General features: G+C 48.7%; 189 protein-coding genes, 1 tRNA gene, 3 pseudogenes and 1 riboswitch (2 of these 194 cut by a window edge). Of the genes and pseudogenes, 96 read left to right on the plus strand and 97 right to left on the minus strand.

All coding sequences use genetic code 11. The annotated features are described in order from the left end of the window. From JUB14_RS08170 to JUB14_RS08190, 5 genes are all read left to right on the plus strand, one after another. A protein-coding gene (locus tag JUB14_RS08170) for an alpha-1,4-glucan--maltose-1-phosphate maltosyltransferase (protein WP_207505371.1) crosses the window boundary here: on the plus strand, positions 1–1,960 show its 3' portion. 14 nt of this gene lie to the left of the window's left edge; 1,960 of the gene's 1,974 nt are visible here — the last part of the coding sequence; its start codon lies off the left edge, out of view; its stop codon occupies positions 1,958–1,960. A 207-nt stretch (positions 1,961–2,167) separates the two neighbouring features. Further along, complete coding sequence (locus JUB14_RS08175; RefSeq protein WP_207505372.1) at positions 2,168–3,376, plus strand: dipeptidase; 1,209 nt, start codon at positions 2,168–2,170, stop codon at positions 3,374–3,376. A 145-nt stretch (positions 3,377–3,521) separates the two neighbouring features. Next, the gene (locus JUB14_RS08180; protein WP_229367584.1) at positions 3,522–4,970 is read left to right on the plus strand and encodes a maltokinase N-terminal cap-like domain-containing protein; all 1,449 of its coding nucleotides are present in this window, start codon (positions 3,522–3,524) and stop codon (positions 4,968–4,970) included. Between the two features lie 130 nt (positions 4,971–5,100). Next, positions 5,101–7,101 carry a 1,4-alpha-glucan branching protein GlgB gene (gene glgB / locus JUB14_RS08185; RefSeq protein ID WP_207505374.1) on the plus strand — a complete coding sequence of 667 codons (2,001 nt, stop codon included), beginning with the start codon at positions 5,101–5,103 and terminating at the stop codon, positions 7,099–7,101. A gap of 97 nt (positions 7,102–7,198) precedes the next feature. Continuing rightward, positions 7,199–7,900, plus strand: coding sequence for a hypothetical protein (locus JUB14_RS08190; protein ID WP_207505375.1), 702 nt, complete (start codon positions 7,199–7,201; stop codon positions 7,898–7,900). Here the strand turns inward: JUB14_RS08190 and JUB14_RS08195 are convergent. Then, complete coding sequence (locus tag JUB14_RS08195) at positions 7,897–8,376, minus strand: DUF2721 domain-containing protein (protein ID WP_207505376.1); 480 nt, start codon at positions 8,374–8,376, stop codon at positions 7,897–7,899. The two genes, JUB14_RS08190 and JUB14_RS08195, sit on opposite strands and share 4 nt — an antisense overlap. Before the next feature lie 38 nt (positions 8,377–8,414). Between JUB14_RS08195 and JUB14_RS08200 the strand changes: the two genes are divergently transcribed. The 5 genes from JUB14_RS08200 (at position 8,415) to JUB14_RS08220 (ending at position 11,688) form a co-directional block, all read left to right on the plus strand. After that, entirely contained in the window at positions 8,415–9,086 is a 672-nt protein-coding gene (locus JUB14_RS08200; protein WP_207505377.1) for an NUDIX hydrolase, read from the plus strand. Between the two features lie 95 nt (positions 9,087–9,181). Next, a tRNA-Arg gene (locus tag JUB14_RS08205) sits at positions 9,182–9,253 on the plus strand. Positions 9,254–9,567: 314 nt separating this feature from the next. After that, positions 9,568–10,419, plus strand: coding sequence for a DNA/RNA non-specific endonuclease (locus JUB14_RS08210; RefSeq protein ID WP_207505378.1), 852 nt, complete (start codon positions 9,568–9,570; stop codon positions 10,417–10,419). A gap of 569 nt (positions 10,420–10,988) precedes the next feature. Beyond that, positions 10,989–11,219: a hypothetical protein gene (locus JUB14_RS08215; protein WP_207505379.1), complete on the plus strand. Its 231-nt coding sequence runs from the start codon at positions 10,989–10,991 to the stop codon at positions 11,217–11,219. A 151-nt stretch (positions 11,220–11,370) separates the two neighbouring features. Then, positions 11,371–11,688 (plus strand): hypothetical protein, encoded by a 318-nt coding sequence (locus JUB14_RS08220; RefSeq protein WP_207505380.1) that lies wholly within the window; start codon positions 11,371–11,373, stop codon positions 11,686–11,688. 66 nt (positions 11,689–11,754) lie between these two features. On the opposite strand, the gene JUB14_RS08225 is transcribed toward JUB14_RS08220, so the two are convergent. From JUB14_RS08225 to ade, 4 genes are all read right to left on the minus strand, one after another. Then, entirely contained in the window at positions 11,755–13,026 is a 1,272-nt protein-coding gene (locus JUB14_RS08225; protein WP_207505381.1) for a replication-associated recombination protein A, read from the minus strand. 65 nt (positions 13,027–13,091) lie between these two features. Further along, the gene (locus JUB14_RS08230; protein ID WP_207505382.1) at positions 13,092–13,901 is read right to left on the minus strand and encodes an SDR family NAD(P)-dependent oxidoreductase; all 810 of its coding nucleotides are present in this window, start codon (positions 13,899–13,901) and stop codon (positions 13,092–13,094) included. A gap of 21 nt (positions 13,902–13,922) precedes the next feature. Beyond that, positions 13,923–14,504, minus strand: a complete 582-nt coding sequence (locus tag JUB14_RS08235; RefSeq protein WP_207505383.1) for an RNA polymerase sigma factor — start codon at positions 14,502–14,504, stop codon at positions 13,923–13,925. Between the two features lie 140 nt (positions 14,505–14,644). Beyond that, positions 14,645–16,285 (minus strand): adenine deaminase, encoded by a 1,641-nt coding sequence (gene ade, locus JUB14_RS08240; protein ID WP_207505384.1) that lies wholly within the window; start codon positions 16,283–16,285, stop codon positions 14,645–14,647. Positions 16,286–16,453: 168 nt separating this feature from the next. Here ade and JUB14_RS08245 point away from each other — a divergent pair, with 168 nt between their 5' ends. After that, complete coding sequence (locus JUB14_RS08245) at positions 16,454–18,115, plus strand: UxaA family hydrolase (protein WP_207505385.1); 1,662 nt, start codon at positions 16,454–16,456, stop codon at positions 18,113–18,115. 104 nt (positions 18,116–18,219) lie between these two features. Here the strand turns inward: JUB14_RS08245 and JUB14_RS08250 are convergent, their stop codons facing one another. Beyond that, positions 18,220–19,425: a PQQ-dependent sugar dehydrogenase gene (locus JUB14_RS08250; protein WP_207505386.1), complete on the minus strand. Its 1,206-nt coding sequence runs from the start codon at positions 19,423–19,425 to the stop codon at positions 18,220–18,222. A gap of 217 nt (positions 19,426–19,642) precedes the next feature. Between JUB14_RS08250 and JUB14_RS08255 the strand changes: the two genes are divergently transcribed. From JUB14_RS08255 to JUB14_RS08290, 8 genes are all read left to right on the plus strand, one after another. Beyond that, the gene (locus tag JUB14_RS08255; protein ID WP_207505387.1) at positions 19,643–20,416 is read left to right on the plus strand and encodes an SDR family NAD(P)-dependent oxidoreductase; all 774 of its coding nucleotides are present in this window, start codon (positions 19,643–19,645) and stop codon (positions 20,414–20,416) included. A gap of 113 nt (positions 20,417–20,529) precedes the next feature. Then, positions 20,530–21,402 (plus strand): fumarylacetoacetate hydrolase family protein, encoded by an 873-nt coding sequence (locus JUB14_RS08260; RefSeq protein ID WP_207505388.1) that lies wholly within the window; start codon positions 20,530–20,532, stop codon positions 21,400–21,402. Positions 21,403–21,423: 21 nt separating this feature from the next. Beyond that, complete coding sequence (locus tag JUB14_RS08265) at positions 21,424–22,254, plus strand: amidohydrolase family protein (RefSeq protein ID WP_207505389.1); 831 nt, start codon at positions 21,424–21,426, stop codon at positions 22,252–22,254. Between the two features lie 40 nt (positions 22,255–22,294). Continuing rightward, positions 22,295–23,065 (plus strand): L-fucose dehydrogenase, encoded by a 771-nt coding sequence (locus tag JUB14_RS08270; RefSeq protein ID WP_207505390.1) that lies wholly within the window; start codon positions 22,295–22,297, stop codon positions 23,063–23,065. A gap of 79 nt (positions 23,066–23,144) precedes the next feature. Beyond that, positions 23,145–24,506 carry an L-fucose:H+ symporter permease gene (gene fucP, locus JUB14_RS08275; RefSeq protein WP_207505391.1) on the plus strand — a complete coding sequence of 454 codons (1,362 nt, stop codon included), beginning with the start codon at positions 23,145–23,147 and terminating at the stop codon, positions 24,504–24,506. A 12-nt stretch (positions 24,507–24,518) separates the two neighbouring features. Then, positions 24,519–24,860, plus strand: a complete 342-nt coding sequence (locus JUB14_RS08280; protein ID WP_207505392.1) for an L-rhamnose mutarotase — start codon at positions 24,519–24,521, stop codon at positions 24,858–24,860. 26 nt (positions 24,861–24,886) lie between these two features. Then, entirely contained in the window at positions 24,887–25,669 is a 783-nt protein-coding gene (locus JUB14_RS08285) for an endonuclease/exonuclease/phosphatase family protein (RefSeq protein WP_229367585.1), read from the plus strand. Between the two features lie 28 nt (positions 25,670–25,697). After that, positions 25,698–26,432, plus strand: a complete 735-nt coding sequence (locus tag JUB14_RS08290) for a (Fe-S)-binding protein (RefSeq protein ID WP_207505393.1) — start codon at positions 25,698–25,700, stop codon at positions 26,430–26,432. Between the two features lie 86 nt (positions 26,433–26,518). Here the strand turns inward: JUB14_RS08290 and JUB14_RS08295 are convergent, their stop codons facing one another. Next, positions 26,519–26,914 (minus strand): DUF3244 domain-containing protein, encoded by a 396-nt coding sequence (locus JUB14_RS08295; protein ID WP_207505394.1) that lies wholly within the window; start codon positions 26,912–26,914, stop codon positions 26,519–26,521. Between the two features lie 256 nt (positions 26,915–27,170). Here JUB14_RS08295 and JUB14_RS08300 point away from each other — a divergent pair, with 256 nt between their 5' ends. From JUB14_RS08300 to JUB14_RS08370, 15 genes are all read left to right on the plus strand, one after another. Next, positions 27,171–28,550, plus strand: a complete 1,380-nt coding sequence (locus tag JUB14_RS08300) for a lactate utilization protein B (protein WP_207505395.1) — start codon at positions 27,171–27,173, stop codon at positions 28,548–28,550. 81 nt (positions 28,551–28,631) lie between these two features. After that, positions 28,632–28,964 (plus strand): DUF4377 domain-containing protein, encoded by a 333-nt coding sequence (locus JUB14_RS08305; protein ID WP_207505396.1) that lies wholly within the window; start codon positions 28,632–28,634, stop codon positions 28,962–28,964. 91 nt (positions 28,965–29,055) lie between these two features. Further along, a complete protein-coding gene (locus JUB14_RS08310) occupies positions 29,056–29,484 on the plus strand; it encodes a nuclear transport factor 2 family protein (RefSeq protein WP_207505397.1) in 429 nt (142 codons plus the stop codon). A 26-nt stretch (positions 29,485–29,510) separates the two neighbouring features. Then, positions 29,511–30,101: a LutC/YkgG family protein gene (locus tag JUB14_RS08315; RefSeq protein WP_207505398.1), complete on the plus strand. Its 591-nt coding sequence runs from the start codon at positions 29,511–29,513 to the stop codon at positions 30,099–30,101. A 68-nt stretch (positions 30,102–30,169) separates the two neighbouring features. Beyond that, complete coding sequence (locus JUB14_RS08320) at positions 30,170–30,679, plus strand: GNAT family N-acetyltransferase (protein WP_207505399.1); 510 nt, start codon at positions 30,170–30,172, stop codon at positions 30,677–30,679. 59 nt (positions 30,680–30,738) lie between these two features. Continuing rightward, positions 30,739–31,443 (plus strand): (d)CMP kinase, encoded by a 705-nt coding sequence (cmk, locus tag JUB14_RS08325; protein WP_207505400.1) that lies wholly within the window; start codon positions 30,739–30,741, stop codon positions 31,441–31,443. 26 nt (positions 31,444–31,469) lie between these two features. Further along, the gene (locus JUB14_RS08330) at positions 31,470–32,531 is read left to right on the plus strand and encodes an NAD(P)/FAD-dependent oxidoreductase (protein ID WP_207505401.1); all 1,062 of its coding nucleotides are present in this window, start codon (positions 31,470–31,472) and stop codon (positions 32,529–32,531) included. Further along, complete coding sequence (locus tag JUB14_RS08335; RefSeq protein ID WP_229367586.1) at positions 32,531–35,770, plus strand: hypothetical protein; 3,240 nt, start codon at positions 32,531–32,533, stop codon at positions 35,768–35,770. Before JUB14_RS08330 ends, JUB14_RS08335 begins: the two co-directional genes overlap by 1 nt. A 753-nt stretch (positions 35,771–36,523) precedes the next feature. After that, the gene (locus JUB14_RS08340; RefSeq protein WP_207505402.1) at positions 36,524–45,352 is read left to right on the plus strand and encodes an Ig-like domain-containing protein; all 8,829 of its coding nucleotides are present in this window, start codon (positions 36,524–36,526) and stop codon (positions 45,350–45,352) included. A 4-nt stretch (positions 45,353–45,356) separates the two neighbouring features. After that, positions 45,357–46,355, plus strand: a complete 999-nt coding sequence (locus tag JUB14_RS08345) for a PorP/SprF family type IX secretion system membrane protein (RefSeq protein WP_207505403.1) — start codon at positions 45,357–45,359, stop codon at positions 46,353–46,355. 110 nt (positions 46,356–46,465) lie between these two features. Next, entirely contained in the window at positions 46,466–48,856 is a 2,391-nt protein-coding gene (locus JUB14_RS08350; protein ID WP_207505404.1) for a carboxypeptidase regulatory-like domain-containing protein, read from the plus strand. 96 nt (positions 48,857–48,952) lie between these two features. After that, positions 48,953–49,861: a PorP/SprF family type IX secretion system membrane protein gene (locus JUB14_RS08355; RefSeq protein ID WP_207505405.1), complete on the plus strand. Its 909-nt coding sequence runs from the start codon at positions 48,953–48,955 to the stop codon at positions 49,859–49,861. A 117-nt stretch (positions 49,862–49,978) separates the two neighbouring features. Next, the gene (locus JUB14_RS08360) at positions 49,979–52,729 is read left to right on the plus strand and encodes a 2-oxoglutarate dehydrogenase E1 component (RefSeq protein ID WP_207505406.1); all 2,751 of its coding nucleotides are present in this window, start codon (positions 49,979–49,981) and stop codon (positions 52,727–52,729) included. 52 nt (positions 52,730–52,781) lie between these two features. Beyond that, positions 52,782–54,371, plus strand: a complete 1,590-nt coding sequence (gene odhB, locus JUB14_RS08365; protein ID WP_207505407.1) for a 2-oxoglutarate dehydrogenase complex dihydrolipoyllysine-residue succinyltransferase — start codon at positions 52,782–52,784, stop codon at positions 54,369–54,371. Between the two features lie 191 nt (positions 54,372–54,562). Next, positions 54,563–55,945 (plus strand): M20/M25/M40 family metallo-hydrolase, encoded by a 1,383-nt coding sequence (locus JUB14_RS08370; protein ID WP_207505408.1) that lies wholly within the window; start codon positions 54,563–54,565, stop codon positions 55,943–55,945. 69 nt (positions 55,946–56,014) lie between these two features. On the opposite strand, the gene JUB14_RS08375 is transcribed toward JUB14_RS08370, so the two are convergent. The 6 genes from JUB14_RS08375 to rsmA all read right to left on the minus strand — a co-directional run bounded on the left by JUB14_RS08375 (position 56,015) and on the right by rsmA (position 60,561). Then, positions 56,015–56,338: a nucleotide pyrophosphohydrolase gene (locus JUB14_RS08375; RefSeq protein WP_207505409.1), complete on the minus strand. Its 324-nt coding sequence runs from the start codon at positions 56,336–56,338 to the stop codon at positions 56,015–56,017. 269 nt (positions 56,339–56,607) lie between these two features. After that, complete coding sequence (locus JUB14_RS28085; RefSeq protein WP_207505410.1) at positions 56,608–56,862, minus strand: transposase; 255 nt, start codon at positions 56,860–56,862, stop codon at positions 56,608–56,610. Positions 56,863–56,873: 11 nt separating this feature from the next. Next, a complete protein-coding gene (locus JUB14_RS08385; RefSeq protein WP_207505411.1) occupies positions 56,874–57,536 on the minus strand; it encodes an IS110 family transposase in 663 nt (220 codons plus the stop codon). Between the two features lie 244 nt (positions 57,537–57,780). Then, positions 57,781–58,233, minus strand: a complete 453-nt coding sequence (dtd, locus tag JUB14_RS08390) for a D-aminoacyl-tRNA deacylase (protein WP_207505412.1) — start codon at positions 58,231–58,233, stop codon at positions 57,781–57,783. Positions 58,234–58,382: 149 nt separating this feature from the next. After that, entirely contained in the window at positions 58,383–59,735 is a 1,353-nt protein-coding gene (gene mgtE, locus JUB14_RS08395; RefSeq protein ID WP_207505413.1) for a magnesium transporter, read from the minus strand. Between the two features lie 22 nt (positions 59,736–59,757). After that, positions 59,758–60,561 (minus strand): 16S rRNA (adenine(1518)-N(6)/adenine(1519)-N(6))-dimethyltransferase RsmA, encoded by an 804-nt coding sequence (rsmA, locus tag JUB14_RS08400; protein ID WP_229367588.1) that lies wholly within the window; start codon positions 60,559–60,561, stop codon positions 59,758–59,760. A 111-nt stretch (positions 60,562–60,672) separates the two neighbouring features. Here rsmA and JUB14_RS08405 point away from each other — a divergent pair, with 111 nt between their 5' ends. Then, positions 60,673–64,287, plus strand: coding sequence for a PAS domain S-box protein (locus JUB14_RS08405; protein ID WP_207505414.1), 3,615 nt, complete (start codon positions 60,673–60,675; stop codon positions 64,285–64,287). A 6-nt stretch (positions 64,288–64,293) separates the two neighbouring features. Here the strand turns inward: JUB14_RS08405 and JUB14_RS08410 are convergent, their stop codons facing one another. Then, positions 64,294–64,890, minus strand: coding sequence for a DUF1684 domain-containing protein (locus tag JUB14_RS08410; RefSeq protein ID WP_207505415.1), 597 nt, complete (start codon positions 64,888–64,890; stop codon positions 64,294–64,296). A 293-nt stretch (positions 64,891–65,183) separates the two neighbouring features. Here JUB14_RS08410 and JUB14_RS08415 point away from each other — a divergent pair, with 293 nt between their 5' ends. The 4 genes from JUB14_RS08415 (at position 65,184) to JUB14_RS08430 (ending at position 68,791) form a co-directional block, all read left to right on the plus strand. Beyond that, positions 65,184–65,564 (plus strand): response regulator, encoded by a 381-nt coding sequence (locus JUB14_RS08415; protein ID WP_207505416.1) that lies wholly within the window; start codon positions 65,184–65,186, stop codon positions 65,562–65,564. A gap of 9 nt (positions 65,565–65,573) precedes the next feature. Next, entirely contained in the window at positions 65,574–66,335 is a 762-nt protein-coding gene (locus JUB14_RS08420; RefSeq protein ID WP_207505417.1) for an MBL fold metallo-hydrolase, read from the plus strand. 123 nt (positions 66,336–66,458) lie between these two features. Then, positions 66,459–67,022 carry a DUF4136 domain-containing protein gene (locus JUB14_RS08425; protein WP_207505418.1) on the plus strand — a complete coding sequence of 188 codons (564 nt, stop codon included), beginning with the start codon at positions 66,459–66,461 and terminating at the stop codon, positions 67,020–67,022. Positions 67,023–67,219: 197 nt separating this feature from the next. Beyond that, positions 67,220–68,791, plus strand: a complete 1,572-nt coding sequence (locus tag JUB14_RS08430; protein WP_207505419.1) for an NFACT RNA binding domain-containing protein — start codon at positions 67,220–67,222, stop codon at positions 68,789–68,791. A 199-nt stretch (positions 68,792–68,990) separates the two neighbouring features. Here JUB14_RS08430 and JUB14_RS08435 read toward each other — a convergent pair whose 3' ends face one another. The 5 genes from JUB14_RS08435 to JUB14_RS08455 all read right to left on the minus strand — a co-directional run bounded on the left by JUB14_RS08435 (position 68,991) and on the right by JUB14_RS08455 (position 77,239). Then, positions 68,991–70,964 carry an ATP-dependent nuclease gene (locus JUB14_RS08435; RefSeq protein ID WP_207505420.1) on the minus strand — a complete coding sequence of 658 codons (1,974 nt, stop codon included), beginning with the start codon at positions 70,962–70,964 and terminating at the stop codon, positions 68,991–68,993. A gap of 204 nt (positions 70,965–71,168) precedes the next feature. Next, positions 71,169–73,955 (minus strand): CHAT domain-containing protein, encoded by a 2,787-nt coding sequence (locus tag JUB14_RS08440; RefSeq protein ID WP_207505421.1) that lies wholly within the window; start codon positions 73,953–73,955, stop codon positions 71,169–71,171. Positions 73,956–73,966: 11 nt separating this feature from the next. Further along, complete coding sequence (locus JUB14_RS08445) at positions 73,967–75,772, minus strand: S8/S53 family peptidase (RefSeq protein ID WP_207505422.1); 1,806 nt, start codon at positions 75,770–75,772, stop codon at positions 73,967–73,969. 111 nt (positions 75,773–75,883) lie between these two features. Beyond that, positions 75,884–76,624, minus strand: coding sequence for a tetratricopeptide repeat protein (locus JUB14_RS08450; RefSeq protein ID WP_207505423.1), 741 nt, complete (start codon positions 76,622–76,624; stop codon positions 75,884–75,886). A gap of 12 nt (positions 76,625–76,636) precedes the next feature. Continuing rightward, entirely contained in the window at positions 76,637–77,239 is a 603-nt protein-coding gene (locus JUB14_RS08455; protein WP_207505424.1) for an RNA polymerase sigma factor, read from the minus strand. Positions 77,240–77,390: 151 nt separating this feature from the next. Here JUB14_RS08455 and JUB14_RS08460 point away from each other — a divergent pair, with 151 nt between their 5' ends. From JUB14_RS08460 to JUB14_RS08475, 4 genes are all read left to right on the plus strand, one after another. Then, positions 77,391–77,954, plus strand: coding sequence for a hypothetical protein (locus tag JUB14_RS08460; RefSeq protein WP_207505425.1), 564 nt, complete (start codon positions 77,391–77,393; stop codon positions 77,952–77,954). A 63-nt stretch (positions 77,955–78,017) separates the two neighbouring features. Beyond that, a complete protein-coding gene (locus JUB14_RS08465; RefSeq protein WP_229367590.1) occupies positions 78,018–78,326 on the plus strand; it encodes a hypothetical protein in 309 nt (102 codons plus the stop codon). A gap of 55 nt (positions 78,327–78,381) precedes the next feature. Then, a complete protein-coding gene (locus tag JUB14_RS08470; protein WP_207505426.1) occupies positions 78,382–78,753 on the plus strand; it encodes a LytR/AlgR family response regulator transcription factor in 372 nt (123 codons plus the stop codon). A gap of 315 nt (positions 78,754–79,068) precedes the next feature. Continuing rightward, entirely contained in the window at positions 79,069–79,809 is a 741-nt protein-coding gene (locus JUB14_RS08475; protein WP_207505427.1) for an IPT/TIG domain-containing protein, read from the plus strand. 115 nt (positions 79,810–79,924) lie between these two features. On the opposite strand, the gene JUB14_RS08480 is transcribed toward JUB14_RS08475, so the two are convergent. Beyond that, entirely contained in the window at positions 79,925–81,583 is a 1,659-nt protein-coding gene (locus tag JUB14_RS08480) for a M28 family metallopeptidase (RefSeq protein ID WP_207505428.1), read from the minus strand. A 431-nt stretch (positions 81,584–82,014) separates the two neighbouring features. On the opposite strand from JUB14_RS08480, the gene JUB14_RS08485 reads away from it, so the two are divergent. Further along, a complete protein-coding gene (locus JUB14_RS08485; protein ID WP_207505429.1) occupies positions 82,015–86,433 on the plus strand; it encodes a lamin tail domain-containing protein in 4,419 nt (1,472 codons plus the stop codon). Positions 86,434–86,498: 65 nt separating this feature from the next. Here JUB14_RS08485 and JUB14_RS08490 read toward each other — a convergent pair whose 3' ends face one another. Together JUB14_RS08490 and JUB14_RS08495 are read right to left on the minus strand one after the other, a co-directional pair. Next, positions 86,499–87,233: a hypothetical protein gene (locus JUB14_RS08490; protein ID WP_207505430.1), complete on the minus strand. Its 735-nt coding sequence runs from the start codon at positions 87,231–87,233 to the stop codon at positions 86,499–86,501. Between the two features lie 47 nt (positions 87,234–87,280). Then, positions 87,281–87,964 carry a DUF4230 domain-containing protein gene (locus JUB14_RS08495; RefSeq protein ID WP_207505431.1) on the minus strand — a complete coding sequence of 228 codons (684 nt, stop codon included), beginning with the start codon at positions 87,962–87,964 and terminating at the stop codon, positions 87,281–87,283. A gap of 44 nt (positions 87,965–88,008) precedes the next feature. Here JUB14_RS08495 and miaA point away from each other — a divergent pair, with 44 nt between their 5' ends. Beyond that, the gene (miaA, locus tag JUB14_RS08500; RefSeq protein WP_207505980.1) at positions 88,009–88,932 is read left to right on the plus strand and encodes a tRNA (adenosine(37)-N6)-dimethylallyltransferase MiaA; all 924 of its coding nucleotides are present in this window, start codon (positions 88,009–88,011) and stop codon (positions 88,930–88,932) included. Between the two features lie 69 nt (positions 88,933–89,001). Here miaA and JUB14_RS08505 read toward each other — a convergent pair whose 3' ends face one another. The 4 genes from JUB14_RS08505 to JUB14_RS08520 form a co-directional block, all read right to left on the minus strand. After that, positions 89,002–89,313: a rhodanese-like domain-containing protein gene (locus JUB14_RS08505; RefSeq protein WP_207505432.1), complete on the minus strand. Its 312-nt coding sequence runs from the start codon at positions 89,311–89,313 to the stop codon at positions 89,002–89,004. Between the two features lie 113 nt (positions 89,314–89,426). Further along, entirely contained in the window at positions 89,427–91,304 is a 1,878-nt protein-coding gene (locus JUB14_RS08510; RefSeq protein ID WP_207505433.1) for a T9SS type A sorting domain-containing protein, read from the minus strand. Next, positions 91,282–92,082, minus strand: coding sequence for a PASTA domain-containing protein (locus JUB14_RS08515; RefSeq protein ID WP_207505434.1), 801 nt, complete (start codon positions 92,080–92,082; stop codon positions 91,282–91,284). Before JUB14_RS08515 ends, JUB14_RS08510 begins: the two co-directional genes overlap by 23 nt. Before the next feature lie 75 nt (positions 92,083–92,157). Beyond that, entirely contained in the window at positions 92,158–92,748 is a 591-nt protein-coding gene (locus tag JUB14_RS08520; protein WP_207505435.1) for a riboflavin synthase, read from the minus strand. A gap of 124 nt (positions 92,749–92,872) precedes the next feature. On the opposite strand from JUB14_RS08520, the gene JUB14_RS08525 reads away from it, so the two are divergent. The 7 genes from JUB14_RS08525 (at position 92,873) to JUB14_RS08555 (ending at position 100,914) form a co-directional block, all read left to right on the plus strand. Continuing rightward, complete coding sequence (locus JUB14_RS08525) at positions 92,873–93,529, plus strand: DUF1684 domain-containing protein (protein ID WP_207505436.1); 657 nt, start codon at positions 92,873–92,875, stop codon at positions 93,527–93,529. Between the two features lie 67 nt (positions 93,530–93,596). Beyond that, complete coding sequence (pheT, locus tag JUB14_RS08530) at positions 93,597–96,011, plus strand: phenylalanine--tRNA ligase subunit beta (protein WP_207505437.1); 2,415 nt, start codon at positions 93,597–93,599, stop codon at positions 96,009–96,011. Between the two features lie 15 nt (positions 96,012–96,026). After that, on the plus strand, positions 96,027–96,371 hold the full coding sequence (locus JUB14_RS08535; protein ID WP_207505438.1) for a hypothetical protein: 345 nt from the start codon (positions 96,027–96,029) through the stop codon (positions 96,369–96,371). After that, the gene (locus JUB14_RS08540) at positions 96,368–96,679 is read left to right on the plus strand and encodes a cell division protein ZapA (RefSeq protein ID WP_207505439.1); all 312 of its coding nucleotides are present in this window, start codon (positions 96,368–96,370) and stop codon (positions 96,677–96,679) included. Before JUB14_RS08535 ends, JUB14_RS08540 begins: the two co-directional genes overlap by 4 nt. 98 nt (positions 96,680–96,777) lie before the next feature. After that, positions 96,778–98,343: a ribonuclease Y gene (gene rny, locus JUB14_RS08545; RefSeq protein WP_207505440.1), complete on the plus strand. Its 1,566-nt coding sequence runs from the start codon at positions 96,778–96,780 to the stop codon at positions 98,341–98,343. 151 nt (positions 98,344–98,494) lie between these two features. Then, positions 98,495–99,301 (plus strand): SDR family oxidoreductase, encoded by an 807-nt coding sequence (locus JUB14_RS08550; protein ID WP_207505441.1) that lies wholly within the window; start codon positions 98,495–98,497, stop codon positions 99,299–99,301. Between the two features lie 68 nt (positions 99,302–99,369). Then, complete coding sequence (locus JUB14_RS08555) at positions 99,370–100,914, plus strand: magnesium chelatase ATPase subunit I (protein WP_207505442.1); 1,545 nt, start codon at positions 99,370–99,372, stop codon at positions 100,912–100,914. Positions 100,915–100,987: 73 nt separating this feature from the next. On the opposite strand, the gene JUB14_RS08560 is transcribed toward JUB14_RS08555, so the two are convergent. Then, entirely contained in the window at positions 100,988–102,103 is a 1,116-nt protein-coding gene (locus JUB14_RS08560; protein ID WP_207505443.1) for a DUF3667 domain-containing protein, read from the minus strand. 99 nt (positions 102,104–102,202) lie between these two features. Continuing rightward, positions 102,203–103,267, minus strand: a complete 1,065-nt coding sequence (gene recA / locus JUB14_RS08565; protein WP_207505444.1) for a recombinase RecA — start codon at positions 103,265–103,267, stop codon at positions 102,203–102,205. Positions 103,268–103,787: 520 nt separating this feature from the next. Between recA and JUB14_RS08570 the strand changes: the two genes are divergently transcribed. The 3 genes from JUB14_RS08570 (at position 103,788) to JUB14_RS08580 (ending at position 106,520) form a co-directional block, all read left to right on the plus strand. After that, the gene (locus JUB14_RS08570; protein WP_207505445.1) at positions 103,788–104,534 is read left to right on the plus strand and encodes an acyl-CoA desaturase; all 747 of its coding nucleotides are present in this window, start codon (positions 103,788–103,790) and stop codon (positions 104,532–104,534) included. A gap of 145 nt (positions 104,535–104,679) precedes the next feature. After that, a complete protein-coding gene (locus JUB14_RS08575) occupies positions 104,680–105,714 on the plus strand; it encodes an aminopeptidase (RefSeq protein ID WP_207505446.1) in 1,035 nt (344 codons plus the stop codon). 17 nt (positions 105,715–105,731) lie between these two features. Continuing rightward, positions 105,732–106,520, plus strand: a complete 789-nt coding sequence (locus JUB14_RS08580) for a DUF3108 domain-containing protein (RefSeq protein WP_207505447.1) — start codon at positions 105,732–105,734, stop codon at positions 106,518–106,520. Here the strand turns inward: JUB14_RS08580 and JUB14_RS08585 are convergent. Both JUB14_RS08585 and dnaA read right to left on the minus strand, forming a co-directional pair. Beyond that, positions 106,507–107,490: a GNAT family N-acetyltransferase gene (locus JUB14_RS08585; protein ID WP_207505448.1), complete on the minus strand. Its 984-nt coding sequence runs from the start codon at positions 107,488–107,490 to the stop codon at positions 106,507–106,509. The genes JUB14_RS08580 and JUB14_RS08585 overlap by 14 nt on opposite strands. Positions 107,491–107,502: 12 nt before the next feature. Next, on the minus strand, positions 107,503–108,894 hold the full coding sequence (gene dnaA / locus JUB14_RS08590) for a chromosomal replication initiator protein DnaA (protein WP_229367711.1): 1,392 nt from the start codon (positions 108,892–108,894) through the stop codon (positions 107,503–107,505). Positions 108,895–109,191: 297 nt separating this feature from the next. Here dnaA and JUB14_RS08595 point away from each other — a divergent pair, with 297 nt between their 5' ends. Both JUB14_RS08595 and scpA read left to right on the plus strand, forming a co-directional pair. Beyond that, positions 109,192–110,571 (plus strand): methylmalonyl-CoA mutase family protein, encoded by a 1,380-nt coding sequence (locus JUB14_RS08595; RefSeq protein WP_207505450.1) that lies wholly within the window; start codon positions 109,192–109,194, stop codon positions 110,569–110,571. A 27-nt stretch (positions 110,572–110,598) separates the two neighbouring features. Continuing rightward, complete coding sequence (scpA, locus tag JUB14_RS08600) at positions 110,599–112,746, plus strand: methylmalonyl-CoA mutase (RefSeq protein ID WP_207505451.1); 2,148 nt, start codon at positions 110,599–110,601, stop codon at positions 112,744–112,746. A gap of 7 nt (positions 112,747–112,753) precedes the next feature. On the opposite strand, the gene JUB14_RS08605 is transcribed toward scpA, so the two are convergent. The 3 genes from JUB14_RS08605 to JUB14_RS08615 form a co-directional block, all read right to left on the minus strand. After that, positions 112,754–114,388, minus strand: a complete 1,635-nt coding sequence (locus JUB14_RS08605) for a glycerol-3-phosphate dehydrogenase/oxidase (protein WP_207505452.1) — start codon at positions 114,386–114,388, stop codon at positions 112,754–112,756. A 124-nt stretch (positions 114,389–114,512) separates the two neighbouring features. Next, positions 114,513–115,076: an RNA polymerase sigma factor gene (locus tag JUB14_RS08610; protein WP_207505453.1), complete on the minus strand. Its 564-nt coding sequence runs from the start codon at positions 115,074–115,076 to the stop codon at positions 114,513–114,515. Positions 115,077–115,386: 310 nt separating this feature from the next. Further along, positions 115,387–116,109, minus strand: a complete 723-nt coding sequence (locus JUB14_RS08615) for an NUDIX hydrolase (protein ID WP_207505454.1) — start codon at positions 116,107–116,109, stop codon at positions 115,387–115,389. 244 nt (positions 116,110–116,353) lie between these two features. On the opposite strand from JUB14_RS08615, the gene JUB14_RS08620 reads away from it, so the two are divergent. Further along, positions 116,354–116,803 carry a hypothetical protein gene (locus tag JUB14_RS08620; RefSeq protein WP_207505455.1) on the plus strand — a complete coding sequence of 150 codons (450 nt, stop codon included), beginning with the start codon at positions 116,354–116,356 and terminating at the stop codon, positions 116,801–116,803. Here JUB14_RS08620 and JUB14_RS08625 read toward each other — a convergent pair. Continuing rightward, positions 116,793–117,785 (minus strand): 2-hydroxyacid dehydrogenase, encoded by a 993-nt coding sequence (locus JUB14_RS08625; protein ID WP_207505456.1) that lies wholly within the window; start codon positions 117,783–117,785, stop codon positions 116,793–116,795. The genes JUB14_RS08620 and JUB14_RS08625 overlap by 11 nt on opposite strands. Before the next feature lie 100 nt (positions 117,786–117,885). Here JUB14_RS08625 and JUB14_RS08630 point away from each other — a divergent pair, with 100 nt between their 5' ends. From JUB14_RS08630 to JUB14_RS08640, 4 genes are all read left to right on the plus strand, one after another. Next, positions 117,886–118,749, plus strand: coding sequence for a universal stress protein (locus JUB14_RS08630; protein ID WP_207505457.1), 864 nt, complete (start codon positions 117,886–117,888; stop codon positions 118,747–118,749). A gap of 76 nt (positions 118,750–118,825) precedes the next feature. Next, positions 118,826–119,296: a peptidoglycan-binding protein LysM gene (gene lysM, locus JUB14_RS08635; RefSeq protein ID WP_207505458.1), complete on the plus strand. Its 471-nt coding sequence runs from the start codon at positions 118,826–118,828 to the stop codon at positions 119,294–119,296. 125 nt (positions 119,297–119,421) lie between these two features. Beyond that, positions 119,422–120,102 carry a DUF2254 family protein gene (locus tag JUB14_RS27865; RefSeq protein WP_310586121.1) on the plus strand — a complete coding sequence of 227 codons (681 nt, stop codon included), beginning with the start codon at positions 119,422–119,424 and terminating at the stop codon, positions 120,100–120,102. After that, positions 119,985–120,743, plus strand: coding sequence for a DUF2254 family protein (locus tag JUB14_RS08640; protein WP_310586129.1), 759 nt, complete (start codon positions 119,985–119,987; stop codon positions 120,741–120,743). The genes JUB14_RS27865 and JUB14_RS08640 overlap by 118 nt, the downstream gene beginning before the upstream one ends. A gap of 2 nt (positions 120,744–120,745) precedes the next feature. Here the strand turns inward: JUB14_RS08640 and JUB14_RS08645 are convergent, their stop codons facing one another. The 7 genes from JUB14_RS08645 to sufC all read right to left on the minus strand — a co-directional run bounded on the left by JUB14_RS08645 (position 120,746) and on the right by sufC (position 126,714). Continuing rightward, positions 120,746–121,849 carry a vWA domain-containing protein gene (locus JUB14_RS08645; protein ID WP_207505460.1) on the minus strand — a complete coding sequence of 368 codons (1,104 nt, stop codon included), beginning with the start codon at positions 121,847–121,849 and terminating at the stop codon, positions 120,746–120,748. A 113-nt stretch (positions 121,850–121,962) separates the two neighbouring features. Next, positions 121,963–122,391, minus strand: a complete 429-nt coding sequence (locus tag JUB14_RS08650; protein ID WP_207505461.1) for a BrxA/BrxB family bacilliredoxin — start codon at positions 122,389–122,391, stop codon at positions 121,963–121,965. An 84-nt stretch (positions 122,392–122,475) separates the two neighbouring features. Further along, on the minus strand, positions 122,476–122,787 hold the full coding sequence (locus tag JUB14_RS08655) for an SUF system Fe-S cluster assembly protein (protein WP_207505462.1): 312 nt from the start codon (positions 122,785–122,787) through the stop codon (positions 122,476–122,478). Between the two features lie 42 nt (positions 122,788–122,829). Continuing rightward, complete coding sequence (locus tag JUB14_RS08660; protein WP_207505463.1) at positions 122,830–123,258, minus strand: SufE family protein; 429 nt, start codon at positions 123,256–123,258, stop codon at positions 122,830–122,832. After that, positions 123,258–124,493 carry a cysteine desulfurase gene (locus JUB14_RS08665; RefSeq protein ID WP_207505464.1) on the minus strand — a complete coding sequence of 412 codons (1,236 nt, stop codon included), beginning with the start codon at positions 124,491–124,493 and terminating at the stop codon, positions 123,258–123,260. The genes JUB14_RS08660 and JUB14_RS08665 overlap by 1 nt, the downstream gene beginning before the upstream one ends. 95 nt (positions 124,494–124,588) lie before the next feature. After that, positions 124,589–125,908 (minus strand): Fe-S cluster assembly protein SufD, encoded by a 1,320-nt coding sequence (gene sufD / locus JUB14_RS08670; RefSeq protein ID WP_207505465.1) that lies wholly within the window; start codon positions 125,906–125,908, stop codon positions 124,589–124,591. Positions 125,909–125,949: 41 nt separating this feature from the next. Further along, a complete protein-coding gene (gene sufC, locus JUB14_RS08675; RefSeq protein ID WP_207505466.1) occupies positions 125,950–126,714 on the minus strand; it encodes a Fe-S cluster assembly ATPase SufC in 765 nt (254 codons plus the stop codon). Between the two features lie 419 nt (positions 126,715–127,133). On the opposite strand from sufC, the gene JUB14_RS08680 reads away from it, so the two are divergent. The 4 genes from JUB14_RS08680 to JUB14_RS08695 all read left to right on the plus strand — a co-directional run bounded on the left by JUB14_RS08680 (position 127,134) and on the right by JUB14_RS08695 (position 130,936). Then, on the plus strand, positions 127,134–128,600 hold the full coding sequence (locus JUB14_RS08680; RefSeq protein WP_207505467.1) for an arginine deiminase family protein: 1,467 nt from the start codon (positions 127,134–127,136) through the stop codon (positions 128,598–128,600). A 101-nt stretch (positions 128,601–128,701) separates the two neighbouring features. After that, entirely contained in the window at positions 128,702–129,658 is a 957-nt protein-coding gene (gene ctlX, locus JUB14_RS08685; RefSeq protein ID WP_207505981.1) for a citrulline utilization hydrolase CtlX, read from the plus strand. Positions 129,659–129,868: 210 nt separating this feature from the next. Further along, positions 129,869–130,333 carry a ferritin-like domain-containing protein gene (locus JUB14_RS08690; RefSeq protein WP_207505468.1) on the plus strand — a complete coding sequence of 155 codons (465 nt, stop codon included), beginning with the start codon at positions 129,869–129,871 and terminating at the stop codon, positions 130,331–130,333. Positions 130,334–130,465: 132 nt separating this feature from the next. Beyond that, positions 130,466–130,936: a ferritin-like domain-containing protein gene (locus JUB14_RS08695; protein WP_207505469.1), complete on the plus strand. Its 471-nt coding sequence runs from the start codon at positions 130,466–130,468 to the stop codon at positions 130,934–130,936. Positions 130,937–131,083: 147 nt separating this feature from the next. Here the strand turns inward: JUB14_RS08695 and JUB14_RS08700 are convergent, their stop codons facing one another. Continuing rightward, positions 131,084–131,521: a hypothetical protein gene (locus tag JUB14_RS08700; RefSeq protein WP_207505470.1), complete on the minus strand. Its 438-nt coding sequence runs from the start codon at positions 131,519–131,521 to the stop codon at positions 131,084–131,086. Positions 131,522–132,113: 592 nt separating this feature from the next. On the opposite strand from JUB14_RS08700, the gene JUB14_RS08705 reads away from it, so the two are divergent. After that, positions 132,114–133,211 (plus strand): AI-2E family transporter, encoded by a 1,098-nt coding sequence (locus JUB14_RS08705; protein ID WP_262897598.1) that lies wholly within the window; start codon positions 132,114–132,116, stop codon positions 133,209–133,211. 117 nt (positions 133,212–133,328) lie between these two features. Here the strand turns inward: JUB14_RS08705 and JUB14_RS08710 are convergent, their stop codons facing one another. After that, positions 133,329–133,697, minus strand: a complete 369-nt coding sequence (locus JUB14_RS08710; RefSeq protein WP_207505472.1) for a response regulator — start codon at positions 133,695–133,697, stop codon at positions 133,329–133,331. A gap of 328 nt (positions 133,698–134,025) precedes the next feature. Here JUB14_RS08710 and JUB14_RS08715 point away from each other — a divergent pair, with 328 nt between their 5' ends. The 3 genes from JUB14_RS08715 (at position 134,026) to JUB14_RS08725 (ending at position 135,388) form a co-directional block, all read left to right on the plus strand. Then, entirely contained in the window at positions 134,026–134,406 is a 381-nt protein-coding gene (locus tag JUB14_RS08715; protein ID WP_207505473.1) for a YtxH domain-containing protein, read from the plus strand. A gap of 132 nt (positions 134,407–134,538) precedes the next feature. After that, positions 134,539–134,916, plus strand: coding sequence for a phage holin family protein (locus JUB14_RS08720; protein ID WP_207505474.1), 378 nt, complete (start codon positions 134,539–134,541; stop codon positions 134,914–134,916). Further along, positions 134,891–135,388, plus strand: a complete 498-nt coding sequence (locus JUB14_RS08725) for a hypothetical protein (RefSeq protein ID WP_207505475.1) — start codon at positions 134,891–134,893, stop codon at positions 135,386–135,388. The genes JUB14_RS08720 and JUB14_RS08725 overlap by 26 nt, the downstream gene beginning before the upstream one ends. Position 135,389: 1 nt before the next feature. Here JUB14_RS08725 and JUB14_RS08730 read toward each other — a convergent pair whose 3' ends face one another. Next, positions 135,390–135,806 (minus strand): response regulator, encoded by a 417-nt coding sequence (locus JUB14_RS08730; RefSeq protein WP_207505476.1) that lies wholly within the window; start codon positions 135,804–135,806, stop codon positions 135,390–135,392. A gap of 13 nt (positions 135,807–135,819) precedes the next feature. Then, positions 135,820–137,262, minus strand: coding sequence for a sensor histidine kinase (locus tag JUB14_RS08735; protein WP_207505477.1), 1,443 nt, complete (start codon positions 137,260–137,262; stop codon positions 135,820–135,822). Between the two features lie 265 nt (positions 137,263–137,527). Here JUB14_RS08735 and rpoN point away from each other — a divergent pair, with 265 nt between their 5' ends. From rpoN to JUB14_RS08770, 7 genes are all read left to right on the plus strand, one after another. Next, positions 137,528–138,982: an RNA polymerase factor sigma-54 gene (rpoN, locus tag JUB14_RS08740; RefSeq protein ID WP_207505478.1), complete on the plus strand. Its 1,455-nt coding sequence runs from the start codon at positions 137,528–137,530 to the stop codon at positions 138,980–138,982. Positions 138,983–139,006: 24 nt separating this feature from the next. Beyond that, on the plus strand, positions 139,007–140,449 hold the full coding sequence (locus tag JUB14_RS08745; protein WP_207505479.1) for a sigma-54-dependent transcriptional regulator: 1,443 nt from the start codon (positions 139,007–139,009) through the stop codon (positions 140,447–140,449). 20 nt (positions 140,450–140,469) lie between these two features. Further along, the gene (locus JUB14_RS08750; RefSeq protein WP_207505480.1) at positions 140,470–141,987 is read left to right on the plus strand and encodes a sensor histidine kinase; all 1,518 of its coding nucleotides are present in this window, start codon (positions 140,470–140,472) and stop codon (positions 141,985–141,987) included. Between the two features lie 19 nt (positions 141,988–142,006). Then, positions 142,007–143,434, plus strand: a complete 1,428-nt coding sequence (locus JUB14_RS08755; RefSeq protein ID WP_207505481.1) for a hybrid sensor histidine kinase/response regulator — start codon at positions 142,007–142,009, stop codon at positions 143,432–143,434. Positions 143,435–143,604: 170 nt separating this feature from the next. Beyond that, complete coding sequence (locus JUB14_RS08760) at positions 143,605–143,775, plus strand: hypothetical protein (protein ID WP_207505482.1); 171 nt, start codon at positions 143,605–143,607, stop codon at positions 143,773–143,775. Between the two features lie 295 nt (positions 143,776–144,070). Beyond that, entirely contained in the window at positions 144,071–144,985 is a 915-nt protein-coding gene (locus tag JUB14_RS08765) for a dihydrodipicolinate synthase family protein (protein WP_207505483.1), read from the plus strand. Positions 144,986–144,989: 4 nt separating this feature from the next. After that, entirely contained in the window at positions 144,990–145,994 is a 1,005-nt protein-coding gene (locus tag JUB14_RS08770) for a 4-hydroxyproline epimerase (protein WP_207505484.1), read from the plus strand. 187 nt (positions 145,995–146,181) lie between these two features. On the opposite strand, the pseudogene JUB14_RS08775 reads toward JUB14_RS08770, so the two are convergent. The 5 genes and pseudogenes from JUB14_RS08775 to JUB14_RS08795 all read right to left on the minus strand — a co-directional run bounded on the left by JUB14_RS08775 (position 146,182) and on the right by JUB14_RS08795 (position 153,884). Then, positions 146,182–149,315: pseudogene (locus tag JUB14_RS08775) on the minus strand (efflux RND transporter permease subunit). Between the two features lie 65 nt (positions 149,316–149,380). Next, positions 149,381–150,472 (minus strand): efflux RND transporter periplasmic adaptor subunit, encoded by a 1,092-nt coding sequence (locus JUB14_RS08780; protein ID WP_207505485.1) that lies wholly within the window; start codon positions 150,470–150,472, stop codon positions 149,381–149,383. Between the two features lie 7 nt (positions 150,473–150,479). Beyond that, the gene (locus tag JUB14_RS08785) at positions 150,480–151,730 is read right to left on the minus strand and encodes a TolC family protein (protein WP_207505486.1); all 1,251 of its coding nucleotides are present in this window, start codon (positions 151,728–151,730) and stop codon (positions 150,480–150,482) included. 79 nt (positions 151,731–151,809) lie between these two features. Further along, positions 151,810–153,177: a sensor histidine kinase gene (locus JUB14_RS08790; protein WP_207505487.1), complete on the minus strand. Its 1,368-nt coding sequence runs from the start codon at positions 153,175–153,177 to the stop codon at positions 151,810–151,812. A gap of 20 nt (positions 153,178–153,197) precedes the next feature. Continuing rightward, positions 153,198–153,884, minus strand: a complete 687-nt coding sequence (locus JUB14_RS08795; protein ID WP_207505488.1) for a response regulator transcription factor — start codon at positions 153,882–153,884, stop codon at positions 153,198–153,200. A 70-nt stretch (positions 153,885–153,954) separates the two neighbouring features. Between JUB14_RS08795 and JUB14_RS08800 the strand changes: the two genes are divergently transcribed. Next, entirely contained in the window at positions 153,955–155,202 is a 1,248-nt protein-coding gene (locus tag JUB14_RS08800; RefSeq protein ID WP_207505489.1) for an NAD(P)/FAD-dependent oxidoreductase, read from the plus strand. A 21-nt stretch (positions 155,203–155,223) separates the two neighbouring features. On the opposite strand, the gene JUB14_RS08805 is transcribed toward JUB14_RS08800, so the two are convergent. The 8 genes from JUB14_RS08805 to JUB14_RS08840 form a co-directional block, all read right to left on the minus strand. After that, the gene (locus tag JUB14_RS08805) at positions 155,224–155,976 is read right to left on the minus strand and encodes a methyltransferase family protein (protein ID WP_207505490.1); all 753 of its coding nucleotides are present in this window, start codon (positions 155,974–155,976) and stop codon (positions 155,224–155,226) included. Positions 155,977–156,101: 125 nt separating this feature from the next. Continuing rightward, positions 156,102–159,206 (minus strand): efflux RND transporter permease subunit, encoded by a 3,105-nt coding sequence (locus JUB14_RS08810; protein ID WP_207505491.1) that lies wholly within the window; start codon positions 159,204–159,206, stop codon positions 156,102–156,104. 37 nt (positions 159,207–159,243) lie between these two features. Next, entirely contained in the window at positions 159,244–160,371 is a 1,128-nt protein-coding gene (locus JUB14_RS08815; RefSeq protein ID WP_207505492.1) for an efflux RND transporter periplasmic adaptor subunit, read from the minus strand. Positions 160,372–160,553: 182 nt separating this feature from the next. Next, positions 160,554–161,993: a SusD/RagB family nutrient-binding outer membrane lipoprotein gene (locus JUB14_RS08820; RefSeq protein WP_207505493.1), complete on the minus strand. Its 1,440-nt coding sequence runs from the start codon at positions 161,991–161,993 to the stop codon at positions 160,554–160,556. Between the two features lie 29 nt (positions 161,994–162,022). Beyond that, positions 162,023–165,265 (minus strand): SusC/RagA family TonB-linked outer membrane protein, encoded by a 3,243-nt coding sequence (locus JUB14_RS08825; RefSeq protein ID WP_207505494.1) that lies wholly within the window; start codon positions 165,263–165,265, stop codon positions 162,023–162,025. A gap of 421 nt (positions 165,266–165,686) precedes the next feature. Next, positions 165,687–166,175 (minus strand): hypothetical protein, encoded by a 489-nt coding sequence (locus JUB14_RS08830; protein WP_207505495.1) that lies wholly within the window; start codon positions 166,173–166,175, stop codon positions 165,687–165,689. Positions 166,176–166,200: 25 nt separating this feature from the next. Next, on the minus strand, positions 166,201–167,655 hold the full coding sequence (locus tag JUB14_RS08835) for a SusD/RagB family nutrient-binding outer membrane lipoprotein (RefSeq protein ID WP_207505496.1): 1,455 nt from the start codon (positions 167,653–167,655) through the stop codon (positions 166,201–166,203). Positions 167,656–167,674: 19 nt separating this feature from the next. Further along, positions 167,675–170,776, minus strand: a complete 3,102-nt coding sequence (locus JUB14_RS08840) for a SusC/RagA family TonB-linked outer membrane protein (protein ID WP_207505497.1) — start codon at positions 170,774–170,776, stop codon at positions 167,675–167,677. A 666-nt stretch (positions 170,777–171,442) separates the two neighbouring features. On the opposite strand from JUB14_RS08840, the gene JUB14_RS08845 reads away from it, so the two are divergent. Continuing rightward, on the plus strand, positions 171,443–172,711 hold the full coding sequence (locus JUB14_RS08845; RefSeq protein WP_229367715.1) for an amidohydrolase: 1,269 nt from the start codon (positions 171,443–171,445) through the stop codon (positions 172,709–172,711). Positions 172,712–172,787: 76 nt separating this feature from the next. On the opposite strand, the gene JUB14_RS08850 is transcribed toward JUB14_RS08845, so the two are convergent. From JUB14_RS08850 to JUB14_RS08865, 4 genes are all read right to left on the minus strand, one after another. Further along, positions 172,788–173,588 (minus strand): SDR family oxidoreductase, encoded by an 801-nt coding sequence (locus JUB14_RS08850; RefSeq protein ID WP_207505499.1) that lies wholly within the window; start codon positions 173,586–173,588, stop codon positions 172,788–172,790. Between the two features lie 15 nt (positions 173,589–173,603). Continuing rightward, complete coding sequence (locus tag JUB14_RS08855) at positions 173,604–174,563, minus strand: S66 peptidase family protein (RefSeq protein WP_207505500.1); 960 nt, start codon at positions 174,561–174,563, stop codon at positions 173,604–173,606. Between the two features lie 7 nt (positions 174,564–174,570). Beyond that, positions 174,571–175,557 carry an ion channel gene (locus JUB14_RS08860; RefSeq protein ID WP_207505501.1) on the minus strand — a complete coding sequence of 329 codons (987 nt, stop codon included), beginning with the start codon at positions 175,555–175,557 and terminating at the stop codon, positions 174,571–174,573. Positions 175,558–175,680: 123 nt separating this feature from the next. Continuing rightward, positions 175,681–176,007 (minus strand): DciA family protein, encoded by a 327-nt coding sequence (locus tag JUB14_RS08865; protein ID WP_207505502.1) that lies wholly within the window; start codon positions 176,005–176,007, stop codon positions 175,681–175,683. Positions 176,008–176,345: 338 nt separating this feature from the next. Further along, positions 176,346–176,457, plus strand: a riboswitch (SAM riboswitch). 213 nt (positions 176,458–176,670) lie between these two features. Between JUB14_RS08865 and JUB14_RS08870 the strand changes: the two genes are divergently transcribed. The 3 genes from JUB14_RS08870 (at position 176,671) to JUB14_RS08880 (ending at position 180,091) form a co-directional block, all read left to right on the plus strand. Then, complete coding sequence (locus tag JUB14_RS08870) at positions 176,671–177,990, plus strand: O-acetylhomoserine aminocarboxypropyltransferase/cysteine synthase family protein (RefSeq protein WP_207505503.1); 1,320 nt, start codon at positions 176,671–176,673, stop codon at positions 177,988–177,990. A 91-nt stretch (positions 177,991–178,081) separates the two neighbouring features. Then, on the plus strand, positions 178,082–179,134 hold the full coding sequence (locus tag JUB14_RS08875; protein WP_207505982.1) for a homoserine O-acetyltransferase family protein: 1,053 nt from the start codon (positions 178,082–178,084) through the stop codon (positions 179,132–179,134). Between the two features lie 150 nt (positions 179,135–179,284). Beyond that, on the plus strand, positions 179,285–180,091 hold the full coding sequence (locus JUB14_RS08880) for a M48 family metallopeptidase (RefSeq protein ID WP_207505504.1): 807 nt from the start codon (positions 179,285–179,287) through the stop codon (positions 180,089–180,091). A 56-nt stretch (positions 180,092–180,147) separates the two neighbouring features. Here the strand turns inward: JUB14_RS08880 and JUB14_RS08885 are convergent, their stop codons facing one another. Then, a complete protein-coding gene (locus tag JUB14_RS08885; protein WP_207505505.1) occupies positions 180,148–181,791 on the minus strand; it encodes an amidohydrolase in 1,644 nt (547 codons plus the stop codon). A gap of 163 nt (positions 181,792–181,954) precedes the next feature. Between JUB14_RS08885 and JUB14_RS08890 the strand changes: the two genes are divergently transcribed. Then, positions 181,955–183,253 carry a TolC family protein gene (locus JUB14_RS08890; RefSeq protein ID WP_207505506.1) on the plus strand — a complete coding sequence of 433 codons (1,299 nt, stop codon included), beginning with the start codon at positions 181,955–181,957 and terminating at the stop codon, positions 183,251–183,253. A gap of 77 nt (positions 183,254–183,330) precedes the next feature. Here the strand turns inward: JUB14_RS08890 and JUB14_RS08895 are convergent, their stop codons facing one another. Both JUB14_RS08895 and JUB14_RS08900 read right to left on the minus strand, forming a co-directional pair. Then, positions 183,331–183,717 (minus strand): hypothetical protein, encoded by a 387-nt coding sequence (locus JUB14_RS08895; protein ID WP_207505507.1) that lies wholly within the window; start codon positions 183,715–183,717, stop codon positions 183,331–183,333. 185 nt (positions 183,718–183,902) lie between these two features. After that, positions 183,903–186,401: a zinc-dependent metalloprotease gene (locus JUB14_RS08900; protein ID WP_207505508.1), complete on the minus strand. Its 2,499-nt coding sequence runs from the start codon at positions 186,399–186,401 to the stop codon at positions 183,903–183,905. A 157-nt stretch (positions 186,402–186,558) separates the two neighbouring features. Between JUB14_RS08900 and JUB14_RS08905 the strand changes: the two genes are divergently transcribed. Continuing rightward, positions 186,559–187,218 carry an oxidoreductase gene (locus JUB14_RS08905; protein WP_207505509.1) on the plus strand — a complete coding sequence of 220 codons (660 nt, stop codon included), beginning with the start codon at positions 186,559–186,561 and terminating at the stop codon, positions 187,216–187,218. Positions 187,219–187,231: 13 nt separating this feature from the next. After that, positions 187,232–187,660: a GNAT family N-acetyltransferase gene (locus JUB14_RS08910; protein ID WP_207505510.1), complete on the plus strand. Its 429-nt coding sequence runs from the start codon at positions 187,232–187,234 to the stop codon at positions 187,658–187,660. A 79-nt stretch (positions 187,661–187,739) separates the two neighbouring features. Here the strand turns inward: JUB14_RS08910 and JUB14_RS08915 are convergent, their stop codons facing one another. Then, positions 187,740–188,153, minus strand: a complete 414-nt coding sequence (locus JUB14_RS08915; RefSeq protein WP_207505511.1) for a hypothetical protein — start codon at positions 188,151–188,153, stop codon at positions 187,740–187,742. Positions 188,154–188,330: 177 nt separating this feature from the next. Next, positions 188,331–189,077: a lysophospholipid acyltransferase family protein gene (locus JUB14_RS08920; RefSeq protein WP_207505512.1), complete on the minus strand. Its 747-nt coding sequence runs from the start codon at positions 189,075–189,077 to the stop codon at positions 188,331–188,333. A 130-nt stretch (positions 189,078–189,207) separates the two neighbouring features. Here JUB14_RS08920 and JUB14_RS08925 point away from each other — a divergent pair, with 130 nt between their 5' ends. Beyond that, positions 189,208–190,197, plus strand: coding sequence for an acyl-ACP desaturase (locus JUB14_RS08925; RefSeq protein ID WP_207505513.1), 990 nt, complete (start codon positions 189,208–189,210; stop codon positions 190,195–190,197). Positions 190,198–190,272: 75 nt separating this feature from the next. Here JUB14_RS08925 and JUB14_RS08930 read toward each other — a convergent pair whose 3' ends face one another. Continuing rightward, a complete protein-coding gene (locus JUB14_RS08930; protein ID WP_207505514.1) occupies positions 190,273–191,436 on the minus strand; it encodes a cellulase family glycosylhydrolase in 1,164 nt (387 codons plus the stop codon). An 81-nt stretch (positions 191,437–191,517) separates the two neighbouring features. Here JUB14_RS08930 and JUB14_RS08935 point away from each other — a divergent pair, with 81 nt between their 5' ends. From JUB14_RS08935 to JUB14_RS08950, 4 genes are all read left to right on the plus strand, one after another. Beyond that, entirely contained in the window at positions 191,518–191,994 is a 477-nt protein-coding gene (locus tag JUB14_RS08935) for a GNAT family N-acetyltransferase (protein WP_229367596.1), read from the plus strand. Between the two features lie 8 nt (positions 191,995–192,002). Next, on the plus strand, positions 192,003–192,926 hold the full coding sequence (locus tag JUB14_RS08940; protein WP_207505515.1) for a serine hydrolase: 924 nt from the start codon (positions 192,003–192,005) through the stop codon (positions 192,924–192,926). 253 nt (positions 192,927–193,179) lie between these two features. Then, complete coding sequence (locus JUB14_RS08945) at positions 193,180–194,799, plus strand: TrkH family potassium uptake protein (protein WP_207505516.1); 1,620 nt, start codon at positions 193,180–193,182, stop codon at positions 194,797–194,799. 84 nt (positions 194,800–194,883) lie between these two features. Next, positions 194,884–195,567, plus strand: a complete 684-nt coding sequence (locus tag JUB14_RS08950) for a potassium channel family protein (RefSeq protein ID WP_207505517.1) — start codon at positions 194,884–194,886, stop codon at positions 195,565–195,567. Here the strand turns inward: JUB14_RS08950 and JUB14_RS08955 are convergent, their stop codons facing one another. From JUB14_RS08955 to JUB14_RS08970, 4 genes are all read right to left on the minus strand, one after another. Further along, positions 195,568–196,617 carry a CHC2 zinc finger domain-containing protein gene (locus JUB14_RS08955; RefSeq protein ID WP_207505518.1) on the minus strand — a complete coding sequence of 350 codons (1,050 nt, stop codon included), beginning with the start codon at positions 196,615–196,617 and terminating at the stop codon, positions 195,568–195,570. A gap of 124 nt (positions 196,618–196,741) precedes the next feature. Then, entirely contained in the window at positions 196,742–197,221 is a 480-nt protein-coding gene (locus JUB14_RS08960) for a BON domain-containing protein (RefSeq protein WP_207505519.1), read from the minus strand. 54 nt (positions 197,222–197,275) lie between these two features. Next, positions 197,276–197,968, minus strand: coding sequence for a DUF421 domain-containing protein (locus JUB14_RS08965; protein ID WP_207505520.1), 693 nt, complete (start codon positions 197,966–197,968; stop codon positions 197,276–197,278). Between the two features lie 5 nt (positions 197,969–197,973). Next, positions 197,974–198,693, minus strand: coding sequence for a DUF421 domain-containing protein (locus JUB14_RS08970; RefSeq protein WP_207505521.1), 720 nt, complete (start codon positions 198,691–198,693; stop codon positions 197,974–197,976). Between the two features lie 312 nt (positions 198,694–199,005). On the opposite strand from JUB14_RS08970, the gene JUB14_RS08975 reads away from it, so the two are divergent. Next, positions 199,006–199,662, plus strand: a complete 657-nt coding sequence (locus tag JUB14_RS08975; RefSeq protein ID WP_207505522.1) for a hypothetical protein — start codon at positions 199,006–199,008, stop codon at positions 199,660–199,662. 79 nt (positions 199,663–199,741) lie between these two features. Here JUB14_RS08975 and atpH read toward each other — a convergent pair whose 3' ends face one another. The 5 genes from atpH to JUB14_RS09000 form a co-directional block, all read right to left on the minus strand. After that, a complete protein-coding gene (atpH, locus tag JUB14_RS08980) occupies positions 199,742–200,278 on the minus strand; it encodes an ATP synthase F1 subunit delta (RefSeq protein WP_207505523.1) in 537 nt (178 codons plus the stop codon). An 84-nt stretch (positions 200,279–200,362) separates the two neighbouring features. Further along, positions 200,363–200,857 carry a F0F1 ATP synthase subunit B gene (gene atpF / locus JUB14_RS08985; RefSeq protein WP_207505524.1) on the minus strand — a complete coding sequence of 165 codons (495 nt, stop codon included), beginning with the start codon at positions 200,855–200,857 and terminating at the stop codon, positions 200,363–200,365. A gap of 220 nt (positions 200,858–201,077) precedes the next feature. Continuing rightward, the gene (gene atpE / locus JUB14_RS08990) at positions 201,078–201,341 is read right to left on the minus strand and encodes an ATP synthase F0 subunit C (RefSeq protein WP_207505525.1); all 264 of its coding nucleotides are present in this window, start codon (positions 201,339–201,341) and stop codon (positions 201,078–201,080) included. Positions 201,342–201,392: 51 nt separating this feature from the next. Continuing rightward, on the minus strand, positions 201,393–202,496 hold the full coding sequence (atpB, locus tag JUB14_RS08995; RefSeq protein ID WP_207505526.1) for a F0F1 ATP synthase subunit A: 1,104 nt from the start codon (positions 202,494–202,496) through the stop codon (positions 201,393–201,395). A gap of 398 nt (positions 202,497–202,894) precedes the next feature. Continuing rightward, on the minus strand, positions 202,895–203,128 hold the full coding sequence (locus JUB14_RS09000; protein ID WP_207505527.1) for an AtpZ/AtpI family protein: 234 nt from the start codon (positions 203,126–203,128) through the stop codon (positions 202,895–202,897). 187 nt (positions 203,129–203,315) lie between these two features. Between JUB14_RS09000 and porW the strand changes: the two genes are divergently transcribed. The 4 genes from porW (at position 203,316) to uvrC (ending at position 211,112) form a co-directional block, all read left to right on the plus strand. Next, on the plus strand, positions 203,316–205,496 hold the full coding sequence (porW, locus tag JUB14_RS09005; RefSeq protein ID WP_207505528.1) for a type IX secretion system periplasmic lipoprotein PorW/SprE: 2,181 nt from the start codon (positions 203,316–203,318) through the stop codon (positions 205,494–205,496). A 120-nt stretch (positions 205,497–205,616) separates the two neighbouring features. Next, complete coding sequence (locus JUB14_RS09010) at positions 205,617–207,917, plus strand: penicillin-binding protein 1A (RefSeq protein ID WP_207505529.1); 2,301 nt, start codon at positions 205,617–205,619, stop codon at positions 207,915–207,917. A gap of 93 nt (positions 207,918–208,010) precedes the next feature. Then, positions 208,011–209,153 carry a glycerate kinase gene (locus JUB14_RS09015; RefSeq protein ID WP_207505530.1) on the plus strand — a complete coding sequence of 381 codons (1,143 nt, stop codon included), beginning with the start codon at positions 208,011–208,013 and terminating at the stop codon, positions 209,151–209,153. 147 nt (positions 209,154–209,300) lie between these two features. Beyond that, the gene (gene uvrC / locus JUB14_RS09020) at positions 209,301–211,112 is read left to right on the plus strand and encodes an excinuclease ABC subunit UvrC (RefSeq protein WP_207505531.1); all 1,812 of its coding nucleotides are present in this window, start codon (positions 209,301–209,303) and stop codon (positions 211,110–211,112) included. Positions 211,113–211,197: 85 nt separating this feature from the next. On the opposite strand, the gene porN is transcribed toward uvrC, so the two are convergent. The 8 genes from porN to sucD form a co-directional block, all read right to left on the minus strand. After that, the gene (porN, locus tag JUB14_RS09025; RefSeq protein ID WP_207505532.1) at positions 211,198–212,262 is read right to left on the minus strand and encodes a type IX secretion system ring subunit PorN/GldN; all 1,065 of its coding nucleotides are present in this window, start codon (positions 212,260–212,262) and stop codon (positions 211,198–211,200) included. 56 nt (positions 212,263–212,318) lie between these two features. Beyond that, positions 212,319–213,911 carry a type IX secretion system motor protein PorM/GldM gene (gene porM / locus JUB14_RS09030; protein WP_207505533.1) on the minus strand — a complete coding sequence of 531 codons (1,593 nt, stop codon included), beginning with the start codon at positions 213,909–213,911 and terminating at the stop codon, positions 212,319–212,321. Positions 213,912–213,969: 58 nt separating this feature from the next. Continuing rightward, the gene (gene porL / locus JUB14_RS09035) at positions 213,970–214,794 is read right to left on the minus strand and encodes a type IX secretion system motor protein PorL/GldL (protein ID WP_207505534.1); all 825 of its coding nucleotides are present in this window, start codon (positions 214,792–214,794) and stop codon (positions 213,970–213,972) included. A 106-nt stretch (positions 214,795–214,900) separates the two neighbouring features. Beyond that, a complete protein-coding gene (gene porK, locus JUB14_RS09040) occupies positions 214,901–215,986 on the minus strand; it encodes a T9SS ring complex lipoprotein PorK/GldK (protein ID WP_207505535.1) in 1,086 nt (361 codons plus the stop codon). Positions 215,987–216,243: 257 nt separating this feature from the next. Further along, on the minus strand, positions 216,244–217,212 hold the full coding sequence (locus JUB14_RS09045; RefSeq protein WP_229367597.1) for a PorP/SprF family type IX secretion system membrane protein: 969 nt from the start codon (positions 217,210–217,212) through the stop codon (positions 216,244–216,246). Positions 217,213–217,343: 131 nt separating this feature from the next. After that, on the minus strand, positions 217,344–218,129 hold the full coding sequence (locus JUB14_RS09050) for a uroporphyrinogen-III synthase (RefSeq protein WP_207505536.1): 786 nt from the start codon (positions 218,127–218,129) through the stop codon (positions 217,344–217,346). A 44-nt stretch (positions 218,130–218,173) separates the two neighbouring features. Further along, entirely contained in the window at positions 218,174–219,358 is a 1,185-nt protein-coding gene (locus JUB14_RS09055; RefSeq protein ID WP_207505537.1) for a DUF4271 domain-containing protein, read from the minus strand. A gap of 59 nt (positions 219,359–219,417) precedes the next feature. Continuing rightward, on the minus strand, positions 219,418–220,296 hold the full coding sequence (sucD, locus tag JUB14_RS09060) for a succinate--CoA ligase subunit alpha (protein WP_207505538.1): 879 nt from the start codon (positions 220,294–220,296) through the stop codon (positions 219,418–219,420). Positions 220,297–220,422: 126 nt separating this feature from the next. On the opposite strand from sucD, the gene JUB14_RS09065 reads away from it, so the two are divergent. Further along, positions 220,423–221,016, plus strand: a complete 594-nt coding sequence (locus tag JUB14_RS09065) for a DUF6962 family protein (protein WP_207505539.1) — start codon at positions 220,423–220,425, stop codon at positions 221,014–221,016. On the opposite strand, the gene JUB14_RS09070 is transcribed toward JUB14_RS09065, so the two are convergent. From JUB14_RS09070 to JUB14_RS09110, 12 genes and pseudogenes are all read right to left on the minus strand, one after another. Next, a complete protein-coding gene (locus tag JUB14_RS09070) occupies positions 221,005–221,841 on the minus strand; it encodes a 5'-methylthioadenosine/adenosylhomocysteine nucleosidase (RefSeq protein WP_207505540.1) in 837 nt (278 codons plus the stop codon). The two genes, JUB14_RS09065 and JUB14_RS09070, sit on opposite strands and share 12 nt — an antisense overlap. 10 nt (positions 221,842–221,851) lie before the next feature. Beyond that, on the minus strand, positions 221,852–223,165 hold the full coding sequence (locus tag JUB14_RS09075) for an NCS2 family permease (RefSeq protein ID WP_207505541.1): 1,314 nt from the start codon (positions 223,163–223,165) through the stop codon (positions 221,852–221,854). Positions 223,166–223,176: 11 nt separating this feature from the next. Next, complete coding sequence (locus JUB14_RS09080) at positions 223,177–224,421, minus strand: hypothetical protein (RefSeq protein ID WP_207505542.1); 1,245 nt, start codon at positions 224,419–224,421, stop codon at positions 223,177–223,179. A 68-nt stretch (positions 224,422–224,489) separates the two neighbouring features. Next, a complete protein-coding gene (locus JUB14_RS09085) occupies positions 224,490–226,163 on the minus strand; it encodes an amidase (RefSeq protein WP_207505543.1) in 1,674 nt (557 codons plus the stop codon). A 162-nt stretch (positions 226,164–226,325) separates the two neighbouring features. Then, positions 226,326–227,048 (minus strand): DUF3784 domain-containing protein, encoded by a 723-nt coding sequence (locus tag JUB14_RS09090; RefSeq protein WP_207505544.1) that lies wholly within the window; start codon positions 227,046–227,048, stop codon positions 226,326–226,328. A gap of 104 nt (positions 227,049–227,152) precedes the next feature. Then, complete coding sequence (locus tag JUB14_RS27675; RefSeq protein ID WP_229367598.1) at positions 227,153–227,503, minus strand: hypothetical protein; 351 nt, start codon at positions 227,501–227,503, stop codon at positions 227,153–227,155. A gap of 105 nt (positions 227,504–227,608) precedes the next feature. After that, positions 227,609–227,665, minus strand: a pseudogene (locus JUB14_RS28090) (hypothetical protein); the annotation flags it as partial. Between the two features lie 80 nt (positions 227,666–227,745). Continuing rightward, positions 227,746–227,814, minus strand: a pseudogene (locus tag JUB14_RS28095) (hypothetical protein); the annotation flags it as partial. Further along, positions 227,810–228,322, minus strand: coding sequence for a transposase (locus tag JUB14_RS28100; protein ID WP_374757797.1), 513 nt, complete (start codon positions 228,320–228,322; stop codon positions 227,810–227,812). The gene JUB14_RS28100 and the pseudogene JUB14_RS28095, both read right to left, overlap by 5 nt. 132 nt (positions 228,323–228,454) lie before the next feature. After that, positions 228,455–228,592 (minus strand): transposase, encoded by a 138-nt coding sequence (locus JUB14_RS27685; protein ID WP_229367600.1) that lies wholly within the window; start codon positions 228,590–228,592, stop codon positions 228,455–228,457. Between the two features lie 97 nt (positions 228,593–228,689). Then, positions 228,690–229,340, minus strand: a complete 651-nt coding sequence (locus tag JUB14_RS09105; RefSeq protein WP_207505545.1) for a hypothetical protein — start codon at positions 229,338–229,340, stop codon at positions 228,690–228,692. Between the two features lie 139 nt (positions 229,341–229,479). Further along, a protein-coding gene (locus tag JUB14_RS09110) for a TlpA family protein disulfide reductase (protein ID WP_207505546.1) crosses the window boundary here: on the minus strand, positions 229,480–230,686 show its 3' portion. Its footprint extends 395 nt past the window's final position; 1,207 of the gene's 1,602 nt are visible here — the last part of the coding sequence; its start codon lies beyond the right edge, outside the window; it ends in the stop codon at positions 229,480–229,482.

Below are 230,686 nucleotides of genomic sequence, written 5' to 3' on the forward strand. Positions count from 1 at the left end.
AACTTCACTCATACCCGATAACATTGAAGGTCGCAGAAGGGTAGTAATAGAGCACGTAGTCCCCGAAATAGACGGCGGCATGTACGCTATAAAGGCTATTCCCGGCGAAACCATCACCGTCGAAGCGGACGTATTTGCCGATGGGCACGACAAGGTATCAGCTCGTCTGTTTTACAAGCATGTGGATGATCCGGAGTGGACGGAGGTATTTATGACTTTTCTGGTCAACGACCGCTGGCAGGGTAGTTTTTTAGTGGAGAGACAGGGACATTATATCTATACCATCGAAGGGTGGGTAGATCACCTGACGTCCTGGTGGCACGAAACCGAACTCAAGATAAATGATAAGCAGCACGTACGGATGGAGCTGCTCATGGGAGCCCAGTTCCTGGAAGGCATGATTAGCAGAGCCTTCGGCGATGACCAGGAGGCTCTCCGGAATGCGGCGGATCTGTTCAGGGATGAAAACCGCTACGACGACTCCATGCAGCTCTTTCATAGTTTCCGCATGCAGGAGTGGATCAACCGCTATCCCGAGAAACAGTACTTAACCCGTTACCGCGAGCTACCTGTGTGGGTGGATCGCCCCAAGGCGCAGTTCAGTGCGTGGTACTCCATGTTTGTTCGCTCGTCATCCAAAGATCCGAGCCGGGCAGGTACCTTCCGGGATCAGATCGAGCTACTACCCCGGCTGGCCGACTTAGGTTTTGATGTACTGTATATTCCCCCCATACACCCCATCGGGCACCAGTTCCGGAAAGGCAAGAATAATTCTGTAAATAGTCAGCCGGATGATCCGGGAGTACCCTATGCTATTGGTAGCGAGTTGGGGGGGCACGACGCCATCAATCCTGATCTGGGTACACTGGATGATTTTAAGGCCCTGGTAGCTGCTGCCAAAGAGTATGATATGGAGGTGGCTATGGACCTGGCTATTCAGTGTTCACCCGATCATCCGTGGGTGAGAGAGCATCCGGAGTGGTTTAAGATACGCCCCGATGGTACTATCCAATACGCCGAGAATCCGCCCAAAAAGTACCAGGATATTTACCCCATCAACTTTGAGAGTGAAGACTGGCGGGGGCTATGGATGGAGCTGCGCCGGATTATATTCCTGTGGGCCGAGTGGGGCGTACGCCTGATCCGGGTGGATAATCCGCATACCAAGGCGTTCAAGTTCTGGGAATGGGTTATCGCCGAAACCCGCAGAGAGTACCCTGATATGATATTCCTGTCGGAGGCATTTACCCGTCCTAAGGTAATGCAGCAACTGGCCAAAGTCGGCTTCTCACAGTCGTATACTTACTACACTTGGCGTACCCATAAGCAGGAACTGGAAGAGTACATGACCGAACTGACGCAGAGTGAGATGAAGTACTACTTTCGTCCCAACTTCTGGCCTAATACTCACGATATTAACCCGTACATGCTGCAGTCAGGGCATGAGCCACTGTTCCTGATCCGATACTTCATGGCGGCTACGCTGACTTCCAACTACGGTATATTCGGGCCTACTTACGAAATGATGGTACACGAAGCTTTCCCCGGAAAGGAAGAGTACCTCAACTCGGAAAAATACGAGGTCAAGCATTGGGACTGGAACAAGGAAAACAAGCTTACGTACCTGATCAGGATGGTTAACCGTATCCGGCAGGAAAACAGTGCGATGCAGTTTACCAATAACCTGCACCTGTGTACGATCCAGAACGACCAGATCATGGCCTACCTTAAGACGCACCCCAACGGAAACCGTATCCTGTGTGTGGTGAATCTGGATGGACAGAACAAGCAGGCCGGAATGGTACATGTACCTGCCAACCTGATCGGCAGACAGGACTGGCAGTCGTATACGGCTCATGATCTGCTTACCGGCCGGAAGTACACCTGGTCGGGTGAGTGGAATTTTGTTGAGCTGGATCCGTACGTGATGCCGTTCCACCTGTTCCGCATCGAAGATTAATACATAGCTCTGAGCGGTTCGCCGTAGTGATGCTGAATTAGGAATCCTGAAAGGAGTAAGGCTGCTGGTTTAGATGGGGAGAATAGAAGTACTTAGTTGCTCAATACTCTATATAAGCTCTTGTAGCCATACGTTCAGTTCCTGATTCAGCATCATTTATAATCAAGAATTAAAATCTCCCTCCTGCTCTCTGACCTAAACTGATACATGAAAAAAACAACACTACTACTGCTGTTGCTACCCGCGCTAGCCCTGGCTCAGAAGGACAATGAGCTGGCTCGTAAAGCTGCTCGTATCCATGCAAAGGCACTGACCATTGATACCCATGCCGATGTACCCATTAATATGATGAAGGACGGCTTCGATGTAGCGCAGGAACACCAGTTTGAACAGGATGGCTCGCAGATCGACTTCCCCCGCATGAAAAAAGGGGGCATGGATGCCATGTTCTTTGCGGTGTACCTGGGACAGGGGAGACGTACCCCAGAGGCTACGGCCGAAGCTAAGCAAAAAGCCCTGGCTATATTTGACAAGATCCACCAGGCGATCCGGGAAAACCCGGCAGTAGCCGGCCTGGCTACGACACCGCAGGATGCCTACCGGTTGCAGAAGGAAGGAAAGCGGGCGGTATTCATAGGTATGGAGAATGGCTGGCCCGTGGGAAATGATCTTTCCAACCTCAAGCAGTTTTATGACCTGGGGCTGCGGTACATTACGCTGTCGCACTCGGCCAACAACGCGATCTGCGACTCGTCTACGGACCCCGACGGACCGGAATACAACGGGTTGAGCCCATTTGGCGAAGAGGTAGTACGGGAAATGAACCGGCTGGGTATGATGGTGGATATTTCGCATGTATCTGACTCTACGTTCTATGACGTCATGCGCCTGACCAAGGCCCCCGCCATTGCTTCACACTCATCGTGCAGGGATCTCTGTGACCACCCGCGTAATATGTCTGACGATATGATCAAGGCTCTGGCTAAGAACGGTGGAGTAATCCAGATCAACTTTGTGCCCGATTTTCTGCGGAAGCCTTCGCAGCAGCAGGAGATTTCTATGAAGGCCCTGCGGATGAAACTCCGCCAGGCTGACCTCTCCGAAGCTGATAAGAAAGCCCTGTACGAAGAGCGGAAGGCCATGCGAGAGAAGTACGCGGCTGACATGCCCACCGTTAGTGATGCTGTCAACCATATAGAGCACGTCATCAAGCTCGTCGGGGTTGACCACGTGGGCATTGGTATGGACATGGACGGAGGAGGTCAAGTAGTGGGTTGCCGTGACGTCAGCGAGATCCGCTCCATTACCGAAGAACTCGTACGCCGTGGCTATTCGGCTCATGATATTGAGAAAATATGGGGAGGCAACATCATGCGTGTACTCGGGGAGGTTCAGCGGGTAGCCTCCAAAATGTAACCAGAGGGTGCAGAGCCGGAGCAGCCGCGAAAAAAGTCTATAAAATGCCAACATTCAGCCACTGAGCCTGTTCTTAGAGGTATACTTACATGTAATTCCGAACACTATGCATAACCAGTTAACTCCACAACTTCTAGAACAATTTTTGAAAAAGTGCCGGTGGTTTGCGGGAAAAGCACGCGAGATAGTTGACTGTTCGATCGATGAGTCCCTAAAGTTCGGGGATGCGTGGATAGGTATTGTGGTGGTCACGTATAAGGAAGGTGATAAGGAGTACTACCAGCTGCCGTTATCATTTCAGAATGACGTACCCAATGATCTGCCCGAACAGGGCTTAGTCGCGGCTTTACCCGAAGGCTACCTCATAGATGCCATGTACACAGATCAGTTTCGCCGGGATCTGTACGAGCGTATGTATAATTCCGAAGATACCTCCGAAGCAGACTCTTCACTGGTATTCCGTAAAGGCAAAGGACTGGATGATCAGGACCAGCCCGGGCAGATCCCGTCAAGGGTACTACCGGTCGACTCCAGTAACTCAGCCATGCTATTCGGCGATAGGTACTTCTTTAAGCTCTACCGGAAGCTGTTTCAGGAGACTAATCCAGAGGTAGAACTGGTCGAATTCATCACTGAAAACTCGTCCTTCCGGCAGATACCCGCTTTTTGCGGGAGCATAACCTGGCAACGCGAAGGAGTACCCGATATTACACTGGGTATGATGCAGCGTAAGGTAGATGCCAAGAAAGACAACTGGTCTACCACGGGTGAGTACATCGATGAGTTTATGCACGGAGTACCGCTCGAGGTATTTTCGATCAAAGAAAACCTGTTTGAGCAGGTAGCTTTACTGGGCCGACGTACGGCCGAAATGCACCTGGCCCTGTATGCTCCCGACGCGGGCAAAGAGTTTGCGCCTGAGCCTTTTACGGATGAGTACCGCCAGTTTCTGCTGAAGCGGATCACCCACCTGCTCGATACCCGATTCAACCTGCTGAACGACCGCTTTGACCAGCTACCTCCGGATACGCAGGAGATGGCAACCCGGTTCCGGGATTCGCGGAAGCTGATCGAAGAATTTGCTCAGGGGATACTAACCCGCCCATTAGGATCGCTCCGCATCCGTATTCATGGTGACTACCACCTTGGGCAGGTACTCAGCTCCGATAATGATTTTATCATCATTGATTTTGAGGGTGAGCCCGAAGCCAGCATTACCGACCGTAAGGTGAAGCATTCGCCGCTCAAAGATGTATCGGGAATGCTGCGCAGCTACCACTATGCGGTGTCTTCCAAGCTGTTTGATGGTACAGATACTCAGACTATAGACCCGCAACGGCTCCAAAAGATAACCAGCCGGTGGTATAACCTGATGAAAAGTACGTACTTTGAGGCCTATCTCGAGACTTTTGGCTGGCCGCACCCGCTTTTTAAGAGCCGGGCTGAGGTCAACTACCTGATGCTTTACTACCTGCTCGAGAAAGCCGTATACGAACTTGGTTATGAGCTAAGCTACCGTCCCGACTGGGTCAAGATACCCCTGAAAGGTATCGTGGACGTGGTCAGGGAAATCGAAATGCTGAGCGGACAGTAACCTTATCAGGATAAATAGAGAGAAAGTACTGGTTTTGGCAAGATAGTTTTGTGCAAAATGAGTAGATAGTTAAATAGTTCAGGGTGCTGCCTTCTGCTAGTACCCTTCATTTATAAATCGTATAAGCATAATGGCAAAATCATCAAATAAAAAGAAAAATCCCGAAACCCTAATAGAATCTCCAGAAATCACCAAAGAGAGCACCTCTTCGTGCGATGACATAAAGCCAGTAGAGTCCCTTTCCCGATTTACGGAACTGGATATCCATCTTTTTAGAGAAGGAAAGCATTATAAGCTGTACGATAAGCTGGGGGCTCACGTCATGGAGCATAACGGGGTAGTAGGTACCTACTTTGCGGTATGGGCTCCCAACGCGTCCAAAGTGTCCGTAATAGGTAATTTCAACTGCTGGAATCGTGAAGATCATCCGCTGTCAGCGCGCTGGGATAGCTCGGGTATCTGGGAAGGCTGGATACCTAACGTCGGAAATGGTGAGGTGTATAAGTACTTCATTCTTTCCAACAACGGACAGCACCTCGAAAAGGCCGATCCTTTTGCCTTCTGGTGTGAAGTAGCTCCCCAGACAGCCTCCATCGTGTGGGATACCTGGTACGAATGGAAAGATGAGGAGTGGATGCAGAGCCGTAAAGAAAAGAATAAGCTCAACGCGCCTATCTCTGTATACGAAGTACATCTGGGGTCGTGGCGTCGTGATCCATCTGAGCCGGATCGTCACCTGACTTATAAGGAAATAGCCGACTCTCTGGTACCTTATGTAAAAGAAATGGGATTCACCCACGTGGAGTTTATGCCCGTCATGGAGCACCCCTATACACCTTCGTGGGGGTATCAGATTACCGGCTACTTCTCCTGTGCTTCCCGAATGGGTAACCCCCAGGAGCTGATGTACCTCATTGAGCGCCTGCACCAGGAGGGAATAGGCGTGTATATGGACTGGGTACCTTCGCATTTTCCCGGTGACCCGCACGGATTGTATCGCTTTGACGGTACTGCTCTTTATGAGCACGAAGATCCGCGCAAGGGCTACCACCCCGACTGGAAAAGCTACATATTCAACTACGGTCGTAATGAAGTACGTTCGTTCCTGATCAGCAACGCCCTGTTCTGGCTGGATCGTTATCATACCGATGGGCTTCGGGTGGATGCGGTAGCTTCGATGCTGTACCTGGATTATTCCCGTAATCATGGTGAGTGGATTCCTAATGAATTTGGCGGACGCGAAAACCTGGAGGCCATATCCCTGCTACGCGAAATGAATGCCGCGGCCTACGGTGAATTCCCGGATATCCAGACCATCGCCGAAGAGTCTACGGCCTTCCCCGGCGTCTCACGGCCGGTGTTTGTAGGTGGTCTGGGCTTTGGTATGAAGTGGATGATGGGCTGGATGAACGATACCCTTAAGTACTTCGAAAAAGATCCGAGCTTCCGCAAGTGGCACCAGGATCAGCTGACTTTCAGTCTGGTATACAGCTTTGCCGAAAACTTCATGCTGCCGCTATCACACGATGAAGTAGTATATGGGAAAGGCTCCCTGGTGAACAAAATGCCGGGTGACGAATGGCAGCGTCTGGCTAACCTCCGCTTGCTGTTTGCGTACATGTTTACACACCCCGGTACCAAGCTCATGTTTATGGGTGGTGAATTTGGGCAGCCGTCGGAGTGGAATTTTCAGAAGAGCCTCGACTGGCACCTGCTTGAGCAAGACTCGCACAAAGGAATAGCCGAATGTATGAAAGCGCTTAATCAGCTGTATCGTAACGAGCCAGCCCTGTATGAGCATTCGTTCTCTGCCGAAGGCTTTGAGTGGATAGATACTCAGGACCGCGAAAACTCCGTGCTGGTGTATGCCCGTAAGGGAGTGGATCCGACTCAGGATGTTATTGTAGTACTTAACCTGACTCCAGTACCTCGCCAGAGCTATCGGATTGGGGTACCTACCAAAGGAGCCTGGCAGGAGATATTCAACAGCGACTCTCCAGAGTTCTATGGTAGTGGGAAGGTGAATGCTAAACCAGCTACCACCGAAAACAAAACCTGGCACGGGAAGCCGTATTCGATTACAATCGACCTGCCTCCACTGGGTGCTACTTTTTTCAAAAAGGTACAATAATCCGTTGTACCACCAGGCCAGATATTGTATCTGGCCTTTTTTTAGTGAAACAGCATTACATTTACAAACTCACAATTACCAATTCCATACTTAACTAATGAAAAAAGCAGTTCTGTTCCTTCTACTTTCCACCATCAGTATTACCAGTAGTTTCGCTCAGGGGTTTGAGCGTCGCGCGCCCCGCATCAATGCTGGAATTGACCTGGGTACTGGTTTCCAAGACGGAAGTTGGGTTCCATCTTTTCTTTACTATCAGAATCTGAGTGCCGCCCGGGCACCATGGCTACAGGTAGGCTGGGGGGTACGCGTGTGGGGGTACTACGGCGGAGCCACTACCCTGGAAGCTCCCGATGGAGCTTCGGGCTACGATAAGTTACGGGTAGGACGGGTATCGATGAATGGAGCCAGCTTCCTGCTGGGTGTCAACCTGCGCGTCAGTATTTTTGACCTGGGCGTAAATACCGATCTGTTTGGGATATCCTTCGGAAAGCGTCGGCAGGGATTATATTCCATCGCTAACGTAGCTGCGGCTACCGATTCGATTGTTGAGGAATACAATAATGAGTTCTTAGGTACAGCCCCGCGTAATTTGAATGCGCTGCCTTCGGTGTGGAAGGCCAATAACGGGCAGACCGAAGCGTACATACGCGTAAGGTTCAACGAGCAGGTGGGCTTAAAAGTAGGCTACACCGTAGGCAGAATAGCATACCGGACAGATGTAGCGCTCAACAACCGCCAGAGTCGGTTTTCAAGCTCGTTTGGCATGCCTTATGTAGCCTTATCTTTGCCACTTTACTAATTCTTTTTTCGGTTTTTTGGGTCTTCACTTTCTCCCGTATCGGTCTTACTCAGCAGGTTAAAGAGCTCAAAATGATTACGGCCTAGCTGGTCTTCCATATCATTGAGTTCTATCTGCAGGGCCTTGATAGAGATGGAGATTTCGACCACTGAGAGCAGAAGAGCCGCGATCTGAAGTACCAGAGCGCCTATAAACAGTACACGAGCCAGCTCCATCTGATTCTGGAAGAGCAGAAGCATACAAATAGCACTCAGGAGCAGGCTCAGGACAGCTGTGGCCTGGATGGTCCGGATCAGGCGCAGACGGGTGTGTAGGTTTTTGATCTGATCCACGACTACTTTTTCGGGATTCTGCTGAAACTGCTTGTGCAAGTCACGGATCAGGTTAGCTATGGCCAGAAAACGATTGGTGAAGGCAATCATCAGCAATGATACCGTCGAGAAAAGCAGAGCGGGGGTACTCAGGGTAAGTTCCATCAGAACGTGGATTTCATATTTTAGCTAATAAACAAAAAATGCAGGAAAATTTAACCGACTCGCACAAATACAATCTCTGGAAAAACAAGCTCACAAAGAATGGTATGGATGTACACCGGGTAGATGAGCTATACAGCCGCCGTAATGGCAGGGGCGAAATTCTCTTCTCGCTGCTCTATACTGATGCCACAACCCCTGAAGGCGACAAAATCCCACCAATCTGTTTTCTGAAAGGAGAGGTAGTAAGCGTGCTGGTATGCTTCATAGAAAAAGAAACCCGTCAGAAGTACCTGCTCCTGGTCAAGCAGCGCCGTATCTGTGACGGCTCCCACACCTACGAACACCCGGCCGGTATGCTCGATAGCGAGAGTGACGCGGCCGCCGTAGCAGCCCGTGAAGTGTGGGAAGAAACGGGTATCGAAGTCCGGAAGGAAGACCTGGTACGGCTCAACAGCGAGCCTTGCTACCCATCAACGGGGACCAGCGACGAAGCCATGTACTTTTTTTATATTGAAATAGAGCTGGCTGCCGATCAGATAGCTTCTTACCACAACCAGGCGCAGGGAGTAGCCTCCGACTACGAACGTATCACGACCCATGTAGTCTCCTTTGTTGAAGGCCATCACCTTATAAATAACAGCAACGGTATCCTGCTCAACTATCTGTATCTTAAAGATGTAGGCGACTGGGAACTGCTGAAAGCCCTATAAGTAGCTATTTTAGTTGCGAGGAATTTAGCGCCATTGTTGACAACTACAAACTTTTGCTCTTATATTTGCTGCCCATTGCTACCAGATACCACTTCGCACCCGTAGTTCAATGGATAGAATTTCGGTTTCCGGTACCGACGATAGGGGTTCGAATCCCTTCGGGTGCACAACCCGCTGATCATATCAGATCAGCGGGTTTTCTTTTATGTAGCCAATCCGGCAACGGCTCATATATGGAGCTGTTTTTGCTAAAGTGAAGTATCTTGAGGGAGATATTTGTATCGTTTACTCAATACAAGGTACTTTTTTTATCAATATCCACATCCTGGTCGTTTAGTAGTAGAGGCTGTTGTTCAGCAGGGTAAGAAAGTACTGAACTAACCTAGGAGAGTTGGAGCAGAAATGGGCTTAGTAGTAGGTTGAATACTGAGCAGAAACGGCCTATTATGAAGCAGTTTAAAACACTCAAATCACAATTAAGATGAGAAAGAGCTTTACGCTGGTTTTATTGATATGGATTACCGTAGGATGTAAGAATAATGATTCTGATGCACCTGTGCCGATGGAGCAGAGCGTTCATCTGCGCCTTGGAAACCCTACTAACGCCAAAACCGATGATATTGTAGATGCTGACAACTTTTTGATGGTGAGGCAGCAGTATGCCCTGAGCTATAATAGGAGTAAGGGACATGCCAACTGGGTGTCCTGGGAGCTCACCAGGGACTATCTGGGAGAGGGCGGACAGCAGCAGGATTACCTGGCTGATCCTACATTGCCGGATGGCTGGTACAAGGTGCTGCCCAGTGACTTTACCAACTCCGGTTTTGTAATGGCAAACCTGTGCCCCCAGGCTGATCGATCCAAGTCGGTTGTAGATATAACGGCTACCAATTTGATGACTAATGTAATACCACAAGCATCTGAACTGAACCGCCAGTCCTGGACCAAGCTGGAAGAGTACTGCCGTGATCTGGCTAAAAAGGGGTATCGCCTGTATATAATAGCGGGTACCTATGGCATAGGCGGAGTAGGTAGCAAAGGGGTTGTACTCCGGATTAAGAATCAGATTAATGTACCTACCCGCATTTACAAGGTCATTGTGGCTATTCCGGATGGAGGTACGATAGAGCAGATTACCGAATTCACCCCGGTAATAGCGGTTGATTTTCCCAACTGGTCCAGCATAGTAAATAATAAGAGCTGGAACAGCTTTATCACTACCCCGGACGATATTGAAAAAAACGCGGGAGTAGCCTTCTTTACAAACTTACCGGAACCACTTCGTAATAAACTCAGGACCGTTCGCTTTGATCCTGCGAAATTGCCACTGTGATAACAGGTACATGGGCAGGGTAAATAACGCCCGTACATATACATAGTATTTGGTAGTTGGTACCGTTAAACTTCGTATGCCTTCTAGACCTTAGCCCGAAGGAGCTGTACTACTTTGAAGCAGTAAAAGCCACTGGTGAAGGAGGCTACCGTAGTGATGAGATAACAGGTAACTAGTATAGTCATAGAAGTAGCCATTAAAGATCTTGCACCAATACCCTGGCTGACCATCATGTTTGAGTTACCGTACTACTGGTCAGCCTGATTATTTTCTACTAAAAAATCATACCCCTGCACCTGCTTCACCTTTTCCCTTTTAACTTTTTGTAACTGCTGTTGCTATAATGCCGCAGAAGTTCTTATAAGTAGCACTTAGGCTACAAGTCTGGTGTACACTTTTGTGCCAGATAGTGCGTAAAGCGTATAAACTTAAGGCTAACTACTACCGAAGAATCATAATATCTGTATGTACAATAGGAGATAGCTATTTGCTGATTTGTTTGTATCTTTTTATTGATACATTTATACGCAATTCTTTTGGGTTTAGTAGTACGACCACACCAGCACACTATGCAGAAAAACCCTGATACTTCACGGCGTACCTGGCCCTATGTAGCCGCTATCGCCGTGACAAATTCTCTACTCTGGTTACTGATAGGCTGGGGGGTCACCTATATCTTCCCCTCGATTCCCTTCTGGATTTTTCTAATTGTAGGGCCGGTGGCCGGTCTGATTGTCGCTATCGCCCTGTATCTGTTCATCAACGCAAAGACGGGTAAGAGAGGAGAAGATCATCTCTGATAGCTTCTGCCTGACTTCAGGTGCCTAAAATAGATAATTCTGAATAGTAGTACTACGGCGAAAAATTATTTTTGGTCTAGGATAGTAAGTGGCATTTTCTTTGCTATTTTAGCTATTGTAAAGAAGTAAACAAATCACCCTCCCTATCAATATGAGTAGATTAGATGATTCGTTAGCTCTAGCCGAGAGCTTGATCAGGCACGCCATGACCAGCAGGCCCAGTAGCATTCAGTTTGCAATAAGCCAAAGTAACATTAGTGTCATCACGCTGGGTATCTATTTTAATGAATACCGAGGCTTGGCATTGATGTACGGACGTCCTTTCGTTGAGCAGATCATTAATTATTTTGAAGGCAGAGAAGAGTACGAGGCCTGCGCCTTTATTCTGAGACAACTGGAAGATCTGCGTTTTGAGCTGAATTATATTCCACAGATGGCCGGTGTTCAGCTACAGGCTTTACCGGCCTGACAAATTAGTGGAGCAGACTACCTGCCAAACCTGTATAGATAGCTGGTTGACAAGTAGTCTGCTTTATTAGTACTCGTACCATTCTCCCCACCACTGTTGTAGCTTCTTTCGGATTTCTTCTTCCCGGGCATTGCGGCCGGGCTCAAATAGCTTTGTACCTTTTAGTTCGTCGGGCAGAAAGTTCTGTAGGGCAAAGTTGCCTTCATAGGCGTGAGCATAGTGGTACTCTTTGCCGTAGCCAATCTCCTTCATCAGCTTAGTAGGCGCGTTGCGCAGGTGCAGGGGAACGGGCAGGTGTGCCGTTTTCTGGGCCAGCGCTATGGCGTCGTTTATGGCCGTATAGCTGGCGTTACTCTTAGGTGAAGTAGCCAGGTACACCGCTACCTGCGACAGAATGATGCGGCTCTCGGGATAGCCAATCATCTTGACGGCCTGCATACAGGCATTAGCCATGATAATGGCCGTGGGGTTGGCATTACCTATATCTTCCGAAGCCAGGATCAGCATGCGCCGCGCTATAAATTCAGGATCTTCTCCGGCAACGATCATACGCGCCATCCAGTACAGGGCCGCGTTGGGATCACTGCCTCTTATCGACTTGATAAAGGCAGATATAATATCATAATGCTGCTCGCCGGATTTGTCGTAGCGGGCTATATTCTGCTGGGCCGTCTGGGTTACCAGCTCGTCCGTTATTACCACCTCCGGCTTTTCACCCTCGGCTAGTACTACCAGTTCGAGCAGATTGAGCAGTTTGCGCCCATCTCCACCAGACAGCCGGAACAAGGCATCGTACGACTCAACCTTGATATTTTTCTTCTGTAGCCACTCGTCCTTTTCCAGCGCCCGGCTCACCAACTCTTTCAGCTCCTTTTCGCCAAATGCCTCCAGTATGTACACCTGACAACGCGACAGGAGCGCCGAATTGACCTCAAACGAGGGATTCTCGGTCGTAGCACCTATGAGTGTCACCTGGCCCTTTTCTACGGCCCCCAGCAGCGAATCCTGCTGGCTCTTATTGTAGCGGTGAATCTCATCAATGAACAGGATGGGGGAGAACAACCCCGATGGCCTTGAAAGAACTTCCCGCAGGTCCTTCACTCCGGAGTTAATAGCACTCAGGCTATGAAAAGGGCGGCGGGTAGCTTCAGCCATCAGCAGGGCCAGGGTAGTCTTACCGACACCGGGAGGCCCCCACAGGATCATAGAGGGAATGGTGTTGTTCTCAATGGCCTTTCGCAGCGGTCTTCCTTTACCCAGTAGCTTTTCCTGACCTACGTAGTCATCAAGGGTACGTGGTCGGAGGCGTTCGGCAAGGGGTGTGGTCAATGGGTTCATGGCTGCTTGTATAGCTTGTGATGATAAAGCAAAAAAAGGAGATTAATCTTTCAAAACCAATCCGCCTATCGACCTGCCTTCCACTTACGCCACTGCCGGGCGTAGTACCACTGGTACGGGAGCATAAGCCACTCGAACAACTGCTGGGGGAAGCGCGTAATCCGGAAGAAAAGTGACGGGTAGATAAATCGTTGGTTCTTGCGGATGCCACGTAACATCGCTTGGGCTACTCGTTCGGGAGTTTGCGAAGGCCAGGGCGTATCGGGCACCTGGCTTGTAGTATCCGCGATGGAGTGTCTGAAAAAGGAGGTACGGGTAGCAATAGGATAGACAAGTCCAACCGTAGGCATGCCCCTGTCCTCGTAGCGGTACGCATCCAGGAACCGATCCAGAGCGGCTTTGGTAGCCCCGTAGACGGCATAGCCGGGTATACCAGTCTTGGCCATGGCCGAGGCAGTGATCAGCGTGTAGTGTGGACTATTTGGATTCAGCTCTTTCATCTTTTGAATAGTATACAGTGGTGCGTATACGTTAAGCTCAAAGATGCTCCGCAGGTGTTCCCAGTCTGCCTGTGCCGGATAGCTTTCGTAGTAGGCAAAGCCGGCGTTGGCTACAAAAATGTCTGCTCCACCCATTTGTACTCGGGCAAAGTCAAATAGAGCATCCAGCGTAGCCTTTTGTGACAGATCGCCAACGAAGGGGACTATTCGTGGCATATTCGGGGGCAGCTGACGGATGAGCTCCATCAACGAAGGTTCGTCCCGGTCGGCGGCTATGATGGTTTGTGGCTCGAAGGATAGGAGCTGCAACAAAAAGGCGCGGCCTATTCCAGAGGCCGCGCCGGTTATTATAATCCGTTTATTATGTATTTCCAACCTTATAGGTATGGTTTATCATCAAATGGTTACGCGCTCCAGGGTCATGTGCTTCTTGAGGTTACTCAAAGCACCAAATACAAGGTTGTATACCGACTGGATGTTGATTTTCATCAGATCAGCGATCTCCTGGTTGTTCATATTCATGTAGAATTTCAGGAAGATAGCTTCGCGCTGACGTCGGGGGAGGCGGTTAAGGGCCAGGTTAAGGTGTTGATTGGTTGAGTCAAATTCTTCCTCAGAGATCAGGTGGCTTTCGTACGATGGAGTATTGATGTGCCAGTATTCAACCGGGATGTCTTCGTTGCTGGTGTGTTTTTGCTGAGCGTTGAGATGGCGAACCAACTTGCGCTTGATAGAAGCCATCAGGTAGAAACGTACTGAAGTAGTATCGCCGATGGTTGTTCTGTTGCGCCACAGTTCCACGAACAAGTCGTGAATGCAGTCTTTAATAAGAGGCTTATCAATGGTGAACTGCGAACAATACTGGTAGAGGATGTGTACGTATGACTGGTATAGACAGGCATAAGCGCTTTCATCACCCTTACGGAACTGATTCCAGAACCGCAGTTCTTCTTCTTGTTTGTATCGAACGTGTGCCATTAGAGAGGTTAGAAATGGTTAGGTTAGGATTAAGGGTCATTTTTACACTTGTAAATATATTCATAATAAAACGTTAAAAAAAAATATTTTCAACATATTATTTTACCAGTATGCAAAAAGTATACAAGTATGTATGCATATTATCCAATTTTGCCAAACGTTGATACGAACTGGAAATGGTCTCCGTCAAAGAGGCCTTTATCGCTTAATTTTAGGGAAGGAATGACCAGGAGGGCCATAAATGACAGAGTCATGAAGGGAGACTGGAGGGTACTACCCAGTTGGTTTTTTACAAATTTGTCTATACTTGTATAGTGCTCTGCCACTTCGTAACCGGTTTTGTCGGTCATAAGTCCGGCTATGGGCAAGGCTAATACATGTTGCTCACCTTTGCCGACTGCGGCTACGCCACCCTTTGCTTCGATCAGGAGATTAACTGCCTGACATATAGCATCGTCATCGCAGCCTACGGCTACTATATTATGGGAGTCATGACCTACCGAAGAGGCAATAGCGCCGGTTTTCAGGCCAAAGTTTCGGATAAAGGCTACAGCCGGTGGGGTATCCTGGTAACGATTAACTACGGTAATCTTAAGCAGGTCGCGGGTTGGGTCAGCCTGTATAGTACCCTGTATAGGAGTGACGGGTTCCAGAAGGGCATTGGTAATAAGCTGGCCTTCCAGAGCCTCGATGACCCGTACAGCCGTTGTATCGCCGAGTGCAATACAAGTAAAGTCTTCAGGCTGCTTGGGTGTACAGTTGAACTGATTAATGTGTTCGCTGCGGAGGTCAGGCAGTAGGGACTGGCCGCGCTCGGCTACTACCTCGCCATTAAGGTAGGTGCGCAGGATCGTAAAGTCAGTCAGGTTGTCTACCACAATGAAGTCAGCCGCATCGCCTTCACGCAACAGGCCAACGGGCAGGCGGTAGTGTAGGACGGGGTTAAGACAAGCCGCCCGTAGTACATCAAAAAGCTTGTGGCCTTTGGCTAATGCCCGTTTTACCAGCAGATTGATATGGCCCTCCACCAGGTTATCAGGGTGCTTGTCATCGGAACAGAACATGATCCGGTTCGGGAACTCAGCCAGCAGGGGAATCAGAGCCTCAAAGTTGCGGGCGGCACTTCCTTCCCGGATCAGGATGTGCATCCCGTAGTCAATCTTCTCCCGGGCTTCTTCGTAGGTAAAGCATTCATGATCGGTAGAGATGCCCGCTTCGGCGTACTTGCGGGCCGCCTCGCCCCTCAGACCGGGAGCGTGACCATCAATAGGTTTATTAAAGGCTTGCGCTAGTCGTAGCTTAGCCATCATATCGGGGTCCTCATTAAGTACCCCCGGGAAGTTCATCATCTCAGCCAGGTACCCAATTTCCTTCATGCCCAGCAGGCGACGAACATCTTTCGGGGTCACAGTGGCTCCGGCTGTTTCGAAAGCCGTGGCGGGTACACAGGAGGGGGCTCCAAAGCAAAACTTAAAGGGTACCCGCTTGCCATCCTGAATCATGTACTCCACGCCGGGTATACCCAATACATTGGCTATTTCATGGGGATCCGATACCGTAGCGACCGTACCATGTACCACTGCCAGACGGGCAAACTGCGCCGGCGTAAGCATAGAGCTCTCAATATGGACATGGGCGTCCACAAAGCCCGGCAGCAGGTAGGGTAGGGAGGTGTTTTCTTTGCCTTTGGCCACAATACTGACTATACGCCCGTTGTCAAAACTTACTTCGGCTTCCTGAATGGTCTGGTCAAATAGGTTCAGTACGTTGGCGTTTATCATGGTAAGGTAAGAGTAGTAAGGCTAAAACGAGTTGTAATTAAACTATCCTATCAAAGAAAAGGATTCTCTGGCAATAAATAAAAAGTGAGTTTTATAAAAAATTTAGATGTTGTAAGGGTATATCCTCTACTTTCGGTCTTACTTTGTGGATTAAATTATCAGTTACCTATGTCATCGTCAATTCTTAAAATACACCCCAGTGACAATGTCATTGTGGCCCTGCGGGACTTGCCAGCCAATGCTACGGCTGAGTGGGGGGGTGAGCAGTACCTCCTTCCTTATGGAGTGAACGGAAAGCATAAATTTGCTACTGAAGATATAGCGCCCGGTGGGGCGGTTATTATGTATGGGGTACTGGTAGGGCGGGCTACCCAGCCTATCCGTCGTGGCGAGCCTATCACTACCTTCAACCTCAAGCATGACTCCGAAGGATACAGCACTGCCAAGCGTCAGCCCTACTCATGGACTCCGCTGGATGTAAGCAAGTGGACCGACCGTACCTACATGGGGTACCATCGTCCTGACGGCCGGGTAGGTACCTACAACTATTGGCTGGTGGTACCACTGGTATTCTGCGAGAATCGTAACGTACTTATTCTGAAGGATGCTTTCGAGAAGGAACTCGGCTATGCACAGTCAGATATGTATCGGCAACAGGTCCGGGAGTTTCTGCGTGCGTACCAGCAGGGCGGGGATTTCGGTGGGGTGAATGACTTCCTCTCGGGTGGAAGTACCTCTGCCCGTGTAGCCGGTGCCGCTGACCGTCCTTTCCGTAATGTAGATGGAATCAAGTTTCTGACGCACGAGGGAGGCTGTGGAGGTACCCGTCAGGATGCCAATACGCTATGTGCCCTGTTTGCCTCGTACGCGGTACATCCCAACGTAGCGGGTGTGACGGTATTGAGCCTGGGTTGTCAAAACTCCGAGCTGCAAACGCTGGAAGATGAAATCAAGAAGCGCGACCCGCACTTCAATAAGCCCATGTATGTATTTGAGCAACAGGCAGGAACGGAGTACTCGCTGATGTCGGGTGCTATCAAGCAGACTTTCCTTGGGCTAGTAGAGGCCAATAAGCAGGAGCGCGAAGCGGCTCCGCTTACCAAACTTTCGGTAGGTCTCAAGTGTGGTGGATCAGATGGATTCTCGGGTATATCGGCCAATCCGGTACTGGGGCATCTGTCGGATATCATCGTATCGCTGGGTGGACAGACCTTGCTGGCAGAGTTTCCGGAACTACACGGTGTGGAGCAGGAATTACTGAACCGCTGTGTGACCGAGGAGAAAGCCGCTAAGTTTGAAAAACTCATGCGTGACTACTCTTCCAAGGCCGACGCCGTGGGGTCAGCTTTTGCATTTAACCCTTCGCCCGGTAATATCAAGGACGGACTTATCACGGATGCCATCAAGTCGGCAGGAGCGGCCCGCAAGGGAGGTAATGCCCCCATTGCCGATGTACTTAACTATACCGAGCGGGCGAATGGATCCGGCCTGCATCTGGTATGTACTCCCGGTAACGATGTAGAGGCTACCACGGGCAAAACAGCATCCGGCGCTAATATTATCCTATTTACTACGGGACTGGGTACACCAACTGGTAACCCCATCTGTCCGGTGGTGAAGGTATCTACTAATACTGCCCTGGCTAACCGTATGCCGGATGTAATCGACTTTGACAGCGGTCCGGTAGTATCGGGTGAGCAGTCCATTGAGCAGAATGCCGAAGCCCTGCTTGAATGTATCATCAAGATATCAAGTGGTGAAGTACTGACCAAAGCGCAACAACTCGGTCAGGATGACTTTATCCCCTGGAAGCGCGGGGTATCCTTGTAAAAGGAGAAAAGGTAAAAGAGGAGGAAGGGAGAAAAGGTAAGAAAGGAGGAAAGTGAACAGATTAGCAGACTTTTCTCCTCTCCTCCCTTATTCCATTCCTCCTTCTAATTATTCTTTTCAGCCGCCAGCTTCATAATCTTTCCGTCGCCGTAGTTCAGGAAGTAGAGTTCGTTATTGGCATCTACGCCAAAGGCAGATATTGTACCTGAGAGATCCGTTAGCAGGCGATTGGCACCTGCTTTTTCGCCATCAGATTCCAGCGCCCATACCTTACCGCTTACGAAGTCGCCGTAGATGTACTTGCCTTTCAGATCCGGTAGGTTATTACCACGGTATACAAATCCTCCCGTTATTGACTTGTCGCCGTTGCTCTGGGAGTAGGTGTAGATGGGGGCTACCAGCCCCTGCTCCTCACAGTTGGAAGTAGGGTTGAAGCAGTCCTTCCCTTCCTTAATGCGCCAGCCGTAGTTTCCTCCGGCTTTGATGATATCAATTTCTTCGATGGAATTCTGTCCCACGTCTCCGGCCCACAGGGCACCGGTCTGGCTGTCGAAGCTCATCCGCCACGGATTCCGCAGACCATACGCGTAAATCTCCTCCCGGCCCTGTTGCGGATTGCCCTTGTAAGGGTTACCATCAGGTATACCGTAGTTACCTTTAGTAGTAGCATTCACGTCCAACCTAAGGATAGTACCCAGCAGGTTGTTACGGTTCTGGGCATTGTTTTGGGGATCGCCCCCGCTTCCTCCGTCACCCACCGATACATACAGGTGCCCATCCGGCCCGAACTTGACGGCACCTCCGTTGTGGTTGGAGTAAGGCTGGGGAAAGGTGAGCAGGATCGTCTCGCTGGCCGGATCAGCTGTGTTGGGATTGGACGGATTGACTTTATAACGGGCTATCACCGTTTCGAGCGGACTGGAGCGGGTATAGTTGACAAAGAAGTAGCCGTTGGTCCGAAAGTCGGGGTGAAAGGCCAGGCCCAGCAAACCGCGCTCGCCGCCATCGGTCACTTTACTTTTTATATCCAGGAATACCTGCGCTGAATTGGCGTCCGCTTTGTTCTCAAATACCCGGATTACCCCCTCCTGTTCCAGTACAAACAGACGGTTAGAGCCATCAGGCGCATAGGTCAAATCAACGGGATTGTCGAAATCCAGATTAGGAAAAGCTTCCGCTGTTGTATAGGCGGCTGTATTGTTATCCGGCCCCTGCGGACCCGATCCCGGATCCTGCTCCGAGGAGCTGCAGCCGATGAGGAGAATAAGGCCTAGAAATGCCTTATTAGACCTTGAAATAGTCGTTTTCATAGATGTATAATTTTATGAGTACAACCTTCTGTAGAACAATTTGTTAGGACGCACCCCTATTCTGGCTCATTTGTAAGTAATACAAAGAAATCATCCCTGATTAGCGTTCTCCACAAAAAGTTATGTAGTTTCATGGTTATGTTTGAAAAACAACGTCCTCTTACTAATTGAATTGTTCTAAACCTACCCAGTAGTTCACTCAGCCTATACAATTACAATGTTCCGATTAGATAATAAAGTAGTACTCGTAACCGGCGGAGCCAGCGGAATAGGCCTGGCTATCTCGCAGACATTTGCCAGACAGGGAGCCTATGTACATATTCTCGAGCTAAACATTGATCTGGCCAGCCAGGTGGCTGAGGAGATCAAGCAGGAGGGCGGACAGGCTCAGGCGCATAAAGTAGATATCTCAAAGCAGGCGGATGTGGTAGAGGTGATCAATCAGATCGCTGAGCAGCATACCATCAACATACTGATCAATAACGCGGGTATTGCTCACATAGGCAAGGCTCATACTACCTCCGAGGAGGACTTTGACCGTATAGTCAATGTCAATATCAAGGGGGTGTACAACTGTCTCTTTTCCGTAATCCCTCACCTACAGAAAGCGGGTGGTGGCGTAATCCTGAATATGGTATCCATTGCGGCTACGGTAGGTATACCCGACCGCTTTGCGTATTCGACCAGCAAGGGCGCTGTTTATACCATGACGCTATCGGTAGCCAAAGACTACCTGGCCGATGGCATCCGCTGCAACAGCATTTCACCCGCCCGGGTACATACTCCTTTTGTGGATGGCTTCATTGCTAAAAACTACCCCGGACAGGAAAAGGAAATGTTCGACAAACTTTCCAAAACGCAACCCATCGGTCGTATGGCGAAGCCCGAGGAAATAGCCGGACTAGCCCTGTATCTCTGTTCCGACGAGGCCTCTTTCATCACCGGCTGCGACTACCTGATCGACGGTGGATTCGAAAAACTGAACAACTAATTGAATGATTGAATGTCAAATGCAAAATGTCGATAAACTAGATTTTAAATCGACAATCAGCATTCGACATTCGAAAATACCATATACTCTAAACTCATAAACTCTACTTACGAATGAAACTCTTTCGCTTTGGCGCATACGAAAAGGAGAAACCAGGTGTACTGCTTCCTGATGGACGAATGATTGATATCTCCGCTTTTGGAGAAGATTATAACGAGACCTTTTTTACGACCGGTGGTCTTGAGCGACTGGTCGAGTGGCTCCCTGCCAACGCGGATGCCTGTCCGGTAGTGGAAGAAGGCGTTCGCTACGGTTCCTGCGTAGCGCGTCCGTCCAAAATTATTTGTATCGGACTCAACTACGCCCGCCACGCGGCCGAGTCAGGCATGGAGCCCCCCAAAGAGCCGGTTGTATTCTTCAAGGCGACTACGGCACTTTGCGGTCCAAATGACAATGTAGTGATCCCCCGCAACTCTGTTAAGACCGACTGGGAAGTGGAGCTGGCGGTAGTAATAGGCCGTCGGGCCAGTTATGTGGAAGAGGCCGAAGCCATGGACTACGTAGCCGGGTATGCCCTGCATAATGACTACTCTGAGCGGGAGTTTCAGCTCGAGCGCAGCGGGCAGTGGGTAAAGGGCAAGAGCAACGATACCTTCGCACCGCTGGGACCTTACCTGATTACCAAAGACGAAGTAGCCGATCCGCATAACCTGCGCCTGTGGCTCTCTCTGAATGGTAACAAGATTCAGGATTCGTCTACATCAGACCTCATATTTGGCATTCCAAAGCTGATTAGCTACCTCAGCCAGTTCATGACCCTGCTTCCGGGCGATGTGATCTCAACGGGTACTCCCGAAGGAGTAGGTTTGGGCATGAAGCCACCGGTATACCTGAAGCCCGGTGATGTAGTTGAACTGGGTATTGAAGGCCTGGGTGAACAGCGCCAGACGGCCGAAGCCTGGAAACCCCGCGTAGCTCTGGTGTAATCTGTAACTTATTGCTGACTCATGACCATTGACGCACATCAGCATTTCTGGATTTTTGATCCCGAGCGTGATGCCTGGATCACTCCCGAAATGGAGGTAATACGTCGTAATTTTCTGCCGGCTGATCTGGGGCCCGTACTGCGGGCCAATGGCATCGATGGCTGCGTGGCCGTACAGGCCGCGCAGTCAGAGGCAGAGACCCAGTTTCTGCTTCAGTTATCCGAAGCCAACAGCTTTGTGAAGGGGGTAGTAGGCTGGGTGGACCTGCGGGCTGATAACCTTTACGACCGTCTGGAGTTTTACTCTCAATTTGAAGAGCTGAAAGGCTTCCGCCATGTAGTACAGGCTGAGCCGGATAGTTTTCTCCGGCAGGCTGATTTCATCAAGGGAGTCCGTCAGCTGGTAGCGTTTGACTATACCTATGACATCCTGATCTATCCTACGCAGCTGGAGGCAGCCGCTTATTTTGTAGAGCAACTTCCGGAAGTAAAGATGGTCATAGACCACCTGGCGAAGCCTTACATCAAAGACGGCAGGGTCGACGACTGGGCAGCCGCTATGCGGCGAATGGCCCGGTACCCCAATGTCTACTGTAAGGTATCAGGTATGGTCACCGAAGCTGACTGGCACCTCTGGAAAACCGAAGATTTTCGTCCGTATCTGGATGTAGTATTTGAAGCCTTCGGAACAGATCGGTTGCTCTTTGGCTCTGACTGGCCCGTATGTCTGGTAGCTACCGAGTATGCCGAAATGAAGAATATCCTGGTAGAGTACATGGAAGGTTTCTCCGCCACCGAAAAAGAAAAAATATTTGGGTTGAATGCTGTCAAATTCTACAACCTGAACGATTAACACCACTATACAACCACTAATCTGGTAACTGCTTCACTGAATGGATCTATACTTACAAGATAAATACATCATCGTAACCGGAGGCGCGAAAGGAATTGGGGCGGCCATCGTACGAGGACTGGTGGCCGAAGGAGCACACCCCATTATTTTTGATCTGGATGAAGAAGCTTCCCTTGCCCTTTCAGAGGAGCTACAAAATGTTTCCTACTTTACTTTCGACCTGACGGATATAGACTTCTGCCGGAAAGCAGTCAATACCATCATCCAGAAGTACGGCCGTATCGACGGTCTGGTAAATAACGCGGGGATCAACGATGGGGTAAGCCTGCTCCATGGTACGCCGGAGGCTTTCGATAAATCGCTGCATCGGAACCTGTACCACTTCTACAACCTGACCCATTTTGTGGCTCCTGAGCTCAAAGCGACGAAGGGGGCTATTGTGAATATTGCTTCCAAAACCGCCATAACCGGTCAGGGAGGTACATCCGGCTACGTGGCGGCCAAGGGGGGCGTGCTGTCCCTCACCCGTGAGTGGGCGGTAGAGCTACTCCCATTTGGCATCAGGGTCAATGCCGTCATTCCGGCGGAGGTAATGACCCCTCTATACGAAAACTGGCTGAATACGTTCCCGGACCCGTTGCAGCAGAAACAGCTGATCGAGCAGCGAATTCCTCTGGGAAAACGTGTGACTACCGCTTCTGAAATTGCTGATACGGTACTATTCATGCTGTCTGAACGGTCATCCCACACGACCGGCCAGTGGCTGTTTGTGGATGGAGGTTATACGCACCTTGATCGCGCTATTTCCTAACAATGTACAGCTGTCTGCTGAGCAGATAGCTGTGCATTCAGATACTAAACCCTTTTTTACCAATTACTATTTATAACGTATGGCATCCATTCCGCCTCCTTCTGCGAAACCCTCCTCCAGGACTTCTTCTGCTTCGGGGAATAGCTATTTTCTCCCGCTGGCACTGGTGACCAGCCTTTTCTTTTTGTGGGGCCTGGCCAATTCCCTCAATGGTACCCTGATCAAGCAGTTTCAGATCGCGCTTGACCTGAATCGTTTTCAGGCCGGTATTATCGACTTTGCCTTTTACATGGGGTACTTCTTTATGGCCTTACCGGCGGGGTACTTCATGCGGCGCTATGGCTATAAGAAAGGCATCCTGTTTGGATTGATACTTTATGCGGCCGGAGCTTTTCTGTTCTACCCGGCAGCCTCGGTACGGGTATACGGTTTCTTCCTGCTGGCCCTATTTACCATTGCCAGCGGACTGGCATTTCTGGAAACGGCCGCTAACTTGTACGTAACGGTACTCGGTGACCCGGACAAGGCCGAATGGCGCATCAACTTCGCTCAGTCGTTCAACGGCATCAGCCTAATACTTGGGCCTATCATCGGAGCCCTTTTTATCTTCGCCAAGACCGAATACACCACCGAAAGCCTGGCCGCCATGCCGGCCGTCGAGGCGGAACAGATCCGGATTCAGGAGGCACTCTCGGTGCAGGGGCCTTATCTGTTTATAGGGGCGCTGGTCTTATTTGTAGCCCTGTTATTTACAGTAACCCGCATGCCTGAGCCCGTAACTGAAGATGAGTACGATGCAGGTAACAATATCTCCATTATGTCCCTCTTCCGTCATCGCCACCTGACGCTGGGTATCATAGCTCAGTTCCTGAACGTAGGCGCGCAGACGGTACTGTGGGGGTACTTCGTAGATTTCAAACTGGACTTCTCACGGGAAGAGCACTGGTCACTGGCCGAAGGCTACATGAATCTGATCAACTCTATCTCGGGTACTACCGCCGAGCTGACACCAACCCAGATTGCCGGCTACCATGCCTCTTTCGCGCTGGTGCTGTTTATGCTGGGGCGATTTGTAGGTACTTCGCTGATGTCCCGCATCTCTTCCAACAAGGTATTGACCTGGTACGCAGCGGGTGCTACCATACTGATGCTGGCGGCTATGCTTACCGGAGGGCTTACCGCCGTGATCTGCCTTAGCCTGACTTACTTCTGCCACTCTATCATGTTCCCGACCATATTTGCCTTGTCTACCAAGGGGCTGGGAGCGGAGTCAAAGCTGGCGTCTTCGCTGGTAATCATGGCTATTGTGGGTGGCGCCATTATGCCCATGGCAGCGGGAGCCTTATTTAAGCTGGGACCAGCGTACGCGCTGATCGTACCCTTACTTTGCTTTGCGTTCATTGTATACTATGCCGCCAGCGGTTCACGCGTTCGCGCTTAATCTTTTACTACTATGAAGCGGTACTGCCTGGCCCTTGACCTGAAAGACGATCCTGCTATGATAGCAGAATACGAAGCCCATCATACACGTATCTGGCCCGAAATCCGGGAAAGTATTCTGGACTCGGGTATTACGCAGATGGAGATCTACCGCCTGGGCAACCGCCTGTTCATGATCATGGACACGCGGGATGAGTTCAGTTTTGCACATAAGGCGGTAATGGACGAGAATAATGAGATAGTACAGAAATGGGAGCAACTAATGTGGAAGTACCAGCAGGCACTTCCAACGGCCAGACCCGGTGAGAAATGGGTACTGATGAAAAAAATGTTTGACTTGCAGGATAGTGAATGATAGTGTTAAAAACGTGAGGTTCTATCTTGAAAAAGTTTTGTGGAAGTGCGTTGTTGGTGACAATCTTGATGACTGTGGTGGCCTCCCAACCAAGGAAGGGCATTGAAATCAAGATCATGAGTTTTAATGTAAGGCACGGCGAAAACCGTTCGGGTACATCTAACCTGCAGGCTATCCTGAAAGTAATACAGGAGCAGAAGCCTCACCTAGTAGCCCTGCAGGCTATTGATAGTCTGATTGAGGAGGGTGAGGTCAAGTTTCAGGTACAACAGCTGGCCCGGCAGACGGGTATGCACTATATCTACGGAGCCGCTGACTCAACTACCGGTGGCAGCCAGGGAGTAGGCATACTGTCGAGGTGGCCGATTGACAAGTCACAGAGGATGAAGCTGCCCAATACTCCCGGAGCGGATCCAAGGGTACTGCTGTGCGGGCTGATTCGGCCTACAAAGAGCCTGACGTTCCGGTTCTGTAACGCCCGACTGGAGTACGCCTCCGTGTACGATCGGGCCCTGCAGGCTGCCTACATCAACCACATGCTGGGCGAGAGTATTCAGCCGGTAGTGCTGGCGATGGATATGGGAGCCCGGCCCAATGAGCAGCCATACTTCTCGTTCCGGAAGAAGTGGCTTGATGCCGCCCGCGGCTCGCTACTGCCCACCTGGACGGAAGGTATATCCGGTGATCGCCTGGATTATATTATGGTACTGCAGAATGCGCGGGTCAGTGTAAAAAACTATAAAGTACTCAGGCAGGATCGGAATGCGTCTGATCACTTTCCGATCGTAGCCACTGTTGAATTTTGGTAAATCTAACCCAGCTCTAGCTGAATTAGTCTTGAAAGTAGGTCTTTTTATCCCTTGTTACGTGGACCAGTTCTACCCCGGAGTGGCCATAGCCACGCTGGAAATACTCGAAAGAGTAGGATGTACGGTCCAGTTTCCGCTGCAGCATACCTGCTGCGGCCAGCCCATGGCCAACTCGGGCTTCGAGCATCTCACCAACGACTGCAATAATCTTTTCATCCGCAACTTTGGTGAGTTTGACTACATCGTGTGTCCTTCGGGTAGTTGTACGTTACATATCAAGGATCACCTGCACTCCGACCAGGCTGAGCAGTCCGCCACGGCTGTACGTACTAAGGTGTATGAGCTGGTGGAGTTCCTGACGGATATAGTAAAGGTTACTGATCTGCAGGCGAACTTCCCCCACCGGGTAGGTCTGCATCAGAGCTGCCACGGGCAGCGTGGCCTGGGCCTGGCGCAGATGTCAGAGCTCAACGCTCCCGCTTTCTCCAAGCCCGAAGCCCTGCTAAGTAAGGTACAGGGGCTGGAACTGGTGGCCCTGGATCGGCTGGACGAATGCTGTGGCTTTGGAGGTACTTTCTGCGTGAGTGAGGAGGCCGTATCGGTCAAGATGGGCAAGGATCGGGTGTCTGACCACGAGCGGCACGGGGCTGAGTATATCACAGGAGCGGATATGAGCTGCCTCATGCACCTGCAGGGTATTCTAAAGCGCAAAGGTTCACCGGTGCAGGTCAAGCACATAGCCGAGATACTGAACCATCACTAATAAAACAAAAGGTTCCGGCGCATTCGGTGCACCGGAACCATACAAAGTTTCAAGGAAATCAAGATCTGAGAAGAAACAGCCAGTCGTTAGTTTTTGGCAGTAACAATCCGACGTGTCTGTGTCATGATGTCGAATGACTGAATGTGCTTCTCTTTACCATCCGTGATTTCGAAGGTATATCTACCATCCGAAAGCGGGGATAAATCAAAGTACTTCAGATAATTCGCCGAGGTACTGGTATAGTCAGAGTACAGTACGTTATTATCTGTGTCAACAATACGTACTGTCAGTTTATTTTCAAGAGGGTTTTTAAAAGATACCCGGAATTGCATGGGTTTCGTTTCCTGAATGTACAGACTCGATACGTAAGGAGCTGCTTCTTCAGCTTTGGTGTCGGCAGTCTGAGCGAAGGCATTGGAGCCAGCTCCGGCCGAAAGGGCGCCCAACAGGGCCGCGGTCATAAATAGGTTTTTTGTTTTCATAGGAGTTTTGATTTTTAATTCTGTCTAAAAAAAGTTAAATTAAACTTTGTTCAGACCCCGAGTCTCCGGTCGAAAAACTTTGTGATTCAAAAGTACGATAAGCTCATTTACAGCACAATAGTACTTTTTTACCACTAGTATAAAGTTGTTTGTATTGTAAAGTAACAAATTAGAAAAGTACAACGATTATCGATAGGGCTATGAAAGTTGTTCTAATAGTACTATTAACTTTATGTGAAGAAATACCGAATTAACTATGTACAAGGCCGAAACTGATCATGCCAGGGCTTCCGAAGCCTTCAATAGTGATGAATCGTACGTCAACTGGCACGACGAAACGCTGTGGTTTGTGCGTCAGAAACGTGACAAAGCTGCCTTTCAAATACCGGAATGGGAAGTGCTGCGCGATACGGCTTCCCGAATCAAGCACTACGTACTCTCCCACATGCATGAGCTGCTGGTAGAGTTTGAGAAGAAGGCCTTGGCCAACGGGGTACAGGTACACTGGGCGGCTGACGCCAGCGAACATAACCGCATTGTAGGGGAGATCATCCAGAAGCACAAGGTAACCCGCATGGTCAAGAGTAAGTCCATGCTGACCGAAGAGTGCCACCTCAACGAGTACCTGACCGGACTGGGCATTGAGGTAGTAGATACCGACCTGGGTGAGCGCATTGTGCAGCTGCGGGAGGAGCCACCCAGCCATATTGTACTACCGGCCATCCACCTCAAGAAAAAAGACATAGGTGACCTTTTCCACAAGCACCTTGGTACCGAAGCCGGTGCAACCGACCCCCAGTACCTGACAGAGGCGGCCCGACAGCACCTGCGCGAGAAGTTTGTGACCCGCCGGGTAGCCCTGACGGGTGTCAACTTTGCTGTTGCCGAAACGGGCGGATTCATGGTGTGTACCAACGAAGGCAACGCCGACATGGGTGCGCACCTGGCCGATGTACATATTGCCTGTATGGGATTTGAGAAGCTGATCCCGCAGGCCGAGCACCTGGGCGTGTTCCTGCGCCTGCTGGCCCGAAGCGCCACCGGTCAGCCCATTACTACCTATAGTAGTTACTTTCAGTCACCGCGCCCGGGACAGGAGATGCACATCGTGATCGTGGACAACGGCCGGAGTACCCAGCTGGGCCGCCCCGACTTCCGTAACTCCCTGAAGTGTATTCGCTGCGGAGCCTGTATGAATACCTGTCCGGTGTACCGCCGTAGCGGGGGGCACAGCTACCATAATGCGGTGGCCGGTCCGATCGGCTCCATACTGGCACCCAACTTGGACATGACCAAAAATGCCGACCTGCCTTTTGCCAGTACCCTGTGCGGTAGCTGCTCCAACGTGTGTCCGGTCAAGATCGACATCCACGACCAGCTCTACAAGTGGCGGCAGGTATTAGCCAAGGGAGGCTACGTACCCGCTACCAAGACTATGGGCATCAAAACCATGGCGGCGGTACTATCGCAGCCTCGTTTCTACCAGTGGTCGGGCAAGTTGGGGCGTACGGTGATGCGGGCCCTGCCCGGCGTAACCAACAATAGCCTGAACCCCTGGTATAAGCAGCGCGAAATGCCCGATCCACCGAAGGAGAGTTTCAGAGACTGGTACATACGGAACCGGGGAGGAAAGTAATCCTATCGATAAAACGAATAAGACATGTTTGCAACGGATAACGGGGTTGACGGGTCAGTGAGAGAAACAAACGATATAAACATGAAACACTTTCTTTTTTTACTATTTACTATTGTATTTGCCTTTTCCTGCAAAAAGGAGAACCTGGATAACCAGATCATCATGATGGTGAGAGACACCAAAGTGAGCTGTACCGGTGGTAATGGGCCGATGGAATGTCTGCAGGTACAAACGGGGGAGAAGGTAGGCAGCCAGACGTGGGAGTACTTCTACTCGCCCATCGAGGGATTCAACTACGAGCCGGGCTATATTTATACCCTTAAGGTAAAAACCGAACCTGTTAAAAATCCACCGGCTGACGGATCAAGTATAAAGTATACCTTGGTAGAGGTGGTGCTGAAGGAGAAGGTTTAACAACATCCCTTTATAAAGTACTCTCGCGAGCCGTATAATTGGTAGGTGGTACGCTTTATAAAGTACTTATTCACCTACATACTTACATCTTATGAAAAAAGCCTTACCCTTAGTTGTATTCGTACTGTTGTCGTATTGCTCAGCTCTGGCCCAGTCGGCACAGGAAAAGCAGGTGCTGGCGGCGATCGACACCTGGAAGAATGCCCTCATTGCTAAAAATGAATCCGCTCTGAAAGGAATTCTGGCCGAAGAGCTTTCGTACGGTCACTCGAGTGGATTGATGGAAACAAAAGCTGATTTTATGAATGCTGTCATGTCAGGTAAGACTGTGTATGAAACAATGGAGATGCCCGACATGAAGGTAAACATAGTAGGTAACACCGCCATAGTACGCCATAAGATGATCGCCGATGTCATAGACGGAGGCAACCGGATGAAAACTAACCTGGGCGTACTGCAGATATGGACCCGCAAGGGGAACGGCTGGCAGTTGCTGGCCCGGCAGGCTTTCAAGCTTTAAATAAGTACTTACAGACAGAGTTACCTATGAGCTCTCGTGACAACATATTGAACAAAATCAAGGCCGCACAGCCGGACCCCACCGAACTACCATCTGCCCCGCAGAACCCCATCCGGTACGATGATCCGGTTGGGAAGTTTTCGGAGATGATCAACCTGAACGGGGGAGTAGCCGAGTTGGCCAACAACTGGCAGGATATACGGGTACGGCTGGATACTACCTTTAATGAATTCAGTAACCGGGCCACCACCATACCCTTTCTGGCCGACTGGGCTGATTTTAGCCTGAATGTGGAAGACCCGCATGAGCTGGAGCTGATCAATGTGGCGGTGATAGAAGGAGCGTTTGGTGTGGCCGAGAATGGAGCCATCTGGGTATCCGAAAAACACGTGTCGCACCGCGTACTTCCTTTTATTACGCAGTACCTGGGTATCGTGATCCGCCGTAACGAGATCGTTAATACCATGCACGAGGCCATGGAGCGGGTCAATATATCTGAATCGGGTTGGGGCTGCTTTATCGCGGGCCCTTCCAAGACGGCCGACATTGAGCAGTCGCTGGTCATAGGAGCGCATGGAGCCCGGGGGCTGAGCGTGTACCTGCTCAACGATCATTAATCGCTTCGGGAAAGGTTGGCGCTGAGACTTATCCTGTACCTGATAATTCACATACTGAGCCTGATGGTATGAGTATTCAACTTCGTCCTTACAGATTTTCTGATAAGCAGGACCTGGTACGTTTTGCCAATAATCCCCGCATTGCGGCCAATGTGCGGGATGCGTTTCCGTCGCCTTATACGGCTGCCGATGCTGACTACTGGCTCAATGATTGTATCAAAGGGGAAGAAAATAAGTCGCAGATCAACCGGGTCATTGCACTGGGTGATCAACTGATCGGGGGTATAGGACTGATCAGGCAGAAAGATGTTTATCGCTTCAATGCTGAGATTGGTTACTGGCTGGCTGAGCCCTACTGGGGGAGGGGCTTTGTGTCAGAGGCAGTACAACAGCTATCGGCCAAAGCGTTTGCTACCATGAATATCCACCGTATCTATGCTGGGGTGTTTAGCTACAACAAAGCCTCCATGCGGGTACTCGAAAAAGCCGGTTTTACGTTGGAAGCCATTCATAAACAAGCCGTTTGTAAAAGTGATGCCTACTGGGACGAATATCTTTACGTGAAGTTTCGTCCCTAAAAAGGTGCAACCCACAGCATCTTTCGTTTATTTTGCAGTCTTCATGACCAAACGAAAGTATGTCTAAAATCATCGTGGCTATTGATGGCTATTCGAGCTGTGGTAAAAGTACTACCGCTAAGCTTGTAGCTAAGCAACTGCATTACGCCTACATTGACACCGGAGCTATGTACCGGGCTGTTACGCTGTACTTCTGCCAGAACCATATTTCGCATACCAACCCCAGAGAGGTACAGAAGGCCCTGGAAGATATCCATATCTCATTTCGCCGCCATCCCGAAACCGGCAGCAATGATACATTTCTGAACGGACTTAATGTCGAGGACGAAATCCGTAAGATGTACATCTCGGACCGGGTGAGCGATGTAAGTACTGTTGCCGAGGTACGTCATGCGATGGTAGCTCAGCAACAGCGCATGGGCAAAAGCAAAGGGCTCGTAATGGATGGACGTGATATTGGTACCGTCGTGTTCCCGCAGGCTGAACTCAAGATATTCATGACCTCTGACCCTCTGATCCGAGCCCACCGCCGGCAGGAAGAGCTACTCGCTAAGGGTGAGCTGGTAGGCATCGAGGAGGTAATGGATAATATAAAGAAGCGTGACTTCATTGATACCACCCGGGCTGAAAGTCCCCTTCGTCAGGCCGAAGATGCTATCCTGATCGACAACTCTATGATGACCGTAGATGAGCAGGTGGAGATGGTCGTGAGGCTGGCCGATGAGCGCATCGGAAAAGAGATTCGCCGGAACGAGGATATCTAGCATCCTTACTTCATCAACAGGCAGCCATGGATTATGACTACGTACTGGTAGGGCAGGGGATAGCAGGTACTACCCTGGCCTGGCACCTTCACCGATCCGGACGAAAGGTTCTGATCGTGAATGACTCCTCACGCCCCTCTGCCTCTATGGTAGCAGCGGGTATCTTTAACCCACTCACGGGCCGGAAACTGGTGAAAACCTGGATGGCCGATGAGTTGTTTCCCTACGCCATGCATTTTTACGGTGGTCTTGAGGAGGAACTACAGGCCCGGTTTCTGTATCTCAGGAATATATACCGTCCTTACCGCTCCATTGAAGAGCAGAACAACTACCTGGCTCAGACCGCCGAGCCAGGCATAGCCCGGTACGTACTGGATCGCCCGGCTGAGCTATCTTACAATGATTTTCTGAATGCCCAGCACGGTGGACTGGAAGTAACCGGTGCGGGCTGGGTGGACTTGCCCGTGTTTCTGCATAAGAGCCGGGAGTACTTTATACGGCATGAACTGTACCTGGAGGCCGTTTTTGACCCGAATGAGATGGTCATGCGGGACGATTGGGTAGAGTGGCGGGACCTGCGTATCGGTAAAGTCATATTTTGCCAGGGCGTAGATGCCCGGGATAATGCTTTGTTCAGCTGGCTTCCCTTTGCTCCCGTCAAAGGACAACTCCTGGAAGTGTCCATCGATGACTTCCCGGCGGAGAAAATAGTGAACCAGGGGATTTTTATATTGCCCGATGAATCAGGGATCCATAAAGTTGGAGCTACCTATTCGTGGCACGATCTGGATTGGGAGACCACCGACGAAGGCCGTCTGTACCTGGAAGAAAAATTAAAAGGATTATTAAAGGTACCTTACCAGGTATTGAATCAGCGTGCGGGCATTCGTCCTTCCTCCAAAGATCGCCGTCCCATGATTGGCTTTCATCCGCAGTTTCAGCAGATTGGCGTCTTTAATGGTCTAGGTACCAAGGGCGTTACGCTGGCTCCCTACTTTGCCAATAACTTCGTAGAGTACATGGAAAAAGGGAAAGATTTAAATTCCTTAGTGAATATTGGCCGGTATTTTTCGTTATATTACCAGTAATGAAAGCCATTGTTCAGATGAAGATACCTTTCCGATATGTTACGACTGCCCTTGCAGTCGTTTTTGCGTTCAACGTTGCCGACAAAGCCCTATTTGCGCAGCGATATCCATCCCAGGTGGAGTTTGGAAAAAACCGTATTCAGTACCGTACCTTTGACTGGAAGGTCCTCAAAACATCCAACTTCGAAATATACCATTATCAGGGAGGGACCGAACTGGCACGCATAACCGCTCAGTTGGCCGAAACGGAATTTGACCGGATTACGGAGATACTCGGATATACGCCTTACAACAAAGTAAAGATATTCCTCTATAACTCGCCCGGTGAGCTACAGCAAAGCAACATGGGACTGGCTACATTTGGTGACCTGGAAGACCAGGAGCTGGATTTGGCTCAGTCGCGGGTAGAGATAGCCTATACCGGTGAGCAGCTCAACTTCCGCAAAAAGCTGGTAAAAGAGATAGCCCTGCTTTTTGTGTATGATATGCTGTACGGAGGGAACCTGAGGGATGCCCTTCAAAGCTCTCTGCTGCTGACCCTGCCGGAGTGGTTTATGTCGGGTATCGCGGCCTACATTGCCGAAGGCTGGACCCCTGAAATGAACGACTACATGCGGGATGTCATTCAGACGCGCCAGATCAAGAAGCCGTCTCTACTGACAGGGACAGATGCCACGCTGATCGGACAATCTATCTGGAACTACATTGCTGAACGCTACGGCCGCGACAATATCTCCAATATACTCAACCTGACCCGGATTATTCGTACTGAGCAGACCAGTATTACCAGTACCCTGGGTATCCCTACTTACAATCGCTTCCTGCGGGAGTGGCGCGACTACTATACGGGTATAGTCACCCAGGCGGGTCAGAACTACACCCAGCCCAATCCGGACTGGCAGCACCGGATAGGAGCCCTGAGTTCGATCGCTTCAGGAGCTACCATCAAAGTATCCCGTGATGAAAAATGGCTGGCTTATACAGATTTGCATAAAGATAGATATAGAGTAACCATTCAGAACCTCGAGAGCGGAAAGCGGATGGTGATCCGTCAGGGTAGTATGTTAAGTGGCGGTGTACACGGTAAAAGCATGATGCCTCTGATTGGCTGGACCCGTAATAACACGCTGGCCATACTGGTGGAAGAGCAGTCAAAGCAGAATTTCTACCTCTACGAAAACCTGGATACCAAGAAGCCCAAGATCCGACTCAAGCGCACGATCCGGGGACTGGATCAGATCACCGATATGGATATCTCCGAAGATGGTACCATGATGGTGGTGAGTGCCGATAAGGGCGGTCAGAACGATATATACCTTGTTAGTATTTCCAGGGCCTCTACCATACCTCTGACAACGGATCATTACGATGATATAGCCCCCAGGTTTGTGAGTGGCTCGGCCCGTCGGGTGGTGTTCGCTTCCAATCGTACTACTGACTCACTTTCAATTGAAAAGGCAAACGCTAAAAACATCGCTAATGCCAATACTTCGCTAGGTATCTACGAGCACGATGGTACACCCCGGGCTGAAAGTGTCGTAACACTGATAGAGCCGCAGGGCAATCAGATCAAGCCTGTACATGCTACCGAGGAGGCAATATACTACCTGTCGGATGAAAAAGGCATTACCAACCTGTTTAAGTATGACCGCGGAGCGGGTACTTCTTCTCAGCTCACCAACTATATAGTAGGCTTACGCAATGCCGACATGACAACCCGGGGAAATGGTGCCCTGGCTTATACCAAGCTCCAGGATGGAGAATATGTCATGGCCTACCACAATCGCCTGGATCTGAACGCCAGCCTGAATACGCCGTCTCTGACCCGTAAAGGAACGCCGGGTACTGCCAGCCAGAAAGCTCAGGCTGCAACGGCTCAGACTACTACGCCGTCGGATACCCTACAGGCAGAAACCAAACAAATAGAGCTGAAAGAAGGAGAGGTAGATACAGACAACTACCAGTTTGATCCTGATGTACTGAAGACATTTGAATACCGTCAGCGCAGAGGTACTGTAGCCAATGCACCCTCTTCAATTCCAAGGTCGCGTCGACGTGAGAATATCGCTGTTAAAGGTCCTTATGACTACCGCGGATTATTCATTGCCAATGATGCTACTTCCGATTGGCGCATTGATCCGCTGCGAGGGTTCGGGTATGCCCAGTCCATTTCGATGAACGACCTGCTCGAAAACCACGTCATCAAGGCAGGCTTTTTTGTGTCGACTACCTTCCGTAACAGCGACTTGTTTGCCGAATACAACAACAACACCTACCGGATTGACTTTGGCGCCCGGGTAGACCGTCGTAGCCTGTATGTGGATGCCGAAAATGCGAATCAGAAGTACCGGTTCAACCAGGTGAGGCTGACGGCTTCCTATCCTTTCTCAGTACATACCCGTGTATCGGTGTCACCGACTTATACCGTCACTCGCATGATTGATATATATCAGCATGCTGAGCCCGATTTGTCGACACAGTATGGAGGTGTCATCTCCGAGTTTGTATTTGATAACTCGCGCATCAACGGTATGAACATGATCGAGGGTACGCGATTCAAGATACGGTACGAAAATCAGTTAGGAGTCTCTGACGTATCCGAAAGCTTCAACCGCATCAGCCTTGACCTGCGTCGCTACCAGAAGATCCACCGTGACCTGATCCTGGCGGCCCGCCTCGCATTTAGTCACTCGGGTGGTCGCTCACCCAAGCAGTCGATCATGGGAGGTATGGAAAACTGGATCCTGAACCGTAAAGAAAACCGTACGACCAACAACCCGCTGAACTTTGGCCCCGGCATTGATAACCGTGACGTATTCTTCTCGGAGTTCGCTACCAACCTGCGGGGCTTCAACCTCAATCGTCTGTCCGGTACCAGCTATGTGTTGACTAATCTCGAGCTACGTATTCCCCTGATCAAGTACATCTACCGCGGACCTATCACTTCCAACTTCCTGCGTAACTTCCAGGTAATCGGATTTACGGATATAGGTACCGCCTGGACGGGCAAAGGTCCATTCAGCCAGGAAAACAGCCTCAATACTGAGATCATCGGGGGAGGGTCTGATCCTTTCCGGGCTACTGTTACTAACTTCCGTAACCCATACCTGATGGGTTACGGAGTAGGTGCCCGTACCATGCTGTTCGGTTTCTACGTGAAGTTTGACTATGCCTGGGGCGTTGATAATGGCGTGACCAACAAGGCTATACCTTATATTACTTTAGGCTACGATTTCTAGTCCTGGTCCTGAGTACTTACTACAAGCAGCAGGGGCACCCAAGTGGGTGCCCCTGCTGCTTGTATAGGTTTGGTGTAAAGTTAGCTTGCTTCGTAATAAGCGGGTAATGGGCTGTAAATAACTGGGTACGTGTACAGCTATTCAACTGAGTATCAATTTCTGGCATTTTTTTTGGCAATCAGGTAAATATCCCAAAAAGGCTTCCTTATTTTGTCATGATTCTGAACAGAGTTATGACCCGAAAATATATTGTCACTCCTAAAGGCTTCACTTCTAGTATAGTGGCTGGCTTTCAGTCAAATATGGCTAAAAGGGCTAATTGTTGGCATAATTTGTGTTAGAAAATGGCTGGCTAATCCTGTCTATTTTTATTGAAAATAGGTGGGTAGGGCTGCTTTTTTTGAAAGAATTCTAATACAATAGCATGAGATTTAATTTTCGATCAGCGGAACTACCCTACGTGGGAATGGCTGACTTGGGTCTTTGGAGTAGTTACAGGAGTAAATTACTTTTCAATAGATGGCTCGCACTAAGAGGGAAAGCGGGGTGATGTGATGCAGAAAGATAAGAGTAGGGAACAGCCGATCTAATACTCAACAGACAAATATCCGCGTCTTGGATTCACACACAATAATTTCCTATATGAGGAGTCAACTTTTACTACCTAATTTTTTTAACACACTATTTTCACCAACCAGGCCATCTACTGATCGTACTCAATCGGTGACTGGAGGTCCATGGTACTTCTTCTCTTTGCTACAAGACCATACCACCAGGGCTTTATCAATTCAGACAAAGGGACGCGTAGTTCGCTCTCTCCTTTCTCTTGCCGTTTTGCTCCTGGCTTTTACGACTGCCTCTGCACAGATTGACCTTAGTCTGGGAAAAAGCATAGATGTCTCTAAGCCTGCTATCGGGCAAACAATCACTTACAGCATCACCGTCAAGAACAGTAGCTCCCGTCCGGCGACCAATGTGATCGTCAGGGATAGCTTACCCTTAGGAGGAGTTGAGTATGTCTCTAACACTCTCGTTCGGGGTGGAGTAAGTTACCTGGCTGGAACAGGCCTCTGGAACGTAGGTACTGTAGCGGCGAATGACTCAGCCATATTACAGATCAAGGTCAGAGTACTGGCACAGGGGGTATTCTTCAACCTGGCCGAAGTACAGAGTGTGACCGAAGAAGATCAGGATTCCTGGCCGGGTGATCGGGCTTTGGATCAGGATGATATAGCTACTACCTGCTTCTCGGTACCTATAGACTGGTACCTGGGGGATGAGTTTCTGGTCGAAGTACCCAGCGGATATAAAGGGATCAAGTGGTACTACAATGGTATCGAAATAAAAGGCTCCACGGTTGTCAATGGCAGAACCGTCGCCGAAGTAAACGCAGACCTCTCCCTGACCATCAAAGGTCCGGGTTCTTTTACGTTTACCTCTTTAGTAGGGTACGCGTGTCCGGCTACGGGCTGCTGTGCCATCGAAGTAGTACCCGGGCCTTTTGGCTCTATTGGAGACATTGTGTGGGGCGATACCAATAAAGATGGTATCCAGGGAAATGGTGAGTCGGGTACTGGAGGTATGACTGTACAATTACTGGATGAAAATTCAGCGGTACTACGGACTATTCAGACTGATGCCAACGGTAAGTACTTGTTTGACTCACTGATGAGTGGGACCTACTTCGTAAAGTTTGCGGCACCTGCGGGCAAACTCTTCTCGCCGTTCAATCAGGGAGGTGACCCTTCTAAAGATAGTGATGCCGGAGAGGCAGGAACTAGCGGTAAGACTCATGCTATAACTATAGATACCTCCAAGCCGGCTAATGACCTGCTCCGGAATAACATGACCATTGATGCCGGTCTAACTCCGGAATGTCCCACAATTACGCTTGCTGTTACCGGCAACCATCCTATATGTGTAGGCGAAACAGTAGCAATTGTTGCTACGGCTAGCCTATCGGGGGCTACCATAAAATGGTATAACACGGCAACCGGTGGAAGCCCTATAGCAACCACTACCAATGGACAAGCGCTCACGCTGACACCATCTAACACGACTACCTATTTTATAGATGCTGAGACAAGCGAAGGATGTAAGACGGATGGCCGCACTGCTGTAACCCTGATAGTATATCCCAAACCTGCTACTCCGGTCGTTGCGGGTACTTTGTCTAATACCTGTCCTGCGACTACAGTAAATCTGACATCCATCAACCCGGTGCCATCAGTGGCAGGAGGTGTGTTTGAGTGGCGTACCGGTTCAAGCCCAATCTCAGCTCAGGTGGCAGACCCAACCAAGGCCGCCAATGGTACTTACTACCTGTTTGAAAAATCTCCCACCGGATGCTACAGCAGCCCTGCGGTAGTTACGGTTAACATAGCTGCCTGTGACTGTCAGCTGGCGTTTACTGTAGATGCTGGTATGGATCAGGAAATTTGCGCGGGTGAAAGCGTATCGGCTACGGCTACCATTACGGGTGTAGCTACCGGTGTCACCTGGACTACTAACGGAACGGGAACCTTCACAAGCAGCACCAGCCTGCTGACGAAGTATACACCATCGGCAGCGGATGTGGCCGCCGGGCTAGTGGTACTGACCGCTACGACCAATGATCCGGATGGAACCGGCCTGTGTAAGCCTAAGATAGATGCCATCAAGATCCTTATCAATGCTCGTCCGACTCCGGTATTCGGAGTAGCCTGTGACGATACGCTGATCTGTCAGGGTAAGAGTACCAAGCTGATCGGCTTCGCTCCGGATATGACCATCAAGTGGTACACCCAGGCTACCGGAGGTACCGCCATCGGTACTACCGTAAGTGGAGGTAAACTTACTGTGTCGCCTGCTACTACTACGACCTACTACGCCGAAGCCACCAGCGACAAGGGCTGCGTCAGCGAAAGAACCCCTGTTACTGTAGCGGTACAGGCTTGCTATGCTGATCTGGCTGTTACCAAGACCGTCATAACACCGGCTCCGTATATACCTGGTCAGACGATTACCTATGCCATTACTGTAAAGAATAATGGAGTAGGCAACGCCAAAGATGTGAAGGTACATGATATGCTACCGGCTAGTCTGACCTTCGCGAGTGCGGTACCGGCCGGAGAGTACAACAATACGACCGGTGTATGGGCCATTGGCGATATGACCGCGACGGCCAACCGTACCCTGATTATCAATGCGACGGTCAAGAATACGGCTACCAATACTATTACGAACGTAGCATACGTCAAAAGTCCAGACAATGATCCTACCAAGCCATCCAACGATACCTCTAAGGTAACTGTACCGGTAACTGCAGTAGCGGATCTGATGCTGACGAAGAAAGTATCCAAGACCAACCCGGCCCTGAATGAGGTAATCACCTATACCCTGGAGGTTACCAACCATGGACCTGCCCTAGCTACCAACGTAGAGGTGACGGATCCTCTGCCAGCGGGTCTGGAGTTTGTGTCAAGTACTAACATGTCCAAGATTGGCAGTACCCTGAAAGGGAACCTGGCTAGCATTGGTGCCAACGAAACCAAGATCCTGACCTTTACGGCAAAGGTGACCGGCAATGGTAATGTGGTCAACACGGCACAGATTACCAAGTCAGACCAGCCGGATCCGAACTCTACTCCGGGCAATGGCTACGAAAAAGGGGAAGATGATGATTCGAAAGTAGAGATATCCATTGGCTGTCCTGCGCTGGCTGCGCCGGTGATCGCCTGTGCTACTACCAATATCTGTGTGGGTGAAAGCGTAACCCTAACCGCCGTAGGTTGCAAAGATGGTTCGGTACAGTGGTCGAATGGTATGACGGGAGCTTCTATCACATTTGGCCTGACCCAGACTACCACCTTTACCGCCATCTGCAAGAAAGAATCCTGCGTAAGTGAGGCATCCAATGTCATTACTATAAAGGTAAACAACCCGACCAAGCCGATACTGGCCAGCAACGTTACTTCGGTATGTGTAGGTGGTAGTGCTACCCTCACGGCCTCCAACTGTACCGGATCAATCATCTGGTCTAACGGCGCTACGGGATCACCCCTGGTAGTAACACCAACCGAAACTACTACCTATACGGCCTACTGCAAGCAGGATAACTGCATCAGCGAAACGGCTACGATCGCCATAAATGTAACTACACCGGGTCCGGCCCCTGTCGTGACTTGTGGTAAGATGGAGATCTGTCCGGGGGAGAGCGTGACGCTGACGGCTCACGAGTGTGCGGGTCAGGTGCAGTGGTCAACCGGAGCGGTGGGTACATCCATCACGGTTAATCCGACCGCGACGACCGCTTACTCGGCGAAGTGTGTAGTCAATGGTTGTGTAAGTAAGGAGTCCGAGAAACACGAAATAAAGGTAACTACGCCGACTTCACCGGTTATAGCCGCCAACAAGACCACGGTATGTCCGGCTACTCCGGTAACCCTGACGGCTACTGGTTGTACCAATGGTATCGTAAGATGGTCGAACGGAGCTACCGGCAACTCAATCGTGGTGATGCTGAACGCGACGCAGAGCTTTACGGCTACCTGTAAGACTGACGCCTGTCTGAGCAATGAGTCCAATGTTGTAACAGTTACCGTTACCTCACCGGCCGCACCGATCATCTCGGCTAACAAAACCATCATCTGTTCGGGTGATAGTGTGAAGCTTTCGGCTATTGGATGTAACGGTACCGTGGCATGGTCCAACGGCCTGACCGGTTCAAGCATAATGGTGAAGCCTACTTCGACCACTGACTACACCGCTACCTGTAAAGTGGACGCGTGTGCAAGTGGTGTTTCGAATACTGTACGAATCAACGTAAATACATCAGGTCCTGCTCCGGTTATTGCCGCCAATAAGACCAATATCTGTACCGGTGACAGTGTAATACTAACGGCTACGGCCTGTGTTGGTACCGTCACCTGGTCCAACGGCCTGACCGGCGCCAGCATTAAGGTGAAGCCTACCGCTACTACCGACTACACCGCCGTATGTAAAGGTAGCGCCACCTGCTCGAGCGCACCATCCAACAAGATTACGATCAATGTGGGGCAGATAGCAGCACCGGTTATTGCGGCCAGCAAGACCAGCATCTGTGCAGGAGATGAGGTAACTCTGACGGCTACCGGCTGTACGGGTACCATTACCTGGTCAACCGGTCAGACTGGTGCCAGCATCAAGGTGAAGCCTACAGCGACAACTAGCTACAAAGCAACCTGCGTATCCAGCACCTGTACCAGTGCGGAGGGCGAAGTTACCATCAACGTAACTTCACCACCGGCACCAACGGTAATATGCTCGAAAGAGGTAGTCTGTAAGGGTGGTAGCGTGACCCTGCAGATTGTAGGCTGCGCGGGTACCACCGAGTGGTCAACCGGCCAAACCGGTGAAGCCATCGCGGTAACACCAATGGCCACCACCAGCTATACCGCCCGCTGCGTAGTAAATGGCTGTAAGAGCCCTGTATCCGGAAACTATACCATTACGGTGGTAGATCCGGCTAAGCCTACGCTGACTGCTTCGGCCACTCAGATTCAGAAAGGTGTACCAGTGACCATCACGGCAGCCGGCTGTACAGGAGGTAGTATCAAGTGGACCAACGGTGCCGTTGGCAGCAGCATCACTGTATCGCCTGCGGCTACTACTACCTACGGTGCCGTATGTACCGTTAACGAATGTACCAGCGATACGGCCAAGATTGCGATCAATGTATACGACTGTACCACAACAGCACCGGTTATCACGGCCAGCACCGCTACCGTATGTAAGGGTGGTAACGTAACCCTGACCGCTGCCAACTGCACGGGTCAGGTAACCTGGTCGGGTGGTAAGACCGGCAACAGCATTACTGTCCCTGTCAATGCCACTACCACATTCACCGCCGTGTGTAAGGTAGATGCCTGCATCAGCCCTGTGTCCAACTCAGTAACAGTAAGTGTGGTTGAACTCAATGCGCCGACCCTGGCAGCGAGCTCAATGAATATATGCGCGGGTGATGAAGTAACCCTCACTGCCATGAGCTGCAGCGGCAATGTAGTATGGTCTAATGGTATGACGGGAGCCAGTATCTCTGTGAAGCCAACCGCTACTACATCTTATACCGCTACCTGTAAGCTGGGAGCCTGCGAAAGCGCGGCATCCGCACCGGCTACTATCACCGTAGGGTCTACCCCGGCACCGGTCATCCAGGCTTCGGCTACATCGGTCTGCTTCGGTAACAACGTAACGCTGACAGCCAACGGATGCAGCAATGGTGCTGTGATCTGGTCGAATGGCCTGACCGGTAACTCGATCACCATCTCACCGGCTGTGACCACTACCTTCACCGCGAAGTGCTTCGCCTCAGGTAGCTGCAAGAGCGGTGATTCCAACGCGATTACCGTAACGGTAGGACCTAAGGTAGTGAAGCCGGTTACCACCACGCTGACCAACACTTGTCCGGTAGCTACGGTGAATCTGGCCACTGCTGTAACCAGCACGCTAACTACAACCGGTGGCGTATTTGAATACCGCACCGGCAATACACCTACCTCACCGGTAGTAAGCAATCCGGCCGCGGTAAGTACCTCCGGAACGTACTATGTGTTTGAGAAGACTACCACCGGATGTTACAGCGAACCGGCCGCCATTGTGGTGACCATTATCAACTGTAACGACCAGAGCCTGGCCTGCCAGACTAACCCGGCTACGGCTAACGCGGGTAATGACGCCAGCATTTGTGCAGCCCTGTCGTATAAGCTGTCAGGAACCATCGGTGGTGCCGCTACCAGTGCCGTATGGACAACCAGCGGTAAGGGTACGTTTGATAATGCCAACTCACTCACCGCTACGTATTATCCAGCGATGGAAGATCTGGCCAGCGGTTCTGTAACACTCACACTGACAACCAACGATCCTGACGGAACCGGTGTCTGCCAGCCAGGTAAAGATGCAATGAAGCTGACCATCCAGGCAATTTCCTTCCGTCCTAATATCTCGATCAACGGGGTAGCCAAGACGGATACCATCCCGACGCACCTGAATATCTGCGCAGGCGATTCGGTCGTACTTACTGCGACCAATATCAAGGATGCCAGTAACAATGCCTATAAGTATAAGTGGAACGGTGGCGCCACTACTACCAGCAACCGCTTCGTAGTGAAGCAAAGTGGTACCTACTACGTCATGCTGGTCAACAGCACGTCGTGTGTATCTGTACCGTCGGCTAAGGTTGTAGTGACTGTAAGCGACGAGGTACCAACACCGGTGGTCGTAAACAAGCGCAATACCTGCCCGACTACTACGGTAGATCTCGCCTCGACGGTGATGAGCACCGTAATGCCTGGAGGTACCTTCGAGTACCGCGTAGGTCCGAGCCCAACCTCGGCTCAGGTGGCTACACCGCAGGCAGTGGGTGAAGGAGCTTACTACGTATTCCAGAAATCGGCTACCGGCTGCTACAGTGCACCGGCCAAAGTAGAGGTGAAGGTATACAACTGTACTACTGATACGCCTCGCGCCAATTTGGAGGTCATCAAGATGGTTAACAAGAAACAGGTACAGGTTGGTGACAGCGTGATATATACCATCAAGCTCCGCAACTACGGACCTGATAGCGCTACCAACGTTACCCTGATCGACATTCTTCCGGAAGGTCTGGAGTTTATACTCGGCACAGGTTTCGAGGTCAATGGTAAAATCATCAAGGCGATGATACCTAAGCTGGCACCGAACGACAGCATTATTCACTCGTGTGGTGTGCTGGTGACGGATACCGGCCGTATTACCAACACCGTACGTATCCTGAGCCTGGATCAGGTGGACCCCGTACTGACCAACAACGAGTCGTCGGTTGATATCAACGTAACAGATTCCGATAAAGGTACGACGAGCATAGGGGTAGCGATGGGTATCTTGAATATCGAGCCATCGATTGAGGATAGCTATATAGTTACTTACCGGATTACCCTCAAGAACCACGGTACCAGATCTCTGACCAACGTTCAGCTCAAAGACACTCTGTCCAAAGCGTTCCCGCAACCGGTAGAGTTCCAGGTGATGGGATCTGCTGAGGTAAGTGCCGGCAGTTCGCTGGTAGTCAATCCGGCCTTCAATGGCAAGGACATTGCGGATCTGCTGCTGACCAACAGCACACTTGCTGCGGGAGCGGCCGAAGCAGTTACTCTGTACGTACGAGTGAAGCCAAACGGCAGCAACGGACCATTCTATAGCTCAGTAGTAGCTTCGGGTAAATCAGGTACAAAAGTGGTACAGGATATATCTAACAACGGATTCAACCCGGCACCGGAGGGAAGTATGCCGACCCCGGTACGCTTTGATAAGCAAAATATCCTTGGAGTGGCTATGCTGGCTGGTAAGCCGATACTGATCGAATCGGGTATCTACGATATACCGTATACCATCCGACTCACCAACCTGGGTATGAACAACCTGGATAAAGTACAGGTAGTGGCTGATCTGGGTGCTACATTCGGCAACGGAGCCCTGTTAGTACCTGGCGGTATTGCCCTAAGTGCAGATGCCGGCCTGACGGTCAATCCATCGTACACCGGTCAGGGTACCGCTACCCAGTTGTTGATTGAAACTGAAAGCAGCCTGCCCAAGGCGTTCACGCGTGAGATCTTCCTGACTGCACGAATCGATGTACGTTCCGCCACCGCCAGACAGTATGTCAGCACGGCAATCGGAACGGCTCTGGGAGGAGGACAAATGGTATCTGACTCATCAATGCTGGGTACCGATGTGGATCCTGACAATGATATGGATCCGGGTAACAACAACACCCCAACGCCGATCGATCTGAACAACAGTGGCACTCCGTACATAGGTGTAGCCCTGGCTATTGCGGATACCAGCAGACAGGCTGATGGCAGCTACAACATTACCTACCATGTAGTGGTGAAAAACTACAGCAACGAGGTAATGACCAACGTACAACTGGTAGATACGCTGGCGAAGGTGTTCAACGCCCAGACCGGTGCGGTCTTCCGCAAGGTAGGTACTCCGGTAGCGAGCAACCAGAGCACACTGGCCATCAACCCTGACTTCGACGGAATCAATGATTTGGAACTCCTGATCGCGGCCAATAGTACCCTGGCTGCCGCTGCGGCTGATACCCTGTCATTCACGATCAATGTATCGACGGATGGTCGTCAGGTGCCTTACCTCAACCAGGTATACGCATCGGCCAGCGCCGGTGATGTCGAAGTGGCTGACCGATCTACCAATGGTATGATCCCTGACCTCAACGGCAACAGCGATCCGACCGAAGCGACCGAAGGCGAACCGACACCAATCATTATTCCGGCGGGTACTGAGCTATTCATACCTGAAGGTTTCTCACCCAACGGTGACGGCATCAACGATCTGTTCGTGATCAGAAACACGGGTGGGCAGACGGTGATCCTGGAGGTATACAACCGCTGGATGACCCTGGTGTATAAGAATGACGACTATAAGAATGACTGGGATGGTTCGCCAAACACCGGTGTTCGGGTAGGTAACACCACACAGGGACTCCCTGATGGTACCTACTTCTACGTAGTCAAATTGAGCGATGGACGTCGCTTCGTGAGATACCTGACAATAAGCAGATAAGAAGATGTTACAGTACGCCCGAATCAAAAAAATGACAATGATGGTACTGCTGGCCCTTGGGGTCGGCAGTACCGAAGTGCTGGCTCAGCAGGACAAGATGTACTCGCAGTACATGTTTAACATGATGGCGCTTAACCCGGCCTATGCGGGTAGCCGTGATGTACTGAGTGCCACTGGACTCTACCGCAACCAGTGGGTGAATGTTGACGGTGCCCCCAAAACCATGACCTTTACGCTGGATGCTCCTGTCAATAAGGAGCGGGTAGGGCTTGGCCTGCAGGTGTACAACGACCAGATCGGTCTGCAGAACGAAACCGGAGTGTTTGCAACCTATGCGTTTCGTATCAAGGTAGGTGAGCGCTCTACGTTGGGTCTGGGCCTACAGGCCGGAGCCATTAGCTTCAGGTGGGACCTGGCTGAAGCGCGGCTTAACCCTGGCGGAACCGTTGACCCGGCCTTTGCTACCAATGTATCCAAGATACTTCCCAACTTTGGAACCGGTATATATGTAAGCAACGACAAGTCGTACTTTGGTGTGTCGGTACCCCAGCTGATCGTCAACAATCTGACTGACTATGATTCAGGGGAGCACCGGGCGAAGCAGCGGCGACATGCCTACATGATGGCTGGCTTTGTGGTGGGGCTGAGCAACTCTCTGAAGTTAAAGCCATCGATGCTGGTGAAGTACGCCAACGGCGCTCCGCTCGGATTTGACGGAAACCTCAACCTGTGGATCAACGACCGTCTGGCAGTAGGTACCTCGTACCGTCGCAACCAGTACAGTACCCTTCAGAACAGCGCCGAGATGTATACCAGTGATGCCGTAGTAGGGATGCTGGAGGTGCAGCTTACGGATCAGTTCCGGATCGGATATGCTTACGATATGATGCTTAACGGACTCAAACAATCTAACCTGAGCATCAACTCCGGTAGCCACGAAGTAATGCTTCGCTATGAGTTTGGTTTCAGCAAGAGCAAGATCCTGACTCCGCGCTACTTCTAACGCCCCTGATTGCCCAAAGTACCCAAAGGTATATTCTCCCTGTCACTTGATGAGTTTTCTGGAGAGGATATACCTTTTTTTTATGAACACCCCTCTTCATTGACTTGTACATGTTCCGGTACATTACCCTACTTCTGTTTATACTCTTTTACCCTCTTTGTACTGCTTTCGGGCAGGCCTTATTACAGCAAGCTGATCGCGAGTTTGAATCGCTGGCCTACCTGAAGGCAGCTAACCTCTACGAGCAAACACTCAAAGGGGCTGGCCTCACCACCGGGCAGACGTTATCAGTCAAGGCTAAGCTTGGGTACAGCTACCGCCAGCTTAAGGACACTAATAATGCCGAACGTGCCTTTGGTGATATTGTGCATTCGTATAGTAGTCTTCCCAGGGAGTACTATCCGTGCTACCTGTACTACGCGCAGGCCCTGGCCAGTAACGGAAAGTACAAGGAGGCCCAGGAGGTATACGGAAAATACGCAGCCCTGGAGGAGGCGGATAACCGGGGCAAGAGCTTCTCTAACCTGGCTATAAATGCTGAAGCCATGACCAGGAACACCTCCTCCTATCGGGTAGATCTGCTGGATATTAATAGTTCGGAAGCCGAATTCAGCCCCATCTATTTTAAGGAAGGAATGGTATTCGTCACGGGGCGTAAGAAAACTATGAGCATCCGGCGGGTATTCAACTGGAACGAAACACCCTTTCTGGACTTATACTACCTCGATGACCTGAACGAACTCCGGAAGCGCCCCTCGTCTTCGCTCAGTAGCTCCATTAATTCCAGGATACTGCAGCGACGAAAAAAAAGAGGAATACTGGGCCGGGACGCCTACACAGCCGTAACGGCCAACGATACAAGAACAGTAGGCTTCTACGCCGGGAGCAGCTACAATACCAGCCCCGGCTATGCCGAAAGTCCACGGATCGAGTCGGAGCGGTTTGGGAAGAATATTAACACGAAGTACCACGAGGGACCGGCTACCTTTTATAAGGATGGCAACCGGGTGATATTTACGCGCAACAACTATAACAATGGAAAGTACCGCGAAAGCAAAGATGGAATCAATAAGCTAAAACTCTATACTGCGGAATCTAAGTGGGGAAGCTGGACGAAGGTTCAGGAGTTACCCTTCAATAGCGATGAGTACTCTACTGGTCACCCTGCTCTGAATGCCGATAACACCATCCTGTACTTTGTCTCAGATAAGCCGGGCGGACTAGGAGGTACTGATATATACGTATCCGAGTTCAGGAATGGTACCTGGTCTGAGCCTAAAAACATGGGCCCTGAAGTAAATACGAAGGGGAATGAGATGTTTCCTTTTGTAGATAATCAGGGTAGTCTCTACTTCGCATCGGACGGTTGGCCGGGGCTGGGTGATCTGGATTTGTTTGTCGCTGTTATGGAAACTCCCTATAAAGCTAAAAAGAGTCTGAACCTGGGAACGCCTATCAACTCTAGTAAGGACGACTTTGGTATCATTACCGACGGGGAGCGGTCCAAGGGATACTTTAGTAGCAACCGTCGTAATGGCGGTAGCGACGATGATATTTTCAGCTTCCTGAGAGAAGGCCCCCTCTATGCCTGCCGCGATCTGACGGTAAGTGTCTTTGACGCTATTACAAGGAAGCCTTTGTCAAAGGCTCTGGTCCAGGTTGTAAATAAAAGGGGAGGAGACGCGCGTCAGCTCAGGACGGATAGTACTGGCAATCTGGTACTGTGCCTGGAAGCGGAGAATGAATTTACCTTCGTAGCCAACCACCAGGGGTACGGCAGTAACACCCTCGGGTTTGCAGTCAATGCGTATGATGATATACGATCCACCAGGATTGAGATACCACTTGTCCGTGATCTGGTCAGCAGGCCTGCTGGTCCTATAGTAATGATGAAGGGCAAAGTACTATCCCATAAAAACAAGCCCCTGGCCGACGTACTCGTATCGCGTCGTGACGATCTGGACGGGGTAGTACAGGAAACTGAAACCGGGCCGGATGGTACCTATACATTTGACGCTGTCACGGGTCGTAACTACACCATGGATGCGGTATATGGTGAATACGGAACGTTCGGGAAGAAGGTGCTGAACTTCTCGCCGGACCAGACGACCGAGATCAATATCATGATGTTTGAAAAAGGCGATGTAGTACAGGTAGATAATATCTACTATGATCTGGATAAGTGGGGACTACGGGCCGAGGCCAAACTGGAACTGGATAAGCTGGTGAGCGCCATGAAGAAATACCCGGAAATGAAAATAGAGCTTTGTTCCCACACTGATAACCGCGCTTCTGCCCTTTATAATAAGGCGCTGTCACAACGCAGAGCGCGTACGGCCAAACTATACCTGACTTCAAAAGGTATCGCCTCCCAGCGAATAGATGCCCGGGGGTACGGAGAGAGCCGACCGGTGAATCATTGTAAAGACGGAGTAGACTGTACCGATCAGGAATATCAGCAAAATCGACGTACCGAAATTAAGATACTGGACTTGCAATAGTTACGTATGGCAGGCAAAAGGGCAGGAGCGGTTTTCTCCCGCCCTTTTTTGTTTTGTACCAAAAGGATGACTACACTTGAAGCAAATTTCAGAGGAATGATAAATAGATTTACGAAAGCTGCTTCCAGAGCAGGCTGGGCGATGCTGCTACTAATGGGGTCGGCGACCTGGTCACTGGCGCAGCGGGAAGTACTTTACGAGCAGTATCAGCAAAACCCCATGGCTATCAATCCGGCATTTACGGGAGTACGTGAAGATTTCAATATGACGGTCATACTCCGGCGCCGCTGGTTCTTCCTGCCCAATTCGCCCATTACTCAGACCTTCGCTACCGACGGCATGCTGGCCAATGGAAAGATAGGAATAGGTCTGCAGGCACTGAACGACCGCATGAGCGTGTATGGTACTACGGGAGCTTACGGCTCCGTAGCCTACCACCTGGCGGCAAGCGGTACGATGAAGGTTTCGCTGGGAGTACAGGGAGGAGTAAACGTGCTGCCTGTCTATGATTTTTCATCTAATACCTCGGTCAACCGGGCTCTGGGAAGCTTTGGGGTAGGGCTTTGGCTGCGTAGTGACCGATTTTATGCGGGTATCTCCAAGCCCGAGTTACTGGACCAGGGCTACGGTAGCCGGCAGTTTACCTCTGTGTACCGGCGTCCTCTTTATCTGCTGGCAGGTGGTCAGTACGACTTGTCCGCTGACGTGATGGTACTACCTCAGGTACTGGTAGTGCAGGAAAGCGGCAGCCGTCTCCGGGTAGATGTCGGAGCGCGTGCCTGGTTCTACGAAAAGATTGGTCTGGGTGCTTCTTTTCGTACCGCCATTCAAAATTATTTACAACTTTCTGCCGAGGCGCAGGTTTCCAATAATGTAAGAGTAGGATACATGTTTAATTCGAAGGCAATAGAAAGGGGAAGTTTGACATCCAGCACAGCGCCCGCAGGTATGCATGAACTTATGCTAAAGTTTGTGCCCAATCCATCTGGTTTTCATCGGAACTAAGTCAGCACAATGGCAAAAGGATAATTGGTTATGTATCCCGTAAAAAGGAGTTTTTTTTGTGTTTTGTTTAGATAACATCTCGTAACTTTGCCCCGCAAAAGAAAAATCACATTTGTGATGGATAAATATTCATATATAGCTAATTCACACGGTGCTTACATAGAGGAATTGTACAATTCCTACAAGCAAGACCCTTCCTCCGTAGATGAGGGATGGCGTAAATTTTTCGAAGGCTTCGAGTTTTCATTGAAATATCCGGTCAACGGGCATGCCAATGGAGTCGCTTCAAAAGAGGCAACTACCACTGGTAAAGCAGATCCTGCCCAGATTCGGAAGGAAATGGAAGTCGTACACCTGATCAGAGGATATCGCTCACGCGGTCACCTGCTGGCTACGACCAATCCTATCCGTCCGCGGCTGGATCGCAAGCCCATGCTTAACCTGACTGATTTCAACCTGACCGAAGCAGACCTGGATCAGGTCTTCGAAGCAGGAGTTGAAGTATTCGGTCGTCCGGCCAAGCTGCGGGAGATCGTAGATGCCCTTAAGAAAATCTATACCGGCAATATAGGATTCGAGTACCTCTACATTCGTGACCGCGAGCAGAAACACTGGCTCCGCGAGAAGATCGAGAAAGAGGCGCTGAATATGAATTTTTCGATAGATGAGAAAAAGCACATCCTGTCGAAACTCAATGAGGCCGTAGTATTTGAAAACTTCCTCCATACCAAGTACCTGGGTCAGAAGCGATTCTCGCTGGAAGGTGGCGAAACCACCATCCCCGCGTTGGATGCCATGATTAATAAGGCCAGTGAGATGGGCGTACAGGAAGTAATGATCGGTATGGCCCACCGCGGTCGTCTGAACGTGCTGGCTAACATCATGCGCAAGACCTACGAGCAGATCTTCAATGAATTTGAAGGTAACCTGCCCGACCAGGTATGGGGTGATGGGGACGTGAAGTACCACATGGGCTTCTCGAGCCAGATCGAAACTACTTCCGGACAACAGATGTACCTCAAGCTGGCTCCTAACCCTTCGCACCTCGAGGCCGTAAACCCCGTCGTGGAAGGTTTTATCCGTGCCCGCGCTGATGGTATGTACAACAGCGACTATGATCGTGTGCTACCTGTACTTATCCATGGGGATGCCGCCGTAGCCGGACAGGGTATTGTGTACGAAGTAACGCAGATGTCAGGTCTTGATGGCTACTGTACCGGAGGTACCATTCACTTTGTTATTAATAATCAGGTTGGTTTTACGACTGACTTCGAAGATGCCCGCTCGAGTATATACAGTACCGATATCGCCAAGATCGTGGATGCTCCTGTACTGCACGTCAACGGTGATGATCCGGAGGCAGTAGTATTCTGTATGCGACTGGCGGTGGAGTATCGTCAGAAGTTCAATAAGGATATCTTTATTGACATGGTATGTTACCGTCGTCACGGTCATAACGAGTCAGACGAGCCTAAGTTTACCCAGCCGGTACTCTACAGCTACATCGAAAACCACCAGAACCCACGCGAGATCTATCAGAAAGTGCTGGTAGAGCGGGGCGATGTGGATGCTGAGCTGGCTGCCAATATGGATAGAGAGTTTAAGGGGCTCCTGCAGGAGCGTCTTGATATGGTAAAGCAGAAATCACTGCCTTACGCGATGCCAAAACTGGAGCAGGAATGGCGTAACCTCAGGTATGCTACTGCGGAGGATTTTGAGAAGTCGCCCGAAACAGGTGTTCCTCTCGAAGTACTTGAGAAAATAGGCCAGGCTTTAGTAAATGTTCCCGAAGGGTTCACTACCCTGAAGCAGATTGATAAGCTGCTCAAGGATCGGAAACAGATGATCTTTGATACCAAGCGGGTCAACTGGGCTACGGCCGAGCTACTGGCGTACGGTTCTATACTGGCCGAAGGTAAAGTAGTTCGATTAAGCGGACAGGACGTACAGCGGGGTACTTTCTCGCACCGGCATGCCGTACTACGCGACGCCAAGACCAACGAAGCATACAGCAACCTGGATCACATTCAGGATGAGCAGGGAAGCTTTATGATCTATAACTCTCTGCTTTCAGAGTACGGAGTACTTGGATTCGAGTTTGGTTACTCCATGGCTAACCCCAACGCGCTGGTAATATGGGAAGCTCAGTTTGGTGATTTCGCCAACGGAGCCCAGGTCATGATTGACCAGTTTATTACATCCAGCGAAACCAAGTGGGATCGTTGGTGTGGATTGGTCATGCTGCTGCCTCACGGGTACGAGGGCCAGGGCCCTGAGCACTCCAATGCTCGCCCTGAGCGCTACCTGCAGCTATCGGCCAATAATAACATCATTGTAGCCAACGTAACTACACCGGCCAACTTCTTCCACATGATGCGCCGTCAGTTGACCTTCCCGTTCCGGAAGCCTCTGATCGTGATGTCGCCTAAGTCAATGCTGCGCCATCCGCTGTGCGTGTCGTCGCTGGATGAACTGGCCACCGGACGGTTCCAGGAAACAATTGGTGACCCTTATGCCGATCCCAAAAAAGTGAAGAAGGTACTGCTGTGTACTGGTAAGATATATTATGAGTTGTTGGAAAAACAGCAGGCAGATAAGCGTGATGATGTAGCCATCATTCGGGTAGAGCAGATGCATCCTTTCCCGAAAACCCAACTGGACGCGCATATAGCACAGTACAAGAAAGCAAAAGTGTACTGGGTGCAGGAAGAACCGTTCAACATGGGTGGCTGGACCTTCATGCTGCGTATGTATTCTGAGCAGCCATTGGAGGTTATTGCTCGTCGTTCGAGTGCTTCGCCTTCAACCGGCTTTGCCAAGATCCACGCTCAGGAGCAGGCCGAGATCATCCGCCGGGCATTTGAATAATTTCCAAACGTGTATATATTAACCGCTTAATCTTCATAAGAAAGTTGATAATATGGCTGAAATAGAAATAAAAGTACCACCCGTAGGGGAGTCCATCACCGAAGTCACTATCGGAACCTGGTTCAAAAACGAAGGAGACTTTGTAAAAATGGATGAAGTCATCTGCGGACTGGACTCTGATAAGGCAACCTTTGAACTGACTGCCGAGGCAGAAGGTATACTACATATTAAAGCCAAGGAAGGTGATACCCTCTCTATTGGTGATCTGATCGCAACGATTGATAAGTCAGGCGACGGTGCCGCTCAAGGCAATGGTAGTTCTGTAGCCGCCGAAGCTGCCGCTACCACTGCCGCAGCAGGATACGGCGACAGACCGGCACAGCCCGAGGCAAAGCCGGCTGCTGCTACCGCTACTCAGGAGGCTAAGGTAGTTGAGATGAAAGTACCTACGGTAGGGGAGTCTATTACCGAAGTGACCATAGCCAGCTGGGTGAAGAAGGATGGCGACCGTGTAACACTGGACGAAGTTCTGTGCGAACTCGAGTCGGACAAAGCTACCTTCGAACTACCAGCCGAAGCAGCGGGTACACTGCGTATCGTTGCGGGTGAAGGCGAAACCCTGGCTATCGGCGCGGTAATCTGCCGCATCGAGGTAGGTGAAGGTGCCGCCGCTGCCGCTCCGGCGTCAGCCCCGGCTGCACCAGCTCCAGCCGCTCAGCAGGAAGATGAGAAAAGCTTTGGTGCCGGACATGTGTCTCCGGTAGCTGCTAAGATTCTGGCCGAAAAAGGCATCGATCCTAAAGAAGTAAATGGTACCGGTACCGGCGGACGCGTCACAAAGGAAGACGCTCTGAAGGCCGAGAAGTCGCAGTCTAAACCTGCCGCTGAGCCTGCTAAGGCAGCCGCTCCGGCACAGTCGCAGGCTCCTGCTGTATCGGGTGAACGTGGTCAGCGTCGTGAGAAAATGTCTTCGCTGCGTCGTACCATTGCCCGTCGTCTGGTATCTGTGAAGAATGAGACGGCCATGCTTACTACCTTCAACGAGGTAGATATGAAGCCAATCATGGACCTGCGTTCCAAGTTCAAGGACAAGTTCAAGGAGAAGCACGAAGTAGGTCTTGGATTCATGTCGTTCTTCACCAAAGCTGTTTGTGTAGCCCTTCAGGATTTCCCTGTTGTGAATGCTTACATCGACGGTGACGATATTGTATACAACGACCACTGTGATGTTTCTATCGCGGTTTCTACGCCACGCGGCCTAGTAGTACCGGTTATCCGCAATGCTGAAACCTTGTCATTTGCCGCTATTGAAAAAGAAATCATTCGTCTGGCTGTCCGTGCCCGTGATGGCAAGCTGGGTATGGATGAAATGACCGGTGGAACCTTTACCATCACCAACGGTGGTATCTTCGGTTCTATGCTGTCTACGCCTATCATCAACGCACCACAGTCGGCCATCCTGGGTATGCACAATATCGTGGAGCGTGCGGTTGTAGTGAACGGTGAAATCGTAGTTCGTCCGATCATGTACGTGGCTCTGTCATACGATCACCGTACCATCGATGGACGTGACTCGGTAAGCTTCCTGGTACGTGTTAAGCAACTCCTGGAAGATCCAACCCGTCTGCTGCTGGAACTATAATAGCATTTGGATATATAGTAAGCCCCTGAGAGGTATCTTTCAGGGGCTTTTTTGTTGAGAAAGATTTTTCAAAACATCATGCAGGTATATGGCTTTGAGCATGAATGCTTGTAAGATATCAGGAATATCAGGTTGTCCCCGTGCTACAATGCGCGGGATTTTTATTTTTGTTAGAAAGCAACACTACCTCTATGTTATTAAAACCTAAACTCGCGCTTCTCGCGTTACTCCTGCTGTCTGTACGTGTACAGGCGCAATCTGACTACCAGAAAGATTCCCTATTCATTCGGCAACTTTTTGATAAGGCTCTGACCGATGGCAAATCCTACGACTGGCTTCGTCACCTGACTACGCAGATAGGCCCACGGCTGAGCGGATCAGAAGGAGCCGCCAAAGCGGTAACCTATACCCGGCAAGTCATGGAGCAGGAGGGCTTTGACCGCGTATTCCTGCAGAATGTAATGGTACCTCACTGGGTACGGGGGGCAAAAGAAAAAGCGTATATTCAGGTAGGGAAGCAAAAGACAGAGGTACCTATAGCCGCGCTGGGTGGCTCGGTTGCTACACCAAAGGCAGGTATCAAGGCCCGAGTCATCGAAGTAAAGAACTTTCAGGAGCTTCGTGATCTGGGGCGTGAAAAGGTACAGGGGAAGATTGTTTTCTTTAATCGCCCCATGGACCCTACCAAGCTTAATACGTTTGAAGCATACAGCGGAGCCGTTGACCAGCGGGGGAATGGTGCTACCGAGGCTGCCCGTTTGGGAGCCGTAGGAGCCATTGTGCGTTCGATGACACCACGCCTGGATGACTTTCCGCATACGGGTGCTATGCGCTATGGTACCGGTGTACCTCTGATACCAACGGCCGGTATTAGTACCAATGGTGCGGAGCTCCTGAGCAAGACGCTTAAGACAAACCCTGACCTTGAGTTCTTCTTCCAGCAAAACCCAGAGACGCTACCCGATGCACCTTCGCATAATGTCCTTGGAGAGCTTAAAGGAGCTACCAATCCTGATGAAATACTGGTTGTAGGCGGCCACCTGGACTCATGGGACATGGGACAAGGAGCACACGACGACGGCACCGGTTGTGTACAGGCTATCGAAGCGCTACGGTTGCTGAAAGCCTTGGGGTACCAGCCTAAGCGTACCCTGCGGGCGGTGATGTTCATGAACGAAGAAAACGGATTGAAAGGGGGAATTACCTACGCCGACTCAGCCAAGTCTAAAAATGAAAAGCACGTAGCCGCCATTGAGTCTGATCGGGGCGGTTTTGTACCCCGCGGATTTGGGGTAGTTGGTGATGCTGCCAAAAAAGCAAAGGTTGTTGCATGGCAGCCGCTACTGGCTCCCTATGGCCTGCATGAGATTGGCCCCGGTGGGGGAGGTGCCGACATTGGTCCGCTGGCGCAGCAGGGCACTGTACTAATCGGACTGGTACCTGATTCCCAACGCTACTTTGACTACCATCATGCGGCTTCGGATACGTTTGACGCGGTAAGCCGGCGGGAGCTTGAGATGGGGGCAGCCTCCATGGCGGCTATGCTGTACCTGCTGGACAAGTACGGTTTGTAATCAGATCGCTACAAATAGAGCGGGGATGATTGACACCATCAATCATCCCCGCTCTATTTGTACATAAGTTCAAAGCTTCGGGTTCTGCTTATGCCGGTCTTTATCGCGCTGGGTCTTCTTCTCGATATTCTTCTGCAGAGCTTCGGTCAGGTTGACGCCGGTCTGGTTGGCCAGACACATCAGTACCCACAGAACATCCGCCATTTCGTCCCCCAGGTCTTTTCCCAGATCTGATTTTTTGAATGACTGATCGCCGTAGGTGCGGGCCATAATACGAGCCAGTTCCCCTACTTCTTCGGTCAGGATAGCCATGTTAGTCAATTCCGAAAAGTACCGGACGCCGTAGGTCTTGATCCAGTCGTCTACTTGTTGTTGTGCCTCGTCTAGGGTCATTGGGTGAATGAGTGATTTAATGAATGGGGATTGTCGAGTTGCGATTGCAGAATGTCGATTTACTTAATTTATAACTTACTCGACAATCCGAAATCGAAATTCGTAATTAAGAATACTTTCCTGCTTTTCTCCCGCGATTTCTATGGATTAAGCAATAGCCGGGAGATAGTTTTTTTCATATTTTCGATGGTCTCTAACGCACGCAAAGATCCGGTGAATGACCGGGGCGCCGGTGCGACTTGTTACGGACCGCGTTTAATACAGCCATTTTACTTTTTCCGCCTCCGGGCGCCCGGTTCTTTGACTTTTCTTTGATAGTAGTGGGCAAGTTCTCCGTCTTTGCATATAGCAGCCATGGCACCCAGATGAAAAAGCTTCTTCATTCTTTTATTAGCATAATGGCTCACCCTGGCCTTTCCCCTTAGGCTTGTTCCTGAAGAATTCTCAAAAGGAGATACACCTGCATAACAGGCGAACTTTCTAGGGTTGCTAAAAAGCTTGAACTCATTGGTTACCAGAATCATTTCCCAAAAGATTACAGCGCGGCTGCCGCCTCGCCCACTCCATCTACTGAGGTAACTAAGACAAATAACTCATGAAGCACTTCATCGTCCTTTACTAAACCTCTAATCTTTTTTTCCAATATCAGAAGCTGCTTTTCCAGCGCATTCACAGGCTCCTTATTAAGTTTTTTTAGAGCCTTCTGCATGTTCTTGTTGGGCAGAGCAGCTAGTTCTTCGACTGGTACTTTGAGCATATTCTTGGCCAGAAGCAGTCTTTTTCGTAGAGAAACCAGTTGCTTTAACTGCTGCAATACCTCTCGTTCCGGTTGCCAGAGCCGGGCTTTATCAGCGTAGCGAAAAGCATAGTCACTAATTCGGATAGCATCTACTTTATCATTCTTACCTCGCTGCAAGCCAATCGAGCGCTTAATTCTAAGAGATGATTCTAACCATAGCGAACATGACTCTTTGTTTAATAGATTAAGTAAGCACTGACTGTAAAGGCCTGTGTGCTCACAGCACACCAAGCTTTGTCTCAAATCAACTTCTGTGGCTTTACATTTTGCTTTAAACACAGCTAAACCGGAAGCTGTGTTCTCTACTTTTAAGTGAAATAAGAGCCTTGAAGCATCTCTAACAGCGAAATCAAGCGTTCTTTTACTGATGTCCACACCGATAAAAAAGGAAAATTTCATAACTTCACTTTTTAAGGATAAAACAAAAGTGAGAGGGCTACTTTCAAAACCTTGCTAATAGGCCTATAGCCTGAATTTCTATTTGAAGCTTGCCCTTATCAACCGACTTAGGTACTAAATCGCGGGGTGGATCTTATCCAGCGGCGGCCATAGTTCACCTAAGTCGGTATTCTTTTAAAAGTATTACCATTCTTTCTTTTGTACTATCCCCAAAGCTAAAGGCGGCGGCCGCTTTCCTCCTCTTTTATATCCTATTTTTCGAATCAATGATAATGGTAACGGGACCGTCGTTGAGGAGGCTGACTTTCATATCCGCTCCGAACTCGCCGGTCTGGATGGGGGAGACAAGTTCCTGGTTTAGGAATTGGATCATTTGCTCATAGAGGGGAATGGCTACTTCGGGCTTGGCTGCTTCAATGAATGAGGGGCGGTTGCCCTTTTTGGTACTGGCGTGGAGGGTAAACTGGCTAATGAGCAGGATGTTGCCTCCCACCGCTTTCAAGTCCAGATTCATCTTCCCGCCCTCATCTGAGAACACACGCATACCTATGATCTTCTTGCCCAGCCACTCTACATCTTCCCGGGTATCGGTATGGGTGATACCCAGCAGCACCAGAAATCCGGTCTCGATTTGTCCGTGTATAGTGCCTTCGATAGTGACAGAAGCTTCGGTGACGCGTTGTAATACTGCAATCATGGGTTGTCTGATATTAGGTATTAGCTAGTAGGCGTTAGGCCGCTAATTTTGAGATAGTAGTGAGTTTTTTCTTGCGTTTGGCTTGTGAAGTATCCCTTAAGTGTTAAAGTAAATTTATAAGCTAACACCTAATAACTAACAGCTACCAGCTAGAGATCCAACAGCAGGTGGGCCAGGCCAAAGTACACGCCATAGCCGATCAGGTCGTTGGCGGTGGTGATGAAGGGCCCCGAGGCTACGGCCGGATTAATACCTAGCTTATCTAAAAGGATAGGCGTAACAGTGCCCATAAAAGAGGCTAGGAATACCACTGACATAAGTGCCGACGATACCACAATGGCTAGCTGCACCTGATTGCCTATCAATAAGTTAAACCCGAATACGATCACACTGATAATAAGTCCGTTGATAAGAGCGACGGTAAACATCCGGAGCAGACGGGGCCACACCCCCGTATCCAATCCGGACTTATCCGCCAGACTTTGCAGGATGATGGAGGAGGTCTGGATACCAACGTTACCTCCCGTAGAGCCTATAATGGGAATAAAGGCCGCCATGGCAGGTACTATGACCAGATCACCCTCAAAGAAGCTGATAAATTTAGCCGCCAGTATTCCCCCCATGATACCTACCAGGAGCCAGGGCAGACGCGCCCGGGTTTGTTCCCACACGGTGTCATCTTCCTCCACCTCTCCCGTTATACCCGCCATCGCCATAGTGTCCGAACTGGCCTGCTCGGTAATAATATCTACTACGTCATCAATGGTAATCCGGCCTAGTAGCCGTCCCTGTACATTCACCACCGGCAGCGATTCCATGTCGTAGCGCCGCATGAGTTCGGCTACTTCCTCGGCCGGGCGGTAGGTCTCGACAAAGATGATGTCTTTATCGTACAGGCTTTCGATTTTGGTGTACTTCTGGGCCAGTACTATGCGCTTGAGCGAAAGTACTCCCAGTAGGCGATCCGTATCATCCACTACGTACACGGCATATACCTTCTCTACATCTTCGGCCTGCTTGCGCAGCTCTTCGATGCACTGATTTACAGTCCAGTTGACGTTAGCCTTGACCAGCTCCTTCTGCATCAGACCACCGGCTACGTCTTCATCGTAGTGCAGCAGGTCCAGGATAAAGCGGGCCTGTTCGCGGTCTTCCAGCATGGCTATCACTTCCTCCCGGATGCGGATAGGCTGCTCGTTGAGCAAGTCCACCGCATCGTCCGAGTCAAACAAGTTGACGTAGCGGGCTATCTCTTCGGAGGTAAAGTGCTTAAGGAAGTCGCGGCGGTCGTGGGGATCAAAACCGGCCAGGATTTCGGCTCCGACTTTGGTATCCAGCTGGTTGAGTAAGTAGCGCGCGGGTTCCGTATCAAGTTCATAAAGCAGGCTTGTTACGTCGGCAGGATACAATTCTTCCATTTCAGTTCTGAGGCTCGCAGCATCCTGCTTATCGATCAGATTCTGAATGTGCTCTACATACTCTTTGGTCAATTCAAACGTCATAGTACTCTATTCTCAGGTAAGCTTACTCACTAGTAACAGCGGGGGAGCCATCTTCTCCCGGCTGGGCACTACCAATCAGCTGAGTCAGCTCAACAAATTGGGCCACACCCAGCTGCTCCGCCCGCTTGTCAAGCAGCGGATGGTCGGGAAATATTCCCATTGGTTTCAGTGCGTTGCGCAGGGTTTTGCGCCGCTGGTTGAAGGCTGTTTTTACCACGCTGAAAAACAACTTTTCATTGCAGTCCAGATTCGTGGTTTCGTTACGGCGGAGACGGATAATGCCCGATTGTACTTTGGGAGGCGGATCAAAAGCTCCCGGAGGTACAGTAAAAAGGTATTCAATATCGTAGAAAGCCTGTAGCAGCACGCTCAGAATACCATAGTCCTTGCTACAGGGGGGAGAGGCAATACGCTGGGCTACTTCTTTCTGCAGCATACAGACTACCTCCGGTATCCTGTCCCGTATCTCCAGCACCCTGAAGAAAATCTGGGAGGAGATGTTGTACGGGAAATTACCAATAATGGCAAAAGGCTCCTGAAAAACAGTTTGGCTGTTCCACCGCAGGAAATCACCGCCAATGATGCGATCTTCCAGCGACGGATAGTGCTTATTTAGGTATTCGATAGATTCTCTATCAATCTCTATGACATGGGTAGTATATTCCTTGTGCGTCAGGAGGTACTGGGTAAGTACCCCCATCCCGGGGCCTATTTCCAGCACCTGGGTATACTGTTTGTGCAGGGTCAGGCTATCTACGATACGCTCCGCGGCGCGGAGGTCGCGGAGGAAATGCTGACCCAGGTGTTTTTTAGCTCGTACTTTCAAAAGAATCTGGTTTTGATAATGCAGTAACAACGCCTAAAATTACGCCTAAATTCGTAGATTTATCGACTAAAGAATATAACCTGAGTCAGGTTAAGGATTCAAAAGACAATAATGGAAACAATACGATCATTTGCCGACTGGCAATCCATACATAGTACCCTCGAGCATCTCCGTCTGATCGGGATTACCCTGACACCTGACCTGGTGATTAAGTCGGTAAGTCCGTACACCCTCAAGAAGACGGGATGGCTGGAATCTGATCTGGTTGGGTACAGCCTGTTTGACAAGCTGATTCCGGAAGCGGATCAGGATGAGGTACGCGATACGCTGGAAGATGCTATATTCCGTGGTGCCAAGATAGAGCGCCGTGAGATACCTATGCTGGGTCAAAATGGTAGCCCGCGCACCATGTCTGTCAACTCAGTACTGATGCAGGAGGTGGATAGCTTGCCAGGAACAATCACGGTAGTAGGTGAGGATATAACCCGGCGGCGGCGGATGGAGTCAGCGCTATCCAAATCCAACTCGCAACTACAGGACCTGGTGGATAACACCAGTGACCTGATCCAGCTCATTACCCTCGAAGGGAAATTTATCTTTGTCAACCGCGCCTGGCGGGAGGTACTGGGCTATGGCCTGGAGGAAATCGCCTCCATGACCATTGCGGATATTCTGCACCCGCAGTTCCGGGAGGAGACCCTGAAGCAGCTAAAGTACATTCAGGAGGGTAATTCGAAGCCTGATTTTGAGACGGTATTTGTCAGCAAGGAAGGTCGTAAGATATTCCTGACGGGTAGTGTCAACTGCCGCTATGATAATGGTAAGCCTACGGCTTTTCGCTGTATTCTGCACGACTTTACCGAAAAGATTCGGGCCGAAAAAGCACAGAGCCTGTACTACAGCATTGCCAACTGGACCATCAGTACCCAGAATCTGGACGACCTGTACCACAACATCCACGAGGAACTAGGCAAGATCATTGATGTTAAAAACTTCTTTATTGCGCTTTACGACCAGCACAAAAGTTTTCTGTCGTTCCCGTACTATGTGGATGAGTACTTCCAGGGCAACTTGCGTTTCACCAAGCGCAAGCTGGGCAATGGTCTGACCGAATTTGCCATCGCCTCTAACCGCCCTCTGTTCCTGTACGAAGAAGATATCGAGCGGCTGGCTACCACCAATAGCCTGTACCTGTACGGGGTAACGCCTAAGGTACTGCTGTGTGTACCTCTGCGGATTGGTGATCGGGTGACGGGTATCATTGGGGTTAAGTCGTACGATAACCCTAATACTTACGATGCCCGTGACCTGGAGCTGCTGGAGTTTATATCGGGTCAGGTAGCGCTGGCTATAGCCCGGAAGCAAAGTGAGGAGGAACTGGCCAAGTACGCGGCCCGCCTCAATGCTATCTTTGACAGTAGCTCCCACCTGATCTGGTCGGTCAATAAGAGCCTGCAGTTGACTTCCTTTAACCGTAACTACGCTGATCTGATCAAGGCACAGTTGAATATGCCTCCTTCGCTCAACGTAAGTACCGAGAAGCTGGGCTGGCGCATGATGGGACCCGAAAACCGCCGCCTCCTTGAGCACCGTTACCGCCAGGCGTTCAGGGGGGAAGCGCAGTACTTCGAGCTTAAAATCGATAAGCGGGGCGGCGGGGACCTTTGGCTGGAGTTTTATCTGAATCCTATTCTATACACAGGAGGGTTGATAGAGGAGGTATCCGGCATAGCCCGCGATATAACACGAAGAAAAAAGGCCGAAATAGACCTGCGACAGAGCGAGGAGGTATTCCGGGGTATTTTCGAAAACCTGCAGGATATCTACGTCCGGATTGATCGCCAGGGACTGATTACCATGGTAAGTCCGTCGGTATTTAAGCGTTCCGGCTACACACCTCAGGAGGTACTGGGGCGCAATATATCCGAATTCTTCATTGAACCGCAACTGATCCACGCGGCCCTGATCCGGCTGCGCCGCGACAAAAGTCTGCGCAACTTTGAGGTACCCCTGCGGGTCAAGGATGGCTCCGAGCGGCAGTTTATGCTGAACATGCTACTCTTCCCCGATGAGAATGGCAAACCGCTGGAAATAGCGGCACTGGCCCGTGATATAACCGAATTGAAGAAAAACGAGCAGGAGCTGCGCAAGGCTAAGGAGCAGGCCGAGCACTCACTGAAAGTGAAGGAAGGCTTCCTGGCCAATATGAGCCACGAAATCCGGACACCTATGAACGGGGTGATCGGAATGATAGACCTGCTGGTAAATACCAGCCTCAACGAAGAGCAGCGCGACTATGTATTGACGATCAAACGCTCTTCCGAAACGCTGCTCCACATCCTGAATGACATCCTGGACTTGTCCAAGATCGAAGCCGGAAAAATGGTACTGCACGAAGCACCGCTGTCACTGGCGGAACTCCTGGAAAAGATGGTGGCGCTATTTGGACAGACGGCCCGTAACAAAGGCAATACCTTGACCTACCACCTGGCACCGGAACTACCAAAGTACATCATAGCTGACCAGACCCGCCTGCTGCAGATCCTGTCCAACCTGACTTCCAACGCCCTGAAATTTACAGAGAACGGGGAGGTACGTATCAAGGTATGCCTGGTAGAAAGCCGGGGCAAGCACCACAAGATCAAGGTAGAGGTATATGACTCGGGTATTGGTATTTCGGAAGAAGACCAGAGGCTGCTCTTTACCTCATTTACCCAGTTGGATAATTCGTCCCGGAAGACGTTCGGTGGTACCGGTCTGGGACTGGCTATATCCCGTCGGCTATGCCAGCTGATGAACGGAGATATTGGTGTGGAATCCAACGTGGGAGAAGGTAGCATGTTCTGGTTTACGTTTGAAACCAAAGAAACCAGTATCTCACCCGCTTCTGTCGGGAACAAGGACGATGAAGTATCTTTCAACAATATATTTAGTAAGTATCACCCACGTATCCTGCTGGTGGATGATAACCTGGTCAACCGGAAGGTAGCCAGCGAAATCCTTAAAAAAGCAGGCTGTGACGTAGTTACTGCCGAGGATGGATTTGAAGCCATCAGAAAGGTGGAGGAGGTATTCGCCACGCCTGACGGCTACTTTGATATCCTGTTCATGGATATTCAGATGCCCGATATGGACGGAGTCGAAACGACCCGTGAGCTCCGGAAAATGTTCGGCAAGAGGCTGCCGCCCATTATAGCCATGACAGCCTACTCCATGAAAGAGGACCGTGACCGGTTTATGAGCCAGGGAATGGACGACTATATACCCAAACCCATCCGGGCCCAGCAACTGGTGAGCAAGGTAAAGGATGTCATTGGTGGGGCAAATAACCGCAAGCTGGGACATAAACAGCAGGAGATAGCGCAGGAAATAGCGCTGCCGGTGCTGGATCGTACCATCGTGGACCAGTTGAAAAATATTGGCGGCGACGACCTGGTACGTTCCATCTACGAAGAGTTTGTATCCGAGTCGACGGAACTGGTCAATGAAGCCATCAGCGCCTTTGATCGTGATGATATTCCTACGGTCAAGAGCAACCTGCATACGCTCAAAGGCAGCGCTGGTACGGTAGGTGTCATGCAGGTGGCCGAGATAGCCCGCGAGGCCGAAGGCCGGCTGAAGGTCAATGATACCAGTACCCTGTCCGAAGCCCTGCCCCAGCTCCAGAAAGCCTTCCAGGTCTTCCTGAGCTGTTTTGAGCAGAAGCTGGATGAATGGCTGGCCTAGGGACTATTAGTGAGCTTTGCCGTAGGTCTTTTCGCCGGCCTCAACCGCTACCTTGAGGTTGTTTTCTTTCGGTGGGATGGGGCAGCTGTACCCGTCGCTGTACGCGCAGTAGGGGTTATAAGCCTTGTTAAAGTCCAGCAATAAGCGTTTTTCCTTTATGTCCTTGAGGCGGAGGTCCAGATAACGGCCTCCGCCGTAGGTACTCTGGCCGTTGGTCATATCCTTGAAGGGGATAAACAGGTAGTCGCGGTACTGCGGTAGCTGACGCAGGCTCAGGCTTTGGTACACGGCCAGCTTCTGGGGCTTACCCTCCAGCTGAAAGTGTAGTTCACCGTATTTGACATAGGTCTTCTTCTTGCCGTCGTAGGTGGGCATCTCGAAGGGTTCGCTTTTGGGCGTAGCGACAAAGCGGGCCTCTACCTGATAGGCTATATTGGGGTTGTAAAAGCGCAGCCCATCCAGGTCTTCTTTTTTTAGGGGGGAGTTAGGCGTAGTCAGGAATTCCTCCATGTACTCATCGCGGTGGACGGCGATGTCCTCCTCGTAGTCTTGAGCAAACAGAGGGCTGGATAAGAGTAAAAAGAGGAACAGGTAGCGTAGCATAGCAGTAGATTAACGAAATAGTAAAGTTGATAGGATATGCCTGTAAAGCAGGTGTTGAGACTTGGCCAGGGAGATGATCCGTATGGTTGTAAATAGTTAAAAGTTACTATATTAGACTCTGGATAGCAGTGATAGAAAGGGTTTCTGTCAGGATAAATAAGTACGTGAATATCAGGTAATGTTCACAAAAAAACGGATGAATTTTACCAATAAAGGTTGGCTTACTTGCTTACTAATTCGAAATATACCTAAATTCACCATGTCAATTGTATAAACAAACCCGACAATTCAACATGTCTTATACCAAACGTGTATTGATAGCCGAAGATAGCTCGGTTATTCAAAATCTAGCTCGTAAAATCCTTGAATTCCAGAATTACGAGATCACTGCCGTTAAAAATGGTGAGCAGGTATTACAGCTTCTTGAGAAAGAAAACTTTGATATTATCCTTCTTGATATAAATATGCCGATCATGGATGGTATGGAATGTGCCCGTGCTGTTCGTGCTCTTGGTGATCCCCAAAAGGCTATGACGCCAATCGTTGCCATCACCGGTAACGCCAAAAATTATTCCGACGAAGACTTCAAAGAGGCAGGCTTTAACGATGCCCTCATGAAACCACTCAACTTTGACCGCCTGGTTGAAGTAGTGGCGCATCATACTGATAAGTAAGCAGATTACATGAGGGTTACTTTCCTTGGAACCGGTACGTCGCAGGGGGTACCTGTTATCGCCTGCGACTGTGCCGTTTGTCGTTCACTAGACTACCGCGACAAACGGTTGAGGGTATCGGTGTGGCTGGAGGTACAGGGAAAGTCCTTTGTTATTGATACCGGTCCGGACTTCCGGCAGCAGATGCTGCGGGCGAGGGTCCGTACGCTGGATGCCGTTGTATTTACCCACCAGCACAAGGATCACGTAGCCGGTCTGGATGATGTACGAGCCTTTAACTTCCGCCAGCGCAGGGACATGCCACTCTACGGCCGGCAGGAGGTACTGAACCAGATCGAGCGTGAGTTTTACTACGCCTTCGAGGAGGACCGCTACCCCGGTGTGCCTCACCTGAATCTTCTCCCCATTACAAACCAGCCCTTTGAGATAGAAGGGGTCCTTTTTACACCCATTGAGGTTATGCACGGCCGGTTGCCTGTTTACGGCTTCCGGGTTGGCGACTTTACCTACATTACCGACGCCAACTACATCTCCGAGCAGGAACTTGAAAAAGTCAAAGGTTCCAAAGTACTGGTCCTGGATGCCCTTCAGCGTGAGCCTCACATTTCTCATTTTACACTTCCGCAGGCTATTGAGCTTATCAACCGCCTGGACGTGCCCGTTTCCTATCTTACCCACCTAAGCCACCGCATGGGCCTGCACGAGGCCGTCGAGGCGGAGCTTCCTCCCCACATCCGCCTGGCCTTTGATGGCCTTACGCTGGAGGTATAATAATTTACTCTTTTACTGCTCAGGTTAGGTGCCGATAGAGATTTCTATGGGGCACTATATGCTTGGTATTTATGTTATTTCGTTATAATAACAACTATTATTTATTACATAACCGTGCAGAAGATGAGAGGAGTAACAACTTATATATTTGCGTTGATCAGTATGCTGGCCGTTGCCTCGTGCAGCCCACGGGTGCGGGTCGTAGATGCCCATAAAGCCCAGGAGCTTAACGCGGCTCAGTACCCAACATTCGGGTTTGGTGAGATAAACATTGAAGGCGATAGCCTTCCCCTGCCGGGCCAGGTACGACTCAATAATAGCATCAACATGATGAAGGATGCCATTGCGCGTAACCTGCGAAGCAAGGGGATGCAGCAAAGCCTCGATCCGGCTCTGAAAATCAACATCAGCCTGGCTGTAGACGAGAAAATCCAGACTCGCCAGACTAACTTTGCCAACGATGGTGCACCACGCTACGTGGGCCAGTACCGCTGGAGATGGCAGGTAGAGGAGAAGGAAGTAGGCCGCTACGATATGGGCAGGCTTTCCCTCGAAATGGTGGATGCCGATGACAATTCGGTAGTGCTGAAGTCTGTAGCCGAAGGTGTACTGCCTAAGAAGATGGAGAAACTGGAGTACACCATTGAAGAGGCCGTTCAGCGGATGATTGCTCAGAGTGATAAGTAAAGGAGGAGGGGAGGAAAGAAGGAATGGAGTAAAGTGTCATGTTTGAATATTTTCTTTTTTTTCATTCCCACCAATGAATAATTCAGTTAGACGAGGCGCAGGAAACTGAGCCTCGTTTACTTATAGCTTAAGGCATAAAGCTTAGAGCTCAAATCAAAACCCCTACCTTTGCGGCTGAACCCAGGTACCTACAACTCGTGCATCAGAATTATTACTTTCTACGTCAACTGGCTCCCCGTCTTCACAACGAGATCAGTGGCAAGCGCTTTATGGAAGCTTTCAGCCAGGAAAAGGATGAGATCATCCTGGTGTTTGCCGAGGCGCGGGGTAAGCTTAACTACTACAAGCCCTTCTTCATCAAGGCGTCGCTACGCTCCGACTTCGCCAGTCTGACTTTTCCTGACCAGTTTGATCGCGCCCGCCGCAATAGTGTAGATTTGTTCACGGACTTGTACGACCGGCCGGTTACTGAAGTGAAGTCTTACCTGAACGAGCGCGCTTTGGGTATAGAACTGGAAGGCGGTGATGCACTGGTGTTCAAGCTCTTTGGTAACCGTTCCAATATTATTCATTTTGATAATGCAGGGCAGGCCGTAGACCTGTTTAATAACAAGCTGGTAGCCGATCAGCAGATTCAGCACAGTCAGCTCACCCGACCGTTGGACCAAAGCTACGAAGCCTACGAGCAACAGGAGTTTCGACATGAGGTCCTGTACCCAACCTTTGGGAAGGAAGTAAACGCGTATCTGAAAGAGCAAATGTCCGGTATATCCGAGCCTAAAGAGCGCTGGGCGGTTATCCAGCAGGTGGTAAGTGAGCTCGAAAATCCAGACGGCTACTACCTGACTATTCTCAACTATACGCCTTTCCTGTCGCTGCTGCCGATGGGAGAGGTCCGGGATACGTATACCGATCCTCTCGAAGCGCTGAACCGCTACTACTACGCCCACGTCCGGATGAGCAATGTGGAGCGGGAGAAAGGGGAGATAGTTCGTCTGCTCCGCAAGCGGCTCCAGCAGACCGAAAGGTACCTCGAGAACAACTTCCAAAAGCTCATAGAACTGGAAGAAGGCGGAATGAACGAAGAGATGGGCCATATACTAATGGCCAACCTGCACCTGGTACCCGAGCGGGCCGAGCGGGTGGAGCTGTACGACTTCTACCGCGACCAGCCTATTACAATCAAGCTCAAGAAGGACCTGTCGCCGCAGAAAAACGCGGAGATGTACTATCGAAAGGCCAAGAACGAGAAGATCGAAATAACGAAGCTACAGGAGAGCTCCGAAGCGCGCGAGCAGGAACTCCAGCAACTACATATTCACCTGGAAGCAATCGGGGGTATGGAACAGTTACGCGAGCTACGGGCCTACATCAAAAAACACAGTCTCAAACAAACTACCAATGCCCCGTTGCAGGGAGATCTTTTTAAGAAGGTTGAGTACCAGGGCTATACTATACTGATAGGACGCAACGCCAAGAACAACGACCTGCTCACGCGGCAGTACGCATATAAGGAAGACCTGTGGCTGCACGCCCGCGACGTATCGGGCTCGCACGTGGTAGTCAAGCACCAGGCGGGTAAGAATTTTCCGGCACCGGTCATCGAGCGGGCCGCACAACTGGCCGCCTGGTATTCCAAGCGACGCACCGATACGCTTTGTCCTGTCATTGTCACGCCCAAGAAGTTTGTCCGCAAGCCCAAGGGGCTGGCCGAGGGAGCTGTCATAGTTGACAAGGAAGAAGTAGTACTGGTGGAACCACAGGGGTAAAAAATAAAGAACCACCCTATCAGAGCGGTTCTTTAAAGTCTTATTGGTCAGTTGTTGTTAATGAAATCTTAGTTCTGGCGGGAATAGTTAAACGTATAACCCTTCCAGGTGCAAGATTGTTTGTCATTCTCAGGCCTGGTACCTGCAAAAGGTAATCAGCCCCAATCAGTGAAACCAAAAGAGGAAAGGCCCAGTGCTTTTACTGCTGCTCGCCCTCCCCATAGAGCTTTTTCTTGATGTCCGAGATCCAGCCCGGTTCCTGGTTATCTGCGAATAAGGACTGCTGAGCTATTTCAATGTACTTCTTGGCAAACCATACTTTATTGGAGCCGGAGTTGGAGTCAAAAAAATCTTTGATGTACTGGCGGTCGGTGCGGCGCAGGTCCAGGAAGTCGGATGAGCTAAGAGCTCCATCCAGCAGGGGGTACTCTTTCAGAATGTTGGCCAGGTTTTCATCTTCGGACGAAAATTCCATCAGAGTCTGGTAAAAAATAACCGGGTCCAGGCAGTCTTCGATTTCAGTCGGGGGGCTTGTCTGGTTACTGTTGATGTCGACAAGCTCCGTGCCGCTCCCCTCTACGTTCAGTAACCGCTCGAAGAACAGATTTTTGTTTCGTGCGTAGTCTACTTCCACCCGCTCCTGGTCGGTGTCTATGAGACAGTATACTTTGCCCCGGATGGCGTAGTCCGGGTCCTGCATCGGAAATTTGAGGTAGTCGTATATTTTCTTGACTTCGCGATATCCACCAACCGGCAGGATCCGGAGGCTTTTGCTCTGAATTTCCTCCTGAAAGTAGTACTCAAAGTAGATCTTCTCCGAAATGCCTTCGCAGATGATCCAGTAGTACGGGTCTTCCTGTAGCAGCGTAAATACGATGGACTGTACCAGGTCATTATAACTCTTGATGTTGTAGTCGACCGGCAGTGGACCTTTCACCCGGGAACGGGCGTTGGTGATAGCCTCCCGGTAGTTGTACAGGTCAAAAAAGCTGACGGTCACACTACTGTCCGTCCCTGATTTCAGCGAGGTGGCGCTGCCGTGGGTCACAATGGGCAGGTACCCGTACCAGTGCGTCGAAATCAGGATCTGGTGGTTCTGTCTACTGATGCCGATCAGCTTCTCAAATTGCTCAAAGCAGTTGGATATATGCAGGGAAGCCTCCGGCTCGTCAATGGCCAGGATCAGGTTCGAGTCCCGGTCGGTATTCTTTACCAGGAACGAGTACGCAATATCAATCAGGGCCTTCCGCTTTTCCCCGGAGCTCAGCTCACTGACAGGTATGCGTCCAGTGCCGCCCTCAGTAATCTTATTGAGTACCTTGATGGAGAAGTAGGCCTCGATGATCTTCGAGACCAGGTCCGGCATCGTCAGGCTATTCTTGTAGTGCCCTTTGTACTCATAGGTTTCCAGTACCCCCTCAATATCTTTGATAAACTCGTCCAGGTCATTGTTGATCTGCCGGAGCGTGCTGGGTTTTATGGCCTTCACAATTACATTCTGGATATTGCGGTCCATGAGCTTCTGCATGTCCTGCGTTTCCAGCTTGGTGTAGGTATTGACATCCGTCTCTACCGGTATGTAGATGTAGGAGTAATGGCTGTTGATGTAGTCATAAAAGCCGCTGAAGTACGTCTGAATGTCTTCCTCCTTGAACTCCTTATCGGCTTTGCCGCCAATAAAGTCCAGGCTGTGGTGAAAAGGACCGAAGTAGATTTCGTTCTCGTCGAACTTCTTGCCAATAATCAGCAGCAGGTACTCCTCCTGATCAAACCGGGTACTTAGCTCCTGCTTATACTGCTGAAAAGCCCCTAGTACTCCCTCTGCATCTTCCGGGGCCTCGGACTTCCACAAGTAGTCGGAAAGCTTTTTGGCTTTCTTGTAAAGTGCTGATTCTTCCTTGGTACTCTTACGGAGGGAATCTTTCCGGATGGCGAATACAGGGGCCAGGTAGGGGAAGTTGTCGCCACTGATGCCTTCTGCTTTGGCTTCGTTGTTGATGGGCCAGTCAATAAAAAACCTCCTGTCAAAAGCAATATCCAGTGCTTCCAGAATGGTACTCTTCCCCACGCCGTTATCACCAATAATGCTCGAAAACCCGCTACCACTCGACAAGGGAATAAAATGGTCACCCCGGAACACTTTAAAATGTCTTATAAAAAGAGAAATAATCATACAGTCTGCTAAAAGAGTATACAGCCTGACCGTCACAACCTGAATAGATCGGTCAGAGCCTGGCCCGCAGATGAAACTGTACAGCCTCGTAAAGGTTTGGGAAGGGGTAGGTACTAAATAGTCTTTTACTTCATTAGCTAGTGAGTTTTCTTGTGGAGATGTTGATGCATTGCGATGAATTCTTAAATTCTAAATTAGATAGTCTCAATGCCTGATCCTTGGCATCAAACTTCGCTTTCTCTTCATGAAGTACCTGGGCACCCCAATCAAACCAACCAATAAGAGCAACACCAGCGTAGCTGCTCCTACGGTCGCGTATGAATGTACTGGAATCGGGTCGGTGCGGCCTACCAGTACTACCCCCGCCCAAGCGTAGGGGTGTTGGTTGCCCTGACTGGCGGTGGCGAGCCACTCGACCTGAGCTTTCTGCAGGGCCAGGTCCAGGGGGAGTTCATCGGCTATGGACTGGTAAAAGAGTTCGTTTAGGCCGTACATGGCTTTGGTTTCGACGCTCCATAGGGTAGTAAGGGTTGTGGGGATGCCCAGGCTGGCAAAGCCCCGTGCCAGGCTGAATACGCCTTCGCCCCGCTGGTGCTTGCCGATGCCGGTTTTGCAGGCCGAAAGTACCAGGAGCCGCGTACGAAACTCCCGAACCGCCGCCAGATCGGGCAGACTCAACACCGAGTCGGCAAAGTAGAGCTGCGGTGTGCGGGCACTGTCGGCCTCGGCGTGGGTGAATAGCTGCACGATGCGGTAATCGGGGGCCTGCTCCACAAAGGCGTGGCGGGTAGCGGCCTGCCGGGTCAGGCTTCGGGGAAACAGGAAGTGCTTCTGGATCTTTTCCAGGGCCAGGTCGGAGCGGGGTAAGGTAGCCTGCTGTAACCTTTTGTACTCGACCGGAGCCATGCCCAGGAACGTCTTGTCGCTCCACCAACCGGACCGGAGTTCCGGAGCTGCTTCCAGAAAACGAGCCGAGTAGGTATAGCTCAGGGCGTGGTGCCGGATGAGGTAGTCGGGTTGCTGGGGTGAAAGGCTCAGCGCGGCAAACGGAATAAAGTCGCCATCGGGTGATATAATAAGTCGGGTACCCTTTGGTATAGCAAAGGGCGCTATCAGGTGCCGGTACATACCATGCGCCACCTCCAGGTAGTGATTGAAGCGGCGGTTCTGTTGCTCCCGGCTAACGAGCAATGCACTTAGCTCCTGCTGGATCCGGAGGTATTCACTCTGGTTTAGCTTCCTGAATGTGACCTGCTGCGGACTGATGTAGATCCCGTAAAGAGCACTATCGCCTGCAAAGTAGGTCAGAAAAGCCTGGCTGGCCCCTTCGGAAGCGGTTAACTGTTGGCGCAGACTATTCAGATCGGGTACGTGACGGTCGTACTTGTAGCGGTAGTACTGAGGATTGTTGCTTTCCAGGGTTTTTATGAATAGGTCCTGCTCTTTCTGGGTTTCGAGTAGTTGAGTACGGAGCCTGGGCAGTGATGTGTCCGAAGATGGCTTTTGGCTAAGCTGAATCTGTAGAGAAGCGATCTGCTTCCGTAACCATTTTTCCTGTTCCAGTTCTTCGGGCTTGAGCAACTGGTTGGCATTCAGTTCGTTGAGTTTGTCGCTCAGGAGTACCGCCCGGCTTTTCTCAAAAAAGTACAGTGCAGACGCCGGATCATTGAGCAGGTAACAGGTGTGGATGGCTTTTTCGTACATGCTCCGGGTTTTCTGCCGCCAGAACAGCTTGGAGCCTTCCTGGGTGTGCTCCCACCGCATGTAGTCAATCATGCTGTCGGCCAGCATGTAGGTACGTAGCGCGTGCCGCAGTTTGGTACGATCATTCTGCTGCGATTGGGCATACCGGAGCCAGGTATCGGCCTTATCCTGAACATTGACCAGAAAAGACTCCTTCTGGAACTCAGAACGGATAGTCTGCGCGGAAGGCAGAGAGGTGCGTTGAGTATCGGTGTAGGCGATGGAGAGTTTGGTAAGACCACGCTGGTGGTACTGCAGGGCCCTCTCGAACTGGTTCATCCGGCTATAAGTCAGGCCGATGTTGTCCAGTAAGATACTCGTACTGGACTGACTTTTGTTGAGCCGTAGGGCTTCCTGGTAGTAGGTAAGCGCTTTGCTATTGTGACCGATCATATAGTAATGCTCACCCAGTGAATTAGCAAAGTCAGAAAGATCTTCGTGGCCGTTTTTCCGGGCTATGTGATAAGCCAGAAGATAGTGTTTCAGGCCTTCCTCCGCTCGTCCCATTTCTCTGAGAATACGTCCCATCAGTCGCTCCTGAGAGGCATACGCCTCATATGATTTGGGGTATTTTCGAATCAGTGCGATGGCAGGTTCAAGAGTCCGTCTGGCTTCCTCATACCGTCGCAACTCAGTCAGGGCCTGACTTTTCTGGTGAAGAAGTTCAAAGGTGGCCATATCATTCCTCATTGCTACCACTATTTTCTCTCCCTGTTCAGCGTATAGTAACGATTTTTCGTAATCACCCTTTATGGAGTAGTAGTAGATGATGTAGGGGTACGCCAGGGCCGCCCAACGCCTTGCCTCCGGGTGAGGCTGGCCTATTTCGGTAGCTTTTAGTAGGTATTGGATGGATTGCTCTTCTTCGTTGGCGTGGCTAAGAGTGGCTCCCAGCCGGAAGTACGACATAGCCAGTGCGCTGGTTTTGAGACGCAAATTTGGTTTTTTATACAGGGCAATGACCTCCTGTACATAGCGAATGGCAGGAGCGGTGTCATGGAATAGGATGTGCGTATAGGCCAGCTGGTTGAGCGCGGCTACGTAGCTCGAATCGGCCCGGCCGTGGCAGCGCTGCCAGCGGCCGAGCCAGCTACGTAGTTGTATTTGCTGCTGTACTCTCGACGCACTATCCTGTCGGTCGGGCAGGAGAGGCTGCAACTCGGTGTGGAGTTGCAGCCGGGAGGGGCATTGAGCCAGCCCCGTCACTACCGTACACAATAGACCCAAACTAATCAGCAGCGTACGCATGGCAGAAGGGGTTAAGGACGTTCAAACGATACTACTCCCGGAATAGGGTGAGCTAAGAGATACTCGATAGCATCGGATCTGGTCGTAATGGTATTGGGTGCGGTAGCCAGCACGGCGGCGGCGTAAGGCACCGCGAATGAGGTACCCTGGAGCCGTGCACCGCCTTCCATCAGAAGAACTGACAGGAAACCATCGGGAAACGCAGAACGAGCCTTGATAGAAACAGCATCGCCCCGATTGCCTACGATGTCCCCAGCACTGTAGGCTGAGGTAACCGTGATTACTCTCTCCAGGCCGCCTCTTTCAGCAGGTAGCCCGAAGCTGGCCGGATACAGCGGACGTTCATTAAGATCCCACCCCTGATTGCCTGCTGCTGCTACTACCCATATTTTATGGGTTTCAGTAATAGTCTTCAACTTCTGGTAAAGCATATACCGCCCCGCATTACTTAGTGATCCGCTAAAGCTGGCATTTATGATCTTAATATCTACACCTGCTTTTTTGCTGGCTATGATGTAATTGCAGCCACTCAGTACATCAAATAAAGTACCCACCCCCCCGTAGTTGAAAACCTTAACGGGCAGTACCTGATTCGCCGGCTCCGATACCCTGGGATAGGGATAATTGATAATAGCAGATACAAGAGTGCCGTGTCTGCCGGCCTTTTTAACCACTACGTCACCTTCCACTTTAACATCTACAAGGTTGTCGTCATAGGGACTTGCCATAATCTGGGCGGTCGTGTACTGCCGTAAAACCCGTAGCTGCTCAATGTAGACAGGTTTGAGTAAGTAGTCGGTAACGCCACAAAAGCCAAAGTTCTTGACAGGTACGCACTCGCTGTTACGTGCCTTCGCTATAAGAAAATATCTTTGATGCTTGATCCTGTCGAAATGGATAAAGTACCTACCCTTCTTTCTCTTTCTGCATACTATGCTATTCCATTTATAGGCTAGTCCTGTATCCATTACGGCTACAATAGGCCGGATTGGTTTGTGGGTATCTAACCAATCACTATAGAACTGGCTGTCATTAGTAGCCAAAGACCCTCTGATCGTAAATGGTTTAAAGTCTGAGTCATAGGCGTAAATTACCTCTCCGGATGCCTGTGGGGGATAAGTTGGCTTGGATTTGACCTCATGGTTGACTAATAGAAGATTATCAGCCTGCACATTTACAAATGAGAGCTCAATGTCACCCGGAGGAGTGGCATATACTTCATCCCATTCTACAAGAATATTTACACTAGGCTTTCCTAATTCAAATTCTTCTATGTCATTCAGGCAGTCGTTTATACGAATAACTCTGAATAGTACCTCCTTATTGGGATTGGATTTAAACCTTCCAATGAAGGTGATTTCTTTATCATGTACTGGTCGTTTCGGCTTTTTCTTTAAGCCAGCTTTTTCCTCTTCACTGTGCCTGAGCTCCCAGTCTATTTTGGCTTCCAGAAACTGAATGAGGCTCTTAAGGTAGTCAAGTGCGGTATTCAGCGAATCGGTTAACTGAGAATCATCTTTCTGTGAAGGTCCCTGATGGTGTACCTCATTATCATTTTTAGATACCAGTTCTCTTAAATCTTTCGGATGAAGCGTTAGTACTTTCTGGTTGGGAATAACATAGTAGACATTTTCAGGCTCATTAGCATTTCCACCATTAGGGTTTCCGGGCTTTCCCTTGTAGGCGTTATCTGGTTTTCCATGGCCAGGAATATCATCGGGACGTCCTTCCAGTTTTTCAACTCTCTTTTGTACGGGCGTGAAAATTGCCAGATCAGCAAGTTCCTCTGCGCTGAGTTTGTCTAAGTCTTTTACCATCTCTTATCAAGGTTAGTGTGGGTATAGGATTGATAGTGTACTGGCTAAGTATGGGCACTTCTACTGGTATCTGCAATACTCTATGCTTTACAAAGTCAGGTACCTGACCTGCTAGTTATCTACCATTTCAGCCAGCCACTTTTTAGCTTCCCGTTCACCTTCCAACTCCTGCGATACTACTGTCTGCAGGAGTTGCCTGGCCTTGTCGAGATCCGAGGGCTGCCCCCGCTGGATGTAGGCAATTGCTTCGTAGAAGGTACCGGGGTTGGCGTTTAAGTCAGGTATGGCCGCGAGGCGATGGAAGTACGTAATGGCCTGATCATACTCTTTCTGGCGCAGGGCGGTTACTCCTACTAATATCAGCACATCGGCATTGTTGGCGTTCCGTTGCAGCATTTCCTGCCCTATCAGCTTAGCGGTGGTGTACTCACCGTCGTGGTAGCTTTGAATGGCACTCTTGAGACTATCGATGTCGCCATCCATGGGTACTGATAGTGTAGTGAAGTTCTCTTCCACGTAGGCATCGGCCAGTTGCTGGACATCAGGAGCTAGCGGGTTAAGCCAGAACCATACTACCCCTATGGCCAGTACAAGTACGGCGGCAGCGGCTGAGTACCAGGAGCGGAGGGCCTTTACTCGGCCCACGGGCTGATTTTTGGCAGGGAGCGGAGCTAATTGCTGCCATTCGGCGTGGCGCTCAGCCAGGATTTCTGTCCGCAGAGCCTGCTTTACGCTGAGGTACATGGCTACCTCCTCGGCCAGTTGGGTGTTATGGAGCAGCTCCTGTTCAAACTGTTCCTGCTCGGTTGGCGGCAGTTGCCGGTTAAAATATTGTTCTATGCGCTCGTTCATGATCTTGTGCTTCTACTTATTGGTTTTGCTACCCGTGTGGTACAGTTCCCGCAACTTTTCCAGACAGCGCAGGCGGCTGGTTTTGGCCACGGCTGCCGACTGGTAGTCGAGCTGGGTTGCAATCTCATCGTCTTTATAGCCTTCACCCCACGCCCACAGTATACGCTGGCACTTATCGCCCAGCGAACGGAGCCGGTGCCGGAGCAGATCCATGTCCTGCTGCATCACGAGGTCCTGCACCACTGATCGAGCCTCATCGGGCAGCATGTTCAGGGCTTCGGTCAGCCCTTCGGAACGATGGACCTGCGCTTTGTTAGTCGTATTCCGACGAATAAGGTCAACACATTTATTAGAAAATATTTGGTAGAGGTAGGTTTTGAGCTCGGATCTGCCCTGAAAGCGATCGGCAACGAGGTGCTCAATCACCGTTAGTACTGAGTCCGAGTAAGCTATGGAGCTATCCTGCTCCGACAAGTTGTGCTTGCGCATACCCTCCCTAATCAGATACGCGTATTTTTCATAAAGCTGTCTTTCATACTGGCGTCGCTTTGCACCGCCACTACAAATGCCCTGAATGATAGAATCATCAGGGGGTGTCCTGGAAAATAAAGCCATACGCTGGTGTGGGGTCTTTCGAAGAAATAAATATACATAATGTAACTGTAAATCAGAAAAATATGATTTAACGGTTACCATTAGTGCGTCGCAATACGACTAACGGGGCAGACAAACTCACATTAATGTTCATCCCTAACCCTTGCGACCCATGAAAACCCGGATACTTTCCCTGTTGGTGGCCTGCTGTGCCACCTTAGGTTATCTGCCCACGTACGCGCAGTCTCATTTTCTTACCTTTTATTTATCCAAAGTACCCCCACTGGCACCCGGTGGTACTTACGCAGTCGCTTTGAGTGACATTGGGTTGCACAAGCCCGGCTTTTCGGTGCTGCTGAAGGTCCGGTTGCCGCAGGATTCGGTCTACTATACCATACCGGGGGTGCTGCCTACGGGTGATTCATTTGGTTCTAAAGTAAAAACGGGAAAGGGTACACGTAGCGACACGCTATATATTATCCATCGGGAAGGGGAGAGTACCCTACAGGTGGAGGAGGTACTCGTGATGGCTTTTTATCCCATTGACCGGATGTCGACGGCATCATCCAGACGTGAATACGCTAAGGCTGTACTGAACAGCTACTACGACAAGAACACCAAACGGACTGCCCGTCGGGAAACGGCAGAACAACTTTCTGAAAATAAATTGCCGGATTTGTTTCCGGCTCTCGTACCCTTCCCGACTAAGCAGTCACAGTTGGTTTCCTCCCAATGAAATTCATTTCAAAACCGATGAAACACAGCTGTTTTATCATTCACCATTTAACCTTTCAAAGCTATGGCACTTGAATTCCAAACCATCCGGATCGATTTCCCTTCCAGAAGGGATGCCGAACAGACCATCAACCGATCGGCCACTTTTACCCGTAGTATCCGGAGTGTGGGAGCAGCTATCAACGGGTTTAACCTGCGATTTAACAACGGCGACCACCACCTGCTACAGGAGAAGGTGGATATTAATGCCATCACATTTAGTGATCGTACGGCTACTTTCAGCGTGAACCTGCTCCTGCGGGATGGTAGTGGTAGCATTGATGACCCTTATTCGGGCTTTGTGGATGTATTACTGATCGCTGATACCCAATAAGCGATTCATCCCTTAGTAAGTAATCTTCCATCAGCCATACGTATCCACATCAACTATGAACACTACATCCACAACTTTTCCCATATCCAGTGTACACATTGGTGGCTACACACTGGTTGATGCCGGGGAGATTATCCTCTGCCGGGCTGACTGCAACTATACCCAGGTACACCTGGTCAGAAAAAAAAGAATCATCGTCGCCACTACCCTGGGTATACTGGCAGACAGACTCAGCCCGAAGGGGTTCGTACGGGTAAACCGTTCAGAACTAATTAACAAGTCGTACATAGAAAGCTACGATGGCTACTACATCACCCTGGTCAATGGTACTACCTTACCGATATCGCGCAGAAGACGCAAGGAGGTACTACGACATCTGGAGTGTTTGTGTGACCACTGTCAGGATCAGAAAGTACAGTACGCATAGTATGCAGCCAAGATCGGCTGGAGAGAACAAAAATTTTCTAAAAAAAGCTGATCTGATGTTTCCCCCCGATGCGGATAAAGCGACTAACAGGTAGTAAGTAAATTTCTAAGCATCTATTAGCCATTTCACACCATGCCACACTACCTACTAGTATACCCCGACCGATGGCGGTAGTTGACTGAACTGCCCGAGATTTTAACGAAATATTTCAGCCTTTTTGCCCTTTGTCGGCTGGTGCCTCCACCTGCCGAAGCAGACTCTCTCTGCCTTTACCTATTGTCCCAATAACACTATGCACAAATAACATCTTAACCCATGAAAAAGACAGTAATCAATCCGCTAGTGCTGCTACCCTTACTGGCCGTAGCACTTGTCAACTGTGACAAGAACGACGAACCCAATCCTGGTGATTCAAATGGTATCACCATTACATCCATCAGTCCGGGTGAAGGACGTACAGGTGATAAAATAATGATTACAGGTACCGGTTTTTCGCCTAGCCTGAACGACAACACCGTACGATTCGGAAATGTAGATGCCTACCTGGATTCGGCTTCGGCCACCTGCCTGATCGCGAGAGTACCCAAGGATGCCGAAAATTGCAATTTAGGGGTGACAGTAAATGGTAAGCGAGTTATTTCGAAGGTCCTCTTTAATGTGCATCAGCTTGCGCCCGCTTTTAACAAAGCTGGTAGTGCTGCCAACGAGATGGACAATCTTACTTCAAGCTTTGTCAGAGTGGCCTCTACACTGGATGTGGTTGGAAGCAGGACGATAGTGGAACACGGTCATGTATGGAGTAACGTGGTGGTAAATCCAATCCTGCATGAAGGTAAAAATTTGCCACCGGATCATCCTGATTTTGGCGCTTATGACGGTCAGACGCAGAACGGTATCGTAACGGCCAGTGATGGACATCCCTACCGGTTTACCTCATACATTCAGAATCTGAAACCTGATACTGAGTATACCGTACGGGCCTACGTAATTACCAAGTCGGGTATGACCTACTATGGTCCGGCCAGTACCTTCAGAACCAAGAATAGGAACTATTAGGTAATGTCTAAAGTAACAGGCTATGCTCCCTGCAGAATTGAACCTCTGTTGGGAGCATAGCCTGTTTATAATTTACAATCCAGAAATAGGCTACCTGGTGGTACGCTACCCGGATCTATTTTCTTTGCTTCTCCCGGATGGCTTTGAACTCCGAGCCTTCTTTCCATACGGGCCACTTTTCTTCAAAAGCCAGGCGCTTACCTACCTGGAAGAGGAGCTTGAGCTCGTTAACAGCTCCCGCCATGGTCCAGGTGGCGGCCTTGTACTCGTCGGAGGGTTTATGGTAGTCTTTCTCGGTGTATTCATCCTGTAACTTTTCGCCGTACTCTTTACCTTTTCCTACCACGTCAACACCCGACTCTAGGTACAGGGCCGGGATACCTACTTTGGCAAAGTTGAAGTGGTCGGAGCGGTAGTAGTAGCCCGCTTCGGGATGCGTTTCGGCCGAGATATAGCCTCCCATTTCCTCTATTATTTCTTTAGTATACTCTTCGAGCTCCGACTGCCCTTCGCCCACCAGTACCATGTCTTTGGTAGGTTCAAAACGATTGAGACCATCCATATTGATATTGGCAACGGTTTTGTTGACCGGGTAGATCGGGTTCTGGGCGTAGTAGGCCGATCCCCACAAGCCCTGCTCCTCGGCGGTGACGGCCAGGAACACTATAGTACGCTCGGGTTGCTTGTCAAGGCTCTTGAAGGCACGCGCCAGTTCGATAAGCCCGGCGGTTCCGGAGGCATTGTCGAGGGCGCCGTTATAAATGGAGTCGCCGGTGGCGTCGGGCGTACCAATACCCAGGTGGTCCCAGTGAGCGGTATAGATTACTACCTCGTCGGGGCGCTTGGTACCCGTAATCTTGCCAATGACGTTATGGGTTTTGTTGTAGGTGGTCTTTACCTTCATAGCCGTACTCAGCTTCAGACCCAGTGGTATGGCTTTGAACCCACGCTGGTCGGCTTTGGTCAGCAGATCGGCTCCGTAGCCGGCTACCTGCATCAGGCGGGTAGCTACTGTCTCGGGCAGCCAGCCTATTATGTCACAGTTCGGTATATTCTTGCCCCGGTTGTCCAGCTGCAGGCGTGAGGTGTTAAAGTTATTCTGTTGTACGGCGAAGGGGTATCCGGCCGCCTCGGTACGGTGAATGATGAGGCAGCCTTTGGCGCCCTGCCGGGCGGCTTCTTCAAACTTGTAGGTCCAGCGGCCGTAGTAGGTCATCTCCTTTCCCTTGAACAAGGTTGTGTCGCCGGACCAGAAGCCGGGGTCATTGACCATCACCATCACTACCTTGCCTTTTACATCCAGCCCTTCGTAGTCGTTCCAGTTGTATTCGGGAGCGACTACGCCGTAGCCAGCAAATACCAGCTCATCGTTAGTGAGGCTGATGTTGGGCTCGGTACGGTCAGTCCAGATGACGTAATCATCGGGGGCGCTTAGTGAAAAGGTACCCTTAGGCGAAGTGATCTGCATGGTAGGCGCGGCAGTAGCCTCAATATTGACCATAGGTACCTCCTGTAGATAGCTATCGCCGTTGCCGGGCTCCAGTCCCACGGCCTTGTACTGCTGCTGCAGGTACTCAATAGTTTTGGTTTCGCCTTCTGTAAAGGGCTTACGGCCCATAAAATCATCGGAAGCCAGTATCGCTACGTGCTTCTTGAGGCTGTCTGCGCTGAGGGTAGCCGATCCGTCATTGTTATCTAGGACACCTTCACTGGTACTGCAGGCCGTAAGCAGGGCCATAAAAAGGAGGGGGTAAGCTTTGGCAAGTTGGTTCATGAAGTAATGAATAGGGTAGGGTTAAACAGAGATAACATAATCAGTTAACTGCTGAAATATACATAATAATCAGACATAGTTATACCTGTATTGTGCCGTGTAGGGGTAGTACCTTGGGAAGTACTAATGGTACTATTCGACCGACTTCGTAAACGGTATTACCCCAATGTTACCTCGGGCTGATCAACTACGGGTAAATCAGCTTCGCTGATTGCCAGTCAATTAGTGAGAGCTTGTCCCCGATAAGTCCAATCTTTCTCGCTGCTGTTGCGATTAAATGCCCCAAACAACATTCAGAATTAATATTCACCAAACCTGTTGGTAACCATTTGTTAATCAAAGCACCGCTCAATCCTGCCTAAATTTGTCCTAAACTCAAACTAAATAGTATGCATCAACATTTACGATTTTTTTACAGGCTGTTGCTAAGCTTGTTACTGCTTGTGCCGTTGGGAGAGACGTGGGCGCAGTCTGCAACTGATGTTGTTATCAGTCAGGTGTATGGTGGAGGAGGTAATTCCGGAGCTACTTACAAAAATGACTTTATTGAACTCTACAACCGCGGCAGCGTAGCCGTTAGCCTTGATGGCTGGAGTGTACAGTATGCCAGTGCAACCGGTACAACCTGGCAGATGACGCCTCTGAATGGCTCCATACCCGCAGGGGGCTACTACCTGATCAAGCAGGCACAGGGATCGGGTGGTACCGTAGAGTTACCCACCCCCAATGCTACGGGTACTATTGCCATGTCAGGAACAGCCGGTAAAGTTGCGCTGGTGAGCTCTGCAACGGCTTTGTCGGGAGCATGTCCACGCGAAAGTTCAGTAGATTTTGTAGGGTTTGGTACTACGGCCAACTGCTTCGAAGGTGCTGGTGCTACTCCTACACTAAGCAACACAACGGCCGCTCTGCGCAAGTCGAACGGCAGCATTGATACGAATAATAACAGCGGCGACTTTGAAACGGGTGCCCCTAATCCGCGCAACTCCGTTGTAACACAGGCTAGCCTGGCCGTGGCTCCTACTACATTATCCGGCTTCACTACTACGCCGGGAAACGCGTCGGCCAGCCAAAGCTATTCGCTCACGGCTACTGAGCTATCAGGAGATGTTACTGTTACGGCTCCGGCTGGGGTGGAAATAAGTACTGATAATACTACTTTTAGCTCTGCATTAACTTTACCTCAGTCTACTACTTCGGCTCAACTTTATGCCCGCCTGACGGGTGCCGTAGCAGGACCTGTAAGCGGGACCATCACGCATTTAAGCGGTGATCTTTCGGCTGGTGTAGAGGTGAGCGGTACCGTTACGGCGCCTACACCCACTACAAGTACAGTTGTAATCAGCCAGGTGTACGGCGGTGGAGGTAACTCCGGTGCTACTTACAAGAATGATTTCATAGAACTATATAATCCGGGTACTTCGGCCGTTGACCTCACCGGATGGAGTGTACAGTATGCTTCTTCTACGGGAACCAGCTGGCAGCGTACTAATCTGAGCGGCACTATTCCGGCTGGTGGTTATTACCTGATACAGCAGGCTGCCGGGTCGGCAGGTACTACGGATCTTCCTGCTCCTGATGCCATTGGTACTATTGCAATGGCGGCTGCATCAGGTAAAGTAGCATTGGTAAAGTCCACAACGGCCCTATCCGGTGTATGTCCTACGGATGAACTTATAGTTGACCTCGTTGGATTTGGCTCGGCCAACTGCTTTGAAGGTACTGGTGCTACACCTACGCTAAACAGCTCAATCGCCGCTCTGCGCAAGTCGAACGGAAGTGTTGATACCGATGATAACCGGGCTGACTTTGAGACCGGAGCCCCCAATCCACGTAACTCTACTCCGGTAGGACCTGCTATCGAGACGAATCCTGCTGCTCTGACGGGGACAGATGCCTTGTATTATGTAGAAGGAAACGGCCCCGCCACTAAAACCTTCACGGTTACAGCCAGAAACTTGTCTGCTGCTTCCGGTGAAATTACAGTCGTTTCATCCAATCCGGTATTTACAGTATCGACCACTACTATCTCTTTCAGTGGTTCAGGAGTTTCGGGGGCTGAGGTAACCGTGCAGTTAGCAGCCGGTTTGTCAGCAGGTACTTACTCGGGTACAATAACCCTGACGGGTGGCGGTGCTACGCTGGAAGTACCCGTGAGTGGTATTGTCAATACGGATAGTCCTTTTACACCCATTAACATTGCCCGTGCTGGCATTGGCCAGATCTTTACCATTATCGGCCGCGTGACGGTGACCGACCAGTTGGGGGCACGTCAGATCTACATTCAGGACGAAACGGGGGGAATAGTCGTGTATAGCGGCCCTTCTGGACCTGATTTCTCTACCATGGTTGAGCTGGGTGACCTGGTGCAGGTTACAGGTCCTATATCAGTATATAATGGATTTACTGAAATAACGGGTACTGATAACTTTACCGTTGTTGCGGATGTACCTAGAAAGATACCGGCTCCAAAGGTAATCACCCTCGATCAGTTGTCTGACTACCAGGGACAGCTTGTTACCGTAACAAATGCCTCCATCAGCCCTGAGGGAGCTACCTTTGCCGGTAATACCAACTATACCATCACAGCAGGTGGTCAGTCGGCTACACTGCGTATTAACGCTAATTCACCGCTGGCAGGAGCCGGACGGTCGTCCAACCCAGTAACCGTGACCGGTATTGCCGACCGTTTTGTTTCCGGATCAACCACCCCCGGTACCAATGGTTTACAGCTGCAGCCACGTATTCTGGAAGATATTCCCGGATCAACTCCGGCTCAGGACTATATATGTGAAACTCCGGGCGGCACTACTACATTGACGCGTGACCAGACACTGGATATCTCAACCTGGAACATGGAATTCTTTGGAGCTGATGCAGGTACTATCGCTTGTCCACAAGGTCCCCTGAACTATGAAGATATGGGACCACTCAACGAAGACCTGCAGCAGACCAATGCTATCAAGGTAATTGAGAAGCTGAACGCGGATATTATCGCCGTACAGGAAATGAGTAGTACGGATCGACTGGAGGCTACGGTGAAAGCTATACCCGGCGGTAACTACAGCTATATCTGTTCGGACAAGTTTTCTTACTACTTCCAGGATGAATGTCAGCAGGTACCAACGGGCAATCCGCCTACCGTATTTGGACCTACTTCGTTGGCCCAGAAGGTGTGTATCATTTATAATACCGCTACGGTAACGCCGGTACTAGAAGAAACTAAGCCTCTGCTGGCTGATAAGTACAACTATCCTTCGGGTAACGGCTGGTCGTCAGGACGTCTTCCTTTTATGTTCGTGGCTGACGTATCCTTACAAGGAGAAACCCGTCGTGTACACGTGGTAGATATCCACGCTAAGTCAGGTAGTGCCACTTCGGATTACAACCGCCGTAAGCAGGATATTCAGGATCTCAAAACCGCCCTGGATGCTGAATACCCCGAAGCTAACATCATCATACTGGGTGACTATAATGATAAGCTGAATGGCTCTATCGCTGCCAACCAGCCCTCGTCGTACCTGCCGTTTGTATCGGATGTGTCTAACTACTCGGCCATCACACTGCCACTCGAAAACCAGGGATGCTCTACTTTTAATCCTTCGGCCAGCTTTATTGATCATATGATCCTTTCGAGTGAACTGGCTACCGCCTACCTTGATAAATCAGTCTATGTAATGCAGCCGTTGAGCATTCCTAACTATGCCAATACTACGTCTGACCACAATCCGGTACTGGCTCGTTTTGATATTACTCAACTACCTGCTCCGGTTACGCCACTGGCTGTTACCGTAACTGCTACTCCTGCCGAGATTCTTTCGAACGAATCAACCAGTCTGACGGCTACGGTGTCGGGTGGTACTGAGCCTTACACCTACGAGTGGACCGGCCCCGGTACTATCACCAACGCGACCAGTGCTACGGCCACAGTTTCAAACCTGTCGGCTGGTGTGCATGAGTTTACTGTTAAAGTGACAGACGCTACCAACCCTGAAAAGCAGACCCTATCCAAGACGGTTACCGTTACGGTAATTCAGGCTAATCTGGCTCCGGTAGCTTCGCCAATAGCAGATCAGTCGGCTACGGCTGGATTTGCTATTGAATTGGATGTGACAACCGCATTCCAGGATCCGGAGAATGAAACACTTACCTACACGGCCACTGGCCTACCGGCAGGACTCAGCCTGAACAATGGCGTGATCAGCGGTATGCCAGCTGTTACCGGCGAATTTGCGGTAACCGTTACAGCTACCGATCCGGCAGGTCTTTCGGCTAATGCCAGCTTTACGCTAACCGTAGTAGCCGGACCGCTGAAGATGCTGGTCCCTGACTATGACTGCAACACCGGTCGCCTGACCATCCGTACCATTGCTGGTAACGGTAATGAGATAGAGTACCAGGTAGCATCAGTTACGACCGGCTGGACTACGCAGGCCACCCTTACACTGGAAGCTAAGCACATCAACCGAAGCCTGAAACTACGCGCCCGTCAGCGCCGCAGCGATGGAAGAGGCTATGATGAGGTAGAGTTAGCTTTCACGCCTACGGCTTGTAATGCCGCTGCCCGTATCGGTATCTCTGAGCCCGAAACGGTTACGGAGCTTACTCTGCAGGTACTCGGAAATCCGGTAACGGATGTGTTGACGGTGGATGTACGTGGTGCCGAAGGTCAGGCTCTGCAACTGCACCTGATTGATCTGAATGGACGCATCATCGAAGCCCGTCGTATCGAATCGGCCGGTGAGGTAGAGCATCATTCGTTTGATGTACGCCGCCAGGCTACGGGTATGCTGCTGTTGCAGGTATCAACGATCAAAGAGCAGAAGATGGTTAAAATCCTGAAAAACTAAGTACTAGCTGTTCTGATATAGGCTGCCCATCCCGTCCGATTTCCGGACCGGGAGGGGCAGCTTTTTTAATCCCAATACTTTTTCATCAGCTCATATCCCTCGGGGTCAAATGCCCGCAGTTGTTCCCGGGTAAAGGGGTAGTAGTCGTTTTTTCCAAGGTAGGCTTCACTTAGCTCAGCAAAGTACTCGTCCACCGAGTTAAGGGCGTAGGCCCGGCGGGTACCACCCAGGTTATAGGCCACTTCTTCGTATTTCTTGCTTTTCAAAGCTTTTCGATAAGCTTTATCCACTTCATTGGTTTTGATACGAATGGTCTGGTCAAAATAAGCGTGAGCCAGTTCGTGCAGTACCATGTAGGGCTGATTCAACCTTTGCCACTCCACGAAGTTTCGGATGTTACTTACCTCCACACTCTTTGCCTTCTCGGGCAGGTACCCATTGGCCTTCAGCCAATCCCCCGACCGATGGTACCACATAGCTCCCTTAGGTACAAGGTCCCACTCCATCCAGATAGGTACCCGCTTTATGAGAATGAGCTGGTCAGGCTTAATGAGATGATTTATTTCAAGGAGTTTGGTATCCAGTAGCGCAATGGCTTCCTCCGTTTCCGGATGAGTAAACGCATCTTCCCTGACCAGTACTTTGTAGCCCTGTATGTAGAGTGTACGATAGGTGGAGTCAGCAACGGAGTAGGTGAAAGCCCACTCCTGTACCCTTACTGGTGAGGTAGGTACCCCTACGGTAGGTACCCTTTTGGGAAACCAATGGGCTAGCAGGTAAAAGAGGGTGCTGTATATCATGAGGAGTAGGGGGCGTTGAGGGGGCACATCAGCGAGATAATTTAAACCTACTTCTTCTTTTCCTCCTCATCCGGGGGCAGCAGCGGGTCAATACTAGCTTCGGTATCGCGGTAGTTACTGTACGAATCCAGCATTTTTCGGTTGGCTTCTGAAAGTTGCATATCAATTTTCCAGTTCATCAGGGCCGCCAGCTGGTAAATCATAAACTGCACCTGGTTGTTGGCAATGCGGGGGAGGTCGCTCTGCAGGGCCTTTTCATTCATGGTTTGCTTGGCCTCCGTTAGTATGTTGGTATAGTCGTCGCTCTGGAAGCGGTTGATCCAGCCCTGTTCTATGTCGTAGAACTTGTAGTCGGTATCCATGGAAAGAATTTCCGGCTCGGGAAAGTACTCGATAATCATCCGGCGGTCGTCTTCGGAGAGGCGGAACCGCATCTTCCGGAAGTCGTAACCAACCAGAACTTTGGCCTTGGCAATAACCAGCGCCTTTTTGCGGTCATTAAACAGGTGCCAGTAGTCTTTATTCTGCTGGTAGTTGTAGATTTCGGTAAAGTACCCTTCGGCCATAACTACCTTAAATACCTTTTCTATCCGTTCCAGCAGAATGGTGGCTTCCCGGCTGGGTTCAGAGGATTTGCGGTTACGGCCCGACCAGAAGTAGTAGATTCCGGCGCCAACCAGTCCCCCCAATAGTAGTGTAAGCAGAAAAAAAACCAGACTATTGCTGTCCATGATGTCTATTTTTGCGGTTCTAATATGCGTATATAAACTGAATAATACCAAAAGTGGCTGATAAGTACCTGATTGTTATAGCCGGACCCACGGCGGTTGGAAAGACAGACCTGTGCCTCCGGCTGGCCGAAGAGCTGCAGACTGTCATCGTTTCTGCCGATTCACGGCAGGTTTTCCGGGAGCTTACCATTGGTACAGCCAAGCCTACCGAGGCCGAACTCGCACGGGTACCTCATTACTTTATAAATTCTCATACCATCGCGGAGCCTTACAGTGCCGGTGACTTTGAGCGGGATGCGCTGGTGCTGCTGGATGAGCTATTCAGAGAGAGGGATGTGGTACTTATGACGGGGGGATCAGGACTATATATCAAGGCGGTATGCGAAGGCCTCGACGACCTGCCCCAGCCCCTGCCGGGCCTGCGTGAAGAGCTGACTCTGCGCCTGCAGGAGGAGGGGCTCGAAGTACTTCAGGTCGATGCCCTGCACGTTGATCCGGAGTTTGCGGCTACGCCCGAAATCCAGAATCCGCAGCGGGTAGTGCGGGCGCTGGAAGTATTCTATACCACCGGCCAGCCTATCTCTTCCTTTAAGAAAAAACAAGTAGCCCAACGTCCCTTCCGGCAGGTACTCATAGCCTTGGATCGGGACCGGGACGAGCTGTACCAGCGAATCAACACCCGTATGGATACCATGCTAGCGGCTGGATTGGTAGAGGAGGCACGCTTAGTGGCCCAGTACCGTCACCACCACGCCCTGCAGACTGTAGGGTACAAAGAGGTATACGGGTACCTGGATGGGGAGTACGGGGAGGAGGAAATGGTACGCCTGCTCAAACAGAACTCCCGCCGCTACGCCAAGCGTCAGTTGACGTGGTTCCGGCATCAGGGGGAGTTTGCGTGGTTTCAGGCGGAGGATTACCATGGGGTTTTAAGCCATATTCAGTCTTCTTTGAATCAATTAATATAGAATTCATTCAATATAAACAAGGAGCCCCATCTGATATCAGATGGGGCTCTTGGTAGTTTTGTATCACTATTAACCTTCCTGCTCTTCCATTTCGCGATAAGCCAGTATGCCTCCGGTTACATTGCGGACATTGTTAAATCCATTAGCTTCCAGAAACTGCTGGGCCTTGCCCGAGCGGGCACCGGAGCGGCAGTGCACAACGATTTCTTCGTCTTTCAGTGGTTCCAGCTCATCGAGGTGATCAGGTAATTCGCCCAGCGGGATCAGTTGTGCTCCCAGGTTGTCAGCCTCGTATTCGTATTCTTCGCGAACGTCAATGAAGTTGAACTTTTCACCCTTATCCAGACGCTCTTTTAGTTCTTGTACCGTAATATCTGCCATGAGTAGCTATGGTTATATGTAAAGAATGAACAATGTTTTAGAAAGGCAAAAATAGCGTATAGAGTTCAAAAATGTACCTCAGAAGTAGCAGTACCAGCTATAAGCTGACTAGATTACTTTTTGATGACCAGCTTCTGGACGGCTGTTCGTTTTCCGTCTGTAATACGCAGAATGTACATCCCTTCGGACAGATGGCTGAGGGACGCTTCCCGTACCCCTTCACCAGGGGAGATTACCCTCACCTGTATACCCTGTACTGAATACACTTCAATCTGTTTGATCAGGTCGTTGTCCCACCGGATGTTCCCGCTGGTTGGATTGGGGTAGACGCTGACCTGTAAGTTAGGCAGGGGCTCGGAGCCGGTCACAATGCCGTCATCTTTTCCTCCCATGTAAGGGCGAATCATCACACTTCCTTTCAGATCCAGATTCCCGGCCCATTCGTTAGAGAGATTGGTATACAACTGTGCGGCTCCTAGCTGGGAGTTACGGTCAAAGCCCACGGTCAGAGGATCTTCACCGATCTGCAGCCAGCCTACATAAAAGGTATCCGTCACGGCCACGCCGTTGGTAAAAGGGAAGTCTACGTAGCCATTGCGTGTGGTACCGTACGAGGCGCGTACCGACTGCTGGTGTACGACGCGATCGGGTCTGCCGTTGGTGCTGTTCCATACCTGAATCGTAAAGGCCTGTCCGGTCTGATTCCGGCGAAAAGGTACCAGTGCCATCCGTACCCCACCCAGGGTGTCAGGTCGATTGACTACAAACCGTACAACCGTACGTCCCAGTCGCTGATTCATCCGTACTCCAAACTCCGCCGAGCCGTCGTCATAGGCGTAGTAGTCGGCTAGTTCGGTAATGGTACTGATGGTATCGTTGCGGCGCAGGTTTACAGAGGGGATAGTGGGGTTCTGATCATCTGTAGTGAGCAGGTCAAATTTCAGTTTGAGTCTGAGTCGTTCTACACCGGCCTGCCGGGGTATAGGTGTTACTTTAACCGCCTTTTTCTGAGTTTGCCCCGGACCAATAAATACTGATAACGGCTCCTGATACCTTTGGATCTCGCGCCCGGTCAGCTGGTCACGAATGGTGAAGGTATAGGAGGTGAAGTTAAAGTTGTTGAACAGGTTTACGATGTCTGTCCGGATCGAGTCGGCCGTTTCGGCGGCGGGAGCCTGCCAGTACTGGTCCAGCGGCATGGCCGTGTATCGTTTCAAGAATGACGTCAATGGTTGCCGTACGGCCACATCCTTGATGAAGCGGTCATTGATGGATCGGTTCCGGTTCAGATAGATGTAGTCCAGGTGCCAGCTATCGAATGCTCCCGACGAACGGCCGTAGCCCCGGAAACGAAACCGGAAGCCCGCGTGCAGGAATGACGCATCGCGAACCGGTATAAAGGTATGCTTATAAAGCGTGTCAAAAACAGCGCCCGATTGCTTCCAGACACTGATCCAGTCTCCTTTCTGATTCAGGAATTCCAGCCGGAAGGTATCTACATCGTCGGGCAGTTCGCCGAGTCCGCGGGCCTGCCAGTAAAAACTCAGGTACACCGAGTCGGCAGGCGAGAGGCCAGCCAGGTCAATGGGTTGGGTGGTAAGGGTATCGGTGTCCCCCTGAGCCTGCTCATTGATGAAGTTATAGGGTGCCCCGGCAGCATTCAACCCGTCGAAGGTAGCGATGTTGATGGAAGGATGCGTCGTGGTAAGGACGTTGTTGATGTACACCCCACTACCGGGCATCCAGATCGCCGGATCAGGAGATGTATTCGAGGTCGTTGAGAAATCATCAAAAACCGGTAGCCTCAGCGCCTGCGTACGGGCAGCCTGCTTTGGTATTGGCTGCTGGACGGATGCACCGGCCGGTGGGATGATAGGTACCAGTTCGAGCTGTGCCCAGGCTGGTACCGAACACAGCCATACCAGCCACGCAAGGTATATGCCTCTTTTGGGGAAATTGATCAATAAATTAATCCAGCTGGGGTTCTTCATTCGAATCGGACGAGGAGTCAGTGAGCGGTCCTACTACCCATAGGTCAATTACGTCACCAATACGGATTTTATTGCCTGATTCGGGATTTTGGCGTACAACGGTACCCGCCTCCTTGCTATCGTCGTTCACTACTATCACCTGACCCACTTTGAGACCCGCACCCACAATCTGGAACTTGGCTTCGTCGAGTGGCATGTCAACTACTGATGGCACCGGGAATGAAGTACTACCCAATCCGTCACCCACCTCCAGGTCTATCTTAGAACCCTTGGCTACGGGCTGCCCCGGCAGAATCTCCTGCCCGTTGTAGTACTGCCTCAGTACGGCCCCGTGGGCCAGGTCGGGCACGTAGCGCAGCGTACCCAGGTTGAGTCCCATGCTCTTGATGAGCATCTGGGCACTGCGTAGCGTCATGTCAGTTAACTTAGGCATCTTGATCAGCGGAGCTGTACGCGATACCACCGTAATATAGATCTTACGACCTTCCTTCACCTTGGAGTTGGGCTGAGGATACTGCGACAGAATGGTCAGAGGGGCCATGTTAGCCACAAAGGTACAGTCACTTACTTCGTAGCGCAGGTCACGCTCATCCAGAAAGTCCTCCAGTTCCTCCACATTCATCTTACGCAGATCAGGGACTGTAATAGCCTCGCCATGATTAGTGGTTAGTGGTAAGTAGATAAAGAAGAAAGCAAGGAATAAGGCGGCTATCAGCGCTATAATAATTCCAATATGAATAAAGAGGTCTTTACGGGACTGCGTGCTAATCTTAACCATGGGTCTGGTATGTACTGGGCATTTCGTTTCTAAACGGTAAAAATAGAAGGAATATTTCAGGCCGCCAACTGCAGGTTACCGCTGTAATCCCATAATTCGCTGAATGTACTTCCCGAGTATATCAAATTCCAGGTTAACGATGTCACCTTCCTGCAACTGGTGGAAGTTAGTATGCTCGTAGGTATAGGGGATAATAGTGACCCTGAATGAGTCAGGCTGCGAATTAAAGACCGTCAGGCTGACCCCATTGATGCAAATAGAGCCTTTCTCGACGGTAATATTCCCGAGGGCGGGATCGTAGCTGAAATCATACAACCAGCTGCCGTCAAGCTCCTGCACGCGGGTACATGTGGCGGTCTGGTCTACGTGGCCTTGCACGATGTGTCCGTCAAACCGGCCGTTGGCCGACATACAGCGCTCCAGATTAACTTTATGTCCCGGCTGCAGCCTGCCCAGATTGGTTTTTTTCAGGGTTTCGTCCACGGCTGTCACGTAGTAGGTATCCTCTTCAATGGCCGTTACGGTCAGGCATACCCCGTTGTGACTCAGGCTTTGATCTACTTTTAGTTCGGGAGCCAGTGCTGAACGAAACTTGAAGGTCAGGTTGGTACCTTCGGCTTCCATATCAACTACTTCTCCTACGGTTTCTATGATTCCGGTAAACATACGTCTGGTTTTGATGATTAAATACTTAGCGTTCGGTTTTTACACAGGTTACACGCATTTCTGCTTTTTTGCTTGCTACTGACACCTGAACATCGGATTTTTGCCAAAATAAACGCAATTTATCATGTTCAAAAATAAAATCATCCGGTGGAGTACCATAGTAATGGTAATGGCCATTCTGGCTTATTTCTTTATTGAGACGTTTAGCTCAGGCCCCGAGCGAAAAAGTTTTGATGCCATTGCCGCGGTTAGTCCCGAAGAGTACGCCACTCAGATCAATCAACAACGTGCCGAAAAAGACGAAACGTTCCGTACCTCGGCTGATTCACCCATAGAGCATAAGAATCATTTTAAGGCTCTCAGTTACTTTGCTCCTGACCTGGACTACCGCGTCAACGCCACCCTGACTCCCTACGATGGCGATGACAAGGAGTTAAAGATTACCTATACCGATGGTACTTCCGACACCTACGAGCGCTACGCCTGGGCCAACTTCAATATGGAAGGGTTGCAGCAGCGACTGCTCCTGCTCAAGCACGATGGTACTATTTCACTGTTGTTCAGAGATGGTACCACGGGTGACGAAACCTACGGCGGTGGACGCTACCTGGACTTTTCAATGGAGGATGTAAAGGGGGATTCGCTGCTGATTGATTTCAATCTGGCTTACAATCCTTACTGTGCGTATACTCCTTCCTATGCCTGTCCGCTACCTCCGGCGGAGAATACATTAAAGGTGCCAATCCGGGCAGGTGAAAAATATAATGCAGAAATACATTAAATTTGCGGATTGATACATTAGCAAAGAGACTACTTTTTGCTGCATTGACTAACTTGTAAGAACCTCCATGAAGATTTCATATAAATGGCTTAGGGACCTGATTGACATTCAGGAAAGTCCGGAAGAAATAGGCAAACTGCTGACTGCCACCGGACTGGAAGTTGAAGGAATCGAAGAAGTAGAAACAGTAAAAGGAGGTTTGCGGGGAGTTGTGATCGGAGAAGTACTCACCTGCGAAAAGCATCCCGATGCCGATCGCCTGAGCCTTACCACCGTTAATGTAGGACAAGCCGAGCCACTTTCTATCGTATGTGGTGCTCCTAACGTAGCCGCCGGTCAGAAAGTACTCGTTGCGACGGTAGGTACTACGCTTTACCCATCCGGTAGTGAGCAACCGCTGGTAATGAAAAAATCCAAGATCCGGGGTGCCGTATCCGAAGGGATGATCTGCGCCGAGGATGAACTGGGTATAGGTACTTCCCACGCGGGTATCCTGGTGCTGGACACTGACCTGCCCAATGGTACACCGGCTGCCGAGTACTTTAATATTGAGTCGGAGCACGTGATTGAGATTGGCCTCACGCCTAACCGGGCCGATGCCGCTTCGCACTACGGCGTAGCCCGTGACCTCAAAGCCGTACTGGGTCGCGACATAAAGCTGCCCCAGGTGGAAACCTTCCAGGAAGATAACCACAACCTGCCTATCGAAGTCATCGTAGAGAATACCGAGGCTTGTCCCCGGTACTGTGGCGTCACTATTACCGGATTGCAGGTAGGAGAGTCGCCCGAATGGCTGAAAGGACGCTTGGAGGCCATTGGTGTGCGCCCGATCAATAACGTGGTGGATGTGACCAACTACATCCTGCACGAGCTGGGACAGCCCCTGCACGCGTTTAATGCCGCACAGATTGCCGGTAATAAAGTAGTGGTAAAAACACTCCCTGCCGGTACTCCATTTACAAGCCTGGATGAGCAGGAGCGTAAGCTAGCCGACTACGACCTGATGATCTGTAATGCCAGCGAGCCTATGTGTATAGCCGGGGTATTTGGTGGTATCAGGTCAGGTGTGACGGAGAGTACTACCGCTATATTCCTGGAGTCGGCTTACTTCTCGCCGGCCTGGGTACGTCGTACTGCCCAGCACCACAGCCTCAAGACTGATGCCTCGTTCCGTTTTGAGCGGGGAACTGATCCTAACATGCCGTTGTACGCGCTCAAGCGGGCTGTATTGCTGCTGCAAGAGGTAGCAGGAGGCCAGGTTTCTTCGGAAATAGTAGATGTATACCCAGCACCTATCGCGGACTTCCGGGTACCTGTTAAGTACCGCAACGTCGACCGGCTGATCGGTAAGGTACTGGATCGTGGCCTTATTAAAACTACCCTGCAGAGCTTGGACATCCGGCTGGAAGAGGAGCACGAAGGAGGATTTACGGCCGTAGTGCCTCCGTACCGGGTCGATGTACAGCGTGAGGTGGATGTGATTGAAGAGATACTGAGGATTTACGGATTTGACAATGTAGAGCTGTCAGACCACCTCAGCTCGGACTACCTCTCGGATTTTCCGGTTAATGATCCGGACCGGCTGCGTCTGCGATTGGCGGAACTACTTGCTGCCAGCGGCTTCAACGAGATGATCAACAACTCGCTGACCAAGCCCGGCCCCCAGGGAGCCATAGGTGAAAGCCTGCTGGGTGAGAGCGTACCTGTACTCAACTACCTGAGTGAGGACCTGTCCGCGATGCGTCAGACCATGCTATTTACCGGACTGGAAACGCTGAGCTACAACATCAACCGCCGCCAGCGCGACCTTAAGCTATTTGAATTCGGCAAGACCTACCACAAGGTCAACGGCAAGTACGTTGAAAAAAACCACCTGGTGCTGTTCATGACGGGAAGTATACAGCCTGAGACCTGGTTTGAAAAGGCCCGCGAAGTACAATTCCATGACCTGGCTGGGGTAGTAGGGAAGGTACTAACGGCCATGCGTGCTAAGAACATAGAATCTGCTGAGGCCGATAAGGCCCTGTTCCAGCAGGGGATTACCTATACCATCAATCGTAAGCCTATAGTAACTCTGGGGCTGGTACGGCCGCAGCTGGCGAAGAAAGAAGATGTAAAAGTACCGGTACTGTACGCCGACTTTGACTGGGACTACCTGCTCCGTCAGTATAGCTCTGCAGTGGCTTATCAGGAAGTATCACGCTTCCCCGAAGTACGTCGTGACCTGTCGCTGGTACTGGACCGTTCGGTAAGTTTTGATCAGCTTAAGCAGCTGGCGTATAAGACTGAGCGACAGCTACTTCGTGATGTCAACGTGTTTGATGTGTACGAAGGTGAGAATCTGGGCGGTAAAAAAGCCTATGCGCTGAGCTTTATCCTGCAGGACTACCAGCAAACGCTTACTGATAAGGTAATCGATAAGACGATGCAGCGGCTGATGTCGTCATTTGAAAAAGAATTCGGTGCAGTTATCAGAAAGTAGGAAAGGAACAAAGGCATGGCTACTCAACCCACACGGAGTATTAACAGAAAACTGATTGATGTAGAGGAGAAGCTGAAGGTCCTTATTTCCACAAAGCAGCAGCTGATGTGGAAGCTAAATGAGCTACAGCGCGAGAACAAAGAGTTGAAGGAAGTCAATGCCGCTTTAACAGAAGAATTAAGAGAAGTTAAGAAAAAACACATTTCTTTACAGAAGGACTTTAATAAATCCAAAAATTTTGCTAAGATTGTCACTAATAAGCTGACACCAACAGGCGGTTTGTCCGAACTGAAAGAATCGGTTGAGCGATATATAGAAGAGATAGATAAGTGTATTGAATTGCTTGAAGAGACCCTATGAAAGGTAGTATAAAGCCAAATCCGGATACGGCGGTTTTTATCAGACTGCTTGACAGAGGGTTCAACCTAAGTGTACCTGCCGACCAGGAGAAGTACTACCGGGATGGCTACGAGGTATTCATGCATCGAGTAGAGGAACATAAAACAAAAGGGAAAGGATACGACGATATTGAGGCAATAGCTCTAACTTCAATAGAATGTATGGTTGCGTTACAGCGCAGCCAGGATCGGCTCGAGAGCCTGATCGCCGCTTTGGAGGAGAAAGTGGATGATCTGGATTCTGCCTTAACCAAAGCCCTCGAAAAATAAATCTATCTATACTAGTGTCCACATCTTGATGAATAGTTCGGTATAGAGATCGCCTGTCAATCAGCGGGACCAACCCTAGTTGTAAACAGGAATATACTATGTCAGAGTTTTTAATCATGTTTTTATCCGATGTCATCGCGCTGGCAGTCGGAATATTCGTAGGAAAAATCATTTTCCAGCGATCATCAGAAAAAAAGGAGCAGGAAGCTCAGCAACGCGCCAGTGAGATTATAAAGAATGCTGAGATAACCGCCGAAAATATCAAGAAAGACCGTATCCTTGAAGCCAAGGAAAAGTACCTGAAACTCAAATCAGAGTTTGAAGAGGAAGCCAACAAGAAGCGCAACATCCTTCAGACTAACGAGCAGAAACTCAAGCAGCGCGAACAGCAGATCGCCCAGACCATTGAGCAGAACAAGCGTCGGGAGAATGAACTCGAATCGCTGAAAAACAACCTGAATCAGCAGGTAGACCTGGCCACAAAGCGCCGCGAAGAAGCCGACAAGCTACTCCACCAGCAGGTAACCCAGCTCGAAAAAATTGCTAACCTGACGGCTGAGCAGGCCCGTGAGCAACTCATTGATGCCCTGAAGGCCGAAGCTGACTCTAAAGCTGGCTCCTACGTCAAGAGTGTGATGGAGGAAGCCCGCCTGACGGCTACCAAAGAGGCTAAGAAGATTGTAATTGAGACCATTCAGCGTACTGCTGCTGAACATGCCATTGAAAACTGTGTATCGGTATTCAACATTGAGAATGACGATATCAAGGGTAAGATCATCGGTCGCGAAGGTCGTAACATCCGTGCGCTGGAAGCTGCTACCGGCGTAGAGATTATTGTTGACGATACTCCCGAAGCTATTGTAATATCAGGCTTTGATCCGGTTCGCCGCGAGATCGCCCGTCTGTCACTCCATCGTCTGGTACAGGATGGCCGTATTCACCCGGCCCGTATCGAAGAGGTAGTAGGCAAAACCCGCAAAAATATCGAAGACGAAATTGTCGAAATCGGTGAGCGTACGGTGATTGACCTGGGTATCCATGGTCTGCACCCCGAACTGGTCAAGATGATCGGACGGATGCGTTTCCGCTCGTCGTACGGCCAGAACCTGCTGCAGCACTCCCGCGAGGTAGCTAAACTGTGTGCAACTATGGCCTCTGAGCTGGGTCTGAACGCCAAGCTGGCCAAGCGTGCCGGTCTGCTCCACGATATTGGTAAAGTATGGCCGGAAGAATCAGAAATGCCGCACGCCATCCTGGGTATGGAGCTTGCCAAGAAGTACAAAGAGCATCCGGAAGTATGTAACGCCATCGGTGCTCACCACGACGAGATCGAGATGACCAGCATTATTTCACCCATTATCCAGGTGTGTGATGCTATCTCAGGTTCACGTCCGGGAGCGCGCCGCGAAATGATGGAGTCGTACATCCAGCGTCTGCGTGACCTCGAAAATATGGCCATGTCGTTTGATGGAGTAGAAAAATGCTACGCAATTCAGGCCGGTCGTGAGCTTCGTGTCATTATCGATGCCGAAAATGTATCTGATGAAAAAGCAAGCATGCTTTCATTCGATATCTCACAGAAGATCGAGAAAGAAATGCAGTACCCTGGTCAGATCAAGATTACGGTGATTCGCGAAATGCGCTCCGTAGCCTACGCACGCTAGTCTGTTGGTGCCTATATACCAAATCACGCAAAAAGGCCTGCCACCGCAGGCCTTTTTGCGTATACAGGCGGCTATGTTCGAAAACAAACCTCATTGCTTTTGACCTTGTACGTGTACCTGTTACTTTAGCGGCCTGATCTAAATGTAACTAATGTCTCCTCAATCAAAGGTTGTTCTTATCACCGGAGCTTCATCCGGAATTGGCCGTAGTACGGCTGAATATTTAACCGGTAAAGGCTATCGGGTATTTGGCGGAAGCCGGAGCCAGCCCGACGGTGCTCTCTTTGAGTGGGTCCGGATGGATGTCACGGACGAAGCCTCCGTACAGGCAGCGCTGGCCGAAGTATGGCAGCGGGGCGGTGGCCTGGATGTGGTCATCAACAATGCCGGTCTGGGTATTGTAGGCCCCCTGGAAGAAACCTCTGATGAGTTGATCCAGAAAGTATTTCAGACTAATGTTTTCGGGCTGCTACGCGTATGCCGGGCTAGCCTGCCATACCTGCGCCGGCAGAGGGGAGGAGTAATTATTAATGTCAGCTCTATAGCCGGAGCTATGGGCTTACCTTTTCGGGGTATTTACAGTGCCAGTAAGTCGGCCGTAGAGGTACTGACGGAGTCGCTTAGTATGGAGGTAAAGGATCAGAACATCCGGGTATGCAGCGTGCTACCCGGCGATATAGCAACGAGCATCAATCAGAACCGACTAGTGGCTACTCTACCATCAGAGTCAGTCTACAAAGCCGCCTTTGACCGCATTCACCAGCAGATCAACCACGAAGTTAGCAGTGCAGCCGACCCCATCATTATTGCCAAAGCTATTGCCGAAATCATAGAAGACAAGCAGCCTGATCTTCACTATAAGGTGGGGCCGTTTATGCAGAAAGTATCGGTGGGGCTGAAGGCTGTTTTACCGCAACGGGTGTTCGAGCGAATATTGCTTCGCTTTTATGGAATGTAGATCAAAACCATTTCTGAGGCTGGATTGTTAGTGATTGGTACACTACTTTTTTGATCCAATCTTCCCTCATGAACTACACTGACCTTAGTACCAACCAACTCCTGCAGATCAAGACATTAGGCGAGTTGAAAGCGATGGGCTACCGTTCCCGTACCATCAAGCAGGAGTTGCGTGATAACCTTATCAAAAAATTACAGAAAAAAGAAGAGGTGTTCCCTGGCATCTGGGGATACGAAGATACCGTGCTTCCCGATGTAGAACGGGCCATCCTCTCCATGCATAATATCAACCTGCTGGGACTCCGTGGACAGGCCAAAACCCGTATAGCCCGTATGATGGTAAACCTGCTAGATGAGTATGTGCCTACGGTAGCCGGTACCGACCTGAACGATGACCCCCTACAACCACTTTCGCGCAATGCCAGGGATATTATAGCCGAGCAGGGCGATAATACTCCCATTGGCTGGCTACACCGGGAAGATCGCTATTCTGAAAAACTTGCTACACCTGATGTGTCCGTCGCTGACCTGATTGGCGACGTAGATCCTATTAAGGCCGCTACCCTTAAGTTGCCTTACTCCGATGAGCGGGTTATTCACTTTGGCCTTATTCCGCGCTCACACCGGGGCATATTTGTTATCAATGAGCTTCCTGACTTACAGGCTCGTATTCAGGTAGCCTTATTCAATATCCTGCAGGAGGGAGATATACAAATTCGGGGCTTTAAGCTCCGGTTGCCCCTGGACATACAGTTTGTATTTACCGCTAATCCCGAAGACTATACCAACAGGGGAAGTATCGTGACGCCTCTGAAAGACCGGATCGACAGCCAGATCGTGACGCACTATCCGAAGAGCATCGAAGTAGGTAAGAAAATCACGCAACAGGAAGCCGTCATCAAGACCGAGCAGAAAGGCATGGTCAGGACCAATGAGCTAGTCAAGGACCTCATTGAGCAAATAGCTATGGAGGCCCGCGAAAGCGAATATGTAGATAGTAAAAGTGGAGTATCAGCCCGTATGACTATTTCGGCCTATGAGAGCCTGATCAGCGCCGCCGAAAGGCGTTGCCTGCTTAACGGGGAGAAGTCTACTTACATCCGGATTTCAGACCTATATGGCGTAGTACCGGCCATCTGTGGTAAAGTAGAGCTGGTGTACGAAGGAGAGGTAGAGGGGCCCGTTATTGTAGCTCAGAACCTGATCGGCAAAGCAATCCGTACACAATTCCTGAATTTCTTCCCTAATCCTGAAAAAGCCAAGAAGAACAAGCGGAATCCATTTGGTAAAGTAATTGAGTGGTTTGGTGCCGGTCACGAAATGGACCTGATGAGCGATATGACCGACCGTGAATACCAGGCTCGCCTGGGTACCATTGAAGGCCTGGATGACTTTGTAGATGAATATACTTCCCGACTAAGCAAAGAAGAGAAGCTATTTATGATGGAGTTTGCCCTGCATGGTATGGCTGAGTACTCACTGATCGGTAAGCAGGCGCTGGATCGGGGAACGCACTTCAAGGATCTGGTTAGCAGTATGTTCTCCGGCCCCGGTCGCGATGACGATGATGACTACGGCGACTTTGACGACGATGATAACGACGACCGGTACTAATCAGTAGCCTTGTAGCAATAGATATTTGGGCCACCTGAGCACTTGTGCTCAGGTGGCTTTTTCTTGAGGTATATCAGAAGTACAGGAAGCTGTAAAATAGAACCCCTGCCAGGCAAAGCAGTGCAACTAGTCCGTAGGCAGAAGTGAGAAGGAAGTACTTCGCTAAGGTTTTCGTTCTGGATTGTCCGTATACACGTCGCATGGATTTGTACAGGTAGAAAAACAGCAGGAGTGTCGTCAGTACCAGAAAGTAGTCTTTGCCAACCAGAGAGTCGAGCAGGATAGCTATGGTGTAGGCTATGAAAACGATGGTGTGAAAATGTACGGAGAAGATCAGGTGTTCGTAGTAGTAGTGCTTTTTGCGATACAGGGCAAGCAGCAGTAAAGCTACCACGGGCATAAGGATAAACATCACGACCGAGAGGCTCTTAAGTACCTTCCGTACAAATTCCTTAACGTTAAACTGAAAGGCATACTTCGGTGACTGTTTCAGCAGCCGGCGGTAGAGGAAGTTGTCTGAGGAGCCATGTGCTTTGAGGTAAGCTCCCAATTCTTCATCAGTCATAGTACTGAATTTCTGCACATCCTTTGGTGTCTGGAGGGTGCTGTCTCCTGTAATATCTACCAGCAGATTTCCCGACTCATCACCGGATGTACTGTCCAGTTGAGCAATCATAGCGCTGAGTTTCTGCCGCTGTGTACTATCCGCTGTCGGAGCAAAGGTACTAAGCAGGGAGTCCTGCTGGGCTTCAGTCATGTACTGATAAGCCAGTATATCATTACGGTTAACATTGTAAGTTGTACTGTCTACTCGTACATCCACGGAGCGGAAGTCGATGGTCTTGCCTTCCTGAATGCTGCGGTCAAAGACCGTATTCAGTAGCAGAAAGAACACAAAGCTGACGAATACATACATACGAGCGGGCGGTACGTAGCGCGCCCTCTTTCCATCCAGGAAGTCCTTGGTGATTTTGCCGGGCCTGGTAAATATAGCTTTGCTGGTTTCCCAGAGCTTGGTATCAAAGTGGGTGATGCTCTCTACAAACTCATAGAGCAGGTGGCCCAGTGGGATTTTCAGATCATGATTCTCCTGGCCGCAGTTGGGGCAGTAGTTATCCTCTGGATGGAGTAGATGATTGCAATTCGGGCAGACGGAATGCTTGCGCCGATGTTTGTGCGTTGCGAACATGAGGAGGTACTGGACAAGGAGTAGGTTACAGGATACAAAAAAAAGGAGAAACCCGGAAGTTTCCCCTTTTTTAGCTCTGAAATTTCAGATTGGAAAATATTATTCCGGTGCCCCGTCATCTACCAGGTTAGGCTCGGAAGTATCAACAAGTGCTTCTGTATCATTATTTACCTTAGCACGGAGCTTTTTCTCAAGCTCTTCCATCAGCTCAGGATTATCTTTGATCAACTGCTTCACTGCATCACGACCCTGACCGAGACGATTGCCTTCGTAGCTGAACCATGAGCCAGACTTTTTGATGATGTCAAGTTCTACGGCCAGGTCAATCACTTCACCAGCCTTAGAGATACCTTCCCCGTACATGATGTCGAACTCAATTACCTTGAATGGAGGTGCGAGTTTATTCTTCACTACCTTCACACGGGTGCGGTTACCCAGGATGTTATCGGCACTTTCTTTGATCTGACCCACACGACGGATATCCAGACGAACCGAAGCATAGTACTTAAGAGCGTTACCACCCGTGGTAGTCTCAGGGTTACCAAACATCACACCGATCTTCTCACGAAGCTGGTTGATGAAGATACAGCAGCAGCCGGTTTTGTTGATGACACCGGTAAGCTTACGCAGCGCCTGTGACATCAGACGTGCCTGGAGACCCATCTTGCTATCACCCATTTCGCCTTCCAATTCAGCGCGGGGTACGAGGGCCGCTACGGAGTCAATCACGATAATATCAATGGCACCGCTGCTAATCAGGTGCTCAGCGATTTCCAGTGCCTGCTCACCACTGTCAGGCTGTGAAATGAGGAGGTTTTTTGTATCTATACCTAGTTTCTCGGCGTAGGAGCGATCAAAGGCATGCTCAGCATCCACGATAGCGGCCAGGCCACCATTCTTCTGGGCTTCGGCGATGCAGTGCATAGCCAGGGTAGTTTTACCTGATGATTCGGGACCGTATACTTCAACGATACGGCCACGGGGTACTCCGCCGATTCCCAGCGCTAGGTCCAGTCCTAATGAACCGGTGGAAATAACGGGAATATCCAGCACCTTACTGTCGCTGAGGCGCATGACGGTGCCTTTACCGAAGGTTTTGTCTAATTTTTCGAGCGTAGTTTGCAAGGCTTTTAGCTTGCTGTCCTTATCTACGGATTGTGCCATAAAGGATGTGTGAAAGATTTGTTTGTTGCATAAAAAAAGCGGCTACGGGTACTTCCAGAACCGCCTGTTACTCTTACTTTTTCTGATGTAAATTTACATTTTTTCGCTGAGAAAACCAATGCTTTTGCCGCTACTTCCCGCACATTTTTAACCCTTTTTTTACCAGCAATTTATAAGCGTTTGCCAGCCCCTTCTATTGCACTATATAAAGGCTATAATTTTTGTGTAAATGACTGTATTACAACAGGTAGTGATTGGGTAAGTGTGTCAGGGATAAGTTGTGTTTTTAACCCGTATCCCGTCCTTCTGTATAGCTGTTTATGCTACTCTTGCGAGTTGCCAGACCAAGTCCGGCAATACCGGCAAAACCAGGGTCTCAGGAGGCTGTGTCTGCCCTTATGTACTACCCCAAAAAACCGAAAAAAGTTGCAGAGAACTGACATTCCTCATCTTTTGCCGAAAGGGGTACCATTACATTTGTCCTGTACTTTTTTAAATTATCTTTTTGTAAGAACCTCCTATGGAAATACTGATCTTCTTCATTGCCCACTGGTACCTTTCTCTTCTCATGCAAACCTTCTTTCTGCACCGCTACGCCGCTCATAAGATATTTACGATGAGCCCGGGCTGGGAGAAGTTTTTCTATACGCTGACTTGGATTTTCCAGGGATCGTCCTTTTTAAGTCCCTATGCTTATGGAGTCATGCACCGGCTGCACCATGCCCACGCCGATACCGAAGATGATCCGCACTCGCCCGAGTTCTCCAAAAATATTTTTGACATGATGTTGAAGACTAAAAACTACTACAACAACATCGTACACCGTCGTGACAACATTGCTGCCAAGTTCAAGAAGGGAGTACCTCACTGGGCATTTATGGAACGTATAGGTGACTCCTGGCTGTCCCGGATCGGCTGGGGTGTAGTCTATGCACTGTTTTATATTCAGTTTGCTACCGAGTGGTGGATGTTCCTGCTGCTGCCCATCCACTTCCTGATGGGGCCCGTACACGGTGTTATTATCAACTGGTACGCTCACCGCTACGGTTATGTCAACTTTAAGGTGAATGATACCGCCAAAAACCTGCTACCCTTCGACTTCCTGATGATGGGCGAGTCGTACCACAACAACCACCACAAGTACGGCGGACGTGCTAATTTTGGCTTTAAGTGGCATGAGTTTGATCCGACGTACCCGTTTATCCTGCTCCTGAATGCCTTAAAGATCATCAAGTTAAAACCTAACAACGACCTGAACTACATGTAGCAGGGAGATGGGTGCAATCACATTTGAGCGGGTTTCGTTACTACTATGAGGCCAGGCAAAAGGTCCGGATTTTGAACCGGACCTTCTTTTTTTGGTTGTTAAGCTAGTATTTACAAATTTTGGGAAACACTCTCTCTATTCCTTCATGTTCAAAAAAATACTTCTGGCCCTTGTACTGATACTTCTAGCCCTTGGAATCTACTACCGTGATCTGGTCAGCTACGGCTGGATGCAGGCCAAAGGACAGCTCAGTATACTGGCCAATGTACGGGATGTGTCGGAAGTACTTAGCGACCCTTCCTTTCCGGATTCACTAAAAGCCCGCATACGATTGATCGAGGAGATCAAACAGTTTGGGGTGGATTCCCTGGGCCTCAATCCTTCCGAAAATTACACTACCTTTTATGACCAGGGCGGAAAGCCCATCCTGTGGGTACTGACGGCTTCGGACCGGTACAAGCTCAACGCCCGGGAGTGGAGCTTTCCAATCATTGGGAGTTTTGCCTATAAAGGCTACTTTGACTCTACCCGCGCCGCCCGTGAAGAAGCTGAAATGATCAGGGAAGGTTTGGATACTGATATAGGAGAAGTATCAGCCTGGTCGACGCTGGGATATCTCAAAGATCCGATTCTTTCCAGTATGCTTAACCGGACAGAGGGGAGCCTGGCCAGCCTGATCCTGCACGAACTAACACATGGTACTTTGTTTGTAAAGAATAATCTTGAGCTGAATGAAAACCTGGCCTCCTTCGTGGGAGACGTGGGAGCGGTGCGCTTCCTGAACCAGAAGTACGGACCAGATTCGCCGCAGCTTAAAAGGTACCAGTACTCCAAGCGGTACAATGATGCCTACTCACAGCACATACTCAGAGGAGCTAAGCGACTGGATAGTCTCTACGCGACTTTCCCTAACCAGCAACCTACTGCGCAGAAGGATACGCTCAAGTTTCGGCTGATAAGAGACATCGTATTTGACCTGGATACACTACTTGGTGGACCCCGTTCGTTGTCTAGAAAAAGGCGTTGGGATGAAACTAAACTTCCTAACAACGCGTATTTTATTGGGTTCCAGACGTATAAGTCCCAACAGAATACCTTCCAGGAGGAGTTTGAGAAGCGATTTGGTGGAGATTTTAAAAGGTATTTGGCTTATCTGAAAGAGAAGTACCCGTCGTTGTGAACAACTGAAATTGAGCCATGAATAAGCTGAAAATTATTGTACTACTTACCATAGTTTCCTTAGCCACCGTAGCTTTTGCCCCTTTTAATGGACATAAAGCCGTTCAGAATGAAAGCTTTATAAAAGGCGAAAGGATTGACTACCGTGTCCACTACGGCTTTATTAATGCAGCCGAGGCAAAAGTAGAGGTAGCCCGCTCTGTGGTCTCAGTGAACAACCGCCCCTGCTACCGCGTCAACGTAACCGGCAAGACCGTCGGTGCCTTCGATATGATTACGCGGGTGCGTGACCAGTGGCGTTCTTATATTGATACGTCGGCCATCCTGCCCCATATGTTCTACCGTAACATTCAGGAAAATAACTACCGCAAGGAAGAAACGGTGGTTTTTAATCATAATAGTAATACGGCATTCGACAAAGACCAGCAAAAATCGTACAAAGTACCCAACAATATCCACGATATCATCAGTGGCTACTTCTTCCTGCGTACGCTGGATTTTAGCCGGATAGGCGTGGGTGAAGTAGTGGAGGTACCTACCTTTTTTGATGGAGAGGTATATAAACTTCGGATACGGTACGGGGGAAAAAGTGAGGTAAAGACGAAGTTTGGTAAAATAAAGGTTTTAAAACTGGTTCCCTTTATACCGGATAACAAGCTGTTCAAGGGCGAGAACCCCATGACTCTTTGGGTATCTGATGATGACAATAAAATACCCGTTAAGGCAGAAGTCGAACTGGTAATCGGTTCGCTGGATATGGACATTAAGAGCTATAAGGGCCTGAAAATGGAGCCTAACTGGATGTAGTAGCTCGCCTGATACGCCATTCCTGGATCTCCTGCAGCGGAAAAGGCAGCCTGTTTTTCCTGATGCTGTAGAATTCCTTTTCATCCGCGCCAAAGCTCCGGTAGTAGTCAGCGATTCCAGGTACGTATGGACTTTCAAAATCAAATACCCTTTCCCGGTCTGCATTGTCCCGCAGGTACTGATCCAGCAGGTACGTGCGGGCATTTTGTTTTCTTCCCGTTGGGTCTGCTGCATTGAACAGGTAGATGACTTTATTCCCTTCTTCGACCAGCATCACTCCCGCATGCGTCTCACTCTCTGATCCGGCATAAAGTACCTTTGCCAACCCTCTCTCTTGAAGCTCCGTGTACAGGGATTTTAACAGTTCGTAGGCCTTTTCACTGACGCCTCCCTGTATGCGCTGCGCGTGGTAGTTGCGGAAAAGATTTATCAAAGGTACTATATCTTTCTGCTCAGTTATCTTCCAGTTTACTTTATTGGCGCGCTTCAGATTCTTTTTCCGGTCCTGACTGTAATTATCTTTAATAGCAGAGTAGGGCTGATTAAGCGATAGCCAGTGCGTATGAAGCGGCTGGGGGTGGAAGTTGGGATAGGCAGAGAGTAATTCAGGAAGCAGAGGTGTGTTGTCAGGATGGAATGAGTAGCTGCTGATGTAGCGGAAGTGCCGGTCAAGTGCCCGCAAAAAAGAGTCAGTAACATCCTTGGAAAGAGGAGAGGCTGAAAACAGTCCCAGGTACTGACAGAAGAACGGCTGCTGGATAACTAACATGCCCCACTTTTTCCGGATGGGTAGGGGCATTACTATCTGATAGTCTCCCTCCTGAGGCCACACCAGCGCCGACCAGCCGGGTGACACTACATCAAGGTACCAGCTGTACCCGTACACGACCTGTTGCTGGGACTGCGCTATAAGCTGATCCCAGCGTTGTGTATCAATTTGTGAGCGGCAAAGTAGTAGGGGAGTAGTCACCGGCCGGGGTTTCTACTTGAAGTAGCTGCGTAGTTTCTGAACGGTTTCCTCCACGTCAGAGTCGTTGCCCATGAGCTCGTGGATACTCTGGATGGAGTGAATAACCGTACTATGGTCACGACCGCCAAAATGGTAGCCGATGGATTTGAGAGGTAGATCGGTATACTCTTTGGCCAGGAACATCGCCAGCTGACGGGGGTACACGTTTTCTTTTTTGCGGCTCTTGCTCTTAAGGTCAGCGATACTGATCTCGAAGTAGTCGGCTACGATCTCCTGGATGGTATCGATGGTCACTTCCTTCTCCTCGTCCATCACGATATTCCGGAGCGTATTCTTAGCCAGCTCTACGTCTATTTCGCGGCGGGTAAGCGAGGCCTGCGCCATCAGGGATATAATCACTCCTTCCAACTCACGTACGTTGGAGTTAACACTATGCGCTACGTACTCGATTACATCATAATCAATATTTATTCCTTCAGACTGAAGCTTCTTCTGGATAATGGCGATACGCGTTTCGAAGTCAGGTGTCTGCAGATCGGCAGTAAGTCCCCACTTAAACCGTGACAAGAGGCGGTCCTGTAGGCCCTGCAGCTCGCGCGGCGGACGGTCACTGGTCATGACGATCTGCTTGCCCAGCTGGTGCAGGTGGTTAAATATATGGAAGAAGGTATCTTGTGTCTTTTCTTTGCCTGACAGGAACTGCACGTCGTCAATCACCAGCACATCTACCTTCATGTAGAAGTCCGTGAACTCCTGCAGGGTATTGTTCCTGATGGAGTTGATAAACTGGTTCGTAAACTTCTCCGACGAAACATACAGTACCAGCTTATCGTTGAAATGATTCCGGATGTAGTTACCGATGGCCTGTACCAGGTGCGTCTTACCCAGTCCTACACCTCCATATACCATAAGGGGGTTAAAAGAAGTAAGGCCAGGTCGCTGGGCTACCGCGAAGCCCGCTGAGCGAGCCAGACGATTACAGTCTCCTTCTATAAAGTTATCGAAGGAGTAGTTGCCATTGAGGTAGGTGTCTAGCTGGAGCGAATCCTGATCTTTAACCTGGTTGTTGGCATTACGCAGATCGGTACCGAAGTTATCCGGACGGGCAGTTTGGGGTGTCTTGGCCGTCGGGACGTTCATCGTCAGCGGCTGGTGCTTTTCGTTACCGGTATCAACGATGATGGAGTACTCAAGCATACCATCCCGACCGATGGAGTAGTCCAGTGCTTTGCGGAGCAGGTGAACGTAGTTATCTTCCAGCCATTCGTAAAAAAATTGACTGGGTACCTGGATCGTAAGTACTTTGCCATGGAGACGTAGGGGGCGGATAGGCTCAAACCAGGTCTTATAGCTCTGGTCCGGGATATTCTCCTGAATAACCCGTAGGCACTTATCCCATACCATGTCTACATCTCTATGTGAGGTAACTTTTTCCAAAGTAAAGCTTACGTAATCAGGTGTCATATTTTTTCGGGAGGGCAAAGATAAAAAAATAGATACAGCTGGAAGTATAAAGCGAGATGAATTTACAATTAGTAAATAGCTTAAACAAGCGGGGTTTTGAAACTAAAGGAATAATCCTACGGTATGGAAGCACGCTTTGCTTCTGTGTATTAAGTTGTTAAAAAAATGTAATCTCTAATTTGTAGCTTTGTTAAACAAATATTTAGTAGGGAACATATTTTTTCCCTGCCCATAAACATGAAACAATCTTTATTTTCATCATTCGAACCGACAAACAAAGAGGACTGGCGCAGACAGGTAGAGAAGGACTTGGGTGGTACTCCTTACACTGATTTGCAGTGGAAGGTGACGGACTCAATCAGCATGGAGCCTTACTATACAGCCTCCGATATGACTGATCCGCGGATTGCGGATGTACAGCGTAGTCAGAAGCGCCTGCCCGGATGGGTAACGCAGCCGATCATCTATTTTTCTACACCAAAAGATACTAATAGTCAGATACATAAAGTCCTGTCTGCCGGGGCTGATGCTGTGTGGCTGCTGGTTAGAGGCCAACAGCTAGCTGGTAGTGATTTGCATAAGACCTTACACAATATCCGCCTCACAGATACCCCGGTGGTATTTGATACAGAGGATGGGGTACTGCCCCTGACCCAGGAACTACTTCAAGTATCGGGCTACCATCTGAAAGGAGGGATTGCAACTGATGCGGTAGCCAATTGGATGCAGACTGGAAGGAACTACCTATCCGGTGTGGAGCAACTGGCAGAAGTCATCGCTCTTACCAAAGATATGCCGGCTTTTCGCCCCCTCATGGTCAGTGGGCATGCCTTTCATGAGGCTGGAGCCAACGTAGTGCAGGAGCTGGCCTATACGCTGGCGTCGGCGGTGTGGTACCTGGATCAGCTGACGGAGGCTGGCCTGTCGGCGCAGCAGGTGGTGAGCAAGCTCTATCTCTCCCTCTCAATTGGGACTGATTACCTAACCGAGATTGCCAAACTGAGAGCCCTCAGGTACCTGTTCAGAAAGGTGACGGATGCTTATAAACTTCCGGTTGAATCAGCCCAGGCCTACATTCATACTCGTAATTCAGCCTTTTATGATGCATCGGTAACACCCCATACTAATATGCTGCGGGCTACCTCAGAGGCAATGAGTGCCGCCGTAGGTGGCTGCGACGCCCTGACCATACATGCGTATGACGCTACATTTCGTCAGCCCAGTGACTTTTCGGAGCGGATTGCCCGCAATGTTTCCCTTATTTTGAAAGAGGAAGGGCATATTGATAAAGTTGCCGATCCGGCAGCGGGGGCTTATTTCATTGAGACACTTACCCTGCAACTGGCTGATACCGCTTGGTCGCTTTTTCAGCAGGTAGAGAAGGAGGGAGGCGTAGTTACCGCTTTTGAAAAGGGATGGATTCAGGATGAGATAGAGAAAGCATGGGAGGCAAAGAGCCAATCACTGAAAAGCGGAAAGATCATGGTAGGAGTAAACAAGTACCGTGTCGATGAGCCAGGAGAAAGCAACGCTACTAAAGCCCTTACTGATACTCCCCCGACGGCTTCCGGGTTGAGGCTATTGGTGAAGCGTCAATTAGCCAATGCTTCCGTTTAAGTTGGCATTATTTTAAAAATTAAGAGGATGAAACCTGACTTTTCCGATATACCACTTCATCAACAACAAGCTACTGCCAAGACGGCAAGTCCCTCCGGTAAGCCTTTTCCTACGGCCGAAGGTATCAAACTGCAACCGGCCTATACTCCTGAACATATAGCCGAAGCCGTTCATCTGCACTATTCGGCCGGCACCCCTCCTTTCCTGCGCGGACCATATAGTACCATGTACGTCCAGAAGCCATGGACCATTCGGCAGTACGCCGGATTTTCGACGGCTGAGGAGTCAAATGCCTTCTACCGTCGTAACCTGGCGGCCGGTCAGAAGGGCCTTTCCGTAGCCTTTGACCTGGCTACGCACCGGGGCTACGACTCGGATCACCCTCGCGTAGTAGGCGATGTCGGCAAAGCCGGGGTAGCTATCGATAGCGTGGAGGATATGAAGATTCTCTTCGACCAGATTCCGCTGGATCAGATGTCGGTGTCCATGACTATGAACGGAGCGGTACTACCCATCATGGCCTTCTACATTGTTGCGGCTGAGGAGCAGGGCGTATCCACGGAGAAGCTGTCGGGTACTATACAGAATGACATCCTGAAGGAGTTCATGGTACGCAATACTTATATTTATCCGCCCGCTCCGTCTATGCGTATCGTGGGGGATATCTTTGCCTACTCCTCACGTCTGATGCCCCGCTTTAACTCAATAAGTATCAGCGGGTACCATATGCACGAGGCGGGAGCTCCTGCCCACATCGAGCTAGCTTACACTCTGGCCGATGGACTTGAGTACATACGTACCGGACTAAACGCAGGGATGGATATAGACGACTTCGCCCCGCGTCTGTCCTTCTTCTGGGGGATTGGTATGAACCACTTCATGGAGATCGCCAAGCTTCGGACCGGGCGGCTGCTGTGGGCTAAGATTGTGCAGCAGTTCCTGCCAAAGAAAAGCAAATCCATGGCGCTACGGACTCACTGCCAGACCAGCGGGTACAGCCTCACCGAGCAGGACCCATTCAACAACGTCACCCGTACCTGCGTGGAGGCGATGGCAGCAGTACTGGGGCATACACAGTCGCTGCATACTAATTCGCTGGACGAGGCCATTGCACTCCCTACCGATTTCTCGGCCCGTATTGCCCGAAACACCCAACTCTTTCTGCAGCACGAAACCGATATAACCCGAGTGGTGGACCCCTGGGGAGGTTCGTATTACGTTGAGTACCTGACCAAAGAACTGGCCGAGCGCGCCTGGGCACTAATTGAGGAAGTGGAGCAACTGGGCGGTATGACGAAGGCTATCGAGACGGGTCTTCCCAAAATGCGGATCGAAGAGGCGGCGGCCCGGAAGCAGGCTCGTATTGACTCAGGAAAAGATGTGATCGTAGGAGTGAATAAGTACCGGCCGGAGTCGGAAGAAACCATTGATATACTGGAAATAGATAACCAAGCAGTACGCTTATCCCAGATAGCCCGGCTAGAAAGGGTAAGAGCGGAGCGTAATCAGCTGGAGGTAGAGGCTGCCCTGGCGGCTATTACCCAGGCCTGTACCGAACAGGGAGGTACCGATATGGACAGCAACCTGCTGGCGCTGGCTGTCGATGCGGCTCGCAAGCGGGCTACTCTGGGAGAGATATCGGATGCCATGGAGAAAGTATTTGGAAGATATAAAGCTGTTATAAGATCTGTGTCAGGAGTATATAAAGCGGAAGTGTCGGATGACGAAAACTTCCGTCTCGCTAAAGAGATGGCCGACAAGTTTGCCAGAATGGAAGGCCGCCGTCCCCGTATCATGGTTGCCAAAATGGGTCAGGACGGGCATGATCGGGGAGCTAAGGTTATTGCGACCAGTTTTGCCGATCTGGGTTTTGACGTAGACATGGGACCACTGTTCCAGACGCCGGAAGAGGTAGCACGTCAGGCTGCCGAGAATGATGTACACGTAGTAGGAGCCTCCAGTCTGGCGGCCGGACATAAGACCCTCGTGCCGCAACTGATCGAAGAACTCCAAAAACTGGGTCGGGAGGATATTATGGTCATAGCCGGGGGCGTCATACCGGCGCAGGACTACCAGTTCCTGTACGATGCCGGGGTGAAAGGCGTGTTCGGACCGGGTACTATTATTTCCATAGCTGCGCAGAAGATCCTGAAAGAGCTGATGGAGGAGGAGTAAAGCCAGCCTAAGCGCTGGCTTCCTCTATAAAGGTAGTGAGCTGAGTGGCGTAGCTATCTATCATCTGTTGTCTGGTCGTGTCGCTCCACCCCAGTACCTGCGCCATCAGGCCAGCTACTACCGGAAGGCAAGCCAGGGTATCTTTCCAGCTCATGATTTCCAGCCGCATACGGCGGGCCAGTACATCACGCGGGGTAATAGCCATCTCTTCCTGCGTGGTGTAGATTACTTCTGCCTGTATGAAGGGATAATTGGGGAGTAATCTTTCACCTAGGGAAGGGGTAGCCTGTACCAGGTCCGCTACTTTCTCCGCACGATCACCGTATCTGTGGGATAGGTGCTGACAGGTTTCATCAGGTAGTCCATATATAGCTTTGAGCTTTTGCCAGCTATCCGACGTATAGCCTTCTCCACCTACTAGTACATACTCATCAGTTCGGCAGAGCCGCTCCTGACCCAAGAGCTGGTCTACTTCATCGATGGTGTCCTTTGCCATCAGGCGGTAGGTAGTCCATTTGCCTCCCAGCAGACTCACTAGGTTAGAGGCGGGGTCGTGCTCTACTTCATGGTCTCGGGTCAGGCGTTTGGTGGCTTTGCTTGGATCAGCCGCCAGGAGTGGTCGCAACCCTCCAAATCCCGCTTTTACCTGATCCGGCCGGGGCGTAGTAGCCAGATAGGGAGTAAGAGTATTGATTAGGAAGTCGACCTCAGCTTTATTCAGGAGTGGCTCTTTATCCAGTTGATTGTACTCCGTATCCGTAGTACCTACTAGCAGCTCATCTCCGAAGGGAATGGCAAAAACCACCCGGCCGTCGCTGGTCTTGGGGATCAGCATGGCATCTTCACTCTGAAGTACCTCTTTGGGTAGTACTATATGTACTCCCTTGCTAGGGCGGATGCGTCTGGGGAGGGCTACATTGGCCATCAGGCGAATATGGTCAGCGTAGGGACCAGTGCAGTTGACAAATATTTTAGCTTTTACTCTATACCTGGTACCCCCCATTTCATCATGTACCTGCGCGGCGGTAAGGTTGCCCTTACTATCTTTTTCAAATCCCAGCACCGAAGTATGGTTGACTACCGTAGCTCCCGCCTCCTGGGCTGACTGAGCCAAGGCCAGGCAGTAACGGGCATCGTCCAGTTGACCGTCGTAGTAGAGTACAGCACTATGGAGTTTGTTTGGGTCCAGGGTAGGCATGCGCCTCATAACCTCCTGCTTGCTCAACCATCTACTTTTGGGTAAAGAGTCCTGCTGGGCAAACAGGTCGTACAGCCTCAGGCCAATGCTGAAGTAAACGCCATCCAACCAGGACGAAACGGGTGTAAGCAGGGCAAGCGGACGAGCCAGGTGAGGCGCGTTTTTTAATACAATATGACGCTCTTCGAGTCCGTGGCGTACCTGCTTGAGCTGGGCCAGGTCCAGGTTGCGAAAGGCCTGCTCAAGATAACGAACTCCGCCGTGGATCAGCTTGGTAGAACGTGATGATGTTTCGGAAGCGAAATCCTGCTTTTCGATCAGAGCTACCTTATAACCGCGTAGGGCGGCATCCAGAGCGCAACCCGTACCGCTGGCGCCACCGCCAATAATACAAATATCAAACTGGTCTTCTTGTAAGCGGTGCAGGTTTTGGGAGCGGTTCATTGGTAGGTAATTGCAGGTAGGTTCGGGGATACACCCTCCACAAAACTATCATTTTTTGCGTCTTGTTAAAAACTCACCTGTAAGTACTAGCCCATTTGAGGAGGTACTATTATGATCCGCGCATTTAGTCAAGTAGTGAAGTAGGTACCCGTGAGCGTATCTTGATCAGGGCGCGCTGCATCAGGTTGCGTACTGTTTGCTCCCGGATTGAAAGTAGTTCTCCCACCTCACGTACCGACTTATTCTGGAAGAACCGGAGCTGAACCACTTCCCGCTCCCGCTTTGACAAGAGGCAGAGGGCCGAGGTCAGGAACTGGCTTTGCCGTTCGGATATTTCCCGGTTGATGATCTCCGACTCGTGGCATACTGAGAACAAGGAAAGTTCGAGCTGATCATCCACGGCCGACATAGCTCCTTTCTGCTGTAGGTGTAGTCGGCGGCGCAGTGATCGGCACAGGTAATAGGGTACGGCTACTTCTTCGGCCAGGTTCTGACGCATCTTCCACAGATCTACAAACAAGTCGTGTATGGCATCCTGCACGACCATACTGTCAGCCCCGAGCTTTTTGCCGTACTGTAGGAGGGTATAGTTGTATTGATTGTAAATTAGTCCAAACGCTTTTCTATCGCTGTTTTTAAACTCTTTCCACAGGTACACATCATCCAGGGTATCCTTATAGTTAATCATATCCGGACTTTTTAAAACTGCTTTTGCTGGTGAGGAATCTATTTTCAAGCTATTACAGAAGGCTTCCGCAGGTACAGAAGCCTTCTGGATATTACCGATTAACCAACCATTAAGTCTTTTCAACTAAAGTATATATACTAATAAGAGTTAAAGGCACTTTTTATAATAAGCGTCAGATTAACTTTTTTTAATATTTTTTTAATGTGGTTAAAATGAGGTAGGTAAAGGCATAAAAAAAACGTCCTACCTCGATCGAAGGGCAGGACGCTTTGCTATTAGGTCAATGCGTTAGTGACGACTCGTAATAAGTCTATAGGTAGAAGTTGTTCAGCTTCGTTGTGTACTTATCAGTATCCAGCTGGTAGAAGTAGGCTCCCTTTTTCGAACTGGTTTTGTCTTTCTCTTTGAGACGGACCAGCAGGCCGGTAGCCAGCATCATCCGGCGGAAGTTCCCCTTGTCCAGTTGCGTTTCGTAGATAGCATCGTACAGCTTGCGAAGCTGCGTAAATGTAAATCGTTCGGGTAGTAGTTCGAATCCGATGGGGTGCAGGTTTGCCTTGTATTTTAGTTGTTGCTTGGCAAAGCGTACCATTTCGTTATGGTCAAAAATAAGCTCCGGAAAGCTGGACGTAGGAAACCACCGGGCTTCAAACTCATCCGTGATCTGGTGCTCGTAGTTATGTATATTGACCAGGGCAGTATAGGTAACCGAAATTGTGCGCTCAACGGGGTCCCTGTCACTGTGACTGAATACTTTCAGTTCTTCCAGGTATACGTTCGTCATGCCGGTGAGGCGGTACAGAATACGCTGGGCCGCCTGATCCAGATTCTCATTATCATCCAGCAGTCCTCCCATTAGAGCCCATCTGCCTTTTTCGGGATCAAGATGCCGTTTTACAAGCAATAGCTGTAACCCAACTTCTTCGTCGTACCCAAACACAATACAGTCAATAGCCACGAGCGGACGGTGGGTGTGCTTATATTGGCTACCGCTTACAACAGTCGGGAGGGGAGCGTTGATGGTAGAGATCATTCTGATAATAAATTAATTATAAAATTTTTGACATAAAAGGGAGGCGCAGTTACAATAAAAAGTATAATTGGAGTTTTTACTACCCTCTTTATCTCAAAAACATACTTCTCTTATCAGACCTATGTATACCTTTTCTCTACTTTCAAAGTGGTTCTATGACAAAGCTACGGTACGTAGTATACTTTTATTTCTAACGATATTTATTGTATTTGTTGGGTGGGTTTTTCCAGCGCTTCAGGGCCAAATGAAGGTAGAACCGGCACTGGATCCGCTGGATATACGCTTTGGGTTTACACCCGGCGAAGCCTATGCATATCTGCTGGCTTTGGGAGAAAATGGCAGGCAGGTGTACTGGTGGACCGAGCTACTAGCCGATAGTCTGTATCCGATCGTGTACACCGCAAGCTCTGTTCTTTTAATATCGTGCTTCTTCGAGCGACTTTTCCCGGTAGGAAGTATCTGGCGAAAGCTAAACCTGCTACCCCTGATGGTAATGCTAGCCGACTACCTGGAAAACATCGGTATACTAACAATGCTATCCGGATTTCCTGCACAAAATGAGGGTATAGCTCAACTTGCCTCAATTGCCAATCTAGTCAAGTGGGGATTATTCCCTGCCCTTATTATGCTGATTATGATTGGTATGGGAGGCTGGCTGTACAGCAAACTCGGCCGCATCGGTACTAGACTCTGATGAGGGTATTGGCATCTATATAATTTCCCTGTTCGTAAGCAGTCAGATTGGCTAGTGTCGTCTGGGCTATCTGGGTGAGTGCCTCGTCCGTGAAGAAGCCCTGGTGTGATGTGATAAGTACATTGGGGAATGTAAGCAGGCGCATCAGCAGGTCGTCATCGATGATGGAGTCGGAGAGGTCGCGGAAGAAGAAGTCAGCTTCCTGCTCATACACATCTATAGCCAGATACCCTAGCTGCTTGCTTTTTAGCGCATGTACAACCGATTGGGTGTCTATGAGTGCTCCCCGGCTGGTATTGATGAGCATCATGCCCGGCTTTATGTGCCTAAGAGCCTCTTCATTAATGAAATGATGCGTTTCGGGTGTAAGCGGACAGTGTAGCGATATGATGTCGGATTGATTCAATAAAGATTCTTTGGATATATACTCTACACCCTCCCTGATAAGCTGCTCATTGGGATAGGGATCAAACGCCAGTATTTTACAGCCAAATCCACGCATGATCTGTATGAATACCTGTCCGATTTTGCCGGTACCTACTACACCAACCGTCTTCTGGTTCAGATCGAAGCCTTCCAGTCTTTCCAGCGAGAAATTGCCCTCCCGCACCCGGTTGTATGCCTTATGTGTCTTGCGGTTGAGGGTCAGGATCAGGGCTACGGCATGCTCCGCTACGGCATGGGGTGAATAAGCCGGTACCCGTACTACGGCTATACCAAAGCGTCTGGCTGCATCCAGATCTACGTTATTAAATCCGGCCGACCGTAAAGCTATGATTCTGATACCATGTTCCGAAAGTATCTCCAGTACGTTACTGTCGAGGGTATCATTGACAAAAGCACATACAGCCTCCGAGCCGGCTACCAGAGAGGCCGAGCGGGCATCCAGTTTATTGTCAAAGTATGTAAACTGATGAATCGTATTATAACGGTCAAAGTACGTGCGGTCGTAGTTCTTGGTACTGAAAACAGCTACTTTCATAAAAGGTGATTTATATCAATAATGGCCCTTGATAGCGATCATAATCTAGTTTGGCTGGCATCATTACGTTTGTAATACACAGATGTCGTTAAGCCAAATTATGAAAAAGATATTACTACTCACAGATTTTTCAGAAGCTTCTGCTCATGCTTTTACCTATGTGTCATCACTGTATAGCACTGACTTCTGCGAATTTACCGTTTTACACTGCTACTCACCTCCCCCGGATACACTTTATCATATTATAAAAGAGGATGCTTTCCAAAAGGCGCAGGCACGGATAGAGGCATTCATGCAGCCCCTTCTGAATTCCTCCCGGCGTCTTACCCATACGTATGATCTAAGGGTACTACCCGGACCGGTGGTGGCAATGGTAGAGCTGGTCTGTGAACTTGAACACTTCGATCTGGTGGTACTGGGTACCTCCAGAGCCGGCAAAAGCTCAGTAGTGGGTAGTGTAGCTACTGCTCTGATCCGTAAGTTGTCCAACCATGTACTTACGGTTCCTCTGCCCGCCCCACAGCAACAACTCCGGGAAATAGTCATCGCTACGGATTACAGTGAATCCGGTTCTATGAAGGTATATAAGCAGATTACTGAGCTGGCTCATAAGTTCAGTGCCCGTATTACCTGCCTTACCGTTATGGGGCCGGGGCAGTCGCCGGTACCATTTAAGGTAAATAGGATCGGGGAGTACAATAACTACTTCCGGGGCGAGCAAATCAGGCAGTGCTTCATTACAGAACGAAATACTGCCGCCGGAATCCTAAGTTACCTTGATAAACATCCCTCGGACCTGCTCGTGATGATATCGCACCATAAAGCTCTTCTGGATATACTGCTCGGGCGTAGCTTGACCCGCAGGCTTGTTTGTGAAGCTCAGGTACCTGTACTGGCGCTGGCCGGGAATACCCCGAGTAGTGAGTTTAAGGTGCAGCAGGCACGACATTTTTATACCAATTAAGCCAGAAGCTGTTTACTGTTGTAAAAGCTAACTGGTTCATATTGTTTAATGTCCACTAAACTACCAAACTGTTACTATGGGACTATTTTCATTTCTTAAAGGAGGAGGTAAAAAAGTATTAAAAAATGAACACGTTGCCGCTCCAACGCCCGAAAAGGCCAACGAGGTAGAGCCTCTGCGGGCCAGCGAACTACTTAACTATGTAAAGCAGTTGGGCTTAAATTATAATAAGCTTACTGTAAAGACAATGGGAGATACGGTGGTCCTTGAAGGTGAAGTAGCCAAGCAGGAAGACATGGAAAAAATAGCCCTGGCTCTTGGCAATGTAGAGGGAGTAGCCACCGTAGACAACCGGATGAATATTGTCGAGCCCAAAGAGCAGTCGAAATTCCATACTGTTGAAAAAGGGGATACGCTGTCAAAGATAGCTAAGCAGTATTATGGTGATATGATGAAGTACCCGGCCATTTTTGAAGCGAACAAGCCTATGCTTAAAGATCCGGATGAGATATATCCCGGGCAGGTACTACGGATACCAGCTCTTTAATAGTATTCGAACCTGACTAATCAATGTAAACTAGCCGGAACACGTGTGTTTCCGGCTGTTTGCATTCTGAACATATGTGATACATACGTTATGCCGGTTTACCGGATCATGTGACATCACTTACTATGCGAAAAAGAGAGCATATAAATAAATTCCTGAGCGGGGTAAGGTCTAGTATTGGACTCTATCCTGCCCTGATTAGTCTGGCTTATTTTGTTTTTGCTATTGTACTGGTTAATTCCAGGCATTCAGCCATATCAGAATGGTTAGCTGACCGCCCCTGGCTATCATTTGAAAGTCTGGATACACCTACGGCTATACTTACTACTTTGATCGGTAGTATTATCTCCCTTATGGTGCTCAGCTTCTCCATGGTGATGGTAGTTCTAAGTCAGGCATCCAGTAGTTTTTCACCCAAGATACTCAGAGGGCTTGTCAGTGATAAGAGTAATCAGGTAGTGTTGGGCAACTATTTAGGATCTATCCTTTTCTGCATGGTTAGCCTGGGCAACTTCAACAATGAAGAAGATATACCACTGCTAAGTGCTGAAGTACTTATGAGTATCATATTTGGCTTATGGTGTCTGGTGCTGTTTGTATTTTTTATTCATAATGCCTCGCTGGCCATACAGGCCAATGAAGTCATTATCAGGCATACAAGAGAACTCTCCACTATATGCAGGTATTTGTGGATGAAAATCGTAAGGAAGCGGGTCAGCAGAAAGAATGGCCGGATGAAGGAGAGGGGCAGATCATACTTTCTGTTCAGTCAGGCTATTTACAGCGATTCAACAAAAAAGAGCTGATCAAACTGGCTCAAAAGGAAAATATAAGGATACGAATCTTAGTAGAAGTGGGCGATTTTATTCCTACAGGTATCCCCATTGTGGAAATATTCGATGTCAGAAATAAGCTTTCGGAGGAGGCTGAGGAGGAACTACTAAGCTATTTGCACTACTATCACGGCGAAAATATTGATGAGAACTATACGTATGGCTTTACTCAGCTAATGGAGATTGCCATCAAGGCCTTGAGCCCCGGTATTAATGATCCGGGTACTGCCCGGATTTGTATTCACTATTTAACGGATTTGTTTCGTCTGCGGATGCAATGGGATGATCTGGGACAGGCTTGCCATGAGAAAGGGCCGGTAGTACTCAAGTGGAAAGTTACTTCGTTTGAATCATTACTCTACAAATCCTTTGAACCCATCAAGATCTACGGCAGCGGAGACATCATGATATTACTTAGTCTTAGCCAGGCTATCAAGACCCTGGCGTATTATGATGCCGAGCGACAAGCTCATCGTAAGGTATTACAGGCGTTTTATGACCAGTTACTGGACTTGATATCCAAGAGCCATTCCTATAAGGTAGATAAGATGTTTGTAAAGCCCCGGCTTGAGAACAGTATCGATACGTACCTAACCTTGAAGGAACAGTACTAAGATTATTTCATGTTCTTGCGGCGGTTGCGCTGGAAGTCTTCCAGTACAAAGCCTCCCAACCCCTGCAAATTGCTATAATAGGCCCGGCCATTATTGACCTTAGTAAAATCCTGCACAAACTGCTTCAGATACGGGTCTGAGGCAATCATAAAGGTAGTAACGGGTATATCCAGGCGGCGGCACTGGGCAGCCAGCGTCAGCGTTTTGCTAATGATCTTGCGATCCAGTCCGAAGCTATTTTTGTAGTAGCGGATACCCTCCTTGAGGCAGGTAGGCTTTCCGTCCGTAATCATGAATATCTGCTTGTTGCGGGTCTTGCGGCGGCGCAGCAGGTCCATCGCCAGCTCCAGGCCGGCTACGGTATTGGTATGGTAAGGTCCTACTTCGAGGTAGGGGAGGTCCTTGATCTGGATCTGCCAGGCATCGTTACCAAACACAATGATATCCAGCGAGTCTTTAGGGTACTTGGTACGGATCAGCTCCGCCAGCGCCAGGGCTACCTTTTTGGCCGGAGTGATGCGGTCTTCCCCGTAGAGGATCATGGAGTGACTAATGTCAATCATCATCACAGTAGAGGTAGTCGTCTTTTGTTCTTTCTCCACCACTTCCAGGTCATTTTCCATCAGCCTGAAATCACCAATTCCGTGGTTGACCTGGGCGTTCTTGATGGACTCAGTCATGGAGATCTGCTCCAGCGTGTCTCCAAACTGGTACGGACGGATATCACTACTCAACTCATCACCCGTACCGGAGTAGGGGGTATGGTGGTTTCCACCCGACTTGGAGCGCTTCAGTTTACCGAATATTTCTTCCAGTGCACTCCGGCGGATGCTCTGCTCGCTCTTGGGCGTCATCACTACCTGGCCTTCTTCGTTTTCCTCAGTGATGTATCCCTTCTTCTTTAAGTCTTCAAAGAAGTCACCAATGCCGTACTGGTCGCTGGTGAGGCCATACTGACGGTCCAGTTCGCTCAGCCATGACATAGCCTGTGATACATCACCGGAAGTCATGAGCAGAAGTTGCTGAAAGATGTTCAGGAGCTGGTCAAACTTACTGTTGCCACCTTGTTCCTGGGGTATATATTGAGAAAAATGATGTCCGCGCATAGCACATAGAGGTTTATACCTATCACAACGTCAATAGGAGCAGGATAGTTTAACAAAAAATCCCTGCTGAAAATTTTAATCAGCAGGGATTTACTTCACAAAAAAAGGAGCTATTAAGCGTTCTCTCCGCAAAATTCCTCAAACGCCATTTGCAGGTGCTGAGCAATCATTTCGGCCGAACGACCTTCGATATGGTGACGTTCGATGAAGTGTACCAGCTCGTCATCCTTGAAGATGGCGATAGCAGGTGACGAGGGAGGATAAGGAAGCGTATATTCTCGCATCTTCTCCGTAGCGTCTCTGTCAACACCGGCGAATACAGTAACCAGTTTATCAGGCTTTATCTCGCTGCGCTGAAGAGCAGCTTTCACACCCGGACGAGCAGCACCGGCGGCACAACCACACACGGAGTTGATCATAACCAGCGTAGTGCCTTTCGCATTCTGCATGTAGTTGTCTACATCCTCAGCAGACAGCAATTCCTGAAATCCGACAGTAGTCAGATCGGCCTTCATGGGAGCTACTAATTGTGGGGGGTACATAGGTATATTGGTTTTTATGTTCAAAATGTATAATTCACTCAGTTCATTACAGCAAGCTCTAACAGGTAGTACCAGTCAGTAAGCTTACATAAAACCAAGCTCAAGCTTGGCTTCTTCAGACATCATCTCAGTTGTATACGGAGGATCGAACGTAAGCTCTACGCTTACATCACTTACGCCTTCTACTTCCCGGATTTTCTGCTCAATCTCAGCGGGAATGGTACCAGCCGAGGGGCAGGAGGGGGAGGTAAGCGTCATCAGCACGTATACATTATTCACTGGGAATATTTTCAGGTCGTAGATAAGCCCCAGCTCGTACACATCTACCGGTATCTCCGGGTCATATACGGACTTAATGGCTTTTACGACATCTTCTCTTAGTTCTGCTTCGGTCATGGTAGTAGCAATATTACAGGTTATCCTTTCGGCTCAGATCTACTAATTATTAACAGCCTGATAGGCTATGGCGTACGCTTTCATCTGCTTTAGCATAGAGGCCAGTCCGTTAGAACGGGTCTGGGCCAGGTGCTGGTGCAGACCAATGCGCTCCATAAAGTACAGGTCACTTTTGGCAATCTCTTCGGGAGTATGACCTGATAGTACCTTTACCAGCATACTCACCAGACCCCGTACTATGATAGCATCGCTGTCTGCCTCGAATAGGAGCTTATTATCATCCATGAAGGCGTGCAGCCATACTTTGGACTGACACCCTTTTATAATATTCTCTTCGGTCTTGTACTGCTCTTCGAGTGGGGGAAACTGCTTGCCGAGATCTATTATGTACTCGTACTTACTCTCCCAATCGTCAAACAACTCAAAATCCTCGATGAGTTCGTCCTGTATTTCGTTTATCGTATTACTCATTAGCCTAGCATTTTCTTAACCTTATGCAAACCCTGCACCAGACGGTCTATTTCTTCGGTCGTATTATAAACCGCAAAAGAGGCCCTCGAGGTTCCGGGAATACCAAATCGGCGCATCAGGGGTTGGGTACAGTGGTGACCGGTACGGATAGCTATGCCCTGCTGATCCAGCAGTACGCCCGTATCCTGGTGATGAGCGCCATCCAGTATAAAAGATATTACACTGATCTTTTCTTTGGCAGTACCTATGATTCTGAGGCCATCAATGCTTTGCAGAGCGTCAGTGGCATATGTAAGCAGGTCATGCTCGTAGGTACCAATGGCATCCTTACCCAGTGAGGCTACATAGTCAAGGGCATACTTGGCGGCTACTACATCAGCGATGTTAGGAGTACCAGCCTCGAACTTATAGGGAAGATCATTATAAGTACTCCTTTCAAAAGTTACCTCTTTGATCATCTCTCCACCTCCACGGAACGGAGGCATGGCTTCCAGGAGTTCTCTCTTGCCGTACAATACCCCCATACCGGTAGGTCCGTACATCTTGTGCAGCGAGAACGTAAAGAAGTCGCAGTCCAGAGCCTGAACATCTATATGGAGATGAGAGGTAGCCTGAGCACCATCAATAAGTACTTTGGCACCTACCTGATGGGCTTTTTCAATAATCTCAGCGACCGGATTGATGGTACCCAGTGAGTTAGAAACATGCACAACGGAGACAAACTTGGTACGCTCCGATAGCATCTTCTCGTACTCATCCATGAGTAGTTCACCCGCGTCATTGATAGGAATAACCCTCAGTACACAGCCCTTCTCCTCGCAGAGCATCTGCCAGGGTACGATGTTGGAGTGGTGCTCCATGGTAGTGATGAGGATCTCGTCTCCTTCTTTCAGGAAGGCCCGGCCGTAGGTCTGGGCTACAAGGTTGATCCCATCGGTAGTACCGTAGGTGAAGATAACCTCTTCGTGCTGAGGGGCATTAATGTACTCCTGAATCCGGCGGCGTGATGCTTCAAAAGCCGACGTAGCTTTTTCGGCCAGGTGGTGGATACCCCGGTGTATATTAGCATTGTAGTGCTCGTAGTAGCCAGAGATAGCATCGAGTACTGCACGTGGTTTCTGGGTAGTGGCCGCATTATCAAAGTATACCAGCTGCTTCCCGTTGACTACCTCATTGAGGATCGGGAAGTCATTGCGGATGGCCTCTATATTGAGATCTGTTTGAATCGTTGGCATGTTGCGCGGTTTTATAAAGAAATACCCAACCATACTCACAGGTCGGGTAATAAGTTGAAGTACCTGTCAGGGCACACGCCAGACAGGTACCGGTATTACTTCTTCGTCAGCTTCTCGGTAATAACACCCTCGAGGTGCTCACGAATAGCATCTATTTTGATCTGACTTACTACGTCTTCACAGAACGCGTACATCAGTAGAGTCATAGCTTCATTCTTGGAGATACCCCGTGAACGCATGTAGAACAGAGCCTCCTCGTCTAGCTGACCGGTAGTAGTACCGTGTGAACACTTCACGTCATCGGCATAGATTTCCAACTGAGGTTTAGTATTCATGGTAGCATCCGGTGAGAGTACTACATTCTTACACGACTGGTAAGCGTTGGTCTTCTGAGCATCCTGACGAACAAAGATCTTACCGTTGAATACTCCCGTTGAGCGGTCACGCAGTACCCCTTTGTACAACTCGTTGCTGTAGGAGTTAGGCTTGCGGTGATCGGCCAGGGTATGGTTATCAACGTGCTGCTTTCCGTCGGGGAAGTACAGGCCGTACATGAATGCTTCGCAGTGCTGACCATCCAGTTCGATGTTCAGGTTGTTGCGGATAAAGCCTCCGTTCAAAGAAACAGTAGCCGAGTAGAAGTGGCTGTTATCCACAATACGTACATGGGTAGTACCTACGTGGTACGCCTTCTCAGCTTCGTTCTGTACTTTGTAGTACTCAACGTTAGCGCTTTCAGCTACGAAGATTTCGGTTACGGTATTGGTAAATGAGCGCTCCTCACCGATGGTCCGGTAAGACTCAGCAATTTTTACCTGCGCATTCTGCTCTACGATGAACAGATTGCGTGGGTTAGAACCTACGTTCTCGGCGCGGGCATCCGAAATGAAACGAATTATGACAGGGTGATCTACTACCTTACCCGCAGGTACATGTATGAACACGCCATCGTGAGCAAAAGCAGTATTAAGAGCGGTGAATGAATCCGACTCACTCTTAGCCAACTGACCAAAATAGGTACTTACCAACTCGGGTCTTTCTTTGATGGCCTCGTGCAGGGGCTTGATCTGCAGCTGATCTGCCGGTGATACTATAGTAGATAGTTTTTCTTCGAAACGGCCGTTAACGATATAAAGAATATTACCGGTCAGGTTGGCGATGCGCAGCGAATCTATTACCTCTTCGGTAACGGCATGCTCACCGGCAAACTGGTACTGATGGCTGATCAGGTCACGGACGTTGCTATACTTCCACTCCTCATTACGGGGAGTAGGGAAGCCCCTGTCCTCAAATATTCCAAGCGCCTGACGCTTGGTCTGGTGAAATTCACTTTGTGCTTCCCCGTTCATCACCGCTTCACGAGCGTAAAAGTCGGTGACCAGACGGGTTTTCAGATCTATAGTTTCTGTACTCATTGCGTAATTTGACTTAATATGATGAAGAAAAACAGCACCAATTACTGGGCAGTTTCAGCTTCTACTTCGGCCTTGATCCAGTCATAGCCTTTTTCTTCCAGCTCGAGAGCCAACTCTTTCGGACCTGACTTCACGATACGACCTTTGTATAGTACGTGTACGTAATCAGGAACAATATAGTCAAGTAAGCGCTGGTAGTGAGTCACAACAATAGTAGCACGCTCAGGAGTACGCAGTTTATTAACCCCTTCGGATACGATACGAAGCGCGTCAATATCAAGTCCTGAATCAGTTTCGTCCAGGATCGCCAGCTTAGGCTCGAGTACCGCCATCTGGAATATTTCGTTACGCTTCTTCTCACCACCCGAGAAACCTTCGTTCAGGGCACGCTTGAGCAGCGAATCGTTCATATTAACCATTTTAGCTTTTTCACGAACCATTTTCAGGAACTGAGCAGCATCCAGCGGGTCGAGGCCCTGGTACTTACGAATTTCGTTAACTGCGGTCTTCAGGAAGTTAATGGTCGTAACACCGGGTATCTCTACGGGGTACTGAAACGCCAGGAATATACCTTCGGCAGCACGTACTTCGGGTGCCATTTCCAACAAATCCTTTCCACTAAACTCCACTGCTCCACCGGTAACTTCGTACTCCTCACGTCCGGCCAGAACCGAGGCTAGTGTACTCTTTCCGGAACCGTTAGGGCCCATGATAGCGTGTACTTCACCGGGTTTTACCTCCAGATTTATTCCTTTTAATATCTCTTTGCCTTCGATTGAGGCTCGCAAGTCATTGATTTTGAGCATAACAGATTTACGCAGTTAATTAGTAATTATTAATTCGCAAAAGTAGTAAGCTTTGGCGGTTAAAGAAAATAGGAGTAGAATGTTTCTAAACAACAACCTTCTGTTATCTATAACCCCTATTAAAGCGAGGATGTTCCTCAACGGCGAGTTTTTTAGAACTCATTCATAATCTGTAATTTATATAAGCTTTTGCCTCCTATTTAAGTGACAATAAGTACATGCCAGAGGGACTCTGAGAGGATGGAACGGGGACTTATAAATATATTGTTAACTATTTATTGTGACATCAGTATGCCTTTATTGCTGTACGAATTTTAGACAATCGGGCACAATCCGGAGCGTTAGGCAGGGGAGCGGAAGGCTGCTTTTTATTAAGAAATATTCAACTTACTTTGCGTTCAGAAGCATTTCATCAACTTATGAAGAATAGTAAACCTCTTTCTACTACCATAAAAGTATCGTCAGAAGTAGGTCGCCTGCGGAAACTCCTAATACATAGCCCCGACCGAGGTCTGGGTAAGGTAATTCCTTCTAAAGCGCAGGACTGGCTGTTTGAGGATATCGTTCACCTGGATACGATGCGCCGCAACGAGTATGATTACTACGTCAAGCTGCTGCTCTACTTCCTGGACCCTGACAAAATCAAAGGGAATATCAGTGCTATTGACAGTGACCCGGAGCGGAATTTCTATAAGCCGGGCGTTAATGGCTATTTTAATTCAGACCGTGTAATTGATCTGCAGCGGTTGCTGTGCGAGATCCTGGAAGACGAAGAGATACGTAGCCAGCTGATCGCTTCCATCTGTGGCATAGAGCGGTGCTCCTTCAAGACGCAGCAGGACTTGAAAGAGTACGATCCGAATGAGCTGGCAAAGATATTCATATCAGGATCATTGCCGGATGGTACCAAGCGTATGCTATTCGCACCGCTCCCTAACCTGATATTTACCCGGGATATTGGTATTGTTATCAACGACCATATCCTGCTCAATAAGCCCGCCAAGACGGCACGTACGCGGGAGTCGCTGCTGGCGCAGTACATATTCTTCCACCATCCGATGTTTGGGAAGTACCGGGACAATATCATAGAGATACCCAATAACGATCACCACTTCCTGTTGCCCGACGATGAGCAGCAAAATGACTTCAACCGCTCCACGCTGGAAGGCGGAGATGTCATGATGGTGGCACCCCGGCACCTGCTGATTGGCTGCAGTGAGCGTACTTCTCTATACGCGGCTCAGCAGGTCATGCGGCTGCTTTTTGAGCGGAATGTAGTAGATACTATCACCATAGTGCAGATTCCCAAGAAGCGGGACTATATGCACATCGACACGGTATTTACCCAAGTAAAAAAGAACATGTGGGTACTGCTGGGATCGCTGGCCCGGCAGGGGGATGATTCAAGGAAGAAAGATGTACTGCACTTCTTCGCACCTAAGGATATGACCGAGAAGAAAATGAAGATCCTGCAGTTCTACAAAGGACTCGAGCACAAGCCTATTGAAATTGAAAACCTGGAAGACTTGCTGACGGACATTAGCCAGAATGACCTTGGGGCCAAAGAAGAGGTGAAGTTCATTTACTCGGGTAATAATGAGTTTCCGTTCGGAGAGCGGGAGCAGTGGACGGACTCCTGTAATCTGCTGGCGCTGAAAGACGGCGTGGTAATCGGCTATGACCGGAACGACAAGACTTTGGAGGCATTCAAAAGCGCCGGATTCAATGTAATAAAAGCGGCTGACCTGCTTGAAAAATTTGAAAAGGATGAGCTTTCGCCGGATACTATAACGGACACCTATATCATGCTTCCATCTTCCGAACTTTCACGCGCTCGCGGTGGTTCGCACTGTATGAGCATGCCTATATTCAGAGACGAACTTTAAAACTGGTGTGATAGTAGTGTATAATGGAGCCATCTTTCTTGCAATCAGATAATTTCATGAGTAAATTCGCAAATACCGAATCGTTGAATCAACCACAGCCTATGCGTAGTATCCGTACATCCACGCAGGTGCAGCCACAGGCTACCTCCCGTATCCTGATGGTCCGTCCGGTACAGTTTGCCTTTAATGAGCAGACTGCTGGTAGTAATGAGTTTCAGGATCGCGAATTTGCCGACGAGAACCGTAAAGTAGCCCAGCAAAAGGCCCTTCAGGAGTTTGAGCAGATAACAACTCAGCTGGTGTCGGCGGGGGTGGAGCTGGTAATCTATGATGATACAGCCAGTACCTATACGCCTGACTCGATCTTTCCGAATAACTGGGTGTCGTTCCACCAGAGTGGAAAGGTGGTGCTTTATCCTATGATGGCCCCTAACCGGCGGGCCGAGCGACGCATGGATATCATCGAAGACTTGAGAAAGTCATTCCATGTAGAAGAGATCATAGATCTTACCCATTTTGAAAACGAAGGGAAGTACCTGGAAGGTACCGGTAGCATGGTACTGGATCGTCGTTACAAGGTAGCCTATGCCTGCCTCTCTCCACGAACTCATTCGGATGTACTGGATGCATTTGCTGAAGCTACGGGCTACGAAGTTGTTAAGTTTGAAGCATCGGACGAAAACGATGTACCTGTCTACCATACCAATGTACTGATGTGTGTGGGAGACGTGTTTGCCGTAATATGTCTGGAGGCGATCAAGGATCCTGACCAGCGGCATAGTGTACGTTCTATACTGGAAGAAACTGGTAAGTATATTATTGAGATCACGCTGGATCAGGTACGTCAATTTGCCGGAAATATGCTGATGGTGCGTAATAAGAAGGATGAAAAGCTGCTGGTGATGTCGACCAGTGCGTATGAATCACTGACACCTCAGCAAATAGACGCGCTTGATGACTATGCATCGTTAGTACATGCTGATCTGTCTATGATTGAGGGTAATGGCGGCGGCTCGGCACGCTGCATGATGGCTGAGGTGCACCTGCCCCTTAAGTAGCCCTGTACGTTATATAGTATAACTATTGCAAGGTGTCTGTACGTAGAGCGTACAGACACCTTTTTTTGTAGAAAAGCCTATACATCCTCTGTCACTACCTCTTATTCCGAGGGTTTTATTTTCCCCAGATCATCTAAGCCTCAATCGTGCTGAACCTTGGCAAAGTTTTTTGACTACCCGTATGGAGTTATACTATAAATACTTACACTCATGGAACATAGCATTGAAAAAGCTCAGAAAGAGTTGAATAACCTTATCAAGCTCCATTACGACCGGATTGAAGGTTATGAGAGAGCGAAAGATGATACAAAAGATGCTGATCTGAAATCGCTGTTTACTACGTATGCTAATCAAAGCCGGGAGTTCAAGAATGAACTTAGCAGCGAAATGGTAAAATACGGTGGTGAGGTACCCGACGATAACAAATTCCTGGGTGACCTGCATAAAGCATGGATGGATCTTAAAGCGGCCATTACGAAAAATGACCGGGAGTCGGTTCTGAGCTCATGTGAGTTTGGAGAGCAGACTATTGTAGGAGCTTACGAAGATGTGCTTAAGTACGACGAAGATGATACCCGTATCCCGATGGCCCTTCGTACTGTTTTACAGAAGCAGTACGAGACTATAAAGTCAGCCTATAGTCGTATTCGTCAGCTACACTCCATTGCTGACTAACAAGGATAGATTCATATATACAGGAGGGACGGTAAAAGCTGTCCCTCCTTTGTTTACCCCTTACCCTGGTTATTCAGCACAGGACAAAATCAAGTAGATAAAAACACATTTGAAACCTTAACAAACACTATTATGGCTAATTATGATGAGAAAATTCACGGCGCACTGCAGTCGCTCGTAAAACTACATATTGATCGTATTAAAGGCTATGAGCATGCCAAGGAAGATACCGAAGATCGTGATCGTGACCTGATCATGCTATTTGACCACTACATAACCCAAAGCAAGAAGTTTAAGTCAGAACTGAACAGTGAGCTGATCAACTATAACGGTAAGATACCCGAAGACAGTACCTTCGCCGGTAAGCTGCACAAAGCCTGGATGGATCTGAAATCAGCCCTGACCGACCGGGACCGCGAAGCTGTACTGAATGAATGTGAGCATGGCGATAAGGTTCTTAGAGAAGGCTACGAGAAAGTACTTAACACCGAAGAGATGGTGATCCCGATGGAAATGAGAACTCTGATTCAAAATCAATACGATGAAATACTGATGGCTTATGACCGGATCAAAGTATTGAGAAATGCGGAATCTCACCATTGATAATTAAGACTACACATTCCTATCAATGCACGCGAAGCGGAAACTACTAGTAGTTTCCGCTTCGCGTGCATTGAGACAGGTACCATAAAAAACGTCACTCTCAATGAGAGCGACGTTTTTGAATTTAGTCAACCAGATGAGCCATTATTAATCGTTATCTGTATTGTTAATCTCTTTGCGGATCTCGGTAATAGTATTATCTACTCCCTGCTTGAAATCCTGCCAGGTTTCTTTGGTTTCTTTTTCCAGACGATCAAGTGATCGATCCAGTTCTTTACGCTCATCTTCTAATGCACGTTTGCGATCGCGCCAGCGAGCTTTCTCATTAGCACTGGCTCTTTCTATCTCTCTGTCTGCTTCTTCTATCTCTCTGTCAATCTCTGTTCTTGTTTCAGTGATTTCTCTTCTGGTTTCCTCTCTTTCAGTTTCCCAGGTAGCTTCAGCAGTTTCCATATTACGCTCCATGTCGTCTCCGGCTGACTCAGCAGTTTGCTCTGCGTTATTTTGAGTCCGGTCCGAACAGGCGGTAAAAGCAAATGTTCCCATTGTCAGCATTGCAGCTAACACATATGATGTCTTCTTCATTTTTGTTGATGTTATGTTAGTGAACAAAAAGTTAGCCTTCGCAAAAGAAGGCGTTGGTATCAGTTTGTACAGAAAAAGGGATACCAATCAGGAAAAGCGTATATACCAGCAGGTGATGTGGAATTTCCTGCCCGTAATTCAACGAAAGAGAGAAAGGAAGTACTCAAAAAGTTCAATTTTGATTTAATAGTCGCTATAACCGGGATTCTGCTTTTGGCACAGGTTTTTTAGCATCTACGGCAAGCACACATTGGAGAGGCGTTAGATTACTCATGATACGATGTGGTGGTTTATGGTTAAGGAAGCAAAATAGTCGGGTCGCATGACCTGACTATTTTTTTTGTTAAGCCCTGTAATGGATACGGTGGGGAGTGAGATAGCATTATGAGGAATATTGTACGCAAAAAAGAACAGTTTATAGAAAGACGGTAGCCGAAAAGGTACCCTGGCTTGCTGGCGTACGAATTGTAGGAAGAAGAAGCATAGCATATACAATGGCTTATTGTGTATGGCGGTTTAGAGGCAAGTTGATCCGGTTTATCAAATGAATATCGTAAAGCCATATCCCAAAATCCTTAGAATAGCAGCTACAATGGTTGTGGTGACACTAGGTGTCTATTGGATGATTTATTTAAAAGGGCTGCTCGTTCCTTTACTAGTTGCTAGTCTGCTGTCAGTACTTGTTTCACCCATTACTATTCAGCTAGAAGAGAAAGGAGTACCCCGCATTGGTGCTATAAGTGTTACGATTGTACTATTCTTAGGTTTGATCGCTGGTATACTGTACTTCGTCACCATGCAGATCACCGAGATGATTGCCATCTGGCCCGAGCTCTTACGCAAAGGGAGAGAATGGCTCTGGGAGCTTCAACTTATGGGGTACCGTACCTTCGGATTCCAGCCCAACAGCCAGATGAACAAGCTGCAGGAGATGTCAGCGGCTATGATAAGTGATAGTGGCTCGGCAGTTCTGATGTCTACCACTGCGACTCTAGCCGACACATTGCTGGTACCTTTATATATGTTCTTCATGCTTTACTACCGCAACTTCTTTTGTAGCTTTCTGTATAAGCTATTGGGCAGGGAGGAGAAACGCCGCGTCAACCGCATCCTGCTAAGGATCTATGATGTAGTACACAACTACCTGGCCGGACTATTCATTGTGATGGTTATAGTAGGTTCACTTAACACAATCAGCCTGCTGGTGCTGGATGTTGAATACGCGGTGTTCTTCGGTTTCTTTGCGGCCTTGCTGTTACTCATTCCTTACATAGGAGTTATCATTGGGTCGCTTCTGCCGATAGCGATGGCTTTAATCACCAAAGACTCACCCATGTATGCCCTTGGGGTGGCGGGGGCCTTTGTATTTATTCAGTTTATAGAAGGTAATTTTATTACTCCCTACATAGTAGGCTCTAAGATCAGTATTAATCCTATGATGGCAATTGTAGCTCTGGTACTCGGAGGAACTATCTGGGGTATACCGGGTATGGTCCTGGCGCTCCCTTTAATTGCCATCCTGAAGGTAGTTTTTGATCACTCTGAACGTCTAAAACCATTCGGATATATACTTGGAGAACCATTAGGATCAGACAATGTAGCTCCGGCCGGTGATGAAGATGATAGTAGCAGGGCCAGAAAGGAATTAAATGGTAAAGTATCTACTCAGGTGATTGATGAAGTAGCATAAGTGGTAAGCACTAGAAACCGGTACGGTTTCAGGGAAGGTCACTAGATTAAAGATATAGGTATAATACTGGTTACTATACTATTGGAGCTGAAAATTGGCGGGAGCTGGTTTTTAGCTCTATTCATTAGTAGGATGCTGATTATTTATGATCTTGGTAATTTCGACAAAGCTGATAGGCTTATCCAGGAAATAATCAGCCCCTTTCTTCAATGCTTCGTCCCGAAGGTTTGACATAGCGCTCATCATCACAATCCGAATACCCATTGCTTTGATAGCTTCAATCTCGTTAATGCCTTTTCCGTCCGGTAAGTTATTGTCAAGAAATACCCACTGTGGCTTTAACTCATTCACATAAGTCAAGCCATCACTGATCGTAGTAGCTACTTTGATAGTAGTGTCAGGGGATTTAGTTTTTACTTGTCTGAGTAAAAACTTTTGAATCAATATGCCTAGATCTACTTCGTCTTCTATAATTACAATATTCATATGGGGCATATTAATTAGCGAACTCCAATCTGTGGGTTGTTGTGTATAGGATATCATTTGCAAATGTAACAACCAAACTACTCAATTAAAATTGAGCATTAGATAATAAACTAAAATAATCTTGCCATCTGTGTACTCTACTTATCCTCTGGATGATACTCCTGTGCAGGAACTTCATTCCACAACATGTAGAAAGCTATTCTCGGTAAGATAGTACATAAGCTTAAAAATATCTCAATAAGGCTCTATTATGCTATGGAACGGGGTTTTTTAGGTTTAGTACCAAAATGAGCATCAACTTTAAATGTTAACCAAAAAAACAAAAACCATGACTAACAGCAAAGTATTTTGGGGAATTGTTACAGCCGCTGCAACCGGTGCTGTTATCGGAATGCTATTCGCACCCGAGGAAGGTACCAACACCCGCAGAAGAATCAAACGTTCAGCCAATGACTGGGCCACTGATATGCTTGATAAACTGGAACAGGGTAAAACAAAGGTACGTGATGCTGCATCACGACTGAATACCCAAAGCCAGGAATTAAGAGATCGCTACAACTCAGATGATAATGATCAGGACTCTGACAGAGATTTGGCTTATAGATCAAGAACTACCGGTACTACTGGAACAACAGGAACCACTGGAACTACTACCGGCACTACCGGGACTGGTACTATTGGCTCTACCGGAACAAGTACAGGTATTTAAGCCTTGATCAAAAGAGGTAGTGCCTAAGGCATATATGCATTACCTCTTATCCCACTTACTTGTACATGGTGATAGTGATACCTATACCCGCATCTGTACACACACTATTATTTTACCTAAGCTAAGAATATTATGTTACTGCAAGACGCCAAAACTAAAGCTGAAGAAACCTTTGGTCATTTGATTGACTACGCAGAGGCTCGCTGGAATGTAATTGCTCTGCAGATATCTGAGAAAACCGCCAATGTAGCCTCGTCTATCATTACCGGCCTGGCGCTGGCAGTAATTGGTCTTATATCTCTTGTATTCCTGAGTATTGCTATTGCCATGTGGGTAGGTGATATGCTGGATAGCATTCCTGCTGGCTATTTGATCGTAGCTGCGATCTATGCTATCGTAGGAGGCGTGCTGTTCAGTAACCGTAAGAAGTGGATTTTTTTACCACTTATGAATTCTATCCTTGAATCCCTATACCGAGAAAAAGATGACAATGATAAAAACAGTAGATGATTTGCGGGCACAGCGTGCTCTGGCTCATAATGACCTGGAGGTAGCCAAATCCAAGCTCAAAGAAGATACTGATACCTGGCTTGGAGAAACAGAACCCGTACGGCGAGTAACCTTCCTGATGGGAGATTTATTCAAAAACCGCTATCAGGGGGTAATGGCCAAGAGTATCCAGGCAGGTGTAACTGCCGTAATGGGTAAAACTGTACTACGAAAGCTACCTACTCCTCTGAACTACATCGTACCCCACATGATTAACAATGCTATTGTTAATTATACCAACCGCCACGGAGAGAAGTGGCTGATCATGGGATTGCGGTGGTTAAAAGATGTTACTGAAGAAAAACCGGAGGAAAGATATACATACCCTGTGGCCACAACGACCACTGACACTACCTATACTACATCATATAATGATAATACAGCGCTGCCAGCTACTGATGCTAGCACGCCACAAACAATGATTCCCTCATAAGTTATGAGGGAATCATTGCTGTATTTAACCAAAAGTCGCTGATTTTCTGAATGACATCTTTCAGATGCTCATAACTCGATGGCTTTACAACGTAGCTATTGGCACCCAGAAAATACGATGAGTTAACATCATCTGGCGCTTTGGAAGTGCTGAAAATAATAATTGGAATCGAACGAAGTTGCTTATCAGATTTCAATACCTTTAATACCTCACGGCCATCCCGTTTTGGCATATTCAGATCAAGCAGGATAAAAGAAGGAGCATTGTCACCCGAGGTAGTACTTAGGTGATTAAGTAACTGTTCACCATCCTCAAAGAAGAGTATATGGTGTGGGATGTTGTTGTCCTCAAATGCAGCCTGTACCAGAAAGCGGTCATCAGCGTCATCATCAGCCATTAATATGCTCTGATTAATCATGAGGTATGTTCTTCTAGCTAATAAAAGGTTGTATCGGCAAATATATAAAAAATTTAGCACCTTTCCCTTCCTGTCCTTCGGCAATAATATAGCCATTATGGTTAGATATAACCCGGCGACATATGGCAAGGCCTATACCTGTTCCTTCAAACTCACCCCGGCCGTGTAATCTTTGAAATATGACAAATATTTTTTCAGCATATTCGGGGCTGAAACCAATGCCATTATCAGCAAATTCAATCCGGTGAAACTGTAATTCTTTATGAGCGGGCTTAATGTTAGGTATCTCACTGCCTCCCACTAATTTATAAGAAATAGTGATATGAGGTATAACCTCTGGTTTACTATATTTTATGGAATTAGAGACAAGGTTTTGAAAGAGCTGAATCATTTGCACCGGATATGCTTCCAAGCCAGGCAAATACGCCGAGTCAATAACAACATTACGCTCCTTAATAGTTTCCGATAGGTTACTTTTTACTTCTTTCAGTATTTCATTGAGGTCTACCTCCTGCGCGTTATCTCCCGGATTAACAAGTCTTGAAAAGGCAAGTAAGTCATTAATAAGCAGTTGCATACGTTGAGCAGAATCGTTAATTTTGTCTAGCATGATCAGAGCATCGCCTTTGAGCTGCTGCCTGTGCTTCAGCAGCAGACGGTCCGAGAAGGATTGTATCTTACGTAAAGGCTCCTGAAGGTCATGGGAAGCTACGTACGCAAACTGCTCAAGTTCATTATTAGAGCGGTTGAGGTTCTCAACTTTATTTTCCAGTTCTATCCGATACAGGTTGTTGCGACGGAGTTCCCGATCAAGCAGGATAAACGAAGCGGTTAAAAACACCAGAGCTACCAGCATAATTACCCAGTTGTACCGGAATACCTGCTTCTTGTAGTTATCCCGGCTTTGCATCCGGTTATGCATCAATTTAGTTTGTGCTATACTCAGGTCATCCATAATGCGGTTGGCCTCGGCTATCAGGACGGAGGCATCCCGTAGTAGTGCCTCCTGATCCTGTCGGTTGGCAGTGTAAGTACTATCGGTCCAGTATATGTGAGTTCTTTCGTATAGCTCGTCCAGTGTAGCCTCCAGTTCCTTGACCCGCTTATTGAGGGGAGGAGGGGTAATGAGTGAATCGAGCTGGTTCAGCAGAGGGTCCAGATCGCTTATGTGCTTGTGGATGGCTCGTTTATTTGCTTCATCCCGTAGTAGCAGATAGGTGCGTCCATGATAGACAGTTTGATAAAATTTTGATGAAGTTTTCTCGAGGGTATTCATAATCTGCTGGGTGTGATCAACCCGTTCAGAGTAGAAAATCAGCTCCTCATTGATTTTATGATAACTATATGATAAAGCGATGATGAGCAGGATAGATATACCAAACAGAAAACGGATAGCCCATGTAAGCTGACGCTCGTCCAATGATCTGTTTAATAAGCGTAGAGAGGTAAGATTCATTATAGAGGACTACTGAGTAAAAAGTACACAAATCGGATAAGAATACACAGAGTGTAGAAATAATTACTCACGAAAAATGGTTACATTTACAGTGCCAGTTTGGTATTCCTGAGACATAAAAAAATAAGCTATACGAATGTTAGTCAAATTGATAGTTAAGTGGTTATAAGTTGGGGCTTCTACTAAAAGAAGTTTAGACCAAGTGACCTAAACGAATGTGGAATCAGATTTTGAGATACGCTAACACAAATATTATTAAATAAGTATGCAGCGACAAACCCAAGTTCAACGACAAACGTTGAAATACTCTCCGCTACAAATTCAAATGCTCAATCTTTTGCATTTGACCACTTTGGAATTGGAGCAGCGTATTAAGGAGGAGATGGAGGAAAACCCTGTGCTTGAAGAGGGTAAGGATGAGAATTCAACGGAAGAAGAAAAAGTAGAGGATTTACTGGACCCGGGTGAAACGGTAGGAGTGGGCGATGACGAAGTGCCCGTTATGCAGGACTATTACGATTGGGATGAATTCAGAGATGATGATATTCCTGATTATAAAACCTACGCCAATAACTTCTCGGCTGATGACGAGCTATACACCCGCCCGATGGTCGAGACGGTTTCATTCAGAGATGAACTTAAAGAACAGGTTCACTTTCTCCGACTGAATGAGCGTCAGCAACTTATAGCCGACTTTATCTTAGATTCACTTGACGAGGACGGATTTTTGCGCCGCGAAAGTGATGTCATGGCCGATGATATCTCCTTTGCCAACAGCATATTTGTGGATCCTGATGAGGTGGAATCAATGCTGAGAATGATACAGCAACTGGATCCGGCTGGAATTGCCGCGCGGGACTTAAAGGAGTGTCTCCTGATCCAGCTTGACCGCATGAACCACAAAGGCGAAAATTGGGAATTAGGCCGTAAAATAGTGTCAGAAACCTTCGATGAACTAGGCTCACGCAATTATGATAAAATAATGCGGGTGCTCGAAATTGGCGAAGAAGAGCTCAAAAACGCTATTCAGCTGATTACATCACTTAATCCCAAACCTGCCTCTAGCCTCCGGAACGACGCACTGATCAATGATAGTATCAAGCCTGACTTCCTGTTGCGCTATACGGATGACGGCGATATAGAAGTACAGCTAGCCTGGGGAAATAGCCCTGCTCTGCGAATGAGCAAGCTATTTACAGAAATGGCCGAAAAGAAGAACGACCGGGCTACAAACCAGTTCCTGAAGAACAAGATCAATTCGGCTAAGTGGTTTATTGATGCCATTAAGCAGCGCGAAACCACGATGCTTAATACCTTGAAGGCTATCGTGAGGCTGCAGTACGATTACTTTCAGACGGGGGATATCAAGAAGCTACGCCCCATGATCCTGAAAGATGTTGCCGAAATGATCGATATGGATATCTCTACGATCTCCAGGGTGACGACCAATAAGTACGTACAGACACCCTTTGGCATTATTTTGTTAAAAGACTTATTTACTGAAGGAGTAGCTAGTGAGGATGGTACCGAAGTCTCTAACCGGGCTATACAGGAGGCTATTCGTGAAATCGTCGATGCAGAAGATAAGCGTCATCCTTTGAACGATCAACAAATCACCGATATGCTTGCCGATCGCGGATACAACGTGGCACGGCGCACCGTAGCTAAGTACCGTGAACAACTAAATATACCTACTGCCCGCTTGCGTGTAGTGATATAGGCAAACCCTACTTACCATACTTATATGAAAAAAATACTAGTGGTTGATGACGAAGCGGACATCTGTATGCTCCTCAAGCGTTTTTTGACCAAGAATGATTTTCAGGTCGAAACGGCCCAGACCGGAAAACGAGGCTTGCAACTGGTAGATGAGTTCAAGCCAGACCTCGTGATGACAGACTTCCGGTTAGGGGACATTACAGGGTCCGAATTACTGATTAACATTAAGTCCAAATTGCCGCATATACCCGTGCTTATTATAACCGGCTACTCTGATATCAAGATAGCTGTGAATGTAATGAAGCAGGGGGCATATGATTATATTACCAAGCCGCTGTTTCCGGACGAGATTCTGGTAACAGTTAATAAGGCTCTCAAAGACGCCGAAAATAACACCGGTGAGGAAGCCTCACAGGCCGAAAGCGAAACCAAGGCGAGTACTCCAAGTACTACGCCGGGTAAAATGCCTTTCCGACTGAAGTCAGGCTACATCATGGGGCAGAGCAAGATAGCCGAAGAGTTATACCGCCAGATTGACCTGGTAGCCCCCACCAATTATAGTGTGATTATCTACGGTGAAAGTGGCTCTGGTAAGGAAGCCATTGCTCACGAAATACATAATCGGTCGAGCCGTAAGAACAAGCCATTCGTAGCGATGGACTGTGGCGCCATCTCCAAAGAACTTGCGGGTAGTGAACTGTTCGGTCACGAGAAAGGATCGTTTACGGGAGCTTTACAAACCAAGATTGGCCACTTCGAAATGGCCAATGGTGGTACCCTGTTCCTGGATGAGGTTGCTAACCTCTCGTACGAAATTCAGATGGCTCTGCTGCGGGTAGTGCAGGAGCGTCGTATGCGCCGGATCGGTGGAAATAAGGAGATAGATCTGGATGTACGTATCATCGTGGCAAGTAACGAAGTCCTACTGGATGCTGCCAAGAAAGGCAAGTTCCGTGAGGATCTTTACTATCGTTTCAATGAGTTTACGATTGTTGTTCCATCCTTACGTGATCGGAAAGAAGATATTATGCTCTTTGCCGAAGCCTTCCTGGACTCTACTAACGAAGAGCTGAACAAACAGGTGAAGGGATTCTCAGATGATGTGATCAATGACTTCATGAATTACGAGTGGCCGGGTAACCTTCGGGAGCTGAAAAATGTGATCAAGCGTGCCACGCTTCTTTCGGATGGGGAGTATATCGAAGAGAAAACGTTGCCCTTCGAAATTGTAAATTATCAGAAGCTCAAAGAACTTGATACAGAATTTGGATCTATAAGTACCACCATAGAGCCTACACCTGAGGCAGAGCAGAAGCCTAGTCTTAAAACAGTTGCCAATGAAGCTGAGTACGATATGATTATGCAGGTGCTTCGTCAGGTAAACTTCAATAAAAGTAAAGCAGCCCGCTTGTTGAACATTGACCGCAAGACGCTTTATAATAAGATGAAGCAGTTTGATATGCAATAATTCTTATAGGAAGGATAGGAATGACGGATTTAAAAAAGATATCTCATCCATTTGGAATTAACGATCTTTTGAATGCTTCAGCCAGCGGCTTGATCCTTTTTAAGAAAGAAAGGTCGGGAGATGATGGAAGAGAGCAGTTTTTTTGTACTACAGATAATGCTTCAGCACAACGACTTACTGGAAAAACTTTACTGACGGGCAAAACCTGGGAAGATATAATGGGGCAGCATGCTCCTGCCACTGTTACGGATGCTATTGAGCATTCGGAGACAGAAGTATATTTTCATGATTCGGATTTGTGGTGCCGCGTGAGCAATGCTCCTATCGACTCCGACTATTTTCTGTGTACCCTCTATGATATTTCCAAAAGAAAAGAACTGGAGGTAAGGCATGATTATCACGACAGGCTTCTTAGTGATGCTGAATTAACCATGCGTTTTGGTAGCTGGACCTGGGATATTTCCCAGGGACCGGATGGCCCGCTTAGCTGGACCAGTGGTACTTACTACCTCCTGGGATACAAGCAGGAAACTCTCACAGCACCAATCAGCTACTCCTTTTTTCTTCAGCACGTACATCCTGACGACCTCGAAACGCTGGATGCCAACATCAGGGAAGCCGTTAAAAACCGAAAATCTTTTGCAGAGGAATACCGGATTATTACGGCTACCGGTGAAGAGAAAAACGTTATCAGCCGGGGGCAGTTTATCAATGATGAATTGAAAAACAGGGTGGTATACATCGGAAATATCTTTGATATCACTTCTCTAAAAGTCATTCAGAACGAACTGGAGCGCAGGGTAGAGGATCTGAACAAATCCAACGAGGATCTGGAACAGTTTGCTTACGTAGCCTCGCATGACCTGCAGGAGCCTTTACGTAAGATCGTTTCGTTTGGAGAGCGTCTGGAAAGCAGAAGCCGGGGTGCTCTGAACGAAGAGCAACGGCTGTACCTGGATCGTATCCTGAACGCCACCCGGCGTATGCAGGAGATGATCAGCAACCTGCTTGAGTTCTCGCGGGTAGCCCGTACCAAGGATGGCTTTGTACCGACTGACCTGAACGCCATACTTAAGAGTACTATCAGCGATCTTGAAATTACAATTCAGCAAAAAAACGCCCTGGTAATGGTTGGAGATCTACCCGAAATTGAAAGTATACCGTCTCAGATGTCGCAGCTTTTCATGAATCTGCTTTCTAACGCGCTGAAATTTACAAAGCGGGAAGTAAGGCCAATTATCAAGATCGAAGCTGAGTTTCTGAAAAACAATGAAGTCATCAAGCAGGGACTGATACCAGATAAATCTTACGTACGTTTAACTGTATGCGATAACGGTATTGGATTTGAGAATGAGCAGGCCAATCGCATATTTACGCTATTTCAGCGCCTACGCGGACGCTCCGAGTTTGAAGGAGCCGGTATTGGACTTTCAGTGTGTAAAAAAGTAGTTGAAAATCATTCAGGCACTATTGAGGCAAGAGGCATACCCGATGGGGGAGCGACTTTTACCATAGTTCTTCCTATCAGTCAGTCTTGATTTTATACCCCTTCTGAAAATGTTAGATAAACCTATTAACGTCTTGCTCGTAGATGACGATGAAGACGATTTTCTTCTTACAAGTGCTTGCTTTAATGACCTCGACAAGTGGAATTTTAGCCTTACCTGGTGCCCTACGTATCAGGAGGCCATACATAATTTAAAAACCTGTAAGCACGATCTCTATATATTTGACTTTTTACTTGGTGAACGTAACGGAATAGACCTCCTTGGTGAAGCTCTTGAGAATCAATGTGAGGAGCCAATCATACTACTGACTGGTAAAGGGGATGAAAAAGTAGCCGTAGAGGCGCTACGATTGGGGGCTGCTGACTACCTTATCAAAAGCGAACTCGAACCCCAGATACTCGAGCGTAGTATCCGGTATGCCCTGGAACGCACCAACGTACTCAAAGCCCTACGACAAAGCGAGCGCCGTTACAGACGTGTATTTGAGGAGTCGAAAGATATGCTCTTTATCAGTGACCTTAAAGGCAAGGTTCTGGATTTTAATCAGGCAGCCGTACAGCTTACCGGATTCGAAACCTCAGAACTGCTGAATAATTCACTGCCTGATATGCTGGATGGGCAGGAGTTAAAGGCTATCTGGGAAGAAATAAAAGAGGGTACTGACCTGCACGACCGGGAAGTAAGGTTGATGACTAAGAGTGGCGAAAAGAAGTACTGCCTGATGTCGGCCTCGGTGGAAGTTGACTTCGAGACCAGGTACATACAGGGGCGTTTTCACGATATTACCTCGCGTAAACAGTCAGAGCGGGAAAGATTATTTTCGGAGAAGCTGGCGGTAACGAGCCGTCTGATCCGGATGCTGGCCCATGAGGTACGTAATCCGCTCACGAACGTTAACCTGTCGGCCGAGCAGCTGGAATCAGAGCTGGAAAGCGAAGACCAGAAGTTCTACACCCAGATTATCAAGCGTAACTGTACCCGGATCAATGACCTGATCACGCAGCTCCTGCAGTCGGCACGTCCGTCCGAAATAACGCTTGTACCCCAGGACCTTCACCAGGTACTTGACGAAGCGCTGGCAGCAGCCTTTGACCGTTTACAGCTCAAGAAGATACAGGTAGATAAGGAGTATGATTCTGTGGATCTGACACTGGCTCTGGATTCAACTTCCCTCCAGATAGCCATACTCAATATCATCAATAATGCCATTGAGGCCATGGATGAAGGAACGGGTGTGCTTAAAGTTACGACCCGGCGCTCTGATCAGGATATACAGGTACTGATTGCTGATAACGGATCAGGTATCAGTGAAGAAAATATGCGCAAAATATTTGAGCCTTACTTCACTGGTAAGAAAACTGGTATGGGTATTGGCTTGGCTACTACACTAAGCATTGTAGAGTCACACCGGGGGCGGATAGATGTGCAGTCGGAGGAAGGAGTAGGTACTGTATTTACCATGAGCTTCTCTTTATAGTAGGGTAGTGGACTGGCTTTAAATGTCTTACCCACTGTGTTGACCACAGTTACTACTCATTTGTGAATTTGATTCCACAGGTTTTATTCAGGTTACTGCCACAGAAGCCCAAATCATCTCGGGTATACTTTTAGTCTATCATTTAGTCTACACGACTAAATGATAGACTAATGGAAATGCTGATTGTGTTTATACTGTCCATGATTATTGGTGTACTGGCCGCCTATCGGGTTGAGAAAATGTCAAAGAAGCCCGGCCGGCTCAATACTAACCGTCCTTCATCGGACTTCCGAATGACTCTGCGCCAATTCGAGAAAAAAGCTCGTCAGATTCATTTTTGATAGTAAGTAAGGCAACTTATGAACCCGTGCATACTTCTATATACTTGATACTATAAAGTACCAATTGCGGATAGTAACTACTATTCTGCTCCGACTTCTTATACCTGTTTACTTCCCGTAACTTCTCGATTTTTCTTCTGATTTATAGATAGCTGATTGGAGGTGTAGCCACTTTCAGGGCTGACTTTTGTAACATTTATCACTTCCTTCTTAGCCATACAGCAGAAATGTTGGGAAATTCGGCATTCCTTTGCTTACTTTCCTTTTTACTTATTTAACCTATCTGCTGTTATTCATGTCTCTTAACTGGCAAGGGGTATATCCGGCCCTTACAACAAAATTCACAGAGGACGATGTCCTTGATCTTTCCATGTTTCAAAAGAACCTCGACGCTCAGCTGGAAGCAGGTGTTGATGGTGTTATACTAGGGGGCTCCCTGGGTGAGGCAAGTACCCTTACTAATCAGGAAAAAGAGCAACTCGTGAAGTACGCGGTAGAGTACCTGGATGGCAAAGTACCTGTGGTGCTCAACATTGCCGAAGGTACCACCAAAGAAGCTATACGTCGCGCTGAAGAGGCTGCGGCCTGGGGGGCCAAAGGACTAATGGCGCTTCCCCCTATGCGATACAAAGCTGACGACCGCGAAACAACGGAATTCTTTAAAGCCATTGGGAAGGCTACGGATCTACCAATCATGATCTATAACAATCCTGTAGACTATAAGATAGAAGTAACTCCGGCTATGTTCGAAGAGCTGCTTAAACTGGATACTATACAGGCCGTAAAGGAGTCAACGCGTGATATATCCAATGTGACCCGCCTGCGTAACCACTTTGGCGACCGGCTCAGCATCCTGTGTGGGGTAGATACCCTGGCTATGGAAGAGCTGGTTATGGGAGCCGATGGTTGGGTAGCCGGACTGGTGTGTGCGTTCCCCCGCGAGACCGTAGCGATATACAGACTGGTCAAAGCCGGCCGTCTGGAAGAAGCCCGCCAGATCTACCGGTGGTTTATGCCGCTGCTGGAGCTGGACCTGCACCCCAAGCTGGTACAGTACATCAAGCTGGCCGAAACGCATACCGGTATAGGTTCAGAGCATGTACGTGCTCCCCGCCTTACCCTGGTTGGAGAAGAGCGTAGCCGCATTGAGAAGATTATTACGGATGGCTTAGCTGCCCGTCCTGCCTTACCTGATTACCTGGCACTCTGATACCATGGCCGATAAGCATTTCTTTTGTATTGATGCCCATACCTGTGGTAATCCGGTTCGGGTCGTCACAGGAGGCGCTATACCTACACTGGAAGGAGCCTCTATGAGCGAAAAGCGTCTCCACTTCATGCGGGAGTATGACTGGATTCGCAAGAGCCTGATGTTTGAGCCCCGCGGACACGACATGATGTCGGGCAGTATCTTGTATCCACCTACTGATCCCGCTAACGATGTAGGAGTACTTTTTATCGAAACGTCGGGTTGCCTGCCCATGTGCGGGCATGGCACCATTGGTACCGTAACGGTAGCAATAGAGCAGGGGTTGGTGACACCCAGGCAGCCGGGTTTACTCAAACTGGAAGTACCCGCCGGACTGGTAACGGCCGAGTACCGCCAGGAGGGTAAGAAGGTAAAATCCGTCAAGATCACAAATGTAAAGTCGTATCTGGCAGCTGAGGGTATTGAGGTAGAATGCCCTGAGTTAGGAAAGCTGACCGTGGATGTGGCCTACGGAGGAAACTACTATGCGATAGTAGACCCTCAGCCTAACTTCCCCGGCCTGCAGCACTTCAAAGCGGAGCAACTGGTTGCCTGGGCGCGTACCCTGCGGGAGCGAATCAACCAGGTACATACCTTTGTACATCCCGAGAATCCTTCCATTCAGGGACTAAGCCATATACTCTGGACCGGGGAGCCTTTGGACGGAGCCTCTACCGCTCGTAATGCTGTTTTCTATGGAGAGAAGGCCATTGATCGTTCGCCTTGTGGTACGGGTACCTCCGCCCGTATGGCGCAGTGGTACGCGCAGGGCAGGCTCAAGCCGGGTGAGGTCTTTGTACACGAGAGTATCATCGGTTCCAAGTTCACCGGACGTATCGAAGCCGAAACAGAGCTGGCCGGTCATGCCGCCATAGTACCCAGCATAGAAGGTTGGGCGGTTATACATGGGTATAATCATATAATACTGGATGAAGAAGATCCGTACGTACACGGGTTCCAGGTCATATAGTGTAAGACATTGTGAAATAACTAAAAAGCCGGCTTCAAGTGAAACCGGCTTTTTTATAAACACAATTTTTCAACCCATTCCACAGGAAGTTCTGACGGAACTGCTACTTTGTGGTAGCTATATCAAAGATAAGAAATCTATATCCTGTAACGCTTTGACTTCAATTAGAAATACATTAGAAATAGACCTATGCATACTCCTCTATGAGCTGGCGGGGAGGTTTCTGAGTATTCTTTTTCTTTCTGTTAAAAAACCGATAAATAATCGGGAAGATCAGTAAAGTCAGTACAGTTGCGGTGATGAGTCCACCGATAACAACTGTTGCCAGTGGTTTCTGCGTTTCGGAGCCAATACCCGTAGATACCGCCGCTGGTAATAGTCCAATGGCAGCCATCATAGCGGTCATTACTACCGGACGAATCCTTGACTTTACACCCTCACGTATTGCCTCGTCAAGCCCCATACGCTCCTGCAGGTTCTTGTTAAAGACTGAAATAAGGATTACCCCATTCTGAACGCAGATACCAAATAAGGCTATAAAGCCTACCCCCGCCGAAATACCAAAGTTCATACTCCGGAAGTGCAGGGCCAGGATACCCCCAATGAGGGCAAAGGGTACATTAATGAGGACCAGTCCCGCATCTTTGCCATTGCCGAAGGTGATGAACAGCAGAATGAATATCGCTACCAGACTGATCGGTACTACCTGTCCCAGTCGTTTGGTGGCGCGTACCTGGTTCTCAAACTCACCGGTCCAGTTGATGGAGTACCCTTTGGGAAGCGCCTTCTCAATATGCTTGACCCGGTTCTGAGCATCGGCAATGGTACTACCCAAATCACGCTCGCGTACCGAGAACTTTACCCAATAAAGCGTTTGTTGTTGTCACGGTATACAAAGGCGGGGCCGGTTACCTTGCGAATGGTAGAGATTTCCTTCAGCGGAATCTTACTACCGGTCAGGGTGGGTACCATCAGGCGGCTAATGTCATCCTCGCTTCGGCGGTACTGCTCCTGATAGCGTACCTTAATTTCAAATTTGCGTTCACCTTCGTACAGGATGGAGGCGGTCTTGCCACCAATCGCCATTTCTATTACGGCCTGGGCGTCGGCAGTACTCACACCGTAGAGTGCCATCTTTTTCTCATCAAACAAGACACTCATTTCGGGCTGACCGATGTTGCGCAGGATGCCTACGTCTTTGACTCCCGGTACATCCTTGATGGCCTCTATGACTTTATTGGCATTCTCATTGAGCGTTTCGAGGTCATCGCCGAAGATCTTCACTGCGTTACTGGCGTTCATACCGGCTACAGCTTCGGCTACGTTGTCGATGATTGGCTGGGAGTAGTTGTAGTTGATCCCCTGAAACTGCTTTAGCTTGACGTCTATCTCTTCAATGAGGTCATCTACTGAAATCTTCCGTTCCCACTCTTCGTGGGGTTTGAGGTTGACCTGCATCTGTACGTAGTAAAAGCCCGAGGGGTCGGTACCGTCGTTGGAGCGCCCGGTTTGCGACAGTACCCCGTTCACTTCTGGGAATTCCATCAGTTTGGCCCGCAGTACCTTCACCATATCTACGGTTTCATTTAGCGAGCTACTCATCGGTAGTTTGGCTTCTACCCACAAGGCTCCCTCGTTGAGCTGAGGCAGGAACTCAGTACCTAGCAGAGAGGCTGAGAAAAGCGTAGTACCCAGGAATAGCAAAGAGGCCAGCACGCTTACTTTCTTACGGGCATAGCACCACTCAAAGCCTCGCATCACAATACGTTCAAAGAAGTTAACGATGGGATTATTCTTTTCCCGCACGTTTTTATTCAGCAGGATTGAGCACAGCACCGGTACCAGGGTAAGGGTAAAGATTAACGCGCCCAGTAAGGCAAAGCCTAGCGTATAGGCCAGCGGGCTGAACATCTTTCCTTCTACCTTTTGAAAGCTGAATATGGGGATAAGGGCGGTAATGATGATCAGCTTGGAGAAGAACACAGCCTTACCCAGTTCGCCACCGGTTTTTTTGATCATGCCCAGCTTGGCCAGCCGGTTGTAGCGTTCCATACCAACCTTATGGGCCTTATGATCCAGCGCCACAAAGACTCCTTCCACCATCACAACCGCGCCGTCTATAATTATACCGAAATCAACTGCTCCCATGGATAGCAGGTTCGCCGACATACCCTTCAGCTTTAAGCACATGAAGGCAAACAGCAGCGCAAGCGGTATGATGATCGAAACGATGAATGTAGTACGCCAGTCAGCCATGAACAGGAACACGATTACCGTCACGAAGATGATTCCTTCGAGCAGGTTGTGCATCACAGTACGGGTACAGAAGCTGATCAGGTTGTCGCGGTCATAGAAAGTAACCATCTTGACATCGGGAGGCAGGATGCGTGTGTTCAGCTCTTCGATCTTTTCCTTAACCCGCGCTAGTACTTCACTGGGGTTTTCGCCCTTGCGCTGCACCACTATTCCCTCCACCACATCATCGTTGCCATTGAGCCCAACCTGGCCTACCCGGGGCACATTAGACTCTTTCACATCGGCTACGTTTTTGACCAGGACCGGGTTGCCGCTGATGTACTCGACGATGATGTTCTCAATATCTGAGATAGAATTTAGCAGACCGATACCACGTACTACGTAGGCCTGACCGTTGCGTTCTATGACATCGCCACCTACGTTGATATTACTACGGTTTACGGCCTGGTATACTTCCAGGGGAGTAATGTCATATTTGGCTAGCTGAGTAGGGTTAACCTGAATTTCAAATGTCTTTTCACGCCCGCCGAAGGCTACTACATCGGCTACTCCCGGTACGCTCCTGAGCTGACGGTCGATGACCCAGTTGTGAATAGTGAGCAGTTTGCGACTGTCGCGGTCGGGGCTTTCGAGGGTGAAGCGGAATATCTCGCCGGTGGGGCCATACGGAGGCTGTACATCAGGATCTACACCATCGGGTAGTGATACAGTGCGTAGCTGATTATTGACCTGTTGTCGGGCAAAGAAGTCATCCACATCATCTTCAAAGATAATCTTGATAATGGACAGACCAAACATAGTAATACTGCGCACATTGGTCTTGCGCTGCACCGAGTTCATAGCAACCTCAATAGGTACCGTTACAAAGCGCTCAATCTCTTCAGCACTACGGCCATTCCACTCGGTCACCACGATGATCTGTGTGTTGGTAACGTCTGGAAATGCTTCTAGCGGGGTATTGAGGTAACTGACGACACCCGATACCACCAGGATGCCCGTCAGGAAAAAAATGAAAAAGCGGTTCTTTAGAGAGAACCCGACGATTCCCCGAATAAATTTATTCATACAGAATGGTTGATAACGTAACTGCTATATCAGAGCAAGAGTAGGTTTTCAGCAAGGAGCTATGACTAATCGTTCAAAGCGTCGTAGACCAGCAGCTGGTTTTTCGAAATTACCTTTTCGCCATCTTTAAGACCACTACCAATATAGGTACGGTCAGAGAGGGTACGGTATACATCTACGGGGCGGGTTTCGATATCCGATCGGCCTCTAAACACCATGACCCAGTACTTGCTCCGGTCAAAAATGACCGCCTGCGAAGGAATCACCGTCATCTCACCACCTTCTTCAAAGTTCAGATTGACGGTAGCGTGCATTTCGGGCTTCAACTTATAGCCAGAGTTACTGAGCCGGATGCGGATTCGCATGGCTTTGGTTTCGGGATCCAGTACGTTATAAATTTTATCCACTACTCCTTTGAACACCTCATCCGAATAGCTGATGGTACGTACTTCGGCCGCCATACCCATCTTAATACGGGGGATGTCGCTTTCGTTGACATTAGCCATAACCCACACATCAGAGATTTGTCCTACCGTAAACAGGCTTTCCGAATTGTCCGGGCGAAGTTGCATATCACGGTTTACATTTTTCTGAATCACAAAACCATCAATTGGGGAGCGGACGACATAGTTGGAGCTTTTGCCCAGCCCGTAGATGCGGAATATCTCCTTGATGCGCTCCAGCTCGGCCTGGGCAATGTCTACATCTTTTTTGGCGGATATGACATCGCGCTCAGGAGCCAGTTTGCTCTCAAATAGGTCACGGGCTGTGTTGAGGTTTTTCTGCGCCACCAGCAGGTCCGACTGGGCCTGGATCATCTGACGTTCAAAATCGGCTACTTCACCGGAACGAATCGTAGCCAGTACCTGCCCCTTGCGAACATAGTCACCCAGTTCGGCATTGACATCTTCCACGTTACCCCCCACCAGTGGGAACACCTTAATGACCCGGTTTTCATCGGGAATGATCTTTCCAACCAAGGTTAGTTCATTACGAACGGCTTCGGTACGTACCTCGTCCAGGGTTATGCGGCTCATCATGGTATCCGATAGCATGAAAGCTTTGACCTCTTCGGGCTCACCACCTTTTGTTTCACAGGCAGCTATTCCTGAGGCCAGCAGAGCCGCCAGCAGTGAGTTTATTAATATATTTTTCATGGTTTTATTAGTTGAAAAGTTCTTCTCCTACCACATAGTTGAGTTCTTCGTACACCCGTATACGGTTGGCTTGTAAGCGATTGAATTCTTTAATACTCTCATTGTAGCTTTCGATGAAGTCAATGAATTCGAGCAGACTGATGTTGCGCTTCTGGAAGTTGTCGTAGATGCCTTTATTCAGGAGCTCAAATTGCTGCATGAAGCGGTTCTCTACGCTGCCATATACCCGCTCGGCTTCGCGTACCTTCTGTAAAGCCGCGTCCACCTCGTAGCGTAGTGAATTTTGCTTAGCCGTCTCGTACACTTTCTGGTACCTGATCTGACTACGGGCAGCTCTGATGTTACCCTGGTTTTTGTTGAATACCGGTAGATCGGCCGATACAGATAAGCCCAGATAGTTGTTGATATAGCTACCGGCCTGGTCGTAGGTGGCACCGATACGTACGTCGGGTACAGCTAGTGCTTTCTGTAAAGTATAGTTTAGCTCCGACTGACGAGTCAGTGACTGGGCAATTTTCAGATCAGCCCGGCTCTGGGTTGCCTTCTCATACAGATTTGCGGCATCGATGCTGGTTAGCTGGTACCTCCGGAGGCGAACCGTATCTACGGCAGGCTCTATCAGATTATCCAGCTGCAGCAGATTCCTGAGCTGAAGTTGATTGTCTGCCAGTTCGTACTGCATCTCGGCCCGGTCGTTGTTAAGCTGGAAGAGTAGAGCTTTGAGGCGAAGTACCTCTTTCAGGGAGATATTATTGCGGTTATACTCCCGCTCGAATGCCTCTACGGTCGTCTGCAGGGTAGCTATCTGGGTATCTATACGCCGGACTGTATTGCGCAGAAAGTAGGATTCAAAGAAGCGCTCCCTGAGCTCGAACTTCAGGGTACGGAGCAGGTCATGAAACTCCAGCTCGGTCATGTGCGTAGACTCCATGGCCAGCGCCAGACGCTTGTTGCGTTTGCCAGCGGTATATAGTAGCTGTTGAACGGATATGATCTTCTGTCCCTGTCTTCCTACGTCCAGTACTCTGCTTCGGACACTGTTGAATGAGCTTGCCTCTATCAGAAGATTAGGATTCTCCCAGAGTACGGCCTGGAGTTCATAAGCTCTGTAAGCATCTATACGATACCTTTCGGCCAGAAGAAGAAGATTGTTTTGTACAAAAAGACTATCTGCCTGCCGGAGATTGATTCGGAGGGTATCCTGTGCAAGCAGGGGAGAAGCAATAAGTAAAAAAAGAGTTACTACCAGATATCGCATACCAATTATATTATGGATGCAATACTAGCTTCGCACTATTACAGGGGGATTAGAACAGAATTAAAAAAAAATTAAAGTATCAGATATGCCTTAGTTTGACCGTGAAGGTACTTCCCTGTCCTTTTTTACTCTTTACCGTCAGAGTGCCACCATGAATGTCAATGATGCGCTGGCATATCGAAAGTCCGATCCCAAAGCCGGAATAGGATCGGGCGTTTGCGGCCCGGTAGAAAGGATCAAAAATATAGGGCAGATCATCAGAGTCTATTCCGATACCCGAATCAATGACTCTGAGTATACAATACGTAGCATCCGTTGCAAAAAGTATACGGGCTGTATTATCACTTGAGTACTTACAGGCGTTATCAATCAGGTTCAGGATGACTCGTTTCAGGAGTTCTTCGTTTCCCTGAATAACTGTGTGTGTTTCATCAGAAGGGATATTCTCATAGTCGATAAAGATACGATACTCAGGGTGTACCGTTAGTAGTTCATCCTTGGCAAAAAACGTAATATCCTCGATACGTACCTTAGTGGTGGTCATCTGGCTGATGTTCTCGAAGGAGCGAGCCAGAAATAGCAAGCTGTTGGTAATGCTGATCAGGCGCTCCGTATCAGTCATAAGATTGTGTAGTACTTCCTGTATGGCAGGATCGTCCTTGGCAAAGCGCTCTGCCAACTGTACCTCTGACTTCAGAGCGGCCAGCGGTGTACGTAACTCATGGGAAGCGTGTGACACGAAACTGCGCTGCTGCTCAAATGCCTGGTGCAGCCGCTCTAGTACCGTATTGAAGTTAATCGCTAACTGAGCGATTTCGTCGCGGCGGTTGCCTTCATCCAGCCGCTGTCTAAGATTTCTCTCTGTAATAGTGGAGACCTGATTATTGATATGGGCGATAGGCCGTAATGAGTTGCCGGCAAAGTAGATCCCAAGTATTACGGTAAGACTAATACCTACCAGCAACCCATACAGGAGGGTATTACGCAGGTTGGCCAGCTTGCTTCGTCCGAATCTGTCATAGGCTGAGGCTAGTACAACCAGAGTTTCCTCTCCATCATTATATAGCAAGCCTACGACCTCACTATCACCCTCGGTAGTTTCTACTTCTTTCTTCTCCCGAATCTCATCCAGCAGATTGGGGCGGTAGGTAAGCTGCTTATCATCTACGCTGGCATAAATAAGTTGATTCTGCTCGTTGAATACCAGTACCTTCTCATCTATCAGGGCAGTAAGGGTATTACGATCAATGATCTTAAGTAGATTTTTATCTACTTCTTTTACATTGACTAGGAGGCGTGCGGTGGTACGTGCCTTATTCATCAGGCGGTCATAAAACTCTTCCTGACGATAGTTGGAGGAGATCGTATAGATGACTACCGAAAAAATAACAAGAATGGAAGCTACAATCAGTGAGAATTGCAATGCAATTCTATCTTTTATCTTCATAGGGTACCGAAGCCTAGCCTTTAATCTTCTTTAAGTACGTAGCCTAATCCGGGGCGGGTATGTATCAGTTTGGGTGTAAAATCTTTGTCTACTTTCCGACGCAGGTAGTTGATATATACTTCCACCACATTAGTACCCGGATCGAAGTTAAGATGCCAGACGTGCTCGGCCAGGTCCATCTTGGATATGACCCGGCCCCGGTTACGAAGCATGTACTCCAGGAGGGAAAATTCACGGGCCGTCAGCTCAATGGCCCTGCCTCCCCGGGTTACCTGCTTTTTGACCGTATCTACTTCCAGATCCGCAACACGAAGCAGGTCATTCTTACTGGCCGGACTAGCTACATCCGATCGGCGCAATGCCGCCATCACTCGGGCGTACAGCTCCCGAAAATCAAAAGGTTTGATAATGTAATCATCAGCTCCCTTGCCAAGGCCCTCCACCTTATCTTCTATTTCACCGTAAGCAGTCAGTATGATGATCGGAAGTAAGGGTTTGATCTGTCTTACCTGCTGGCATACTTCAAGTCCTTTCATTCCCGGCAGATTCAGATCAAGTAGCACGAGATCAAACGGTTTGGTAAGCGCTAGTTGTTTACCTGATATACCATCATTGGCTATTTCTACTTCAAATCCCTCTGACTGCAATCCGCGGTAAATGTTCTGAGCTATTCGCCGATCATCCTCAACGATCAGTATCTTTTTCACAATTTTATCGGATTAATAATGCCTTCTACTAATTTCACTACAAATTAAAGGTACAGTTTAATAATAACATATGAAAAAGGTTGGCATAGTAGGTGGGGGCGTCAGTGGCCTGTTTACGGCATTCTATCTGTGCAAAGCAGGCTGTGAGGTAACAGTTATCGAAAGAGGGCAACTGGATGACGGCTGCTCGTTTGGTAATGCCGGTATGATCGTTCCCAGTCATATTATTCCGCTGGCACAGCCGGGCATGATAGCCCGTGGTATAAAATGGATGCTGAGTTCAACCAGTCCTTTTTATGTTAAGCCCCGGCTGGACTGGGAGCTGGTAAAATGGGGAGCACTTTTCTGGAAGCATTCTACCGATGCTCACGTCAAACGCTCAATCCCGGTTCTGCGTGACATCAGTCTTCTTAGCAAAGACTTGTATCAGGAGCTGGCTATGCAGGCTGAAATTGACTTTGGCTGGCAGGAGAAGGGGCTACTGATGCTGTTTAAGAGTGAGCAGGCGGCCCTGGAAATGCAGCACGAAGCTGATGTAGCCAATGGGGCTGGAATAGAAGCTCAGGTCTTATCGGGAAAAGAAGTACAGGCGCTGGAACCGGATGTGGAAGTAGATGTACGGGGAGCGGTATACTATCCCGGCGATGCGCATATTGTACCAAATCAACTCATGAAAGAGCTGGTCCGGTATCTGCGGCGGCAGGGTGTTAAGATACTCGACAACCATACCGTGCAGGACCTTGAAGTACGTAACGGTAAGGTAGAAAGCGTCATTACCGACAGCGGGAGTTATCAATTTGATGAGGTAGTCATTGCAACCGGAGCCTGGGCACCGGTACTGACCCGTAAGCTGGGAATGGCGCTGCCGATGCAAGGTGGCAAAGGGTACAGTTTTACACTGCCCCGGATGGCTAAAAATATAAAGATACCTGCTATCATGCTGGAAGCACGAGCCACGGCTACTCCTATGGATAGCAGCCTGCGCTTTGCCGGTACCCTTGAAGTAGCCGGTACTGATATGAGTGTCAATATGAACCGGGTAAGGGGAATTGTGCAGTCTATTAGCAACTACTACCCTGGTATGAAGGTAGCAATGCCCCAGGCCGAAGAAGTATGGCGGGGACTACGGCCTTGTTCACCGGATGGTTTGCCTTACATAGGAAGGGTCGATGGGTATACCAATGTAGTAGTGGCTACCGGGCACGGTATGATGGGCGTAAGCCTGGGGCCCGGTACGGGTAAGCTTGTATCTGAACTGGTGTTGGGGCAGCCTGCCAGCATGGACTGTCAGGCCTTTGAGCCCCGGCGGTTCGGATAATACAAGTGGGATAGGGAGGAATTATTCCCTGTCCCTGAGTACCTGTGTATGGTTCTTCAGAAGTTTCAATACCAGGTACAGCACACCACTGGCAATACATAGCACCAGCCAGTGAGAGTTACGGAAGCTGACATCGCCGTAGGTAATGTATTCACCTACAGTGTCGAATACAAAGAATAGCAGGAACACAGCGAACAGACCATTTTTTTCCTGACGCAGTACCTTCTTGAGGTTGAATTGCAGATCCGGGTTACGCCACTTGGAGGGGTTGGGAATGATAGCCGGAGTACGGGCAGCCCATTCGTAAAACTTAGTACCAAACTTGGATGATATAAACTTCTCCTCCGTAAACATGATCCGCTCGTAGTAGAGCCAGTAAAGCAACACAAAGGCTACAATAAACCAGGTATGCTGGGTAAGCATGGCAACACCTAACCACATAAAGAAATTGCCAACGTAGAGGGGATGCCTTACGGTAGAGTACATACCGGAGGTATTAAGGGTGTCTGCCACCTGTTGCTCGGTATTACGACCTGAAGTATTGCGGGGGGTAAATCCAACGGTAAGAATGCGTATAACCAGTCCCAGTAGAGCGACGGCCAGACATAAGAATTCGTATTCATTATCTTCAAAGTTAATCCGGTACGCACCGGCTGCTTCCCATACTTCGTACGCATATACCCCCAGACCCACTACCAGGATAATGAGAGGGAGGATCCCACGGTACTTAAACAGGAAGTTTCCCTGCTTATCTAATTCCTTGACAAGTTCCATTTTTGATTAATTAGGTATCAAACTAATCTGCAATATACAGAGTATTAATATGATTTAAGATTCAAATTTTATAAAAAAAACGACAAGCCTAGCTTGTCGTTTTTTAAATCAGAATCAATTCCAGATTAGTCTGCCTCGGCCAGCTCCAGTTGGGAAGTTTCCTCTTCCGGACGGTGCTTGATATCGCGAGACATATAAGAATAGACCGCCGGAATGATGTACAGCGTAAGCAGTGTAGAGAATAACATACCACCTACTACCGCGATACCCATAGATACCCGGCTTTCGGCACCGGCCCCCAGGGCCAGAGCTATCGGTAGGATACCCAGGATGGTACAAAGACTGGTCATCAGGATCGGACGGAAGCGCGAAGCGGCTGCTTCCTGTACTGCCTGCATTTTGGATATACCGGCTTCTTTGCGCTGGTTGGCAAATTCCACAATAAGGATACCATTCTTGGTTACCAGACCTACCAGTACGATAATACCAATCTGACTGAAGATGTTCATGGTCTGACCGAAGTCCCACAGCGAAAGCAGTGCCCCACAAAGCGCCAAGGGTACTGTCAGTAGAATGATGATGGGGTCCACAAAGCTTTCAAACTGAGCCGCCAGGATCAGGAAGATAAGTACCAGTGAAAGCAGGAACGCGAACAGGAGGCTGTTTGAGCTCTCTCTAAACTCCCGGGAGGTACCATCCAGAGCCGTGTTAAATGTATCGTCTAGCACTTCGTCACCGATACGCTCCATCTCATCAATCGCTTCTCCCATACTGACACCTTTAGCCATGTTGGCCGAAACGGTAGCCGATATGTACCGGTTAAAGCGGAGTAGCTGGGGCGGTGTACTTTGCTCGGTAAGTTTTACCAGGTTATCGAGCTGGATCAGCTCGCCGGTATTGCTCTTTACATACAGTGATTTCAGGTCCAGAATATCATTCCGTTCATTCCGGTCTATCTGACCGATTACCTGATACTGCTTCCCATCCTGAATGAAGTAGCCAAAGCGACGTCCGCTTAAGCCCAGCTGTAGGGTCTGGCCTATATCCTGAATAGAAACTCCCAGCGTCTGTGCTTTTTCGCGGTCGATCTCCAGACGAATTTCGGGTTTGGTAAATTTAAGGTTCACATCCACCCCTTCCAGCTTGGAACTAGCCTGTGCTTTCTCTACGAATACGGGTAGTGATTCTTTTAGCTTATCAAAGTTGGGAGCCTGAATAACGTATTGGATAGGCTGGCCGCGCGAACGACCCGCGTTAATAGTCTGATCCTGTAAGAAGAAGGCGCGGGCACCTGAGAACTGACGAATCTTGGGTGTCAGGGCTTCCACAATTTCCCGCTGACTCCGCTGACGCTTGGTAGGGTCAGTCAATACAACGCGTACGAAACCTGAGTTAGTAGCAGCGGAACCAAAGCCAGGCGAGGTAATGGTTACCACCCCGTTGCGTTCGGTAGAGTCCAGCTGATTATATACAAACTGACCTACCTCATCCATGTACTTCTGCATGTATTCAAAGGTAGCTCCCTCCTGAGCGGTAGCATTGATCCGGAAGTTACTGCGGTCTTCCATGGGAGCCAGCTCCGAAGGAATGCGGTTATTGGTCATGAGCAGGAAGATAATACCACTAAATGCAACTACCAGAACCCAGGCGATCCAGCGCATACCCATAAACGATTGCAGTGAATTTTCGTAGCCCTTGTTCATCCGGTCGAAGAACGGCTCGGTCTTACGATACAGCCAGGGCTGACGTGCCCGCTTCTTAAGAAGGCGGGAGCTCAGCATGGGAGTAAGTGTTAATGACACAAAAGCGGAGATAATTACCGAACCGGCTACTACGATACCAAACTCACGGAACAGACGTCCGGTAATCCCTTCCATAAATATTACGGGAAGAAACACCGCCGCCAGCGTAACCGTGGTAGAAATAACGGCGAAGTAGATCTCACGTGAGCCTGAGTAGGCCGCCTGGAAGGGAGTCATACCCTCTTCTATCTTGGCGTAGATATTTTCAAGTACCACGATGGCGTCATCCACTACCAGACCAATGGCCAATACAATACCTAATAGCGTCAGTACATTGATAGAGAATCCACAGATGTACATGATAAAGAAGGCTCCGATCAGCGAGATAGGAATAGCCGTCAGTGGGATGAGGGTAGAACGCCAGTCACGAAGGAATACAAAAATAATCAGCGCTACCAGGATGAAAGCGATGATGATGGTTTCGACCACCTCATGGATGGAGGAGCGTACGAACTGCGTATTATCGTAACCGGGTTCAACTATGATGTCGTCAGGTAAATCTTTCTTGATCTGTGCCAGGCGTGCTTCCAGCGAAGTTACAATGGCAATGTGGTTGGCACCCGGCTGAGGTATCACAGCTACGGCCATCATAGGAGTACCATCTCTTTTAAGAAGCGTCCGTTCGTTTTCGGGGGCTAACTCTGCGTACCCTACATCTTTGAAGCGAACAATGCGGGCTCCTTCTTCTTTGATGATCATATTATCGAAGTCCTCTACCGTTCTGAGGCGGCCGAGAGTCCTTACCGATAGTTCCATGGTCTGGCCTTCGATACTACCTGAAGGTAGCTCTACATTTTGACGGGCCAGGGCCTGCGATATATCAATGGAAGTGAGTTGGTAGGCGGCCAGTTGAGCCGGATCAATGCGCAGGCGCATGGAGTATTTTTTTTCTCCCCAGATCTGTACACTACTTACACCCGCTACGGTCTGGAATTTCTCCTTAAACTGCCGGGTCACTATATCATTAAGTTCAAGCAGAGAGCGCTTCTGGCTCTTAACGTTGATATACCAGATCGGCGAAGCGTCGGCATCGGCCTTGGCTACAATAGGAGGGTCGACATCCGGAGGTAGGTTACGCTGAGCGGATGATACGCGGTCACGCACATCGTTAGCGGCCGTTTCCATATCTATCCCCAGGTCAAACTCCACGGTAATACTACTACGTCCGTCCCGGCTGGATGACGACAGGGTTTTGATACCTGCGATACCATTGATGGATTCTTCGAGTGGTTCGGTTATCTGTGATTCTATGATCTCGGCATTGGCTCCCGTGTAGGTAGTACTTACCGTAACTACGGGTGGGTCAACACTCGGAAACTCCCGTACACCCAGATAGGTGTAGCCGATCACCCCAAACAGGATGATGACCAGCGACATCACTATCGCTAGTACCGGGCGTTTGATGCTTACATCTGAAAGACTTGCCATGTTTCTATTGGACCTTTTATACTTTTAGCTACTACTATTAAGGTTTTAGCGCCAGTTTCAGATTATCCTGATTGATTACTTCCCGTACTTCTACCGGACCTTCTGGCTTTACCTGCAGGATACCCGTCACAATCAAAGTATCACCTGAACTTAATCCATTTACTATCTCAACACTTCTCTCTCCACGCGCTCCTAACTCAACCATGCGGGATGAAGCTTTTCCATTTTTGACTACAAACACCTTATGCCCCTGCTGCTCTGGTATAAGAGCTTCGTTGGGGATAGTAATAGCAGTCCCATTATTCCCGATCACCAGTTCAATACGGGCAAAAGCGCCGGGTAGTAAAGTACCGGAGGGATTGGGGCTGGTAGCCCTCATTTGTAACGTACGTGTTTGTGGATCTATTTTAGGATCAACGGCATATACCTGTCCCTCGTGCTTACGCTCTGAGCTCTCAACCTGAAACTCGATACGGCTTCCGTTGCGGATGGCATCGGCGTATTTGGCCGGTACCGAAAACTCCACCTTGGCTGGATTGGTATTCGTCAGCGTAGAGATACGGGTGGTAGGGGTGATATAGCTACCTTCACTTACGTAGCGTAGACCCAGCTTACCGGAGAAAGGAGCCCGTACTGATGTTTTGGCAATCTGTGCCCTGATGTTTTCAATGTCGGCCTCGATGGTTTTGACCGATGTAAGACTAATCTCATACTCCCGCTGACTGATCGCTTCTATTTCCAGGAGCCGGCGCTGACGCGCTTCATTATCTTCGGCTAGTTTCTTGTTGTATTCAAATTTCTTAAGCTGTGCCTGCAGATCATCATCATTGATCCGGAGGAGCAGTGCCCCCCTCTGTACATACTGCCCTTCCTTAAAGTACAGGTTAATAATCTTACCTGATACTTCACTTCTTATCTCAACTTCTTCGTTAGCCAGCACAGTACCTGTTGTTTTTACAACATCATCTAAATTGGTAGGCTCAACTACCATTACCGAAACAATAGCCTTACCGGGACCTTTGTTACCGGCGGGAGCATTGCCCGCCGCTTTTCCTTCGGTAGGAGGAGGCGTATCGAAATACTCTTTTAGCCGGGGATAAAAGACTATTCCGAGGGCCAGTAGGACAATCAGAAGTGTTAAGAGTCGCTTGGTTATAGTGCTCATGGAGGGCTTAATGGAAAATAGATCAGGTTATTATTAGGATAAATGTATGAACGCTAGTTGCACCAACAAATTTACAATGGAAGAAGGAATAGAAGATGGGTTTATAACCATCAGATACGAAAAAAGTTACCCGTCATAGACGGGTAACTTTTACAATACAATTTATTCAGGAGAACAGTTTCCTACCGCACATCCCAGAATATTTTGCTTTGAACATTATCGCCACCAATGGCCGTGGCTGCAGCCGTTAGGTTGGCACCGTTAAGGGTTGCTTCATTAACCGGATATACCAAGCGATTAGGGATATCTTCTTCAGTCAGGCCTTCGGGTACTTTGAAGCCTTCGAAGTCAAGTAAGCGCCAGGTAGTCCAGCCTTCAATCCCATTGTTGTAAAGAGACAGCCATTTCTGGAGGCCGAGCTTTTGTCTCCAGTCGCCGGACGCTGTATCCCAGGCTACATCTGGCTGCGCCAGATAGGCCATAGCTTCGGCTGCGGTACCTCCCCACTCCAGTATCGAAGCAGTGATGGCCATGTTATAAAATTCCTCCACGGTTCCACCTACTGCGTAGCCCCGTTGTGCGGCTTCGGCCATCAGGAACAGAACCTCCGAGTAGCTTAGGTTAATACCAGGGGTGTTAGCCGTGTACATCCGTGTACCTGGTGAAGAGAAGGAGGTGAAAGCATTTCCGGAGCCATATATTCCTCCTACGAAGACGCCTTTGCCCAGATTCTCCTGGAAGTAGTACTTGCGTCTTGGATCGTCCAGGTCATTCATTACTTCAACAATGGTGTTGGCAGCAACAAAGTCAGAACGTCCACTAAGTACCAGATCTTCATAAGCCGGATAAGTATAGGGCGCATTGTTAGTATACTCTACCGACAGATTCTCAGAAACATCATTAAATACTCCTGAACTTACAGCTGATTCTGCCATCGCTTTGGACTTGGCCGGATCTACATCAGCCAGGCGCATGGCCAGTCTCAGTTTGAGAGAATTAGCGCTTTTTAGCCACATCTCCGTGTCTCCCTGATTGACAAGATCGCTGGTAGGATCGAAGCTAGGAGCAGAAACTTCCAGATTGGCTATGGCCTGATTCAACTGGTCAATTTCACTGTAGTATATCTCTTTAGCATCGTCATACTTTGGATTCGGATTTGCAAAATCCAGGGCTTCTGAGTAGGGAACATTTCCGAACAAATCGACCAGCGTAGTATAGATGTGTGCTTCGGTGATTTCGATGATCGCCAGCTTGTTTTTCTGAATAGGCGCAGTTTGTGAATTGGTTTCCTGCGCAGCGATCAGTCTTTTAGCCTCGTCCAAATCTTTCAAGGCATCACGATACAAACGCTGATACCAGTTATCAGGAATGTTTCGCTGAATCTGCTGGTACTGGCTTTCCTCCGGATACGTTGTTTGAGCCCAGTACTGAGCATATAGCCGGAATACATTTGTATTTACACTGGCTGAGTTAAGTATATGGTGAAAGCGCTCAGTCCCATTATTGAAGAGAGATTCTCCCGTAACAGACGCCGGATTTTTCTGATCCGTATTGAGCTCTTCAAAGTGATTGGTACAGCCTACTACCAGCCCTACTATTAATAAACAGATTATCTTTTTCATATATAAATTTTTTTAGATTAAACGACAACTTAAAAATCAAGTTGTACTCTGAATCCAAGATTTCTTACTGTTGGATAGGATCCAACCAGATATCCCTGGGCGTTTCCTGAACCTAAGCCTGACTCAGGATCGGCAAAAGGTACATTCTTATGGATGATCCACAAGTTTCTGCCGACAACGGACAACGTCAGGTTTTGACCAAAATTTTTCAGGATGGAACCTGGTACACGGTAGCTGATTGCCGCTTCACGTAGCTTCACGTAAGAAGCGTCGTAGGTAGTAAGGGCACTTGGATTCCGGGCGGCATTTCCCCAGTAGAAATAGCCACTGTAATCATCAGCCCGGGTCCGGGTAGTGTTGGGTGTACCATCAGCCATAACACCTTCGTTTAGGAGTCCACCTCCCTCTGATACCGGAGAACGTACCTCATTACCAAGCTCGTTCAAACCAGCTGTGTAGTACGGAAGACCTGTACCTTGTCCATAGTGCATATCCAGTGAGTAAACATCACCACCTTTGGAAGCGTCAACCAGGAAGCTCAGGTTAAATCCTTTGTAGCTGAAGCTATTGGTAATACCACCGGTCCAGTCGGGCTGGGCAATACCAATAACCTGATCAGGATTTGATACATAGTACCCTGATGCATTAACAACGCGCTGGCCGTTTAGGTACTGGAATCCGGTACCTCTGAGGGTCCCGTATCGCTCACCTTTGGTAGCATTTACTGTAACTCCACCCTGGTACTCTGCCAGTACAATGTTCTCAACGCCCTGGTATAGGTCACCAACACGGTTTACGTTTTTAGCAAAGTTTACCACCGTTCTCCACTCAAATCCTTCTGTTTTTATCGGAGTAGCAAACAGAGATATTTCTACCCCTTTGTTGGTCAGGTTACCGGCATTTACGTAGCGGAAGCCATATCCGGTAGCCAGTGACTGCGTAACCCGAAGAATCTGGTCAACGGTATTAACATTATATAATGTCAGGTCAAGACCGAGTCTACCTTCCAGCGTGTTCAGTTCAAGACCTGCTTCCCAGCTTTTGGTTCTTTCTGGCCTTAAGTCAGGGTTATTCTTGGTAATGGGCACGGAGGTCAGAACCGCAGAACCGAAGTTGTCAATACGGTTGTACACGTCACCAACGCTCAGAGCAGGAGCATCATTTCCAACTTCCGCATAGCCGAATCTTACTTTACCAAATCTCAGCCAGTTAGAATTCAAATGATTGGAGAATACATAGCTACCTGAGGCAGAGTAGTAGTTGTACGTATTGTTACTTCTGGGAAGTGCTGACGATACGTCAATGCGGTCTGTAAGTTCAAGGAAATAGGTGTCTTTGTACCCCAGAGAGGCGCTTGCGTAGTAGCCGTTTACCTGCTTTTCCAGAAGAGTTTCAGTTGGGAAAGGCGTCGTATTAACCGAGTTGCTGATGGCGTACAAGCCTGGGATCGCCAGACCGCCTGAGGTAGACTGGATAATTGTTTCCCTGCTTTCTCTGCGAATGTTGATACCCGCAACACCATTTATACTGAAATCATTTCCAATGCTTCTATTGAAGTTACCAATAAGATCATAGTTTGTTTCGGTAAAATCAATGTCCGTACGCTGGTAGCCAGACTTCTCTTCGTTGTTCTGAAGTCCGAATTCAGTAGCAATGGAGCCGACAGCTCTTCTCTCTTCTCTGAGTTCAGTATACGTATCCATCGAAACGCGACCCAGTATGCTAAACCAGTCAGCAACCTGGTAAGTCAGGTTCATGTTTCCGAAGAGGCGCCCCCGGTTATCCGAGTTGTAGTTTTCGTAGCGCGTCCAGTAGGGGTTGTCCCAGTAGATAGGACCTGTAGAACCACTAATGGGGTCATTCATATTCCAGGTAACGTTACGTCCTGTCAGGTCATAGAAGTACTTCTGGCGCTTAATATCAACGTTTGTCTGCCACCATTGTCTGAAATTTGACATGAGGTTATCACCGTATCCTGTTGAAAAACGGCCGATAGTAGCCTGATTGGTATAGTTACCGGAAATAGCCGCTTTCAGCCTTGTGCCAAGATCAAAAGATCCGCTGAAGGTTAAGGTATTACGTTTCTGGGAGCTGTTAGGGAGGATTCCCTTATCGCTAAAGTTAGTGTATCCCAGGCGGAAGGCACCTTTTTCATTTCCTCCACTCAAATCAACAGAGTTGTTAAACGTAACCTGCTGTTCAAAAAAGGTAGAGGGGTCGTTCTGTGCAGCTACCCATGGCATAGGTTTGCCAAAGTTCTCGGACTCAGGAACGAATGATTCCCACTGATATACCATCAGGTTTGGGTCAAACTTAGCACCGTAAGAACCATCTTCACGCGTTGGGTTTACAAGGTCAACAACGCCATCTCCATTGATGTCAGCATCCTCAAAATAAGGATTGGTAGGACCATACCAGGGTGAATAACCGGCACCATACTCTTTCTGGTACTTAAGGAAAGTTGACTTATCAATACGTCCGAAGTTTACTCCAGAGTTTATGCTCACACCTATTCCTTTGCGCTTGGTACCTTTCTTGGTAGTAATAAGTACTACACCATTAGAACCCCGTGAACCATACAAGGCGGTTGCAGCAGCACTCTTAAGTATTGAGATTGACTCGATATCCTCCGCGTTAATATCCGAGGCAGCATTTCCGTAGTCATATCCCCGGCGACCATTTGTCTGGTTGAGGCTGTTGCCCTGGTAGTTGGAGATAGGCACACCATCCACTACAAATAGTGGCTGGTTGTTTCCGGCTAAGGAGTTATTCCCCCGGATCAGTACATTCGTAGAACCTCCAAAGGTATTGTTCTGTCTGATCTGAATACCTGCAATCTTGCCTGACAGGGAGTTAACGAAGTTTTGTTGTTTTACGGTGCTGACCTCTTCCCCTTTGATCTCCTGCACCGCGTAGCCTAGGGCTTTCTTTTCACGCGAAATACCAAGTGCAGTCACAACTACTTCCTGTAGTTGGTTGACATCACTTACCATGGTTACATTAAGTACCGATTCGCCTCCCACAACTCTTTCTTCGGTATCAAAGCCGATAAAACTAAATACCAGCACTTCAGTATTCGCAACAGCAATACTGTAGGTACCTTCACTGTTGGTAGTGGTACCACGGGTAGTCCCCCTGATTGAAACGTTTACACCAGGTAGGGCTGAACCGTCCTCAGCAGTGACCTTACCGGTCACTGTGCGTTCCTGGGCGTAGGCCTGGGTTGCCAGTAGCATGAAGCCCGCCAGAATAGTGAATAGAAACTTCCTCATACGATTAGGTTAGTTGATAAATGTGTTTAACAAGTTGCAAAAGTAACTATTAGTGAAACCAATACAACGACAATTGGTTTAATGTTCAGAATTAAATTCTGCAAAAACAAACAATGTGCAAATAAAATATAGGTTTGTATACCGTTATGTAGAAACAGGATACAAAAAATTTTGTTTTTATAGATAAAGAACTACCCTGATTGTCAGGATGTTTTGTTGAAATACCGAAAAAAGTATATGTCCTGGTAGAGGAGTAAGATGATATACAGAGGGAAGACGCTTCTAACTTTTTGGCTTGCGGCTATCAATGAAAAGTACCATATAGACAGCTTAAACATGAAGAGGCCGCTTCCCTCGATGGGAAGCGGCCTCTTCGGTATTCCAGTACCTGTTAAGTAGTACTACTTAACAGGTAACTATTTTATTGAATAACATTCACCCGTACACGTTGTGTAACAATCTGAGTGTTATCGTCCAGCGTAACCAGGAAGATAAAAGCAAGTTCCTGACCTGCAGCTACGGGAGTAGTAGCCGTACGGCGCTTAGTCTGGAATTCTGGGATAGTCGTTGTGAACACGGCCTTAGTACCCTCGCCCGCAATTGGAGTCGACAGATAGTTAGCGCCTGTATTCAGCGTACCTACGTTGATTGAGTTGGCACCAGCTGCGACCTTAGAGATCTCTTTGATGGTACGTCCTGATGACTCAGGAATCGACAACTCAATACGAATCGGATCATTGGCTGCCAGCGATACGCGGTAAAAAGGATCAAATCCGTACGTAGTCGCATTGGTGAACGTAACCGGTATAGGTGCTATGTTGTCGCTGTTGAACACGCCATAGTCCTTCTCGCAGGAAGTGATCGTGATCAGGGCGATAAATAGACCAATTATATTGATAAGTTTTTTCATGTTTGTTTCTATTGAGTAGTTTGAATTAGTCAACATCCCACCAAAGTTTCACATTGGAGTAAATATTGGGTGTGAAGTTTGGATTACGAGCAATCTCCTGATCGATGTACTGTGCACGCACAGGACGGGTACCATCTATACCTACGATATTCTGGTGAGCTGCCAGAGTAGGATAGCCGGTTCTTCTCCAATCATTCCACTGCTCCAGACCGTTTCCAAACGCAGCAATATACTTCTGAGTGATGATCTTCTCAATTTTTTGAGCGTCAGTACCTGTCAGTGCTACTTCGGTAGGATTGGCTGCAAAGTAAGCATCAATCTCAGCTGCAGTAACACCAGCCAGTTGCATAGAAGCACGAATACCTTCCTGATACAACGCCTCGGCATCACCGGCAGTACCCAGCGTAATGGCTGACTCCGCCAGGATAAATGCACGCTGCGCATTGGTAACCAGACGAACGGGACCTTCACCGGCAGCACCGGTTACGTAAGAGCTGAAACGTGACCATGAAGACTGAGGCTGAGGTAGTGTACCACGGAAGCCGTTATCAATAGTTACGTAGCTACCAGTCGGCTTCGTTACGAACTTCTCCAGACGAGGATCATTCTTGCCTTGCAGCAGGTTTACGAAACGAGTACTGATGATCACTTCATTTCTGAAGGACTGACCCTCCTGAGCTGCCCACTCAAAAACAGGAGCTTTACTACCTACCGATGAACCAAATTTAACACTCAGGTTTTCTGAGTTTTGCTTGATATACGTACCGTTAGCAAGTACCTGATCAATGATCTGTTTGGCCAGTGCAGGCTCTTTGCGAGAGATTGTATTGGCGAACTTCAGAAGGATAGTGTTACCGGCTTTTTTCCAGTTCTCGATGTTTCCACCGTAGATCAGATCATCAGCTCCGGGCTTAACAGTCGTAGGAGCTTCCAGGTCAGCAAGGCCTTCTTTAACCAGGTCAAACAAGCCTTGGATCTGAGCAGTACCTTTGTAGATATCCTCCTGCTTGTCAACTCGAGGCTGTGTGTTAGCATCACCTAATAATGCTTCTGAGTAGGGTACATCACCCCATACGTCAGTAGCAATCGAGAAGGTATACGCCTTCATGATCTTGGCGATACCAGAGTAGGCCTTAGCACCGATAGCATCAGCTGACTCGATGGTCTTGTTGTAAGAAACCAGAGCGCCGCCGTAAATCTCAAAACGCCACTGGTTCTGGAAATCTCCACCATTGGTGTTATAGATATCATAGGCTTGTGGGTTACCACCAGCACCAGCCGTTACGCTTATGACAGTAGAAGCGAAGCGGTTCAGTTCATTATTGGTAGCAAAGGCCGTACCTGTCAGGGCAGTTGGCAAAAGTACTGCCGGGGGAACACTTGTAGGATTGTTCGGAGTCTGGTTGATATCCAGAAAATCATTACAAGAGGTGGCTGTCAACAGCAAGGCCCCCGCTATGTATGTGATTACTTTTTTCATTTTAGTCAGTTGAGATTTTTTAGAAGGTAAATCTTAAGTTAACACCGTAGTTTTTGGTCTGAGGAGCACCATTCAGATCAAGCCCCTGGATGTTACCTGCACCTTGTGTGTTTATTTCAGGATCGCCGGGGAAGCCAGGAGCGAAGAACCACAGGTTACGGCCACTTACACCAATTGACGCACCACCGAATGGAGTATTGCGCAACCAGTTGGCAGGCAGGTTATAGTTAAGTGCGATCTCACGCAGACGATATACTGTACCATCAAATACAGCACCTTCCGAAGCAAGTCCACCAAGAGCTCCCCAGTAGGTCTGAGCCGGGATCTGGATATTGTTAGGAGTGAAAGTACCATCAGCGTTGGCAATCACACCGGGTAGTACACGGGGAAGTCCACGATCAACTCCTGTGAAATCGATGTGTCCACCAGTACGTAGATCAACCATGCTGAATGAGTAAAGCTGACCACCCTGACGGGTATCGAACAGAACGCTCAGGTTCAGACCTTTGTAGTTGAAAGTATTGGTAATACCACCTGTCCAGTTAGGCTGAACACTGGCAATCACTTCACCGGCAGTTGCAGGCAGGTACGTACCAGTAGCCGGGTTAACCAGCAGTTCGCCAGCTTCGTTGCGCTGGTTTTTGCTACCAATGATTACACCGTAAGGGAATCCTTCCTTGATAGATGGGTTGATTCCAGTGAACTGGTTACCAGTGATCGCGGAGTTATCTACACCAGGAGCAATCGAAACTACTTTGTTACGGATGCGGGTAAAGTTAGCCGCTACATCCCATTTGAAAGCACCAGTTCTAACAACAGTAGCAGTTAGTACCGCCTCAATACCTTTGTTGGTCATTTCACCAATGTTGGTAGTACGGGTGTCAAATCCGGAAGCGTTAGAAACCGCTACGTTAAAGATCTGGTTGGTACTGCGGGTGTCGAACAACGCCAGGTCAAGGCCGAAGCGGTTTCTGAACAAGCCTACGTTCAAACCAACTTCGTACGAAGTTACAAACTCAGGTGTCAGGTTGTTGCTACCAATACGGGTTGAAGGAGTAAAACCAGGGATGCTGGCACCACCAACGGATAATGGGAAGTTTACCTGAGCTACGTTATTACCATAAGTAGTAGATACAAATACCGACTGCAGCAGGTAAGGATCTGCATCACGACCCACGCGGGCTGCACTGGCTCTTACTTTAGTGTATGACAGTACATCAGATTCGATCTTGAACGCGTCGGTTGGTACAAAGCTCACAGCTACTGATGGGTAGAAGTAAGCGCTGTTTCCTTTGGGCAGAGTAGAAGATTTATCTACACGACCTGAAAGCTCAAGGAACAGGTACTGGTTGTAGCCCAGTGATAGCTGACCGTAGTGACCTACCAGTCTTCTTCTGGTACGCTCTTCATCAGAAGCTGTAAATACTGAACCGTTACTTACGTTGTCGAAGCCTGGGATAGTCAATGAAGCCGCACTCAATGTAGAGTTCTGGTAGTCACGCTGGTTCAGGTTCTGACCCAATAGGAGAGTAGCATCCAGACCTTCCATCAGGAAGTTGCTCTTCTGAGCGGTGATCAACAGGTCTCCGTTAAGCTCCGAGTTAAAGGTAGCATCTTCAATGATTTGTCCCTGAGTCTGACGAGCCGAACCAATGCGAAGAGTCAGTTTACGACGATCCATATAGGTATCAGCCGTTACGCGGTAGGTTACGTTCAACCAGTTGGTGATGTCATAGCCAACTTTCAGGTTACCAAATACACGGTCTACGTTAGATCTTAGGAATTCGTTGTTCACGCTCCACAGAGGGTGGTTCTGAGCAGGGTTGTAGTAGATACTTCTGCCCAGCTCATTCTGGAAAGGACGACCAGCGAAGTCAAAAGAACGGGGAATACGAGTGATCTGACCAAAGGCCGATCCACCGTTACCCATGGTTGTATTCTGCTGGGTAGACTTTACGTATGTAATAGTACCACCTACACGTACACCATTCGTCAGTTTCTTGTTACCACCTACGGCTACACTGTGACGGTTAAACTCACTGTTAGGAATTACACCATTCTGGAACATAGAGTTGATGGTAGCAATGTAATTATCATCAATGTTACCAGAAGCAATGCTTACGCCATTCTGGAGGATGCTACCGGTACGGTAGAATTCCTCGAAGTGGTTAGGATATACCTGGTAAGGTACAGTTTCACCCTGTGAGTTAGTTACAGTTTCAAAGCCTGGTGTGCCAAAACGAGGACCCCATGAGTTAGTAGATGTAGGAACGTAGCCATTGTTAACTCCCTGTCCGTATTCATTCTGCAGGGAAGGAAGACCAGTAGCCTGTTGTACGTTATACGAAGAGTTTACAGTTACCTCCGTTTTGCCTTTCAGCGTACGGCCACTCTTGGTAGTGATAACGATTGCACCAGCCGAAGCTCTTGAACCATATAGTACAGCAGCAGCAGGTCCTTTCAGGATGTTGATAGACTCAATCGTCTCAGGAGCAATATCCGACAGACGGTTAGAAGGCTGTGAACCGAACAGTGTGTTCTGGGTATTGTCAGTGTTGTTGTTGAAGATGATACCATCTACAACGATCAGAGGCTGGTTATTACCGTTGAATGAAGTAATACCACGGATGTTGATGTTAGTAGAGGCACCCGCAGCACCTGAAGCACTACCAATGTTAACACCAGCCAGTTTACCCTGAAGCGTGTTAAGCAGGTTAGGCTCAGAACGCTGCGAGATAGCGTCACCGCTCACAGACTGTACAGCATATCCTAAGGAACGGCGATCCCTTTCGATTCCCTGAGCAGTTACTACTACTTCATTGAGCTCATTGATACCTGATTGTAAGGTAACATTAATAACTGTTTGGTTACCAACTTGTACTTCTTTGCTTTCGAAGCCTACAAAGCTGAATACCAATGTTGCTGATGAAGGAACTGATAACGAGTAGGTACCAGTGTTGTCAGTAGTTGTACCTGTGGTTCCCCCTTTGACGGCCACTGTGGCCCCCGGTATAGGCGAACCATCTGTATCCGTAACTCTACCGGATACAGTTTTGCTTTGAGCATACGTCTGACCAATGGCAAGTAATACGCCCAAAAACAATAGTAGGAGTTTTCTCATACGATGATTATTTGGTTTGGTTAAGTTGAAAATAGTTTTTCGGTGCAAATATAGCGTTAACAAAAATTTAATTTGCAATAAAACGAGTGCACAAGTGAAATATTTGCCCTAACAACGAAAATCCTTATGGATTGTAATATATTTTTAATCCTAATAGCCCCGTTTACGCTCATTATCCTAAAATATTTCAATTATGTACCCCCCATTTCTTTAGAAAAAGTAATTATATATAGACAGTCACTGCACTGGAGGAGGATCTGAGGCAGGAGGTGTAGAAGTAGAAATTAAAAATAGTTATATAACAGCAATGATAAATTATAGGTAACCCTTTTGATGAAGTCGTCTACTACTCGTGTACTGTTGGAGGTATATTAACTAGTTGATAATAAAAGGAATCGGAGGTGAAACGGTATATACGTCCGGTAGAGAAATTTGGATTAGCCAGATCTGTGAGAGCCTGTGATTCTAATAAATTTCTAATCTAAATAGGAATATACGAAGAAAGTAAAAAGAGCTGCCACAACTGTTGATTGGAACAGAAGTAGAAAGTATATAGGCGGGAACAGGAAATATTTTACTTTAGATATTTATTATCAAGTGATGATTGGAAAAAGTATGATAAGGAGCTTCTATTTTACTGTTTTAACGTATGCTGCCTCTGCGGTGATGGCTAGTGCTCAACCTGCTTTGCATGCACAGATTGACCAGAAGGCTAAGTCGCTCGAGGCAAAAGTGATTGAGTGGCGTCGAGATATTCATCAGCATCCTGAGCTGGGGAACCGTGAGTTCCGGACCGCTGAAAAGGTAGCGAATCACCTGCGTCAGCTCGGCATGGAAGTAAAAACCGGCGTGGCTCATACGGGTGTAGTGGGTATATTGAAGGGAGGTAGGCTCGGACCCGTGGTAGCCCTTCGAGCCGATATGGATGGACTACCCGTCACGGAGCGGGTCAATGTTCCTTTCAAGTCGACCGTTACTACGGAATACAATGGGCAGCAGACGGGGGTGATGCATGCCTGTGGACATGACACCCATGTGGCGATGCTGATGGGGGTAGCTGAGGTACTGGTATCAATGAAGAACGAGTTGAAAGGTACCGTTAAATTTATATTTCAGCCCGCTGAGGAGGGCGCTCCAACCGGCGAGCAGGGCGGAGCCGACCTGATGGTGAAAGAGGGGGTCCTGGAGCATCCGAAGGTAGATGCCATTTTTGGCCTGCACATCAATTCCCAGACCGAAGTAGGTACGATTCGGTACCGTTCTGGAGCGACAATGGCGGCCGTCGACTGGCTAAGTATCGATGTTAAGGGCAAGCAAACCCACGGCGCGGCTCCCTGGTCAGGTGTAGATCCTATTGTGACTTCGGCCCAGATCATCACGGGCCTGCAGACGATAGTGAGTCGTAGCCTGGATATTACTAATGCCCCGGCCGTGATAACGATTGGTGCCATACACGGGGGAATCAGACAGAATATAATACCGGAAGAGGTAAAGATGATAGGTACCATCCGGACGCTGGATGAGGACATGCACAAACAGGTACATAAGCGCATCCAGGATGTAGCTACTAATATAGCCGAAAGTGCCGGGGCGGTAGCCGATGTAAAAATTGAGACGTTGTACCCGGTTACCTATAATAATCCTCAACTCACGGAGGAAATGGTACCCTCACTGGAAGCACTGGCCGGTAAAAACAATGTGGTGATTACACCCGCTCAGACCGGAGCAGAGGACTTTTCTTTCTTTCAGCAGAAAGTACCCGGCTTTTTCTTCTTTCTGGGAGGAATGCCTAAGGGGAGACGTGGACACGAATCCGCCCCTCACCATACCCCTGACTTCTATATCGATGAGAGCGGCATGGTACTGGGGGTACGGTCACTGAGCCGTCTGGCAGTAGACTACATGGAAAAGCATGCCTCCAAAAAGGTACAGTAATTAATTAAAATGAGTAAGGGAGTACTAACAGGTACTCCCTTACTCATTTTAATTTGTAAAGGTAAGCGTAGTGCCTCTACTGCGGAGCCTGTTTGCGCACCATCCGATATAGGAGTGCGGGCCAGAACCGCTTCAGATATACGGCGGCTACTTCTGTAAATCCACCAATATATACTTCCTTCTTTTCATGTCTGACCGCCTCCACGATGCGTGCAGCGCATTCCTGTGCCGATAGCCCCTTCTCCTGATTTTCGTCCATTTTTCCATGTTTCTGACCCGTTTCGTTCAGGGCATTGACGGAGACATTGGTTTTGATATAGCCGGGGCACACAAGCGTAACCTTAATGTGGCTGTCGTGGCTTTCAGCGCGGAGCGAATCATAAAAGCCGTGCAGAGCATGCTTGGCGGCATTATACCCGGAGCGCATGGGAGTGCCTATTTTACCGGCCACGCTGCTGATTACCACGAAGTGCCCCCCCTGCTGTTGTAGCATATAAGGAAGTACAGCTTTGGTAAGGGCTACGGTACTAAAAAAATCTACATCCATCAGGCGACGGTACACCTCCAGCGAAGTATCCTTCACGTAGGATCGCTGGCTGATGCCTGCATTGTGTACCATGTAGTCAATGCGCTGGAAGTGCTGAATTACCTTTGCTGCCGCCGGTGCCGCCTCATCAAACTGCGTGACATCCATAGGCAGTACCATAACGTCCTGCTCCGGCAGGCCCGTCAGCCTTTTTACCCGTTCCAGTTCCTCGGCTCTGCGCGCGGTAAGTACTAGTTGGGCTCCAGCCTTGGCCAGCGCCAGCGCCAGGGCTTCACCAATACCCGACGAGGCCCCTGTGATCCAGACTACCTTATCTTTAAAATCAGCCATAGTTGTAGGTACGGTTTAGGACTGCTGGCTGGACAAGTGCAGAAAGTGGAGGGAAACGCCGTCTTCCTTTACGCTCAATCGGGCTGGCAAGCCAACTCCCAGCGCCCGGTTATCGGCTACGTGTCCGGTCGGGAAGTCGTAGCATATCGGGTAGTTGTACTCCCGGGTGTGTTCCTGAATGATTTCGTAAGCCCCCTTCCCGAAAGTAGGATCGCTGTTATCGCGCATATCCGTAAACTGACCTACTATAAGTCCTGCCAGTTGATCCAGCTTTCCACCCCGCTTCAACTGGATCATCATCCGATCCAGATTATAGAAGTATTCCCCTACGTCTTCTATGAAGAGTATCTTTCCGGAGGTATCCAGTTCAGACCCGGAGCCCATCAGGTGGGCCAGCAGGCACAGGTTTCCACCTACTACCTCTGCGGTAGTTTCTCCGATATGATTAAAAGGATGGGGGGGGATGGAGTATCTGACCTCCTCGCCAAATAGCATCCGGCGAAGTGATTCCAGGGCTTCTTCGCCTCCTTCCTTTGTAAAGATCTTAGCCATCTGGGCATGCAGACTCGCGTAGCCCATCCCGTGCAGGTGCGACAGGAGGGCCGTCAGGTCACTGAATCCAACGATCCATTTGGGGTGCTGGCGGAAAGCTGTAAACTCAAGTTTGTCCAGCAAGCGGGAGCAGCCGTACCCGCCTCGGGCTGCAATAATAGCCTTTACGTTCGGATCATCTAGCATGGTCTGCAGGTCGTGCAGCCGTAATTCGTCGGTACCTGAGAACTGGTAATGGGAGGTAGTCAGAGACTGGCCTTCGATGACATTAAGATTCCACTGCTCCCTGAGTACCGCCAGGCCCGGCTTTACGTCCTCATAGTTAATACGACTGGCCGGAGCCAGTACGCCTACGGTATCACCGGGCTGAATAAAAGGAGGAATAACCAATAAAGTATTAGATTGGGTATTGATTAGGGACATAGCTATTTTAAGTATTCAGGGTGGCAGGATGATGGTTATCGATTTCCTCCACATTCACCACAACCTTATTTGATGTGGCACTATTAAACATCGGATCAAATTTAGCTCCCCATAGTATCTCTTCGTATCGATACGAGTAGCGTACGTGTACCTGCTGCATGAAAGTTTCGTCGATGGCACGCAGGAGTAGCAGTATCTCCGTATCAGACTCCATAAGGCTCTCCGGAGTCGCTCCACTCAGGGGGCTTTTGCTGGTAATAGGATGTACTAGGGTCCAGGTCAGGGGAAAAAAATTAACATGATTCCGTTCCAGTTCCAGCCCATAGTACTTACGTACCCTTTCGCCGCTGGGGAGTACTTCCAGGCGTGATAGTGATAGTTCGGCCTCCAGATCAATAAGCTCGTTATCGCGTTCGTGGATAATCCGGAACATAAACCCATTGATATCCAGGTAGGGGGCTATAAGCGCGTTTTTGCTGAACCGGATACGGGGTGTCGGTCTCGAAAAGCGCCCGTAAAGCAGGCCCGTGGCAATCACAAATAAGAGCAGGCCCATGAGGGCTTCAAAGGAAGCCACACTATTGGCCATAAATCCTAGGGGACTCACCCTGCCATACCCAACGGTAGTGAGGGTCTGAGCACTGAAAAAGAAGGCCTCCCAAAATTCGGCATGTACAGGATAACTATCCAGCTCTATGCCCTTGAGATGTTGTATGCCAATTAGGAGATATATCAAAGCGAATATGGAATTGAGTAGCAGATACGCCAGGAAGATGGCTCCGAAAAACTGCCACCAGGGGATGGTTACCAACCGATGGTACCAGTTGATACTATTTAGAAAGGATGTACCCCGGCGCTCTACATTGAAGCTGCCGTCCCGGTTGATTAGCCGGCTCTGCCGGTCGGTTATGCGCTGACCGAATCCAAGGTCTTTGCGGTTTTCTTCCTCGTTAAGTAATGTACTTTGGGAAGGAGCGAAGAGTTTTCGTGCCATAGGACCAATTTACTTACGCAAACAACGCCTAAACATACATAAAGATTCGTGACCTTCTGCGAATGGATAGGGGGTATCAAAAGAGGCTGCGATATTCGCAGCCTCTTTTAGTAGGTAAGTTCTTTATATAAAGACCACTTCTTCAATAAGGTCAGTCTTCATTTCGCGGTTGATCAGTTCTATAATCTTATTCTTGGCTCTGACCAGTTCATCACGCAGGGGTGCTGACTCGATCTGTAAGAAGAGCGTCCGGTCTTTGACGTACACCTTAGTAGTACGGGAGGCAATGGTATGGCCCATGATCTTGTCCCAGTGTGCCGACAGGTAGCTTTCATTAAAACCGGTATTGAGCTTATAAGCGCTGAGCATTTGCTCTATCGCCTCTTTGAGTGGGGTAATGCCTGGTTTGCGGGAAGACTTTTCTTTGTCAAATTTGTAATACTGTGCCATGGTACCAGAGGATAAGCTGTATACAAATATAACGAATACGGCCTTCAGTGCAGGTACCATTGGATAACGTTTAAATAGGAAAATACAGGCACCATGCTACTACGGTACATCCTGCTTACCCGCAACCTGATCAGTACCAGACAAGTAGTGGTATAGCAGGGGCGTAATCAGAGGGGAACAACTCTGATAATAATTTAAAATGGAGGTAGGCTAATAAGATGAGGTGCAGACGGGCAGCAGCCTAAACAGAAGAAAACTCCTGATCGAATTTGCATTTCAGACGACTGGCACTTAATATTGCGACATCAAGTCAATTGCTCCACTTTAATACGGCGGTTGATTTATAAAGAAGAGGCGAGAGAATGGGCTCTGCGAACCTCTGGCAACCTACCCCAAGCGCAACCGGGACAAGGTGCTAACTCCCACCTAAGTAATTAGGAAATATAACTCAAACGCGCATGAAACTAGAAAACGTACATCCTGAATCAGGGGTGGTCTCTGTACCCACTTCTCTATTTATTATCTCTTTCAGCAAAGCGGTATGCTGTTGTATGCGCTGCTAGGGGATAGGCTTCGCTATGCCTTTTCTCTTCATGCCTGTTTAGCAATTCCTATGTCTTTTACTCTTAATCACATACTCCAGTTACACTAAACCTTTAAGTTATGTCAGACCAATCGTACCGTTTCGAAACCTTACAGCTACATGCCGGCCAGGAGATTGACCCCACCACCAACTCACGGGCTGTACCCATTTATCAGACCACCTCGTATGCATTCAAAGATTCCGAGCATGGCGCCAATCTGTTTGCCCTGAAGGAGTTTGGTAATATCTATACCCGTATCATGAACCCTACTAACGATGTGTTCGAGAAGCGCATCGCAGCATTGGAAGGGGGCGTGGCTGCGCTGGCGGTATCATCGGGGCATGCGGCTCAGTTTTTGGCTATCAATAACATTACTACCGTAGGTGACAATTTCGTGACGACTTCTTTCCTGTACGGCGGTAGCTACAATCAGTTTAAGAATTCCTTTAAGAATATTGGTGTTGAGGCCCGCTTTGCCGATGGGGATGATTTGTCCAGCTTCGAAAAGCTGATCGATGATCGTACCAAAGCCATATACCTGGAGACGATCGGTAACCCAAGCTACAGCGTCCCTGACTTTGAAGCTTTTGCCAAACTGGCCGAGAAATATGACCTGCCTATTATAGTAGATAATACATTCGGAGCGGGCGGAGCTATCTGCCAGCCGATCAAGTGGGGAGCCCACATCGTGGTGGAGTCAGCTACCAAGTGGATCGGTGGTCATGGTACTACCATGGGCGGAGTGATCGTAGATGCTGGTACCTTCGACTGGGGCAATGGCAAGTATCCGCAGTTTACTGAGCCTTCACCCAGCTACCACGGACTGGTACTTAATGATGTGTTTGGTAAGAATGGCCCGTTTGGAAACATACAGTTTATCATCCGTGCCCGCGTGGAAGGCCTTCGTGACTGGGGCCCCTGCCAGAGCCCATTCAACTCATTCTTGTTGATACAAGGCCTTGAAACGCTTACGCTGCGCGTAGAGCGGGCTTGCGAAAATGCTCTTAAACTGGCTCAGTGGCTGGAGGGGCATCCCGAAGTAGAGAGTGTAAGCTATCCGGGCCTGGCCAGCAACAAGTACAACCAATTGGCCCAGAAGTACCTGACCCGTGGTGCCGGAGCGGTGCTCTCCTTTAAACTGAAAGCTGGTAAGGAAGCCGCTGATCGGTTAGTGAACTCACTGAAACTGCTCAGTCACCTGGCCAACGTAGGAGATTCCAAAACCCTTATCATCCATCCGGCCAGTACTACCCACTCACAGTTATCGGAGGTAGAGCAGTTTGCGGCGGGCGTTGCTCCCGGCCAGTTGCGTATATCGGCAGGTATTGAGCACATTGATGATATCAAGGCGGATTTTGAGCAGGCATTTACTCAGATCCACCAATTGACCGAAGCTTAGTAGTAAATAGAGTATACCGTATTAGTAGTAGTCGGCTGCTGATGGTAGGCGGCCGACTATAAAAATTTAAACTTTTGGTGCTTTGGCACGTATTCAACCCGAAAAGAAGGTATTCAAATACCCCTATACGTATTCCCTGGAACTGGGACGCGAACTTCATGGCTTTGAACTGGCCTATACTACTTACGGAACCCGCAATGAGGACGACAGTAATGTAGTGTGGGTATGTCATGCCCTTACCGGTAGCGCCAATGCGGCCGAGTGGTGGGATGGACTGATTGGAGAAGGAAAGTACTTCGATCCTGCCCGTCACTTCATCGTATGTGCCAATGTACTGGGCTCAACGTATGGTTCTACCAGTGCCCTGTCCACCAATCCGGATACGTTCGAGCCCTACTACCACGAGTTTCCGGTTATCACCGTCCGTGATATTGTGGGAACAATGGATCTGCTGAGACAGGAGCTGGAAATCCGCAGAATCAGCGTGTGCATAGGAGGATCACTGGGCGGGCAGCAGGCTCTTGAGTGGGCTATTCAGGCTCCTGATGTTTTTGATGAACTAATCCTGATCGCTTCCAATGCGGTACATTCGCCATGGGGAGTGGCTTTCAACGAATCGCAGCGGATGGCAATTGAAAGCGATCCCAGCTGGAAGGATCGTAATCCAGAGGCGGGTACTCACGGTATGAAAGTGGCTCGTTCCATAGCCCTGCTTTCGTACCGCAACTACGACACCTACAACTTCACCCAGGCCCGTGATAACCCCGACCAGACCGACGATTTCCGGGCTTCGTCGTACCAGCGGTACCAGGGGGACAAGTTCATGAGGCGGTTTAATGCCTTTGCGTACTGGACCCTCACCAAGGTGATGGATTCACACAACGTGGGGCGCAACCGGGGCGGTATTGTACACGCGTTGGGTATGGTCAAAGCCCGTACACTAGTACTGGGTATCAAATCTGATATTCTGTTTCCGGTGGCCGAGCAGCAGTTCCAGGCCCGGCATATTCCAGATGCCGTTTATCAGGAGATCGACTCCCTCTACGGGCATGATGGATTTCTGATTGAATACAAGCAACTATCACAGGTTATAAAAGCCTGGCAGGAAAGCAAGGGACGTCTGGAGCCGCTTTCGGTTCAGTAAATATAGCACCGCGTAAAAAGAGGCCTGTACATGACTATGTACAGGCCTCTTTTTGTAGTATGGACCCTGTGGTGGCATAGCTTTTGACTCTCTGTTCATAAACCGGCAATGGGTTTGATACAGGAATAAGCATATCAAAATCATAAGCACATGCGCACACTAGGACGACTACTTATAGGACTCATCATGGTGCTGGTAGCCCTATGGGGATATTTTACAAAAACGGAGGTAAATCCGGTAACGGGGGAAAAGCAAAGGGTAAGCCTGACGGCAGAGGAGGAGGTTACACTTGGAGTAAAAAGTGCTCCCGAGATGGCATCGCAGTTTGGAGGGCTGCACCCTGATGAACAAGTTCAGCAAACCGTTAAGAGGATTGGGCAAAGGCTGGTACAGCAATCGGATGCCAGCCGCTCACCTTATACTTTTAATTTTCATGTACTGGCCGACCCCAATACGGTGAACGCTTTCGCGTTACCCGGAGGTCAGATCTTTATCACCATGGGACTTCTAAAACGACTAAAAACCGAAGATCAACTGGCAGGGGTACTAGGGCATGAGATTGGGCATATTATTGGGCGGCATTCGGCCGAGCAGATGGCCAAGCAGGAGCTTATGCAGGGACTGGCCGGAGCGGCTACCGTAGCGCTGGCTGATCCATCTTCACCGGCTACCAGCGCTTACATAGCGCAGTATGTCGCGAATATCGTAGGTCTGAAGTACGGCCGGGAGGATGAACTGGAGTCGGATGACTTTGGTGTAAAGTACATGATCCAGACTGGCTATGACCCTAATGCGCTGCTGGATGTGATGCGGGTACTGGAAAAGGCTGCCGGAGGTCAGCGGCAAATGGAATTCCTGAGTACGCACCCCAGCCCGGCCAACCGGAACCAGCGTATCAAAGAGGCTATCACTAAATACACCGAGGCCAATCCGGCGGGCGTTAATCCGCCATCTTAATAAAAAATATAAAAACAGGCTGCTTCACAACTCGTGGTGAGGCAGCCTGTTTTAGGTTAGTTGGAGCGTCTATATACCGTTTCTCCTCCTAGTACCGTACGTAGTACTTTAGTATCGCGCAGTTCCGGTTCGGGTACTTTCATAATGTCCTTTTCCAGGATTACAAAATCAGCTGCTTTTCCAGGCTGTATACTACCACGTTTCTTCTCTTCAAAATTGGCGTAAGCCGCCCATATAGTCATACCACGTAGGGCTTCTTCACGGGTCAGCGCATTCTCTTTCTGAAATCCTCCCGGCGGAACACCTTTGGCATCCACCCGGGCTACTGCCGAGTGAAAGCCGTACAACGGATTGATATCTTCGACCGGAAAATCACTTCCGAGTGCGATCAGGCCATTTTGTTTCATCAGGTCTTTGAAGGCGTAGGCAGTTTTGACCCGCTCGTCGCCCAGCCGCTCATCAGCCCAGTACATATCGGAAGTAGCGTGGGTAGGCTGTACCGAAGGAATGACATTATATACCGAAAATTTGAGTACATCACTGGTATCTACCACCTGAGCGTGCTCGATGCGCCAGCGACGGTCGTTGGCGCCTTCAAGGTACTTACCGTAGAGGTTCAGGGTCAGCCGGTTGGCCGAATCGCCGATGCAGTGGGTATTAGCCTGAAAATTGCTTGTGGCTATACGGGAAATAAAATCTTCCAGTTCTTTAGGAGAGGTGAGCAGGAAGCCCGAGGTTGGAGCATCGGCATAGGGCTTCAGCAGACAGGCACCCCGTGAGCCCAGGGCTCCGTCGGCGTATATCTTAAAGGAGCGAACCGTCAGCCGGTCCGACTGGTAAGGGCCCCTGGGCAGGTAGTAGTCCAGGTTAGTGGGGCTGACGCTGATCATGGCGTAGTCCCGGATCCGGAGGGAGCCATTCTTATGCATCTGATCGATCATCTCAATATCAGGCCGGTCAATACCCGCGTCGGATACGGAGGTCAGACCCACTGCGAAGCAAGCTTTTTCAGCATTCTGAAGTTGAGCCCGTTTCTCTTCATCGGAGGGGCGGGGTATCACCATCCGTACCAGCCTCATGGCATTATCAACCAGTATGCCGGTAGGTTCGCCCCCTTTCAGTTCCACCAGGCCCCCTTCTACCTTACTACCGGAAGTAACGCGGGCCAGTCGAAGTGCTTTGGAGTTGACGAGGGCCGCGTGGCCGTCGATACGGGTCAGAAATACCGGTACATCGGGGAATGCTTCATCCAGCAGGGCTTTATCCGGGAACTGCTTGTTGTCCCAGTCGTTCTGGTCCCAGCCGCGCCCGATCAGCCAGGGTTGCTCGGGGTGCTGCTGACGGAAGGCTCTTAACTTAGAAATAATCTCCTGATACGAAGAGGTACCTACCAGGTCAGCCATATCCAGCATTTGACCTAAGCCAACAAAGTGGCTGTGCGGGTCAAAAAAACCGGGATATACAGCCTTCCCGCCGGCATCCAGTGTAGAGTCAGATTCGTAGCGGTCTAGTATGTCGGAGGTAGTGCCTATCGCTACAAATTCGCCATCTTTAACCGCAAAAGCCTCATGAATGGTAAAGGCAGAATCGGCTGTATAGACTACCGCATTATGAACAATCAAATCAACATTTGTACGATTCTTACATCCGATACAACACGCCAGAAAAATTATTAGAAGAGGGCGAAAAATATTGTACATACACACAAGTAGGTTGTAGCTTTGAAGTTATTTATAGAATATGTCCAATCAACATTAAAAGGACTAAAAGTAGTGAGCTTCCCGGTACAAATACAAATACCCCCATTCAATTAATTTATCACCAATTATGATTTACAAACGGATTGCGACTGTGGCTTGTACTATGCTGGTAGTTGCAACACAGGTAATGGCTCAGGAACGACTTACTCTTGAAAAGGCCATCGCGATTGCTCTTGAAAATAATTACTCCATAAAGATTGCTGAACGAAGGGTTGATATAGCGGAGAATGATAATACATTGGGTAATGCCGGATTTCTGCCCACTGTTACAGCCGTAGCTCAAAAAAACTACTCATCCAGCCACCTTCGTCAGGAGTTTTTTAATGAACTGCAACCCCCTCTGAATCGCCGGGGTGTTAACAATAATAACTCCGCCATCGGTCCCTCCCTGGTGTGGACCATCTTCGATGGAATGGGAATGTTCGTAGCGCAAGAGCGCCTGCAGCAGCTCGAAGAGGCCGGACGGACCAATGCCAAGATTACTATAGAGAATACGGTAGCTGATGTGAGCTCTGCTTACTATCAGATCGTTCGGGAAAGTCAGCGGGTACGTGCCCTGCAAAATGCTCTGGGTATATCAGTAGACCGACTGGAACTGGCCAAGGCTAACTATGACGTAGGTGCAGGCTCACGCGTAGACTACATCAATGCTCAGGTAGATTATAACGGTGACACGGCTGCCTACATAGCTCAGGTGCAGGTGTACAATAATGCAAAGATTAACCTGAACACACTGCTGGCCCGTGATCCCCTGAATGATTTCTCGGTAGCAGATTCGATCTACCTACAGACTAACATATCTATTGACCAGCTACGGCAGTCTATGCTGAACCAAAACCCTAACCTGGTGTTCGCGGCTCAGCAGCGCCGTTTGGCTCAGCTCGATATTAAGGCACTCACCGCACAGATGTACCCGCAGGTAGATCTGGTGGGAGGTTACGGATATAATACTACCAACAACCAGGCAGGTTTTGGGGTACGAAGTGCTCGTAACGATATATGGAGTTACGGAGCAAGGGTGTCCGTCAATATCTTTGATGGATTTAACCAGCGTCGCCGCATTCAGAATGCCAAGATCAACGTACTTATCAACGAGGATCAGGAGGCTAACCTGCGTACTGAGTTGGTAGGAGCTTTGCAGCGTACCTACAATAACTATCAGAATAGCCTGCAACTGGTGGCGCTGGAAGAGCAGAACTTCCGCATAGCCCGTCAGAACGTAGACATCGCTTTTGAGCGGTACCGGGTAGGTAATGCTACCGCTTACGAGTTCCGGGAAGTACAACGGAATACAGTAGCCGCCGAAACGCGCCTGATCGAAGCCAAATTTAACGCGAAGCTCGCCGAAATAGAGCTGTTCCGACTCAGCAGTACTATCCTGCAGGACGGAACCCGTCAGTAATAATATGTGACATACAAAAGCGAAAAGCGCAGACCCCACCTGCGCTTTTCGCTTTTGTATTATAATTATTCAGCTAATTAGCCTCTCCTTTTGAACAGGGGGCGACGTGTATTTGAAAGGTCTTTGAGTTTCTCCTGCTGTTCGGCGTTTAGTACACTAAGAAGTTCGCTGTTTTTCTCTTCCTGCAATTCTCGCCTGGCTCTGCGTTTGTTGCCGCTTTTAGTGGCCATTCGTCTTTCCTTGCGGTCGTACTTACGCTCAATCTGCTTCAGTCGTCTGACCTGACGCTTGCTGAGGTCCAGTTCTTCGACGTATCGTTCCAGATTACGTTCCAGCCTTCGGTTATTAAGCTGCTCTTCGGTTTGGGTCCGGTCGTCCTGATTGGTGGCTACGGTGGGAGAGGAGGTCGTACAGCTACTTACCATCAGCCCCAGGACCATCATCAACATGGCTATTTTTTTCATGACGTCTGTTTTATTGTTTCTTTTTACTTTGGACTACAACGATCACTAGAGGTTTAAAAGCATCGTACCATTCTATATAATTTGAAGCGATCCATTAAGGCATTGGTATGCCTGACTGTAGTATGAGAAAAAAAAGCTCTGACAGTACATTCCTGTCAGAGCTTTTTTAAAGAGAATTATAACGGCTACTTCTTTGGATCCAGGATCTTCTCAATCCTGACGAGGCTGTCGTTGAGGTGGTACTTGGTCATGGTATCTTTGGCGAGAGGCATGGACTTTCTGATATCTGACTGCAGCTGCTGCAGCTCACCCCGCACTACCGCCCGGATATCCGACTGGCTTACTTTGACCGGCGTATAGTTGATAAAGCTACGCGCACTGACCGATACCGAGGCTGGCTCGTGCGTCATGAGGTGCTCCATACGATCGAGGTAGGCGCGCTGCAGGTTACGGCGATAGGTATCAGGTACCTTGTTGGTCTTCAGCTCCGTCCAGATTCCTCCTCGCAGGTCTCCCATCATACCTAACAGACCGTAGGCTTTGTTGCCGTTGAGGGTCTGGTTTTCGATGAGGCGGGCCATACGTCCGGGCTCAAGTACCGAGTTGAGTGCCCGCTCCTGTGCACTGCGTACACGCTCTACTACACCTACGCCCTCAAAGCGACGCAGGATATTGTCATCGATCATCCAGGTTGGTGTCACAAAAGCCTGGTTGATTATAAAGGCAAGGGCGCGTTTCTGCTTTTCCAGCGGTACCGGCTCGTATACGGCCCCTTCTTCGTCGTAGGTCTTGTAGGTTTCGTAGATTCCCCCGATGTTGCTGGTCACGTGGCCAAGGTAGCGGTTCCACTGGGTCAGTACCTGTCCGTACATTTCTTCCAGGTTTTCGTAAGGGGCTCCTTCCTCACGGGTCCATTCGATCAGATTGGGCAGGATACGCTTCAGGTTCTTAATACCGTACTCACTGGCTTTCATGGCGTCGTCACCGATATCTTCCGTCTGGGAGCGGGGATCAACCGGGTTCATGGTCTGACGGCCGTAGCGGTACATAGGGTCACCGGCATGTTCCCGGATCATAGCGTCCAGGATCTTTTTCTCAGCCTCGGGGGTACGGGCACCGGGTATGGGGCGGTAGCCCCACTCGATAGAGTACTTGTCATAAAGCCCGATATTGGGCATGAAGTTGACACCCTGGTCTTCGGGCTGTGCTACGTAGTTGAAGCGGGCGTAGTCCATGATCGAAGGCGACACGTTCATCCGGCTGGTAAATGAAGCAGAGCGCAGCGAGTCAACGGGGTAGGAGGCACTAGCGCCCATGTTGTGGGGGAGACCCAGGGTATGACCTACCTCGTGAGCGGCTACAAACCGGATCAGCTTACCCATTACCTCATCCTTGAATCGGGGCGTGCGGGCATCTGGATTGATGGCGGCCGTCTGGATAAAGTACCAGTTGCGGAGCAGGTTCATGACGTTGTGGTACCAGCCAATGTCGCTCTCCAGGATTTCGCCGGAGCGGGGGTCGTGTACATTAGGGCCGTAGGCATTTTGTACATCAGAAGCAAAGTACCTGACTACCGAGTAGCGTACGTCTTCGGGGCTGAAATCCGGATCTTCAGCTGCGGTAGGTGGATATTTGCATATAATGGCATTCTTGAAGCCGGCCTTTTCGAACGCTACCTGCCAGTCTTCTACTCCCTGCTTGATGAACGGGCGCCACTTTTCAGGCGTAGCAGGGTCAATGTAGTAGACGATGGGTTTTACCGGTTCTACCAGTTCACCACGCATAAAGGCTACGGTATCTTTAGGTTCCAGCCGCCAGCGGACGATGTACTCCCGCTTATCGGCCTTCTGAGCATCCAGACCATAGTCATTATGACGTACCGAAAAGTACCCAACGCGCTGGTCTTTTAGTCGGGGCATCATGGGCTTTTTGGGAAGCAGGATCATGGAGTGGTTCATCTCCAGCGATATAGAACCCGTTTCGGCTATGGATGGTGCTTCCGAAGCATTGTAGGTAAGTATGTTACGGGCCTCGATGTTGAGCGGGTAGCTGCGTATGCTATCCAGGTAGGTACGCTTAGTGTCCAGCGCCGATACTTTATAGCGGGTACGCCGGGGCTGGTCCAGTCCCAGTAGCTTCACATCAGTTGTGAATAGCTCATTGACCTCAATCACCGTCCCGTTGCTTTCTGAACTGAGGGCTTTTATATCAAAAGCTGCTACAATAGGCTCAAAGTTGGAGTTCCTGACCGCCTGGTAGATGGGTAGCTCCTCACTGGCTACGTTTCGGTACGATACCACCCGTAGCAGTACTTTTTTATCCTTAATCTCCCAGCGTACCATGGATGTGTTCAGCTCTTCGCCCCCGTAGCCAATGTTGTCGGCAGTTTTGGCGACGCGTGTAACCAGTAGCATTTCCCGCTCCATCAGGGAGTCTGGTATTTCGTAGTAGTAGCTATCATCTACCTTGTGTACCTTAAACAGCCCCTCGTCGGTTTTGGCCTTTGGGGTGATTACTTCGCTGTAAGGTTTAATAGGAGTACTTTTCGGGTTAGAGGCAGGCTTGGCTGGCGTTGTTGCGGCAGCAGCCGGTTTCTCCTCTTCTTTCTTCTTCTTTTTCTGAGCCATGGCACCATTGGCTGTAAGTAGTGCCAGGGCCAGAAGTAACGGAATGGGTTTTAACATGGGTTACGGTTATATAAATAATTAAAATAGTAACGATAATGATAGCTAATTTCTGCTGGTAAAGTTCCTGAACCACTACGGCAGGCACGAAATTTACCTCTTGAAGGAATAAAGTAGTAACTTGGAAAACTAAACCTAACCTGCTAATCACTCTGCAATGTCTAACTATCCCGTCAAAACTGCTCTTGTCATTGGGGCCACCGGCCTTATCGGAAAGCAGATAGTACAGTATCTGTTAAGTTCACCCGCTTATTCGGAAGTGCGGGTCCTGGTGCGCCATTCTTTGGGGATTTCAAATACTAAGCTGAAAGAGATAAAGTATGATTTCAATAATCCGGATCCGGCGGTGGTACAGGGCGATGATGTATTCTGCTGCCTGGGTACTACCATGAAAAAGGCCGGATCGAAGGAGGCCTTCCGCAAAGTCGACCTGGAGTACCCTTTACAGATAGCTAGATTAGCTAAACAGAATGGTGCCCGGCAGTACCTGATCGTAACAGCTATGGGAGCTGATTCGGACTCAATGTTCTTTTATAATCAGGTCAAAGGGGATGTACAGGAAGAGCTGAAATCCCTGCAGTTTTCTACGCTTCGCATTTTCCAGCCCTCGTTGCTGCTGGGCGACCGTCAGGACACCCGACTGGGAGAGAAAATAGGTGAGGGACTAGCTGCACTTTTCAAGCCTCTGATGATTGGCCCCCTGCAAAAGTACCGGGCCATTGATTCGGGCAAGGTGGCTCGTGCCATGGTAGAGCTGGCTCAAAAGCCGGAGGCAGGGGTATTTGTATACGAATCAGGCGAACTACAGAAGTACTAACCTCTTCCCTCTCATGCTGCATATTCGTACCGCTACGGCTTCTGACGAAGAACTCCTGTACCAGATGCTATGTGACCTGGAAAATGAAATACTGGACCTATCAGCCTTTACACAAGTCTTTCAGCACAATCTATCAAATCAGGATATAGCGTACCTCGTGGCTGAATGGGACGGAGTGGTAGTAGGTATGGCCAGTTGCCACGTGCAGCCCCTGTTGCACCATGCCGCGCTGGTCGGGGAGATTCAGGAGATGTACGTAGACCCGGCGTTGCGCTCGCAGGGGATAGGCCAGAAGCTGGTAGATGCCCTGGTCGACTTCGCCAGGAGCAGAGGAGCTGTCCACCTGGAAGTCACCTCCAACCAGCTCCGGCAGGATACGCACCGCTTCTACGAAAGGGAAGGATTCAAGAAGACCCATTATAAGCTGATTCGGAAGCTCTGATAGTACCTACTACATAAAAAAGCGTACGGCAACTGCCGTACGCTTTCTGAACTACCCTAAACCTTCAACTAAACTATGATCACCAGCCGCGACGTTGGTCGTAATTACCCGGGGACCGTGGACGATCGTATCCGGCACGCTCTCCGTCGCGGTTTTCGTAGCGAATCTTACGGATCAGATTCTCAAGGTCATTAGTCAGCTCCCGTGTCTCCCGATTAGTCAGATTACGGTTGGAGCGGAACCGGCGCTCGCGGAGCTGAATTCGATCGTACTCGTCCAGAAGTCGGATGGCTTCGGTCGGAGTGAGCGATTGATTCTCGATACCCACGGCTATACGGCGGCGGGCTTCGCGTTGCATGTCATTGATGGCATAGCTTTCACGGCGGTCATTGTCGGCAGCCGGATAGCGCTGGCCGGGGTACTCATAACGTTGGGCAAAGGCACCGACAAAAGTTAGGAGAAACAAAGCGGAGAGAATGAGAGTTTTTTTCATGGCTAATATATATTATGGGTTTTGTGGGTTAGAGAGCCATGAGCAGGAAAGGTTTAATGCAGCTTTGTTAATAGATGTTAATGGGTGAAGAAAATCATAAATTAGTAGGCATAGGAAGAGCGGCAAGCGGTGTAGCCGCTTGAAAGCACAATGACGTAACAGAGATGTGTTGACTAATTACTGGTTTCCCTCATCCAGTACCTCCTGAATAGCAGCCTGGGCCAGCTGAGCTATCTCTTCGGGTTTTTTACCTGCCGGTTCTATACCGGGCAGTACCGTCCAGGAGAGTTTTGAAAAAGAAACAAGGGGAAATACACCCTTAGTTGGATTAAATTTACCGGTACCCTGTATGGCTACAGGAACTACGAGGGCATTAGGGGCTTTCTTGAGCAGAGCCGCTAGTCCACCAGCGGCGAAGGGCCGCATCTGGCCTGAGGCAGTACGGGTACCTTCCGGGAATATGACAGCGGAATAATTATTATCTTGTATATGTTTGCCGAGTCGGGCTATTTCCACGATGGCCTGCTTGCCATCCTTACGGTTGATCAAAGCGGCACCACTTTTGCGTAGGTTGTAGGAGATACTGGGTATACCCTTTGCCAGTTCTATTTTAGAAACAAAAATGGGCCGGTACCTGCGCAGAAACCAGATGATAGCCGGAATATCAAACGTACTCTGGTGGTTGGCCGTAAAAATGATAGGACGGTCGGTAGGAAGATCAGTACGCCGGTCAAATTTGATACTGGCTCCGGTCAGGTACAATCCGTATGTGAGCATGAAGTTGAGATGATCAACGGATACTTTATGGACTTTTTTGCCAAAGATATTATAGGCAACTACCTGATATACATGAAACAGTAAAAGTTGTAACCCAAAGTAGAGTAAATAGATACTACCAAGTAGGTAGTCCAGTATTTTTTTCATTCTTCAATATTTTTTGTGCGAAAATACTGGAAAAGGTGTTGTATTACTAAATACTATAAATATTGCTATACTTATAAGTATAAATAGCGTTATTTGTAGGACTATTACCATTTTCATAATTTGATATTGTATGCAGACGGAACTATCAGCTTCACGCTTAGAGGTAATGCGGTTCATTGGCACCAGGCTGGATGAGCTCATAGATGAATACCTCAGGCCTGTAGAAGAATACTGGCAACCATCGGATTTTTTGCCTGATTCAACCAGAGAGGATTTCTTCAATGAAGTAAAGCTACTTCAGGAAAGTTGTCGTGATCTTCCGTATGACTATCTGGCTGTTTTGATAGGAGATACCATTACCGAAGAGGCACTACCAACCTACGAATCATGGCTGATGGATGTAGTAGGGGTAGACCAGATCGGCAACCCCGAAAGCGGTTGGGTAAAGTGGGTACGGGCCTGGACCGCCGAGGAAAACCGTCACGGTGACCTGCTCAACAAGTACCTGTACCTGTCTGGTCGGGTGGATATGCACGCCATGGAGGTATCTACACAGTACCTCATATCCGATGGATTCGACATCCAGACGGGTCGTGACCCATACCGTAACTTTGTTTATACTTCATTCCAGGAGCTGGCTACCAACGTGTCACACCGTCGTACGGCTACGCTGGCCAAGAAGTTTGGCAACCCGCACCTGTCCAAGATATGTGGTGTCATCGCCTCGGATGAAATGCGCCATGCCAAAGCCTATAAAGCGTTTGTAAGCCGGATATTTGAGGTAGACCCCTCGGAGATGATGCTGGCGCTGGAAGATATGATGAAGAAGAAGATCGTAATGCCGGCCCACTTCCTGCGCGAGTCAGGAGTAAAGATCGGACAGACCTTCTCACACTTCTCCGATGCCGCTCAGCGTTTGGGAGTGTATACTACTAATGACTACATTGATATCTTTGATTCGCTGCTGAAAGACTGGGAGATCGATAAGGTAAAAGACCTAAACGCAACCGCCGAGCGGGCTCGTGATTACCTGATGGCTCTGCCTGCCCGTCTGCGCCGCGTAGCGGATCGTACCCGGGTACCTGAGCTGGAGTATGAGTTCAGCTGGATCAGCCGGTAACAGATTCTCAATAAGACTATAAAAAGGAGCGGCTCACCAGATGGTGAGCCGCTCCTTTCTATGATAAGTACGTACTTAGTTGACTGCTGCTGCTTTCTTTGCCTTTCCGGTAGCGGCTTTGATAGCGGCAACTTCTTCCTCGTCTATAGGAGTACCATCCTCTTTGAGGATTTCGTGGAACCACACCGCTGGCTCATGTCCGTTGACGTAAGGCTTCTGCCAGCTATCCCAGGGGAGGTAGGTTTGGGTTTTGCCAGCTACAAAGCCCCAGTTGATCATGCCCACGTCGTACTTTTTGGCGACCGGGAGGTGCGTCTGAAACTTGCTGTTGGCTCCACGCGCCATAAACTCCGTACAGATCAGCGGACGTCCCTGCGCTTTAAGCTCCTTAATAACCCGCTCAAACGACTCTACATCGGAGTAGTGGTGGAAGGTAATGATGTCGGAGTTGACAAACTGTACCTTCTCCATGGGGCTCCAGTTCTCGGGCTTGCTCATGTCACGGTCCTTGCTGAATATCCACACGCCTGATGACAGGGGCTGAGTAGGATTGACGGAGCGTGCCCACTTAAATACATCTGGCAGTAGTTTCGTCACAATCGCTACCTTGTTGGCAGGCTCCTGGTTGAGGTGGTTCTTTCCGTAGCTGTTGCCGTTGGTATTATCAGGCTCATTCCAAACATCCCACATCAATATTCTGGGATCATTTTTGAAGGCTCCCACAACACCTTTCACGTAAGCTTCCAGGCGTGGGTACTGCGATACATCCGTAAGGGCGTCTGCACCCGGACTCTGCATCCAGCCCGAATTATGGATACCAGGCTGCGGACCGCGCTGCTTTCCCAGGGCAGGATGAGGGTCCCAGCAGGAGTCAAATAAGACCAGCATGGGACGGATCTTGTGCTTGGCGCAGATACTCAGAAACTGATCAAGACGTTTGGTAAAACCAGCCGGATCCTGCCATAGCAGGTCATGGAGGTACACCCGGGCTGTATTGACACCCATTGACTCGGCCCAGGCCAGTTCCTTGTCAATCGTAGTGGGATCAAAGCTATCTGCCTGGAACATTTCCAGTTGATTAATCGCATTGGCCGGATTGTAGTTAGACCCAAATAACCAGGGTTGCTTCTTATACCAGGCAGCGGCTTTGTTGGCGTCCCATCGTCCGGGCGCACTGGTCTGAGCCTGGGAGGTGGCAGTAAAGAGTATGAATAAAAGAAGGAGATGGAGTTTTCTCATGATATTATTTTTGTGATTATTCTCTATCTAAAAGCAGAGAAGGTACCTTTACAACTCCAAATTATAGTATAATTTTTTTGAATGATGACCTGGACTATCACAGAAGCCAATACCGAGGAGCAATACCTGGCTGCCATTGCACTCTTTAAAGAATACGCCGCTTCGCTGGACTTTGATCTGCAGTTTCAGAATTTTGACGGAGAACTATCCATCCTGTCTACTATGTACGGACCTCCGGTGGGGCGACTCTATCTGGTAGAGGATCAGGGTGAATACGTAGGTTGTGTAGGGCTGCGCCGCATTGAGAACGAGTGGACCTGCGAAATAAAGCGTATGTACATTCGACCGGAATACCGGGGTACGGGCATTGGCAAGACCCTGATGACAAAATTGATTGATGCTGCTCGTGAAATGAACTACAAGACCATCAAGCTGGATACCATCGGGTACAAGATGCCGAACGCGGTTGGCCTCTACAAATCCTATGGCTTCCGTGAGACGGTTCCTTATAATTTTAACCCCTACGAGGGAGTATTGTACTTCGAACGCGAATTATAGAGTACCTTATGAAAAAAATCCTTCTGCTTCTCTTACTGGTTGTAAGTACCTATGCTATAGCGCAGCCTTCATTGGTAGGCAAGACCCGTACCGATAAGGAACTGACCAAAAAAATAGAAGCTGCCATGCGGGGCTTCGAGGGGGTAGTAGGCGTGTACGTACGCCACCTGAAGACGGGGCGGGTGGTGGAGATCAAGGCTGATACGGTGTTCCCGACGGCGAGTATGGTCAAGATTCCAATTTTGTGTGGATTGTTTGACAAGATACACCAGGGTAAGATCAGCTACCAGCAGACTCTCACATACCGGGACTCGCTGCACTATGACGATGGCATAGTAGGATCATTGAGAGACAGCGCCCAAATTCCGCTTAGTTATGTCATTATGCTTATGACTACCCTGAGTGACAATACCGGTAGCCTGTGGCTGCAGGCCATGGCGGGTGGTGGTGCCACTATTAACCAGTGGCTTGATAAAAATGGTTTTACCTATACCCGGGTCAACTCGCGTACTCCCGGGCGTGAAGCAGCCCGTACGCGTTATGGGTGGGGACAGACAACAGCCTGCGAAATGGCCGAACTGATGGTTATGATCAGGCAGGGCAGAGCCATTAGCCCCGATATCAGCGACCGGATGTACCGCTACCTGGGGCGGCAGTTCTGGGATGGTGAATCACTGTCACAGATCCCTTCGGATGTGAAGGTAGCCTCTAAGAATGGAACCGTCAGTCAGGCCAAATCGGAAGTAGTACTGGTACATGCTCCTCATGGTGACTATGTGCTCTGCGTCACCACAAAAAATCAGAAGGATGAAAGATGGGTGCGTACCAATGCCGGATATGAGCTGTTACGGACTATTTCGGCTACGGTCTGGAAGCATTTTGAGCCGCAGAGTACCTGGCAACCACCACAGGGGTATGACAAGTGGTGGTAACAATAGGGTACCAATGGCGGGTTATACATTAACAGACTTAAACTATACCAGCACGACTGTGTAACTTTTATTTATGTTATCAAGGCGTATATACTGGAATATTAAAAATTTTGCGAACAGAGCGTTAAAAAGGTTTCACAACCTTTTTGAAGATATTACTTTCTATATAAGCATATTCGTATTCCTGCTCATTGTTTATGATGTAGGTTTTGCGCATGTAATCGGGTATATATATTTTGCTAGCCTCTATCTGTTGTACCTGGTCAGTTTTACCATCACCTCAGCACTGCGTACAATCCGTTACCCTCCTGAAAGGAGATCTACCCGTCGGGCGCTGTGGTTCCTTAATTTTCTGCTGGCCTGTTTCTGTATTTATAAGTACAGCATCATTCAGAGCAGTCCTGACTTCAACTCCCTGAGCTACTATGGGGGCTTGCTGCTATGTTTTGTTTTGATCCTGCTGGACTCCTCCCGTAAGGTACTGGCGGTGTATACACTAGGCTTCAATCCGGCGCTGGCTTTCGTGCTGAGTTTTATCCTGCTGTCCTTCATGGGATGTGGGTTACTGCTCCTGCCCAGAGCTACTGTACACGGTATTTCATTTACGGATGCCTTGTTTACGTCGGTCAGCGCCGTATGCGTGACTGGACTGACTACCCTGGACACTGCTACGGAGTTTACACGGCTTGGTAAGTTTTTTATCCTGTGCCTGATTCAGTTGGGCGGTCTAGGAATCCTCTCATTTACAAGTTTTCTGGGCTATCTCTATAAGGGTGGATTTTCACTGCAGAATCAACTCTTTCTCCGGGAGTACGTGACGGCTGAGAAGGTAAGCGATACATTCAGGTCGCTTTCGCAAGTCATTGTTATCACGTTGCTGGTAGAAGCACTGGGGGCTTTGGGTATCTTTCTAACCGTAGATACGTCACTATTCGATACAACGGGCGAGCAGGTTAGATTTTCGATATTTCATTCTGTGTCAGCCTTTTGTAACGCGGGTTTTTCTACAACTCCCAGTGGACTCTTTAACCCGGCTTTGAGTTCGGATTATGATTTTCAGCTTATCATCTGTGCATTAGTCATAATAGGTGGTATTGGGTACCCGATCATCGTTGATTTTTATAAATACACCAGGCACTATGTGTCGCAGACATATAGCTGGATCAGGTTTGGAAGGTCTATCAGCCACCTTCCGCGTACGGTCAGTGCAAATACCGCAATTGTAATCAAGACGACGATCATACTACTGATAGGCGGATTCATTACTTTTTTTATCACAGAGTACTACGGTATACTCTATGACCATGAGACGTTGGAAGGGAAGCTCACTACTGCATTTTTTGGAGCCGTTACGCCCCGTACGGCTGGTTTTAATACCTTTGATTTGAGCCTGATGCAGCCGGCTACTATACTGGTGTACCTGCTCCTGATGTGGATCGGTGCTTCGCCGGCCTCTACGGGTGGCGGGGTCAAAACGTCTACTTTTGCCATAGCGGTACTGAATATATTGAGTCTGGCTAAGGGAAAAGACCGGGTAGAGATACGTCGCCGCGAAATAGCCAATGAATCAGTACGTCGGGCGTTTGCTATCATAGCTCTGTCCTTACTGGTCATAGGTCCGGCTATCCTGATCATTACCGTGCTGGAGCCGGAAAAACTGCTGATCAACGTAGCTTTTGAATGTTTTTCGGCTTTCAGTACCGTTGGGCTTACGCTGGGCATCACGCCACTGCTGTCCGATACGGCTAAGATTGTCCTGGTGGTAGTTATGTTTATCGGGCGGGTGGGTACTTTTACCTTATTTGTAGCCTTCTCGAGAAGGACTCTGGCTAAGAACTATCATTACCCCAAGGAGACCATTTTTATAAGCTAATAACAGTATGGGGAGCAGGGGCGTTTTAGTAGTAATGCAGGATGCCATTCGGCATATCCTGGCTTTTATATTGACAATACGAATATGAAATTTCTAGTAGTGGGCCTCGGTAACTTCGGGGCCGCCCTGTCCATGAAGCTTACTTCGATGGGGCATGAAGTAATAGGGGTCGATATTAACATGAGTAAAGTCGAGGCTCTCAAGGACAAGATTACCCATACGGTAGCCATGGACCTTACCGACTTGCAGAATCTTAATTCCCTTCCCCTTAAAGAAATGGATGTGGTAGTAGTAGCCATTGGGGAGGACTTTGCGGCTTCGGTACTGGTGACGGCTCTCCTGAAGCAGTCGAAGGTCAAGAAGCTGATCGGAAGGGCCATCAACGATACACACCGGACAGTAATAGAGGCCCTGGGAGTGGATGAGTTACTGCTGCCCGAGCAGGACTCGGCCGAGAAGGTAGCCAAACGGTTGACCATCCCTATGGTAGAAAACTCCTACGAGATTTGCGATGAATCGGCTATGCTCGAACTACGGATACCACAGCGTTTTTACTACCAGCGACTGTCCGAGACTGGCTTTACCCGTTCCAGCAATCTGAAAGTGGTGGCCTATGTCCACGTAGAGAATGAAAAGAGCCTTCTGGGACACGCGCGTAAGGTCAAGAAGCTGGAACTGGATGTACACCCGGACAAGGAGCTTAAGCCCGGCGACCACCTGATCCTGATCGGTAATGTAAAGGAGCTAAAACGAATACTGGCCAAGTAGCTATTCTTCATCCCTGCGGGTAAAGTACTCATTTACGTCCTTGAAGCCTTCTTTGACCGAACGGGAGTGGGTACTGATGCCTGATGACTGGAAGATGTCGTGGTAGGCTTTGGCGGCGTGCTGCCCGGCCGGATCATTATCAAACCAGAAGCATACCTCAAACCGCTGAAACAGCTTTGCCCATTCCCTCTTAAACATAGTTACACTCCCCAGGCTGACGGCCGGGTGCCCCTGCTGGACCAGCGTCATGCAGTCGAAGGCCCCTTCGGTCAGGTAGATGGTCTGGCCCGTCCTGACTTTGCGCAGCATATCCCCATTGAACAGCGTGATAGGCACTCCGTTGAGGAACTGGTAGCGGGGAGTTTTGTCAATAGATGAGCCTATAATACGCCCCTGTAGGTAGACAAGCTTTTCTTTCTGGTAGTATGGGATAATGATGCAGTGCTTGTAAAAAATCAGGTTGTCTTTTTCGTTATACAGCCCACACTCACGTAGGTCAACCATGGCGTACTGTGAGCGTAGGTAGTAGCTGGCCGCGTGGTAGTCTTTGATGACGAATATGCCAAAACGACGTAGTGTATAGTCCGTAAAGCCCCGGCTGTGGAGGTAGGCGTAGGCTTGCCTGGATATATCTGTTTCGGGTTGTTCTTCGCAGTATTTCTTAAATAGTTCGAATATTTCGGTATGCTGTGGCTGGTATACATACACCTTCGTATCGGGTATGTGGTCAGCGGGAATCTGGGGGCGGGGAGGGGTACGCCGAGGTGGGGGAGTACCTCTGCGTACATAGCCCGATACATATTGGTAGGCCAGTTCGTGCATAGCCGCCTTGTACTCTAGCTGGGTATAGCCGGCGTAGAAGTGGATAACGTCGCCGCGTTTTCCGCAACCAAAGCAATAGTAGGTATTGGTCTGTGGATACAGGACGAGCGAAGGCGTCTTTTCGTCGTGAAAGGGACATACAATCTTACGGTGCAGATGTACCTCCATACCCAGGTCCTGCACCACCCGCAGCAGATCTACTTTGCGTACTTCTTCCAGAATATTCATAAAGACTAAGGTACTAAAAATAGCCCTTGCTCCACAAGATAGATGCTTTCACCCCAAAAAGAGAGACCTACGCCATCACGACATAGGTCTTGTTATAAGTTGTTAAGAGGTACCTCAGAAACATTTACAGTGTAGTCACCTGGAAGATAATGTTTCTGGGTTTAAGGCCCTTAATGGCGGTTAGTAACTCTTCCAACTTTTTGTTGTCTTTGGCTTTGCCACTCAGCGTCACTATACTATCCATCACATAGGCCTCTACGGCCGGGTACTTCTTCAATACGCTATCCACGCTTGTCTTCAACTGATGATCAGTACCTATTACAACCGGTCCTATAGATATATGACTAACGATGTCCTTTACACCATGCACACCTTTTACAGCATCTTCTACGGTCTGTCTGGCTTTATCGGACGGGCAGATACCATTGATGGTAACAATACCCTCTTCCACTATAAAGGACACCCCATGAAAGCTTCTATCCCTTTGTGATTTAGCGATCAGATCTGCTTTAAGATCCGCATCTGATGGCTGACAGCTAGTGAGTACTACTTGTAGTAGAGCAAACAGAGCTATTATACTTATTCTATAATTCTTCAATGACATGGCTTATATATGCGTTGGTCTTTTAATCTATAAATTGGGACTGAGGCTATCGGTCTATATGTGCCTTAGTCCATTCAGTCTTTCCACAGTTGGGACAACGGGTGTGGCCATTGGATGTACTGTTATCCGGCATTCCTGCACCGCAGACACTGCAAATAGTGATATCCGTTGGTTCAGCTTCTCATTTATAAACTCCTTGTCCCAGAACGGAAGGGCTACCAGGCCCGGCACCGGTTTGTCGTGCATGATAGTGGAGAAATTACCATCTGCCTCAAGGTACATCCTCTTTAAATAGCCCAAGTGGGGCAGGTTTTTGGAGCGCAACTCGGTAAAGAGTCTTTCCCGGCTAATCAGTACCTTTTCCATACTATCTATGTTCATGACAGACTCATCTACAAGTATATCAATGACCCCTTGAGTGATTTGCTCGAAGTGCTGGTGATGCAGGCTATACTTGGCAATAAGTCTGGTGATTCCTACTACCACGGCGGCACAAATAAAAGCAGGTAGCATCCCTCTGTCTGCGACCAATATCGGAACCCCGATGGCAGAAGCCAGCGCGACCATAGCACTCATTTCCAACCGGCTGATCTGCTTTGACATTCTTTTACCTAATGCCCGCATACACACCATCAGGAGTATGTACACAAGGAAGGTACGTATCACTATTTCTATATAAAATACAGCGGGTACTTCACCCATTATAATCCTGCCCCAGTCACTGAGGCTTATATTATCTGGCATCATATATTTCAGGCATTAACTTGTTCCACTTTTTTACTGGTATGATAGGCTTTGCTCCAGTCAGTCTTTCTGCAATTGTCACACTGTTCATGAGCATCCATAACCTCCTGTACATGACCACAATTGCAACAGGCTTTCAGAGGGTCATCAAGCTCCGTATAGATTTCTTTAATAGATTGATCAAACTGGGGAAACAGAGGCAAACCTGGTTTGTCATCAGCTTCTTTAAATACGGTGAGGGCACCACATCCTTCCAGGTAGGCTCGCTTCACTTTGCCGAGGTTGTTAATGTCTTTCTGGCGAAGCAGGGCGTACAACTGCTGATGTGATATCAGGTTTTTTTCAAGCTCTTCAACGACTATTTTCCCATCTTTCACAAGCATGGACATCTTACCTTGTGTCACCTCTTCAATCCGATGATTTTTAACTGTCCAAAGGTTAAACAGCCGCTGAAAAGCCAGAGCGCAAATCAGGGCAAGTACACCAAAAAGAATACCCCTGTCAGGAAGCTGCATGATGGGTGAAACAATAGCACCAAGCGAAATCAGGACGGCCATTTCAGTAAGTGTTATCTGGCCTGACATCCTTTTCCCCATCAACCTGACGGCTAGCAGCAAAAACAAGTATATAAGGACGGTTCGTATTACTACTTCAATCATAAACTCTGGCGTAGTTTGTCCAATAAGCCAGCGTTTTATATCACCAAGATGAATTTCTTCTTTCTTCATATATCTATATTTTTCATATACTTAGTAGTTTCAAATAAATGAGCCAGAAATTGGAGCTCCATCTGCATTTCACTGTATAATCATATATGTACTTTCCAAAATATAAAGTAAGTGTAACTCTTCATAGACATAAGGGTTATCTGAGTATCATGCTTTAGTTACCTATATTGTAGTAGGAGGCATGTTTTACTATACTTCTGTGGAGTAGTATTCACATATACGTAACTGCATTTTACCCCATAGTAAAGATATATTTAATTTATTCTGAGTAACTTATATCCAATTTGTAGACAAGTGCTTATATCATTCTCAATGAAAAATATCTTCTTCCTGATTCTCTTCTCCGGCTGGTTTATCGTCCCCGGCGCAGCTCTTGATCTAAGCGATAGTACCCGCCACCCTAAGTTACGTGGAGTTGTACTGAAGGTAGCACCTATGGAGTACCTGATCAATCAATACCCTACCATCACACTTGGGACAGAGTTACTACTGGCGAGTAGGTTTGGTGTACAGGGAGAGTTTGGACTGGGGTACCCCTCTTTTATGGCCGAGATAGGAGCCCAAAAAAAGACCTGGCTCTACCGGGTTGAAGCACGACATTATAGCCGACCCCATTTTTCCAGGAAAGTAAGGGGATATGGCGCTGTCGAATTACTTCAGAAGAATTCCAATGAGTTCAGAATGCAATCGCCCTTTGGAGCAGGCGTCGAGGAGGAATCATTTAATTATTCTTTGCGCAGAGAAGTGTATGATTTAAGGGCAAAGGCAGGCTTGCAGCGGATGGGAGTCGTCTGGGTATGGGATATATTTATTGGCTTTGGAGTACGTCGTATTGCTGCCTGGAACGAGGGTACCGGAGGGCGGCACGTCCACTACAATGGAGGAATGTTTGCACAAGGTCCGGGTAAGTATACAAATATCTATCCGGCTTTAGGATGTAAGGTAGGCTGGCTCCTTTTCAGGAAGTAGGTCAACAGACATCACAAAAAAAGACCCTGCCGCAAAGCAGCAGGGTCTTTCCAAATTATACAGATAAAAAATGAAATTTTTAGCCTATAAGCTCTAGTTTCAGATTGTTGAGTCGGCTGCGGATTGAAGCATCAATCTGACGGTCTCCAACCCGGAGAACATATCCTCCAATTAGTTGTGGATCAATTTTTTCTTCCAGTTCAACGGTCTTACCAGTAGCTTCTGCAACTATCTGATTGAATTGCTGACGCAGCTCGGCTGTAAGGGGAGTAGTAGTTATTACTGTGGCTCTCTGTATTCCCTTATACTGGTTATATATATTGATATACTCATCGGCTATAGCATCAAGAATAGATTCCCGGTTCTTCTGGGTAATGATCTTGAAGATAGTAAATGAAACCGGATCAACCTTGTCCTGGAACAAACCTTTCAGAATACCCAGCTTCTTTTCGTGACGTACCACCGGGCTACTTAGGGCAAGCATGAGCGCTCTGTTCTCATTGGCGGTATTCCTGAAAAGCTGCATATCCTTATACACAGTCTCTATAACACCTTTTTCCTGGGCCAGGTCGATCAGTGATTGAGCGTATCGTGTTGCAACGGCAGCTATTGACATCTTATTTTATTTTTGAATGAAGGTACGGGTCGTACTTCACGTAGTTTGGTTGTATACATTTCGCCTTTCGGGGGCAGGGGAATCTTAGTTCATACGGGCGTTAGAAGCCAGTTCAGCTACCAGTTTTTCCTGTGAAGCCTTATCGCTCAATTCGCGACGCAGAACCTGCTCAGCAATCTGAAGGGAAAGGGTTGCCACCTCTTTCTTCATCTGGCTGATAGCGGCCTGCTGCTCATTACGAATTGTTTCGCGGGCGCTTTCAAGTACTTTCTGACCTTCCACAGTTGCTTTTTCACGAGCTTCGGCAATCATATGGTCAGCGGCATCTTTAGCCTCCCGGATAATACGGTCACGGGCAGCGTTTGCTTCGGCCAACTGCTTGGCGTTATCAGCCTGCAGCTTAACCATCTCGGCTTTGGTTTGTTGAGCCAGGTCTAGGGCACTCTGTATTTCGTGTTCACGGTCTTTGAGTCCGGCAATAATGGGTTTCCAGGCATACGCACGAAGAACCACTACCAGCAACAGAAATACCACCAGCATCCAGAACAAAAGACCAATGGCGGGGGTAAGCAATGACATAGCTTTTAAGGATTTTAAAGTGTAAAGTTATATTATTTGGCAGGCGGGGACCAGGTAGTTACTCTATAAGAGTGAAAAGTACAGGTTACACCCTGTCGACCGCTGAGTATTCCTAACCTTTTGTTTTTAAATAAGTCCGTGAGGGCCTAATGCCCCCACGGAATGTTTTTTGCCACTTCATCGCCTAATGCAGATGAAGCTCAGGCCTCTTGATCTGTTATTACAGATTGAAAGAGATAAGCAGACAGATAACGGCTGCAAACAGAGCCACCGCCTCAATAAGAGCTGCGATTACAAGCATAGCAGTCTGGATACGACCAGCAGCCTCAGGCTGACGGGCGATACCTTCCATAGCGCTACCACCGATGCGACCGATACCAAGACCAGCACCCAATACAGCAAGACCAGCACCAAGACCAGCACCCATTACAGCAAGACCTACACCGTTCTGCTCAGCAGCTTGAAGCAAAATTTGAAGCAACATAATTGTGTTCGTTTAGAGAGATATATTAATTAAAAAACAAAAGATTACAGATTAATGACCGATGCCGTGGTCGGCTTCGTGGTTATCTTCAATGGCGCTACCGATGTACATGCACGACAGCAGGGTGAAGATAAACGCCTGGATAAAGGCTACCATGATCTCGATGAAGTTCATGAACAGGGCAAACAACGATACCACCGGCGCCAGGTAGATACTTTTAAAGATGAAAATCAGACCGAACAAGCTCAATAGGATAATGTGACCCGCAGTGATGTTTGCAAAAAGACGAACCATGAGCGAGAAAGGCTTCATGAATACACCTACGATCTCAACCGGAACCATAACGGGTAGTAGAGCTACGGGTACACCGGTTGGTTTAAAAAGGTGCATATAGTAATGCTTGTTAGCATTGATATGCACGATAACAAAGGTCAGTACGGCCAGTGTCAGAGTAATGGCGATGTTACCGGTAAGGTTAGCCGCACCTGGCAGAAGTCCCAGCAGGTTGTTGATCAGGATAAAGAAGAACAACGTCAGCATATAAGGGAGGTACTTCTCATAGGTAGGGCCGATGTTAGGCTTAACTACCTCATCACGAATGAAAAGGATGATGATTTCCATGGCTGACTGGAAGCCGCGTGGAGCTTTGCCGGGACGGCTCTTGTAAGCACCTGCTACTGTTCCGAAGATCAGGATCAGTATGATAGCGCTGAGCAGCATCGAGGCTACGTTCTTGGTAATGGAAAAATCATAAACTGTACGTGACTCATCAACCGGTACGATTACCTCTTTGTCGTCATGAGTAAGAAGGTAACCGTTGTACTCGTGCTGTGGGTTATGAAACTTGCTGGACATAAAAGCCTCCACACCACGATCCTGTGAGTAAAGGATAACCGGCAGCGGAATAACCAGCCCGTGCGCATACTCCCATTCGTGAGAGTCGGCAATGTGGTGCATGATCATTTCACCAATGTTGAATTCTTCTTCCTCATGTCCTTCTTGCGAAGTTGTATCCTCATGACCGGACTGTTCGATCTCATCAACAACTTCACCATGAGGTCCGGGGCTATCGTTGTGCTGAGCCCATAACGGATTGGAAACTAATAGGGTTGCGACTAAAGCAACCTTTAAATACCTGCGGATATGAATTAACATAAAGCTTGTTATGACTATGCATTATAAATCGCGGCGCAAGTTACTATACAAACCATATATTTCAAAACTTGTATAAAATAAATAGAGTACAAGAAAGTTAATTATGAAGATCTTTTGATCGGGTACGCCTCTGTACAGAAAGAAGGCTACGAAAATCATACATAGCAGAAGCCGGACTACTATAGTAGAAATGTAGAAGGGGACGAAATTTTCACGCTTATTCCGAAAACCGATTTCCATAAGCCGGTGAATCAGCACCGAAACTCCTAGAAAAAATGCTAGTATATACCAGATCCACTGGTGAATAAATCGGCCGAGTTCAGTTTTTTGAGCTAAAAAAAATACAATTCCCAGAAGGGCTGTTACAATAATGCTTCTCAGCATGGAGAGATAAGTAGTTAATTTTTGGGAAGTCCCCGTATGAACATATATAAAGAACCACCGATAGATAGCAGTGACAGGATCAGCGTCCAGACCGGAACTTTATTTTGCTGCCACTCGTCAAGTTTATAGCCGGCGTAAGTAAACAGCAGGATAGTGCCGAGCATCTGAAAGGCCAGGCTTGAGTACCGTGCGTAGTAGTTGGTACGTTGGCGTGTCTTATCCCAGTTCTCTTGTTTTGGATCGCTCATGATACCTTTGGTCTAGGCCTGGTGGAAATAAAAGGTAAAGTTGCCTCTATTTTCGGAATTGGCATTATCTTCGATACGTAATTATCAGATTTTGCGTTCTTAATAGAGCCAGATACTTTAGTTAAATCTTAGAAATCACGTGTCTGTGATCCAGTATACTTTCTCGTTTCTTAGGCGCCTGGGAACCATGGCTGCACTGATTGGTGCACTTACCGGATGCTCCCAGTACAGCAACCGAACCGGTAGCGTGGCTTTTCATAATCTTACCGCCAAGTACAATGCCTACTACATAGCACGTACCGATCTGAACGAAGCGGAGCGGGAAATCCAAAAAGCGTACCGTGAAGATTATAACCAATTGCTGCCCATACTGTTGCCTTTTGATTCGACGCTGGCCGTAAAAGTAAAACCTCAACTGGAAGATGCTATTAAGAAAGCATCTATAGTAGCCGAACGCCATCAGAATAGTAAGTGGCTGGACAATAGCTATACACTTATTGGTAAATCAAGGTTGTACCTGGGTCAGTGGGAAGATGGTCAGGAAGCCCTGCGGTATGTATTTGCTAACGGCCGGGACGAAGATGATAAGAATGAGGCCCTCATCTGGCTCATGCGTGCCTACATAGCGCGCAACGATTTTTCAAATGCTCTTAATGTATCTGAATACCTGCGTCAGCAATCAATGACCAAAGAGGCTACCCGTGATTTTTATCTGGCGAAGGCCTACTTACATCAGCAGCGCGGTGAGCACCTTACCGCGGTAGCCATTCTTGAGCAGGCATTTCCGTTGCTAAAGAAATCGCTCTCAACTGCCCGTCTTCACTATGTAGCCGGCCAGCTCTATGACCGCATTGGTCAATTCGCCCTGGCTAATGAGCACTACCAGAGCGTTAACCGCAATCGCTCTTCCTATGATCTGGCGTTCAATGCCAGCATGAATTCGCTGCAGAACCAGGTACTGCTTAACCCAAAGACGGACCTCTCTACGGTTGGATTTGACAGGATGCTGCGTGACCGTAAGAACACCGACCTGCGTGACCGGATCTACTATACTATGGGACTACTCGCCGAGCGGCGGGAACAATATCCTCAGGCGCTGGACTACCTGCGTAAGTCCATAACGGTTGCGGGGGCCAATACCCAGCAGGTACCTTATACCTACCTGGAGCTGGCCCGTATCAACTATGATCGCCTGGATAACTACGAAGCGGCTAAGGCTTACTATGATAGCGCGTTGGTAATACTACCCAAAGAGGCTGGTGAGTACCGGTTGGTTTCGGACCGGAAGAAAGCCCTTGATGAGTTTGTGACGCAGCTAACTATCGTGCGTACAGAGGATAGTCTGCAGCAGTTGGCCCAGATGAATCCTTTGGCCCTGGATCGAAAAATCGACGCTATTATAGAAGCAGAGGAGAAGCATAAGCAGCAGTTGCTACGTAAAGCTCAGGAGGCTCTGGCCGCATCTAACAACACCGCCAATGCAGGTGTGCCATTGGCCGCCGGTAATGAGCGGCGATGGGAGCTTTATGATCCGGTGTTGGTCAATCAGGGACGGATGGAGTTTCGCCGGTTGTGGGGGAGCCGCCCATTAGAGGATGACTGGCGCCGCTCAACTAAGGATACACGTTCATTTGCTCCGGCGGGGCAGGGGCAGGAAGCGCTGGCCGGTCCGGGACAGCCTCAGAATAGTCCGTCGGCTTCGGCGGCTATGACCAAAGGGTCAGCTGAGTGGCAGGCCCGTCGGGATGAACTGCTGCGTCAGATTCCGGTTGGTGATGCGGCTCTGGCAGCGTCCATGAAACGGGAAGAAGATGCCCTCTACCGCCTGGGAAAGATATACCGGTTTGACCTGAAAGAGTCGGATAAGGCAGTAACTGCTTTTAGTCGTTTGCTTAAAGACTATCCCAAGACGGAGTACCGTGAGGAGTTGTACTACTTGCTGTACCTGTCTATGCCGGAGCAGGATAAAACCCGCTCCCAGTGGAAGGATAAACTTTTATCGGAATATCCGGGTTCTACCTACGCTCGTTTGCTAAATCAGGCTCCCAAGGCTACCGAAGATGGTACAGGTACCGCTTCAACGGCGCCGACTAAGTCTTACGATAAAGTGTACGAACTATATGTAGCAGGTAATTATTCCGAAGGTCTGGCCCAGGTGGAAGATGCACTTACAAAGCATCAGGGCGGGCCGTTGGAAGATAAATTTGCTCTTCTACGAATATTCCTGGTTGGTAAAGTTCGGGGACGAGATGCTTATCTGCAGGCAATCAATGAGTTTATCCGCTTGTATCCTGATAGTGCATTACTACCACGGGTACAGGAGATGCTCGAAGTGACCGGGCAGGCATCGGTACGCCGGAAGTTTTGAAAATGCTATCTTTGCATTGCCTTATTTGATAAGAGAAATAGCTTCCGGTACGTTCTATTAAGTAGAAGTATACATTCCGATTGAAGCTCAAACCCTCAAATAATAATTAAAAACATAAAGATGATTGATTTACAGCGGGGAAAGTACCAGCGAATCATAGTTACTATCTGGCGTTTGGCAGCTATTAGCCTGGCTCTTATCGCATTTTATATTTTTGCTGTCAGCGTTAACCTATTCTGGTTGTTCGGAGGAATGCCAGACCTGAAAACGCTTGAGAATCCAAAATTTGAACTTGCTTCCGAACTGATATCGGAAGATGGCAAGTCAATAGGGAAGTATATTATCGAAAACCGTGCTCTGATTGAGTTCGATCAAGTGTCGCCCCGGCTCATTGAAGCTTTGCTGGCTACCGAAGATGCCCGTTTTATTAAGCATTCCGGTATAGATGTACGAAGCCTGGGACGTGCTGTAACCGGGGTAGTGACCGGTAGGTCCAGTTCCGGTGGAGGTAGTACCTTAACTCAGCAAACCGCCAAGAACTTATTTGAGACCCGTACCGAAAAGTACCGCGGTCACCTGGGTAATGTACCTCTGGTACGTACCGTGATTGCCAAAACAAAAGAGTGGATTCTGTCAGTGATCCTCGAGCGGAAGTATACCAAGCGCGAGATCCTGATGATGTACCTCAACACAAACTCATTTGGTAATAATACGTATGGTATAAAGGTAGCCGCTAAAACCTATTTCAATAAAGAAGCCTGGAACCTGGATGTACACGAAGCGGCCCTACTGGTAGGTATGCTGCAGAATCCTACTTTCTGGAACCCTTTGCGATTCCCCGAGCGGGCCCTTTTGCGTCGTAATACCGTACTGGCACAGATGGTAAAATATAATTTTCTGGGCGAAGAGCAGTTTCAGAACTACAAGGCCAAGCCTCTGGAAATTAATTTTACCCTGGAAAGCCATAATACCGGTCCTGCTCCTTATTTCCGGGAATCTATGAAACCTATCCTTAAAACCTGGGTAGAGCAGTACAACGAAGATAACAACACCGACTACGACTTGTATACCAGCGGGCTACGTATTTATACAAGCATTGATTCGCGGATGCAGCGCTACGCTGAGGAGGCTGTGAAGGAGCATATGAAGCAGCAGCAACAGCTGTTTTTTGAGCACTGGAAAGGCCGTGATCCCTGGATTGATGATAACGGAAAGCCCATGAAGAACTTTATGGAGAGAGCAGTTCGTGTATCGCCCCGCTACATCAGTCTTAAGAGGGAGCTAGGTGAAGAAGAAGCGATTAAGGTGATGCGGACTCCTTATAAAATGAAGGTATTCTCGTGGGATGGTGAGAAGGAAGTAACGATGAGTCCTGTTGATTCCATCAGGTACTATAAGCACTTCCTGCGTACCGGCTTTATGTCCATGGATCCCCGCAATGGTCACGTGAAGGCCTGGGTAGGTGGTATCAACTTCCGTCACTTTAAGTATGACCACGTACGACAAGGTAAGCGCCAGCCGGGTTCTACATTCAAGCCTTTTGTGTACGTGTCGGCCTTGGATAAGAACTTCCTGACACCCTGCTCCCACGTTACTGACCAGCCTGTTACATTTACTTTGGCGGACGGAGTACCTGGTGGTAGCTGGACCCCCAAAAATTCAAATAGTAAGTATTCGTACCAGTCGCTATCACTTCGGCAGGCCATCGGTAAGTCGGTCAATACAGTGAGTGCTTTTATCATGAAGCAGGTGAAGCCTAAAACAGTAGTTGAATATGCTCATAAACTGGGTATTACCAGTGAACTTGATGCAGTACCTGCTCTTTGCCTGGGTACCAGTGATGTGTCCGTATTCGAAATGGTAGGAGCCTACTGTGCATTTGTAAATGGCGGGTACCGTACTGAGCCCATGACCGTATTGCGCATTGAAGATCGATATGGCAATCTTCTACAGGAGTTTTTTCCTAAGGCTAATCAGGAGCTTAGCTCGACAGTAGCCTATAATATGCTGTACCTGATGCGTGGGGCCGTGGAAGATCCGGGAGGAACCTCCCAGCGCCTGCACAGCTACGGTATCACTAAGGATAATGAGATAGCAGCCAAAACCGGTACTACCTCTAACTATTCCGACGGTTGGTTTATGGGTATGACCCACAACCTGGTATCGGGCCTGTGGGTTGGTGGAGAGGATCGTAGTATCCACTTTCGGACCATGGCTTATGGCCAGGGAGCGCGTATAGCTATGCCCGCCTGGGCCATGTACATGCAGAAGGTATACGCTGATCCTACGCTGGTACAGTACCAGAAGGGGGCATTCAACAAGCCTGCTGATTATAAGTTGGATTGCGGAGGCGTTTATTTCGATCCAAATGATACCTACGTACCGCCATCAGTATCTGATGACGAAGGAGCCTTGTTCTAGTCCAGATTAAATAGAAAAGATAGTGTATGCCGGAGGAGAAGTCTTCCGGCATATTCTTTAGTATATCTCACTACCAATCCTAAACCTACAGCTATGCACATACTCATCGCTCCCGACAAATTTCGTGGCTCCTTGGAAGCCGAAGAAGTCTGTCAGGCAGCTAAGGAAGGTATACTGCTGGCTTATCCTGAGGCAGAGGTAACGACTGTCCCGATGGCTGATGGGGGCGAAGGTACTACTTCGGTACTTACTCGCAACGCCGGAGGTACGCTGGTAGCCGCGCAGGTCAGTGATCCTCTGGGAAGATCTATCAGTGCCGAGTATGGTATATCAGCGGATGGGGCTACGGCTTATCTGGAAATGGCATCGGCCTCCGGTTTGCGCTTACTGGCTCCACAGGAGTATAATCCACTGCATACTACCACCTACGGTACCGGCGAACTACTCAGGCACGCGCTGGACAGGGGTGTGCGCACGATTATACTTGGTATAGGAGGAAGTGCTACTACCGACGGAGGAATCGGAATGGCCGCTGCTCTTGGCTATAAATTCCTTGATGGTGCAGGAGCCGTACTTCCTCCCATAGGTAACTCTATGTCAGCTATTGCCTCTATTGATTCTTCCGAAGTAGATACCCGCCTGCGACAGGTTTCTGTTGTTGTAGCCTGTGACGTGACTAATCCGCTTTACGGGGAGCGGGGAGCCGCCTACATCTACGGGCCACAGAAGGGGGCTGATGAGGCCATGGTAAGGCAGCTCGATGCCGGGCTGCGCAATCTGGCTCAGGTGGCCGCTACTACCTTTGAAGAGGATATAAGTCAAATGCCTGGAGCGGGCGCAGCGGGTGGGGTAGGAGCCGGTGCACTGTGGTTTCTGAACGCTAAACTACGGGAAGGTGTCAGGATCGTAATGGAGCAGACCCGGCTGGCTGAGAAAATCGAGCAGGCCGATCTGGTTATAACCGGGGAAGGAAAGGTAGATCAACAGACACTCAGTGGTAAGCTGGTAAAAGGACTAGCTGATCTGTGTCAGGAGAAGCAGGTACCCCTGGCAGTAGTATGTGGTACCCTGCTTATCTCACCGGCTGAAGCTCAGGAAGCCGGTATCACCTATGCAGTATCCGTACTTAACCGGCCACAGAGCCTGGAAGCAGCCCAATCCGTAGCCTTTGAGCGGGTGCGGGAAGCAACTTTTCATTTGGTACGGTTGTTTTATTCTGGGATGAAGAGAGGGTAGTAAGAGCAAATTCAGGGTAGTTTATGCACTATCGTCCATCCCTCTACTTACAAATGCTTTGTTCTATCTGCTACAATTGTGTAGGCAGATAGCTTCCCTTCTTTTTGTGATAGTTTTATATCTACCTCTTGGTTTTATTTGTTGCTAATGGCTGATTTTAATTATAAAGCAGAGCTTGCCAGAATACCGTCCGATCCGGGTGTGTACAGGTATTTTGATGATAAGGATGAGGTAATCTACGTGGGTAAAGCCAAGAATCTGAAAAACCGCGTGAGTAGCTACTTTGTGAAGTCTAACCAGCACGACCGCAAGACCAAGCGACTTGTGAGTCAGATTCGCCGGATTGAATTTACGATAGTACCCACGGAGTGGGATGCGCTACTACTGGAGAATCAGCTGATCAAGCGCTTCCAGCCCCGGTTCAACATACTCCTGCGCGACGACAAGACGTACCCCTTTATCCTGATTACCAATGAGCGGTTTCCCCGGGTAATGACCACCCGACGGATCGATCGTACAGCCGGTACCTACTATGGGCCTTTTGCTAACCTGAGGGCTATGTACGCGCTGCTGGATATGTTTAAGTCTTTGTATAACCTCCGGTCGTGTCACCTGAACCTCTCGAAAGAGAACGTAGAAGCGGGTAAGTTCAAGGTGTGTCTGGAGTACCATATCGGCAACTGCAAAGGTCCCTGTGAAGCTAAGATTACGGAAGAGGAGTACAACGTACAGATTGACCAGATCAACCATATCCTAAAAGGTAATCTATCCCTGCCGCAGCAGTACTTTAAACAACAGATGCTGGATGCAGCCGAGCAAATGGCTTTTGAGCAGGCCCACGAATGGAAAACGAAGATTGAACTGCTGGATGACTTCAAGAGTAAAGCGACGGTAGTGAATCCGCGTATTGGTGATGTAGATGTACTTACTATTGTTTCCGATGAAGATGCGGCTTACCTCAACTTCATGAAGATCACCAACGGCTACGTAGTAGCTACGCAGACGTTTGAAATAAAGAAAAAGCTCGATGAAAGTGATGAGGACCTGCTGGCGATGATGATCGTGGAAATGCGGGAGCAATACGGTACCCAGGCCAAAGAACTTATCTCTAATCTGAAGCCGGATATTGATCTAAAGTTAGATATTACCATTCCACAGATCGGGGATAAGAAAAAGCTGCTGGATATGTCGATGAAGAATGTAATGTACTTCCGGCGTGAAAAAGCAGAACGCAAAGCCGTAGAGGCCTCGGCCACCACCTCACGTAAGGATCGGGTACTTATAAAGCTGAAAGCTGACTTACAGATCAAATCTTTGCCCCACAGGATCGAGTGCTTTGATAACTCCAACATCCAGGGTACAAATCCGGTGGCAGCTATGGTATGTTTTGTGGATGGCAAACCTTCTAAGAAAGACTATCGCCATTTTACCATCAAGACCGTAGTGGGCCCTAATGACTTTGCCTCCATGCGTGAGGTAGTAGGACGGCGTTACAGTCGGGTACTGAGTGAGGGCGATCAGCTACCTGACCTTATCGTTGTGGATGGTGGAAAAGGGCAGCTTAGTGCAGCCTGTGATGCTTTGAAGGAACTGGGACTTTATGGTCAGGTACCTATAATTGGAATAGCCAAGCGTCTGGAAGAAATCTACTTCCCGGAGGATTCATTGCCCTTGTATATTGATAAGAAGTCAGAGTCACTCAAACTGATTCAACAGATCAGGGATGAAGCCCACCGCTTCGCGATTACCTACCACCGTGATAAGCGTAGCCGTAATAGTCTAGTGAGTGAGTTGGAAAATGTAGAAGGCATTGGTAAAGTAACGGCGGCTAAGCTGCTGAAGTACTTCAAGACCTTACGGGCCATTCGGGAGAGTTCCGCTGAGCAACTGGCGGTAGTAGTAGGTAGTGACCGGGCTCAAAAGGTAAGAGCCTACTTTGATACAATAGAACAGTCGTAGGTCTATCAAAATATTGAAAAGCCCTATAAAGCAAAAGGAGTGGCCATATGGCCACTCCTTTTCTATTTTCGAATACTCAATCCTACTAGTACTCCCACAGACCGTGCTCAAGCTCCATAAGCTCCTGCTCGTACTGTAGAGATTTCAGCAAAGCTTCTTTGTCATTCTTGTAGATTGACAGGAAATCTTTGTTGTTAGGGTTAGAGTACTTGATAACACGTCCGTAGAATAAACGAAGATCAAGTGCATCAGCCAGATTTTTGTGCTGAGCCTGGTTCTGGGTGTTATACCAGATGTACTTCTTCTGATCGCTTCTGAACAGACGATCTATATCCTTGTACTTGAAGTAAGCAACAGGTATCTCCATACCGGTTGCTGTGTTCTGCTCGGCTGGAAGTAGAATACCAATACTCTGAATATCCATGTACAGGCGCGAGCGCTTCTTGTCGAAAGTCCACTCTTCTTTCATTTCAAGCAGACTTAGCTGATCCGGGAAGAACTCCTCTTCGGTAGCTGCCATCATTACATCCTGCTGGAAGTCATCGGCGGGCTTAACCTCTTCGACGGGCTTCTCTTCTTTCGCTGCTGCTCCTTTTTTACCCTTTGCGGTAGTAGTAGACTTCTTTGGAGCTGGTGCTCCCCATCCGTCATCCTCCACAGCGGCAGTCTTCTTAGTATCCTTCTTAGGGGTCCCCCAGCCATCATCAGCTGGTTTTTCAGAAGACTTGGTAGCGTCAGCAGGCTTAGCATCCCAACCTCCTCCATCCGCTGGTTGTGGCTTACCAAAACCGGCCGCGATTTCCTCAGCTGACAGCCCTACTGTCTGGTTAGGCATCAGCAGTTTCTTCCGCAGTTGATCCGTAGTAAGCTCCGTCACGCACGAATCCGTAGCGTAAGCAGGGATAAGACCCGCTTTGGCAGCTTCCAGAAGATAGCGGGTAATCTCATTGTTCGATGAAAACATCGGGAGATTTTGCTTCTCTTTCAGGTCAACTCTACGCCAAAGCGTACGCTTCATCATTATATCATTCTGATCAATGGGGCGTGCCGACAGCTGATTGTCTTTCGACTCATCTCTCTCCTGAGCATTAGCTACCGTAGTACCCATTGTCAGTGAAAGGATAGACCATGCTATAACTTTACCATTCATTCTCATAGCCACTGATGTCTTTTTTGATTTTTCTTTATAACGATATAAAACCTAAATCAGTATAACGGAATGATACGAGTTTGGTTCCCCATTTCAACATCGCTGATATTTCCGCGGAAATTCCGGCGCTGTACACCCAGAATCTCTACTACATAACGGTCACCAGACTCGGCCTGCTGAGCCAGAGAAGAAATAGAACCCCCACCATTCAGCGTTATCGGTCCTGCTACACGACGATTACCACGAGCCAGAGAAACCTGGATCTGATTTACGCGGAACTGTGCATCTTCAGGAGAGAAATTCTTGAAACTCTCATCCGCAATAGCAAGTACCTGAAGGCTACGGGCACCTGATGCCGGTACACCGCGACGCTCATCCAGCGCTGCACCGTTCACCCGCACTTCAAGAGATGGCTTGGGTACCCGCGACACGCGGAAATTCTCTTTACCCAGCAGGTTGCCTTGGTTGTTTACATTCAGAATTACCTGAGCCCTATTAGGTACAATAGTGATACGTCCTTTCTGACCGCTAGGGATGATTTCGGCTCCGTCGGCGGTGAAGGTTGGGGCCCAAAGCGCACCCAGTGAAGGGCTCTGAATACTTAGCTTGTTAGAGCAACCCAGGTACAAAGGAGGCAGCGTACCGGTTTCGATCTGGTACGTAGGCTTCGCTACGAAGTACTCATGCTCCAGACGAACCGTAGTATCACGACCTGATGGGGTAGGGAAGGAGATAGTACCTGTCAGTACCCGGCGAGCCAGACCTTCGGCGTTATAGCCACCACCCTGTGCCGTAAATTCGATGATACCTTTACCATTCTCAACCCGAACCGGTGAACCGTTCAGACTCATACGGGGAGTAATACCGCTGGCCGAAGCCGCAATAAACATTTCTCCACGGTACTTGGCGCCTGCTGCTACCACTTTGGATTCAGAGCTGATCATAGCCAAAATCCGGTCAAATTTGATATCCGCGGCTCCCACTTTGCTGGCCAGATACGTAAGTACCTCACCTTCCATACGACGAACGTCAGTTTGCTTCTGGCTAAGTACCGCCAGAGCTGCTGCTACGGGAGTCTGTGCAAAGTTCAGTTCAGCAAAGTCTTTGTTACGCTGGTCTGGGTTGGTGCTGGCAACCGGATCCTGGCTACCATCCAATGCCAAAGGCTGAAACTTCTGATTGCCGTAGTTACTCAGGCTGTTTACATAGTTGTTCAGACGCTGCTTCAGAGCATAGGCTTTACCATTCTTGTTGGCGCCAATCATCATCTGAGCTACTTTTTCTTCTTCCGCAGGGTTTTTGATGGCACCTTGTTCATTCATTCCACCACCGGCTTCCTGAATGATCTGTTGCTTCAGACCATTGATTTCGTTTATAACATCAGCTGACGCTTTACGTACTTCATCAGCCTGTTTCATTACCGTTACGTCGGAAGCGCGGTTACCCGATTTCTCAACAGCGGCTTTAATTCTTAGTACGGTTTCTTGATTTATCTTATTAGCTGCCCCAGAAGATAATTCGAGTGAATTGTTGAGTAGAATGAATTTCTCGATGATAGCCGAACTTACTTGCAGAGCAAGCATTGCAGTCAGTACCAGATACATCATTCCGATCATCTTCTGACGGGGAGATTCTTTTCCACCTGCCATATGGTTCAGTGATCAGTTTTCAGTGAAAGGTTGATTAATTAGTGGGGTCGTGCAAATATCAAGCGTTACCGCGCATTGCAGTCAGCATATTGCCATAGATGTTGTTCAGAGATGAAATGTTAGTTGTCAGTTTTGACATTTCATTCTTGAATACCTGCGATTCTTTGGTAGCATCTGCCATGTTTTCCATGGCCGCTGTAAGGTTGCCGTAGAAAGCGTTCATGGCCTTCAGGTGCTTGGTAGTATCCTGCAACTCTAATTCATATACGGCGTTAAGAGCACCCATGTTCTTAGTGATCAACTGGAACTGCTCACGGTATGACTGGGCGTCACGGGTAGCATCAGCCATGGATGACATAGCACTGATCGCAACACCATATGACTTGTTCATGTCATTGATAGCAACAGAAGCGGACTTTACATTATGTGCGTATTCGTTAGTAGCTACTGTAGCGTCAGTCAGGTCTGACATGCGGCTTACTGTATCAGATAGATTACGGAAACCCTTACCCAGATTCTCAAATATCTCAGGAGAAATCTTGGCATCAGAAAGCATTTTATCCATACCGGCAGTCAGACCATTTCCGGTACCTACGGCTACTGTTCTGCCGGTAGTTACACCTGCGCCTGCGTAGTCATCAGCGAGTTCAGGATATACGCGAGACCAATCTGGATCTTTCTGAACGGGTTGTGCAAATGTCTGTAAAGCATACAGAGCAAAAATTACTGCTTCGGTACCCAGACCGATGGTTAGCATCTCGCTACCACCTTCCCAGTGTTGAATTTTGAAGAGGGCACCAAGTACTACTACTGCGGCACCGGCACTGTACAATGTAGGTAGTACTTTATCGAAGAAAAAACTGGAACCGTTGTTCTTAGCCATACTAATTCGGATTGTTTACAATTATTATAGGTTGTGAATGAAAAGTTTAGAAGAAGTATTTACAAAAGAAGCAGCTTTTCGCTGCTTCTTATTTTTTCGTGTTTGGTTAGCGAAGCCCGCGACCGCGACCCGCGCTGGCACCTCGGCGCCCATCTACATTATCCATAACGCAACGGAAGCCAATGAATGCACGACGCTCGGTTTCGAATTCATAGCTACGGGTACCTGTCTGCAGGTAGTAGGCTACATCTTTCCACGAACCACCTTTGATCACCTTACGTGGCTCTGAAGGGTCGTCGTTCTTAGGGTTCATATCCCACATGATAGCATTGGCATTGTCAGCAAAGGCATCCAGTGTCCATTCAGCTACGTTACCAGCCATATTATATAAGCCGTATTCGTTCGGATTGTAAGCATTAGCCGGAGCTGTGTAAGGGTATCCATCCGCGTCGTAGTTACCACGCTGTGGCTTAAAGTTAGCCAGGAAGCATCCCTTACCGTTCATGGTATAGGGGTTACCCCAGGGGTACTTGGCACTGGCACGACCACCACGAGCTGCCCATTCCCACTCCGCTTCGGTTGGCAGACGGAAAGACGGCGAATAGAACATACCTTCTTTACTGCGGAAGTCATTGTAAAGATTAGTACGCCACTTACTGAAATACTGAGCAGCGACCCAGTTTACACCTACTACCGGATAGGTATCAAAGGCAGGGTGCATATAGTAGTACTCTACCATCGGGTCACCATTGGAGTAGGCAAAGTCCTTCTTCCACACGGTAGTATCAGGATAGTACTTGGTTTTAATCTCTTCTTCACCCAGTACAGATATCGAGTCAACCATAAGAGCGTCTATAAACTGACGGTACTCGTGGTTGGTAATCTCAGTATCATCCATATAAAATGAACTAATCGTAACACGACGGTTCATATTTACCATAGTGGCTGCCAGATCTTCGTCGGCCTGTCCCATCACAAAAGATCCAGATGGAACTGCTACCATCCCTGCCGGTGTAGTCTGACGATAACCTTTACGGGCAGTTGCAGTAATTTCTCCATTTGTGACTCCACTCTCTTCACCTTTTCCTCCGCCAAAGCGCTCTTTGATAAAGCCACAACTCTGCATAAGTACGAGCGAGGCTATCACAAGCAAACTTTTGACTCCGTTCCGATAGAACATGTTTACATTCATGTGGCTTTTGCTATTTTGTATAATTAATGTCAGTTCTAAAAACGTTAACCTGTAATTGAATAGTATACACTATTTGTTGCCTTATTTTCTCCTGTAATAAATTTCTACTTCTACTCGTCCTAACGAAACCTATACATGTTTCGTATATCAGCCCCGGATTTCTTAGTAAAAGCCACAAATATAAATTAAGCTTTGCAAACTGTCTAACAACAATTAGACCAAACCCTCAAAAAAGTACGCCTTCTACTCCTAATACTTTAAAAACGGAATCTGGGGGTACGTACAATAGTTTTTTTGCCCATTTTGGGAGCCGGCAGAGCGTAGGATAGCAGCACTTCGTAAGACGTGGGCGTTTTGACGGTGGTGCCACCTACTACTATGTCATAAGCCCCGGATAGTCGCAGGGACTGGTCCCGCATCAGGTTAATACCTGCCATTACTATGATGGCATCCTGATGACGATAGGTTACTCCTCCCCAATAACGTTCGTTATAGGTTGCCATTGCGCCACCCTCTACCGAAAATTCGTTCAGGTCCGTCTTGACGAGAAAAATAGGCTGAATATCCAGCAGGTACCCGAATTCCAGGAGCATACCGGCATTGAGGTAGTAGGTAGGTACCAGGGGATTGGTAGCAGTTTCTGACCCTAGTTTATATTTTGCTCTGAGCAGGTGTGTGGCCGACAGTCCCACATAGTAGGCGCTGGTTTCGTAACGTACACCCACCGAAGCATCCGGGTGAATTTCGGATACTACGCCGGTTTGAATAAGGGGGTCACCCGGCTCACCGGGGCGAAGGCGGTTGTAGTCAATGGCGCGGCGGTACATACCGGCGCGGGCACCTACTGCAAAGTTGCCGTTGGTAAGAGGAATGCGATAGGCAGCCGAAAGCTGAAAGTCTTGATTGGTAAGCGGACCGAGGCGGTCGTTGAGGGCATAGAAGCCTATGCCTATATTTTTGATGGGAACACTAAGGGAAAATAACTGGGTAGAGGCGGCGCCTCCATCGTCAAAAGTGCCCTGATAACCAGCGTACTGTGAACGGTGTGTGAGCTGAAAGCGGGTAAGTCCGTCGGCACCGGATGCGGCTGGGTTGTAGTAGATTTGATTTAAGGAGAATAAGCTAAACTGTGGATCCTGCTGTCCAAAGGCCCAGTGTGTAAGTAGCAGCAGGGCTACCGCCAGTGTGCGTGAAGTAAACGTGCGCATCATAAAGGTTAAGGTCATATCGGGACATTTTCTCTGTAAAATACTGCTCCACTGCCCAAAAGTTTAGAGAATAACGCATAATCAGGAAAAAAATTGAGAAATACGCAAAAGGCCGGGAAAATTTTCCCGGCCTTTTGCGTATCAAAATGTTACTGGATATTATTCGCTTTTCGAATGTAAAGTTCCAGGGCTCCGGTCATGGAGGGAGCGTTGGGAAGGGGGGCCTGGATGTCCAGAAACAGACCAGCTTCTTCAACCGCCTTGGCCGTTGTAGGTCCGAAGGCAGCGATACGGGTCTTATTTTGTTTGAAGTCCGGGAAGTTGTCAAACAGCGACTTTATTCCGGATGGACTAAAAAACGCAATGATATCATAGTACACATCTTCAAGATCCGACAGGTCTGAGGACACCGTCTGGTACATGGTGGCTTCCGTAAAGTGAAGGTCTTCGGTATCAGCAAATTCGGGAATGTCGTTTTTACGAACGTCCGAGCAGGGGTACAGAAACTTCTCGTTTTTGTGCTTACGAATCAGCTCAATGAGCTCAGCGGCGGTCTTTGTTCCCGAAAATATCTTACGCTTGCGAATAACAATGTACTTCTGTAAGTAATTGGCAGTCTGCTCCGAAATGCAGAAATACTTCATGTCGGCCGGTACTTCAATTCTTCCTTCGGTACAGATACGAAAGAAATGGTCAATAGCATTGCGGCTGGTGAAAATAATAGCCGTATGATCAAGGATGTTGACCTTCTGCTTACGAAATTCCTTGAACGAAATACCGTCCACCTGAATAAAGGGCCTAAAATCAACTTTTATACCATACTTCCGGGCTAACTCATAGTAGGGGGAATTTTCATCGGCAGGCCTCGACTGGCTTACTAGGATGCTTGTCACCCTATTGAGCCGATCCTGATCAAATTTGATGGTCTCACTCATTTATTTTTCAGCATTAAATATCCCTTCGAAATAGCGCCATCTGATCAAAGGGCAAACTTTACACCTATGATGAGGGGGATTATTTCGATGACGCAAAGGTACGAAAATAAATACAGATTTATAAAAGAGCCGCTAGGCTTGATTAGAATGTACAGCGAAATGAATCGCAGCAGGTAAAATATGATGAAGGGAACAATGACAGACTTTTCAAAATCTATTGCCCATACCGGACTGTACAATGAATACGAAAAAGTAAAAATGGCAAATAGTCCAATGAACAGGTACGTGATCTGTAATGCCTTATAGTAGTGTATAGTGACCACCTTATCCAGATTGAGCATACCACCGACCAGTGACATATAGATGTACTTGAGATAAAATAGCAGGAAGCTGATACCAAACAACTTGAAGTAGTCGGTAGTCAGTTCGCCCAGGTCGGTACCTCCGGATAGAATGGTACCTGAATTAAACAGGTTGACCCCGTTGTAGGTAAATACTACCAGCATATAACTGATCACCAGACAGAGCAGGATCGTAAACAGGATCATCTGACTGCTGTAGGGCTTGTTCAGCTTATTAATATCCTCCCGGTCGTCGCGGTCCAGAAAATCCAGTGGGTTGATAAACCGACCAAAAGCAAGGGGGTGCGAATTGTAAGCCAGTACGTTCATGACCAGGATGATCAGCATCACCAGGGCCGAAAAGTCACTGAACGGATTTGAGGGCTTGGGCTTGATATTGATGAGAGAGGTAGGAGTAGCCCGGTCATTCAGCACCACAGGGCTGGCCGTTTTGAGATTGGCTACCAGTACTTTTCGGCCATCAATGCCACTGGACCCGTACAGGGTAAGCAGGATTTCATCTTTTCGATAGGTACGGTACAAGCTATCGATGCTTAGGGTTAGCCACTGACCTTCTTCTGCTTTTTTTTGAAGCGCTCCTTCTACAAAGAGGTAGTTCTGCTTCTGAGTCTGAATAAGCAGGGTATAGTGACGGTTTTTCAGCAGGTCAACCAGCAGGCTGACCGACAGCGCTTCTTCGTGTAGCGAGCGGGTATAGGGTACGTAGTTTTGGTAGCGTGTGCTATATACCAGCCAGTCGTTTTGGTAGTCGTATACCAGGAAGTACTTCTTATCAGGCCCCACCTCATTTACTGCCTTGGCGGAATTAGGGAGTACTAGTCCGATGACAGTAAGTACCAGCAAAAGCAGTGAATGAAAAATTTTCATTGCTAGAAAGAAAGGGCGGAGTTTCCCCAGCCCTTTTCGAAAATATATAGTAGAAGTAATTATTTCTTGCCCAGAGCAACCAGCATGGTCTCACCAATAACGGCAGGTGATTCGGCTACGAAGATACCACACTCGCGCATAATCCGCATTTTAGCTTCGGCTGTATCGTCAGCACCTCCGATAATAGCACCGGCATGTCCCATCCGACGACCCTTAGGAGCAGTCTGTCCGGCGATGAAACCAACTACTGGCTTTTTGTTACCATTTTCCTGTACGAAACGGGCCGCGTCTGCTTCCATGCTACCCCCGATTTCACCGATCATAACAATAGCTTCTGTTTCGGGGTCGTTCATAAGGAGTTCTACGGCTTCTTTGGTGGTAGTACCAATGATAGGGTCACCTCCGATACCGATAGCGGTAGTTTGTCCAAGTCCGGCGCGAGTTAGCTGGTCTACTGCTTCGTAGGTAAGTGTACCTGATTTTGAAACCAGACCGATAGTACCCTTTTTGAATATAAAACCAGGCATGATACCCACTTTACATTCTTCAGCGGTGATGATACCAGGGCAGTTAGGTCCAATCAGACGGACGTTCTTGCCTTTGAGATAATTTTTGGCCATCATCATATCTTTGGTAGGGATACCTTCGGTAATACATACGATTACACCGATGCCCGCGTCAGCGGCTTCCATAATAGCGTCACCTGCAAATGCGGGCGGCACAAAAATAATAGATACATCAGCACCAGTCGAACGTACTGCCTGATCCACTGTATTGAAAACCGGGCGCTCGAGGTGACTTTGGCCTCCCTTGCCAGGTGTTACTCCACCGACGAGGTTGGTACCGTATTCAATCATTTGCTGGGCATGAAAAGAACCCTCTGAACCAGTAAATCCTTGTACAATAACCTTTGAATTTTTATTTACTAAAACGCTCATGTTATAGATCGGTTTTTTTGGTAAAAGTAGAACGAAAAGCCCTAAGTAGCAAAACGTGGTTATAATTGTCCTTAGATTTTGTAAATTGCTTTAATGTATCCTTGTTTAATAGAAAGACCTTCAACGATGATTACACACATAATATCTGACTTCATTCTATTCATTACAGGCCTCGTAGTGTTTGTGGTTTTCTTTCAAAAACAATCCATCTACAATAGATTGCTGTGGGGGATATTTATCCTGAGTATTGCCATGACATCCCTGGTGGGTGCATTCCTATTCGCCGGGTTTGATACGCTGGAGCCAATCCATAACTCACTCCAGAGGCTGGAGTCAACCCTGGGCGCAGTATGTATGGTTGTGGCGTCGTGGGGACTGATTATGCTCACCGAAACGGGACGGCTTACCTTCTGGGGGACCATCGGGGCAGGCAGTGGCATCTTCTTCGGGTTGCAGTGGTTCAATCTGGTAGCTATGGTACAGGTAGTACAGCCACTTTGCCTGGTCATCACCCTGATCATTGCGTGCTGGGGGCTGCTCCGTAAGCAAAAGAGCGCGCTATGGGTGGTATTTTCAATGACGCTACTGGCTTTGGCGGCCAAGGTGACCAGCTTGTCGCTGCCTTTGCATCCGATCGATATTAATCACTACCTGATAGCACTCGGAATATACTGTGCCGGCAAAGCGGCACAGAATGAGTACCAGATCTTATTTAAGTAAGCCTACGAGCTCAACTACTAAGGCTGCGGAATTACGGGCGGCTACTTTTACAAAGTTAAGCATGTCTTCACGGGCATTGCCGTCGGCTTTGTCGCTCAGGCTGCGGATCACGATGCAGGGTACCTGCTGTTGCCAGCATACCTGAGCTACCGCGGCACCCTCCATTTCGGTGGCGTCTGCCCCAAAATCTCTGCGTAACTGCTCTACTTTTTCGGCTGATGATACAAATACATCGCCCGTCACAATACGTCCTGTAATAACCCTGGGAACCCGGCGGCTGGCTGAGGTCGGTTGCAGCGTTACCTTGCTTACGGCCGTCAGCGTTTTATTTAACAGAGAAGAATCAGCGGGGAAGAAGTCAGGATTGAACTCACCGGTAATAGGATTCCGGGTCTGACGGGTAGCCTGCTTCTGAAACGTAATATAGCCAAAGTCATGGTGGCTGGTCTCTTTGCCTATCACAATATCCCCCGGCAACAGCTCCGGATTGATACCACCGGCTATACCGGTAAATATTACTTCGGAGGGTTTGAAAGTCTGTAGAGCCAGGGTGGTAGTCATGGCAGCGTTTACTTTGCCTACTCCGGTCAGGGCTATCACTACTTGTCTTCCGTTGAGCTCACCCGTCGTAAACTGGATACCATGAATAGTATGCTTCTTCGCTTTTTTGACCGATTGTTCCAATAGCTTCACTTCATCATCAAAGGCACCCAGCAAGGCCGTGACGGGGCGGGACTTATAGATCTGGGCATTAGATACCGCAGGAATTCCAACAATAAACAGGACGAGAAATACGAGTAGGGGGCGTTTTGTAAAAATATACATGGTACTTAAATTAATGACTTACTGTAAGTAAAGATAGGATGGCAAAAGCGTCAATCACCAGTAGCGTCGGTGACAGTTCACGGTACTTACCGGTGGCAAGTTTCAGAGCAGTCCAGCTCAGGAAGCCCCAGATAATCCCCTGTGTAATAGAGTAGCTGAATGGGATCAGCAGCATGGCTATAAAGGCCGGTATGGCTTCATCCATAGCCAGCCAGTTGATGCGTACAACGGGTCGGATCATGTAAGCGCCCACTATGACCAGCGCCGGAGCCGTGGCAATAGCCGGTATTACCGACAGCAGTGGGGACAGAAACATAAAAGGCAGAAAGCACAAGGCCGCAAAAACGGCCGTTAAGCCCGTTCGCCCGCCCTGTTCTATCCCTACGGCCGACTCTATATAAGCCGTACCGGGGCTACTGCCCAGTAGGCCACCCAGTGTAGTAGCTACGGCATCGGTCAGCAGGGCTTCGTTGACATTCTGCGGCTCTCCGCTGGCATCTTTCAGGTTTGCGGCCTCGGCTACTCCCACAAAGGTAGACAGGCTATCGAACAGGTCAGTAAACACAAAGGCAAAGATAACCGGCCAGAGTGACCACTGCAGTGAACCCACCAGATCCAACCGGAAAAGTAGGCTGAAATCGGGTGATGATATCCATCCACCCCAACTGATAAGAGGTACCGCTCCACCCCATACTCTGCCGATAAGGGCAGCCAGCAGGGTAGTAGTAGTGATACCTATGATAATGGCGCCTTTGACCTCCCAGACTACTAAGGCAGCCGTCAGAAAAAGCCCAACGATAAAGGTAGCCGTAATGGCATTGTTGACCGGGGCTATACCTACCAGCGTAGCAGGATTATCAACGATAAATCCGGCATTGGTAAATCCGATCAGGGCGATAAAGAAGCCGATGCCGGCGGCTATGGAGTGGCGAAGCGGTTGAGGTATAGCCCTGAGCAGCAACGTTCTGACCTTGAAAATGGACAGTAGGAGGAAAATTATCCCCGCCCAGAACACAGTACCCAAAGCTGTCTCCCAGGCAAGTCCCATTCCTTTTACCGCCGTAAAGGTAAAGAAGGCATTGAGCCCCATACCCGGTGCTACGATGAGTGGGTTACGGGCGTAGAGTCCCATCATCAGGCTACTGAAAAATGACAGCAGAACCGTAGCTGTAAGTACCCCGCTGAAGGGCATTCCGGTCTGGCTCAGTATAGCCGGATTGACCACAATAATATACATCGTAGCCAGGAAAGACGATAGACCGGCTATGAGTTCGGTTCGTACGCTGGTGCCGTTACGTGAGAGGGCAAAGTAGCGTTCAAGCATGGGACTGAGGGTTAATTTACCCCCGAAAATCGCGGATTTATTACATTATTACTAATCGAGCCGAATGTATATGACATCCCGAATGAGGACCCGAAGCGAAAGTTGGTAGGTAACTGCCGGTTGTTGAGCAGGATTTCGCTGGCATCACCTTCACTTTTGGCCAGGGATATCTGGTTGTTGATCAGGCTGAAATTGCTGTGTAGCCATACCGAAAGCCCCTGAATCACCCGCCAGTTGAGGTTAAGGCCCAGGCTCAGGCTGTTTTTGCTCATGTCGTGCAGGTACTGGTAGCCGTTCAGTTCAGCATTAAAGGTCCCCCAGGGCTCAGTGATACCCATGATACCCGTTATCTGGTGGTAAGGTAGTGTTTCATTCTGCTTATCGTAGATAGTTGTTTCGAGGTAGTTGAGCCTGCGAAATCCGGTTTGGTAAATACACCGGAACTGACGCCGCATGACCTCCGAGACCGGATAAAAGCTGTACTCGATCGCTGGAGCTACGCTATGCGAAAAGTCAATATTCTGGTATACCGAGTGGAATCCTTTGTAGAAGCCCCCCGCCGCCCAGTGATCAGAAAAGCTTTTGACGTAAAGAGCAGATAGCCCGTAGTTGGTATTGCGTGCGCTTACTTCTTCTCCATCTACCACGTAACGGTTAAAGTACTGGTTATGGTAGCTATATAGGGAGAACTTTGATGCTTCGGTCACCCGGTTGATGCTTAGTTCGGTGTGGATAGAGGTGTTCTTCTTGTTACTCTCGCTGTTATACGAACCGCTGCCTCCCAGCCTGAATACCCAAAAATTCCACTTGTCTTCAACCGGAGCGTCTGCTACGGCTTTTCTTTCCGGAAAGTCTATGGATACTGACTTCATCAGTTCCGAATCCAGTATGTATCTGACCAGGCCCATCTTGATGTTTTTGACAAGGGCCTTCCGGATGATATCCTTTGTATCAGCTAATTGAGTAGCAAATTGTATGGTGTCACCAATACTGGCGTAGCTGTTATGTCCGATAAAGGTCAATGTATATTCAAATCCACCGGAGCCGGTAGGCATGCCGTTGACCATAATCTCAACATCGGCTACGTAACGGTCCCGTACAAAGTCAAAAAAAGTAAGCTCTGAACGGACGTAGTCACTGTGGCAATTGGTGGTACAATTGAGATAGACTCTCGGAGGAGCCAGATACTGAGCGTAGGTACTCTGGAGAATACTGGTACTAAATAGAAGCAATAAGACCAGGTAAAATAATTTCATACTGTAGTGGGTTAGTACCGCTACAGTATGAAATTATTGTGCCTGGAACAGATAGATCAGAAACAAAATTAATCGAGGCTAGGGTGCTTGCGGTGGTGATCAGTAGCATCCTGGTAGGCCTTGGCAACGGCCAGTACCTTATCTTCCTTCATCAGCTGCCCCATAAAGGTAATGCTGGTAGGGGTGCCCTTCTGAGTGAATCCGTTAGGCAGTACTACGCACGGATGTCCCGTCAGATTGGTGATGGTAAGGTTCCCCCCGCCGTAGGTCGGTGACAGGTATACGACTACGTTGGCTGTCTTGAGCGTCTGGTACATATCCTGGATGAGCTTTGTCCTGAGCCGGTTAGCCTGGATGTACTCAACGGCCGGTATAAACCGGGCCGCCCGGAACACATTCGGCCAGGCATTCTTGATCTGACGTACCATCAGGTCGTCACGGTTGGAGCGGGTGAGATCGTCAAAAGCCGCCGCGGCTTCGGCCGACAGGATAATGGTCATATCACCGGCCGGATAGCCAGCGGGTAGCTCCATCGGTACCAGTTCAGCCCCTAGTTTGCGGAGTGTTTCGAGCGTAGCCTGGTCGTTGGCCTTGTTAGGGTAATCCGCTTCAAAAGCTTTTTTCAGGTAGCCAATGCGGGTACCTTTCAAGTTTTGTAAAGGAGCATAGTTAAATGGTGCCTCAATAATCGTAGCATCCAGCCCATCGGGGCCGTAGATGGCGTTGAATACGTAGGCGCAGTCTTCTACCGAGCGGGTAATGGGCCCAATCTTGTCCATGCTCCAGCTCAGGGCCATGGCTCCGTGGCGACTCACCCGGCCGTAGGTAGGCCGCAGGCCGGTAGTACCACATACCGTTGAAGGTGATACGATAGAACCGAGGGTTTCGGTACCGATGGCAAAGGGTACCAGACCTGCCGATACCGCTGAGGCCGAACCAGCCGATGAGCCACTCGAGCCAGCTTCCATATCCCATGGGTTGCGCGTCATACCACCAAACCAGACATCACCCCAGGCCAGCGCACCCAGCGTCAGCTTGGCACATAGTACCGCGCCGGCCTCTTCCAGTCGCTTGATTACGGTAGCATCCAGATCCAGGGTCTGGTCTTTGTACGGCATAGCACCCCAGGTTGTTTTATAGCCTTGCTTGGCTAACAGGTCTTTGGCTCCGTAGGGGATACCGTGCAGCGGTCCGCGGTACTTCCCGGCCTTGATCTCCGCGTCGGCCTTGCGGGCCTGAGCCAGGGCCAGGTCTTCAGTTAGGGTAATGACGCAGTGTAGCTTGGGATCGTACTTTTTGAGACGTGCGATGTAGAACTTCGTAAGATCCTCGGAGCTGATCTGTTTTGTACGGATTAGTTCTGACAATTCAGATACCGTATAGAACGCCAACTCTTCACTGTTTTTGGGTAGTACTACCTTTCCGGCGGGACTGCGACGAAACGGCTTGCGTGTCTGGTCGATGGTGAAGCCGGTAGGTATAGGATTGAACTCCAGTGCGGGCGCTACATCATTGGTGAGCTCAACCTTTCGTATCTTCTCGTAGCTTTCCCGTGCGTCGGTGAGTTCGGTAAGCATTGAGTCCCGCTCAGCCTCGGTAAACGACAAACCAAATAGTTCAGAGGCCTGATTGACCAAATCGGTGGTAATGGGGCGGGGCGGATGTACCGTCAGGAAAGAGCCGAGGGTAAAGCTGCCCAGAAATCCGGCGCCCAGCAGGAGGCGCTTTGTAGTTTTTTGCATGTAGTTACGTAAATCTAAGTATTGATGGGGTTGCAGCCGACGAAAATACGAAAAAGTTAGTAAAACAAGAGAAGGTATGGCAAGAGCCGCTGCTAACTTATTCGCTTTACAACCGTCAGGATATGACGCACCAAATATACATCGTTGCGAGCGGTGATAATCTCAGTTTATACCTTTCCACCGCAATAGTTTTCTCTCCAGTTCAGGTATGTATATCTGATCTGAATTGTAATATACATCGCCATCAGTAGTATTTATTAACAAAAACTGATGCCCTCTCTTGTTTACGAACATTCGCACAACCTGGCCATTCTTAAGTTTGAAGGTCCCCTTTGCGTAGTCGCCGGCAGCAAATCCATTCAATTTATAAGAAGTTGGTGGTAGGCTTTTGACCAGCCTCAAGGCTACTACATCCTGTTTTTGGATTGTCATTCCGTAAGAACCTTTGATCTCAATGGAGTCTTCGTTCAGAATAAGCTCATTGCTCTGAAAATCATTTAGCGTTTCCAATCCTATAAAGACGGCTATAAGTAGTAAAATGCCTCCTGTGATATAAGATATTAACCTTTTGCCGCCAAATGCCTTTGTATAGGACGTGCTTTGAATAACCATCCAGGAATAGGCAACCAAAGGATAGGTGATCATGAATAGGCTGGCCCAATTGGTATTGATCAAACTAATCACCCAAGTCTCTACAAAAAGGGACACTCCTAGTATAATATGGAACAGCTTAAAGTAATTCAGGTACCCATTGATATCGACATTCGCCCTTTCTGCATCTGACATCGTGTTGTAACCTGATAGTATGTACTTCGCGTTTTTTCTGGTTACTATAAATCCAATAGACGTAAATATGACCGATAGGAATAGGGCGACGTAAATCATTATATGAATACTGGATTTTTTACTAACAAATTATTTAAGCCATCGTTAGCACAAGGCTATCTTAAATTTTTTGGCTATATATTACTTCACACTCTCTTTACTCTTTAAAGCCGGTAATGGGTATTTCCATCATAACGATATACTCCGTCTATAGTACCATACCAAATACTGCCATCCTTAGCTTCTAAAATTCCGAAAATCATTCCTCTATTATCTTCATCTTTTGATATTATATCGGTTTTAATTGGCTTTTTATCAGACAACGACTTTTCATCATAACGGGAAAGTGCCCATCTTCCACCAGCACCTTGTGAACTTGTCCAAATGTTACCTCTCTTGTCTTCGTAAACATTCCCAACAAAATCCTCGGTGATATTGGTAAACGTACTGCCGTCATAACGCCAAAGACCATCAGTTCCACCAAGCCATACATTGCCTTTTTTATCTTCAATCATAGTACGGACATTCGTAAAAGTTTCGCCGTTATGGGTTAAAGTGGTAAACGTTTTTCCATCATAAACGAAGGCCTTGCCTTTTGTGCCAAACCAGAATTTACCTGTATTGTCTTCAATGATTGAATAAACAACATTATTATCACTATCAGGGGGACTGTTAATCCTTCATTCATTTTATAAGTTTGAAAGAATTTTCCATCATACCGGCTTGCTCCGCTTGGAGTTCCAAACCAGATATTGCCTGATTTATCTTCATAAATACAAGGGACCTGAAAATTAGAACATGTTGGGAAATTATAATTGGTACTAATTCAGAATTCTTTGCAACATGATCTGAATGTTGGACAAATAGAGCCAGCTCACCGAAGAGCATACTGTGTGTTCATAATCCTTGACTATCCGCCGGAAAAAATTTGTCCACCCAATCGTCCGTTCAACTACCGCCAGGCGGCCCGGCCAGCGCTTGGCTACTGGTACAAAACCCAGCACTGACTCAGGTCGGGATGCTTTCTGAAAATCAATGCTCCAACGAGCCAACTCGGCAGCGAAAACACCATTGTAAGCCTGATCTCCCAGTACTTTCTCCAACCGCTCGCCCATCCGCCATAGTACATCGCCAATCAGTGTGCAGCTAGTAGGCCCATCCGCTTGGTTGGCGGAATGAACATGGGCTACCCATAGACGCCCCTGTGTATCGACAACGAATTGTCTTTTACGTCCATTGACGCGTTTGTTTGGGTCAAGCCCACGCTCTTCACAAATCATTGGCCCTAGCTTAACACTCTGCGAGTCAACACATACTAATGATGGGGTAGGCATTCTGCCAAACCGCTTCCGGTCAATCTCATTGAGTGCCGCATTGATTCGCTCAAACGTACCCTCGCGCTTCCATACATCAAAATAGTAGTAGATTGCCTGCCAGGGGGGCCAGCAGTGCGGCAGGTTGCGCCACTAGCAGCCAGTTCGTAGCAGCCATAGAATGATGTCAATAATTTGCCGTAAATCATGCTTTCGCTTGCGATTTAGATCAAAGAAAGGCGAAATTGCAGCCCATTGGGAGTCGGTCAGTGGTTGCCACTGTTTGGTCATAGCTTTGCATTTTGGTCGATACAAAGTTGGCACGACTCTCAGTTATTTCAATTCCCAAACATGTTCTAATTCACCTGTTAATAAGAATAAAATGCAGCTATTCCATAAAGATCTTACCCCGACTGTGACGTTTCACGCTTTCATTAAGACTGTTAAATAATTGCCTGGAATCTTCATTTACCATTTCAATACCTATGCAGGTTAGTAGATATAGACTAAATATCGAATTGACATTTTCAAGGATATAGTTCCTTTCAAATGTAGCCTGATCTTTTGTCCCTTGATCCCATTTCTGAGACCGAACCATAGTTAGTTTATCTATTTTTACCTGGTTCTTCGTAACATCTTTCTTCAACTCAGATAGTTGCTTATCAATAGTTTTAATTTCGGCATGAAACTTGTCAAATACTATCCTTTCGTATCGATCTCTTTCTTCGGTAAGTGGAGAATTCTTGACCATTGATTTAGAATAGTCTTCTGTATTGATTAGCAATTCGTTTTCCCCTTCCCAAAAGAACCAGTACGATTTATCACTATTATGAGCATCTGCTAAGTAGTAAGCATCTGTTTCTTTGATTTTGGAGTTGTTATAGAAGAAGCTATCACCTTCTACCGGAATAGTGGCGACGAACTGAGAATCAAAATAATTATTATATTTATACAGGTTCAGGCTTGTGGGAACTTCGGATCCGTCAAATTTACCAGTAAGTATAAAGTTTTGGCAGAAGCCTGAATTGGCTACTACCATAGTGATGACGACAACCAATGCATATCGTATTTTATAGCATTTCATAATGTTACAGATTTTCATGAGTTAAGATGAATAGCTCTGAGTCAACAGGTCGTATTGAGGAATTAGAACCCTATCCAGTATTTAGCACCTTACCTCATTCCGCCAGTGCCCGGTCCAGCACCTGCCGTACTCTTGGATCACCTGGGCGTGGCGCATCCGCATTGATCACTTTACCATCTTTACCAATCACCATGTAGCGAGGGATGGATTTAAGCTTGTGTTCCTGAAGAAACTTTGATGTCTCGGGTTTAAGGACTTTGAAACTGTTCATGGCAAGATTAACTTCTAAGCGCTCGGAAGCTTTACTCCACTTCATATAAGTATCATCCATGGATAAAAACACCACTTCCAACCCTTTCTTTTCATAGTCATGCAGAAGGCTTTTGGAGTGGGGCATCTCTTCAATACAGGGGGCACACCAACTGGCCCAAAAGTCCAGGAAAACCACTTTTCCTTTTTTACTTGCCAAAAGTTCTTCAATGGTTATTTGCTCCCGGTTGTATGTCAGTAGGTGTAGATTCGAGGGTTTTCGGCTGAGCAGTTCATCTTTCTGGTATTTCGCCTGTGCTTGCCGAACGAGCGTAGAATCCTTAACCAGACCCACAAATCTCTTCAGGTAAGTATCTATTTCGTCTGGGAAATACAGGTCAATCTTATTAAGACTGGTGAAGAGCATCTGATCTTTCACCGCAGGGCACAGCAGGGAAGAATTAGTTGCCTTAGTGAAACTTTCCCTAGGATCTCTTAGATGAAACTGGTTGGCTACGGTCCATTTGGCTCTGGATGTGATGTATTTCTTCTCAAAGTTGTCCAGACACTGATTAAAATATTCATCCTGAAAACGCTGCTTCCTGAATCTACTGTTGAGCTCGCTGGCCGCCTGAGCTGAATCGAGCGAGCCCGACATGATTTCCAGCTTTAGTAGCAGGTTTGAATACTTTTGTTGATAAAAGTTGTATGTAGCCTCTGAAACCTGTTCGTGGTTACGTAGTGAGTCGAGAATCTGCTGGCTGTAACTCTGTATGTTTTTAGTAGAAGCTAGCAGTTCGCTTCCCACTTTGTTTTCAAGTTCTTCCAGGTACAATCCTTTTTCATACCCTTTCCTTGCGAGTTGCCGTTCGTTCTCTTTGGGATCATCGAAAAAGTGCTTGAAGGCTGCCATGCGGGTGTTATCGGCCATGCCAGCAGTCAGGCAAGTACCCGGATGTTTTGTATTGAACAGGGCTTCTACATTTAAGTCCTGCGGAGCATAGGTAACGGTTGAATGTTTGACGACAACGGGTTTGCCTGGATCGAAACTC

Origin of the sequence: Telluribacter humicola (assembly GCF_017355935.1) — a bacterium.
Lineage (GTDB): Bacteria > Bacteroidota > Bacteroidia > Cytophagales > Spirosomataceae > Telluribacter > Telluribacter humicola.

Bases quoted from the DNA above. Each gene is read 5' to 3' on its own strand.
- JUB14_RS08175 (WP_207505372.1), top strand. From the start codon at position 2,168: ATGAAAAAAACAACACTACTACTGCTGTTGCTACCCGCGCTAGCCCTG.
- glgB (WP_207505374.1), top strand. From the start codon at position 5,101: ATGGCAAAATCATCAAATAAAAAGAAAAATCCCGAAACCCTAATAGAA.
- JUB14_RS08190 (WP_207505375.1), top strand. From the start codon at position 7,199: ATGAAAAAAGCAGTTCTGTTCCTTCTACTTTCCACCATCAGTATTACC.
- JUB14_RS08195 (WP_207505376.1), bottom strand. From the start codon at position 8,376: ATGGAACTTACCCTGAGTACCCCCGCTCTGCTTTTCTCGACGGTATCA.
- JUB14_RS08200 (WP_207505377.1), top strand. From the start codon at position 8,415: ATGCAGGAAAATTTAACCGACTCGCACAAATACAATCTCTGGAAAAAC.
- JUB14_RS08210 (WP_207505378.1), top strand. From the start codon at position 9,568: ATGAGAAAGAGCTTTACGCTGGTTTTATTGATATGGATTACCGTAGGA.
- JUB14_RS08215 (WP_207505379.1), top strand. From the start codon at position 10,989: ATGCAGAAAAACCCTGATACTTCACGGCGTACCTGGCCCTATGTAGCC.
- JUB14_RS08220 (WP_207505380.1), top strand. From the start codon at position 11,371: ATGAGTAGATTAGATGATTCGTTAGCTCTAGCCGAGAGCTTGATCAGG.
- JUB14_RS08225 (WP_207505381.1), bottom strand. From the start codon at position 13,026: ATGAACCCATTGACCACACCCCTTGCCGAACGCCTCCGACCACGTACC.
- JUB14_RS08235 (WP_207505383.1), bottom strand. From the start codon at position 14,504: ATGGCACACGTTCGATACAAACAAGAAGAAGAACTGCGGTTCTGGAAT.
- ade (WP_207505384.1), bottom strand. From the start codon at position 16,285: ATGATAAACGCCAACGTACTGAACCTATTTGACCAGACCATTCAGGAA.
- JUB14_RS08245 (WP_207505385.1), top strand. From the start codon at position 16,454: ATGTCATCGTCAATTCTTAAAATACACCCCAGTGACAATGTCATTGTG.
- JUB14_RS08250 (WP_207505386.1), bottom strand. From the start codon at position 19,425: ATGAAAACGACTATTTCAAGGTCTAATAAGGCATTTCTAGGCCTTATT.
- JUB14_RS08255 (WP_207505387.1), top strand. From the start codon at position 19,643: ATGTTCCGATTAGATAATAAAGTAGTACTCGTAACCGGCGGAGCCAGC.
- JUB14_RS08260 (WP_207505388.1), top strand. From the start codon at position 20,530: ATGAAACTCTTTCGCTTTGGCGCATACGAAAAGGAGAAACCAGGTGTA.
- JUB14_RS08265 (WP_207505389.1), top strand. From the start codon at position 21,424: ATGACCATTGACGCACATCAGCATTTCTGGATTTTTGATCCCGAGCGT.
- JUB14_RS08270 (WP_207505390.1), top strand. From the start codon at position 22,295: ATGGATCTATACTTACAAGATAAATACATCATCGTAACCGGAGGCGCG.
- fucP (WP_207505391.1), top strand. From the start codon at position 23,145: ATGGCATCCATTCCGCCTCCTTCTGCGAAACCCTCCTCCAGGACTTCT.
- JUB14_RS08280 (WP_207505392.1), top strand. From the start codon at position 24,519: ATGAAGCGGTACTGCCTGGCCCTTGACCTGAAAGACGATCCTGCTATG.
- JUB14_RS08295 (WP_207505394.1), bottom strand. From the start codon at position 26,914: ATGAAAACAAAAAACCTATTTATGACCGCGGCCCTGTTGGGCGCCCTT.
- JUB14_RS08300 (WP_207505395.1), top strand. From the start codon at position 27,171: ATGTACAAGGCCGAAACTGATCATGCCAGGGCTTCCGAAGCCTTCAAT.
- JUB14_RS08305 (WP_207505396.1), top strand. From the start codon at position 28,632: ATGAAACACTTTCTTTTTTTACTATTTACTATTGTATTTGCCTTTTCC.
- JUB14_RS08310 (WP_207505397.1), top strand. From the start codon at position 29,056: ATGAAAAAAGCCTTACCCTTAGTTGTATTCGTACTGTTGTCGTATTGC.
- JUB14_RS08315 (WP_207505398.1), top strand. From the start codon at position 29,511: ATGAGCTCTCGTGACAACATATTGAACAAAATCAAGGCCGCACAGCCG.
- JUB14_RS08320 (WP_207505399.1), top strand. From the start codon at position 30,170: ATGAGTATTCAACTTCGTCCTTACAGATTTTCTGATAAGCAGGACCTG.
- cmk (WP_207505400.1), top strand. From the start codon at position 30,739: ATGTCTAAAATCATCGTGGCTATTGATGGCTATTCGAGCTGTGGTAAA.
- JUB14_RS08330 (WP_207505401.1), top strand. From the start codon at position 31,470: ATGGATTATGACTACGTACTGGTAGGGCAGGGGATAGCAGGTACTACC.
- JUB14_RS08335 (WP_229367586.1), top strand. From the start codon at position 32,531: ATGAAAGCCATTGTTCAGATGAAGATACCTTTCCGATATGTTACGACT.
- JUB14_RS08345 (WP_207505403.1), top strand. From the start codon at position 45,357: ATGTTACAGTACGCCCGAATCAAAAAAATGACAATGATGGTACTGCTG.
- JUB14_RS08350 (WP_207505404.1), top strand. From the start codon at position 46,466: ATGTTCCGGTACATTACCCTACTTCTGTTTATACTCTTTTACCCTCTT.
- JUB14_RS08355 (WP_207505405.1), top strand. From the start codon at position 48,953: ATGATAAATAGATTTACGAAAGCTGCTTCCAGAGCAGGCTGGGCGATG.
- JUB14_RS08360 (WP_207505406.1), top strand. From the start codon at position 49,979: ATGGATAAATATTCATATATAGCTAATTCACACGGTGCTTACATAGAG.
- odhB (WP_207505407.1), top strand. From the start codon at position 52,782: ATGGCTGAAATAGAAATAAAAGTACCACCCGTAGGGGAGTCCATCACC.
- JUB14_RS08370 (WP_207505408.1), top strand. From the start codon at position 54,563: ATGTTATTAAAACCTAAACTCGCGCTTCTCGCGTTACTCCTGCTGTCT.
- JUB14_RS08375 (WP_207505409.1), bottom strand. From the start codon at position 56,338: ATGACCCTAGACGAGGCACAACAACAAGTAGACGACTGGATCAAGACC.
- JUB14_RS28085 (WP_207505410.1), bottom strand. From the start codon at position 56,862: ATGATTCTGGTAACCAATGAGTTCAAGCTTTTTAGCAACCCTAGAAAG.
- JUB14_RS08385 (WP_207505411.1), bottom strand. From the start codon at position 57,536: ATGAAATTTTCCTTTTTTATCGGTGTGGACATCAGTAAAAGAACGCTT.
- dtd (WP_207505412.1), bottom strand. From the start codon at position 58,233: ATGATTGCAGTATTACAACGCGTCACCGAAGCTTCTGTCACTATCGAA.
- mgtE (WP_207505413.1), bottom strand. From the start codon at position 59,735: ATGACGTTTGAATTGACCAAAGAGTATGTAGAGCACATTCAGAATCTG.
- JUB14_RS08405 (WP_207505414.1), top strand. From the start codon at position 60,673: ATGGAAACAATACGATCATTTGCCGACTGGCAATCCATACATAGTACC.
- JUB14_RS08410 (WP_207505415.1), bottom strand. From the start codon at position 64,890: ATGCTACGCTACCTGTTCCTCTTTTTACTCTTATCCAGCCCTCTGTTT.
- JUB14_RS08415 (WP_207505416.1), top strand. From the start codon at position 65,184: ATGTCTTATACCAAACGTGTATTGATAGCCGAAGATAGCTCGGTTATT.
- JUB14_RS08420 (WP_207505417.1), top strand. From the start codon at position 65,574: ATGAGGGTTACTTTCCTTGGAACCGGTACGTCGCAGGGGGTACCTGTT.
- JUB14_RS08425 (WP_207505418.1), top strand. From the start codon at position 66,459: ATGAGAGGAGTAACAACTTATATATTTGCGTTGATCAGTATGCTGGCC.
- JUB14_RS08435 (WP_207505420.1), bottom strand. From the start codon at position 70,964: ATGATTATTTCTCTTTTTATAAGACATTTTAAAGTGTTCCGGGGTGAC.
- JUB14_RS08440 (WP_207505421.1), bottom strand. From the start codon at position 73,955: ATGCGTACGCTGCTGATTAGTTTGGGTCTATTGTGTACGGTAGTGACG.
- JUB14_RS08445 (WP_207505422.1), bottom strand. From the start codon at position 75,772: ATGGTAAAAGACTTAGACAAACTCAGCGCAGAGGAACTTGCTGATCTG.
- JUB14_RS08450 (WP_207505423.1), bottom strand. From the start codon at position 76,624: ATGAACGAGCGCATAGAACAATATTTTAACCGGCAACTGCCGCCAACC.
- JUB14_RS08455 (WP_207505424.1), bottom strand. From the start codon at position 77,239: ATGGCTTTATTTTCCAGGACACCCCCTGATGATTCTATCATTCAGGGC.
- JUB14_RS08460 (WP_207505425.1), top strand. From the start codon at position 77,391: ATGAAAACCCGGATACTTTCCCTGTTGGTGGCCTGCTGTGCCACCTTA.
- JUB14_RS08465 (WP_229367590.1), top strand. From the start codon at position 78,018: ATGGCACTTGAATTCCAAACCATCCGGATCGATTTCCCTTCCAGAAGG.
- JUB14_RS08470 (WP_207505426.1), top strand. From the start codon at position 78,382: ATGAACACTACATCCACAACTTTTCCCATATCCAGTGTACACATTGGT.
- JUB14_RS08475 (WP_207505427.1), top strand. From the start codon at position 79,069: ATGAAAAAGACAGTAATCAATCCGCTAGTGCTGCTACCCTTACTGGCC.
- JUB14_RS08480 (WP_207505428.1), bottom strand. From the start codon at position 81,583: ATGAACCAACTTGCCAAAGCTTACCCCCTCCTTTTTATGGCCCTGCTT.
- JUB14_RS08490 (WP_207505430.1), bottom strand. From the start codon at position 87,233: ATGATATACAGCACCCTCTTTTACCTGCTAGCCCATTGGTTTCCCAAA.
- JUB14_RS08495 (WP_207505431.1), bottom strand. From the start codon at position 87,964: ATGGACAGCAATAGTCTGGTTTTTTTTCTGCTTACACTACTATTGGGG.
- JUB14_RS08505 (WP_207505432.1), bottom strand. From the start codon at position 89,313: ATGGCAGATATTACGGTACAAGAACTAAAAGAGCGTCTGGATAAGGGT.
- JUB14_RS08510 (WP_207505433.1), bottom strand. From the start codon at position 91,304: ATGAAGAACCCCAGCTGGATTAATTTATTGATCAATTTCCCCAAAAGA.
- JUB14_RS08515 (WP_207505434.1), bottom strand. From the start codon at position 92,082: ATGGTTAAGATTAGCACGCAGTCCCGTAAAGACCTCTTTATTCATATT.
- JUB14_RS08520 (WP_207505435.1), bottom strand. From the start codon at position 92,748: ATGTTTACCGGAATCATAGAAACCGTAGGAGAAGTAGTTGATATGGAA.
- JUB14_RS08525 (WP_207505436.1), top strand. From the start codon at position 92,873: ATGTTCAAAAATAAAATCATCCGGTGGAGTACCATAGTAATGGTAATG.
- pheT (WP_207505437.1), top strand. From the start codon at position 93,597: ATGAAGATTTCATATAAATGGCTTAGGGACCTGATTGACATTCAGGAA.
- JUB14_RS08535 (WP_207505438.1), top strand. From the start codon at position 96,027: ATGGCTACTCAACCCACACGGAGTATTAACAGAAAACTGATTGATGTA.
- JUB14_RS08540 (WP_207505439.1), top strand. From the start codon at position 96,368: ATGAAAGGTAGTATAAAGCCAAATCCGGATACGGCGGTTTTTATCAGA.
- rny (WP_207505440.1), top strand. From the start codon at position 96,778: ATGTCAGAGTTTTTAATCATGTTTTTATCCGATGTCATCGCGCTGGCA.
- JUB14_RS08550 (WP_207505441.1), top strand. From the start codon at position 98,495: ATGTCTCCTCAATCAAAGGTTGTTCTTATCACCGGAGCTTCATCCGGA.
- JUB14_RS08555 (WP_207505442.1), top strand. From the start codon at position 99,370: ATGAACTACACTGACCTTAGTACCAACCAACTCCTGCAGATCAAGACA.
- JUB14_RS08560 (WP_207505443.1), bottom strand. From the start codon at position 102,103: ATGTTCGCAACGCACAAACATCGGCGCAAGCATTCCGTCTGCCCGAAT.
- recA (WP_207505444.1), bottom strand. From the start codon at position 103,267: ATGGCACAATCCGTAGATAAGGACAGCAAGCTAAAAGCCTTGCAAACT.
- JUB14_RS08570 (WP_207505445.1), top strand. From the start codon at position 103,788: ATGGAAATACTGATCTTCTTCATTGCCCACTGGTACCTTTCTCTTCTC.
- JUB14_RS08575 (WP_207505446.1), top strand. From the start codon at position 104,680: ATGTTCAAAAAAATACTTCTGGCCCTTGTACTGATACTTCTAGCCCTT.
- JUB14_RS08580 (WP_207505447.1), top strand. From the start codon at position 105,732: ATGAATAAGCTGAAAATTATTGTACTACTTACCATAGTTTCCTTAGCC.
- dnaA (WP_229367711.1), bottom strand. From the start codon at position 108,894: ATGGTATGGGATAAGTGCCTACGGGTTATTCAGGAGAATATCCCGGAC.
- JUB14_RS08595 (WP_207505450.1), top strand. From the start codon at position 109,192: ATGAAACAATCTTTATTTTCATCATTCGAACCGACAAACAAAGAGGAC.
- scpA (WP_207505451.1), top strand. From the start codon at position 110,599: ATGAAACCTGACTTTTCCGATATACCACTTCATCAACAACAAGCTACT.
- JUB14_RS08605 (WP_207505452.1), bottom strand. From the start codon at position 114,388: ATGAACCGCTCCCAAAACCTGCACCGCTTACAAGAAGACCAGTTTGAT.
- JUB14_RS08610 (WP_207505453.1), bottom strand. From the start codon at position 115,076: ATGATTAACTATAAGGATACCCTGGATGATGTGTACCTGTGGAAAGAG.
- JUB14_RS08615 (WP_207505454.1), bottom strand. From the start codon at position 116,109: ATGATCTCTACCATCAACGCTCCCCTCCCGACTGTTGTAAGCGGTAGC.
- JUB14_RS08620 (WP_207505455.1), top strand. From the start codon at position 116,354: ATGAAGGTAGAACCGGCACTGGATCCGCTGGATATACGCTTTGGGTTT.
- JUB14_RS08625 (WP_207505456.1), bottom strand. From the start codon at position 117,785: ATGAAAGTAGCTGTTTTCAGTACCAAGAACTACGACCGCACGTACTTT.
- JUB14_RS08630 (WP_207505457.1), top strand. From the start codon at position 117,886: ATGAAAAAGATATTACTACTCACAGATTTTTCAGAAGCTTCTGCTCAT.
- lysM (WP_207505458.1), top strand. From the start codon at position 118,826: ATGGGACTATTTTCATTTCTTAAAGGAGGAGGTAAAAAAGTATTAAAA.
- JUB14_RS27865 (WP_310586121.1), top strand. From the start codon at position 119,422: ATGCGAAAAAGAGAGCATATAAATAAATTCCTGAGCGGGGTAAGGTCT.
- JUB14_RS08645 (WP_207505460.1), bottom strand. From the start codon at position 121,849: ATGCGCGGACATCATTTTTCTCAATATATACCCCAGGAACAAGGTGGC.
- JUB14_RS08650 (WP_207505461.1), bottom strand. From the start codon at position 122,391: ATGTACCCCCCACAATTAGTAGCTCCCATGAAGGCCGATCTGACTACT.
- JUB14_RS08655 (WP_207505462.1), bottom strand. From the start codon at position 122,787: ATGACCGAAGCAGAACTAAGAGAAGATGTCGTAAAAGCCATTAAGTCC.
- JUB14_RS08660 (WP_207505463.1), bottom strand. From the start codon at position 123,258: ATGAGTAATACGATAAACGAAATACAGGACGAACTCATCGAGGATTTT.
- JUB14_RS08665 (WP_207505464.1), bottom strand. From the start codon at position 124,493: ATGCCAACGATTCAAACAGATCTCAATATAGAGGCCATCCGCAATGAC.
- sufD (WP_207505465.1), bottom strand. From the start codon at position 125,908: ATGAGTACAGAAACTATAGATCTGAAAACCCGTCTGGTCACCGACTTT.
- sufC (WP_207505466.1), bottom strand. From the start codon at position 126,714: ATGCTCAAAATCAATGACTTGCGAGCCTCAATCGAAGGCAAAGAGATA.
- JUB14_RS08680 (WP_207505467.1), top strand. From the start codon at position 127,134: ATGAAGAATAGTAAACCTCTTTCTACTACCATAAAAGTATCGTCAGAA.
- ctlX (WP_207505981.1), top strand. From the start codon at position 128,702: ATGCGTAGTATCCGTACATCCACGCAGGTGCAGCCACAGGCTACCTCC.
- JUB14_RS08690 (WP_207505468.1), top strand. From the start codon at position 129,869: ATGGAACATAGCATTGAAAAAGCTCAGAAAGAGTTGAATAACCTTATC.
- JUB14_RS08695 (WP_207505469.1), top strand. From the start codon at position 130,466: ATGGCTAATTATGATGAGAAAATTCACGGCGCACTGCAGTCGCTCGTA.
- JUB14_RS08700 (WP_207505470.1), bottom strand. From the start codon at position 131,521: ATGAAGAAGACATCATATGTGTTAGCTGCAATGCTGACAATGGGAACA.
- JUB14_RS08705 (WP_262897598.1), top strand. From the start codon at position 132,114: ATGGTTGTGGTGACACTAGGTGTCTATTGGATGATTTATTTAAAAGGG.
- JUB14_RS08710 (WP_207505472.1), bottom strand. From the start codon at position 133,697: ATGAATATTGTAATTATAGAAGACGAAGTAGATCTAGGCATATTGATT.
- JUB14_RS08715 (WP_207505473.1), top strand. From the start codon at position 134,026: ATGACTAACAGCAAAGTATTTTGGGGAATTGTTACAGCCGCTGCAACC.
- JUB14_RS08720 (WP_207505474.1), top strand. From the start codon at position 134,539: ATGTTACTGCAAGACGCCAAAACTAAAGCTGAAGAAACCTTTGGTCAT.
- JUB14_RS08725 (WP_207505475.1), top strand. From the start codon at position 134,891: ATGACAATGATAAAAACAGTAGATGATTTGCGGGCACAGCGTGCTCTG.
- JUB14_RS08730 (WP_207505476.1), bottom strand. From the start codon at position 135,806: ATGATTAATCAGAGCATATTAATGGCTGATGATGACGCTGATGACCGC.
- JUB14_RS08735 (WP_207505477.1), bottom strand. From the start codon at position 137,262: ATGAATCTTACCTCTCTACGCTTATTAAACAGATCATTGGACGAGCGT.
- rpoN (WP_207505478.1), top strand. From the start codon at position 137,528: ATGCAGCGACAAACCCAAGTTCAACGACAAACGTTGAAATACTCTCCG.
- JUB14_RS08745 (WP_207505479.1), top strand. From the start codon at position 139,007: ATGAAAAAAATACTAGTGGTTGATGACGAAGCGGACATCTGTATGCTC.
- JUB14_RS08750 (WP_207505480.1), top strand. From the start codon at position 140,470: ATGACGGATTTAAAAAAGATATCTCATCCATTTGGAATTAACGATCTT.
- JUB14_RS08755 (WP_207505481.1), top strand. From the start codon at position 142,007: ATGTTAGATAAACCTATTAACGTCTTGCTCGTAGATGACGATGAAGAC.
- JUB14_RS08760 (WP_207505482.1), top strand. From the start codon at position 143,605: ATGGAAATGCTGATTGTGTTTATACTGTCCATGATTATTGGTGTACTG.
- JUB14_RS08765 (WP_207505483.1), top strand. From the start codon at position 144,071: ATGTCTCTTAACTGGCAAGGGGTATATCCGGCCCTTACAACAAAATTC.
- JUB14_RS08770 (WP_207505484.1), top strand. From the start codon at position 144,990: ATGGCCGATAAGCATTTCTTTTGTATTGATGCCCATACCTGTGGTAAT.
- JUB14_RS08780 (WP_207505485.1), bottom strand. From the start codon at position 150,472: ATGAAAAATATATTAATAAACTCACTGCTGGCGGCTCTGCTGGCCTCA.
- JUB14_RS08785 (WP_207505486.1), bottom strand. From the start codon at position 151,730: ATGCGATATCTGGTAGTAACTCTTTTTTTACTTATTGCTTCTCCCCTG.
- JUB14_RS08790 (WP_207505487.1), bottom strand. From the start codon at position 153,177: ATGAAGATAAAAGATAGAATTGCATTGCAATTCTCACTGATTGTAGCT.
- JUB14_RS08800 (WP_207505489.1), top strand. From the start codon at position 153,955: ATGAAAAAGGTTGGCATAGTAGGTGGGGGCGTCAGTGGCCTGTTTACG.
- JUB14_RS08805 (WP_207505490.1), bottom strand. From the start codon at position 155,976: ATGGAACTTGTCAAGGAATTAGATAAGCAGGGAAACTTCCTGTTTAAG.
- JUB14_RS08810 (WP_207505491.1), bottom strand. From the start codon at position 159,206: ATGGCAAGTCTTTCAGATGTAAGCATCAAACGCCCGGTACTAGCGATA.
- JUB14_RS08815 (WP_207505492.1), bottom strand. From the start codon at position 160,371: ATGAGCACTATAACCAAGCGACTCTTAACACTTCTGATTGTCCTACTG.
- JUB14_RS08820 (WP_207505493.1), bottom strand. From the start codon at position 161,993: ATGAAAAAGATAATCTGTTTATTAATAGTAGGGCTGGTAGTAGGCTGT.
- JUB14_RS08825 (WP_207505494.1), bottom strand. From the start codon at position 165,265: ATGAGGAAGTTTCTATTCACTATTCTGGCGGGCTTCATGCTACTGGCA.
- JUB14_RS08830 (WP_207505495.1), bottom strand. From the start codon at position 166,175: ATGAAAAAACTTATCAATATAATTGGTCTATTTATCGCCCTGATCACG.
- JUB14_RS08835 (WP_207505496.1), bottom strand. From the start codon at position 167,655: ATGAAAAAAGTAATCACATACATAGCGGGGGCCTTGCTGTTGACAGCC.
- JUB14_RS08840 (WP_207505497.1), bottom strand. From the start codon at position 170,776: ATGAGAAAACTCCTACTATTGTTTTTGGGCGTATTACTTGCCATTGGT.
- JUB14_RS08845 (WP_229367715.1), top strand. From the start codon at position 171,443: ATGGCTAGTGCTCAACCTGCTTTGCATGCACAGATTGACCAGAAGGCT.
- JUB14_RS08850 (WP_207505499.1), bottom strand. From the start codon at position 173,588: ATGGCTGATTTTAAAGATAAGGTAGTCTGGATCACAGGGGCCTCGTCG.
- JUB14_RS08855 (WP_207505500.1), bottom strand. From the start codon at position 174,563: ATGTCCCTAATCAATACCCAATCTAATACTTTATTGGTTATTCCTCCT.
- JUB14_RS08860 (WP_207505501.1), bottom strand. From the start codon at position 175,557: ATGGCACGAAAACTCTTCGCTCCTTCCCAAAGTACATTACTTAACGAG.
- JUB14_RS08865 (WP_207505502.1), bottom strand. From the start codon at position 176,007: ATGGCACAGTATTACAAATTTGACAAAGAAAAGTCTTCCCGCAAACCA.
- JUB14_RS08870 (WP_207505503.1), top strand. From the start codon at position 176,671: ATGTCAGACCAATCGTACCGTTTCGAAACCTTACAGCTACATGCCGGC.
- JUB14_RS08880 (WP_207505504.1), top strand. From the start codon at position 179,285: ATGCGCACACTAGGACGACTACTTATAGGACTCATCATGGTGCTGGTA.
- JUB14_RS08885 (WP_207505505.1), bottom strand. From the start codon at position 181,791: ATGTACAATATTTTTCGCCCTCTTCTAATAATTTTTCTGGCGTGTTGT.
- JUB14_RS08890 (WP_207505506.1), top strand. From the start codon at position 181,955: ATGCTGGTAGTTGCAACACAGGTAATGGCTCAGGAACGACTTACTCTT.
- JUB14_RS08895 (WP_207505507.1), bottom strand. From the start codon at position 183,717: ATGAAAAAAATAGCCATGTTGATGATGGTCCTGGGGCTGATGGTAAGT.
- JUB14_RS08900 (WP_207505508.1), bottom strand. From the start codon at position 186,401: ATGTTAAAACCCATTCCGTTACTTCTGGCCCTGGCACTACTTACAGCC.
- JUB14_RS08905 (WP_207505509.1), top strand. From the start codon at position 186,559: ATGTCTAACTATCCCGTCAAAACTGCTCTTGTCATTGGGGCCACCGGC.
- JUB14_RS08910 (WP_207505510.1), top strand. From the start codon at position 187,232: ATGCTGCATATTCGTACCGCTACGGCTTCTGACGAAGAACTCCTGTAC.
- JUB14_RS08915 (WP_207505511.1), bottom strand. From the start codon at position 188,153: ATGAAAAAAACTCTCATTCTCTCCGCTTTGTTTCTCCTAACTTTTGTC.
- JUB14_RS08920 (WP_207505512.1), bottom strand. From the start codon at position 189,077: ATGAAAAAAATACTGGACTACCTACTTGGTAGTATCTATTTACTCTAC.
- JUB14_RS08925 (WP_207505513.1), top strand. From the start codon at position 189,208: ATGCAGACGGAACTATCAGCTTCACGCTTAGAGGTAATGCGGTTCATT.
- JUB14_RS08930 (WP_207505514.1), bottom strand. From the start codon at position 191,436: ATGAGAAAACTCCATCTCCTTCTTTTATTCATACTCTTTACTGCCACC.
- JUB14_RS08935 (WP_229367596.1), top strand. From the start codon at position 191,518: ATGATGACCTGGACTATCACAGAAGCCAATACCGAGGAGCAATACCTG.
- JUB14_RS08940 (WP_207505515.1), top strand. From the start codon at position 192,003: ATGAAAAAAATCCTTCTGCTTCTCTTACTGGTTGTAAGTACCTATGCT.
- JUB14_RS08950 (WP_207505517.1), top strand. From the start codon at position 194,884: ATGAAATTTCTAGTAGTGGGCCTCGGTAACTTCGGGGCCGCCCTGTCC.
- JUB14_RS08955 (WP_207505518.1), bottom strand. From the start codon at position 196,617: ATGAATATTCTGGAAGAAGTACGCAAAGTAGATCTGCTGCGGGTGGTG.
- JUB14_RS08960 (WP_207505519.1), bottom strand. From the start codon at position 197,221: ATGTCATTGAAGAATTATAGAATAAGTATAATAGCTCTGTTTGCTCTA.
- JUB14_RS08965 (WP_207505520.1), bottom strand. From the start codon at position 197,968: ATGATGCCAGATAATATAAGCCTCAGTGACTGGGGCAGGATTATAATG.
- JUB14_RS08970 (WP_207505521.1), bottom strand. From the start codon at position 198,693: ATGAAGAAAGAAGAAATTCATCTTGGTGATATAAAACGCTGGCTTATT.
- JUB14_RS08975 (WP_207505522.1), top strand. From the start codon at position 199,006: ATGAAAAATATCTTCTTCCTGATTCTCTTCTCCGGCTGGTTTATCGTC.
- atpH (WP_207505523.1), bottom strand. From the start codon at position 200,278: ATGTCAATAGCTGCCGTTGCAACACGATACGCTCAATCACTGATCGAC.
- atpF (WP_207505524.1), bottom strand. From the start codon at position 200,857: ATGTCATTGCTTACCCCCGCCATTGGTCTTTTGTTCTGGATGCTGGTG.
- atpE (WP_207505525.1), bottom strand. From the start codon at position 201,341: ATGTTGCTTCAAATTTTGCTTCAAGCTGCTGAGCAGAACGGTGTAGGT.
- atpB (WP_207505526.1), bottom strand. From the start codon at position 202,496: ATGTTAATTCATATCCGCAGGTATTTAAAGGTTGCTTTAGTCGCAACC.
- JUB14_RS09000 (WP_207505527.1), bottom strand. From the start codon at position 203,128: ATGAGCGATCCAAAACAAGAGAACTGGGATAAGACACGCCAACGTACC.
- porW (WP_207505528.1), top strand. From the start codon at position 203,316: ATGGCTGCACTGATTGGTGCACTTACCGGATGCTCCCAGTACAGCAAC.
- JUB14_RS09010 (WP_207505529.1), top strand. From the start codon at position 205,617: ATGATTGATTTACAGCGGGGAAAGTACCAGCGAATCATAGTTACTATC.
- JUB14_RS09015 (WP_207505530.1), top strand. From the start codon at position 208,011: ATGCACATACTCATCGCTCCCGACAAATTTCGTGGCTCCTTGGAAGCC.
- uvrC (WP_207505531.1), top strand. From the start codon at position 209,301: ATGGCTGATTTTAATTATAAAGCAGAGCTTGCCAGAATACCGTCCGAT.
- porN (WP_207505532.1), bottom strand. From the start codon at position 212,262: ATGAATGGTAAAGTTATAGCATGGTCTATCCTTTCACTGACAATGGGT.
- porM (WP_207505533.1), bottom strand. From the start codon at position 213,911: ATGGCAGGTGGAAAAGAATCTCCCCGTCAGAAGATGATCGGAATGATG.
- porL (WP_207505534.1), bottom strand. From the start codon at position 214,794: ATGGCTAAGAACAACGGTTCCAGTTTTTTCTTCGATAAAGTACTACCT.
- porK (WP_207505535.1), bottom strand. From the start codon at position 215,986: ATGAATGTAAACATGTTCTATCGGAACGGAGTCAAAAGTTTGCTTGTG.
- JUB14_RS09045 (WP_229367597.1), bottom strand. From the start codon at position 217,212: ATGACCTTAACCTTTATGATGCGCACGTTTACTTCACGCACACTGGCG.
- JUB14_RS09050 (WP_207505536.1), bottom strand. From the start codon at position 218,129: ATGAGTGAGACCATCAAATTTGATCAGGATCGGCTCAATAGGGTGACA.
- JUB14_RS09055 (WP_207505537.1), bottom strand. From the start codon at position 219,358: ATGAAAATTTTTCATTCACTGCTTTTGCTGGTACTTACTGTCATCGGA.
- sucD (WP_207505538.1), bottom strand. From the start codon at position 220,296: ATGAGCGTTTTAGTAAATAAAAATTCAAAGGTTATTGTACAAGGATTT.
- JUB14_RS09065 (WP_207505539.1), top strand. From the start codon at position 220,423: ATGATTACACACATAATATCTGACTTCATTCTATTCATTACAGGCCTC.
- JUB14_RS09070 (WP_207505540.1), bottom strand. From the start codon at position 221,841: ATGTATATTTTTACAAAACGCCCCCTACTCGTATTTCTCGTCCTGTTT.
- JUB14_RS09075 (WP_207505541.1), bottom strand. From the start codon at position 223,165: ATGCTTGAACGCTACTTTGCCCTCTCACGTAACGGCACCAGCGTACGA.
- JUB14_RS09080 (WP_207505542.1), bottom strand. From the start codon at position 224,421: ATGAAATTATTTTACCTGGTCTTATTGCTTCTATTTAGTACCAGTATT.
- JUB14_RS09085 (WP_207505543.1), bottom strand. From the start codon at position 226,163: ATGCAAAAAACTACAAAGCGCCTCCTGCTGGGCGCCGGATTTCTGGGC.
- JUB14_RS09090 (WP_207505544.1), bottom strand. From the start codon at position 227,048: ATGATTTACGTCGCCCTATTCCTATCGGTCATATTTACGTCTATTGGA.
- JUB14_RS27675 (WP_229367598.1), bottom strand. From the start codon at position 227,503: ATGATTGAAGATAAAAAAGGCAATGTATGGCTTGGTGGAACTGATGGT.
- JUB14_RS28100 (WP_374757797.1), bottom strand. From the start codon at position 228,322: ATGCCTACCCCATCATTAGTATGTGTTGACTCGCAGAGTGTTAAGCTA.
- JUB14_RS27685 (WP_229367600.1), bottom strand. From the start codon at position 228,592: ATGACCAAACAGTGGCAACCACTGACCGACTCCCAATGGGCTGCAATT.
- JUB14_RS09105 (WP_207505545.1), bottom strand. From the start codon at position 229,340: ATGGTAGTAGCCAATTCAGGCTTCTGCCAAAACTTTATACTTACTGGT.